The organism is Methylotuvimicrobium sp. KM2 (genome assembly GCF_038051925.1).
Lineage (GTDB): Bacteria > Pseudomonadota > Gammaproteobacteria > Methylococcales > Methylomonadaceae > Methylotuvimicrobium.
Genome location: NZ_CP150634.1, coordinates 2248528 through 2479213 on the forward strand (window position 1 = coordinate 2248528; position 230686 = coordinate 2479213).

The window sequence follows — 230686 nt, forward strand, 5'->3', positions numbered from 1 at the left end:
ACATATATTGGTATTGTTCGGTCGATATATAGCCCGATTGTAAGATCCAAGGCGGCTTGCCCAGTAATTCTTCTTGATCGTAGCCGGTCATTTTGCACAGTGTCTGATTGACCGATACGATGCGTACCGATGGGTCGGTAATCATAATGCCTTCGCTACTGAAGTCAAAAACCGTAGCCGCCAATTTCAATTGTTGTTCAGCCTTTTTGCGTTCGCTTAGATCCATTACATAAGCAATACCTTGTTCACGGCTACCGCTAAGCAATGCCGCGCCGATATATACAGGGACCCAATATCCTTGTTTATGGATCAACGCTTTCTCATAAGGCTCGCATCGGCCCTGTACTACAAGTTCGTCGATAGCCTGTTGGTCCTGGGCATGAAACTCAGTTGGAGTGATATCTCGCCAATTAACCGCACCTTCTTCAATATCGGCTTGGGCTAAACCCAGCATGTTTAAAAAAAGGTCGTTTGCTTCTTCGACCATACCATCGAGGCGCCATGAAATAATACCGATGGTATCGGATTCCTTCAGGCTTCGAAAACGCGACTCACTCAGAGCCAATCGCTTTTCGGATTTTTCGATACTCGTGATAATTTGCCGGCTGACCAGGAGTCCGATACCGACAAAGATAACTAATAACAGTAAGCTAATTTGCAATGCCGTGATTTTAACCCATCTGGCGCCTTCGCTTAATTTTAACGAAAATAGGGTTTCCAACTCATGAAGCTCATTATTGAGCTGTTGCATGTGCTGCCTTAAATCGGCGATTTTTTCGTTGTCGCGACGCGAGTCGGTAATTTCATCTCGTATTTGTTCGCCGATTATTTTTAATGCATCGATTTTTTTATCGGCAGACTGCCATATATCGATAGCTTCGCGCATGTAGGAAATGCGTTGAAATTTTATAAAAAAATGGATCATCGCATCGATGTCGTCCGGGTGGTTTTGTCCCTGAAGAAAACCGTCCCGTGCTGATTTCTTGTCGGGTGGCGATTGAAATAAAGCCGTGCGAGCTTTGCTATCGCCGCTGATGATTTCTAGGGCCTCCAAATAAGCTAGGTAATCCGCCTCGGCATGATTGTAGGAATATTGAGTCAAGTAAAAAACCGCATCTTTTTGCGCTTTGGCCCAGAGACCTTCTCCTCTCACATAAGAACGAACTCCCTCAAAGACATTGCCGTTCCAGTAAATCATGCCGACCAGGGATGCCGAAATAAGTCCGAATAGGCCGATAATGAAGACGACTTTTTTTCTAGTCGACCATCCATGCGCTCTTAAGTCGTAAACTTTATTGGTTGCCATAATTTTCAGGAAAAAGTTGCAAAGTATCTAACGGCTGAGTTGATAGTTTCAAAATATACCCATCGGGGATCAAAATTCGGCATCGGCTTGCCCGTCAAAGGACGCCGTAAACCCAGCACCAAAATCCAGCACCTAAATTCCATAGCCGATTGGCTATGTTTAATATCATGACTAATTTAGGTGCTGGATGAATTCCATAGGTCTTTGGCAATGATTTAAAATCATGGCTTATTTAGGTGCTGGGTAAATACGTCTATGTAGGCTCTATGCCAGCTCCTAGCTGGAAAAGCCTTTGCCGAGGAGTACCTCGGCGCCTCTTCAAGCACTGTCGAAAATTGAAGTGCGAAAGGTAAAACATGAATTTAACTAAAGGTTTTGTGACAATAACTTCTTGGAGCAATGAGCCTGTGGGTTTGGTTGCTCGCGTCACAAGGCGTCGCGACGACGGCTTTCCTTGCCTCCCTCACCTGTCAATCAAGCAACCGAAGCGGCTTGCTCTAAAAAAAATAGTGAAGGTGTTTATGACAAATTCCTAAGCCAATGCTGAAATATGCGCGAAAAGTATCAATTATTTCATGGCTGTTGTGACTCAATCCCTAGTTGAACAGGCTATAAGCATTTTGATTTTAGCCAGAGTTTATTAGTGTAATCCGTGAAACGACTGTTAGAGATCCTCAAATGAGTGAAAGATCTTTTTTGTCACTAATTTTTCATCGAAACGACGCGAAATTGCAATATTACTTATTTATCTTATCGATAAATAAAGCATTTGCGGCCAACATTATGAAATTAATCGATACACAGATAAGGGTTAGTCCTGCACGACGACTGGATTGTTTTGTCACATACGATCAGGCTTTGATCAAACAAGCACAGCGATTGCGATATGAGGTTTTTGCCAAGGAAATGGGGGCGAGACTCAAAACCGACAAAGAAGGCTTAGACTATGACGAAATCGACGATTTTTGCGATCATTTGGTCGTGGTCGATACGACAAATGAGAAAATTGTAGGCTATACACGCTTGCTAAATCAAGAACAAGCCCGCAAATTGGGATATTTTTATTCGCAAAAAGAATTCAATCTGGATCGAGTACTGACTTTGCCTGGACGCTTTCTCGAAATAGGCCGTACCTGTGTCGACCCGAAATACCGGGGCAGCGTGGTATTAACAACCCTATGGTCGGAGTTAGTAAAGTATGCTCAGTTAGGCCGTTACCATTATTTGATTGGGTGCGCGAGTATTTCGCCGGGACCGAGCGGTTATGCGGTCGATGCGGTCTATCGAGCGATCGATGCAAAAAACAAGACGTCAGACGCGTTGGCGGTAGCCCCCTTAATCGAAGTGCCGGAGCACTTACGTTGTGAACGCGACGAGTCGGGAATTCCGCCTTTGTTGAAAGCGTATTTACGTTTCGGTGTGCAAATTTGCGGCCGTCCTTTTTGGGACGAAGATTTCAACGTCATGGATTTGTTTATTTTGTTGCCGTTGGCGCAACTGGAAGACCGCTATTCAAAACATTATTTAAAACCCGATTACTCAATCAATGATAGCTACCCTTCGCCAGCTCTATAAAATCAAACTAATTGTTTTGCTGTTTTTATCCGGTTTCGTGATCGTTCTGGGTGTGTTTCCGGTTATCAATCGGTCATGCCGTCCGGTTAAAGCGAGGGAAAGGGTGAACCGAATCAAGCTGGCTTGGCTCAAAGTCTTCAGGCGGATTTTAAATCTCGAGGTCCTTATCGAAGGACAGGCGGCCGATGGACCGGCGTTGGTTGTCAGTAATCATGTTTCTTGGCTCGATATCATCGCGTTGGGACAGCATTTGCCGGGATATTTTGTCGCTAAAAACGATATTCTCGATTGGCCCGTTATCGGGTATTTATCGAAAGAGGCTGGGACAATATTCGTTCGGCGAGGGGACAAGCAGGCGATTCATGCCACTACCGAACAAATGAGCTGGTTATTGAAACAAAACAGCAAGGTATTCGCATTTCCGGAGGGGACGACTTCGGATGGTTCAAGTGTTCTACCGTTTCATTCATCGCTGCTGCAACCGGCCTTATTGACTCATTCGGCAATTCAGCCGGTAGCGCTTCGTTATGAAGGTCAATCTAAGACCTTAGCGCCATTTATCGGCGACGACGATTTTATTCCGCATTTATTCAAAATGCTGAAACTTAGAAAGATAGAGGCCCACATCAAAATATTGCCTGTTCTCGAAATGGCCGATAAAAGCCGGTCGGCTTTAAGTTATGAGGCGCATGCCGGCATCACTGAGGCGCTTCGTGCCGAATCGCTTATTTCCCAGGTTCCAGCATCGCTTCCAGTTTCTCGCAAACGGTTTTCAAGATTTTGATTCGCGCATAGCGTTTGTCGTTTGCTTCGACCATTAGCCAAGGAGCGGCGCGGGTGCTTGTTCGCGCTATCATTTCATTGACCGCGATTTTATAATCATCCCATTTTTCCCGGTTGCGGTAATCGTCCTCGGTGATTTTATGTTTTTTGTAACTGATTTGCTCGCGGGCTTTGAAACGTTTAAGTTGTTCGTCTTTATCAATGTGCAGCCAAAACTTCAGTAATAGAATGCCATGTTCGATCAATGCTTCCTCGAAATTAACGATTTCCGAATAGCTGCGCATCCATTCCTTGTCGGTTGCAAAGCCTTCCACGCGCTCGACCAAAACACGCCCGTACCAGCTTCTGTCGTAAATAGTGACCTTACCCGCTCTAGGAATATGCCGCCAGAATCGCCATAGATAATGATGCGCGGCTTCTTCGTCGGTCGGCGCGGCGGTTTGAATAACGCGGTAACTTCTCGCGTCGATTGCAGATGTAATGCGCCGAATGGCTCCCCCCTTGCCGCCGGCGTCCCAACCCTCGAAAACCAGTATTGTCGAACGCTTTTGTTCTCGTGCCATTCTGACTAATTTATTCAATTTACCCTGGTAGTGCAGCAATTGATCGCTGTAATCTTTTTTGTCGAGTTCGAGCGATAAATCCAACGTGTCCAGTAAGCTTTGCTGGTTGATATTGACGAAAGAGATGCCGTTTATGTTTTCCGATTTTCCATTACGGCTGTCGATATGTTGACGGATTCTATGCAAAACATGTTGCCCGACTGTCAAGCTGCTGTAACGAATATCGGTTCCTTCGACAACCAGCCAAGGCGAGATTCCTGTGCTGGTTGTTGTCAATACATTTTCGGCAATTTCTACGAACTCGTCATACAGTTTCAGGTGCTTTTTATCTCGCTCGGTAACTTGCCAACTGGTTTCCGGGTCTTTTTCAAGTTCTTTGAGACGTTTTTTTTGCGTTTCTTTTTTCAAATGCAGCCAACATTTAATGATTAGCGCGCCATCGTCTATCAGTAACTGTTCCATTTCGTTGATGTGCTTGAGTTCCACCGATAATTGACTATCGTCAATGTCTCCATAGACTCGATGCGATATCGGGTCGCTATACCAAGAACCGACATAGATGCCTATTCTTCCCTTAGCCGGCAGCGAACGCCAATAGCGCCAATATTTAGGCCGTTCTTTTTCCTCATCGCTGGGCTCGTCGAAGGCGAATGTTTCCATGTGGCGCGCATCGAGCCATTCGTTCAGTAAATTAATGACTTGGCCTTTGCCGCCGCCGTCCACTCCGGAAATAAGAATAATGACAGGAAAATCGCAAGTGCCGAGTTCTTGTTGAAGCAGCAACAACTGGGTTCTGAGTTCCGGAATTTGTTCGTTGTATTCTGATTTTTTTAGGGTATGACCCAGCTCGGCAATTTCAAACATGGATGAGTCTCATATCGGGTAAGTATTCAGTTACCCTCTTTGAAAAAGAGGGGCTAGGGGAGATTTTATAAATAAATCCCCCTCAATCCCACTTTTCAAAGGGGGATGCCAACAATACGCCTGGATTGCGGTAATTTGCCTACGGGGTCTGAATACTTACCATATCGGAGTTAGATTTCTATATAATGCGCCAATCTAAGGAGTCGCGGCATTTTAGAATTACTATAGTTCATATCGATACTATCATGAAAGCTTGTTCTAACTCCGGTGCCGCAAAGACTGCACTGATAATGTATAATTTCCGCAAAAAATCGGAGTTAATTAATGTCTCAAACCGGCGATTCAAAACAGGCCTGTGCCGAAACCTTTAACCATGATCATAAAACTTGTAAGCAGGAAGCCTTAAAAAAAGCGGAAAAGCTATGTTTGGAGAGAGGCGCGCAATTGACGCCGATACGTCATAAGGTTCTTGAGTTGATTTGGGATAGCCACGAGGCCGTCAAGGCTTATGATTTATTGGACCGCATCAAACCATTCAACGATTCGGCAAAACCGGCGACCGTTTATCGCGCGCTGGACTTTTTGATCGAACAGAAATTAATTCACCGAGTCGAAAGCATGAATGCTTTTATCGGCTGCAATCATGTTGAAGGCAAACACGATTTATTGCTATTGATCTGCGAAGGTTGCCGTCAGATCGAAGAAAGACCGGCGACACCGGTCATGGACAGTTTGGCGAATGAATTGAAGCAAGCAGGATTTACCGCGCGACGTAAAACGCTTGAAATTCACGGCATCTGCAAGCATTGCGCCAATGGTGCTATATAATAGCCGCTAGGATCACTGTCATGACCCGTAATACCCATCATTTGACTAACGCTTATTGGCGATTACGGAATAACACGGAAAATGTTGTTTTGGCGACGATTATCGAAACCCTTGGTTCAACTTATCAAAAAGCCGGTGCCAGAATGCTGATTGCCGACAATGGCGAGTTAAACGGCCTGTTGGGAGGCGGTTGTTTTGAACGGGATTTGGTCGAACAGGCGCATACGGTTTTCGAAACCGAAAATCCCAAAACGCTATTCTACGACATGCGTTCTCCCGACGATGTGGTTTGGGGTCTGGGTTTGGGCTGCAACGGGGCGGTAAGGATATTGTTGCAATTGTTGAAAGCCGACAATGATTTTTACCCGTTGAACAGAATTGTAGAGGCATCCGAAAGTCATACGGCCGGTATTTTGGCGACCGTTTATGAATCCGACCATCCCGATTACTCAATCGGCGATAGTTTTTTTCTGGCTGGATTCGAATTAGACGACTTTAGCCAAAAGGGCAATACTACCGTATCGATCACCGAGGCGGCCAAACAAACTTGGAGGCTGCGCAAATCCACGCTAGATGCCTGTTTGATCGAGCGCCATGCCGTTAAATTGTTTTTCGACTTAATTCGCCCCTCAGCGCAACTTCTGGTGCTGGGAGCAGGAGCCGATGCACTCCCGGTCGTGCAATTCGCCAAAGCACTCGGTTGGCGTGTCACGATCGTCGATCATAGGCCGGGCTATGTTAAACCCGAACGATTTCCAAAGATCGATGCTTTACTCCATTCGATGCCCGAAGATTTGCACGAGCGTTTGCCATTGGATCGATTCGATGCGCTCGTGTTGATGACTCACAGTATCGAATATGATGAACGCTATTTAAAAATCATAGCGACTAGCCGAATCCCGTTCATTGGTTTGCTGGGTCCTGTTCATCGCAGGGATAGACTCCTAGATAGTTTAGGCTCGGATGCACCGAACATTGCCGCCAAGGTATTCGGTCCGGTCGGTTTGGACATCGGCGCCGAGACGCCCGAGGAAATTGCCTTATCGATCATGGCCGGTATTCACGCCGCGTTGAAGGGACGAGACGGCGGACAACTCGGCCTTAAAGATTGCCATCCCCTATGAGTCTTGATTTTGAGAATATATATGCAGTAATTTTAGCCGCCGGCGCATCCCGCCGACTGGGCAGCCCTAAGCAACTCCTCGAATGGCGCGGTCGAACCTTGCTCGGCAATACAATCGAAAACGCTCGTTCATTACTGAATGAACGTGTCATTGTGATTCTGGGGTCGCAAGCACAAACGATACAAGAAAAGATCGACTTGAGCGGGGTTGTCGCAGTTGTTAACCCGGACTGGCAAACAGGTATTGCTTCGTCGATTCGAGCCGGCATTGACTCTTTGCCGGTTAACGCCGACGGCGTATTGATGTTATTATCCGATCAACCTTTGGTCGGTTATAGAGCGATGCAGAACTTGTTGGCACAGTGGCGAATTGAACCGTCCTGTATTGCCGTAAGTCAGTATCATGATACGGTCGGCGTTCCGGCGCTATTTCCGTCGGCTTTTTTCGGCGCGTTGCGCTCCCTTCGGGGCGACCGGGGCGCGAAGAGCCTGTTGTTGCAATTTGAAGATAAACTTCAGAAAATTCCTTTACCCGAAGCGGAACTCGATATTGATACCAGGGAAGATTTCGACCACCTAAGCGGCCATTACGATGCCGGGGAGTGAACGATGACGACCTTGATGATAAACGGTAAGCAATACGAGTTGGACGCCGAAGACGATATGCCCTTACTGTGGGCTATCCGCGATATCGCCGGTTTAACCGGAACCAAATTCGGTTGCGGTATCGGGATGTGTGGCGCCTGTTCCATCCATCTCGATGGCGAGCTGGTAAGATCCTGCATGATGCCGTTCGGTGCGGCTAAAGATAAAGCGATCACAACCATCGAAGGATTAGCGTCGGAAAAAGGTCTGCATCCGGTGCAGCAAGCCTGGATCGATAAAGATGTATCACAATGCGGATACTGCCAGCCCGGTCAAATCATGGCGGCTGCCGCCTTGCTACGGGAAAATCCGAATCCGAGCGAAGATGAAATCCGGTCGAAAATGACCAACTATTGCCGTTGCGGAACCTATCTGCAAATATTCGAAGCGGTCAAACAAGCGGCGCAACTTCAAGGAGAGCAGTCATGAGCACTTTATCGAATCTATCGATGACGCGCCGTCAATTTCTGGGTGCCGCCGCGGCCGGCGCCGGCGTATTCGTGTTAGGGATATCCTTGCCCGGTTGCGCCAAGGTTGACGAACAAGGTGAAGGCGTGATCAATGCCTTCATCGGAATCGATGAAAACGGCGTCGTGATTTTTCAAAATCCTTTCATAGAAATGGGGCAGGGGACATATACCTCAATACCTGCCATCATGGCCGAAGAACTGGATGCCGACATGGCGATGCTCAAGGTCGTGCAGGCGCCGCACGGGCCGGAATACCGCATCATGTTCAACAATACGACGCGTTTTACCGGCGGCAGTTTCAGCGTGCGTTCGTCCTATATGACCATGCGAAAAGCCGGTGCGACCGCACGGGCGATGCTGATCGAAGCCGCCGCTGGCACCTGGAACGTAGCTCCCGGCGAATGTACGACAGAGCCGGGTGTCGTTATTCATCGCGAGAGCGGAAAAAAATTGACATACGGCGAATTGGCGCCCTTGGCGGCTAAACTGGATATACCCGCAGACGTGCCGTTAAAAGACGATGCCACTTTCCGGCTGATCGGTAAACCGGTCAAACGAACCGATAATCGGGTTAAAGCCACCGGAGAAGCCGTGTTCGGTATCGATATCAAGGTTGATGGACTACTATATGCCGCGGTCAAACAATCGCCGGTATTCGGCGGTTCGGTCCAATCCTACGACCAAGACGCAGTGCTCAAAATGCCGGGCGTAGTCGCGGTCGAGGAGATACCGAACGGTGTCGCCGTGATTGCCGATCAATATTGGCGAGCCAAAAAGGCTTTAGAACAATTACCGGTGACCTTCGATGAAGGCGATAATGCCGATTTCTCATCGAAGACGTATTTGGAAACACTTAAAGCCGCGTTGAACGAATCGGGAGTCAGGGTCGAAGATATCGGCGATGCCGATAAGGCCTTGTCCGAAGCGGCTAAAACTATTGAGGCCGTTTATCATGCGCCGTTCCTTGCGCATCAAACGATGGAGCCGATGAACTGCACCGCGCTGGTCACGAAGGATCATTGCAAGGTTTGGGCGCCGAATCAAGGCGCCGATTTCGTCGCCAAGGTCGCAGCCGAAATTACCGGTCTAAAATTGGATGCTATCGAAGTAATCACCCCTTTTCTCGGCGGCGGGTTCGGACGGCGCTTCATCATGGATTATACCGCGCAGGCGGTAACGCTGGCCAAGAAACTTCCGAGCAGGCCGATCAAAGTTATTTGGACGCGCGAGGAAGACACGCAACACGACCATTATCGCCCGATGACCGCAGCTAAATACCGGGCCGGTTTCGATGCCCAAAATAATCCGCTCGCGATTCAAATTACAACGGCGGGCGAGGGCCCGTCGGGCCGTCTCAATCCCGAGTTTCTAAAAGACCCTACTATCGACGAGAGCATCTTCGAAGGCGGTCCGCATCAACCCTATGCGATACCGAATAAGCGCGCCGAACTGGTCAATGTGCCGGTCAAGCCTTTGCCGATCGGCTACTGGCGCTCAGTCGGGAATTCGCAGAACGCCTTCTTCAAAGAGTCGTTCATCGATGAAATGGCTCATGCGGCAGGTGCCGACCCGGTCGAATTTCGCCGTAACTTGTTAACCGAACAACCGCGTTTTAAAAAAGTACTCGATACCGCTGCCGGGATGGCAAATTGGAAATCCGAGGCATGGCAAGACGAAAACGGTGTCAAGCATGCGATGGGCGTCGCATTGCATGAATCGTTCGGCAGCATCGTCGCGCAGGTGGCCGAAGTGGCGGTTGACGATGGCGATATCCAGGTTGTTCGAGTTTGGTGCGCGGTCGATTGTGGGTTTGCGGTAAATCCGGCCATCGTTAAAATGCAAATGGAAAGCGGTATTGTTTACGGTTTGTCGGCAGCATGGAGCGAGGAAATTACCCTCGAGAAAGGCCGCGTGATGCAAAGCAATTTTCACGACTATCCGATCTTGCGGCCTGATCAAATGCCCGATGTCGAAGTCGAAATTATCAATAGCGGCGAGCCGCTCGGCGGTATCGGAGAGCCCGGCACCCCGCCTATCGCCCCTGCGGTTTGTAATGCTCTGTTTAAATTGACAGGGCAACGGGTAAGGAGTTTGCCTCTTTCGCAATATACTTTTTGAACGCCGCAGGGGGCATACCCAAAAAGCAAAAAAAGGCTCCGATAAAATAGTCGGCGTATCTTGAAGAGCGCTCTCCGCATTTTTTTATCGTTCCCACGCTCCGGCGCTCATCGTTATACATAAGTCAAAAATATACCTTTCGCACTTCAAATTTCGGCAGTGCCGGAGGAGGCCTCGGGGTGCCCGGTAAAGGCTTTGCCAGCATGGAGCTGGCATAGAGCCTACAGAGACGTATTTACCCAGCACCTAAATTCCATAGCCCTTTAGCTATGTTTAATATTATAGCTAATTTAGGTGCTGGGTTTACGGCGTCCTTTGACGGGCACCCCGAGGCCGAATTTTCATCTACGATGAGTATAACCCTTTTGTAACCTTAACCAATGAGACCTCGATACCATTTATTGTTACTTAACACTTTCGACCTCGAGATCGCGATCAGGGGATCGCTCCCACAGAGCGTCCGCCGCTCTCTGTGGGAGCGACGCCTTCGTCGCGACTATCGAAGTCAGTAACGCTCAAATACCAATAGCCTTTCCGGGCAACACAACAATTTAGCGCTCGGTCGCTACTTTTTGCACAATTAGAGATATTTATACTTATGTATAAAGACGAGCGCCGGAGCGTGGGAACGATAAGGAGTGCGAATAATTACCTTTATTATTGAATAACTTCTACTCCTCGCCAGAAAGCGATGTGGTTTTTAATGTTTAACGCTTCCGGTTTTGGATCGGGATAGAACCATGCAGCATCGCGATTAATCGCATCGTTTACGCAGAGATCGTAATAGCTTGCTTTACCTTTCCACGCGCAGAAGGTGTTCGTGCTGCTTTCTTTAAGGAATTGGACTTTGACCGAATCGGCAGGAAAATAATGATTGCCCTCGACCATTACTGTGTCATCGCTTTCGGCAATGATGACATCGTTCCAGATAGCTTTCATGTTTTTGCTCCTTGTTGTGTTTATTTATCAAGTTATTAAACCTGAATTCGGCAGTTTAACCATGAAGCACATGAAGTTCATGAAGGATTCCAAGAACTTACCAAATCCTTCTCGCTAACCTATTTGGTGAGTGAAAGTTCTATACAAACGCGTAATAAGCTATTGAATTAACTTCCTATTCTTCATGATCTTCATGGTGAAATGCTTTTTCTAGGTTAAAAGGCTTCAAGAAAGTAAACACTGAAAAGATTCTGGTCATCAGACCATGTTTTGATCAATCTGAAACCGCTGGCATTAGCCAGGGTAATGAATTCATCAGGACTGTATTTGTAGGAATTCTCGGTATGAATGTATTCGCCGTTTATGAAGCGGAAGTCTTGGCCTGAAATACTAACCTGCTGATTTTCGCTACTGACCAGGTGCATTTCAATACGACCTTGCTGATCGTTGTAATAGGCACGATGTTCGAAGCTGTCGAAGTTAAAATTGCCTTCTAGTTCATTATTGATACGGGTAAGCAGGTTGAGATTGAACTCTGCGGTGATGCCGGCAGCATCATTGTAGGCTGCATTCAAAACTGAAGGATCCTTTTTGCGATCAAGCCCGACTAGTAAACCACCACCATTGCCGGTTAGCCGGTGTATACCGGTCAGAAAATGCTGAACTTCTAGCGGGTCAAAATTACCCAAACTAGAACCCGGAATGAATACGACACGCCTGCCATGGGGAATACCATGAGGCAATAGCATCCGCTGAGTAAAATCGAGGCAGGCAGGATAAATCGGTAACCAGGGATACTTATGACTTAAACCGTAGGCCGATTGCTTGAGAAACTCACGGGAAATATCCATCGGTACATAGGCGGAAGGAAGCAGGCTTTCCAGCAGTAATTGTACTTTCTCGCAACTTCCGCTTCCGGGTTCGATCAATACCGATCCCGGCTCAATAAGACGGCTAATTTCATCCGCGTAAGTTGTTAACAAGTCACGTTCAACATTAGGGATGTAATATTCCGGCTGTTCCAGGATCGCTTCAAACAATTGAGATCCGGTTTCATCATAAAAAAACTTGGGAGGTATTTGTTTCTGTGGGCGCGACAGACCTTTAAGCACTGCATCACGAAAGCTTTCCTGTTCAGGTTCGAAATCGTGGAAACTAACTTTTTGGCTTAATATATTCATAGGTCGTCCGCTAAACGGATACCGGAAAATTGCCAGCGATCATGTGGGTAGAAAAAATTGCGATATGTTGGACGGATATGATCTTCTGGTGTAACACAGGATCCACCTCGCAAGACCCATTGGTTGCACATGAATTTACCGTTGTATTCACCCATGCTGCCTTCGAGCGGTTTAAAGCGAGGATAAGCCAGATAGGGGGATGCGGTCCACTCCCATAACGAACCGTAAAATTGACCTTTGCCTGCTTGCGGGTGAAAAATGCCGCTTTCACTAAAATGGCCAGTAACAGGAATTTCCAGCAATTTTGTTTCAATTTCGGCTTCGGATGGTAGCCGTTTGCCTGCCCATCGTGCATAAGCGTCTGCTTCGTAATAACTGATATGAGAAACAGGGGCGGATGGGTTCATAGCCTCAAGTCCATGAAGGGTAAACTCAAGCCATAAACCATCATGGTTTTCCCAATAAAGCGGAGATTTCCATTGGGTATTCTGGATGTGGCTCCAGCCATCGGATAGCCACAACTCAGATCTGGAGTAGCCTCCGTCTTCCATGAAGTCGAGAAAATCGCTGTTTGTGATCAGCCGAGAACTTAAACGGTGCGGTTCTAACCAAACTTGGTGACGAGGCTTCTCGTTATCAAAGGTAAAACCATCATCATTATTCGTTCCGATCTTTACCACGCCGCCTGGCCTTTCCTCCCAATCCAATTTTTCGGTCGTTTTAATTGCCGGTTGGGAGCGCTCCAGATAACTGGGTTTTAAGGGATTGCTCCAAAAGTTGTGCTTGATATCCATGAACAGCAATTCTTGGTGCTGCTGTTCGTGGTGTAAGCCTAGAGTTAGACGAAAAGCGGCTTGTTGCCACTGGGATTCGTCGAGGTTATCTATAAAATCTATGATGCGCTTATCAATTTCAGAGCGGTAATGAAACACTTGTTCAACCGTCGGACGTGACAATAAGCCGCGTTTCGACCGGGCATGCATAGCGCCAACCGTTTGATAATAGGAGTTAAACAAATAAGAGTATTGAGGGTTAATAGGGCAATATTCCGACTCGAATGCTTGCAATAGAAAGGTTTCAAAGAACCAGGTCACATGAGCTAAATGCCATTTGGGCGGACTGATCTCAATGCCGCTCTGAATTTGATAATCATCGACCATTAACGGTGCGCAAATTTGAAGACTAATATTGCGGACACGAATGTAATCTGCAATTAATTTGTGCCGCGAAATTTCCGTTATAGCCTGGCGATTTTTTAATGAGGATGGCATTTGGAATCAATCAGTAGTTTAAGTAATGGCAAACGATAAGAACAGACAACAATCAAAGCCGTTATTTCTTGAGGCAATGTACTGCTCGATCTTTTTTTGTCAACCAACAGTGTATGCGACAGTATTTAACTTCAAAAAAGAAAAAGGGGTCAGGTTAGATTGTTCATCGTTCCTACGCTCTGCGTGGGAATGCATCCCGGGACGCTCTGCGTCCCCAGAGTTCGATAATCCCGACAAGAGCAACCAGGCATTCTCTTCAGTTTCTTAATTCAATTGCCTGCGGCAGTCGACGCAGAGCGTCTAAATCGGCATTCCCACGTAGAGCACTTTTTGTTATACACAAATATCGATAAACTTGCTAAACAGAGGGCATCGTATACCTGGAAACGGTGCTGTTTGATAAATCTGCGGATATTGGATATCAGTGGCAAGAGCATCCGGCCCCTTGTGGGAGTGACGCCTTCGTCGTCCCTCACCTAACGCTAGGTGAGGGAAAGTCGGGAACGTTGGGCGACAAAAAATGATATCGAAGCCTCATTAGCTAAGATTGCAAAACCGTAATTTTCGACTTATGTATAACGATGAGCGCAGAGCATGGGAATGAGCGTTTTGAGAGGATACATCAATCAATCTAACCAAACCCCTTTTTGTGGCTGAAGAGTTTTTTCAGGATAAGCAACAATTCTTGAGTTTTTTGCCGCTGCCGCACGGACAAGCAGCATTGCGACCGATTTTTGGCCTAGAGACCGTCTGCCCCAATGTTTTTTGTTCCTCTAATTCGGCTTCGATGTCGTCGATGACATGTTGCAAGATTTCAACCGAGGAGGGGATTCTCACGAGTAGTTGGGCAAATAGATAGTCATCGGTCGGTTCTATGCCTTCTTCGATAACAATTTGCTTTGATCTGTTCGATATTCGGAAACTTGGAAAAATCGCGGCTGATCAAAACTTCAAACAGGCGCGCGTTTCGCGCAATATCGTCCCAATAATCGTCGGCATCAACGGTGTTCTTATCATCGCCCAACCAAAACTCCTTGCAGAGCGCTAATCCGGTCCAAAAACCGATACACCACTGTCGGACCCAATCGAATTGTTTTCCTTTGAGATTTTCAATATCGAATGGAAACTTAAGTTGCCCTGAGACTCGTAATTGTACATAAGCGTCGTATACATCGAATGCAGCCGACATTAGGTTTTCGATGTGCTTCAGCTCGAAATCGGGCGGACGATGGTAAAAAAGAGAGTTTTCCCATTGTTCAGGCAGGGTCGATGGCGGCGTGATGGCCATTGCATAAAAAAATCCGCGCAGTTCGTAGAGATTGAAATGATCGGCTTCCGGTACGATGCCGTTTAATTCATCGATTAATTTAGCGAGTAACTTGGGTTTGATCATTTCGTATGATGCGGATTTTGGGTCGGATATCTTATGGACTTAGGCGGTCGAGTTTTGATTCAGTGTAGAGTAAAGACCTGGCTTATACTCAAGATGTTATCGCTTAGTCATTCAAGGAAATATCAATATTTTCTAATTGAAATGCTTCCATTTTACCCAAGCTGCGCAAGTAATTCCGACCAATATGTAGGTGTAGCTATATACGAAAACATATAAGCCTGTGGGGTTGTGAGTAGCGGCATCGCGAAGGCTCGGCGTTATCAGCCAAGTCCACAAAACGGCAGGTATTAAGTAAAACAAAAAGCCCAAACCTGCTGTTTTTAACGGATTACGCCCCTTAGCTTCGGCGTCTCGATAATACCAATAAGCAATTGCAAGCGCGACAATAGTGCCAATCATAAATTTTCCTTCTTTCAATTCAGAATGATGGATATATTTACACCATTCATACAAAAATCGTTTGCCTAACACTGATGAAGCCCCGGCCATCGCCCCGGCAAAAAAGTTTAACCGTGTAGCCCGGAAGGAGCGCAAGCGCAATCAGGGACGTTCGAGGTTACGCAATCGCGTATTCCGCTTACGCTGCATACGGGCTACGAACTTTCACAGTAAATTTATCGTGGCGGAGGTGCCCTTCGAGGAACCCCCCGCCCTTAAATGAAAACGTTTCTTCGCTCCGGTTAAGTGTAATTAAACTCCAAAGCCAGTTTCTTAGTGATGCACCCAGTCTGCGCCTAGCGTGCCGATTAAACTTTCCAAATAGCCCGGTTGGCTTAATTCGGCAAGCATGGTTTCAGTTTTTTCGAGCTTCACTTCCAGTTTCGAATATTCGGATGGATCGCTGTTTTCTGTTTCGGTTAAGCGTTCAGTAATTATGTCGCGATGACGTTGCCATAAGGCCAAATCACGCTGATGCTTGATGGAGAGTCGCTCACGATACCAATCGCTAGCCAGTAGCGATTCTCGTGTAAATAAATCTCGAATCGCCGGGTCGTCGATGGTTTTGCCTTCATAGTGTCCATAAGCCATGACATGTAATAGGGCTTTAAGCGGTGGGCAGGCATCGTTTATCGTGCCGTCTTGGAAATAAATCAGGGCCACCCGTTGCTGCGTTTCATAGACGTTATCGATGCCGTCGACAAAAGCGGCAAGATCCTGGGTTTCAGGTTTTAGCATCGCTTCGTCAAAAACCGCTGTTGGATAATCGAAAACTTTACCGAAGTTGGTATGCACGAAACGCTCCGTTATTCGGTATCCTAGCCTGCTTGCGTACACTGTTCTGCCTTCGTATTCGAAATCTTCCAGTTTTTCGAGGTGGCCGTTTTCGATCAAATAGCGCGCATCGCGTTCGGCGACAGGTAGACGCGACCAGATTTCCGGAATCAACAGACTGATGTCGTGATCGACTCTACGCTGAGTTCCGATGTAACCGGCAGCGGTCGAAAAACCGTCGAAGCCGCATAAAATAAACGAGACTAGCGCGGTATTCAGATCGGCGGTCGTACTCAAGGCATTAAACGGCCCTTTGGTCAATGCGCCTTCCGATCCGGCTCCTGTCGTGGAAGGAGATTTGCCGGTTAGACTGCACACAAAATCCATGAATAGTTCCGGCAACTCTTGATAATGGATGGGGTTGTAAACTGCCAAGGGCCGAATGCCGGCGGCTAAGTCTTGCGGATTGTTGCGGCGCCCGGGAAGAACCGCATTGACCGGAAAGTAAACCGATTGATCGGCATTAAGGCCTCGAGCCAAACGAGTCGAAATTTCGGCGATATAACGCATTCTCGGATCGGCGATATCGGGTCGTGTTTGCAGATAACGCACATTTTGGCTAGGTTTGCCGTCGACCAATCTCGGATGTGCCGATGAGACGAAAAATTCGTCATCCTGTCCTTCGGCAGCTCGCTCGATCAATTTACGCATCGGCTCGCTGAATTCTTCGAAGTGAATGATATCTTCAATTAGATCCCGTGCATCTTGTGTTGCTAGGGGTTGGAAATTGGAGATAAAGTTATTGCCTCCCGATAAATCACGCTCGGTTTGTAAATCGCTACCTCGATGGACGGCATCGTCTGGACGCTGGAAAAAACTTTGCTCGCAATTTTCGACTAATTTTACGGAAGAATTTCGATAATCGGGGTCGAGCCCCGTGAGTTTCTTAGAAGGCACTACCGTCGAAGCGCTGATGTCGTCTTCCATCTGAACTTTAGCAGAAGCGATAAAATCTTGGCGGAGTTTGAAGACGCGCCAAGCACCGTTCGAATCGAAGCCGACTCGCAGGTAACTGGCGATCAGTTTGCGCCCTTGGAATTTCAGTTCATTGCCGGGGTAGCTATTAACTACGTCCACTGAAAAATGATCGCGCCAATTATCGCCCCATTCCTCACGGTAGAAGCGTTTGATAATCAGCACAATTGCCCAAATGTGCTGGGGAATTTGCTCCAACCATTCGTTATAAGCATCGGAATAGTCGGTAACCGAAGGTGTCAATAGCTTGATGACCGAACCTAGTGTGCGTTGATTGCTGAGCAGGCTGCGCTTATCGCTACCGTGCCGTGCGGAGTCGCGGAAACGGGTCGAATAATCGTGTTTGAAAATAGTCTCGACGATATCCATGTCTTTTTCAAAGTCTTCGACAAAAATAGTTCCGGAAATGACGGCGCCGGCTATGGATTTGGAAATTTCCGATTTACCGCCGCCGGAAACCGTGCTGGGTTTATGACAGAATGTGCCCTCGGGTAGGGTGCCGACCAAACGCCAGCTCGGCGCATGAGGATGACGTTCCATATGGACCTTGAAACCGTTGGGATAGATATAAGTATGTTTGGCAAGCAGTTTGAGGGATTGCGGGCGACCGTTTTGCAGCCAACTGATTCGTTGCTGCTGCACATTGATCTCGGCTGCTGCCGGGATATATATGATTTCCGGAAAATTGTTGTCGACGGCGTAACCTTCATCCTTCCTTTCAATCATCGGCGATAATTGTTCGCATAGCCTATCGAACGAATAGCGTTGATCGAGATCGCTGCCATGCGGTAGATAAATGTCGCCAAGGTTCATTCTGGGAAACGCCAATGCGCCGCCGGCATGTTCTTCCTCGCAGTCGCCGAAGAGATTAGCCGAATAGCTGATTTGAGATTTGATCTCTTTTTTGCTGTAACCGAAATAATTGTCGGCGATTAAGGTGACGACGACGCCTTGCATATTGCGACAAACCAATTTAAACGGTTTGCCGTCGTTGTAAAGTTCGTCTTCACGTTTCCAGCACATACCGTCTTTGCGTTGGCGTTCGCTAGCATCATCGTAATGGGGAAGGCCGATATCTTTTTTCCGGCAATGCACCAAGTGCGGGGCTAAAATAATGCAACCGGTATGTCCGGTCCAATGTTCGATATCGAGCGCCGCATCGTTCTCCGGCAAGAAAGGATCGCCGGCATTGCCGAAGATCGATTCGACGAAATCCAAGTTAGCGACCAATCCGCCCGGCGCGAAAAAACGGGTTTCCATGGTTTTAACCGGGCTTATTGGCTCGATTGCGGGACGAACGATCGGTCTCAATAATAATGAGACCCAAAGCGTGGCCGGCCTATTTTGTAGACTTGTGAAAGGCAAGCGTAATAGATCGCTTGGTGGAGTCAATGCTTGTTGTAATAAAGCGGCATAGGCGTTGACCGGTACTTCGCTTTTATCGCCCGGCACGGGAAGTCCGCCCGCAACTATGTGAAAGACCCCTTTAGTTGTCCGTCGATCGTTTTGAGGATTATGCAAGACGCCTTGTAAAACACGATAGGAGTCGACATAAGCGGAGTGAAACTCGTTATGGCGATAAGGCAGGGATAATTCCCGGGCTTGACCTTTTCGCTCGAGAATGAATGTTTCGCCGGGTAACTGAACCGAAACGTCGACGTTATTTTCGAGGAGGTAAGCGTTTAAAAAGTCTTGTATCCGTTGATCCGCTGGGCAACGGTAATTGGCCAATAGTCGGCGTTGCTGCGAATAATTCTTTAATAGACTATCGGCGATTTTTAGATATTGCCGATCGCCTTCGGCTTCACATGTGGGTTGATTAAGTGCGGCTAGCTTAAGATTGATATGCTGTAGCCCTTCGTGTTCTTCGGCGCTATTTGGACTATTTTGGACGGGGGTGGCTGATAAGGTCATGGTCGGCTCCGGCAAGGTTTCAGTCTGGCTGTTTTCGAGACGGCACGATTTAATCTCGAGTGCAGGCGGTTTCTGGATAAAAATTAATAAACCGTTTAGGAATATGCACAAAATAACTTATTCAAGCAATAGGCTTTGTGGCGGTTTGGTGACTCGCTTGACAGGACGCCGTGAATACGTCCGTGTAGGCTTGACGGCGGCTATCCCTGCCGCCGACACCTGTCAATCGAGCCACCAAGTCCCCTTCCAACCGTTGTCTAAGTTATTTCATGCTCGTTCCTTAGCGTTTCGACGAACTCCGGTAAGACCGGAAGTCTATCGTTTCCTGAATTAAGTTTCGACCGTGTCGAGTATTTGAAGAATAGGTTATACGATTATTGAAAAATAAAAAAGAATTGAATCGATGTCGATTTTGCCTAAATTAATTAGGCAAGAACATTTATGATCAAATCCTAAGCCAAGTCGAAGCATTAAAGGTCTACAACACTTTCACCGGCTTGGTGAAGCCCTAAACTAACCTTTCCCCGACAGGACTCTCCTAAGCGCAGTCGAAGGGGGCTCAGGGCGAACGGTAGTTTGAGGTTCTCAACTGCTCTTTTTAGGTATAATGATAAACAGATAATCAACGCACTATTTAGTTAGGTATATCAGTGAATCAAACGTTAACAGAAATATTAGCCGACCCGGAATTCAAAGAAGGCGAGTCATGGTTTCGCCATGCATTCAAGGCACAGGATGTGTTGGTCAAAGAAGGCGATATCGGCAATACCTTGTTTGTAATTGAAAAGGGTAGCTTGCGGGTAACCGGACTGGTTGGCCTAGAGCAAAAAAAACAGCTTCAAGCCGGATTCTGCGATCTTAAGGAAGGCGACATTTTCGGCGAAAGTTGTCTTCATGAGATTCATCGGCGGACCGCGACCGTTACGGCGATTTCCGAAGGTTGTGCTTGGGAAATTGTCGGTGATAAATTAAATGCGTATTTTGACAAGCATCCCGATATCGGTTATTTGTTTTATAAAAAGTTATTCGTTATTTTGACTGAACGCATGAAAAGTGCGAATCATCGCATTGAAAACCTTTTGGCCTGGGGATTAAGAGCGCATGATATCGAGCGGCATTTGTAAAGTAATTATTCACACCCCCTATCGTTCCGACGTAGAGCGCTCGCCGTTATACACAAGTATCGGTAAACTTCCTAAACAGAGGTCATCGTATACCTGGAAACGGTGCTGTTTGATAAATCTTGGGATATTGAACAGCAGTGGCTTCGAAATCGCGACGAAGGCGTTGCTCCCACAAGGGGCAGGATGCTCTGTGTGAGCGATCCCCTGATCGTCCCTCACCTAACGCTAGGTCAGGGAAAGTCGAGATTGTTAAGTGACAATAAATGGTATCGAGGTTTTCTGGTTCCCACGGTCCTCCGTGGGAACCCATACCTTGTCAGCCGAGGCAAGATCGGTATGCATTCCCACGCTGGAGCGGTGGGAACAAGGAAAACGGTAATTTTTGACTTATGTATAACGTTGAGCGCTCCGGCGTGGGAACGATAATTTCCGGGGGACTGAATAGTTCGACTTTGTCATGTTTAAGTATTTGAATACTATATAAATATAGTATAATGCACGCATTATCGCAGAGCGATGAAAACAGGGCAACAGGATGATTTACAAACCACTCGACTAACGAAACATTCAACGGGATTCAAGATGACAAAGCACTCTTCTCGCTTTGTCAGTCCTTAGATTCGTTTATCGGAACGTTTCAAGATTTATTTCGTTCCGGGAATCATAACGTATTCAAGCAAGCCGGCCATTACATCAAAGGCTTATTCCAAGCTAACAAACGTAACATGGAGCGGATGGCCGAGGTGGTTCCGGACTCTGACGACCAGGCCCTGCAAAATTTTCTCACGCATTCCAGTTGGCTCGCCCGTCCGGTCATGGATCGCGCGGCCCTGGCAGCCGATCAATGCTTCGAGGGCGCCGAAGGCACCGCGCTCATTATCGATGAGTCGGGCTTTGCCAAAAGCGGAAAGCATTCGGTTGGCGTGGCTCGCCAATGGAACGGTCGATTGGGTAAGGTCGATAATTGCCAAGTGGGCGTTTTCGGCGCTTTAGGTAAAGGCGATCGCGTCGCATTAATCGATGCCCGCTTGTATTTGCCTCATGCCTGGACCGATGACGCAGAACGGTGCGAGAAGGCCGATGTACCGCGCGACTGTCGAAGTTATCGCACCAAGCCGGAATTGGCGCTTGAGATCGTACAGCATGCGCGGTCGATCGGCGTTCGCTTCGACTGGGTCGGCTTCGATGGCCTCTACGGTAACGCGCCCCATCTACTTCGTGCGCTGGATGCCGATGGCGAGCGCTTCATGGCCGATGTTCACAAAGATCAACAGATCTATGTGGACGATCCCCAACCCTATTTGCCGGAACGCAAGCAAGGCAAAGGAAGACCTATCACTCGCTACCAGAGCCAAGCGCAAGCCATTCAAGCCCAAGAATGGGCCGCGCAACAGCCAGAACCGGCTTGGCAACGGCTGACGCTACGAGATACCTGTCGAGGATCGCTGACGATTGAGGTCCTCCACCAACGGGTTTGGCTTTGGGAGGCCGGCAGCGATACGGCTTATCAGTGGCATTTATTGGTCCGTCGGGAGCTCGATTCGCCGGACGAGATCAAATACAGCTTGAGCAACGCGCCGGCACAAACGGCAGTGTCTACCTTGGCGCATCAACAGGCGCAGCGATATTGGGTCGAACGAGCTTTTCAGGATCACAAAAGCCATATCGGTCTGGCGCACTATCAAGCCCGAAAATGGCAATCCTGGCATCGACACATGGCGCTCGCCATGATAGCCGGCTTGTTCATGTTGCAGCAACGCATGACTCATGAGGAAAGCTATCCGCTATTGAGCTGCTATGACATACAAATACTCTTAGCCAAAAGCTTGCCGAACAAGCAAACCGACTTCGCTGTGTTACTCGCTCAAGTGAAAGAGCGCCACCGTCGGCGCTTATCGGCTATCAGATCAGCCAGCAAGAAAAACGAAACTGTCCAAAATGAGTAAGTGGGTGACTTTTAATACAAACAACATGACAAAGTCGAATTAATCAGGTCGCTCATTTTCTCTCCTTGGTTGCCGTATTGTACGGCTATGAAAATAAGCGGTTACACGAATTTATTTACACCCCCGCGATTACCTGTTGGCGCTTAAAGGTAACCAAAGCAGCCTGCATGAGGATGTCCGTCTGCATTTTGAACAAACCGCTCCCGCATCACTTGTCCGCATGACCTGTGCCGAAAGTGTTGATAAAGGCCACGGGCGCATTGAGGTCCGGCAGTGTCGGATGAGCACTGATATTGACTGGCTTAGGGGACGTCATCCGGAGTGGAAAAATCTGGGCAGCATTGTCGCGATTGACAGTGAGCGACTCATCGGCGATACGACGACCCGAGAAACCCGTTACTTTATCAGTAGTTCATTAGTCTCGGCATCGCGGATGCTGGCCGCCGTGCGTTTACACTGGGGTATCGAAAACCAGTTGCATTGGGTGCTGGACATGTCTTTCGGCGAAGATCAAAGTCGCATACGCAAAGATAATGCGCCAGCCAATATCGGCATTATCCGTCACGCCGCGTTGAATATGATACGACAGGTCCCAAAAAATCGGGTGTCCATCAAGCGTATGCGTAAAGCGGCTGGTTGGGATGATTCTGTCTTAACGGATATTTTGGCTCAAGTTTTTTAATGAGGTGGCCCTGTCAATTTTTACAACAGCCGTTGCTTTCAGGTAACGGGTGATTGCTCTAGACTATTCAATGCAAACGAGCCTTGAGCAACGGCCTTAGCAGATAATTGAGTACTGTCCGCTTGCCGCTCTGAATATCCACCTCAGCGATCATGCCAGGCTTGATTGGCAGAATCTCGTCGCCCTTCTTCAAATAGTTGGTTTCTGTTCTAATCAATATTTTATAAAAAGATTCCTTGCCGCGGATCGTTTCCTCTTCAATGGTATCGGGGCTGATTTGCTCCAGAGTGCCTGAGAGATCACCGTAAACAGTATAGTCATAGGCGGTAATCTTGACCTGTGCCGGCATGCCCGGCACCAAAAAGGCCACATCCCGGGGTTTTACTTTAGCCTCGACCAATAGCTGCTCGTCAATTGGAGTAATCTCCATAATGGGTTCACCCGGCTGAATGACGCCACCCCGAGTAGTAATCAGGATATCATTGACAAGCCCCTTGACCGGCGAAAGTATCTGTGTACGACTCAACTGGTCCTTGCGCTGCAACAGATTTTGTTCGAGTTCGCTGAGTTCGGCTTTTTTATTGGCCAATTCAGTATAAGCATCCTGAAAATAGGCGCTATTGACTTCAGACAGTTTCCCATTCAGTGAAGCTATTTCCTTCCTCAAACGCAAGGCTTCCATTTCGCTGGCGGCGCGGGAGGCCACCAACGGCTCGATGACACGCAATTGTTTGCGTGCCAACTCCAGTTCGGAGCGAAGCGAATGAATAGCCTCTTGATGCTTTTCACGGCGTGCCTTGAACAAAGCAATTTCAGTGGCGGTAATATGGCTGTTGGCAGGGATGTTATGTGGAAAATCGATCTTACTCTTGTTCAGGGTCTCGGCTTCCAATCGCGCGATGGCGGCCGTCAAGGCTTCCGAATGGCTCTTGCTCTCCATATAGGCTGAATTGAATCGAGTATTATCCAGCTTGACCAGCAGATGCCCCGCCTCGACCAGGTCGCCTTCCTTAACCATCAATTGCTCGAGGATGCCGCCTTCAAGGCTCTGGATCTTCTGGATACGACTGTATGGCACGACCCGGCCTTCGCCGCGTGTCACTTCATCGAGTTCGGCCCAGCTTGCCCACGCAACGAAGCTCACGATGCTGAATAAACAGGTCCAGAGAATTGGTCTTGCGGAAGGATGCTCCATGGCGTGCTGCGGGTCACCGAGCGAGCGCAGCAGTGCGTACTCGGAGGGTCTGTCAGCTTTCATTGCGCGCTCTCCGTTACTTTCACCTGGTTGCCGCTGACGATGCTGCTCAGAGGACCGTCCATGACCACACGCCCCTGGCGCAGAACCAGCGCGCGTTCGGTCAAGGCCAATAAGGCTCGCTTATGCGTGGACAGTATGAGCGTGCGCCCTTTCAGCCAGGTCTGCAGATACTGGATCACGCGTGCTTCGTTTTCATTGTCGAACGCCGCGGTGGGCTCATCCAGCAGGACAATACGCGGGTCCTGTAACAGCAGCCGAGCAAGCGCTATAGCCTGCCGTTGTCCGCCGGACACACTGTTATTGCCCTCGATCAGCATATCCAGGCCCAACGGATGAGCCCGGACAAAGGCGCCCAGGCCCACACCGTCCAAAGCCTCAAACAGTTCATCGTCCGTCTGGCCGGCATTGTCCAGAATCAGGTTGTCTCGCAATGTACCGTAAAACAGCGCGGTATCCTGGGGTAGATAGCCGATTGCCTGGCGCAGATCCGCCGGATCGATCTGGCCGATGCTGAGATCGTCGAGCAGGATTCGCCCTTCGGTGGCCGTAGTCAATCCGGCGAGCAAGCGCAATAAGGTGGATTTGCCCGCGCCATTGCCGCCAAGCAGCGCCACGCGTGTTCCCGGCAGGAATTCCAGTTGGGGAATATTCAGCGCCGGCGGGCCGTCCGATTGATAGTGCAAACGGACTTCCTCGAGCCGGTAGTGTCCCCGCAGAGCTTGGTTGCGAGCGAAGCTGCGGCCATGCGGGCGCTCAACCGGCGCAGCCATTAAACTATCCAGCCCTTCCATGGCCACTTTCACATGCTGCCAGCGGGCCAGAATGCCGGCCAATTGTGCGATGGGCGCGATAGTGCGCGAAGCTAAAATCGAACAGGCAAACAGTGCGCCGACGGTCATTTCGCCAGCACTGATCTGATATACGCCAACGATTATCACCCCGACATAACAAAATTGTTGCGTCATGGATGCCGCATAGCTAAGCAATGTGGTGATGCTGCGCGCCTTGATCTCCTGGCTGGAGAGTTCAGCGGTGAGATTTTCCCATTTCTGCAGCAAGCGCCCCTCGGCCCGGCTAGCCTTGATGGTTTCCAGATTCTCGATAGCCTCCAGCAGAACGCCGTTCTTGATGGCACCTTCATGCAAATGCTGACGAGACAATCTAGCCAGGACGGGCTGGGCGAGCAACCCCGGCAACAGCATCAGCCAGACCGCCACAAACGGAACCCAAACCACGGGACCGCCGATCAGAAAAATCACGCCCATGAACAGCAGGACAAACGGCATATCACTGATAGCGGAGATCGTGGTCGAGGTCATGAACTCGCGCACCGACTCGAACTCGCGCACCTGGCTGCTGAAAGCGCCCATCGAAGCCGGTTTGGACTGTAGACGTATCTGGAGAACCTGCTCGAACAAACGGGAAGACAACAGCAGATCCAGCCGTTTGCCGGTGGCATCCAGCATGTGGACTCTTAAATTCCGCAGCACAAATTCCAGAACGATAGCCACGGTCACGCCGCTGGCGAGTATCCACAAGGTATCAAACGCATCGTTCGGCACCACCCGGTCATAGACTTGCATGCCGAATAGTGCGGCGGAAATAGCGAGCAGATTGCCCATCAGTGCGGCTAACCCAGCGGTACAGTAATCTCGCCAGTTCGCCTTGACGGGGCCTTTCAGCCAGTGCTCCTTCTCTTCAAGGGCAAAATTGCCCGCACGCTCATCGCGACGATAACGGGGGCGAGCGAACAGAGCGGTGCCACTGTACAAGCCATTCAGTTCGTCCAGACTCATGCGCTGCTCGCCGCCATTGCTCTCCGGATCGAGCAAAAGCGCCTGATCCGCGCGGTATTCGACCAGCAGCAAGCAGCGCCCATCCTGCAGCAATAACAATGCCGGCAACAATCTGGCACTGATGTCCTGGAGCGGATACTTCATGACACGCGCGGTGATGCCGGCCCGGCGCAAGGCGCGGGGAGCCAGCCCAAGCGGCAGACGCCCCTGCTCCAAAGCCAGCCCTTCCCCAAGCTCGGCAATGCTGACTGTATGGCCGAAGTGGCGGCAGAGCAAAACCAGCCCATCGCGTAGAGGATCTTCTGCCCTCATGCTCTGGGCTTTAGGGCTAGGGGTAACAAGTTCGTGATTATCTTTCATTGAATGACCGTTTCAGGCAAGCGCCCTTCCAGCAAAGGTACCAACTGCCCCAACTGAGCGGCGGCCCGGTATTGCACTCGCTTGCGCTCGTATTGTAGATTGACTAATTGACGTTCCGCTTCGAAGCGTTCCTGATGGATGTTGATCAGTTCGATCATAGTGCGCAAGCCGACGACGAACTGCTCTTGATACACTCCGCTGACATCTCTACTGTTTTTTATTTGCTCATTAAGCGCTCGCTCGCGATCCATCAAAGCGGATTCATTCTCGAGCAAAGTCAGAATCTTACGGCGAATATCGCGCTGTTTGGCGCCCAGATCCCACTTGGCGGCCTCGACACGCTGACGAGCGGCGTCAGCGCGCTGGAAATTGGACAAGCCCTGAAAGGGGTCCATCCTGATGCGCAAAGAGATCATCTGGTCATCGGTCATTTCCCCGCCGATCGGACGACGCGTGGCCGAGCCTTCCAAATCCAGCTGTGGAAGCAGCCTCGCATCGGCTTCATGCACCTTGGCTTCCTCGATGGCCTGCTGCTCCTTGGCCTGGCGGTAAATCGGCGAATCCATAATAGCGCTCTCCAGCTCATCCTTATTTTTCAGTCTTTGGGAATACGCTTCAAGAGCCGGCTCATCCAGAGTCTCTGTTGGATCTCCAATCAGTTCCTGATATTGCTGCTTCGCATTCTGCAAATTCCCTTGCTCTATCGCCAGCTGCTCACGGGCTCTAGCCAGCTCCAGGCCGACCCTGCCCTGCTCGCTTCGATCCTGATAACCTGCATCGCTGCGCTGCTGGCTTAATTTATTCAGTTCTTCCAGACGTTCGATATGGCTACGCACCACCTCAATCCGCCGTTCATACGCCAGCACATCCAGATAGATTTCGCTGATATCCAAAGCCGCGTCCTCCCGCATTATCAGAAGAGACTCGGTCTGCTGCCGCAGATTTGCTGAAGCGCTATCGACCTGGCTTTCCACCCGTCCCCAGTCATACAGCATCTGCGTGGCGACGATATTGTAATTGAAGCCCAAATTACTCCTCATGCTTTGCGTCGGGCCAATCGACGCTTCCAGTTTGGGATAATAGCCGGCTTCGGCGATATCGACTTCGGTCGTGGCCTGATCCACTTTAGCCATCGCCGATTTCACTTCCGGATGGTTAGCCAGGCCCAGATGCACCGCGTCCGCCAGGCTGATCGCGCCGGCCGGTTTTAATGGCGCCAGTAACAAGAAAACACCAAGAGCCAGGCAATGACTCACCTTGCTCCTGGTCATGATCGATGGCGGATTGCTGGAAAGAACCGCCGTAGCGATCCGGCGGTTCCTTTCAAACGTAATGTTTTCTATGTTTGCCACGCCTAGACAATCACCTGCACATCCTGATCAACATACAGTTGATTGTTGCCGAAGTCGTAAACATCGAAGACGACGCCATTGAGCGAGGTCTGTGCCCCCGTAGCCGTCGCGCCAGCAACGTTCAGGGTGTCGTTGCTTTCGCCTGTGATATACAACTCGTTGTCCGCATCGGTCAGGTTCTCCACGGCAGTGGCTGTCAAGGTCAACGTATTGCCGGCATCACCTGTGCCCAGATCGATCTGCTCGATGTTGTGGACATTGTTGGTTGCATCATTGAAGTTCAGGTCGAAGCCGCCATCCAGCTGCAGGATATCAAAGCCATCGCCGCCCTCGATCGAAACGAAAGTATTGCCGGTTATCAGGATAAGATCATCACCGGCCCCCGCGTCGAAGGTATCGTTTCCATTGCCGTCGATCAGCACATCGTTGCCATCGCCGCCGAAGAGCGTGTCATTGCCGGCGCCGCCGCGAATCAGATCGGCGCCGTCACCACCCGTAATGGTGTCGTCGCCGCCATGTCCGTACAGCCGCTCGTTGTCACCGGTGCCCGTCAGCGTGTTGTTGCCGCCATCACCTTCCATGATGCTGGAGTTGTCCCCCAGCAGGGTGTGCAATACGCTTGCGTCGACGAGGTTGCCCAGGGAGTCCGAAGCCGTGAGTCCGGCACTATCCGTGGCGGTGATCGTCATCGCATCGAGTACGGCAGCTTGCAGGCCGACATCCAGGCCCAGCAGATCTACAGCATTGTCGAACTTGACGGTAGCAAGCAATTCGTTGACGGCAAGATTATCGATGTCGCCACCGCCGACCGCGGTAATGGTCAATATCGAGGAAGGCGCCACAAGACCGAGCAGCCCCGGATCGTTCACCACGTTGAATTGCAGCCCTAGTTCGGCCGCCAGGGCGCTGGAAGCGATTAGCTGCAATGGAATCAGATTCACGTTGAGCACCGGTCTATAGGCAATCGCGACAGAACTGAGATTGCCGTCTGCATCCGCAGCGATGAAATCCTGGCTATTAAGGTCAATCACGGTCAGCGCCTCGGCACCGATGATACCCAGCAGGCTGAAGTCGTTGGCCTGCACGATGGGCGCCATATTGCCGGGCACAACATGCGGAAGCGTCGCCCCCGTGCTGTCGAAGACGATTTGCGTACCCGCGGTATCGCCGTCGCCGTCGGCTATCACCGCATCAATCGTTGTTGTCCCGCCAAGCAGGTTGGTGCTTGCCGTGGCCTCGTCAACGATCAGGTTACCGTTGGCGAGCAGATTGGCGATAATGTCGTAATCCGTCGTCAGTCCCTGGCGCAGGTCGACATTGTTGAAGGTAATGATCTGGTCGACTTCATCCGAATCGTATCCCCCGGTGAAGTTGCCCGCCGAACTGATGTGGAGCACCGTATTCGTGCCGTCATAGGTAAAGTGCAGGTACCGTACCAGATTGCCGGGACCGGTGCCGATTTTGCCTTCGCCCTGCAGCAGATTACCCAGGTCGATGAGATCGCCGCCAGAGGATACCGGCGCGACATTGAAGTCGGCCACGGTATCGCTGGCGGCAGTGGCCAGACCAGGCGTCCCGCTCTGATCGCCGTTCTCCCACATGAACACATCATTGCCGGTGCCGCCGGTCAGCGTATCGTTGCCAGACCCGCCAATCAACACATCATTGCCGTCCCCACCGTCGAGCGCATCGCTGCCGGCGCCGCCGCGCAGAATGTCCGCGCCGGCACCGCCGTTCAACGTGTCATCGCCGTCGAAGCCATACAGGCGATCGGAGCCGGCCGTGCCTGTCAGGATGTTGCCGCTGTCATCTCCCAACTCCAGATAGGCAGGCGGGGCATTACCTAACAGGCCGAGGTCAAGTACATTCGTGCTTGATTCCGAACCCGACAATGCCGTGGTATCCGTGGCGGTGATGGTGACGGTTGAAAGCAATCCGATGTCTGCCAGACCGGTACTGAAATAGACAGCACCGAGGAACTCATTGAGTTTCTGATTATCGATCGGGCCGCCGCCAAGAGCCGATATCGTGATCTCGGTTTCAAAATCCAGCAAGCCCAGTCGATTGTTGTTGTCGAAGGTGAGGCCGAGTTCATTGGCCATGGCCAAGCCGCCAGCCACCTCAAATCCAGCACCCACGGTAATGTTGAGACCGGTGATATTGATGGTGACCGATTCGATATTATTGTTGGCATCCGTAGCCGCAAACAATTGGGTTTGGCTGAAGTCAATCAGGTTCAAGGCGCTGACACCGAGCAGGTCGAGAAGGCTGTCATCCCCCAGGGTCACTACGGGCGCTTGATCGATTTCAGGTGCAATCAACGGCGTCGCAGAAGCGCTGTAGGTATATTCCCCGGTATACATATCAATGACGAAGGTCTCGCCCTTGACGGTACGAATCGTCAGATCGTCCGTACCCGAGTCATACGCATAATCGTAAACCAGCTCGGAATTGCCGCTTTCAACGATGCTTTCCGTAACTGGATCAAACGTCAGGAAATAGCCATCGATGCCGATCTTGGCGACATGGCCGCCATCCGCACCGTAAGTCACGCTGATATCGCCTGTAATCGGATCAGCAGTTGGCAGTGAATCAATGTTATAGAGCCTGGGGACATCCGCGATCGGCATGTCATCCTCGACGTTGACCGTCAGAGTGCCACTGCCCGAGGCGCCCTCGCTATCGGTAGCGACGACGTCAAAGTCCAGGGCGAGGATATCCTCGGCCCCCTGTACCGGATGATCCAGTGGTGCTTGAAGCGTGAACGTATAATCACCCGAAGTGGACACAATCAGCGTCGCAACCGTGGTCGCGTCCGCGGTGCCTGTCAGGGTGTATGTATTCGTGCCTGCATCGAATGAACCATTCCACACGACGTTTACGCCGCCTGACGCAATCCCGGTAGGGCCGGTCACGGCTAGCGATGCAATCGTGCTGTCAGGATCGGTGAACGTCATCGTGCCGTTAACCGCGGTGACATCCGTCGTGTCGACTGGCGTGCCGACAGTATCAGGCGACCCGCCGGCAAGCCCCTCTTCCGAAACGGATGCGAACGCATCTGCAATTTCAGGCGCCTGGTTGGCCGGCACGTTGTTGGTCACGGCCGTGTCGCTGAAGCTGGCCGCATCGTTGCCGGCCAGATCCTGGGTCGCCGCCGCATCATCGCCCGCGCTCGGGTCGGTGTAGCTGGCCGTGACAGTGTCGCCGTTGGCTACCGGTGTAGCCAGGTTCAAGGTGACGGTATCACCGCTGACGGTGACACTGCTGACCGTGACCGGATTGCCGTTGACGTTGACTTCAAAGTCACCCGCTGCCGGCGGATTGGCCCCATCCAGGGCTTCATCGTAAGTCAGCACGAGGCTGTTGCCATCGGTGCTGGTCTCCGCACTGAGCAGCACCGGTGGGGTGGTGTCAGGCGTGACCGGCACATTGTTGGTCACCGGGCTATCACTGAAGCTGGCCGCATCGTTGCCGGCCAGATCCTGGGTCGCCGCCGCATCATCGCCCGCGCTCGGGTCGGTGTAGCTGGCGGTGACGGTGTCGCCGTTGACTACCGCTGTGCCCAGGTCCAGGGTGACGGTGTCGCCGCTGACCGTGACGCCGGTCACTGCAACCGTGCTGCCATTAACCTCGATCGCGAAACTACCGATGGCTGGCGGATTGGCCGCATCCAGGGCTTCATCGTAAGTCAGCACGAGGCTGTTGCCGTCGGTGCTGGTCTCCGCACTGAGCAGCACCGGTGGGGTGGTGTCAGGCGTGACCGGCACATTGTTGGTCACCGGGCTATCACTGAAGCTGGCCGCATCGTTGCCGGCCAGATCCTGGGTCGCCGCCGCATCATCGCCCGCGCTCGGGTCGGTGTAGCTGGCGGTGACGGTGTCGCCGTTGACTACCGCTGTGCCCAGGTCCAGGGTGACGGTGTCGCCGCTGACCGTGACGCCGGTCACTGCAACCGTGCTGCCATTAACCTCGATCGCGAAACTACCGATGGCTGGCGGATTGGCCGCATCCAGGGCTTCATCATAGGTCAGCACGAGGCTGCTGCCGTCCGCGCTGGTTGCTGCGCTAAGCAGCACCGGTGGAGTGGTGTCAGGCGTGACCGGCACATTGTTGGTCACCGGGCTATCACTGAAGCTGGCCGCATCGTTGCCGGCCAGATCCTGGGTCGCCGCCGCATCATCGCCCGCGCTCGGGTCGGTGTAGCTGGCGGTGACGGTGTCGCCGTTGACTACCGCTGTGCCCAGGTCCAGGGTGACGGTGTCGCCACTAACCGTAACGCCGCTCACTGCAACCGGATTGCCGTTGACGTTGACTTCAAAGTCACCCGCTGCCGGCGGATTGGCCGCATCCAGGGCTTCATCGTAAGTCAGCACGAGGCTGTTGCCGTCGGTGCTGGTCTCCGCATTGAGCAGCACCGGTGGAGTGGTGTCAGGTATGACTGGCACGTTGTTGGCCACAGCCGTATCGCTGAAGCTGGCCGCATCATTGCCGGCCAGATCCTGGGTCGCCGCCGCATCATCACCCGCACTCGGGTCGGTGTAGCTGGCCGTGACGGTGTCGCCGTTGACTACCGCTGTGCCCAGGTCCAGGGTGACGGTGTCGCCGCTGACCGTGACGCCGGTCACTGCAACCGTGCTGCCATTAACCTCGATCGCGAAACTACCGATGGCTGGCGGATTGGCCGCATCCAGGGCTTCATCATAGGTCAGCACGAGGCTGCTGCCGTCCGCGCTGGTTGCTGCGCTAAGCAGCACCGGTGGAGTGGTGTCAGGCGTGACCGGCACATTGTTGGTCACCGGGCTATCACTGAAGCTGGCCGCATCGTTGCCGGCCAGATCCTGTGTGGCATTGGCATCATCGCCCGCACTCGGGTCGGTGTAGCTGGCCGTGACAGTGTCGCCGTTGGCTACCGGTGTAGCCAGGTTCAAGGTGACGGTATCACCGCTGACGGTGACACTGCTGACCGTGACCGGATTGCCGTTGACGTTGACTTCAAAGTCACCCGCTGCCGGCGGATTGGCCCCATCCAGGGCTTCATCGTAAGTCAGCACGAGGCTGTTGCCATCGGTGCTGGTCTCCGCACTGAGCAGCACCGGTGGGGTGGTGTCAGGTGTAACTGGCACGTTGTTGGCCACAGCCGTATCGCTGAAGCTGGCCGCATCGTTGCCGGCCAGATCCTGGGTCGCCGCCGCATCATCGCCCGCGCTCGGGTCGGTGTAGCTGGCGGTGACGGTGTCGCCGTTGACTACCGCTGTGCCCAGGTCCAGGGTGACGGTGTCGCCGCTGACCGTGACGCCGGTCACTGCAACCGTGCTGCCATTAACCTCGATCGCGAAACTACCGATGGCTGGCGGATTGGCCGCATCCAGGGCTTCATCGTAAGTCAGCACGAGGCTGCTGCCGTCCGCGCTGGTTGCTGCGCTAAGCAGCACCGGTGGAGTGGTGTCAGGCGTGACCGGCACATTGTTGGTCACCGGGCTATCACTGAAGCTGGCCGCATCGTTGCCGGCCAGATCCTGGGTCGCCGCCGCATCATCGCCCGCGCTCGGGTCGGTGTAGCTGGCGGTGACGGTGTCGCCGTTGACTACCGCTGTGCCCAGGTCCAGGGTGACGGTGTCGCCGCTGACCGTGACGCCGGTCACTGCAACCGTGCTGCCATTAACCTCGATCGCGAAACTACCGATGGCTGGCGGATTGGCCGCATCCAGGGCTTCATCATAGGTCAGCACGAGGCTGCTGCCGTCCGCGCTGGTTGCTGCGCTAAGCAGCACCGGTGGAGTGGTGTCAGGCGTGACCGGCACATTGTTGGTCACCGGGCTATCACTGAAGCTGGCCGCATCGTTGCCGGCCAGATCCTGGGTCGCCGCCGCATCATCGCCCGCGCTCGGGTCGGTGTAGCTGGCGGTGACGGTGTCGCCGTTGACTACCGCTGTGCCCAGGTCCAGGGTGACGGTGTCGCCGCTGACCGTGACGCCGGTCACTGCAACCGTGCTGCCATTAACCTCGATCGCGAAACTACCGATGGCTGGCGGATTGGCCGCATCCAGGGCTTCATCATAGGTCAGCACGAGGCTGCTGCCGTCCGCGCTGGTTGCTGCGCTAAGCAGCACCGGTGGAGTGGTGTCAGGCGTGACCGGCACATTGTTGGTCACCGGGCTATCACTGAAGCTGGCCGCATCGTTGCCGGCCAGATCCTGGGTCGCCGCCGCATCATCGCCCGCGCTCGGGTCGGTGTAGCTGGCGGTGACGGTGTCGCCGTTGACTACCGCTGTGCCCAGGTCCAGGGTGACGGTGTCGCCGCTGACCGTGACGCCGGTCACTGCAACCGTGCTGCCATTAACCTCGATCGCGAAACTACCGATGGCTGGCGGATTGGCCGCATCCAGGGCTTCATCATAGGTCAGCACGAGGCTGCTGCCGTCCGCGCTGGTTGCTGCGCTAAGCAGCACCGGTGGAGTGGTGTCAGGCGTGACCGGCACATTGTTGGTCACCGGGCTATCACTGAAGCTGGCCGCATCGTTGCCGGCCAGATCCTGGGTCGCCGCCGCATCATCGCCCGCGCTCGGGTCGGTGTAGCTGGCGGTGACGGTGTCGCCGTTGACTACCGCTGTGCCCAGGTCCAGGGTGACGGTGTCGCCGCTGACCGTGACGCCGGTCACTGCAACCGTGCTGCCATTAACCTCGATCGCGAAACTACCGATGGCTGGCGGATTGGCCGCATCCAGGGCTTCATCATAGGTCAGCACGAGGCTGCTGCCGTCCGCGCTGGTTGCTGCGCTAAGCAGCACCGGTGGAGTGGTGTCAGGCGTGACCGGCACATTGTTGGTCACCGGGCTATCACTGAAGCTGGCCGCATCGTTGCCGGCCAGATCCTGGGTCGCCGCCGCATCATCGCCCGCGCTCGGGTCGGTGTAGCTGGCCGTGACAGTGTCGCCGTTGGCTACCGGTGTAGCCAGGTTCAAGGTGACGGTATCACCGCTGACGGTGACACTGCTGACCGTGACCGGATTGCCGTTGACGTTGACTTCAAAGTCACCCGCTGCCGGCGGATTGGCCCCATCCAGGGCTTCATCGTAAGTCAGCACGAGGCTGTTGCCATCGGTGCTGGTCTCCGCACTGAGCAGCACCGGTGGGGTGGTGTCAGGCGTGACCGGCACATTGTTGGTCACCGGGCTATCACTGAAGCTGGCCGCATCGTTGCCGGCCAGATCCTGGGTCGCCGCCGCATCATCGCCCGCGCTCGGGTCGGTGTAGCTGGCGGTGACGGTGTCGCCGTTGACTACCGCTGTGCCCAGGTCCAGGGTGACGGTGTCGCCGCTGACCGTGACGCCGGTCACTGCAACCGTGCTGCCATTAACCTCGATCGCGAAACTACCGATGGCTGGCGGATTGGCCGCATCCAGGGCTTCATCGTAAGTCAGCACGAGGCTGTTGCCGTCGGTGCTGGTCTCCGCACTGAGCAGCACCGGTGGGGTGGTGTCAGGCGTGACCGGCACATTGTTGGTCACCGGGCTATCACTGAAGCTGGCCGCATCGTTGCCGGCCAGATCCTGGGTCGCCGCCGCATCATCGCCCGCGCTCGGGTCGGTGTAGCTGGCGGTGACGGTGTCGCCGTTGACTACCGCTGTGCCCAGGTCCAGGGTGACGGTGTCGCCGCTGACCGTGACGCCGGTCACTGCAACCGTGCTGCCATTAACCTCGATCGCGAAACTACCGATGGCTGGCGGATTGGCCGCATCCAGGGCTTCATCATAGGTCAGCACGAGGCTGCTGCCGTCCGCGCTGGTTGCTGCGCTAAGCAGCACCGGTGGAGTGGTGTCAGGCGTGACCGGCACATTGTTGGTCACCGGGCTATCACTGAAGCTGGCCGCATCGTTGCCGGCCAGATCCTGGGTCGCCGCCGCATCATCGCCCGCGCTCGGGTCGGTGTAGCTGGCGGTGACGGTGTCGCCGTTGACTACCGCTGTGCCCAGGTCCAGGGTGACGGTGTCGCCACTAACCGTAACGCCGCTCACTGCAACCGGATTGCCGTTGACGTTGACTTCAAAGTCACCCGCTGCCGGCGGATTGGCCGCATCCAGGGCTTCATCGTAAGTCAGCACGAGGCTGTTGCCGTCGGTGCTGGTCTCCGCATTGAGCAGCACCGGTGGAGTGGTGTCAGGTATGACTGGCACGTTGTTGGCCACAGCCGTATCGCTGAAGCTGGCCGCATCATTGCCGGCCAGATCCTGGGTCGCCGCCGCATCATCACCCGCACTCGGGTCGGTGTAGCTGGCCGTGACGGTGTCGCCGTTGACCACCGGTGTAGCCAGGTTCAAGGTGACGGTATCGCCACTAACCGTAACGCCGCTCACTGTAACCGGATTGCCGTTGACGTTGACTTCAAAGTCACCCGCTGCCGGTGGATTGGCCGCATCCAGGGCTTCATCGTAAGTCAGCACGAGGCTGTTGCCATCCGTGCTGGTCTCCGCATTGAGCAAGGTTGGCGCTGTGGTGTCAGGTGTAACCGGTACAGTATTGGTTACCGGGCTGTTAGTGAAGCTGGCTGCATCATTGCCGGCCAGATCCTGTGTGGCATTGGCATCATCGCCCGCACTCGGGTCGGTGTAGCTGGCCGTGACGGTGTCGCCGTTGGCTACCGGTGTAGCCAGGTTCAAGGTGACGGTATCGCCACTAACCGTAACGCCGCTCACTGTAACCGGATTGCCGTTGACGTTGACTTCAAAGTCACCCGCTGCCGGCGGATTGGCCCCATCCAGGGCTTCATCGTAAGTCAGCACGAGGCTGTTGCCGTCGGTGCTGGTCTCCGCATTGAGCAGCACCGGTGGAGTGGTGTCAGGTATGACTGGCACGTTGTTGGCCACAGCCGTATCGCTGAAGCTGGCCGCATCATTGCCGGCCAGATCCTGGGTCGCCGCCGCATCATCACCCGCACTCGGGTCGGTGTAGCTGGCGCTGACGGTGTCGCCGTTGACTACCGCTGTGCCCAGGTCCAGGGTGACGGTATCGCCGCTGACCGTGACGTTGCTGACCGTGACCGGGGCGCCGTTGACGTTGACGGCAAAGTCGCCCGGTGCCGGCGGATTGGCCTCATCCAGGGCTTCATCGTAGGTCAGCACCAGGCTGTTGCCGTCGGCGCTGGTGGCGGCGCTTTGCAGCACCGGCGGCGTGGTGTCGGGTAGCATAATGGCGACCGTGACACTGCCAGTAGCCATACTGCTGTTGCCGGCCGGATCGGTGGCGGTGACGGTGATGTCGGTAGTGCCTGCCGGCTGAACCGGTAGGGTGTTGTCGGCCAGGGTCCAGGTGCCGTCGCCATTGTTGGTGGCGGCATAGTCGATACCGCCCACCGTGACCACGACGGTGGCGGTCGGGTCATCCACCGTGCCGGTCAGCGCCGGGGTGGTGTCGTTAGTGGTCAGGTCAGTGAAGGTGACAACCGGCGGTGTCGTATCGCTTCCGCCGGTGCCGATGGTCAGGGAGCCGGTGTCAGTGCCGGTGTTGCCGGCCGGATCGGTGGCAGTGACGGTGATGTCGATAGTGCCTGCCGGCTGAACCGGTAGGGTGTCGTCGGCCAGGGTCCAGGTGCCGTCGCCATTGTTGGTGGCAGCATAGTCGGTGCCGCCCACCGTGACCACGACGGTGGCGGTCGGGTCATCCACGGCGCCGGTCAGCGCCGGGGTGGTGTCGCTGGTGGTCAGCGGATCCAGGGCCACGACCGGTGCCAGCAAGTCGACCGTGAAGCCATCGGTGCCGTCCAGGGTATCGCCCGTGCCCGGGTTGCCGGCCAGGTCCGCGAAAGTGCCGTCAGCCACGCTGAGGCTCGGCGCATCGGCACCGGTCTGGGTGAAGGTCGCGGTCCAGGTATCGGCATCCAGCTGCGTGAAGTCGCTCAGGCTGCCGCCGGCCACGACCACGTCCCCGGCCGCAAAGCCGGCCACCGCTTCGCTGAACTGGAAGGTCACGGTCGTGGCTTCGCCGGCCGCCAGCGCCAGGTCATCCGCGCTGATGGTCAAAGTTGGCGCCACCAGATCGGCCGTGAAGCCGTCGCTGCCGTCCAGGGTATCGCCCGTGCCCGGGTTGCCGGCCAGGTCCGCGAAAGTGCCGTCAGCTACGCTGAGGCTCGGCGCTTCGGCACCGGTCTGGGTGAAGGTGGCGGTCCAGGTATCGGCGTCGACCTGCGTGAAATCGCCGAGGCTGCCGCCGGCCACGACCACGTCGGTTTCTGCAAAGCCGGCCACGGCTTCGCTGAACTGGAAGGTCACGGTCGTGGCTTCGCCCGCCGCCAGCGCCAGGTCATCCGCGCTGATGGTCAGGGTCGGCGGGGTGATGTCAGGCACGGTATTGGTCACCGCGGTGCCGGTGAAGCTGGTCGCGTCGTTGCCGGCCAGATCCTGCGTGGCATTGGCGTCGTCGCCCGCGCTCGGGTCGGTGTAGCTGGCGGTGACGAGGTCGCCGTTGGCCACCGGTGTGCCCAGGCTCAGGATGACTGTGTCGCCGCTGACCGTAACGCCGCTGACCGTGACCGGGCTGCCGTTGACGTTGACGGCAAAGTCGCCCGGCGCCGGCGGGTTGGCCCCGTCCAGGGCTTCATCGTAGGTCAGCACGAGGCTGCTGCCGTCGGCGCTGGTCGCGGCGCTGAGCAGGACCGGCGGGGTGGTGTCGGGTAGCGTGGTGTCGACCGTAACGCTGCCGGTAGCCGTACCGCTGTTACCGACGGTATCGGTGACGATCACGGTGACCGCATGATCGCCCTCGGCCAGAGGCGGCAGCTTATCGTCAGCCAGGATCCAGGTGCCGTCACCATTATTGGTGGCGGCATAGTCAGTGCCGTCGACCGTGACCACCACGGTGGCGGTCGGGTCATCGACGGCGCCGGTCAGTGCCGGGGTGGTGTCGTTGGTGGTAAGCGGATCAAGCGTCACACTCGGCGCCGTGGTGTCGACAACAATAGTATAAGGGGCGCTGGCGCCAGACTCGTTGCCGGCTGCATCGACGTTGGTAGCGGTAAAACTGTGACTGCCTTCGCTTAGCTCTGCCGGGGTATAGCTCCACATGCCATCGGTATCGGCCGTGGCGGAGCCATTGAGTACGCCATCGACGTAGACATTGACCTTACCGTTGGCCTCGGCGCCCGAACCGTTCAGCGTTGGCGTGGTGTCGTCAGTCCTGTCACCCGAGGTCATGGTATGGGTTATGCTGCCTGCGTTATCCGTGAAATCGTTAATCGTCGGCGCAGCTGGAGCGGTGGTGTCCACAATAATGATGTAAGGCTCACTAGGAGGGGACACGTGGCCCGCAGGGTCGGTGGCAGTAACGGTAAGATTATGGCTACCATCGACCATCGGCGCCGTTGGGGTAATGCTCCAGGTGCCATCGGCCGCGACCGTGGTGCTGCCAATGGCTGTAGTGCCATCGTACAAAGTAATGGTATCGCCAGGCGCAGCGTCGCTGCCGCTCACTGTCGGCTGGGCGTCGTCAGTATTACCGCCTTTCGCTATGGGGCCTTGTACGGCACCCATATCATCCGTGATACTGTCGATCCCCGCCACATCCGGCGAGGTTGTGTCCGGTGCATCAGGAGCCACTGGAGCCGGGTCGTCTCCATCACCTGCCAGGCCGACCCCAATCCCTACCCCACCACCTATAACCGCTAGGGCAGCCGCCGCTGCCAGGCCGTACCCCCCAATGCCCTCGCTCTCGGCAGCACAAGTTAATGATTCAAAGGGGGAAGTTTCCGCTTGCGGTATATATTGAGCAGACACGACCCCATCACCTGCAACCGCCGAAAGATCAACTCTTAAAAGACCATCACAATCCTCATCCCTTAAGTAAAGTTCACTATCCCCATCAATGTGATAAAAATTAGCAATACGGATCGTTTCCTTACCCATATCAACGATCAGATCTGCGCCCTCGAGAATAAAAGACTTAATATCACTCGGTCGCAGATTAAGAAATATCCGGCTAGGTCGATCAAGGTGCAAAGATTCAGCTATCTCATGAAAAGTACCAGCAGTTGAGGGTTCGTTTAAGTGAATTACTTTAGTTTCAACAGACATAAGATCCTTTATTTCCTTTTTATTAATAATTCATGCGCTGCGAGACAGGAGTCGAGTAGTCCCCAGAAGCGATAGCGGAGAATATTAGTTGTTACGGACATTAATTGCTTCCTTGACCCTTTAGGTCATGGAGCGTCTATTTTCGGGAACTTGGCTCAACCTTACACAATAAAACATTAACAATTTGGTAATTATAGCTATGCCTTATAGCAAGATATTGGTATTATTTAGTGGTACACAGAAGTTCAAAGTGCTGTGTACAAAAGATTATTTTGAGTTAGCAAGCCGCGTTCCCTATATGGACGCTGTTAAAATTAGTCCTCGAAGTGGATCGCACTCTACTTCGGGGATGGTTTTTTATCGTTCTATTAGACTCGATAAGATGCAATTATATGTTGTCACCGACAATTTGTCTGGGCTACTTGAGATAAAACACTAAGTATTGTGTTTTGTTTGCCGTCCTTCTAAATGCGATGTTGATTAGTGAGCGCCATAGCATCACTATTTAAGCGAGGATATAAAATATAGCATTTAATATCAAAGGAGGGTGTAAAAATATCCGTGTAAACCGCCGTTAAAAAATCTCAGTCATCCGGTCTTGATAAAGAATCATAAACTGATTGAGTGCGGGCTTCCAGTCGCGGATGGGCATGGACCATTTCTTGGCCGCCTGATTGATGGCCAGATACACCACCTTCAAAGCCGACTGATCGTTGGGAAACAACTTGCGCCGCTCGGTCGCTTTACGGATTACGCTATTCAACGACTCAATGGCGTTAGTGGTGTAGATCACTTTGCGTATCTCATCCGGATAATCGAAGAAAGCAATCAAGTTCAGCCAATGCCGCCGCCAGGATGCGCTGATGCTCGGATACTGTTTATCCCATTGCCGGGCGAAGGCTTCCAGTTCCTGCTCGGCCTCGGTCACGGTAATCGACTGGTAAATCGCCTTGAGTCCGGCGGCGACCGCCTTACGATCCTTCCAGCTGACAAACGCCAAGGAATTGCGCATCATATGCACAATACACAGCTGAACCTGGGTTTTGGGAAACACCGCCGCGATCGCATCGGGGAAGCCGGTCAAGCCATCGACGCAGGCAACAAACACATCCTTGACGCCACGATTTTTCAGTTCCGTGAGCACCGACAACCAAAACTTGGCGCCCTCGTTTTCAGACATCCATAAGCCCAGTAGCTCTTTGTGTCCGTGAACATTGACGCCCAGCGCCACAGACACGGCCTTGTTGATGACCCGTTTGTCCTGGCGAATTTTGATCACAATACAGTCCAGATACAGGATGGGATAGAGCGCATCCAGCGGCCGCGTCTGCCATTCAATGACCTTTTCCAATACCGCATTAGTCACTTGCGAAACCAGTGTCGGCGAAATATCGGCACCGTACAACTCGGCAAACGTTTCGACGATATCCCGTGTGCTCATGCCTTTGGCGTACAGCATCAGGATTTGATCATCGAATTGAGTCAGACGCGTTTGATTTTTTGCCACAAACACCGGTTCAAAGCAGCCATTGCGATCACGCGGGGTTTCAATTTCAACCGTGCCATGCTCACCCTTCAGGATTTTACGGTTATAGCCATTGCGGCTATTGCCGCTGTTATAGCCTTCCGGTGCATGCTTGTTATAGCCTAAATGGGCATCCATTTCCGCATTCAGCGAGGCTTCAATGGTGATTTTTAATAGCTCTCGGCTCAGTTGTGCCAAGTCACTCGGAGACTTCAGCCCTCGTCCGAGCTCTTGCATAGCTGAAATTAATTTCGGGTCTTTAATTCGACTTTGTCATGTTTAAGTATTTGAATATTATATAAATATAGTATAATACACGCATTATCGCAGAGCGATGAAAACAGGGCAACAAGATGATTTACAAACCACTCGACTAACGAAGCATTCAACGGGATTCAAGATGACAAAGCACTCTTCTCGCTTTGTCAGTCCTTAGATTCGTTTATCGGAACGTTTCAAGATTTATTTCGTTCCGGGAATCATAACGTATTCAAGCAAGCCGGCCATTACATCAAAGGCTTATTCCAGGCTGACAAACGTAACATGGAGCGGATGGCCGAGGTGGTTCCGGACTCTGACGACCAGGCCCTGCAAAATTTTCTCACGCATTCCAGTTGGCTCGCCCGTCCGGTCATGGATCGCGCGGCCCTGGCAGCCGATCAATGCTTCGAGGGCGCCGAAGGCACCGCGCTCATTATCGATGAGTCGGGCTTTGCCAAAAGCGGAAAGCATTCGGTTGGCGTGGCTCGCCAATGGAACGGTCGATTGGGTAAGGTCGATAATTGCCAAGTCGGTGTTTTCGGCGCTTTAGGTAAAGGCGATCGCGTCGCATTAATCGATGCCCGCTTGTATTTGCCCCACGCCTGGACCGATGACGCAGAGCGGTGCGAGAAAGCCGATGTACCGCGCGACTGTCGAAGCTATCGCACCAAGCCGGAATTGGCGCTTGAGATTGTACGTCATGCGCGGTCGCTCGGCGTCCGCTTCGACTGGGTCGGCTTCGATGGCCTCTACGGTAACGCGTCCCATCTACTTCGTGCGCTGGATGCCGATGGCGAGCGCTTCATGGCCGATGTTCACAAAGATCAACAGATCTATGTGGACGATCCCCAACCCTATTTGCCGGAACGCAAGCAAGGCAAAGGAAGACCTATCACTCGCTACCAGAGCCAAGCGCAAGCCATTCAAGCCCAAGAATGGGCCGCGCAACAGCCAGAACCGGCTTGGCAACGGCTGACGCTACGAGATACCTGTCGAGGATCGCTGACGATTGAGGTCCTCCACCAACGGGTTTGGCTTTGGGAGGCCGGCAGCGATACGGCTTATCAGTGGCATTTATTGGTCCGTCGGGAGCTCGATTCGCCGGACGAGATCAAATACAGCTTGAGCAACGCGCCGGCACAAACGGCAGTGTCTACCTTGGCGCATCAACAGGCGCAGCGATATTGGGTCGAACGAGCTTTTCAGGATCACAAAAGCCATATCGGTCTGGCGCACTATCAAGCCCGAAAATGGCAATCCTGGCATCGACACATGGCGCTCGCCATGATAGCCGGCTTGTTCATGTTGCAGCAACGCATGACTCATGAGGAAAGCTATCCGCTATTGAGCTGCTATGACATACAAATACTCTTAGCCAAAAGCTTGCCGAACAAGCAAACCGACTTCGCTGTGTTACTCGCTCAAGTGAAAGAGCGCCACCGTCGGCGCTTATCGGCTATCAGATCAGCCAGCAAGAAAAACGAAACTGTCCAAAATGAGTAAGTGGTTGACTTTTAATACAAACAACATGACAAAGTCGAAATAGTTACTTTGTAAACGTTATTTCGGTTGAATTCATGATGAGGTAAATTATGGGTAAGCTATTGATAGTAATAGGCGGTTTTTTATTGGTATTAGGTATGCTTATTAGTTACGCGCCGGGATTGATCAGTTGGTTCGGTAATTTACCGGGCGATATCAAAATCGTAGATGAAAAGCGCTCCATTTTCATTCCCATCACGTCGATGATTGTTGTCAGTCTTATTCTGAGCATTCTACTCAATCTATTTTCATCGTTAAAATGATTCGTTTGTATCTTAATCGTTGACTATTTCCACTATAAAATCAAAGCGTAACAAGCCAAAAAACAATACGCGCCGACAGCTTAGGCAAAAAGTTCGCCGTTCTTCTAGATCCGCTAAGAAAAAAAACGTTAGATTTCCTGATAGCTTCAAGCATAAACTAATTTTGGCGGCTATTGAATTGACCGGTTTAAGCATTACGCTTGTATCAGCGATTATCCTGCTGCTAGGCTATTCGGCAGAACACTTTACTGGAACTCAATTTCTTACCAGTCTTTTGCCGTTTGCCGCAGGGGTGCTGATTTTAGTTCTATTCGCTGCGTTTTTCTTCTCGTTTTGGTGGAATCTTCGAAGAAGCATGCGGGGAAGGGCCGTTATGGTAATGCCCGCATTGTCAATGCTTTTGGCAATCAGTGTAGGCAAATTCGTCATGGATGATCGATTTGCCTTAGCCTTCAATCATTTTCGTACGCTGGTTGGCGGAAAACAAGAAGTGCGTAGAGTGACGCTTGCGCATCAGGTTTATGCCGCATATCGCCGTCAAGGGGTCGGTGCAATGCAGCAAATGGTGGCTCGCGGAGAAAAATACAGTTCCCTTGTTCAGAATGCCGCGCGGCGTTTCCATATCGATCCCGATCTATTGTTGGGTATTGCGGCGGCGGAATCGTCTTTTCTTCCTCGGAATAGTCCGGATGACGGCCTTGGGTTATTTCAAATTACCCGGGTGCCGAAAATCGTTGAAAACGAAGCGCAAAAACAATTCTCCGGACAAAAGCTCTCGATTATCGACGATCGTTATAATGCCTATCTTGCGGCCGCAACCTTTAAATATTATTTGGACGAAATGCATGGCGATTTGTTGTTAGGGCTATTGGCCTATAACATAGGTCCGGCGAATGGCGGTCTGCGTTTTATCATGCAGAAATACGGCGTCACCGACTTTACGACAATTCAGCCTTATCTTCAGCATTTGCCGAGGGATTATCCGATTCGAGTATTGTCCTACGCGCTTGCTTTTAGACTTTGGCGACAGGAAGGCTCGCTTCCGGCTTATCAAGAAGGCAGTAATGCCTTGCGGATTCAACGCATCGGCATTCCAGGGCTAACAAGCGACTTTTGATTCTGTTGATATTCGTAAATTCATCTACTATTTCGAATAGTGTTCGATGTTCGATTTTTAGCGATGATTTTATAAAAGATCTTGAGGTGGGAGCCGCTCTTAAATCAATTGCGGTCAGAATGGGGAGTTCGATGAATAAACCAATTATTTTATTCGCTGTTCAGAGTCATGAGCTAAAGCAATCGATACAGGCCGTTTTACATCATCAAGCAGTCAAATTAGTCGAAGCTAAGACTTGTCAGGAAGCGTTGAAATACTTTCAAAAATCGACTTCGCAATTACTGATCCTCGAATCTCCATGCCGGGACGGTATCGATACGCTGGCTGTTGTTAAATCCATTCATGAAAGAGACCGAAGATTTCCGGTTATCTTGGTTACGACGCGAGGGTCCGAAAGGCTTGCGATTTCAGCATTACGCATAGGGATTAAGGATTATTTTGAATATCCGTTTTCCGGTCGAGACTTGATTGATTCGGTCACTAAATTGTTAAGCCACCGGGCATCAGAGGTTTCTAGCACCCAGGCTTTAAAATCCGTCCTTCATCACCCTTTCGTCGGAAGTAGTCATTCGATGCAAAAGGTAAAAACCTATTTGCAAAAAGTCGCACATGTCGACAGTCATGTGCTGATTACCGGCGAAACGGGAACCGGAAAGGAACTCGTTGCCAAATTTATTCACTCTTATAGTCAACGCTCGCGTAAACCCTTTATCGCGATTAATTGCGCGGCCTTACCCGATAGTTTATTGGAAAGCGAATTATTCGGTTACGAAAAAGGGGCATTCACCGGCGCGCAAACCGCATATGCGGGAAAATTAAAAATGGCGGATGGGGGTACGGTCTTTTTCGACGAAATCGGAGATATGAGCCCTTACGCGCAAGCTAAAATACTCCGGGTTTTGGAAAGCAAAGAGGTTTATCCGTTAGGCGCCAAACAAAGTGTTGCTCTCAATATTCGAATTATCGCGGCGACTAATCGCCATTTGGAAAAAATGATGCTGGCAAAAGAGTTTAGGGACGATCTCTATTTCCGCCTCAATATCGCCCGAGTTCATTTACCCCCGTTAAGGGAGCGCAAAGAAGATATTCCGGAACTACTAGATTTTTATCTTAAACAATTCAATCAGCAATTTGGGCTAAATTTGGTCGGTTTTAGTGTTGAGGCCTTAGAAGCTTTATTCGATTACCATTGGCCGGGTAATATACGCGAATTAAAAAACGTATTGGAAACCGTTTTTATAGACTCTCCCTGTGAACGAATTTCCCGGAGCGATTTGCCGGAACCGGTTCGCGGCAGTGAAGAGGCGAAGGCCTTTTCGGACCAAAGCGATTGCGAACGCGAGAGCCTGTTGGCCGCTTTAAACGCCACGAATTGGAATAAAAGCAAAGCCGCCGAACAATTGCAATGTTCGAGAATGACGCTTTACCGAAAGATGGAAAAACACCGAATCAGAACTAAAAAAGCCTTCTAAAACCAGCAATCGCCGAGGAGCAAAATCTGCCCTTTCACTGACACCTGTCAATCGAGCAACCATACCCTCCTTTCAACAATTCACTCAATATTGAAAAAAGCAAATTATTTAAAGCTATATCCTTTGGTTTCTGCTGACTTTGAGTCAACTATTAACGCCAAACATAGCTTTTATTAATTTCACTTCACCTGTAACTCCCTATCCTAGAACTTGTCTAAGCGAAAAAAATCTCCGATTTCACTTAGCCGGTTTCGGTAATTGAATTGCTATAGTAATACGAGAAACATTTGGCATAATGAGTCGACAGCTGCATAGCAAACGAAACTTCTAGAAAAAAATACTGTTTAAACCTAAAGACACTTAAAAACATAAATTCGTAGTCTAATGGTAACTATTCAGTCCCCCGGCAATTATCGTCCCCACGCTCTGCGTGGGAATGCCTGAGTACCGCTCCAGCGGTACGAGACGCTAGAGCGTCTCGGCCTTGATTCCCACGCTGGAGCGTGGGAACGATATGGGGTGAATAATTACGTCTAATGTTTCGAGTGACTTTGGAGACAATGAGCGCATCCATGGTCTAACTAAAGGTAAATGAAGTAATCAATCATTGTGGGGTTGTGATGAGTATATTTGAGCGTTATACAGCAAAATACGAGGAATTGAAGGACGAGGAGTTAACTCTTCCGGAATACTTGGAGCTTTGCAGAAAAGACCCGTTGACCTATGCAAGCCCGGCCGAGCGCATGCTGGCGGCAATAGGGGAGCCGGAATTATTGGATACGCACAACGATCCTAGGCTTAGCCGAATCTTTTCCAATAAAGTCATAAAGATTTATCCCGCTTTCCGAGAATTTTATGGCATGGAAGATGTCATCGAGCAAATAGTCGCATTCTTCCGTCATGCGGCTCAGGGCCTGGAAGAAAAGAAACAAATTCTTTATTTGCTCGGTCCGGTCGGCGGCGGTAAATCTTCGCTGGCTGAACGGCTCAAGGCCTTGATGGAAAAAACGCCGTTTTACGCGATTAAAGGCTCGCCGGTGTTCGAATCGCCATTGGGGCTTTTCAATGCCGATGAAGACGCCGGTATTCTCGAGCAAGACTACGGCATTCCAAGGCGATATCTCAATACCATCATGTCGCCTTGGGCGACCAAACGACTGCATGAATTCAACGGCGATATACGCCAATTTAGAGTCGTTCGAATTCGTCCTTCCATTCTTAAACAAATTGCCGTCGCCAAAACCGAGCCGGGCGATGAAAATAACCAAGATATTTCATCGCTGGTCGGTAAAGTCGATATCCGTAAGTTGGAGCTGTATTCTCAAGACGACCCCGATGCCTACAGTTATTCGGGTGGCTTGTGTCGAGCTAACCAAGGCTTGCTCGAATTCGTCGAAATGTTCAAGGCGCCGATCAAGGTGCTGCATCCGCTGCTAACCGCGACGCAGGAAGGTAATTATAAAGGCACGGAGGGGTTTCCGGCGATACCGTTTCAAGGCATTATTTTGGCTCACTCGAATGAATCGGAATGGCAAGCTTTCAGAAACAATAAAAACAATGAAGCGTTTCTCGATCGGATTTATATCGTCAAGGTACCTTATTGCCTGCGCGTTTCGGAAGAAATCAAAATCTACGACAAACTGTTGGAAAACAGCTCCTTGCATGATGCGCCTTGCGCTCCCGGCACGCTTGAGATGATGGCGCAATTTGCAGTGTTGTCTCGCTTGAAAGAGCCGGAAAACTCCAACATCTTTTCCAAGATGCGGGTTTATAACGGCGAGAATCTGAAAGATACCGATCCGCATGCCAAGTCTTATCAGGAATACCGCGATTTTGCCGGTGTCGACGAGGGCATGACCGGTCTCTCCACGCGGTTTGCATTCAAGATTTTGTCCAAGGTATTCAACTTCGACAACACCGAAGTCGCGGCCAATTCGGTTCATCTTTTATATGTCCTCGAACAGCAAATCGAACGCGAACAATTCCCGTCCGAAGTCGAGGAGCGGTATTTGTCATACCTAAAAGGCTATTTGACGCAAAAATACATCGATTTCATCGGCAAGGAGATTCAAACCGCCTATCTGCAATCCTATTCGGAATACGGACAAAATATCTTCGATCGTTATGTGACCTATGCCGATTATTGGATACAGGATACCAGTTACCGCGACCCGGATACGGGTGAAATGTTCGACCGGAGCTCCTTGAACGATGAACTTGAAAAAATCGAGAAGCCCGCCGGCATCAGTAATCCAAAGGATTTTCGTAACGAAATCGTCAACTTTGTGTTACGGGCTCGCGCCAAAAACGGCGGAAAATATCCGGCCTGGACCAGTTACGAGAAACTTCGCACTGTGATCGAAAAGAAAATGTTCTCAACGACAGAAGACTTATTGCCGGTGATCTCTTTCAACGCCAAGGCCTCGCCCGAAGATCAGAAGAAACATGAGCAGTTTATCGATCGGATGATTGAAAAAGGCTATACCGAAAAACAAGTGCGCTTACTCAGCGAATGGTATTTGAGGGTGCGTAAATCGTCTTAACGCTTGAGGAGAAATGTGTGACTCAAATTGTAGATAGACGTCTGAACGGAAAGAATAAGAGCGCCGTCAACCGGCAGAAATTTATTCGCCGTTTTCGAGGCCAGATTAAAAAGGCCGTGACCGAAGCGGTAAATGAACGGAGCGTGAAGGATTTGGATAAAGGCGAAAAGGTATCCATTCCTGCAAAAGATATCTCGGAGCCTTTTTTTCACCATGGTAACGACGGTTATCGTGAAGTCATTCATCCGGGAAACAAGGAGTTTCGGCAAGGCGATAAAATAAAACGGCCCGAAAGCGCAAGAGGCGGGCGAGGCAAACAGGCTTCCGACTCCGGAGAAGGAATGGACGAATTCGTCTTCGAATTAACGCGCGAGGAATTTTTGCACTTCTTTTTTGAAGATCTTGAGTTGCCCAACCTAGTCAAAACTCGTCTGGCAACGCTCCAGGAAACCCAAAAAGTACGTGCGGGCCATACTAACGACGGTATACCCACCAATATCAATGTCATTCGATCGCTTCGGGGCGCGATGGGGCGGCGTATCGCCTTGCGCGCGCCCTATCGTAATAGGATTGAGGAGGCCGAAGCGCAACTGGAAGACTTGCTCAAACGCCACAGTGAAACCGATGCCGTGGTTATCGAATTGCGTGAAGAAATCAAACGGCTGAAGGAAAAAATCGAGCGCATCCCGTTTATCGACACCTTCGATTTACGCTACGACAACCGCATAGACAAGCCAAAACCGACGACCCAAGCTGTGATGTTTTGCATCATGGATGTTTCGGGCTCGATGGGGCCTGAAGAAAAAGACATGGCGAAGCGTTTTTTCATGCTGTTGTACCTTTTTCTAACGCGCAGCTACGAAAAAATCCAAGTCGTATTCATCTCCCATCACACCGAAGCCAGTGAAATCGATGAAGAAACCTTTTTTTATTCGAGGGAAACCGGCGGCACGGTCGTTTCGAGCGCTCTCAACTTGATGAAAAAGATCATCGAGGAACGTTTTCCGATCTCGGAATGGAATATCTATGCCGCGCAGGCCTCCGACGGCGACAATTGGGATAACGATTCAATAGACTGTAAAAAAATATTGTCGGAACAGATCATGCCTTACATGCAGTATTACGCCTATATCGAAATCACCGAGGACAGGCATCAAAACCTCTGGCATGAATATTCGACTCTGAAAGACACTTGGAGCAATTTCGCGATGCAGCGAATTGCCACAGTGGCCGATATCTATCCGGTATTTCGTAAACTATTCGAGAAATCAAACGCATGACTAGAAAGCTCCTATCGGAAACATCTGAATGGACCTTCGAGCTGATCGAAAAATACCATAAGGAAATCGCGCGTATCGCAGGGAACTTCGGATTGGATACCTATCCAATACAACTGGAAATCATTACTGCCGAACAAATGATGGACGCCTATGCCTCGGTCGGCATGCCTATCGGCTATAGTCATTGGTCGTTCGGCAAGGAATTCGTCAAGAACGAAAAACGCTATAAAAAAGGCCAAATGGGCTTAGCTTATGAAATCGTGATCAATTCCAATCCTTGCATCGCCTATTTAATGGAAGAAAATAGTATGACCATGCAGGCTCTGGTTATCGCGCATGCCGCTTACGGACATAATTCGTTTTTCAAGAATAATTATTTGTTCACAACCTGGACCAGCGCGGACTCGATTATCGATTATCTGCTCTTTGCCAAAAACTATATTGCCGAGTGCGAAGAGCGCTACGGCGAGGAACAGGTCGAAGCCATTCTCGACTCTTGCCATGCCTTGAGAAACTTCGGCGTGGACCGCTACAAACGTCCCTCCCGATTGTCTCTACAAGAAGAGCAAGCCCGGCAACGGGACCGCGAAGCCTATTTGCAGTCCCAAGTCAACGAATTATGGCGCACCATTCCGGCCAAGGAGCCAGCCTATGACGCCACTGACGAAAAGGTCCGCTTTCCCGAAGAGCCTCAAGAGAATATTCTTTATTTCATCGAAAAAAATGCGCCTTTCCTGGAGCCTTGGCAACGCGAAATCATTCGCATCGTGCGCAAGATAGCCCAATATTTTTATCCGCAACGGCAGACTCAAGTGATGAACGAAGGCTGGGCGACTTTCTGGCATTACACGATCTTGCATCAGATGTATCAAGAAGGCCTGGTAACCGATGGATTCATGATCGAATTTATCCAATCGCATACCAATGTCGTTTATCAACCGGCCTTCGATAGCCCCTATTATTCAGGCATAAACCCCTATGCGTTGGGTTTCGCGATGATGAGCGACATCCGCCGTATTTGCGAAACGCCGACGTCCGAAGACAAATATTGGTTTCCGGAAATAGCCGGCAGCGATTGGAACAAGACCTTGCATTTCGCGATGCAGAATTTCAAGGACGAAAGCTTTATCAGCCAGTTTTTATCCCCTAAAGTCATTCGCGACCTCAAACTATTTTCCATCTTGGATGATTCCAATGAGCGGGAAATCGCCGTGACTTCGATTCATGACGAAGACGGTTATCGGCATATCCGGCAAGCCTTGTCTGATCAGTACAACTTAGGCAGTAACGAACCGAACATTCAGGTTTATCACGTCGACCGAAAAGGCGACCGTTCGCTGACGCTACGCCATACCCAATATCACAGAAGGTACTTGGCTCAAAGTTCCGACGAAGTTTTAAAACATGTCGCCAGACTTTGGGGCTTCGATGTTCGTCTTGAAACAGTGGACGAAGACGGCACGCTACAAACGATAATGGAATGCAAACTTTAACCTCAATGCCATTAAGTTAGGCCGTTCGTGGTGAGCCTGTTGTCGACTCTGAGTGATCGAAGAGCAGCATGTGGTTAAAGTGCTTCGGCTGTGGAGTCATCAATATGAATGATCTATAACAAGGCGCTACTACGAAAAATTTACTTGCTGTAGCTCCTAAATTTCCGCAGAGTGCGGCGTTGAGTGACTGCTTACAGGAGTGCTGATGCCATGCTCTAAAGCATCTTAAATGTCGCTAAATGGCCGATCTTTCAGTAACGGTTGATATGAGTCAATATCACCTTTGAAGCATTAGATAACAATATGTTTTATTAGTTTTTTGTAAATTTAATTAATTAACTTTTTCTTAAAGCCCACGCTTTGGAAATGCCAGACAGTGAGCCGCCGCATTGGCTTGGGGAGTTGCGGCAAGCCGAGGTCGAGCAACTTCAAGACGACCCGGCGTGTGATACTGAGGTTCGCCTCAAACCGTCCGCGCGCCGGCTAAATTCTTTGTCCATCTTCATATCTGCCCACAATATGCCTGCCGAGCCTAAGAAACCAGCAATTCTCAGTTTGAAAAATTTCTCCGTGTTCAGGCTATGCCTGTCGAGGAACGCCGTAAACCCAGCACCTAAATTACCCAAAATAGTTAACCATAGCCAATGAACTATGGAATTTAGGTGCTGGGTAAACCCATCCATGGGGGCTTGGCGGCGGCTCCCAGCCGCCGACATCCTCGCCAAGCACACTCTCCACCCTTTTTTATTCTCAAATTGGGAATTGCTGCTTGAGCTTTTTCGACCGTTTCTAGTGGGCGTTGTCATGATACCATTTCGGCATCATGACAATACTGTTTGGATTTAGGCCTTGATTTTTAAATGTATCGATCGTCATTTTTACGGTCGATTTTTGCAAATCAACTACCGTAATAGAACCATCGCTCATATTTGGTAAGTTTAAAAGGTTATTTTGTACAAAGGCATATCGTTCATCAGGAGAAAAGACAACATGATGCGAGCCCTCCGCAGTTGCAATCGATTTTTCAAGTACCGGTTTAGCTGGATTTTTAATATTGAAAATATTTAAATAACCCGGGCTTGCTGTCGTAATATACATTTTGTCAAGCTTATGGTTAAAGTAAATTTCTAAAGGGACTCCTTGTTTTAAAGGGTTAAAATCAAAAACTTGTGAAAAGCTAAAGTTTTGACTCATGCTATTCCAAACGCCTGTCCACAAGGTATTGCCAAACATGGTATTGATATAAAGCCGTGCTGGATTTGATTTAGGTAAAAATACCGCCTCAACAGGGGCTGAACCTGAAGGTGATGCTTTTTCCGACATTTTATGTGTAGAGAGTATTTTGCCACTGCGGGCTGTAATGACCGTTACTGTTTCATCTGCATCACTGAAATCAGTCGGATGCACAGTGTTAGCAATGACAATTCGATTGATTTCATCGTTTATTCCAATACCGTGCGGATGGCTAATAAATTTTTTGCTTGTCGCCGTTTTGGCTGCGGCAATGACTTTAATCTGCTTATCTGTTTGTGCATCACCCATAATGACATTGCTAGAACCCATACAGGTGACATACCATCTTTTTTTATCGCCTGAAAAGACCAAGTCTTCCGCAACCTGACACTCAGGAACAGAAATGGTCTTAAGCTCATAAGGTTGTTTTGTCATATCGATTACTTGCAAGGGGTTGCTGCCTAAGGAAGCGACATAGGCCTTAGTTACATCTTTATTATAAAAAATATGATGCGCCACTAAGTCTGTGGGCAATGGAATATCCGTTACAATTTTTCCAAAGTTCTCAGAGTTGAAATCAAGATCAATAATCGCCAACCCTTCCCTCTTTGGGGTTTGATCGGGTTTACTTTGATAATTGACTAACGCTAAAATTTCAGCTTGTGCCAGCATTGGATAAAGGAAGGTTAAAATAATAAGTGACTTTTTTAATTGGTACGTTATTTTCATAATATTTTTAAAATAGAGTGGATGTTGAGTTAATAATTTATTATCAATGGGCTAAACATCTACCCAACAGCGTAACATTGTGAGGCGTGAGGGGAAACTTCAGCAATTCCCAGTTTGAGCATTTTCGCCGATCTTAGGGTGTGGGGTATGCCTGTCGAGGAACGCCGTAAACCCAGCACCTAAATCACCCAAAATAGTTAACCATAGCCAATGAACTATGGAATTTAGGTGCTGGGTAAACCCATCCATGGGGGATTGGCGGCAGCTAAGCGCCAAGGATGGCGTGAATGCAGATTTTGCAGGAGCAAAAATCTGTCCCGCTGCCGACATCCTCGCCAAGCACACCCCACACCCTTTTTGATCCCCAAATTGGGAATTGCTGGGGAAACTTAGTCTGCAACGTTGATAATAGTTGTCACCTATTTAAGTAAGCAGGCCACCTAAAATTGACTGATTAATCATTTTTCATCTGCCTGCCAATAATACGCATGGTGCCGATAAAAAAATGTAATGAACGACGAACATCCGGGTCGTTCAGCGAGCCGATTAATTGAAACAAACCGGGTGGCTTTTCTAATGCTTCCGTTTGCGCGTTTGCCATACGCACGGCATTACCGGCTGTCCAACCCAAGGCTAAAATTTCTTCGCCTACTTTAGTGGTTTTTTCCAGTGCCGCTTCATCAAGAAATTCGATATTGTCCGATATGATTGACAATAAATCGATGATGTTATTGAAGCGTCCGGCTTGTACTAAAGGAGTTGCTTTATCGATTAAATTCTTAATACCATCAATGGTTGCCGGGTCATTAAGAACCGTATCCGACATAAGTTTTTCTACGTTTTGTATTTCTTCAGACATAAGTAATTCCTCTGTAATCAAACTATTCCACGCGCAACAGCCCAATAAATGCCGCGATTAAACGTTTTACGCATTAAGCCCCCGAGCTTGGTAGGTGGGGCGACCTGTACATCATGTTTATAGTCGTACCACAGCGGCATGCCCGCTTCCAATCCCATTTGAGCGATTGCCTGTACTTTCCCATCATAGATAGCAGAGGTATAGCCACGACGAATTTCCGAAGCGATATTTTCCACAACAACAGGTGATTGGTTATGGCAAGTGCCACCGGCTTTACTAACGGGTAAATCAACGGTATCTCCCATCACATAGACATTATCGGCACCGAACATTTTCAAGGTTTCAAAGTCGGTAGGTAACCAACCTTCATTATTTTGTGCTTGTGACTTGCCCGAATTAATGACGGCATCTACCGCGCGAATAGGCGGCGTAGCCATTAAAATATCGAATTCTTGAGATTTACCTTCTTCCGAATAAGCAATTTTTGCTTCGGGATCAACCTTATCTAAAGTAAAACCGCGTTGATATTTAATGTTTTTACTATCGAAAATGGTAGGCAACACATCGCAGGTTGGTTTCTGCAAAAATAAACAATTACGCAATAATTGAGACACGGTTGGATAGCTGTAAATAATCTCTACACGGTCTCGCACGCCGCGTTTACGCAAATATTCATCAAGCATTAACGTGGTTTCGATAGGGGCAATGCCGCATTGATGAGGTACGTTCGGGGTCTTGGGAAAATTGACAGTGATAAATATACGGCCCTCTTCGATGGTGCGTAATTTATGAGCGAGTTGTTGTGCCGCTTTAGTCTGATAAAAATGATCGCCTGCCTCTTTCAACCCTTCAATACGTTCCGGTGCTGGAATACAGCCGGTAGAAATAACCAGATACTCATAATCGTAGCGCTTGCCGCTTTCACAGAGGACACGATTTTGCTCAAATTCGAAACTTTCAACGCCATCGACATGAAAAATAATTTCCGGGCGTAATAACGAACGTTGTTTACGCACCAGTTCATGCGGATGATAGGCATTGAAAGCCACATACATATTGGCCGGCTTGTAAATATGGTTAGGGGAATTTGAGAGCATCATGATCTCAATTTCGCCTTTTAGGATTTCCGGATAAAATTTAGCGACTAAATTATTGGCGGTCATTGTGCCGCCAATCCCACCGCCAATGACGATAATGCGTTTTGTCGAGCTAGTCATAATGACTCCTTCAATTGTTTATTCAGTGAAGGGGCAACGTGTTAGGCGCATTAATAATGAATACCTTGCGCCATGTGCAAGAAGCCTCGTTTTTTAGTCAGTCGACGCGGTTGAGCGCACCGGAAGGACATTGATTGATAACTTTAACGACTTCAGCGTCAGTCGCTTTGTCTAGTTCGATCACGAATTGTTCGTCTACCACTTTAAATACCTCGGGCAGAGATTTGACACAGTTGCCGGAATGAGAGCATGTTTGTTTATCCCATTGTATTTTCATGATGCTTAGCCTCTGTTATTTTCAGCTGTTGTTGGGTTAATCATGGTTTTTACTTCGGCAATCGAATTGGCCGGAAACTCACCACGCTCCGCATGGGTTTTAATGCTTTGTTTATCGGGGGCAATGTAAATGCAATAGATTTTGTCGTCTGTCACATAACTTTCCACCCACTGAATTTGCGGCCCCATGTCGTTCAGAATACAGCAGGACTTTTGTGAAATTTGTTGCAGTTCTGCGGCGTTTAATTGGCCTGCATTAGGGATTTCTCGTTCAATAATATATTTAGGCATATTGTCTCCTATACTGTTATATGACCAGTCGTCTGAGATTGGTTGTTTAAAAAACGATATAAGCCATCATGGCCATATCGTTTGAAAGTTTGTTCGTTAAACAGTCTTGTTAAATGCGTGACGCTTAAGTTTGTGGTGGAATTTTCACGGCTAATTCGGCCTCTTTCCAGGCTGTAATACCGCCATTAATATTCCTGATATTTTTAAAGCCCATTTGTTGCATCACAGCCGCCGCCATGGCAGAGCGCCCCGAACTGGCACAAAGTAGTAGCCATTTTTTATCGCGATCCATTAATTCTTCACGACGACCTGCGTATTGGCGGTCTGCCGCCGCTTCCAGTATGCCGCGCGGAATATTTAACGCGCCCTCAATAGTACCTGACATAAATTCGGCAGGTTCGCGCACATCCAATACCTGATAACCTTCATCCAATAGAGATTTAACATTTAGTACCTCTATTTCGTGTATTTGTGATTTTGCTTGTTTAACAAAATCCATTAAGGTTTTTTCTTCGCTCATATCAAATCCCCATAGTTAATAGTTGACCGGTCGTCTTGCGGGTAGGCAAAAAAAGATCTAAGCAACCGGCGTTTGTGTCGACTTACCTTGCTCCTAATCTAAATTGGACTTGGCAACAAAATAATCATTCAGTAAGGTATCGCAAAACTCTTGCAAAGGTTGCACGGATTGTTCAATTTTCATCCGTAACAACGCGCCTTGCCAGTTATTTACCAACAAGTTAGCCATAATTTCAGCGTTCCGATCAGTACGTACCGTGCCTTCTTTTTGTGCTTGCAGTAATGCTTTATGTTGCAGCACTTTGTAGCGTTCAACGGCAGACTTTAGCGCCTGATTGCACCGTTCACTGGTATCGCCAATTTCACCCATCAGGTTACCCAATAAGCATCCACCTTTGTATCCATTCTTTTCCACTGCAACAATAAGCTCCGCATAGTAGTTTTTTAAAGCAGAGAGCGGGTCAACCTGTGAGTGTTGTAGGTGCTTCGTTAAGAGCTGTATAAATGGCTCCATATAATGAGTAATGGCTTGAGCAGCAAATTCTTCTTTGCTATCAAAGTAGCTATAAAATGAACCCTTGGGCACCTGTACGGCATTTACAATTTCGTTAATACCGGTTGCATGATAGCCCTGGTTCATCAACAGGTAAACACCCTGATCTAGTAATTTTGTGCGTTTGGAGAGTTTGCTGTTCATAGTGGGTACAAATATACGACCGGTCGTATATTTTGTCAATAATTTTTTTCCGACAAGGGTTAGTCGCAGCGTAAATTCAGTACTGATTAATGGTATATAAAGAATTCTGTTTTTTATCTTATTACGCATGGCTTCGCCTAAGATGCCATCGAATATTTTGAGGTTGATAATGATGAGCACATTCGCAGCATGATGGAAGACGATAACAATGAATATCGATTCGCTAAAATTTGATGCCGACGATCGACCGCTTTCGGTATTGCAGCTGCCCTAGGTTGATAGTCTTGACTATCTCATTTTGGCCGGTAAGTGACCGATCCATAAGGGCTTAGGTTAATATTGGCGGGGTCGCCATGGTACGCACAGCTTACCCTGCAAAGTTCCGGCGATTGCGTGATTTTGCCGTCGCATTGGATGGCCAACAGCGTATTTCAAAGAGATGTGTATAACGGCAAGCGCTGGTGCGTGAGAACGATAGGGGGGGTGAATAATTACATTCTTCATGTAATATGTAACTATATGTTCTTCATCGTTATTTAGTAGTATTGAATACTTTCTCAGGTTCTCTGGTTTGAGAAACCCTTCACGTAAGCTCTTGCTTACCGGTTACGAGAAGCTCTTGCCCTGAGCTCTTGTCGAAGGGGGAGCTTCTCGTACTGCACAGGACGGGGCTGCAAACTTCGTCCTCTTCGAATACAGACTGTAACAGTCTGTAACACTCTGATGTTACAGATTTCAACTCCCTGTTAATAAAGTAAATTCTATTCGATTGTTCAGCCTTACTTCGCTAACTGTAACCATCTGCTGTTACAGTTAGCAAAACGTAACGAATTTAAAATAATGTATTTCTTATATAAATCAATGCATTAACTATTATCGTCTCGCATGGCAATGTTTTTGCCTTTATTCTTGAAAGGCAGTTCCATGAATAATCTCGATAATAGGAAGCACCGCATGATCGCACATGCTCTGACGATAGTACTGAATGAACTCAATCGGCATTTGACCGACCATTACGGGTCGGATGTCATGAATGTCGGGCGTTTGGGGAACCTAGCCGACGGTTTCGGTAACGGGGCGGGCGCGAATCCGCGTGATGTGCTTTATTTATCGCTGGTCAACATCAAGGAAGAAAAAACCTTGAAGAACGTGCCGCACTTCACGCGCAACGACGTTACGCTCCGTACTGTCTATGAAAACCCGCCGACCTTTCTCAATTTTCAAATACTGATCGTCGCCTCTCACAGCAATTACACCAATGCTTTGTTGATGCTATCGCGGGCGATACGGTTTTTTCAGGCGCAAAATGTCTTTACGCAGGATACGGTTGACCCCGCGTCGATTTCGAATAACTCGCCCGCCAATCCGCTCGATCAACTCGAGTCGTTCAAACTGATTTTCGATCTGTATTCTCCGACGATGGAGGAAGTCAATCACCTCTGGGGGACCTTGGGCGGTAAACAATACCCTTTCGCGATCTACGTACTGCGTATGTTGGATTTGAAATTCCGTGCGGTCAAAAGCGAGAGGGGCGTTATTACCGAAGTCGTTCAGGATTTCCGGCACAAATCCGGATTGGCGGCCGCCAATGAGTGAACAAATTCGCGTTAAATATCGGCGCCTCTTCGAAGTGAAGGTGCTGCATCACTATTGGCTGGACGACGGTGCGACCGTATTCGATAAGATCGCCGACCCGCTGAAAAAGCAACAACGCTTATCCTCTTATGACGTTCGCACTTTTCTTGAGATTCGTCCGACCCCAAAAACGGAGAAACAGCTGGAAACCTATCGGGCTATTGTGATCAATAGCACTTTAGGCGTGATAGCCGCGGTTCCGGAAGAGGCGGTTATCGCTAAAGATGCGCTTTTCGAGTTCGCGGTTATCGTGCGTAACCCGGCATTCATCAATTACACCGCGTTGACGTTGAGACCGCAACGCATCGTCGATCTTTACGATGCCGAACAAGGCAAGCGTTATTGGTACAAAGAAAACATTCCGGTCTTATCGAATCTGACCGGTGCCTCCCGAGGCGCCGGCGACGATGAAGTCCTGTTTTTATCCAAGGAATTTCCGGCAATTGCCAATGACGATCTCGCCGAAGCGATGGGTTTATCGGGCAATTTGCTGACACAGCTTAGCGCAGATCAGCCGGGCGATCTTCTTCATACGATTACCGATCAAGCCGGGCTTTGGCCGGTTTATGTGCATCAAGGCGATGTTCCGGTTCTGGAAGTGCCGGAGATAGAGGGCGAGATTTTTCGCGGTATTGCCTTGGATTCAAATCTTCCGAAAGATGTATTTGCGCTGATACGCTTGCATGCCGAAAGACCGGATGATGGTCGATTCAGTTTGATCGATAGTCAGGGCAGGGCAAGACAAGCCGCGCCTTCGTTTCATGTGCGACTAAAAAATCGCTCGACATTTTGGCAATATTTAAACCAGGGTAACGGTTCCTTGGAATTCGAAACCGTCGAGCCGTTGCCCTCAACTTATTTCGGCAATGCCGGAAATCGCCGCAAACCCTCCGAAAACTCAGTCAAGCCGGTTTTAAGCGGCGATAGAGTGATTAAACTCGTTTCGGAGATTTATGAGTAATCTTTAATAGGAATCGGTAATTATCATGGCTACAGCGTATAAAACTCCAGGCGTTTATATCGAGGAAATTCCGAAATTCCCTCCGTCCATTGCACCGGTCGAAACCGCGATTCCCGCGTTTATCGGTTACACCGAGAAGGCGGATAAAATCAAGCCCGGTGATCTCCTCAATGTTCCGACAAAAATCGGTTCGATTGCCGAATATGAGGCCTATTTCGGATTTGGTGCGGAACCGGCGATTGCCAAAGTCAGTTTGGATGACAACAAGAACTTTGAATCGGCCGACATGAATAATCGTTTTTTCATGTATGAGAGTTTACGCTTGTTTTATACCAATGGCGGCGGAGATTGTTTTATTGTCTCGACAGGAACTTACGAGGCCGCAGGCAAGATAGTCGGCGATTTTACCGGGACGGGAAAAGGCATCGATACGCTCAACAAAGTAGACGAACCGACGATCTTAGTTTTTCCCGACAATTCCTTGTTGACCACCGGCAACGACTTTTACGGAGTCTACGATGCGGCACTGCAACAATGCGGTAAGTTGATGGATCGCGTCGGGCTGTTTCATCTTAAGGAAGACGACCCGAAAGGCACGGAATTCCGCTCCGGTGTAGGCATCAAAGATCTAAAATACGGCGCGGCTTATACGCCTTGGATAACCGTCAATTTCCCTAAAAATGTTAAGTTTCGTCATTTCAAAAATGTCATCTTTAAAGGTTCCACACATTTCGATTTAGCGGATCTGACCGACGATGCAGCGATTAAGGTATTAATCGATGATTTTGAACAAGTCATCGATGATGTCGATAAGGTCGTTTCGGCAAATGCAACGCTGGCCAATCCTGCGCAAACCTTAAGAGAACGATTTACCTCGCTAGAAGGAGGCTATTTAGAGAACAAGACACCTGCTAATTTTATGCAGCTGATTAACTTTTTGTTTTCGGTTGCGCGTAGTATCGATGTGTTGGTGGGTGCCGGCAGTAATGCACTGGAAAATGCCGACTTACAAACCGGGTTGCAAAATTTGATTGCCTCGACGCTGAAAGGATTCTATTCGGAATTGATCGCTTACGATAAAGAACTCGACGGCGAAATTGGTACATACAACCCACAATTCCAAACAGGAACCCCGCCTTCCGCCGCTGAGTGGGATGACATTTTCGGCGCCGGCGCGCCGGGCGCATCATCGGTAATACCGGGTAGCGCTACGACCAACGCGGCAAAAATGGACAGCGTATTACCGTTGGCGAGAGCGCTATTCGACTCGATCAATAATGCGTGGCTTAGCGGCATAGTCGGCACCGCTCATATATTGGAGAATCAAAAGCACGACGGCTTGCTCAATGCCTATCCTCTCTATAAAACGATATTGACCGGTATCCAAAACACTAACACCAGCGTTCCTCCTTCAGGTGCGATTGCCGGAATTTATGCCTTTGTCGATCGAACCCGAGGTGTATGGAAGGCGCCGGCTAACGTGAGCGTATCCGGCATTATCGGCCCGAAAGACTCGTTTACGGCATCCGAGCTCGATGCGCTCAATATTGATGTCAATAGCGGTAAGTCGATCAATGCCATCCGTTTTTTTACCGGTAAAGGTACGTTGGTTTTCGGAGCTAGAACCTTGGCCGGCAACGACAACGAATGGCGGTATGTCAGCGTCCGGCGTTTTTTCAACATGGTCGAGGAAAGCACTAAAAAGGCGACCGAACAATTCGTTTTCGAACCGAACGACGCGAATACTTGGGTCAAGGTTCAGGCGATGATCGAAAACTTCTTGACCGTGCTATGGCGGCAAGGCGCGTTGCAAGGCATCAAGCCGGAGCATGCCTTTTATGTCGCGGTGGGCTTGGGTAAAACGATGACGCCGCTCGATATTTTGGAAGGCCGGATGATTATCGAAATCGGCATGGCGGCGGTTAGGCCGGCCGAATTCATCATTCTCAGATTCTCGCACAAAATGCCCGAATCCTGATTTTACCCAGCTTTAACAAATATCGTTTCTACGGCTTATGTTATTGAGTCTCCATTAAATGTTAAGGCTGGGTTTAGCGGCCGACATACTTTAGCAAACAAGAGGGAATCATCATGGCGCAAGTCTATCCATTACCGCGTTTTCACTTTCAAGTGGATTGGGGCGGTGCAAAATTGAGTTTTACCGAAGTCACGGGTCTTGTGATGGAGCGTGAAAAAGTCGAATACCGGCACAGCGACAGCAAGGATTTCAGCAAGATCAGCATGCCCGGTTTGATCAAACTCAGCAATATCACGATGAAACGCGGCAAATTCGAAGGCGACTTCGATTATAACGATTGGCTCGACGAAATCGCCAACGAACGCGTCGAAGGCCGCCGCGATGTCGTGATTCGCTTATTGAACGAAAAACACGAACCGGTCGCGGCTTGGTCGGCGACGCGATGTTTTCCGGTCAAGGTCACCGCGCCCGATTTGAAGTCCGACGCCAATGAAGTCGCGATCGAAACTATCGAGGTCGCGCACGAAGGACTCAAGCTAATGAAAGTATAACGCCGATGGCCGATTACTATCCGCCGCTCGGCTTTTATTACAAAGTAGAGTTCGGCATCAGCCAAGTGAGCAATGACGTCCGGTTTCAGTCGGTCTCGGGCCTCACTGTGGAATACGACTATGAAAGCTTCAAGGAAGGCGGCGAAAACCGTTTCGAGCATAAATTGCCGGTCCGTACCAAGTATGCCGACATGGTCTTGAAGCGCGGCATGTTGACCGATTCCGACGTGATCGATTGGTTGCTCGATGCCTTTCGAGACCGTGTATTTAAACCCGCGTCGGTCAATGTGATTTTGATGAATGAAAAAGGCGAGCCGCTACGGACTTGGAAAGTCGCCCAGGCGATACCGAAAAAATGGCAAATCGGCGATTTCAACGCCAACGAAAGCGCGGTCGTCATCGAAACGATCGAGTTGACCTACCGTTATTTCACGGTGCAAACCTGAGCACGCCATGCCGATTGAAATCAAAGAACTGCATATCAAAGTCACGGTCAACCCGCCCGAAGCAGGGAGCCTAAGGCAAGAGTCGGGCAATGCGGGTAAGGGAGGCTCGGCGGAAAAACCGGTCGATAAAGATGCCTTGATTGCCGAATGCGTCGAACAAGTATTACAAATTCTACAGAATAAAGCGGAGCGCTGATGGCCGAAAACGGGAAATTGGAAAAGATGTTGATACTGGCTTTTTCCGATTCGGAAAAAGCCGAAAGCGGCGGTTTGCTTGAAGCCGACGAAAGCATTGAGGCCTTGATCAATCCGGAGAGCTATACGCTCGACTATAAGCTCAAGTTTTCCGAATCCGGGCAAGGGCAGGGTACCAGCGGTCAACAATTAAAGTACGAATATACCGAACCGGAAGAGATTTCTTTCGAATTTTTATTCGACAATACCGGCATCATCGACGGTAAACCGCGCGACTCGATCGCCGGCGACATCAAAGCCTTCAAGGACGTGTTGACCGGCTATAAAGGCGATGCCCACGAACCGCGCCACTTTAAGCTGGTCTGGGGCGAGCATTCGATTTTCAAGGGACGGGTCGTCGAAGTCGGCATTACCTACAAACTATTCAGACCGGACGGTACGCCGATACGGGCATTGGTCAAGGTCAAATTCAAAAGCAGTATCGAGGAAGAAAAACGCGCCGCGAAAGAAAACAAAAGTTCGCCCGACTTGAGCCACAGCCGCAGAGTCAAGGCCGGCGATACGCTGCCGTTGATGTGTTACAAAATCTACGGCGATCCGCGTTATTACTTGGAAATCGCAAAAATCAACCGCTTGGATCACTTCAGGTCGCTCGAACTCGGCCGTGAAATCGTGTTTCCTCCGGTCAGCAAAACGGCTCGATCATGAGAAACGAATCCGCCATTCCAACACCGGCCACCCCCGATGTCTGCACGGTGGCCTTATTAATCGACGGCACCGAAATTCCGGGACAATTTCAGGTGCTCTCGGTCAGCGTGAATAAAGAATTGAACCGGATTCCGTCGGCCACGATTCAACTGAAAGACGGCGAAGCGGCGCAAGCCGACTTTCCCGCCAGTAATACCGGATTGTTCATTCCCGGGCAAAAGATCGAAATTCAGTTCGGTTACCGCTCGCAAAACGTCACGGTATTCAAAGGCATGATCGTCAAGCACAGTATCAAGCTCAGGAAAAATGAAAGTTTCTTGATTCTGGACTGCCGGCATGAAGCGGTCAAAATGACGTCCGGCATACACAGCCGCTACTTTACCGAACAAAAAGACAGCGACATCATCGAGACATTATTCGGCGATTACGGCTTGACCGGCACCAGCGATACGACCGAACCGGATTTACAAGAGGTCGTGCAATTCGAATCGACCGATTGGGATTTTATGCTATGCCGGGCCGAAGCGAACGGTTTCGTCGTCAATGTCGGCGATGATGCGATTACCGTCGGCAAGCCCGCAACCGGCGAAGAATCGGTCGTGAAGGTCGGTTACGGTTCGACCCTGTTGGAACTGGATGCCGAAATCGATGCGCGTTTGCAAAGTCCCGGAATCAAGGCCACGGCATGGCATGCGGCCGATCAGGCATTGATCGAAGCCGAAGCTTCCGAACCGGAATCCGCCAGTGCCGGCAATATCGATGCCGAGACATTGGCGGCGATATTAGGAACTGAAATGCATGAATTACGCCATGGCGGCGGCTTGAGTCAGCCGGAATTGAAAGCCTGGGCCGATGCGCGTTTGTTGAAGGAGCGTCTAGCCAGAATCAGAGGCCGGGCGAAATTTCAAGGCATTGCCGAGGTCATGCCGGGAACCGTGATAGAAGTCAGCGGCATCGGCGAGCGCTTTGCCGGACTGTTTTATGTGTCGGGCGTGCGGCATTGCGTTTCCGGCGGCAACTGGGAAACCGATGCGCAACTGGGTCTAAGCCCCGATCTATTTGCCGAAACCTATAACTTACGCCCGTTGCCGGCGTCGGGATTATTGCCGTCGGTCTGCGGATTGCAAATGGGCGTCGTGACGGTATTGGAAAACGATCCTAAAGGCGAAGACAGAATAAAGATTCGGCTGCCGCTGGTCGACACGGCCGATGAAGGCATTTGGGCAAGGCTTGCAACGCTCGATGCCGGCGACGGGCGAGGAACGTTTTTTCGGCCCGAGATCGGCGATGAAGTCGTGGTCGGATTTCTCGGCGACGATCCGCGTTATCCGGTCGTGTTGGGCATGTGTCACAGCAGCGCGAAACCGGCGCCGGAGCCAGCGAAGGACGACAATCATTTGAAAGGCTATATCAGCCGCGAAAAGATGACCCTTTCCTTCGACGATGAAAACAAAATCGTCGTGCTCGAAACGCCGGGCGGCAACCGCCTGATTTTGTCCGAAGACGAGCAGGCTGTCATTATCGAGGATCAGAACGGCAATAAAGTCACCTTGAATGCCGACGGCATCAAGCTCGAAAGCATCAAAGACTTGATATTAAAAGCTGCCGGCGACGTCAAGATCGAAGGCATCAATACCGAACTGAGCGCGCAAGCCGAATTCAAAGCCTCGGGTTCCGGTTCGGCCGAGATTTCCGGCGCCAGCACCACGGTCAAGGGCAGCGCCAGCACCACGATTCAAGGCGGCGTCGTGCAGATCAATTGAGAGGATAGAGACATGCTACCGGCAGCCAGAATCACCGACATGATCGTCAGCACCGCGACGCAAGGCGCCCCGGTGCCGATTATTCCACCGGGCCAACCGACCGTTTTAATCGGCGGTTTGCCGGCGGCGCGCTTGGGTGATTCATGCGGAGTCGATGCGATTATCAAAGGCTCGGCAACGGTCATGATCGGCGGCATGCCGGCCGCGCGTGTCGGCGATTCGAGCGCTTCGGGCGGCGCGATTATACCGCCCGGTATGCCGACGGTATTGATAGGAGGATGACATGAGTTTTCTCGGACGCGGCTGGTCTTTTCCGCCGACATTCAACCGGGCAAGCGGCGGCGTTACGATGCTCGAAGCCGAAGCTGACATCGCTTCGAGCCTCGAGATTCTGCTGAGCACCGCGCAAGGCGAGCGTACGATGCTGCCTACATACGGCTGCAATTTGCAGGAGTTGGTGTTCGAAAATTTAGATACGCGCATGAAAACCTTGATGGCGGACAAAGTGGAATCGGCGATTTTATATCATGAGCCGCGTGTCGAACTGGAAAGCGTTCGGCTCGACGATAGCCTGGAGCTGGAGGGCGTGGTATTGATCGAGGTGATATACCGCGTTAAGGCTACGAACTCGCGTTTCAATTTCGTTTATCCCTATTACAAACTGGAGGGTACCGATATTAACCTAACCGCAGCCGTCAACCTTTTGCCCGATAGCGATTGAATCATGGCCAATTCGAGCGATTGCAAGCACAACACCGATGCCTCGAGGCTAATGCATGAAGGCAGCAGCCAAGACTTGCGTGTGCCTATGGCTTTGGATCCGGGTCATGTGCCGGTCAATGAACGAGGACCGGAGTACGGACTGGTGTTTGCAAAAGCCTATTCGGCGTATCTCAATTATTATGACTCGAACAACAGCGTCACCGGCGATTGGCAAAGTTTTTTCGATAAGGATGTCTCGGTGTTGTTGGCTGTCGCCGCGATACAAGACGTCGACGCGTATCGCTCGGCAGTCAAAGCCTGTTTCGATTTTTTGAACAATAGCGCCAATCGAACGCAAGCAGAAGCACTCAAACAACGCTTAGGTTTCTTATTCAGTATCGCGGCAACCATGGCCAAGCAACTAGACCGCTTGAAAGAAAACTTGCCGGTCGATACGGCGCTGAAAAATCTTTTGCAAAGCCGCATACAATCGCAGTCGGCGCAGGGCTTCAAACGGCTTATCGCCTATTACAAGGCCTACGAGATTGATTTCGGATTGACCGACGACGAGCTGGACGTTGCTGCGAAATTGACGATATTCGGTCAAGAAGCCCAAGCCTTCGGCGAAATTTATCGAAGCCCCTTATCGAAAGATTGGATAATCGGCGACTTTCCGGATTGGCTGCAGTACATCGACAGCATCGTCAAGGATGCTGGGGTTTTCGGCCCGCTGCTTGACCCGTCCGATCCGGATTATTGGTTTTCAATCCATAATTCGATCGCCAGTCACAACCTTTTTACATCGCTATTCGATGAGTTATTGAAAGTCTATGCGCGCATCGTCATCGAAGCCAAACAAGAATTGGAATATTCGTTCATTCAAAACGGCAATCATGAACCGCATTATGCGCTGCTGATCGCGTTTTTACGTTTGTTCGAAGGGACTCGGGCCGAGATCAACACCTTGACAGGCCGGCACCTGGATTTTTATTACCGGGACATTTTACGGCTCAAGGAAAAACCCGCCGAACCGCCTCGGGTGTATTTATTGGCCGAATTGGCTAAACATGTCGACAGTCACCGGTTTGATAGCGGCGTGTCGTTCAAGGCCGGAAAGGACGAGTCAGGCATCGAGGCCATTTTTATGAACGACCGCGACTTCATCGCCAATAAAGCGAAGGTTGCAGAGCTGAAGACCGTTTATCGGCATGGCGGCGAAGCGGTTACCGGATTGGGTGTCAATGCGGCTAAACAGTCGGGCCGTTACTATGCATCGCCGGTTGCCGATTCCGAAGACGGACTCGGGGCGAAACTGGCGAACGAAGAACAATCCTGGCATCCGTTTTTCAATAAACGCTATAGCAATACGCAACTGGAAAGTATTGCGATGCCCGAGGCCGAATTGGGTTTTGCGATCGCTTCGCACTATTTATGGTTGGCCGAAGGCGAGCGGACCGTGACGGTCGAATTTTATCTGAGTGATATTGATTTCAATGTATTACCCGGCGATTTGAAAGCGGATCTGGTTTGTTCTTTGTCTACCGAAGAAGGTTGGCTCGAAAAGTCGGCAATGAAATTTGAAAGCGTGCAAGGCAGGCTTCAATTGAAAATCAAACTTTCCGGGGCCGATCCTGCAATAACGGCGTATAGCTCTAAAGTTCATGGCTTTGATTTTTCATCTAACTTGCCGATTTTATTAGTCAAATTTCGGCATCAAAGCGACCGCCTTTATCCGGTGTCGTTACTCGCAAACGCAGTGCTCGATAAAATCGGATTGAACGTTGCCGTCAAAGGACTCAGAACCTTAAAGGTTTCCAATGATTTCGGTTCGGTGGTTACCTCTAAGCCTTTCCAGCCATTCGGCCCATCTCCGGTAGCCAATAGTTCATTGATCCTGGGTTCCAAAGAAGCCTTTCAAAAAAAACTGCTTTCAGCGAAAGTCAATTGGCAATGGCAAAATCCTCCCGAGCCTTTCGGTACCCAAGTCAATATCAAAATCGATTATTTACAGTCGGGAACGTGGAAACAAGCGACCGGCGAGACCAAGGCGATTACAAGCGATTCCTATACACTTGATAACGAAATCAATCAAACCGTAGTTGATGCCGCCGACTTCAATGAGCCTGTGTTTTATAACTCCGCTGCGCGTCATGGCTTTGTGCGGTTTTCGACGAGCGAAGGTTTCGGGCAAGACGAGTATGAAAAAGCTTTGATCGATTACATCAGAAAGCTGATGGATAACGATAAGGAATTGGCAAGGGGTGTTCAGGCGGCAGTCGATTTTATCGGCCAAATCAATACTAGGGTGCAAGAATTCAATGATTTGTACAATTCCGCCATTGAAAATCTCAGTCAATTACCCACTGAGATGGCTGAAGTTACCAATGGTTTGATTGAAAATTTTCCTGAAGTGATCGAAAACACGGAGAAGGTTTTTGAAAAAATCAACCAAGTCTACGGCGAAATGACAGGGGCAATCGGACCTGCTATCCGTAATCTTTTACAACAATCATTTGACGTAGAGATAGACCTCGTTGGCGTCAATGACTGGAGTAATCTTCCAGGTTTACTTACTCCTGACGATGCTAGTGAGGGAGTTCCTGATCTCATTGGTCGATTGAATGAAACAGTAACCAGGCTTTCCAATTTGAAAAATACGGTCGTCAATATTGCAAAAGAAATAGAAGAAAAAACGGGGGTCGCCAATCTAACTCAAACGATCAACACTTTCTTGAGTCTCGTGGCCAATACCTACGATGATATCAATCGGATAGCGAGCGAAATGATCAAGCTCGATAATACCGGTAAGTGGGTCACTGAAAAGACATCGGTCGTTATGTCGGCCGGCAGTCAACTTATTGAGAATTTCGGTGCCCAGACTATTCAATTCAATAATAACGTTGCAGGCCTTGTTGCCGGTGTCTCGACGATGGTTGAGGGGATAGGCGAAGTCTTAGGCGACGAACCTATCAAGCCCAAGCCGCCGACCGGTCCATGGATGACCGAGTTGACTCTTGATTACACCACGGGTGAGCAAATGATTGCGCTCGATAGCGCCGATTCAGGCATTTGGCGGAATAGGCAAGCCTTTTTCTTTCATTTGGCGCCCTTCGGTCACTGCGAACAGCATCCGTTTCTTAATTCGACGCGTAAGGTTTATTTGATACCGGGTTTTCGTTTCCAACAAGACCACGGCGAAATAATGAGCGAAGCCGAGTTCTACATCGGTCTAACAGGGCTCGAACCGCCGCAAAACCTGTCGCTGCTGTTCCAAGTCGCTGACGGCACGGCCGACCCGTTGACGATCAAACCCGACCCGCATATCCACTGGAGTTATCTACGGGGTAACGAATGGATCGCTTTCAAGAAAGACGAAGTCGAAGACGGCACTGGCGGTCTGTTGAACTCCGGCATCATCAGGTTTGCACTGCCGAACGACGCCGATAACAATAACTCGATGTTACCGTCCGGCATTCATTGGCTGCGGGCGGCGGTGGCATCGCACAGCGAGACGGTTTGCCGTTTACAGGCCGTTTCCGCGCAAGCCCTGCAGGCGACCTTTAGCGACCGAGGCAACGATCCCGGCTTCTCGGCGAAACCGCTAAAAGCCGGCACGATAAGCAAGTTGGAGCGGCCGGACGCGGCCGTCAAAAAAATCGAGCAGCCTTTTTCCTCGTTCGGCGGACGCGGCGCCGAAACACCGGCGGCTTTTTATACGCGCGTCAGCGAGCGTTTGCGTCATAAGGACAGAGCGGTTGCGCTTTGGGGTTACGAACACTTGGTATTGGAAGCCTTTCCGCAAATTTATCGCGTCAAATGCCTGAATCATACTCGGTACGAACCCGGTGAAAACGGCGATTTCATCTACCGGGAACTCGCGCCGGGTCATGTTACGCTGGTCGCGATTCCCAACCAGCAATTCCAAACGCTTCGCGATCCCCTCAAACCCTATACGAGTCTCGGCTTGCTCGATGAAATCAAGGCTTTTTTGAGCGCGCGCGTGTCTTGTTTCGTCAACTTGCATGTTCGCAATCCGCGCTTCGAGGCTGTGCGTTGTTCGTGTAAAGTCCGTTTTCATGAAGGTTTCGACGAAACGTTTTATAGCAATATGCTGCGCCAAGCGATTACCCGGTTTTTGTCGCCCTGGGCTTTTGCGAACGATGCGAAGCCCTCTTTTGGCGGAAAAATTCATCAATCGGTATTGATTCGTTTCATCGAAGAGCAGACTTATGTCGATTATTTGACCGATTTTGTGTTGTATCACGATAGCGGCGGGGCGGCCGGAGAAGTCGCGGCCGATGAGGCGCAAGGCTCGACTGCGGTATCGGTTTTGGTTTCGGCGCCGACCGAAAAACACCAAATCGATGTCATAAAACCCGCCGCGATGAATGAACTCGGCGAAACCTGTCCGTGCGAGCCATGAAAGAGCCAGCCGTTTTTTTACCCCGATTGGATTCGCAAAAACCGAGCGAAGATTTTTTCGCGTTGCGCCGCGAAGGCATCGGCTACATCGAGCAGGCCGGTAGTCGGCATTGGACCGATTACAACACTCACGATCCGGGCATCACGATTTTGGAAGCCTTGTGTTACGCGTTGACCGATATCGTTTACCGAAGCGGTTGGGATATCAAGGACCTGTTGACCCGAGAATCCTCCACCGCTGCCGACCCGTTCCCGGCTCAAGCGTTTTACACCGCACGCGAGATACTAACGAGCGGTCCCGTCACACCGGACGATTTCAGGCGCGTGCTAATCGATTTGGAGCCGGTGCGCAATGCGTGGATATTTTGTAAACAATGCGCCTGCGAAACCGATTATTACGCACTATGCGACGATGAGCGTTTGATTTTGTCCTACCGCAAGCCCGAGCAAGGCGAGTTAGACCCGAAAAAAGTGGCGGTATCGGGTTTATACGAAGTCTTGCTGGAACTGGAATCCGATCCGGAGCTGGGCGACTTGAATGCCCGCAAAATTCAGAAAACGCGTCATTTTTACGATGCCGAAGGCAGAGTACAGACCCGAGTCATTGAGCTGCGTTTCCCCGATTTATCTTTGTCCGCTGAGGAGGAATGGCAAGCTTTTTTAGATCATCCGAACGACTACTCGGTCAGCGTGAGTATCGGTGCGACCGATGACTATGACGTATTGACCGACCCGTTGTTGGATCAGGCCGGCAAGGATCGCTATTTAAAGAGACATTGGCGGGAATTGTTCTATGTCGATTTTCAAGTCGATTTTCAACAGGAATCGGTGGGATTGACGCTGAATATCGACCATGCCACGCTACGGGTGTTCGGCAATGCCGATGCAAAGGAAGAAACAACGCTGGCCGAACTTGTAGAGTTGCTGGAAGACGCTTCGGATTCGGGAATCGTCGGACTCTACCGGCGCAAAGCGCACAAGATCGCCCAGGCCGTCGAACAGGCCAAGCGGTTATTGCATAAGAGGCGCAATCTCGATGAGGATTATTGCCGTATCGAAGGCATAGCGTTGGCCGAAATTGCGGTGTGCGCCGATGTCGAAGTGGCCTCCGATGCCGATATCGACCGCGTGCAAGCGCGCATCTGGCAGGAAATCGAGCATTACCTAAACCCGCCGATCGCGTTTTACAGTTTGCAAGAATTGCGCGACGAAGGCTTAGCGATCGAGGCCATTTTTAACGGGCCGGCGCTCGACAACGGTTTCATCAAGTCCGAAGACCTGCAACGGGCGATGTTGAAGTCGGAAATCAGAACCTCCGATATCGTCAACCGTTTGATGGCGATCGACGGCGTTCTGGCGGTCAACAACCTGCTGCTGACCCTATACGACCCGCAAGGCCGAATCGTTAAAGGCAAGGCCGACCCGATTTGGCAAAACGACGGCACGCCTTTGTTCGATCCGGATCGAATCAGCGCGGCCTGGCTGCTGATACTTGACGATCGCAGACAGCCGCGATTTTACCGCGAAGCATCGAGGTTTTTATTTTTTAAAAACGGCCTGCCATTTCAAGCGAGGCACGACGAAGCCGTCGCGACCTTGCATCAATTACGCGGCGAAGCCGAGCGTCCGAAGATCAAAAATACGCCGAAAGACCTGCCGTTGCCGAAGGGAATATACCGAAATCCCGGCCATTATTTTCCGATACAAAACGAATTTCCGCAGAGCTATGGCATCGGCCCCGAAGGTTTGCCCAGCCATGCGTCCAAATTGCGCAGAGCCCAAGCCAAACAATTGAAAGCCTATTTGCTAGTGTTCGAGCAATTCTTGGCCAATCAACTAGCGCAGCTGGCGCATGGCGGCGATTGTTTTTCGTTGGACCCCGCTATACGCCAAACCTATTTTATCAAGGAGTTAACGCAAGACATCATCGACGGTTACGACGATCTGATCGCCGGTTTGGATAAGGAAAAACTCGAAAAGCTGATCGAGTCCGAACCGGAATTCTTACAGCGGCGTAACCGGTTTCTCGATCATTTATTGGCCCGCTTCGGCGAACAGTTATCCGACTATACCTTATTGTTAACCGACCTTGCCGGCCGCCAAAAAGCTCAAGCCTCCTTGATCGAAATCAAACTCGCCCTGCTCAAAGCACTGCCGGAAATTAGCCGATACCGTTACCGGTCGTTCGATTACACCGGCGAAGCCTGCGCGCCCGAGCAATATCCGGTGCTGAAAAAACGCATCAATTTGTTGCTGGGCATCGCCGATTTGAGATTAGTTTTTACGCCATTGGAAACCATTGCCGGCAAGACTGAAATCGCGCTGGAATTGATAGATTGGAACAATCGACCTTGGTTGACCGGCACGCTAGAGCTTGACGCATACGCAGCATCCAATACCAACGCTTACCGGGCGGTCGTTAAGCAAATGTGCGATTCCGGAATCTATCGGATAGATGAGCAGACGTATCGATTAACGCTTGAGGATGATGAGAACGTTTTGCGTGCCGCTTATCCGGATGATTTAGCAACAGAGGCCGAAGCGCAAAAGATCAAGGCTGTTTTACTGAATTGGAGCGCACACCAACGAACGATCCTAGTCGAACATCTGCTGCTCAGACCCAAGTTTCCCGGCGACGCGCTTTATCCGGCTTGCTCCGAAGGCGAATGTAAAACCTGCGGCGATGAAGACCCTTATTCGTTTCGTTTGACCTGGGTCATGCCGGGCTGGACCTCGCCGTATAACGTCAACTTGGACTTGCGAGCGTTTGCCGAACGAACGATACGCCAAGAAACGCCGGCGCACTTATTGAGCAAAATCTGTTGGGTCGGCAATAAAGGGATCATCGACAATCCCTGCGAACCGCTCATAAACGAGTTGGCGGCGCTATTGCTCGAACAAAACCAGTCCTCGGAAGAGGAGGCCTGCGACTGTGCAAAAACGATTTACAGCGAATTCAGCCGAGTTTTCAAGGACTGGTATCACGGCAAAACCTTGGCTTATTTCGATCTGGACGTTTTACGGGCGCAGTTGGTAAGCGAATTCGAGTCGAATCTGAACCCCAGCGGGATCGGATGTACCTTGGAGATCGGCGCCGTTCCATGGAGCGCTATCGTGTCGAAATTAACCGAGCATTTTGCGGAAATCGCCCGTTACGGCCGGCAGTTCGAACGGTTCGAAACGGCTTGGTGCTTGTGGCTTGAAGCGAACGCCTCGATCGACTGGACCGAACAGCGCTTGCAGGAAAGAGTCGAAGCTTTGTTGGCTGAGTCCTTGCTCGATGGAGACCAAACGTCGTTATGTCGATGCGCCGCCGGCATTCTTGCCGATTACGGCACGGCGTTTTCCGATTGGCTGAACGACTATGTCGAAAACGGCTTGGAACCGCCGGAAGATTTGTTGTCGTTCGAACCGGCACCGATCGTGTTATGTTCCGATGCTCACTTTAAAGCCGGTACCGAAACCGAAATGAAAGTCTTGCTCGATAAGCATTACCAACGCTATATCGAAGTGTCGTACCGACTGAGAATCGTGGTCAATTTGCTGGCCGATCTGAAATCTATCTATCCCGAAGCGACTCTGCACGACTGCGACGACGGCAGCGACCATAATCCGGTACTGCTCGATAGGACGGCCCTCGGTTCGCTCAATGCCGTGCCACGGCCCTTTGAAAACCCATGAATACGGTCAAACGTCATGAAAGCTGAACACGATCAATTTCCAATTTTCGAAGCCAATCAGGTACTGAGCAACCGGCATCTGAATCAGGTGTTTAATTACTTGGACGAGCAAAACCGGCTGACGCGCTCGAACCTGATCGGTATCGGTATCGTGTGCGGGTTCGAACTCGAATTCACGACGGCTCCGGAAACGGCTATTCGGCTATCGAAGGGCGTGGGTATCAGTTCTGAAGGCTATTTGATAAACCAAGCCGACGATATCGAGCTGAGCGCCTATCGCTCCTACACGCTGCCGAACGATATCAAATATGCACCCTTTGAAGGCTATCCGCTTTGGGAGCTATTCCCGAACGGCGAGCCGAATACCCAAGCCTTGAACCAACCGTCCGGTTTTTTGAACGATAAGGCGCTGCTGCTGTTTTTGGAGTTGAAAAAAGCGCCGCTACGCAATTGCAGCCCGAATAATTGCGACGACAAAGGATCGTCGGTGACGGTCACGCTTAGGCGCTTGTTGATCAGACGCACCGATCTGGCCGAGATCATTGCCGCGCTCAACGGCCTCGATGCGGGTCTGAGTTCCGCCGATTTGGAAAATCAATTGGCCGAACGTTTCAATCTGCCGGATTTGAGTTTGCCGAATATCAGCGTGCCGAGTACCTCCTTGGCGACTTCGCAGCAGGTCTTGGCTGCATTTCATGCTGTATTTTCGTCTTCCGGCTTGGCCGCTAAACTCGGCGAGGCCTTATCGGTTGCGTATCGAGCCTTTAAACCGCTCGTCGAGAACGATTATCCGAACGACCCGTTCGAAGACTTCGACTCGATATTCGGCTTTTTGAATAGCCAACCCGATTCGGCCGAACAAGTGTTGTTTCTACCGTATTATTACGATTGCTTCGACGACTTACTGGCCGCTTACGACGAATTCCGCTGGCAAGCGGCCGAGTTGATTTGTTTATGCGGCCCGCCGGCAGAGTTGTTTCCACGGCATTTAATGCTGGGTTTACTGTTTCCCGAAGTCGTTGCCGAGCCCGGCCATTATCGGCATCGTTTCTTGCCATCTCCTGCGGTCGGCGCTTGTTCGGAGCAATCCCGAACGCTACAACAGTTGTTCGCGCGTTTGGTAGAGATGGTCGAGCGCTTTTCGCATAATCCGCCATTAATCGGCGATGCAGCGCAGCAGATCAAGATAACGCCAAGCTGTTTGGGCGCAGTCGCATTATCGAAGAAGGCGATCCCTTACTATTATTTGCAAACCGGCAATCCGCCGCTGTATCGCTTATGGAATCCGGTTTTGACCCGGCGTGGCCGGGCCGCGCAAAATCTCGGCTACCGCGCCTTTGAATATGCGTCGCAAGCGTTCGTGCTCGATCCGCTGCGTTTCGATCTTGAGCACTACAATTTTTTGCGCATCGAAGGACACTTAGGCAAACCCTATCAGGAGGTACTGGAAAATCTACTGCGGCAAAAAGAGCGTTACCGTTTGCCGATACAAATCATCGCATTGCGTACCGGAGCGTTCGACGAATCCGGAAGCGTCGATCTCAACGAGCATGCTTGTTATTTCGAGGATTTACTGACGCTCTACCGAGCCTACAAGCGGGAAATTTCATGCGCGTCTTCTAAAGCGCTATCGGCCTTGTTGAACAAAGACATCGGTAGGAAAACACTCGCCGCCGAAAGCCGCATAGCGATGCTCGATCGGCAGCCCGGTACCTTGGGCGCCTTATTCGCCGAAAAATATCAGGGACGGGATGTGTGCGATTTAGTCGATATCGGCGAACCACCTTTGATGAATGCCGCGATTCGGTCGGTGGGTTATCTCTACAAATTCGAACAACTCTTGGTTGACGATCTCGCCGAAATCGACTGGTCGTCATTGCAGAAAAACACGACAGGATTTAAACAATGGACGGCCGAAATCGAAAAACAGCGGGAAGGTGATGAAAGCACGGGTGAACTCGATTGGAATACTCTTGCTCTTGTCTTGAAGTCGATGCTCGATCAATGCAAGCTCGAAGCCTTGGAGCTAATACAAGAAGAGTTATTGCGGCGTATTCATGAAGTCAAGAAAAAACGCTTTTTGAGCCATTTTTTACAACAACATCCTGGGATTCGCCATAAAGCCGGCGTACCCATCGGCGGCACATTCGTATTGGTCTATCACGAGGCGGCCAAAACCGACGCGAAACCTGCGGTATCGGCAGTGAATAATATGGCCGCCGTTACCTCAAACATTGAACGCACGCCGTCGTCCGTAGCGAATAGGAGAGCTTTAGATGCGGTCGAAAGGCTGAAAAACAATCCCGCATTGGCTGCCGATAACGATTTGCAATGGCTACTTGAAACCGTGACCGGAAGACCGTTTCGCCCTGAAATAGCCGTGCCGTCGCATTGGAGTAAGCTGTTGGATGCGGTTGTCGGACAATTGCCGGACGGTTCGGTCATTGCCGATTTTTATCTGCCTTATTTGTGCTGTTCGGACTGCGCGCCGATTCAATTCGTCTTGCCGAAATCCCCGCCGACCTTCGATATCGAAATGGGCTGCACGAATCCTAACCATCAAGCGGAAGTTTCCGTGATACCGCTCAGCGGCAAAGCGCCCTATCGATTGCAGCTGAACGATCAAGCCTATGTGCCTTTGACCGATGAGCCGCAGATATTGAACGCTGGCGTTCATCGCATTCGGATCATCGATGCCGACGATAGCGAATCGACGGTGCGCGATATCGTGATCGCCGAGCCTTTGCGTTTGCTCGAACCGGAATATCGATGCACCGATGCGGATGCCTATATCGCGACTGTGCAGATTACCGGCGGCTCGCCTCCGTATTCGGTAAACGGCGAATTGTTAAGCGCCAATGTGTTCGTTTCGCCGCCGACTGCGAGCGGTCAAGTGCTGCCGGTCGAGGTCGTGGACCATAATCAATGCAGCGTCAGAACCGAATTGGTCTTCGTTTGCGAAGCGGAATGCGATTTACCGTGCGGAGGTTTGTCGAGACGTTGCGCTTATCGTTTATGGCTGAAAGCGCCCGGCCCGGAAACGTCTTATGAGGTGGTTCGACTAAGCGGCAACCTGATTCGTTTCCGCTTCAATGATCAAGATTTCGAGATAGTCGCGGAAAAAGTCTTTGCGGATGTAACGGCGGCTAATTTGAATCAATCCTTCGAGAATACGATAGGCGGAGCCATTAAAATTCTGAACGCATTGATAGAAGAAGTGTTGGTCCAAGCATTCGGCGAGGCGGGTAGGGGACGCCTAATCGTCTCATACGAGCCGGACGAGAAGGATCCGTTCTCGGTCTTGCGAATCGAGCATTTTATTTGCGAACGCTTCAGTTTGGAATGGAGCATGAGCTATGCGCAACCGGCGCCCGTCTTCGATGTCGGCGTGCGCTATAGCAATGAGCCGTTACCTAACGGCAATCCGTTCAACGGAGTGATCATACGAGATCGCAGGCGCAATACGGAAACCCGGATTCCGGCCTTCGACTGCAGCGAACGTAATCGCTGCGCCGACGGAGAATTCAGAAGGCTTTGCGACGGACCTGATATCCGGCCAACGATAACATTCGAGACGATCGGTACGAATCGCATGAGTTTCTCGGGAGGTGTAGAAGGCGGTGCATCGTCTCCAATCGTTGCCTGGATATGGGATTTTCCATCTGCTCGAACGTCCGAACCGATGTATGCCGGCGAAAAAGTCGAAGTTGAGTTCGAGAAGCTTGGGCCTAGCGCAAGACTAACCGTAATTACGGCGAACGGCTGCCATTACGTTGCCGAACAAGCCCTATCCGAAATACGTAGATGAACGCCGTGATTCGATGCTATGCGCTCGATGCCGAAACGACCGGCTCCGAGTCGGACGGCGTCGAATTACAACGCCTATTGACTCGCTTGACTCACGACAAAATTGTTCAAATTCTCGACAGTGTTTTGGAGCGTTGTTCATCGCCGAACGATTATCTGTATCTCGACCGCTTGTCGATCGATGTCGGAAGCCTCGAATTGGCGCAACTGGAAAGCGAGCTACCGAAAAGAATCGCTGCCAATCTGGAAAGCGCCTTAGCCGATATTAGCGCTTCGTATACTGACGATTCGCGGGCGCTCATCGTCGGCGGAAATTATCGGCAATCGAGACAACAAGCCGTAAACGAAGCACTGTTGTTTTTTTTGAGGATAGGGCGTTTGCCTTGGTCGTTCCGTTTGCCGACCGGTCAAAATTTGGAGCAGGTTTTGACCGAAAACTGGCGTGATAACGAGTCCGCCTTAGATGACCGGCTTTTCAGCACTGCGCTGATCGGAGTTTTACGAGAAGATGTCGCTAGAGTCCGTTTGCTCCGGCAGTTTTCGACGGATTTCACTGCCCGCTTGTTAGTTCGCTATTTTCCGGAAACCACAGTCGTTTTCGAGAAAATACGGCAAGGCTTAACGGATTCCGTGCCGCCCGCAATTGCCGAAGACGACCGCTTAAAAACGGTTGTGCAGAGCCTAGTGGTCATATTGTCATCGGGCCAAGGTGTTAGTCAAACGATGCTGAACGAATTGGACGCAATTGTTAAAGACCGATCCGACTCAACCTCCGCTTTGGATCGGCGTTTCGAAGTAAAGCGGCAACATCAAGACTCTCGGCGAAGCGATTCGGCGTCACGGTTTCCAACTCAAGCAACACATCGGCAGGAAGACGAGCCGCTAGCGCATTCATCGTATCCTATCGACGATCCGGATATCGCCGAAGGCGTTTATGTCGATAATGCCGGCTTGGTGCTGTTGCATCCATTTTTGCCGCAATTATTTACCGTATCGGCTTGTTTGCAAGACTATAAAATCGTTAAAACCGGCAGGGCCTTAGCGCTTTTGCATTATCTGGCAACCGGAGAACCGACCGCACACGAATACGACTTGGTATTACCCAAGGTACTGTGCAATATCGACTTGCCGATGCCGGTCGACACGCTAACGGAGCTGAATCTCGAAGAGCAAAGCGAAGCCGATGAATTATTGACTGCCGTGGTGAAACATTGGGGCGTATTACGAAATACCTCGATCGACAGTTTACGAGGAACGTTTATCCTGAGGCCCGGAAAACTGCTCCGGCGCGGCGATGGCGACTGGCAACTGCATGTCGAATATCGAAGCTGCGATATTTTACTGGATAGTCTGCCTTGGAACATTGCAACGATTAAACTGCCGTGGATGCAAAACCTGCTTTGGGTGGAGTGGAACCTATGAAAACCGGTGTAAAAAAATCATCCGGCACTGTTTCGAAACCGGCCAATCAAGCTTTTTTTGCCAAAGCCGGTTCGAGCGGATTTTTTGCGGCCGCGAACGAATCGAAGGCGCCGGCCGTGCAATTGAAAATGACGGCCAACAAACCCGGTGACAAATTCGAGCAAGAGGCCGATAACATGGCCGATAAGGTCATGAAGATGCCGGCGCCGGAAGAACGAGTGCAGAAGGCGGAATTACCGGAGGAAAAAGTTCAGAAACAAGAAGAGCCGCTGCAAAAAGCCGAGCTTCCCGAAGAAAAAGTCCAAAAACAAGAGGAAGAACCGCTGCAAAAAACCAAAGAACCCGAGCGAACGATACAAAAGCAAGAAGACGAAAAACTGCAAAAGGCGGAGGCTCCTGAAGACAAGTTGCAAAAGCAAGAGGAAGAGCCCTTACAAAGGGCTAAAGCTCCCGACGAAGAACTGCAGAAAGCCGAATTACCCGACGAAGAGATCCGGAAAAAAGAAGAAGAACCATTACAGCGCAGAGGCGACGGCGCGCCTGGCGTCAGTAGCCAAGTCCAATCGGCGATTCATAATAAAACCACCGGCGGCGAGGCCTTATCCGGCGATGTTCGAGGCTTCATGGAGCCTCGCTTCGGCGCCGATTTCAGCAATATCAGGATTCATCATGACGCCGAGTCCGGGGGCTTGAGCAATCAATTGAGCGCTAAGGCATTCACCTTCCGCAACCACATATTCTTTTCCCACGATCAATACCGGCCCGGTACCGGCGAAGGTAAACAACTGCTCGCACACGAGCTAACCCATACGATACAACAGGGCGCCGCCGTGCAGCGCAGTCCGCAAGTGACGACGACCGCGACTCCGCCTGCTCTTCAGCGCGGCTTCTTGCCTGATCCGAGGGATTTCATTGCAAGAAAGGCAGCCTTGATTCCGGGCTTTCCGATGTTGACCGTGGTGATTGGCATGAACCCGGTGACCGGCGCGGCTGTCGATCGCAGTCCGGGAAACATCATGAGGGGAGTCATCAGTCTGTTGCCCGGAATCGGCCCGGTTATCAATCAGGCTTTGGAAAATCATGGAATCTTTTCGAAAATCAGCGACTGGGTTTACCAACAGTTCGATGCACTCAAGGAAATGGGGAGCGGTATTTGGGAAAGCGTTAAACAATTTATCAAAGAGCGATCGATTACCGATATCAAAAACCTGGATGCTGTTTGGGAGCAGGGCAAGCGCCTCATAACCGGACCGATAAACAGAGTGAAATCTTTTGCCGCCGGTCTCGTTGGCGGAATTGCCGACTTAATCAAGGATGCAATTCTCAAACCGATCGCAGAGTTCGCTCGCAGCCAAACGAATGCTTATCCGTTGTTGTGCTCGGTACTCGGTAAAGATCCGATCACGGGAGACAAGTCTCCGGACGATGCCGAGGCGTTGATCGGCGGATTCATGAATTTGATCAATCAGGGCGATGTCTGGGCCAAAATTCAGGAAGCGAATGCGGTAGCGCGCTGCATGGCTTGGTTCAAAAAGTCGATGCAAACGGTCAAAACTTTTGCCGCACAAATTCCGGGGCTTTTTATTGCCGCGTTCAAGGCATTGGAAATCAAGGATATTATTCTGATTCCGCTCGCGTTCGGTAAACTGGCCAAGGTCTTCGGTTCGTTCGCGGGTCAGTTCATCGGTTGGGCGGGCAGCGCCGTTTGGAATCTCCTAGAGATTATTTTTGACACCGTTAAACCCGGCGTAATGGGTATCGTCAAGCGTACCGGCGGCGCATTGAAAGCGATTCTAAAAAATCCTTTACCTTTCGTCGGTAATTTGGCGGCGGCCGGTAAGTTGGGTTTCCAACAATTCGCCGGCAATTTTCTAGGACATCTCAAAAAAGGGTTATTCGAATGGCTAACCGGTTCGTTGCCCGGTGTTTATATTCCGGCTTCGTACGCATTGGGCGAGATTGCCAAATTCGTATTTTCGGTGCTGGGATTGACCTGGCAAAATATGCGCGTCAAATTGGTCAAAGTACTCGGCGAAAAAACCGTTCAGGCGCTCGAAACCGGTTTCGACATCGTCAAAACATTGGTCACGCAAGGACCCGCTGCCGCATGGGATAAAATTAAGGATCAGCTTTCGAATCTCAAGGACACCGTGATCGGTGGAATTATCAGCATGGTTGTCGACATGGTCGTCAAAAAGGCAGTTCCCAAGATCGTTTCAATGTTTATACCGGGTGCCGGTTTCATATCGGCTATTTTGTCCATTTACGATCTAGTGATGGTCGTCGTGCAGAAATTGTCGAAAATCGCCCAGGTCGGTGCCGCATTCATCGGTTCGATCGTACAAATCGCCGCCGGCAACATCGGTGCGGCGGCCAAACGCGTCGAATCGGTACTGGCCGGCATGTTGTCGCTGGCGATCAGTTTTCTCGCCGGCTTCGCAGGTTTCGGCAAAGTCGCCGATAAAGTCATGGGCGTGATCAATAAAGTTCGCGTGCCGATTGATAAGGCGTTGGATAAGTTGATTGGCTGGATTGTAGGTAGGGCTAAGGCATTATTTGCCAAATTGCTAGGGAAGAACGGTACGGACGCTCGTACTCCCGAGCAAAAAAAGGAGGCTCTAAACAAAGCATTAAATGAAGCGGAGGTTCTCCAAAAGAAACCTAATATAACAGTATCTGAAATTCGTAAAGGATTACCTGCGATCAAATCAAAGTATAATTTGGGTTCGCTTGGCCTGGTCATTGATAGTGAGTCAGATAGTAAAAAAACTGTGCATATTAGTGGGAAAGTAAATCCGGATGGAAAGACAGCCTCGTCTGAGTTGAGTGTTGAAGAAGATGGTGATATGAAATCCTTCAAAATTCCCAGGCCTAGGGGTTTTACAGTAGAAACGGCTAAAGCGCTAAATCCCTCCGACATTAATCTCAAAGAGGCTAAGTTAGATAGACGCCACATCATTTCTTCAAAGGATATGGCCGAGCACTATGAAACGACGCTGTTTGCTCAGCAAAAATGGTCAAAGGCAAAGGAATTACTAGAGAAAAAAAGCGAAACTGTCGGCAAACCCTTATCGAACGAAGCTATCGAAGCAACGGCAAAAAGTCGTCACTATAGGTTTTTTAACGATTTACATAATTTATTTCTTGGTCCAAGAGGAAAAAACCGAGCACTTGGACGCCGTGTGGATACAGGGTCCGATTTAGAGGTGCCGCTTCTGACGGAGCAAGGTCTGCAAGAACATTTGGAATATGTTGGAAGTAAGTGGGCACTAGACGGAAGTTTTAAGCCTACCATGCAATAGTAAAGAGTCTATGATTACAAACTATGACTGATAATAATGATAACCTCGGTAAAATCCTGGAAGATATTGGCTTGCAACCTGAACCCATCGAATACGGGTCTTTTCATATTGATTTTGGACCTCCGTATCTGCCTATCTCAACAGGTTTCGCAGCGATAACTGAAACTAAGCAATTTATTTTCTATTTGAATTTTGGTTTTCATGTGTCGCCTGAACGACGAATTGACGTTTTACGCTGTGTTAGTCGCGCTAATTGGGGATTGATAATAGGGAATTTTGAGTTCGACATGGACGACGGACACCTTCGTTTTAAGTCAAGTGTTGACCTTGATGGCGTTGACTTGATTGATTCCTTGATACGCAACGCAATTTTGGGCGCGATGAAAGCTGTTGAAACACATTCCGAATCGTTGATAAAAACTGCGATTCCCAGGTAAAAATCCGATATAAAGCTTTCGCGCATTCCCAAGCTCTTTCTGGTTCCCACGGTCCTCCGTGGGAACCCATACCATGGCTGTCGAGGCAAGACCGGTGTGCATTCCCACGGTGGACCGTGGGAACGAGTCCCGTGGTACGATGTGCGTACCACGGTAACCCTTACCGATGTTAATTAAGCCAATGTGATTTGACCTGAGTAGGGATTCGGTGCTTAGGATAAACATAAATCGGCATTTTTTCGGTACTTATCCTCAATATAATTCAATGAAATGACTCAATGAACGTAGACTTCGTTAACCTTGAAATAGCGCTTAACTGGTTGAAATCCTTTATCGAAGATTGCCTATATTCACGCCTTAGAAAACCCTCGGAGATTGAATTAAACTCATTGAGTTTATATAACAGCAAATCGTGGCTGACTGAATTCATAGAAAAATACAACCCTAGCCTGGAAGAGTTTGTCATACTGTTGCTCGCTATCGTTCCTCACCTACAACCTCATTTCTTCAACAAACTGATTGCCGAATTTCTCCCCGAAGGCGGCGACTTCCCCGAATTCGGCGGCGTCAAAGGCACTAATCACCGAGGCATTCTACCGACCGGCGAAACCGTGCAATTCATACTAGCAGGGGACGATCTGGAAAAACGTCTCGAAGTTCAAAAAATCTTCAGCGACGACCATTGGTTCGCTAAACAAAAAATTCTGCGGCTCGACCCGGTACCCGAAGGCGAGCCGATCATGAGCGGGCGCTTGATGCTCGACCCTGAAATCGTCGAATGGTTGACGCTCGGCACGGTTAGCAAACCGCGCTTCAGTATCGACTTTCCGGCCGAATATATCGAAACCGAAATGGCTTGGGACGACTTAGTATTGCCGCCGTCGACCTTGAAACAAATACGCGAAATCGAACATTGGATCGAATACAACGATACCTTACTGCAAGACTGGGGCATGAAGAAAAAGATCAAGCCGGGCTATCGGGCGTTATTCTACGGACCGCCCGGCACCGGCAAAACCTTGACTGCGACACTGCTCGGCAAGCAGACCGGCAAGGACGTGTTTCGCATCGACTTGTCGCGCGTCGTGTCGAAATATATCGGCGAAACCGAAAAGAACCTGTCGCGACTGTTCGACAAAGCCGAGAACAAAGATTGGATCTTGTTCTTCGACGAAGCCGACGCGCTGTTCGGCAAGCGCACCGACATACGAGACGCGCACGATAAATACGCCAATCAGGAAGTCGCTTATTTATTGCAGCGCATCGAGAACTATAACGGCTTGGTGATCCTGGCCTCTAACCAACGGGCCAATATCGACGAGGCATTCGTGCGGCGCTTTCAGGCCATCATTCATTTTCCCATGCCGGGGGCGGAAGAGCGTTACGAAATCTGGCGCAAAACGATTCCCGAACAACTCGAGGTCCATGTCGACATCGATTGGCGTCAGGTGGCGAACCGCTACGAATTGTCGGGCGCAAGTATATTAAACGTCACGCACTATTGCGCGGTTGAAATCATGGCGTCGCAAAGCACAAGGCTCGACTTAAGAAGACTGGAAACCGCGATCCAGCGCGAATTTATTAAAGAGGGCAAGGTCGTTTAGATTTTGTACTACCCACATATAAACACGCGTTATCTATCCTCACGTCCTACTTCCTGTACCTCCAAGGCTTGGTTCCCACTGGCAGCCGTTCAGTGAAAAGTCTGCTAAAAATCGCTGTGGATATCTTGCAATTCGAAGGTGGGCTGGAACAGATGCCTTGGAATATTTTGGAAAACCAACACCTCGGCAAAGTGCGCAATACGCTAGAAGAGCAAAAGAAATCGCCTATACACCTCTTATCAATTGCGTGCTCAGGTGGCTCACATAGCCCGCAGTAACTACAACTCTCAGAAATTAGATATAATGAGCCCGGGTGCCGGTATAACCTTGGTATATAGTCATTTGATTTCCCTCGTCAGCGAAATTTCTTAACCACCCCTTCAATTTGCCGCCTGACTCCATGCTTTTATAAGATGCATGGCTTTGTGACAGAATCGCTTACAATTACCGATATCTGATGGAAAAACTCAAGGAAACCATTGGAATGATTAACTGAGAAAATGGACTAAATGAAATTCAACGAAGATACGCGCGTCAAGATCCCAGCCATTTTGCATTTGATTCGATTGGGTTACGACTACCTGTCGCTGAAAGAGCAGCAGTGGGACATCGACACCAACATCTTTCCAGTGCTGTTCCGCCAAGCTATCGCTAAGATCAATCCGGAACTCGACGACGCCGACATCGGCCGCTTGCTGGATGAAGCCAAACTGACACTGGATAACGACGATCTGGGACAAGCGTTTTATCAAAAGCTGACGGACCGCTCCGGTATCAAACTAATCGATTTTGAAAACTTCGATAACAACTCGTTTCATGTCGTCACCGAATTGACTTGCCAAAACGGCGAAGAAGAATTCCGCCCCGACATCACGCTGCTGATCAACGGCATGCCGCTGGTGTTTATCGAAGTCAAAAAGCCCAACAATCGCGAAGGCATATTGGCCGAGCGCGACCGCATCAACAAGCGTTTCCAAAACCCCAAATTCAAGCGTTTCATCAACATCACCCAATTGATGCTGTTCTCTAATAACATGGAGTACGACGAAGACGAGGTACAGCCGATACAGGGCGCGTTTTACGCCAGCCCGGCCTATGGCAAACCGGCGTTCAATTATTTCCGCGAAGAAGAAGTGCTCAATTTGACCGCACTACTCGAACCGCTAACTGAGCAAACCGAACTCCGTGTTCTGAAAGACAATAACTTGGAAGTGATTCGCAGCAACCCGGAATTCATCACCAACAAAGACCCCAACCGCCCGACCAACCGGATTTGTAGCTCATTACTCAGCCGTGAGCGTTTGGCGTTTATACTGCGTTTTGCCTTGACCTATGTGCATGAAACCGACGGACTGCAAAAGCATGTGATGCGTTACCCGCAACTGTTTGCCACCAAGGCCATCGAGCGCAAATTAAATGAAAATATCAAAAAAGGCATTATCTGGCACACCCAAGGCAGCGGCAAAACCGCGCTGGCCTATTATAACGTGCGCTTTTTGACTGACTATTTTCAACAAAAACACATCATTCCCAAATTCTATTTCATCGTAGACCGGCTGGATTTGCTCACTCAGGCCAAAAGTGAATTCAGCAGTCGCGGTTTGATTGTCCACACCATAGATACACGCGAAGCCTTCAGCCGCGCCATCAAAGCCACTCAGGTGATCCACAACCACTCCGGCAAGCCGGAAATCACCGTGGTCAATATCCAGAAATTCGAAGATGACCCCAATGTGGTTTCAACCCAAGATTACGATGTCAGCATCCAGCGCGTGTACTTTCTGGATGAAGTGCATCGCAGCTATAACCCCAAAGGCAGTTTTCTCGCCAATCTGGACGAGTCCGACCGCAACGCCATCAAAATCGGCCTGACCGGCACCCCGCTGCTCGGCACCGATTACAACTCGCGCATGTTGTTCGGCGATTACATCCACAAGTACTACTACAACGCATCTATTGCCGACGGTTACACCCTGCGTCTGATCCGCGAAGAAATCGCCAGCAACTATAAACTGGCGCTGCAAAAAGCCTTGGCCGATGTGCAGATTCAACAAGGCGACCTCGACAAAAAGCAGGTATACGCCCACCCCACTTTTGTCGAGCCCATGCTGGATTACATCGTCAGCGACTTTGAAAAAAGCCGTGGCGCATTGAATGATGCGGCGATTGGCGGCATGGTGATTTGCGACAGTTCCGAACAAGCCAAGCAACTATTCGAACTGTTCAACGCCAAATACGCCAAACCATCCGTACCCACAGCGCAAGCCGCCAACGACGGTGAGTTCATCGAACTAAAACAAGCCGCCGAACCCAAAGCCGGATATGAGAACACACGAGCCAATCAAGTTACTTCCGCCGCGCTGATTCTGCACGATGTAGGCAGCAAGCAAGAGCGTAAAGACTGGGTGGAGGATTTCAAAGCCGGCAAAATCGACTTTCTGTTTGTTTACAACATGCTGTTGACCGGCTTCGACGCCAAACGCCTGAAAAAGCTGTATCTGGGCCGGGTGTTGAAAGCCCACAACCTGTTGCAAGCCCTGACCCGCGTCAACCGCAGCTACAAAGACTTTCGCTACGGCTATGTGGTGGACTTTGCCGACATCAGCAAGGAATTCGACGAAACCAACCGCCGCTATTTCGAAGAACTGCAATGCGAGCTGGGCGATGAACTGGAACAATATTCCAAACTGTTCAAGAGCAAAGCCGAAATAGCCGCCGAGATTGAACACCTTAAAGACGTGCTGTTTCACTTCAATCTGGATAACGCCGAGGAGTTTTCCGGGCAGCTCAATCAAATCAATAACCGCGAACAAGTGCTGGCGATCAAAAAGGCACTGGCCGACGCCAAAAGCCTGTATAACCTGATCCGCTTGCAAGGCGAATACGACTTTTTGCAGCAACTGGATTTTGAAAAGCTCAACTGGCTGTATCGGGAAACCAGTAACCGTTTGGACTTGCTCAATCTGAAAAAGACCCTGGAACAAGGCACAGATACCGTCAATTTGCTGAATGTCGCGCTGGAAGACGTGATTTTTCAGTTCACCAAAATCGGCGAAGAAGAGCTGGTTCTGGCCGACAAACTGAAAAACACCCTGCGCCAGACCCGCGAAGCCTTGGCCAGCAACTTCGACCAGCAAGACCCCAAATTCATCACGTTAAAAGAAGAACTGGAACGGCTGTTCAAGAAAAAGAATTTGTCGGAAGTGACCCAGGAAGAAATGAACGCCAACATTCACACCCTGAATAAAATCCACGAGCGGGTTAAGGAATTGAACCGACAGAACAACCAATTGCGGCAAAAATACCAAGGCGATACCAAATACACTCGACTGCACAAACGCCTCATCGAACACGGCGGCATTTCGGATTCCGAGCGAAAAATCTTCGAAGCATTTACCGGTATCAAACAGGATGCCGACCAGCAAGTGCTGCAAAACACCCAAATGCTGGATAACGAAAGCTATTTCGAACGAACCATGATGCCGATTGTCATCAACCGCTTTATGAAACAACAAGACATCAAACTCAATCCCGACGCCAGCCGTTATATCAACCATCTGGTAGTCGCCGAATACCTGAACGAATTTAACAGCGGAGCCCGTGCGTGGTAGAACTGGAGTTTCAACAAAAAACCAAAAGCCTGATCGACAGCCTGAAAGCCATTTGCGCCAACTACGGTTTGGGCAACGACGGTAATGAATTCAAAATCATCACCCAGACTTTTCTGTATAAGTTCTTAAACGACAAATTTGCGTTTGAGGCCAAAAAGCTCGACGAATCCATCGCCAAAGCCGACAAGTGGGAAGAGGCGCTGGCCAAGCTCAGTGCAAACGATCTGGAAATGCTGCAATTGCAAATGGGGCCGGATACCGCGCGCCTGAAACCCAGCCATTTCATCAACTACCTGTTCAGCCAGCAAAACGCGCCGGATTTCGCCAAACTGTTCGACGACACCCTGATCGACATCGCCATCAGCAACAACGACGTGTTCGCCGTCAAAACCGACGGCGGCGCGAAGGTGGTGCTGTTCGACCGCCTCAGTCAATACATTTCGGACGATGCCAAACGCGACGAATTTTGCCGTGCCCTCATCAACAAACTGGTGGAATTCAGCTTCGAGCGCATTTTCAATCAGAAATTCGACTTCTACGCCACCATCTTCGAATACCTGATCAAAGACTACAACAGCAACAGCGGCGGCAAATACGCCGAGTATTACACCCCGCATGCCGTAGCCCGCATCATGGCCGCGATTCTGGTGCCGGTAGACCAGCAAGACATCGTCAAAAACGTCAGCGTTTACGATCCGTCGGCGGGTTCCGGCACCTTGTTGATGAACGTCGCCCACGCCATCGGCGAAAACCGCTGTTCAATTTTCACTCAGGACATTTCGCAAAAATCCTCCAACCTGCTGCGGCTGAATCTGATTCTGAATAATCTGGTGCATTCCATCCCCAATGTCGTGCAGGGCAACACCCTGCTGCACCCCACGCACAAGGACGGCAGCGAGTTGAAGCGCTTCGATTACATCGTTTCCAATCCGCCGTTCAAAATGGACTTCAGCGATTTCCGCAATGATTTGGACACTAAAGCCAACAAGCCCCGTTTTTTTGCCGGTATCCCCAAGATCAAGGCCAAGGCCACCGACAAAATGGAAATATACCAGTTGTTCCTGCAACACATCATTTACTCGCTCAAACCCGGCGGAAAGGCGGCTGTGGTGGTGCCGACCGGCTTCATCACGGCCCAATCCGGCATCGACAAGGCTATTCGCATGCATCTGGTGGATAAACTAATGCTGGCTGGTGTCGTCTCCATGCCCAGCAACATCTTTGCAACTACCGGCACCAACGTCTCCATTCTGTTTATTGATGCCGGCAATAAAGACAAGGTTGCGCTGATCGATGCCTCGAATCTGGGGCAGAAAGTTAAAGAAGGCAAAAACCAGAAAACCGTGCTGAGCACGGACGAAGAGCAGCGCATTATCGACGTGTTCAATGCCAAACAGACGGAAGAAGATTTCTCGGTGGCCGTCAGCTACGACGACATCGCCGCCAAAAACTACTCGCTCAGTGCCGGGCAGTATTTCGATGTCAAGATTGAATATGTCGATATCACGCCGGAGCAGTTTGCCGAGAAAATGCAGGCGTTTACCGACAATTTGGACAACCTGTTCAGCCAGTCGCGGGAATTGGAAGTGGAGATTAAAAAGCAGTTGACCAGGTTGAGATATGAATAATATTCGTTACCTCAAAGAAGTATCTGAAGTCATTACCAAAGGGACAACGCCTACGACTGTTGGTGGTGTATTTACGGATGAAGGAATTAACTTTGTAAAATCAGAAAGTATTTGTGATTCAAAATACCTAGACTCATCAGTATTCATGAAGATTGATGAAGAAACTGATGAAAAACTAAAAAGATCAAGGTTGCAAGAAGGAGATCTTCTGTTTTCAATTGCAGGTGCCTATTTAGGAAAAATTTCTATTGTTAGAGCTGAAGATTTGCCCGCAAATACTAATCAGGCAGTTGGAATTGTAAGGCTTAAAAATGAATTGGTAGACGTAAGTTACCTATACTATTTTTTTAGTCAAACTCAGATTAATTCTTATATTAACAAGCTTTCTGCTCAATCATCTCAGCCAAACCTTAATCTGGATTTGCTAGGTAGACTGAGCTTTAATTGTTTGGCTCTTGATGAGCAAAAAAAGATTTCTAGCATCCTATCTGCAATCGACGCCAAAATCGAACTCAACAACCGCATCAACGCCGAGCTAGAAGCATTGGCGAAGACCTTGTATGACTACTGGTTTGTGCAGTTCGACTTTCCCTTCGACTTCGCGTCCTGCCCTGAGCAAGGTCGAAGGGAAGGCAAGCCCACCGCCAACGGCAAACCCTACAAATCCTCCGGCGGCAAAATGGTCTACAACCCAATCCTGAAACGGGAAATACCGGAGGGGTGGGAAGTTGCTGTTGTTGCAGAGATATTAGGAAAAACACCGGCATCAAACAAAGTTTTAAATCAGGAAATACTGGCCGATGGCTCTATTCCGGTTATCGATCAAAGCCAAGATTATATTTGTGGATTTACTGACGATATAACAGCATTGATAACACCAACGCAGCCCCATGTAGTTTTCGGAGATCACACACGCGTAGTAAAACTGGTTAACTTCGAATACGCACGAGGTGCTGATGGCACTCAAATATTGCTGTCTAATGATGCGAGAATGCCAGGTTATTTGCTATATCAGGTTGTTTCAGATATTGATTTATCAAACTATGGGTATGCTAGGCACTTCAAGTTCTTGAAAGATTATAAGATTATTTTGCCTAATCAAACAATTGCTGCCCGTTACCATGAAGTTGTGGCGCCTTGTTACGAAAAAATTAAGGGAGGGATATTCGAGAATCAACATCTAATGCGGCTTCGTGACTGGCTTCTCCCCATGTTGATGAACGGCCAAGTCACCGTAAAATAATCAACGGATTGAATATGAGTTATCAGGCAAAATTTACCGGCTGGCAAAACCTTACCCTCGAAGACTTGGTGGTGGCTTACCGCAAGGCTAAGGCGGATTGCTTCTTCGAGAACACTTTTCCCACCGCCATTAAGTTTGCCGAGTATGAGCAAGACCTGTTGACTAATTTGAATGTGCTACTCTCCAGCCTGCAAACCAGCAAAGGTTTCGCGGAGAACGACGGTTATTTGGGCGAATTTCGCCTGCTACCCAAGAAGCTGTCATTCAAGCCCAAAGCGGATGCCGGCAATGGTCATGTGCATTTTTCGAATCCGGAGCGGGCTTTCGAGCATCTGACAAAAAATAACGATCTAATCCCCGAGTTTCGGATCGTCGGCGATTTTCCAGTAGACAGCCACATCATTTCCACCTTGTGGATCAATATGGTCGGGCATAAGTTTGATGCCTGTTTAGACGACAACTGTTACGGCGCACGACTCAGGCGGATACGCAACGATGAATTGCTCGACAAGCACGCGCCTAAGTCGTTTCATATCAGTGCAATTGGTTCGTTCACTCCCTATTTCCAGCCTTATCAACAATGGCGTAACGATGGCTTGCAAGCCATACGCGGGGAATTGGAGAAAGATCGCGACATCATCGCGGTCTCGCTGGATTTAAAAAGCTATTACCATTTTGTCGATCCAACGGCACTGGCATTGCCGGATTTGCATCGGGAATTAGGCTTGGAATTAACGGACGAAGAACAAGTGTTTACCCGGCAATTGGCGGAATTTCTGACTAAATGGGCTGAGCAGGCAGACCGATTTGCACAAAAAACGATTCATCGCAAAGCGAAAATTGCTGGTGGTTTGGTGATAGGCTTAACTGCCAGTCGAATTGTTTCCAATGTGTTGTTGCATCGTTGGGATTGCCTGATTAAGCAGAAGCTGGCACCCGTGCATTATGGGCGTTATGTGGATGATATGTTTCTGGTACTTCGCGATACAGCTACGATTGCTAACAGCGATGACTTTATGATGTTTTTGCAGGAGCGTCTGGGCAAAGACTGTATTTTTCAGGACACCGGATCAAAAGTTAAAAAAGGCGAATCCAGCAAAATCTGGCAGATTCAACAAGGCAAAGAATTACAGGGTTCGTCACGAATCATGCTGCAATCGGATAAGCAGAAACTATTTTTGCTGCAAGGCCGAGCAGGTCAAGATTTGCTCGACAGTATCGAAAAGGAAATATATGAGCTGTCCAGTGAGCATCGTTTGATGCCATCGCCGGATCAATTGGAGGACTCGACAGCTGCTCGTGTTTTATCGGCAGCTGGCAGCGTTGGCGAAAACGCAGATGCGTTACGTAGGGCTGATGGTCTTACCATTCGCCGCTTAAGTTGGTCACTATATCTGCGCAATGTCGAAACCTTGGCCCGTGATTTACCGGCGCATGAGTGGTCGGCTCAGCGTGCTGATTTTTATCAGTTTGCGCATAACCATATTTTGCGACCAGACAGTTTGTTCGCGCATTTCAACTATCTGCCGCGATTGTTGGGTTTTGCGATTCACCTGAACGAGTGGCATGAAGCCGAACAGATTGTATTAAGAGCCTATGAATCACTTGATCAGTTGAAAGCGGTAGTTCAACAAGGTGGAGCCATTGTCGTTAATGGCGTTGAGGTAAAGGCCGGCAAGGATTTGTGGGGTTATTTAAAGGGCACATTAACGTGGTTATTTATTGACGCGGCGACACGTTATTACGATCCCGATCAATTGCTATCCGATCAGCGATCACCGAAAGAAAAACGATTGGCTGAACTGTTTCTGGCGGGTATTTTCCAAGGTTTGGTTGAGTTTGAAAAATTGCTTGAAATCAAATTTGGCTTTGAAGAGTTTCATCAGAAGGCACCTTTGGTGGCAATGGCTGATCTGGCCAAGGAACCTTACAAACACATTTTGAAGAGCCGCTCTGCAAGTGGTTTGCTTAGTCGGCGTGATGGTAAGAAGGAAAGTCGAATTCTAAAACTGATGAAATCGGCTGACCTGATTAACACGGAAAACCTAGAACGGTTCTTGAAAACGACCCAATCAAGTCGGCTTGCATCAGTTGAGCCACGTTTTCGTAAAATTAAGAGTTACTTACCTTATCTGTTTCCGACGCGCCCACTTACAGCTTTGGAAATCTCGGAGCTTGCCCCGGAGTGCGTTGGACTGCGACAAGCCGATGGCAAAATATCCCAAGAAAAGCCTTCAGTCATTTGGGCCAAATATACCCAAGCGATACGAGGCGTTTGGATAAAACCGACCTTGATCGCTACGCTCCAGGATGGAGCAGAGAGCAAAAAACGTTCTCGACCCGCAAAGTATGTTCATGTTGGAACTGACAAAAAGCGGAAAATTGTTGTCGCTTTGACCAATTTTAAAACCGACGATAGCGATTGGGCCGCGATGGCGTGTAATAAGTCCAACCTTTCACGCTTGCGCTACCGCCGAATTGTCGATTTGGTAAATCATGCGATTAAGTTAAATCCAAAACCCGATTATTTATTGTTTCCAGAGCTTTCACTGCCATTGAAGTGGGTTGATAGCGTAGCTGCCAGACTTTGTTCAGCCGGAATCAGTTTGATCGCCGGAACCGAATATCGACACTTCGCCAAAGATGAAATTCTTAGCGAGGCCTGTCTTGTGTTGACCGACAACAGGCTTGGTTTTCCTGCTGCCGTCAGAATTTGGCAGCCCAAACTTGAACCGGCGGTTGGTGAAGACAAGGAACTTACTGCTAAGTTTGGTAAGAAATGGGCGTATTCGAGAATCAAAGATAAAGCCAAACCGGTGTATATCCACAATGGTGCTCATTTTGGTGTGATGGTTTGTTCCGAGTTGCAAAACAGTAAAGCAAGGGTGAAATTTCAGGGGGAGATTGATGCGTTGATGGTATTAAGTTGGAATCAGGATTTGGAAACCTTCGCCTCATTGGTTGAATCGGCGGCATTGGACATTCACGCCTACACCATTTTGGTGAATAACCGTAAATACGGCGATAGCCGTGTCAGGTCTCCAGCTAAAGAATCCTTTATGCGCGATTTGGCAAGGGTTCGCGGCGGTGACAATGATTTTGTCATTGCCGCCACGTTGTATATTGATGAATTACGAGCTTTCCAGAGCCGGGCAAAACGTTGGCCGCAAGAAGGCGATAAATTCAAGCCTGTGCCGGAAGGATTCAGATGGGCCAAAGGTCGTCGGCGATTGCCGCCAAAATGATTGATTAACCTCAGTTCGGGATAAAAGAATCATTTACACCAATGGATTAAGGTAGTATCAGGCGGCTCTGGAAGAAGTGTGCGCGGCAGGGATGCCGCGCTCAAGCCTCCATGGACGGATTCACGGCGTCTTCTGGAAGAGATGCCTGATACCGCCTGACTTCTTAACCTGAACTCAGGTTAATTATTCAGACCCCAATAATTTTTTATGACTATTAAGCCTTGCTCGAACGGATCGGGGTAGCGGGATTGCGCCCGCTACCCCGATCCGTTCATATTCCGGCGATAAACTAGGACAATAAAAACCTATTAGCGCGGGTAATTTCGACAACCTAGAACGGCTCCCAAAATTAAAATCGGCCGAGGTCTCTGAATAATTACGTGCTTAGCAAGAAGTTAACAGGTGCTACATGTTGCTCAAGCAGCATACGAGCTGAAGCCGGGGGAAGCTTATACACGCGAATTTTTTGCAAGGCGCTTATCACAGCTTGGTTTTCGCAGATTTCAGTTGAGACTTTGTGAAGGTAATCTTTTCGAGCGTTGGCTATTTCTTCAAAGACTTAGACGCCAATGATGAACTTGACGCGATACCTTTAATTCAATTCGATTTTGAGCATCTCAGTGAAGGGCAGCGCGCTTTTACTACCCTTTACCCTCTCAACGGCAAATATTGAGTAAAGTACAAGGGCATGACGATATTGGTTTGCTCTAGTGCAGAAGAGCCTTGTGTGCCGGTTAACTTGAAGGTTTTGCTCGGTGCGCACTTATCAATGTAGGATGCCAGCGATTTTGCCCGTGTGCGTTTGCCGCTTTTGACCTCGACTGGGACGATATCACCTTCATCCGTTGCTAGGATAAATTCAATTTCAGCGCGGGCGTCATTCCAAGAGTAATTTGGGTCAACGCCAATGGCGGTGAGTTCTTGCTGAACAAAGTTTTCTGCCACATATCCCTTGTACTCGTAGTTTTGCTGTTTGATTTCCTTATAACTGCTACCTAGCATATGATTGAGCAGGCCCACATCAAACAAAAACAGCTTGACCATATTCTCTTTTTTAAAGGCCGCGAGAGGCGATTTCGGCCGCCCTTCAATGGGATAATTCGCTAATGCCAAGCGGCAACACGTTAACCAGTGGATAGCGGTTTCAAAATCGCTGTAACGAGATTTACGCTCATGCACATGTTTAAATTTAAAACGCTTAACGGATTCATCGGAAACCAGCGATAGTTGTGAAGGAATGCTATTGAATACGGATTCAATCAGCGTTGCATCGACCTTTCCTGCGTATTTACCAAAATCGCGACGATAACCTTCGACTAAATCAGCATGAATTTTAGAGACCTTTTCAACGCGCTCTAAAATGCTCGACTCTTTATATTGATACCAAGCAGCAACCGCCTCAGGCATGCCACCGGTAAAAAAGTAGTCCGTCAGCTTATCCATTAATTTGCTGTGTACTGCTGGGGAGCTTGCTTGGCTATCAAAGGCTTTGATCAGAGCCTGTTCCTTTGATGCATAAATAAATTCTTGGAAAGTCAATGGCCGTAAATTGTATTGTTCCACCTTGCCAACAGGAAAAGTGTTCAGCAAACCAATGTTCGAGCCACTGGCCGCCACAAAATAGGACGGTGCTTTTTCGGCAAAATACTTTAATGAAGTAACGGCGCGTTCACATTCGCCAATCTCATCCAAGATCAGCAGATCAGTTTCTGGGTTAAACACTTGGTTGGTCAGCAGCTCAATGTTCATCAACAATTCGTCAGGTGACAGTGAGCCATCGAATGCTTCTTTGTAAGCATGATTTTCCAGAAAGTCGATACGAAGGATATTGGCAAAGGTGTTGCCAAACAACTCTTGCAGCAGATAAGTTTTACCCGTTTGCCTAGCACCATCGATCAATAAGGGCTTGCGCATGGGTTGCGTTTTCCATGCCATTAAAGCGTTGAGTAAGGTGCGCTGCATCGTCTTTTCCTGCCAGTAAAGTTGTTAACTGGCCAATACTATAGCTCACTTTACACTTTTATGCGCGTAAAAGTGTGGATTTTATCATTTATATGCGCGTAAAAATGTGATTTCAGCTCTGAATACATAGAAATTTCGTCAATCAGCCTTGAAGGCGAGGCTCTCCCTCGCCGTTAGCTGCAAATTTTTACGCTTGCCTGATGCAAGGCAGCAGCTGAAAATGACCTTGCGCTATTAAGGTGGTTACTGCGGCCACCAATGGTTGTTGGAGTTTTTACACGCACAAATTGGCACAGCGCCTAATGTGCAAACAGAGAAAAGCAATGGAGCGAAACACCCTGCAATAACTGGGGGCAGAGTAAAATTAATTCTAGCAAAACGATTAACCGGAGCGCGTTTATAATACGGTTTTATTTTTCAGTTTTACGTGCCGCGCCCGGTTAGCTTTTCTTTATGTTTAGCAACGATGCAAGGGAACTGGATGAATAGCAGACAAGCGCTTCGGATACTATTGTCCGCGCTGACGGTGGCCTCAATTTTTGGCGTATTCGCTGGCAGTAATGAACCTATACTTGGCACCTAGAGGCAGCGCAAAAGAGACAACCTGATTAGCAAGATGCTTCAGCTTGCCGAAACCAAGTGTCCAAGCAGGGGCCAGTCGTAGTCGCAAAAACTAAAATATGCTGTTACCCAAGCTCCAGCTTGGGTAACCTGTTCAGGAAGCTCTAGCTTCCCGACAATCAAGAAAAATTGAACGAGCGAGTCGCGGGGTTGATTGAGAGTAAGCGGAGGTTGTGTCGGTCTCAGGAAGCTCTTGCCCTGAGCGCAGCCGAAGGGGGAGCTTCCGGGGTGTTTTTCCCAAGCTGGAGCTTGGGAAAGAGCGTGATGTGGGTGGCCGTTTTTAGCTTGACGCGCATGGCTTACGAACCCCGTCTTTTTAGGGGTTATGCTGATCTTTGGGCTTTAGCTGAAGAAACTTACTAATCAGGAAAGACAATAGAAGATGCCTGTTTTCAGTTCGAGTGGAGGCCAGGCGAAAATGGATATGAAAAGCATGAAAGCTAGCACGGTACTTCAGATGACCCGCTGCATCGCTCCTGTCGTCGCTATGCGGCAGCGGCCGCCTGAGTTTAATCATTAAAGCATCACTGGGAGGAAATATGATAAGTTCTTTGTATGCTGCGATGTTGGCCCTATTAATTGTCTGGTTGTCGCTTCGGGTCATAAAGTTGCGCCGGGAAAAGAAAGTGCGTCTCGGCTTTGGAGGCGAACCTGAACTCCAGGCTGCGATCCGAGCTCAAGGAAATGCAACAGAATATATCCCCAATTCTCTCATCTTGCTCGTTCTGCTTGAATTAAGCGGGGCTCATGCAGTCCTCGTGCATTCCGGCAGTATTGCCGTGCTCGTGAGTCGCATCTTGCATGCAAGGGGCTTGCTGACCGAAAGCCTTCGTTATCGCATACTGGGAATGCAAGTTACCATTTTTACATTAATCGGTTTGGCAGTAGCCAACCTCGCTTACGTTGTGTTCAGCGGCTTACGGATGCTCTAACATGGCGCTCAAAGGGGACGTGCCGCCTCATGGCGGTTTTTGAAGTTTTGTTATTTATCAAGCTTTGGGGATTAGCGTCACAGTGACTGAATTTGTGGCCGGGAGAATCTGATGACCATTACGAACAAGCAATCCGGTACCAACGTGCACGAAATTGCCGACGGGATCTATCGCATCAACACGCCGATTGTGATCGAAGGTGCGGGTGGGTACTCATTCAATCAATACCTCATCATGGACGATGAACCATTGCTCTTCCACACCGGCCCGCGAAAATTGTTTCCATTGGTGCGTAAAGCGGTTGGTACCGTTTTACCGGTCGAGAGCCTTCGCTAGATTGCGTTTTCCCATGTCGAAGCTGACGAATGCGGATCGCTCAACGAATGGCTCGCCGTCTCCCAGCATTAGCGCATGGCGTGGAGACGGGGCGAAACTGCTTCATGCGCTTGCTAACGAGCTATCTGCATGACTGGATCTATGCAACGCATGAATCCTATCCTTATTAGCCTACTGGAGATTAGAGTATCTAAACATGTTCGGATTCGATAAACAAACACGTAACCAATTACGCGCAAACAGCGCGCTCGTTTTAGCAAGGCGTTAGGCAATTGGAACAATGGAAGCCATACCATACAAAGAGTTATTGAGCATTGTTGCCATCGTATTGACTTTTCTGGCGACGGCTCCTTACATATACTCCATTTTGAAAGGTGCGACCAAACCGCATGTCTTTTCTTGGGTGATTTGGGGTACAACCACCTTTGTGGTTTTTCTGGCGCAACTTCATAACAAGGGCGGCGCAGGAGCATGGCCAGTCGGGGTATCGGGGGTTCTTACGATCTTCATTGCCATCCTGGCTTTCGCAAAGCGTGGGGATGTGACGATCACAAAAACGGATTGGTTATTCCTAATAACGGCGTTATCTTCTTTACCGCTGTGGTACTTCACCTCGGATCCGCTCTGGGCGGTTTTCATTCTCACAACAGTGGATGTGCTGGGGTTCGGCCCTACGATTCGCAAGGCCTATCACCAGCCGAAATCCGAGCCGTTAAACTTTTACGCTTTGTTCGCCATCCGCAATCTGTTTGTTGTTATGGCGCTTGAACACTATTCAGTGGCAACCGTACTATTCCCTGCCGTTTTGGGGCTAACATGCGTATTCATCATGGCTTTGATGATGTACCGCAGACTAGCTATTGTTGACGTCACTCAAGGACACTAATGATGAGCGAGAAATCCGTAACGTCCATGAAGGCCAACCATCGCCCCGGCAAATGAAAGTTTAACCGCGTAGCCCGGATGGAGCGCAAGCGCAATCCGGGGCGTTCGAGGCCACGCAATCCCCGTATTCCGCTTACGCTGCATACGGGCTACGCGCTTGGGAATGAGCGAAGTCTAATGAACTTCGTAAAGATTATTTTAAATCAATCGTCATCGTTAGTCTCTACAGTCGTTTCCCAACCGCCGCCTAAGGCTTTGTATAACGCCGCGAGCGCGGTTGCGGTCGCTGTTTCGCTTTGGGCTAGACTGCTTTGATCCTGCAGCAGTCTCGATTCGATATCCAATACCGTCAGAAAATCGCTGAGTCCGGCATTGAAGCGCAAGTGAGCGAGTTCTTGGGCTCTTTGACTCGCCTCGGCCGCCGCAGCCAGCAGTTTGCGCCTGGCGCGTTCCTGATTGTATTGGATCAGCGCGTTTTCGGTTTCTTCCAAGGCATTCAAAACGGTTTGTTCGTATTGCGCCAAATCGGCTTCGGCATGCGCATCGGCGGCATCAATACGTGCCAGCACGCGGCCGAGATCCAGCGCCGCCCAAGTAATTCTCGGACCCGCCGAAAAAGCGTCCGAACCGCCCGTAGCGAGTCCCGATAAGGAACTGGCTTCGAGTGCGATCGAACCGACGAAGGTGACGCGCGGAAAAAGATCGGCCGTCGCGACGCCGATGCGTGCAGTCGATGAGGCCAATGTGCGTTCGGCGATGCGGATATCGGGGCGGCGGCGCAGCAGTTCTGCCGGTGAGCCGATCTGTATCGTTTCGGGTAATTTCGGCAACGGGGCAGGGCGCGACAATCGTTCGGTCAGTGCGCCGGGAAATTGCCCGGTCAATACGCTCAAGCGGTGTATCGTTTTTTGGATCGCACTTTTTAGGGGCGGAATACCGGCTTTTGTGGCTTCGAGTTGGGCAAGCGCTCTCGATGTGTCGAGTTCGGTGCCTCGACCGTTGACGAGCCTGGACTGCGTGATTTCGGCTGTTTCGGCCTGATTCTCGGCGTTTTTTTGTGCGACGGCCAATTGATTTTGCAAGCCCCGTAACTCGAAATAATTACGCGCGACTTCGGCGATAAGGCTGACGCTCAAATCGCGCAGGCTCGCTTCTTGTGCGTCGACTTCGTCGTCGCTGGCTTCGACGCTGCGGCGAACGCGGCCGAACAAATCCAGCTCCCAAAAGGCATCGAAACCGATGTTATACAGTTTTAATTCGCGCGGCGCGAAGGTGCGGTTATTCATCGCGCCGAAACTGCGTTTCTGGTCGGTATAGCTCGCTTTTGATGTGATCGCCGGCAAAAGATCCAGACCGGATTCCAAATACAGTGCGCGCGCTTCCTCGAGATTGGCATAGGCCGTTTTCAGGTCGTAATTGTGCTCGACGGCTTGTTCGACCAAGTCATTCAACTGGCTATCCTCGAACAAGGTCCACCAGTTAAGCTCGATGCCTTCCTTAGAAAATTCAGGATGGACGGCCTGGCCGAATTCTTGCGGCGTTTCGATAAAGGGCAGTCGATAATCGGGACCGACTGCGCAGGCGCTGAGCAATGTCAGGCATAACGAAGTCAGACCCAATCCGAGATTAGACCGCGCCCGGCCGCTATTCGTAAAAATGACTTGTTTCATCATTCAGAATCCGATGTAGAGTGTTGCGGATTTGGTTTCCGCGAAGAAAACAGACGTTGGACCAGTCCCTGCACGCTGACATAGAACACCGGCGTCAACAACAGGCCGAACAGCGTGACGCCGATCATGCCGCTGAATACCGCGGTGCCCAGCAAGCGTCGGGATTCGGCGCCGGCGCCTTGCGCCAGCACCAGCGGCAGCACGCCCATGATGAATGCGAACGATGTCATCAGAATCGGGCGTAGCCGGACGCGCGAAGCATCCATGACGGCTGCGAAGCGGTCGAGTCCGCTTTCCTGGCGCTGTTTCGCGAATTCGACGATCAGGATCGCGTTTTTGCTGGCCAACGCGACCAGCACGATGAAGCCGACTTGGGTAAAGATGTTGTTGTCCATGCCGCTGAGCCAGATGCCGGTCATCGACGACAAGATACACATCGGCACGATCAAGATGATCGCGAGCGGCAATGACCAGCTTTCGTATTGTGCGGCGAGCACCAGAAATACGAAGACGACGCTGAGCGGAAACACCAGGAACGCGACGTTGCCGGCCAAGACTTGCTGCAGGCTCAGTTCGGTCCATTCGTAGCCGAAGCCGGGCGGCAGTTGTCGGTCGAGCAAGCGGCTCATGATATCGATGGCTTGGCCGGAACTGATTCCGGGCAAGGTGCCGCCGTTGATTTCGGCGGCCGGATACATGTTGTAGCGCGTGATCTTGTCCGGCCCGGTGATTTCCTTGATGTCTACGAGCGAGCCGAGCGGCACGATGCCGCCGGCCGCGTTCCGGGTTTTCAATTCGGCAATATCTTCCGGATGCATTCGGTATTCGGCGTCGGCTTGCGCGACGACTTGGTAGGTCCGCCCGAAGCTGTTGAAGTCGTTGACGTACATCGAGCCCAAATAGATTTGCAGCGTTTCGAAGACTTCCTTCAACGGCACATCCATCGCTTTCGCGCGGGTCCGGTCGACGTCGAGAAATAATTGCGGCACGCCGGCCCGGAAGGTCGTGAATAATCCGGCAAGTCCGGATTGTTGGTTTCCTTCGGCGATCATCTCATTGGCGACGTCTTGCAAGGCATCGATGCCGGCGCTGGTACGGTCCTGAATCTGCAGTTTGAAACCGCCGACTGAGCCCATGCCACGCACCGGCGGCGGCGCGAATACCGCGATATGCGCATCGGGTATTTGCGCAAGACGTTGCTGCAGTTTTTTGATGATCTCGTTGGCATGCAGTTCGGGTTTGCCGGCGCGGTCCGTGAAGCTGTCCAGCGGGGTAAACATCGTCGCGACATTGGACTGATTGGCGCCGGTCAGAACCGACCAGCCGGAATAAGCAATCACATGCGCGACGCCTTCGGTATCGAGAATGATGCGAGTGGCTTCCTTGACCACGTCCTGCGTGCGGCTCAATGATGCGGCATCGGGCAATTGCGTGTACAGAATCAGATAGCCCTGGTCTTGTTGCGGAATGAAACCGGTCGGCACTTTTTCGAAGGCCAGCCAGTTCAGTCCGTTCAGTCCGACATAGAGCGTCAATACCAAGGCGGTCATCCGGATCAAGCGGCCGACCAGGCGCGCATAGCCTTCTCCGAAGCGATCGAAAAAGCGGTTGAAGCCGACGAAAAACCAGCCGAACACCCGGTCGAGCAAGCGCGTGAAGGCATCCTTGTCGCCGTGCGCGCGGTCCAGCAACAATGCGCACATCGCCGGGCTCAAGGTCAGCGAGTTCAATGTCGAGATCAGCGTCGAAACCGCGATCGTCAAAGCGAACTGTTTATAGAACGCGCCGGACACACCGGTGATGAAGGCGGTCGGTATGAACACCGCGACCAACACCAGCGTCGTCGCAATGATCGGCCCGAGAACTTCCTCCATCGCCTTGCGCGTCGCGTCTCGGGCGCTCATGCCCTCGGCGATATGACGTTCGACGTTTTCGACGACGACGATCGCGTCGTCGACGACGATGCCGATAGCGAGCACCAATCCGAACAGCGACAAGGTATTCAACGACAAGCCCATGGCGGCCATCACGGCGAAAGTGCCGATCAACGACACCGGCACCGCGAGCAGCGGAATGATCGCGGCGCGCCAGTTCTGCAGGAAGACGATAACCACGACGACGACCAGCAGCAGCGCTTCGAATAAAGTCATGACGACCGCATCGATCGATTGCTGAATGAACACGACCGTGTCGTAGACGAGCGTGTAGTCGAGGCCCTCCGGAAAGTGCGTCTTCAATTTTTCCATCTCGGCTTCGATGGCTTTCTTGGTGTCCAAGGCATTCGAGCCGGGTAATTGGAAAACGGCTAGGCCGACCGTTTGTTCGCCGTCCAAATACAAACTGGAGTTGTAATCCTTCGCGCCCAATTCGATACGCGCGACGTCCTTGAGACGCGTGATTTTTCCGTCGGAACCTTGCTTGATGACGATGTCGGCGAATTGTTCCGGGTCGGTCAACCGGCCCAAGGTGCTGACCGTGTATTGATAGTCGGTCGCTTCCGGAGACGGTTGTTGGCCGACCACGCCGGCCGCGACTTGTGTGTTTTGTTCGCGCACGGCATTGACGACATCGCTTGCAGTCATGTTGCGCGCAGCGATTTTTTCCGGGTCCAGCCATAGGCGCATGCTGTAATCGCGCGCGCCGAACACGAGTATTTCGCCGACGCCGGGCAGCCGCGCGAGCGTGTCCTTGATTTGCAATAATGCGTAATTGCTCAGGTAGACGCTGTCATAGCGTTGATCCGGCGAAATCAGGTTGACGACCAGGCTGAGGTCCGGGCTGCGTTTCTTGACGCTGATGCCTTGACGCCGGACCTCCTCGGGCAGTTTCGGTTCGGCCAGCGCGACTCGGTTTTGCACCTGGACCTGTGCCTTGTCGAGGTCGGTGCCGGGTTTGAACGTAATCGTCAGCGCCATATTGCCGCTGTTGGTCGATTGCGACGACAAATACAGCATGTCTTCGACGCCGTTGACCTCCTGTTCGATCGGCGTTGCGACCGTTTCGGCGACGACCGCGGCATTCGCGCCGGGATAAACGGTGCTGACCATCACGGTCGGCGGCGCGATTTCAGGATACTGGGCGATCGGCAATGCGATCAGCGCGAGCCCGCCGACCATGACGATCAGGATCGACAAGACCGACGCGAAGATCGGACGATCGATGAAAAAGTGTGTAAATCGGTGCATGATTTTTTATTCTCCGCCAAACGTGATGGGCTCGGGCGCGACTTTGGCGCCGGGTCTGACTTTTTGCAGACCTTCGATCACGACTTTGTCTTCGGCCGTCAAGCCCTCGGAAATGACGCGCAAGCCGTCTATGCGCGCGCCCGGAATCACCTTACGGTATTCGGCCTGATCGTCTTGATTCAATACCCAGACGAAGCGTTGTGCCTGATCGGTACCGATAGCGCGATCCGGCAGCAATAGCGCCGGATAGGGGGCACCGCCTTGTATGCGCACGCGGGCGAAAAAGCCCGGACTCAACAGATTATGGGTATTTTCGAAAACGCCTCGCAAAGTCACGGTGCCGGTATCGGTATCGGCGCTCGGCGCGATATAGTCGAGCGTGCCGCGATGCGGAAAATCGCTTTCGTCGGTCAAGCTCAGTTGCATCGGCATGCCTTGAAGATTCTCGCGGCCGCTGAGTTGACGTTTGTATTTCAATACCGAACGCTCGTCGGCGTCGATGTAGACATAGACCGGATCGATCGAGACGATGTGGGTCAGCAGCGTCGCGGCGCCGCCGCCGTTGACGAGATTTCCGGTCGTGATCAATTCGCGCCCGACGCGTCCGTCGATCGGCGCATGAATACGCGTGTATTCGAGATCGAGTTTGGCTCGGTAAACGTTCGCTTCAGCGGCTTGCACCGCAGCGGACGCTTCGCGAAGGCCCTTGCTGCGCCCGTCGTATTCCTCGATGGATATCGCTTTGGCTTTTAATAAATTTTCCGCGCGCTCGAGGTCGTTCTGTGCGAGTTCTCGTTTGGATTTGGCTCTTTCCAATTCGGCCTGAGCCAGATTCAATTGAGCCTGATAGGGCTTCGGGTCGATCGTGAACAATAAATCGCCTTTTTTGACTTTTTCGCCGGCGAAGAAATTGACCTTCTCCAAATGACCGCCGACCCGCGCCCGAACTTCGACTGCTTCGATCGCTTCAATGCGGCCCGTGAATTCGTCCCATTCGGTGACATCACGGAACAACGGGTGCGCGATTTTGACCTTGGCCGCCGGCGGAGCTTGAATTTCGGCCTTGTCGCCGCAACCGGTCAGCGCGATCGCAATAGCCGTGATGACCCAAAACGCCAGCAGACTTGGCGACAAAGACGGAATGTTTCCACCGCTTGTAAGCGAAACTTCGTTGATGGAGGGGCGATATATCGTAAGGGCTGATTCGGTTTTTGGATTCATCGGTAAGGCGACCTCGATCGCTGCGGATTAAAAGGTAATACAAATTACCGTTTAATTTAGGTATGATCGTCGTTCTTGTCAATGTATTTTATGAGTAAGACAGCATGGTTAAATGTGGACGTCCGCCGAAAGGGCAAGAGTGTCAAAGCCGCGAGCGCTTGTTGGACAGCGCGTTGCAACTGTTTCTGGAACACGGTTACGGCGATCTGAATATGGAAACGATCGCGAAGGATGCTCACGTATCGATGCGGACGATTTACAGTCAGTTCGGTAATAAGGCGGGGTTATTCGGCGCCGTGATAAAGCGTTGCAGCGACCAGTTCGTCGACAGACTGCCCGAAAATCTCGAGCCGGAAGAAGCGTTGACTGTCTTCGCGAAACACTATGTTCACCTAATTACCCGGTCCGATGCGGTGCGTATCAGGACGATTTTGATCGGCGAGTCGTTGCGTTTTCCGGAATTGGCAGCGCAGTTTTACGAGCAAGGCCCGCAACGCGCACGGGATGCGCTGGTCGATTATTTCGTCAAAAAACAGCAAGAAGGGCATTTTTCGGATGTGTCGCCGAGGGTGTTAGCCGATTATTTTTTGAGTTGTCTGCGAAACGAACATTTTCAGAAGTTGCAGCTTGGATTGGCATCAACGCCGGAAGAGACCGAAATAGACCTTTGGGTTAGGCAGGCCGTCGATCTATTTTTACACGGTTGTTTGAAGAAATGAGTTTTTACTCGTTTTCAGGAGGCTGCGTCACTGCCATTAAGCTAAACCTTCCTCCACCTTTGGAAAAGGGGGATTCGCTCTTTCCCACGCTGGATCTCTCATCGTTATACAAAAATTGTAGGGTACGCTGCGCGTACCAAAGCCGTGCCCTGGCGGTTCGGTTGGCACATCAACATCGCGGGGTTACCATGGTACGCACAGCGTACCCTACGTGAATCACCTAACGCTAGAGGGTTAAAAAAACCGAGTTTTAATGTGTGGGAACACTATACTTAATCCTGAAAAGAGCATTTGGCATGTGTTGTAGACCGTTCGTGCTGAGCCAAGGCAAAGCAGGAACGGTCTACAACACTTTCACCGACCTGGTGAAGTCCCTCAAACTAGGGGACCGTAAGTATTCCCTCGTAAATGAGTAACATCCTTGGCTTGGTTACATCTGGAACGTCACGCCGTAATCAATTGGCTCCAAATCCCGATCCCGAAGTTCGTATGTGCCAAAACGATTGGCGTGATGCGTCCGAAATGGACTAAACGCAGCGGCCAATTCCGGCGTTAACTTCATCCCCTCGGCTTCCAGTTCTTTGAATGCCTGCGTCATCGTATGGCAGTTGTGGAAAATCATCAGATTGGCAATCAGATGATTGTACTTGATTATCTTCAACTGATCCTCGCGCACATTTTCATTGATGGTGTCCGATCCGAAATATGCCCACTGCGCAAAATTGTTGAACCCTTCGCACTTGTTTTGCGCTGCCTGGATGACCTGGCGTAACGCATCGTCGCTGATATATTCCAGCAGGAATAGGGTGCGGACGACCCGGCCCAACTCACGAAAGGCGAAATACAGTTTGTTTTTCCGGCTTGCAGTACCGAGCTTGCGTAAGATGGTCGATGGTTGAATACCCCCGGCACGAATCGATTGCGCCACTTGCAGCATGTCCGGCAAATGACAGGCGATCAAATCCCAATCGACGGCATCCTTGGTAAACAGATCATCAATGTGTTTATACACTGCGTCGGCACTCGGGCGAAACCATTTCAGATCTTTCTAGTTGCGAATACGCGGCATCAGTTTGATACCCAGCAAGAATGCCAAGCCATAAACCGGGGCGCTTTGCGCCTGGGTATCGCCATGTAAAGTATCGGGCTGAATATCCGACTTGTTCTTTGTCAGCCCATCCAGGATGTAAACGGCTTCCCAGACACCGCAGGGAATGAAATGCGAAAACAGCGCGATATAGGTATCGCTGACATGGTAATAAGCAATGCCGCCATAGCCGCCGTAACGGATATGCCGTTCCGACAGCAGATTATTTTCATACAGATTCCATTGCGTACCGTCTGCCGCCGCGCGTTTTGTATCGCCCCAATAGCGTGGCAGTTGAAATTGATTGTATGCATTGATGGTCGTAGAAATGGCGGCCTCCAGCTTTTCCGTCGTGACTTGGGGTAGATTGACGAATGACACTTGCCGCGCACTGACATCGGCAATGTTCTAGGCAATTTGTGTCGGCCCTAAACCTGTGCCATAGGCGAACACCGTCAGAATCTTGCGCCGGTCTTCCTCACGTAATTTGCCTTTGTGACCACTCAACGGGCCAAAATGCTTACCCTACCCAATCCATTGCATGGTATCGGTAAGCACGTCTAACAACGAAAGGCCCATGCTATCGAGTTTTCGCCTTAACGTATCATCCATTTCCTTGAAGCCTGGCGGAATCTCTTTTTTCTGTTGCCGGCCCAGCTTTGGCCTGCCATTTATGATCTTGAAATATGCATTTTCCTGATAAGTCTTGTCAGCCTGTTGTGCCGCCTCGGTCAGTAGGGTGCGGACATGCTCGATAAAGGCTGCGCTCTCGACTGGCAAGCCCACTTTCTCACCATAATCCGCGCGTGTACGTTCGCATTCGGCCATCGGCACCAGCTCGTTCCGGTGGTCAGAATATGCATCGCTGCCGATCACGCAAAGGTCGCCAGATTTCAGTTCCCTAACCATTTGCGAACAGACGCATGCTTCGAACTGGCGGCGATTGATTCGAGTCGGAACAGTATCGCGCTTGATTTCGCCAGTCACCAACTTCCACCATTTTTCGGAAATCCAGCCCAGATCGTCCGCCGTTAAGGCAATCTTGCCTTTGTCCCTGAGCGTTAGCCACTCGCTTTGCCGATGGCTGTTTTCCAGCATAAAAGCCAGAGACCGCTCAAAACTGGCATCCTGACTGGTGGATTCCAGCTTTAACTTACTCAAAATCCGTAGCATCGCCGCTCGCCGTGGCTTGAAGAACTGCCAGACAAAACGGAATTCGTTCTTCCCGCCGTATTCCGCATGCAAGCGCGAGAATTCGCACAAATCGGGGCGAGCCGTCACCGCTTGGCGAACGCCTTTCAATTGTTCGTCTGCCGATTGTGTTGAGTTCAAGAGCGTTTCCAGCATCGCAAACCGGCGCAAAATTTCATCAGTCTTTTCTTGATTGTCAGTCAGATATTTTTCAAGGGCTTCTTCGGCGCTGTGCAACGCACGCTTCATCTGCCTGCAAAAGAGATTGCACAGATCATCGGTCACAATCGCCAGCCGTTGCCTAATCAAGGATAAGGCAACGGCGTAGCGTTTAGCGGCCACCATATCCATCATACTGGCAGCATCGAGACTATTGCCTTCCAGCGCCCATTGTTTGATTTTGATGACCGGCATGATTTTTAATAGGTCTGCGTAGCAAGTCAGCTCAGTCAGCCGGTCATAGCGTTCGACCATTCCCGCATGCCGTCTATCGTAGGCTTGGCCGCATCTTGCTTAATGTCGTTCCATGGACTCACGCGGCGCGGATCATCACCCACCACGAAAAGGTTATCGAGAAAAGCCCGGCCATCATCCCCAAGTGCATCGTGAATTTGCCTGTGCAGCGCCTGGTTCGTTGCAATCCACGAGACGCGAGCTTCCCGTAGCAAAGTGTCGAATGCCGGCAACTCGTAACGATGACGCACCAACGTTTCGATGCCGATATTGATAATATCGATAACGTCTTCTTTGGTCAGTGCCGCTTCGGCAAAAGTTTGTCGCATCAGTTCTTTGCCATCGTTGCCGAAGGGTTTGACCGCCAAAAATTCACGCACCGCCGACAAATGTTTGCGTCTGGCCTGCGAAACATCGTACTGCCGCAAATTCTCCCGGTCATAGGGTTCGCCCATGCTAGAGGCGACATGCTCGGCAATGGCATTCGGCACTTGCTCGGAGGTTACAAAATAACCCAGTCGTTGATAGGTTTTTAAAAGCAGAGCAAATCCCAAGCGCGTGGTGCTTGAGCGAGTGGCAGTATCGCAATAGGCCCGTTCGGCATCCGTCACTGTGTAGAAACGCTCCAATTCCGATTGGGCAAGTCGGCTTTTGAATCGGGGATAGGCGGTATCGCTGGGTTGCAAAGTTGAAAACCGGGAATGGATTTAGTACAAGAAAAACGTCCGTTTATCTGATAGATAGAATCATACAATAATTGGGGCGGAAAACCACAAGAAAACCCATTGAGAAAATCAAAGCAATATTGTATCTTTGCCTTTATCTTTTCTTGCACTATTTGTTGATCATTATGCTGGTGGGTTATATTCGGGTTTCCAAAAGTGATGGCAGCCAAACATTGAATCCCCAACGAGATGCCTTATTAGGTGCCGGTGTTGAAGAAAGCCGTATTTATGAAGACCTGGCTTCCGGTCGTAAAGATGACAGGCCGGGACTGAATGCTTGCCTTAAAGCCCTGCAACCGGGAAATACCTTAGTGATCTGGAAGTTGGATCGGCTTGGCCGTGATTTAAAACATTTGGTCACGGTCATTGACGAGCTCAGAAAGCGTAATGTGGGCCTAAAGGTGTTGGCCGGTGCCGGGGCTCAGATCGACACCACCACACCGAATGGACGCTTGTTTTTCGGGATATTTGCCGCGCTTGCCGAATTTGAGCGGGAACTCATCGCTGAACGCACCCGTGCCGGACTTGCTGCGGCCAGGGCACGGGGACGCAAAGGCGGTCGACCGCGCAAGATGGACCGGCCAACCTTGATGATGGCGATGTCGGCGTTGTCCGACCCTAAAGCCAATGCGTCCGATGTGGCCAAAAGACTTGGGATCACGACCACAACCCTTTATATGTATGTCAACGGCGATGGATCGTTAAAAGAGGCAGGTCAATCCATCATTGGATAAATTGATTTTTGACAAAAGCAGTCATTGAATTATAGAAAAATATTGTAGCTATCGATCCAAAATCGACTTCCACGATAGTTTTTTGACAGTTTGTTTTAGCTTAGATGGGGTCTGCTCACGAAACGGAAAAAATCGTACTCTAAGACTGATGTATCCCCAGAAAATATCGATATAAAACAAAATGTTCTGGGGATACATCAGACTCTAAGATGACTCATTAGTTGAAAGCAATATTGACTAACCCGCTTGCTACCAGACCGCTTTCACTGAATAATCTTACGAAGTAAAAATAATTCCAGGGGTCGAGCCAGGTTATCTCTCTTAAAAACGCAGACTATCCGAAGATTTGACTAAATAAAGATCGTTGCTCATTAACTAATTGTTGTGTATTATGCAGATTATGAAACGAGTGAGTATTTATTTTTTAGCATTTTTGACTTTTTGGATGTCCACCTGGATGGTGACCGATATCCATGATTGGTCGCTAGCTGATGCTGATCAACCTCATCCTGTTTTCTCTGTGCAGCACTCTCACCCTGACTCTGATATTCAAACAGCTACAACAGACGACAATCCGCGTTGTGGAGTTTGTAGTTACGACCATGGCGGACACATGGGACAAGCACTAGCTGCGCTCTCCTATGTAACAAAAAGCTTTCCTGCACAAAACTCACATCAATTCCCTCTTCAATCCGAAATCTGGTATTCCAGAAAGATATCGCCCAAACTCCGTCCTCCCATTGCCTGAGCGCTTTGGCGTTTGATGGATAACCTTTTTCAGGAGACACGAGCTGTAGCGATTGCTCATATGCAGCGCTATCAAGCTATTCCTGTCATAACGTGTTAGCAAAGCGTTCATTCCGGTCGATGTGCGGAACCCAAGCGAAGCGCATCGTTCACGGTTGATGGTCTCCTTGCCAAATCCTGCCGAGCGGATAGCGCCCGAATAGTAACGCCGCCTTGTCATAGGTGTCTTTTTAGGTTATTGATACATAAAGTAAAAATAACCCTATGCACGACAACGACAAAATGGGGTGAATTTCTGCCAAGCAACAAAGTTATCCAAACTATCTAACGCCTCCTCTCTTCCATATCGCAGATTTTTATCTGGGATGATCGATGTATTAAAGATTCGGAGGTTCAATGGACCCACACACAAGTAATCGTTGTTTTAAGCAATGCGTGCAAATATTGGCCGGTTTGGCATGCTGTTTAATGCTTTTTCAAACGCGTGCCGCCGCCATCCAGGACACTGGATTAGCTGCGGAAGTCAAACGACGGCCTAACCATCCGCTTGAATTGCGGAATCGCGGAAATTCAGCCGATGAACCGAGTCGACTCCCGGCTGATGCAAGTACGCTCCAAGAACCTGTCGGCGTTATGGTTCTGTCGCAAGCACTGGCGCTGGCGCTCACTCGCAACCCACAATTGGCGGCCTTTTCTAATGAAATTCGCGCACGAGAAGCGGCAACCTTGCAGGCCAGCCTGATTCCTAACCCGGTTTTGGGTGTTCAAGCATCCAATTTTGCCAACAATACCTTTTCAGGAGCCGATGCGGATGTGGTGACCTTGCAACTCAGTCAGCTTATTGAATTAGGGGGTAAAAGGGCTGCCCGGACTGAAGCGGCGGCCTTGAATAAGGAATTGGCGGACTGGGATTATGAAACCCAGCGGATTGCCGTTCTGACTCAGGTAACCAAAGATTTTATCGAGGTTTTGGCGGCGCAGCGCCGTTTACAACTAGCACAACAACTGATCGATCTGGCCGACCAAGTGGTTAAATCAGCCACAGCCAGGGTGCAAGCAGGTAGCGTGACGCCATTGGAAGAAACCAAGGCAAAAGTCATGCGTGCTTCAACCAAAATTGAATGGAACCGCGCACAAAGAGAGCTGCAAGCGAAACGTAAACGCCTGGCCGCCAGTTGGGGCAGTACCGAAGCGCGTTTTGATTCCGTCCAGGGGGAATTGACTTCCGTTCGACAACCCCCGTCCCTGCAACAATTGTTGCAACGTATAAAACTGAATCCGAATTTAGCGCGTTGGGCCACTGAAATCAGTCAACGGCAAGCTTTGGTTCGTGTAGAGGAATCTAAAGTGATTCCAAATATTACCGTGAGTTTAGGCACCAATAAGTATCTCGACGGCGACAACTACAACCTGAATGCCGGAATTTCCATGCCTTTACCCCTGTTTAATCGCAATCAGGGCAATGTTATGGCGGCCGAACGACAGCTGAATAAAGCAAAAGATGAACGCCGGCATGTTGAAGTTCAAATGACTACCGAGCTGAATACCGTTTATCAACAACTTCATGCCGCTTATGCCGAAATTGTCGCATTACAAGAAACCGTCATACCCGGCGCGGAAACGGCTTTTAAGGTCGCCGATCGTGGCTATCGGCTGGGCGAATTCGGTATTCTCGACGTATTGGATGCGCAACGAACATTATTTGGCGTAAAAATACAATATTTACAGTCACTTGCGGATTATCATCTGAATGTTGCCGACATTGAACGATTACTCGGTGGTTCACTGAATCCATCGACCGAAACGAGTAGCGAGTCATTACCATGAAACAAACGATTAAGCGAAACCTGCGGACACAGGTCAAATTGAAAACCCCTCTCTTACCAGCGGTGTTATGGCTATGTTTTTCATTTCAACCGGCTTCTTTTGCTGGCGATCATGAGCATGAAGGCCATGAGGAAACCGCATTAGAATTTTCGGCGGAAGAACTGCAAGAATTTGACATCAAGCTGGCTCAGGCGAAATCCGGAAAAATCAGCAAATCACTGGAATTGACCGGCGAAGTGATTGTCGCGCCGGAGCGTTTGTATCATGTCGTTCCCTGGGTATCCGGCGTGGTGCGCCAGGTTTATAAACATCTCGGTGAACAGGTAAAAAACGGCGATCTTTTGGCCATTTTGTCAAGCCGTGAACTTGCCGCCGCTAAAGCGCAGTACGTTACCGCTGACAGTTTATTACGATTGGCAAGCACCAATCTACAACGGGAAACAAAGCTGTATAAAGAAAATATCACCGCGAAACGAAATTATCTTAAAGCCAAACAAGAACAGGCGGAAATGTCGATCAAGCGGAAGGCGGCAAAACAACAACTGCTGGCGTTAGGCTTGTCTGAAACGTCAATCAGCGCTGTTTTACAGGATGTGAATAAAGATCTAACCCGCTATGAATTACGCGCGCCCGCGGACGGCGTCATCATCGACAAACATGCTGTTTACGGTGAATTGATTACAACCGATACCCGTAGTTTTACCATTGCCGATTTATCTGAAATTTGGGTCAATCTGACCGTCTATCAAAAGGATTTGGCTTTGATTCATTTGGGCCAACCGGTACGGGTCGGCAGTCGTTTTGGAGGGGCTGAAACAGAAGCGGCCGCAGTCGGCACCCTAAGCTGGATGAGTCCGACCCTTGATGAAAAAACCCGGAGCGCAACAGCCCGCGTGGTGTTGGAAAATGCGGACGGACGCTGGCGTCCGGGCATGTTTGTCAGCGGCAATGTCGTTATAGCAGAGCACGATGCCGCGCTGGTTATCCCTTTATCGGCCTTACAAACCCTGGAAGGAAAAACAGTGGTTTTTGTCCGGCATGAAGACGGGGATTTTGAACCCCAGCCGGTTCAGACCGGGCGTAGAGATTTTAAAAATGTGGAAATTCTCCAAGGTTTAAAGCCTGGCCAAACTTACGTCAGCCAGAATGCCTTTTCCTTGAAAGCACAGTTGCAAAAAGGAGAGTTTGGCGAAGGACATCATCATTGATTTCGAGTGTACAAACAAATGTAGGATGCGCTGAGGCACGAAGCGCATCAGATAGAAGCACATCACAGGTGCGCTTCCTATCGTCAGCTCATCCTATTATGGAGAATTTATGATCAATCAAATAATTAATTTATCTTTACGCAGCCGCCTGTTGATGCTTGTGCTTGGCATTCTGGTCATCGCAGCGGGCTATCGCAGTTACCAAAAGTTGCCGGTCGATGCTTTTCCGGATGTCTCACCCAATCTGGTGCAAGTATTCACCATAACTGAAGGACTGGCGCCTGAAGAAATTGAAATGTACGTGACCTATCCGGTTGAAGCGGCGATGACCGGATTACCCGGTATAGAAAAGATTCGTTCAGTGTCCAATTTTGGCTTGTCGGTGGTCAATATTTATTTTCTGGACGATATAGACATTTATTTTGCCCGGCAAGTGGTCGGCGAACGCTTGCAGGAAGCGCGTGACCAGATTCCGGCCAGTTTTGGCGAACCGGCGATGGGACCGATCTCAACCGGTATGGGATTGGTGCTTTTTTATTATCTCAAGGATGAGTCGCACAAGTATTCACTGGAGGAATTGCGCACCATGCAGGACTGGATCGTTAAATTCAATCTGCAAACAGTACGGGGCGTGACCGAGGTTCTGGGCATCGGCGGTTTTGAAAAACAATTTCATGTCGTGGTAAAGCCAGATGCTTTGCTGCGCTACGACATTTCAATGGATGAACTGATTCAACGTGTCCGTTCCAATAATCTTAATGTCGGCGCGCAATACCTGGAAAAAAACAATGAACAGTTCATTATTCGTTCCGTGGGCTTGGCTAAAGGCATTACGGATATTGAAAATATTGTGGTTAAAACCGTGGATGGCCGCCCCGTCTATTTATCGGAACTGGCTGAGATAAAAATTGGCGGCGCGATCCGGCGTGGACTACAGACCCGAAATGGCGAGGGTGAAGTGGTTGCCGGCATGGCCATTAAATTGTATGGCACCAATGCCTCCACGGTGATTGAACGGGTTGAGCAAAAAATTCAAGACATCAATAAAACCTTACCGGAAGGCGTCAGTATTGTGCCTTATTATCAACAAAAGGATATTGTTGAAGGGGCCGTCAACACGGTCAGCAGTGCGTTGGTGCAAGGCATTATTCTGGTGGCACTGGTATTACTGGTGTTTATGGGCGGTTTTCGCCCCAGCCTGGTCGTTGCCCTGTCCATTCCTTTTTCGGTGATGTTTGCTTTTATCGCCATGGGCTTACTGGGTATGTCGGCTAATTTAATGTCGTTAGGCGGGTTGGCGATTGCCATCGGTATGATGGTCGATGGCACCATCGTGATGGTCGAAAATGTAGACCGTATGTTAAGAGAATCCAATCACGATGAGTCACGTTTACATGTTGTCGGTAGAGCCTGCCGCGAAGTGGGAAAGCCGATTTTGTTTGCCATTGCCATTATTATTATCGTGTTTTTACCGCTATTTACCTTAGAAGGGGTGGAAGGCAAAACCTTTAGGCCGTTAGCCTATACCGTGGCATTGGCGATGTTGGGTTCATTGGTGTATGCGCTTTTTATTGCACCGGTTTTATCCGATGTACTCATGAGACGCGCATCCGTACAGGCTGATGGCAAAATCAGCCTGGATGAGCGCATCCTCAATGCCTTGCTGAAACCTTATCGACCTTTGGTTGAATACTTCGTCAACCATCGTAAGGTTGCGATTTTCCTGTCTGGCGGACTTTTGTTGCTGGGGATGGCGGTATTTCCTTTTCTGGGTTCTGAATTCACGCCAAAGTTGCAGGAAGGCACCATCGTTGTGCGCTTGACCATGGCGCCGTCAATCTCCATTAATGAAAGTAAACGAAATGCATTGATTGTGGAAAGACGCTTATTGAAAATTCCTGAGGTGATTGAAGTCACCAGCCGAATTGGGCGGGGCGAAGTCGGCGCCCATGCCGACCCGATCAATTCAGCGGAAATGTATATCATCCTTAAAGATAAGAATGAATGGAGAGAGCCAGGGGATCAGGCGCTTATCGAAAAGGAAATCCGTCAAACGGTTGCCGACTTGCCCGGCATTACCGCAAACCTGACCCAACCCATTGAAATGACCGTTGATGAACTATTAGAAGGTGTTAGGGCGGAGCTGGCCGTTAAACTCTTTGGCGATGACTTACAGCAACTAAAAAGCAAAGCGGATGAAATCGCTGCCGTTATCAAAAAAGTTGAGGGCGCCGCCGATGTGCAGGTGGATCAGGTCTCCGGCACGCCTCAATTAGTGATTACGCCGGATCGCCAAGCCATTGCCCGCTATGGTCTTAATTTAATTGATGTTCAAGACGTCATTAAAAGTGCAATTGGTGGCACGACGGCAGGACAAGTATTTGAGGGTATTCGACGCTTTGATATTCTGGTGCGTTACCAAAAGCAGGATAGGGATAATATCGAAGCAATTCGTAATTTACTGATCAGTGGGCCGGATGGAATCAAAGTCCCATTAGCTCAAATTGCCAGTATTGAAGAAATTGTAGGGCCGAGACAAATCACCCGGGAAAACAACCAGCGTTTTATCAGCATTCAAGCGAATGTCATTGATCGGGATATTGTGTCTTTTGTTGAAGAGGCACAGCAAGTAATTGATAGTCAAATAAAACTGCCTCCCGGTTATTATACCACCTGGGGAGGACAGTTCCGGTTGCAGCAGGAAGCGAATAAACGTCTGGCCATTGTGATTCCGGTGACTTTAGTATTTATTTCACTGCTGCTATACAGTAGTTTTGGCTCGGTTAAAAACGCCGCCCTGATCTTATTGAATATTCCATTGGCATTAGTCGGCGGTGTGATTGCCTTGTGGATCAGTGGACAAAATCTTTCCGTTCCTGCATCGGTCGGGTTTATCGCGCTGTTCGGCATTGCCCTGGAAAACGGCATGGTGCTGGTGACTTATCTGAACCAATTGATCCGGGATGGCGTGGCGATTGATGAAGCGTCTGTTCAGGGGGCGTGTTTGAGAGTCAGGCCGGTGTTAATGACGGCTGTCACCACGGCATTGGGACTCATTCCGTTATTGCTGGCATCCGGCACAGGCTCTGAGGTGCAAAAACCTTTAGCCACCGTTGTGGTTGGCGGGCTTGTGACTTCAACATTACTGACCTTGTTAGTTATACCGGCATTGTATAAATGGTTTGTAACAGAAGGCAGGCAAGCAAAATAGTCAATATTGCCCGAATCTGGATACTGTTTGATTCGGGCAATCATCCATTTTTAAATCAGTAAACTATGAGTAAGTATTATGAAACAAGTGATTGCCTATATAAAACCCCATAAACTTGAGAATGTCATGCTGGCATTACATAAAATCGAAGGACTAACAGGAATCAGCGTGCTAAAAATGCAAGGCTGTGGACGTAGTCGTAAAGAAACTTCAGATGCCATCTTTGATGAAGAAACATATGGCTTGGTTCCCCGCTTAAAACTGGAAATAGCCTGTTGCGGCGATCGAGTCGAACAGGTCATTGCCGCGATACAGGAAAGTGCGCATACGGGGCTCGGGGGCGATGGAAAAATTTATCTACTCCCCGTACTGGATGCGGTTCGGATTAGTACGGGTGATACCGGTGAAATGGCGATTTAATCTTTTTGAGGTCTTAGCATTATGAGCACGTCGAATCAATTGGAACCCCCCTGTTGTTGTCATAACGAGCCAACCGAGAATCAACCGCCCGCATCTATGCCTACTCATGGCATGATCTTCAAAATTGAAGGGCTCGACTGTGTTGAGGAAGTGACGATTTTAAAATCAGAAATCGGCCCTTTAGTGGGTGGCGCAGACAACTTGGCTTTTGATGTGATTAATGGCCGGATGACGATTCTTAGCGATACTAAACGGGTGCCAGAAAAGGCTATCGTCAAGGCGGTTGCTGCAACCGGAATGAAAGCCACACGCTGGAAACCGGGACAAACGGCAACCGATGTCAAGCAACGGCAACGATCACAGACCTTTTACGCAACCGTCAGTGGTTTGTGCATTGTTATAGGGATATTGATGCATATTGTCATTGCCGGTGGTTTTAGCGATATTCAACAATTATGGCTAGTCCCTGAGACTTGGACTTATTCCTGGCAGGACTTGGCCTTATATCTTAAAAGCCTGTTATATGCCCATAGTTCACAAACCATGCCGTTCCCCGAAAAGGCAGCTTATGGTCTGGCTATTATTTTTGGCGTTCGTCATGTGATTGTAAAAGCCTTTTATGCGTTAAAACGGCTCCGTGCCGATATGAACTTATTGATGCTGGTCGCCATTATTGGCGCCATGTTCATTAATGAATGGTTTGAAGCGGCAGCGGTCAGTTTTTTATTTTCTTTATCTTTAGCCATTGAAAGCTGGAGTATCGGCCGCGCCCGACAAGCCGTAGAAGCCTTGCTGGATTTAGCGCCTTCCGATGTCACCATCAAGGATATGAATGGGCAGGAGCGTCAGATACCGGCGGCAAGCGTTACGGTCGGTACAACATTTATTGTTAAATCCGGCGATAAAATTCCACTGGACGGTGAAGTGGTAGCCGGTATGGGTTCCGTCAATCAGGCGCCGATTACGGGTGAGAGCGTACCTGTCAGCAAACAAAGCGGTGATGAAGTGTTCGCAGGCAGTATCAACGGCGAAGCCGTGTTAGAAGTCAAAGCGGGCAAACTCGCTTCCGATACCACGCTGGCGCATATTATTCGGATGGTTGAAGAAGCCCATAGTAAACGCGCTGAAGCGGAACAATGGGTAGAGAAATTTGCCCGTATTTACACCCCTATTGTTATGCTATTGGCCTTAGCTGTTTTTGCGATTCCGGTTTTATTTTTTTCGGGAATTTGGCAGCTGTGGCTGTACAAAGCGCTGGTGTTATTGGTGATTGCCTGCCCTTGCGCGCTGGTCATTTCCACTCCGGTCAGTATCGTTGCCGCATTAGCTTGTGCCGCCAGACAGGGTATCCTGGTAAAAGGCGGGATTTACATCGAAGCCCCGGCACACCTTAACGCCATTGCTTTTGATAAAACCGGCACGTTGACGCTTGGAGATCCTGTCGTGACAGGGCTTTATCCTTTCAATCATCATACCCAGGAAGAACTGCTCAGCCGAGCCGCTGCCTTAGAGTCGCGCAGCAACCATCCACTCGCCAAAGCCATTTTAAACTATAGCGAAAGCCAGGGCATTCAAATCGCCAATGCGGATAATGTAAGCGTTTTGCCGGGTAAAGGGGTAACGGGTTTATTTAACGACACGGATTTCTGGCTGGGTTCCAGGCGTTATCTGTTGGAACGCGGGCAGGAAACTGAGGAAATCAGTGAACAGGCAAAGACATTGGAAAAGACCGGACAAACCGTGATCGCCATCGGCAATGATCAACATGTCTGTGGTCTCATTGCCGTCTCTGATCAACCGCGGCCTCACATCCAATCGATTTTACAATCCCTGAAACATTGCGGCATAAAACATCTAGCGATGCTGACCGGCGATAATCAGGTCACGGCTGAAAATATCGCCCGGCAAATCGGACTGAATGAAGTTCACGCGGAATTACTGCCTGCGGACAAAGTGAAAAAAGTCAGTCAATTGGTCGAGCAATACGGAAATGTCGCCATGATCGGCGATGGTATCAATGACGCCCCGGCATTGGCCAGAGCCAGCCTGGGCATTGCCATGGGCGTGATGGGCTCGGATGCGGCCATAGAAACAGCGGATATTGCCTTGATGGGTGATGATCTATCCAAATTACCCTGGCTAATCAAGCATTCAAAAAGAACGTTGCGAATTATCCGGCAAAATATTGTTTTTGCACTGTCGCTGAAAGCTGCTTTTGCAATATTAGCCTTCGCCGGAGTCGCTACATTATGGCAAGCCATTGCAGCGGATATGGGGGCCTCTTTATTGGTGGTGGCCAATGGACTCAGATTACTAAAACCAAAAGATGCTAAACCAATGTTTCTTAATTGAGAAACCGTTATTTTTCTCAGAGCAACAGTTCGGTCTATGCCAAATTTCAAATGGCTGACATAAAATAGTCGGTCAAGTGATCTTCAAAAAATCTGTTCACCGGATTTCGCACTATATTCTATTTTGTCAAGTTGGGGTATGCCTTAAAATGACAGTTCAGGCGTATCGGCCCTCGATGCTCGATATCACTAACCAACTGGAGCGCATCCTTGGATCGTCTAACCCTCGAACGTCGACAGGTTTGGATTTATCTGTCAACCATCATCGGCGGCTTGCTGGTGGGCAGCACTTGGCCCGACATTACCCACCTCTTTGAAAAACTGCTATGGCCGGCGTTGGTGCTTCTATTATATACAACCTTTGTACAAGTGCCGTTGCTCCATCTGCGTGAAGCTTTTCGCGATCGGCGATTTGTTGCCGCGATACTAGCCGGCAATTTCATTGCCTTGCCTCTGCTGAGTTGGACACTCCTGCAATGGCTACCTGTCGACCCGGTTGTGCGTCTTGGCGTACTGTTGGTATTGTTGGTGCCCTGCACCGACTGGTTCATTACCTTCAGTCAACTGGGCGCTGGGAACGTGCCTCGAGCCATCGCAGTGACGCCACTTAACCTGCTGTTGGAACTCCTGCTTCTGCCAGTCTGCCTATGGCTCATGCTCGACACCAAACTGGCCGCACCCCTTAGCTTCACCGAAATATGGCCCGCGCTGCTCGTTGTCATCGTGCCGATGATCGCAGCAGCCGTGTCGGAGCGTTGGTTTGAGGCTCAACCGACACGGGAAAAGCTGCGTGATCGGTTGGCCTGGTGGCCGGTGCCACTATTGGCTCTAGTCGTCTTCCTGATCGCCGGAGCGCAAATCAGTGCGGTGCGGAATGCACTGAGTCTTTTCCCAGTCGTCGTACCGTTGTTCGTGGCATTTCTGGTGTTGGCCGCTCTGATCGCCAAAGGGCTGGCGAGATTGATGGCGCTGCCGACCGATCAAGGGCGAACACTGGCATTCAGCCTGGGCACCCGCAATTCGTTTGTCGTCCTTCCTTTTGCGTTTTCTTTGCCGGATGGCTGGGAAGTGGCGGCAGTGGTAATTGTCTTACAGTCTCTGGTCGAACTCTTCGGAATGGTGTTCTATCTGTGGTGGATACCACGCAAGCTCTTTCGATAGACTCCTCGGAACAACGGACAGTCGTCCGTCTGGATCGGACATGCTACGCTTAGCGTACGATTTTTTCCGGATTCTGTGGGCTTGACTAGTAGATTAAAGGAGCCAAAGCCGTTCAGGGGGAATCCGTACAGCATCCATACGCAAGATGCTTGACTGGAAAATAAGCCATCGGCAATAGACTTAACGGGCTAAAATTTGGCTACTGCTATACGGTGACACCATGTAAATAGCGTTTAGGAGTAAAGCAGAGAAAAATTTAAAGGTCGCTACATAGTCCGTTGCCGTCACTCGGGATCAAAGTGTCAAAGTCTTCTTTTGGCCGTTCCCTTCCTTTAGAGTGTGTAAAATATCGGTCTGCATTCTATTAAAATGAAGCATACCTGATTAGGATGTTACTCATTTACGAAGGAATCCTTACGGTCCTCCAAACTATCCTTCACCCTTCGACAGGGCTCTCCTGAGCGTAGCCGAAGGGCTCAGGGCGAACGGTAGTTTGAGGCTCTCAACTGCTCTTTTTAGGTTAAAACACCATTCACTAGGAGTTGCTGATGAATTATTTGGATATGTTATCCGTGGCTTTGGAAGAAGCCCGTGCGGGATTTGATGAAGGCGGCGTTCCGGTTGGTGCGGCATTATTCGATTGCGAAGGCCGTGTGCTTGGACGGGGGCGTAATCGGCGAGTTCAAGACGGCGACCCATCGATACATGGCGAAACCGACGCATTTCGTAAAGCGGGGCGGCAAACGAACTACCGCGATAAAATTCTCGTGACGACCTTAGCTCCTTGTTGGTATTGCTCCGGATTGATTCGACAGTTTAATATCGGCACCGTTGTTGTCGGCGAATCGGTCAATTTTTCAGGGCATTTGGATTGGCTCAGGGAGGCAGGAGTCAATGTCATCGAGTTGCACGATGCCGATTGTATTGAGCTAATGCGCCGTTTTATCGAGCAATCGCCGCATATCTGGTTTGAAGATATCGGCGAATACGTTGGTGCTTAATCCTAAATCCGGCGGCTTAACCTTTCTGCCTGGAATAGATCAAGCAGATATAAATAAAAAACTGCGTACCGAAAATTAGATTGGCCATCAATAAATGAATCGGTTGCGCGGCTGCGGGGAAACCGAGCCTGTCGAGGCTGACACCGGCAAGAATTGCGGTGACGACCATGGCGGTCAAGGCTATGCCGAGGGTATGTAATAATCTATTTTGAGCAGGCGAGCGATACAGTTTCCAGGCCAACCATAGGTTTGTGAACAAGATAATCGACGAAAACGAGCGGTGCACATAAAAAATGATGGGTAGGTCATCGCGCCAATATTGACGGTCGATATAGGCATGTTCGTTAGCAATTAGATCGACGGCTTCTCGAACTTGCGTGCCCATCGCGACTTGAATCAAGGTCATGGCCAATGCAGCGGTCAACACGCCCTTAAAAACACGGGGCAACGACTGTGTATCAAGGCTTTGAAAAAACTCCCGCTGCGATCTTGCTATGACGTAAATTAACAAGGCAACAATGAACAAAGCCAATAGCATATGCAAGGTTATCATCAGCGGCTTTAGATTGCTGGCGACAACCACGGAACCTAGCCAAGCTTGAAAGCCGACGATAAAAACCACCGCCAAGCAAAGATAAAATACCGTCTTGTCCGACTTGAGATAAATACGGGACGACCAGGCGGTCAGTAAAATCAGAATTCCAATGCTGGCGCCGGTTAAGCGATTTAGATACTCGGTCCAAGTTTTGACCGGATTGAAATCGGTGTTTTGATAACCGCGTTCGGCATAGATTGTTTTGTAATCCGGCGGAAGCTGAGAAACGTCGGTTGGCGGAATCAATTTGTCGAAGCAGGTCGGCCAATCAGGGCAACCCATTCCGGCTCCGGATGCGCGAACGATGCCGCCGACCAGGATCAAGAAGTAAACAGCGAAAATGGTAATGGTTCCGATGCGTCTGAACCTGAGTGCGGCTTCAATATCAATCATTGGTGTGATCTGTATTTTTTTGAGAGGATATCGGTGAATGCGGATTTTGCATTACGCTAGGGAGGGCCTGTAGTAGAGCGATTCGGGAGCGAACATCAGGAGAACATAGACTGTGCAATTTCTATTTCTTCGGATAATCCTTCTATTTCCAGAATTTCAGCATCGGAAGACAGACCCAGCTTGGCAAATGCCGGCACGGTAGACCAGTCAACCCGTGTTGCAGGATGATCGGTCCCGGCTATGCTTTGTAAAAAAGCCACTTGTACAAGATCAACATAATCGGCTTTTTCACCCGAGTCATAGCCAAAGTTAACGTATTGATACGGAACGGCTTTTAACTCATCGGGAAAGGTCCATGTATCCATAATGATTTTTCCAACGGCCGGATGGGCTTTTTCCAGCAATTTTTCAAGACGTGAAGGGCTATCTCTGAATTCCGGAATATCTTCTACCAGCATCAAAATTGGCAATTTGCCAATTTGGTGAATGAGCCCTGCTAGCATGGCTTCATCGGGATTTAGATGCCGGGTGCATGTTGCCAATGCTCTACTGATGGCCGAGACATTGACACTTTGTTCCCAGGACTGTCTGAAGTAATGCTCAAGCACTGTTGAAGTCGGGCTGAACATTTGTTGCATTACCAGGCTGCTTATCAATGAGCTAATGGTTTTAAGCCCTAGACGCGTGACCGCCATTTGAATGCTCTTGATCTCGTTGACTCCGCGATATAAAGGGCTGTTAGAGACTTGAATCAAGCGCGTAGACAAGGCTGCGTCGGTGACAATCATGTCTGCTAATTGCTGTGCCGTTGCTTCGCCTTTAGCTACTGCGTCGCGAACCTTTAACGCAATGTCAGGGAGAGTTGGCAATATCAGGCGATTGGCATCCAGTTCTTTTTGAACATGGTCAAGAAAAGCCTGGACTGATTTAAATTGCATTCGAGTTCAAGTTCCCATCAAAGATTTACAGTTTAAATTCAAATAGCTGTCCAAGTAGGAAAGCAGCCGTCAAGCCTAAGTTTTCGAAAAAACCATTTTTAGCTAAGGATTTCGTGAAAAATAACTTCCTGGAGCTATGAGTTTTGTAGCGGGTTCGGTAGCTCGCTTTACAGGACTCCGTGAACCCAGCACCTAAATTATCTAAGATAGTTAACCATAGCCAATGGGCTATGGAATTTAGGTACTGAGTGAATACGTCTGTGTAGGCTTGACGGTGGCGACTGACTGACTGACTAGGATGTCATGAATGCAGATTTTGCAGGAGCAAAAATCTGCCTTGCCGCCGACACCTGCCAATCGAGTTACCGAACCTTCTTACCTTACATTAAAAATAGGGAAGTTATTTATGACCAGATCCTAAATTGCTGTGTTAACGCATTATAAACTCAAAATATTTTTGAAATTTTTCATAAGCTATTTAGAGCCAGTTATTCACTTAAAATCCAGAAAGCAGTCATTTTATCAGACATGAAAATCGGTAAATTTCGACATTCAACGTCAAGTATGGGCGCGATCACTCAGCACCAATTCCATAGAATTATAGCGTTATTAGCCTGATTTTGTCCTTAGCCGTTGTATCAAGTATTAAGTTTTCGCTATCGAGTTCGCAATTCGGCAGAACCGCAAGCAGCTTAATGGTATTTCCTTCCTTTTGAGCGCGCAGGACTTTTCCTATTGTTTGACCGATGCCGTCGAGAATAGCCGCATTCGGAGGCGGCGCTTCCGCGGCATTGGATTCGGCTAAGAACAGCATTCTTTTCGTTTTTCCAAGATAATGCGTACGCGCTACGATTTCTTGCCCGGTATAACAACCCTTGTTAAAACTGATGCCGCCTAATTGATCGAGATTCAGCATTTGCGGAATATATTCTTCGCTAGTTTCCTGATCGACCCAGGGTATTTTGTCTTCGATATCGAATAGCCGCCATTGCTCTGGAGTGCTTGCATGATAGTCATGTTCTTGGGTAAGCAAGGACCAAAGTTCGATGGCTTTTTCCGACGATTCAACGGCTATATAACGTGATTTCGATAAAGGCAGTTTTATCAAGCGGAAGGGCTCGGCAAGCATGTGAAGTTCATGCTCCGGAACAGGCGTAAAAAATTTTGACGAGCTTTTGTTAATCCCAACTAGGCAATACTCATCGCGGCTATCGATCAGTTGCACATCGGAACGTAAAATATATTTTCGTAGTTTTTCGATGATGCTGTCGAGTAATTCTGTAGGTAAGATTAGAAGGAAGCCATCGTTCGACTTAATTACAAAAAAATTGGCGATAACGCGCCCTTTAACATTGCAAAAGGCTCCGAAACTGCACTTTTGTTCGGTGAGTTCGTTGATATTGCAAGTTACTTGGCCTTGAAGAAATCGTGCTGCATCGTTGCCGGTGACTGTTAACACGGCTAGTTCGATAACCGGACAAACCTGCCCGGCTTGTTTGTCTAAGTCGTCGGTTTTTTCTATATGGACAGTCTCGGTATTAATTCGTGTCTGCTGTTCAATAAGAAAAGATTTCCAAGCTTGATTCATGACTAATCGTTAGAGTTGATTGAAAGTCTCTGATTATACCTCTGTCTGTTTAATGCTTGAAAAATATCAAACCATCGTTGTTATTGTATGAAACATTTAGAATTGGTAACGTTTAGAATCGGAATGTCGAAGCGAGAGAAAAAAATTCTATTGCTCATGCATGTGATGGCTTTGCTTGCAATTGTGCTCAGTGCTATCGAGCTTTATGTTCAATGGCTATTGATTGCGGTTGTTATTTTTAGCGGCATTGTCTATCGCCGCCGTTATTTTATTGGCGATACGGAGCGCTTGCTAAGATATTCAGGAGATTACGGCTGGCAGCTTTTCACAGGGGGTAGCTTCGCACAAATTCGGATTCTCGGATCAACGGTCTTAATGCCGCTTGCGATTTTTTTTCATTGTGAATTGCAAGGTAAAAACCATTACCAGGTCATATTTAACGATGCCATGAACGAAATCGATTTTCGAAGGCTAACCGTATATCTAAAAATAACCGTTTCAACAGAAGAGTAGGAAATCGGTTTTTATGCGGCATTTTTTTGGTTCGCTCCTGCTTTAAGGCTTACCGCTTAAATATCCGGCGAATGTTGTTTCATCAATCCGTCCGGGAATTGTATAATTACGAGTTTTTTATCATCAAAGCAACTATCCCAATTGCTTAAACACTTCAGAGACCTCTATGGCGCTATATTGCGGAATCGTCGGATTGCCTAATGTCGGTAAATCGACTTTATTCAATGCTTTAACCAAGGCGGAAATCGCCGCCGAAAACTACCCTTTTTGTACTATCGATCCCAATGTCGGTGTTGTTGCCGTGCCAGACCCGAGATTGGATAAACTCGCTGAAATTGTCAAGCCTCAACGCGTACTGCCAACCACGATTGAATTCGTCGATATCGCCGGATTGGTTGCCGGTGCTTCGAAAGGCGAGGGGCTGGGCAATCAATTTCTTGCCAATATTCGCGAAACCGATGCTATCGCACATGTCGTCCGTTGTTTCGAAGACGATAATGTCATTCACGTTGCCGGAAAAATCGATCCGATAGCCGATATCGAAGTCATCAATACCGAATTGGCGTTGGCCGACATGGCAACCGTCGAAAGGGCCTTGCAACGGGCGGCCAAAGCATCGAAATCCGGCAATAAAGACGAATTGGCCCGAAAAGCCGTATTGGAAAAAGTTAACGAACATTTGAACACCGGCGAACCGGTTAGGGCGATGGATTTATCCGATGATGATATCGCCTTGATTAAAGACTTGTGCTTATTAACCGTTAAACCCACGATGTACATTGCCAATGTTCAAGACGACGGTTTTGAAAATAACCCAATATTGGACAAAGTAAAAGCATTCGCCGACAAAGAAGGCGCCATGGTCGTGCCGGTATGCGCGGCAATCGAAGCGGAAATCGTGCAGCTTGATGAGGACGAAAAACAAGAATTTCTCGATGATTTAGGCTTGGACGAACCGGGCTTGAATCGAGTCGTGCGAGCCGGTTACCAGCTGCTTAATTTATCGACGTATTTCACGGCGGGCGTCAAAGAAGTCAGAGCCTGGACGATACCCGTCGGCGCCACGGCTCCGCAAGCCGCAGGAGTCATTCATACCGATTTTGAAAAAGGTTTTATCCGCGCCGAAGTTATTTCCTATGAAGACTTCGTTACTTACAAAGGTGAGCAGGGCGCAAAGGATGCCGGTAAATGGCGTCTCGAAGGCAAAGATTATGTCGTTAAAGACGGCGATGTCATGCATTTTCGTTTCAACGTTTGACAAACCAAGAGCGGGTCTCTATAATGCCCGCTCTTTTGCAAGACCTCTTCAATGGCGATGTAGCTCAGCTGGTTAGAGCACGGGATTCATAACCCCGGGGTCGGTGGTTCAAGTCCACCCATCGCCACCAATAAAAACAATCACTTAGACAAATTAACAAATCATTAATTCTTTTTTTGTCGCAATTTTGTCGCACTTCTAAAAAAAACCACTCCCAATCAACCGCACTGCTTGCGGGTCGTGATACATCAGGCTATTGATGATGGCGATAAGATAAATTCAGACGTTCCTGAATGGAACAACCTATAAAAAACAAAGACCTCTGAAAGGTAAGCACTAGGTATTCGCTGTATATCCAGCTAAGTTTACTGGCTAGTTTTGCGAATGGGTATCTCGTTGGAACACCCATTTGCGGTTTGGAATCGGGATATCCCGATTCGGGATTGAGGCAAAAGCGAACTCCGAGTTCGTTTTTGGATGGGCTTTGCGCGGGGTTCTCACTATGGGATATCCCATAGTTGTAGTAGCTCGCGTTTGAAAATAGACGGGCTCGCAATTATCCCGTTTTTCGGCTCGAATTAGCTGCGACTGAAAATCCGACTCGGCTCAGAATAAATGCCACTGAGCTTGCATTTATCCGCACGGGCTTGCATTCCATTTTCGCAGGCTCATTCTAATTGCAAATGAAATTCAGGCTTCAGATCAATCCATCATTGATGCGAAGCGGTAAACTGACAGGCGATCAAACCATTAAACAGCCTGTCCCGTTTAGCCTGAGGTTTCTATCCTATCCGGCGCAACAAGAGTTATGTTGCTGGATGGGCGGACATTTAACCGAACCGTAAGAGCAAAACACGCAGCAATCCCCCGGCTTTGGCTTTAGCAGTGTACCGCAGGACTTGCATTCATAGAAAAACTGGCAGGCATCAGTCGGCATGGTTTCCGTTTCGGCGTGTCCGCAGTGTGGGCAGGTGATCGTCGATTCGAGAATGAGGGTGTTCATTTATTTTCCTTCTTGATAGAGGATGGATAACCGGCGGCCTTGGTTGCTTCCGTCAGTTTGTCCGCTGTGGTCAGCGTATCGTCGAATTGTACCGTCGCAGTTTTACTGGCGTAATCGATCGAAACCTGTTGCACACCGGAAACATGTTCAAGCGCTTTCTTGACCGTAATCGGGCAGACGGCGCAGGTCATGTTTTGTACATCGAGCGTGACCGCACGAGAGGCAGCCAGTGCCGATCCGCAGGTAACGGCAAACGCCAAAGTAGACATAAAGGTTCTAGTTGTCATCGATTTTTCCTCAATAGAACAGTGGAGCAAACCATGGAAATGCCAACAAACCCAATAAAGGAAGGGTCACGCCCCAAAAAATGAAGCGTTGCTTGCGGATAACTTCATCATCGGCGCAGGGCTTGCCGGATTCACAGGTTTGAGGCGTCAAATACAGCTTACGAAACGTCAGGCCGATAAAAAGCAATGCCAAGCCCATGAACACCGGGCGCACTGATTCGAAAGCCGTCAGCGTTGCTACCCAAGCCCCGCCAATGCCAAGGCTCAGCAATACCAAAGGAGCAACACAACATAAGCTAGCGCCTATCCCGGCCAGAACGCTCGCAATCAGGGTTTGTCTGGAGTTCATGATGAATACCTCTTTTCTAGCGATTCCTGTAGTATAGGCACCGTACTTATGTACGGAGTCAAGCTTATGATACAAAAAAGTTTTACGATTGGTGCTCTGGCGAAACAAGCCGGAGTCAATGTCGAAACGATCCGTTTTTATCAACGACGCGGCCTGCTGGTGGAGCCTGCCAAGCCACTCAAGGGCATCCGGCATTACGCTGAACAAGACGTGCAGCGAGTGCGGTTTATTAAGGAAGGTCAGAAGCTGGGCTTTTCGCTCGATGAGGTTGCAGAATTATTGAGTCTTGAGGAAGGGCGACATTGCCAGGAAGCCAGAGAAATTGCGCTCAGAAAGCTTGTTCTAATTCATGAACGCATCGAAGGTTTGCGCACGATGGAAGCGGCTTTGTCTAATTTGGTCGAGAGCTGCGCTAGCAATACCGATTCAGTATCATGCCCGCTTATTCAGAGCTTGTTGAAAACATCAGTCTAAGACGTTGCCGTTCCATTGGCCATCAACGCCGATCTGAGACAAAACGGTATGGCCGGCAGCAATGAGCTGATAGTTACCAATGTAACATGGGTATACTCAAACGGAACAGTGGCATGAAACACAAAAAGTGTCTCATTAGGGTTGTTTTGGCACATTTTAGCTGTTATTGTGCCAGGGTCTAAACCCTAGCGAGACAAATCAGGACTCATGGCTATTTACGGTTACGCCCGCGTTTCCAGCGCGGATCAAGATTACTCCCTTCAGGAACAAGCGTTGCGCACGGCGGGTTGCGAAGTGATCCGGGCCGAGAAAGCGTCGGGTACCGCCCGCACCGGTCGAACTGAATTAGAATTACTGCTAGAGTTTCTGCGCAAGGGCGACACGTTGGTCGTTACCCGCGTGGATCGGCTGGCCCGCAGCATCAAGGACCTGCAGGACATCGTGTACGCGCTCAAGGAGCGCGGCGTCACGTTACGGGCCACGGAACAGCCGATCGATACGCAGAGCGCGGCAGGTAAGGCCTTCCTGGATATGCTGGGGGTATTCGCCGAGTTCGAAACGAATCTGCGCCGCGAACGGCAGCTGGAAGGGATTGCGGCGGCCAAAGCCCGGGGCGTTTACCAGGGCCGGAAGCCTTCCGTTGACGGCCAGATGATCAAGGCGCTACGCGATCAACAACAGCTCGGAGCCACCGAAATTGCCCGGCAGCTCGGCATCAGTCGGGCCTCGGTTTACCGGGCACTCGCCAAGCCTCACGCCGAGACCTGACTTGATCCCGGCCGATTCGCTGTTACGGCTGCGGCAACGGCTGGACCAATTGCCGCCGAAAAGTCCGGAGCGGGCCGCCCAGGTGGCGGCGGTCGCCAGCCTCTACGGTATCTCGTCCAGCACCGTCTACCGGGCGCTGAACCACATCAATAAACCGCGCTCCGCGCACCGGGCCGATTACGGCAAACCGCGCAAGCTACCGCGCTTTGAGCTGGAACGCTATTGCGAACTGATTGCCGCCCTCAAACTCAGGACCACCAACAAGAACGGGCGCCACCTGTCCACCCGGCGGGCCATCGAGCTGTTGGAGGACTATGGCGTGGAGACGGCCGAAGGCCTGGTGCAGGTTCCGAAAGGCTTGCTGACGCGTCCCACCGTGAACCGCTATCTGACGCTCTGGCATCTTGATCAGCCTCGCCTGACCCGCGAGCCGGTGGCCGTCCGCTTCCAGGCCGAACACAGCAACGACTGCTGGCAGTTCGACATTTCGCCGTCGGACCTCAAACATATCGACAAACCCGACTGGATCGACCCGGCCAAAGGCCAGCCCACCTTGGCGCTGTTCAGCGTGGTCGACGACCGCAGCGGCGCCGCTTATCAGGAATACCGCTGCATCTACGGCGAAGACGCGGAGTCGGCGCTGCGCTTTCTGTTCAACGCCATGGCGCCCAAGGCCGACGCCGCCTATCCCTTCCAGGGACGACCTCAAATGCTCTATCTGGATAACGGGCCGGTGGCGAAAAGCCGGGTGTTCCAGAACGTGATGCAGGCGCTTGGCATCGACTGGCAGACGCACCTGCCGGCCGGCAAGGACGGCACACGCACCACGGCCCGCTCCAAAGGCAAGGTCGAGCGTCCGTTCCGGACGGTCAAGGAAGCCCACGAAACCCTCTATCACTTTCATAAGCCGGAAACCGAGCAACAGGCCAACGAATGGCTGCTGCGCTACCTGCTGAACTACAACGCCCAGCGGCATCGTTCCGAAGCGCACTCACGGATTGATGACTGGCTGACCCATCTGCCCGCCGAAGGGCTGCGCGAAATGTGCACTTGGGAGCAGTTCTGCCGCTTCGCCCGCGAACCGGAACGGCGTAAGGTCGGCATCGATGCCCGTCTCAGTATTGATGGCACCCAGTATGAGGTAGAATCCGCCATGGCCGGCGAATCGGTCATCTTGCTCTGGGGCCTGTTCGACGACGAGCTGTTTGTCGAATTTGACGGCGAACGCTTCGGACCGTACCGACCGGTCTCAGGACCGATTCCGCTGCATCGCTACCGGGCCTTCAAACGCAGTCAGGCCGATCAGCGTGCTGCCCGCATCCGCTCATTGGCGGCTCAGCTCGGCTTGCCGATTGCGGCGCTGTCCGGCAACGATGTACGCCTGGCGGAGCCAGAGCTCCCGGCAACTATGCCCCGGCAACCGTTCGATGCCGAAGCGCACGAGTACCACTATCCAACGGTTGTTGCCGCCAAGCTGGCCATCGCCGACGAGCTGGCGGCACCGCTGGCCAAACTGCCGCCCGAGGATAAAGCCTTCATCGACCAGGTTCTGGCCGAAACGCTGACACGCCGGATCGTGCTGGCGAAAGTCAGGGACTATTTCCGAGATAAAACAGGAGCACAGCATGCGGGTTGAAGTGATGCAGTATTACGGGCTGACGATGCCATTTAACCAGGCGGGCTATTATGAAACCGCCCACCACCAGGCGCTGATGAAGGACATCCGCGGGGCAATCCATGAAGGGCGGCTCATTGCACTCTGCGGCGTGGTCGGTAGCGGCAAAACGGTGATGCTGCGCCGTCTTCAGCGGCTACTGGAAGAGGAAAAGAAAGTAACCGTTTCCAAATCGTTGGCTGTCGATAAACACCGCATCAAGCTGGCCACCTTCATCGCGGCCCTGTTTTACGACCTGTCTACCGAAAAAAACGTGCGCATCCCCAGCCAGGGCGAAAAGCGCGAGCGTGACCTGCGAGAGCTGGTGCGCAAGAACAAACGGCCGGTGGCGCTGTTCGTGGACGAAGCCCATGATCTCAATGGCCATACCCTGACCGGCCTGAAGCGTCTGATGGAATTGGTCGAGGATGGCGATGGCCGGCTGTCGATCGTGCTGGCAGGACACCCCAAATTGCGCAATGATCTGCGCAAACCCACCATGGAGGAGATTGGCTACCGCACTGATGTGTTTTCTCTGGACGGCATCGCTGGCCATCAACGCGAATATATCCAGTGGCTGCTCACAACCTGCACCGACGGCCAGTCCGAAGCCGATCCCATGCTGACTGACGATGCTTTGGAGCTGTTAGCCGCCAAACTGCGCACGCCGCTGCAAATCCAACTGCACCTGACCTTGGCGCTCGAAGCCGGCTATCAGGCGGGCGAGAAACCTGTTCCGGTTGAAGTCGTCGAATCCATTCTGTCCCGCCATATTGATGATCTGGAACCCACGCTGACCCGGCACGGCTACCGTATCAAGGACCTGATGGAGCAATTGGATACGAAGTCCGCCGACATCAAAGCATTGTTCAACAACACGCTGGATCCGGTGCGGGCAACAGAGTTGCGAGAGAAAATGCTGCGGGCCGGGCTGCCCATTTGACGCCTGCGATAGTTGCAGATAATTTGAGCCCGAGAAAATCGATTGCAAGCCCGTGCGGGTAAATGCAAGCTCAGTGGCATTTAATGTGAGCCGGGCCGGATTTTCAGTCGCAGCTAATTCGAGCCGAAAAACGGGATAATTGCGAGCCCGGTCTTTTTTAAACGCGAGCCCTTACACATAGTGACTGAGAATAAATTTATCGCTACGCTTTAATCAGCATCATCGACACAATCAGCATTTTAAAGGCTTCCAGGGGTTAGAGCATCAGCACTGCATCGACATTGTTCAGCACTCGTTTGTACGCATAATTTGCATATATTTCTTTTTGAAGGGCTTCCTTAAGTTTGGCTAATAATTAAGGTTGAGCAAGGGTTTTTGGATGGGGCTTAGAAGGGGCTTGAAAGGAGCTTGGAAGGGGGCAAAAATTGATTAGCCAACTATCGGTAAACAATCGATTCTCTAGCATGATTTCGTGCCAACTCTCCCCAAGCCAAGATTGATAAGGCTTAGGGAGCGGCACGGATATTGATATAGGTGCTGTTTCGTTTGGTGAAACAATGGAGTTTTGTTGGTGTTAGTCGATTTTATAGTCCTTTGATAGGCCCAGTCGCTCATATCGGCCTTGGATAACCTCTCGGTGGTGTTTTTCGGCCTGCTCGACCGCTTGCTTGGTTATTTCGCGCAACGCTTCCCAGTCGATTTTTTGCACGTTGACCTCAAGCGGAACATCGACCCTTTGACGCCAGTTTTTGGGCCTTCGATTAACCAGCCAACGAGTACAGGCGGTCACATCGGGCGGTAATTCGCTTTCGGTCTTGACTGTTTCGACCATCTGTTCGTTGCCATCCTCATCGATAATCGTCTTTGTTTTGACCTCAAGGACCTTGCAACCGACCGCCCTTTTGTAAAGCGATTCAGAAACGCGCGAATCCGCCTCAAGCTTGCCCGCCTCAACGGCTTTAGCAAAGTCGGGGTAGTCTCGTTTGTACCGGGTTATGCTTGCTCGACTTGCTCCGAAAAACTTGCCTATCTCCTCGTCGGTCAGCCCCAGCAGGGCAAGCCGGTAAGCATCATCATTCATACTCGGGTCATATTTTTTTGGCCTGTGCGGTGGCCGTTTTTGAGTTTTCATATCTTAGTTTCCTTTATAGGTGCTTCATAAGTCGCTTATAGGTTAAGTCCACCTGTCGCAATCAGTCCGATTTTACGGTCACTTAAGTCCTGGCCTACGTCAATTGGCAACGAAACAAAAGGTTGCCGGTCATCCTTAGACTTAGACGGGTGCAGTACGCCGGGGCTATCTTGTATTACAGGCAAGGCAGGCATGGACGGAACTTTAACCTCCGGTATCGCTGAATTTTGGATTGTTGAGTAATAATCGTTAAGGCGTCGAACGTCATCAATACCGTTTAATCCGCCGTTTAACGCCCTTCTTGCCGCAACTACATCGCCTGATTTTGAGGCTTTTTGTAATTTTGGGTTGGTTTTGTAATAAGCAAAAGCCGCCTTTGCTGCAATTTCAGGAACGGCGGCTAGGTCAGGGTTATTTACAAGGTCTTGGTTTATTAATTTGCCTATTCGCTCGTAGTTTGACCGTCCGGTTAATTGAACAAAGCCGCGTCCACGGTATTTATATCCGTCTCCCGGTTGCGTATTGCCTAGGTCTTTTCGACCGCCGTAAAGCACTTCCGCCACGCCCTCATCCCCACGCGCAACTGCATCATTTAACTCCTGTGACGACATAGACCGCGCCTTTTTGCTGACCTGGCGTAATCGTCTGGCTGAATAATTCAGGTTTTCCTCTGTTCTGGTGAAGCCTTGTGTTTCGTGGTCTAGCTGTGCCATTAACATTGCGCGTTCGGTTCCGTGAATGCCTTGCTTGTCCAGCTCATTGAGCATTATCTTTTTGTTTTGCTTGTCGGTCCCGAATGTTTTAGGACTGGACTTTTTGAACTGGTCAACTTTACCGCCAAGCCATTTTTGCGCCTTATCCAAGAACTCCATTGTTTTGGGCGAATCTTTTTTGATACCTTCCAGCGTATCCATTGCCTTTTGCCCGGCATCGCCAACCCAACCGGTCACCTTGTCAATCGAATCCGAAATGCTTTTGGGTAAAAAATCTTTGAACGCTTGCCATGCTTCCTTTGCGTATCCGGCAATCTTATTGCCTAGGTCACTGAAAAACTTCTTGCCTGTTTCGGTGAAAAGCCCCCATGCTGCGGTTGCTCCTGCGGCAATAGCCAAGCCAATCGGGGAGAAGATGGTCCCAAGCACTGGACGAATTATTTTAGTGAAACTTGAGCCAAGAAAGCTGCCGCCGAACGTTGGAAAAAAGCTACCGCCGCCACCTGCCGCACTGCCCCCGGTCTTTTCTTCGATATCATCGAGGACTTTCTTCTGTGCTTTAGCGTGTACCGTGCTTTCTTCGCGGCTTAGTTTCAGTTCCCTGAATATCCGTGAAAACCAATGGAATTTCTTTTTGTCCGACTCGCCGCCGAAAATAGCCTGATAGCCTTTTGATAGCGGCTGTGCAATCTCCTGAGCCGCTTTAACATTTGGGTCTACATCCGCAAGCCCGGTTTCGGCTTCTGCAAAGGATTTTGCTATTCTGTCGGCAAAGTTTCCAAACAGTCGGGTTGTGTTTCGTTCATCCTTGCCGGTCGATGTTGACGATGTAAATCTGCCTTTTTTGTTTCTGTTTGCGCCCTGTCCAGGCTCAACAATATCTGTTACAGAAGATGAAATAAAACGGCCTCTTGCATCGCGGTTTTTGGGTGCTGTAGACGACTGATTACCGGGTAATACAACTGCGCCGGTATGCCTGTTATCGCGTGAAACCGACTTGTTTTGGTTGATAATATTTGATTTTATGGGAATCGACGAACTACGGTTTCTTGGCGAAACAACCGCCGCCTTGATTGCGCCGATATCGGATTTAATCTGGTCCATAATGCGCCGGGTGCGCTTGATATCGGTTATTGTTTCGCCTATTAAAAAGCCTTCGGAGTCATGTGGTAGCATAAGTTAGCCTTTAGTTATTTGTTGAAAATTTAGTCCAATCGTTTCGGTCGATGCTTGCAATCGTCGCAAGCGTTACCGGAATACTGAGTTCGGTGAAATGGCCGTTTTTATCAATGGGGCTATTGCTTGGAATGCTGATTGATTCAATAACCAGCGGCTTGTATGTACGGTTTTTATAGTTCATGGCAAGCGTTACCGGCTCATGGGATGGAAAAAATGTAGACTCGGTAACGCCTTCTTTGACAAGTCGAACGAGGGCGCTGCCGTCCGCTGCAAGCTTTCGCGGGTGCGCCCATCTCATCAGCTGCGCGAATGGTTCTTCGACTTCGCTTACGGGGTCAGCCCACGCACGAAAGAGCAACGTTGCCGTGATTTTTAACGGCGGCGAACCGTTGAAAATTTGAGTGGAATTGAGTTTTGTAATTACGGTTTTGCCGCTAAGTGACTCAGCCACGCCTTCAAGCGCGCCGCCTATCGGTTCGTTTAGGTTTTTGACCATTCGCGCGATATCAACCAGCTCGCCGCTTTGGGCAAGCTTTTGAAAGCTACCTAGAGCATCTTGACCAACGTTTTCGAACGGGCTTTGCCAGTTAAACGCCGCCTCGATATTCGAGTCAAGCAGCGGAGCTTTGACCACAATATCGTCATCGCCGGTTAATCGATTGCCCTTACGGTCTACCTCGTAAAATGTAGCGATTAAATGTTTGTTTAAGCCAGTATCGGGACTGTCTCCCCATTCACTGGTCAATGTTTTTTTTATTTCGTTGTATGTGGACATTTTTTTATACCTCTGTTTCTGTTTTTGGTGCGGCCTTTAAGACCTTGACACGCCTAAGTTTTAACCAAGCTTGTTGGGTGATTTCATTCAACTTATGGGAGTGATAAACAACCGCCGCGCCGCCTGGTAGGTCGTCAAATTGCTGGTTTAGTTCGACGAAACGACTAATGCTATGTGATAGCTCCCCATGCTCATCAAATATCCTTGAAACCGCTTGTTTTGTGGCTTCAAGTTGATTTTGTTGATTACTTACTTGTATTGCCATCTTGGCTAGCTGTCGCAATTGAAAAAGTGTCGATTGCCGCCCCCAATCGCGGAGCATTTGAGTGTTTGGGTCGCGCTCCCAATCGCCCTCGGGCGAAGTGCCAAGCAAAAAATCAATCGAAACCTCATAAATTCCTGCCGCTTTGACGACCAAACTTAAATTTATGGCATCAACGTCAATCGACCACTCAATTTTGTTGAGTTCTTGGGTTTCGATACCTATGAGTTTCGCTGCCTTATTTTGACGGTATCCGGCTATCTCTCTGGCTTCGCGCATTTGTTGCCCAAATATCTTGATTAAATCTTGTTCGGTTTGGTTTAGCATATCGGCCTCAAGTGCCGGGGACTAAGCCCCGGCTTGGTGTGATTATGCCGCTTCGGCTTTGGTTTCAATCGCTAACGCCTCGGCGGCTAGGCGGGTGCTTTTCAATCGGTCAAGGTTCCAGAAAACGTCACTCGCGAAATTTAGCAAATCGCAAGACTCGGATTTGAGGCGTTCAATCTCCGCATTGGCCTCGTCGATTTCGGCTTGGCCTAGTGGCGCGATGATTTTGTCGATTTCGGCTTGTGTAAAACCTTTTTTGAGAAGGTCTTGCAGTTTGTCCTCGTATAATCGCTTCTTATGGTTAATCGACGAGCGAATTAAGTTTATTTCGCCGGGGATTCCGTGAAAAATTCCCAACGCCTTTGAAATTAACTTTTCAGGCCTCTCGGAATAACGCGCTTCTCCTTGTTCGATTATTTTAAGATGGTCGTCCAAGTCGTCCTTTAGGTAACTGATTAGGTCATCGGCTAAAACGAAAGGTTCGCCGTCCAAGTGTTCGCAAGCTTCATCCAGCGCGGCAATGACTTTTTCAAGTCTGGCTTTTGCGTGTTGTGAAGCGAGAAATTGTGTGTGTGATAAATTCAAAGTTTTCATATTAATTACTCTTGGTTTGATTTAAAAAATTGAAAGTCCGTTTAATGGTTTCCTACTATTTAGCTTGGTTAAAAATTAACTAGGCTAATGTGGGGTCGGGACAGTGTCGGGACAGTCGGGACACTCCTTAAGGAGTGTGTCCCGTCCCGTCCCGGGACACCCCGGGACATTGTCCCGTTTTGTCCCGCTTGTCCCGCTACCTTTCAGGCCTTGATATACCTAGCCTTAGCGGTGTTTTTAATGTTGTCCCGCTTGCCTTGTCGGGACATTTTGAAAAAATCAGCCATTTTGGGTGTTTTTGTCCCGCTGTTTGAGATTCATTCTTATTTAACTTCGAATATTCTCCATGCATAATCGCCAAACTCGATGGTGAATTTGTTGTCAAATAATTTGTTCCGGCATCGTTGAAAGGCTTTCTTTTTGGTGTCTAGCTTTTCCTCCCCGGGCTTTTCATCGACGGCCATACATCTATATGCAAATTCCCGCCAGTGGCTGATATTGACAACTTTTTGTTCGGCCCATTTTTGCCCGTTTGGCGGTGCAAATTTGGATTGAATTTCGCCACTGGGCGTGACTCCATGTTGAGCGATTGCCTCACTTAGACTGCTTAGAATGGCATCATCCCGCGCCGATAATCGCCGTTTTTGGGTCGTGGTTTTGGCTTCGCCGTCATGCGCCAAGCAAACGCTTGTCATCGGCTCGCCCTCATCGTCCAGCCAATCAAGCTCAACCGGCTTTAACTTGAACTGCATAGGTTTGAAGGCTTCAAAGTCCTTCGATTTGCGACATGAGAGCGTAATGCTCGCATCGTCCTTGGTGGCTGAAAATTCAGCGTCCATTGCTGCACGGATTGACGAACTGCCCCGGCTTCGCTGCTTGTCGCCGTGGCCTGAATGGTGGACGACCAAAGTCGCCGCGCCTAATGGCTTGAAAAAGCCGTCCAGGTTGGCAACAAATCGGCCTATATCTTGGCTAGAGTTTTCGTCGCCATCCATGTTCCTGTGTAGCGTGTCCACAATGACTAGGCCCGGATTCTGGCAAGTGGCCTTGATGGTGTCGGCTACCCATTGTGCATTTACGCCGTCAATCAGGTTTGCCGGTCGTTGGCTGATAAAAAGCCGTTCAGGCGATTTCATCTGATATTTTGACTCTAACGCCTTCAATCGCCTCGCCATGCCCGAGAAACCTTCACCCGCCACGACAATAACGTCAACCGGCTTTGTTTTGTGGTCGTGCCACTCTAACCCCGCCGCCATGCAAAAGGCCCAATCCAAAGCAAACAACGACTTCCCCGCGCCCGGTTCGCCAAACAGCAAATTAAGGCTTGCCCGTTCGATTAACCCGTTCAAAAGCCAATCTATTTTTATAGGCTTGGCGGTTAGTTCGTTTGCCGGAACAATCGGGAACGGCTGCCATTCGGGCTTAGTTCGCGGCTCGGCTTGCTGCTTGCCTTCATCGTGGCTTTGCGGTGGCGGTGGCGCGTTTTTGGCGCGCTCCTGGGCAAAAAGTCGCTGGTTATGTCGGCTAATTTCAGGACTCCAAGACAGTGCTTTGTTAAAGTCTCCGCCACATTCGAGCAGTCGGTAACAGTCAAAGGCATCGTGAGCAAAGCTGTCGTTCAAAATATCGCCGCCGTGCGAATAAACGCGCTCTATTCCGTCTGAACAGTTCCGCATGATAACCGCGCCCGGTGCTTTGGATTCGCTCCCCGGCCTGATAAATCTATCGCGGCCTTTGGGCTTGTATCCGTTGCGAGTCAGGATTTCTGACACACTTACAGACTGGTTAAATTCGCGGATAGGGTCACGTCTGCCGGGTAACTGCTCGCCTTCTTGTGACTTTGTATGTGCGATTCTCGGAGGCTCTGACTCGCCTAAAGCTGTATTAAAGCAAGGCTTCCATTCATCCCAATGTCGCAGCATATCGAGCAAAACCGCTGGTGCTTCGGGTATTTTTGCCAGGTTGCCGATAAGCTCATATGAGCCGCCGTCAGGGTGTTGACCAAAGACAACATCCTGGCAATTACCGCACCTCAACTCAAAAATAACGCCGTTGGGGCCTCTGAGTTGCTGTAACCGAGCGTTTTTAAAGCCTTCGGGCAACTTGAAAAGTAACTTTCCCCGGTTTGCCTTCGGGCTTCTGATTTCAAGTCGCTCAAAGTCGTTTAACCAATCTTCAAGGTCGATTCCGGTCGTTTCATCAAAAACCCGCTCGGCTTCGGCTAAGTCATCAACATCCAACGCAAGCGTGTTAGACGCACCGTGATAAAGCCCCAAATTACCGCTTGTGTTAGGCTCTTGAGAGTAACCGCCGGGATTTTGCGCGCTTTGGGGTAAGTTCCACCCTTTGGCGCGGGGGGCTTTTGTCGGCTTCCCGCCAATCGGCGGGATGGGAACAAAATACAACCCTGCTGCCGTGGGCAACTGGTTGATATTAAGCATTTACTTTTCCTCGAACTTTTCGACCGCCAAGCAGAACGCTTTAATCTTTTCCGTCAATTCGGGCGAAAAATTGGCGTAAAGTTCGTAGCGCGTAAAGGTTGCGTATCGACCTGTAACGTCTAGCGTTTTAGCTCGTTCGTCGTGATTGACGATAGGCCAACCTTTGTCCCTCAATTTTTCGATATACCCACTTAGGCGATATGACCGGGACGCACTATCAAAGCATCGATGAGTCAGCGTTTGACCTTTCAAAAGCCTCGCAAGGCTGCGGGATTGAAGGCTGCCAACTTTTGGGAATAACACGTTTTCGGTGCCCAAAGTCGGTTTGGCTGAATAATCGGCTCGGGTGATATGGCGTTTATATTCGCGAACGACCAGGGAAAAAATCATTTTACACCCCCGTTTTGGCGCGCCACACATTCAAAAAACTCGGCCTCATCGACCAGGACGCGGCGGCCAACACGCTTAAAAGCAGTATCGAAGCCATTTGTTTTTGAGTTAAAAATAAGGTGACGCAAGCCTCCCTCAGGGGGCCAGTCATGATGGGCGTTCCATGATGGAACAGGGATTAGACGCGTTTTAGCGGTGGTTTGGGTGTTGTTTGCGGTCATCTGGTGCCTCATTCAATTAATGTTTATGAATTGCCGCGAATTGTTGTCATTCGTGGCTTGAGGCGATTAAATCAAAGTCGATTTGCGGCTAAGTTTGCATTGCAAATTTTTTTCTTAGCCGCAAACTTACCCGCAAATTTTTGTTAAAAAGGTGGGTTTTTTTTCAGTCGCGTGAGCAGAGAATCCAAGCTCCTTCTTTTAAATCGCTGCTCGTTCCCATATGTCGAAGTCCATAAAATTTCATCGTTCGTTACTTCGTTAAGAATTTCGCCTTCATCGTGCTTGCGCCCGTTGCTCTTGACCTCTTTCCAAATATCGTGAGCAGTTGCTTTTTTCCCCTCGCCACAAAGCGACTGATAAACGCGCCAAATAAGCGCGTGAAGCTGGTTTTCTCTGGTTATTTCATTAGCCAGGCTAACGGGGGTTTCTTCCTTCGTTCTATCTTTAAAACCACTCAACTCCCCCGCATCAATCAAAAAGCCCTGCTCCTTGGTGGCTATATCCTCCTTGTAGGCCTCCAGTTCTTTTTGTTGTAAATCGCTAAGCCGTTCGTCCCGTTCCCTATTCGCCTTTGCCTCACGCTCCATTTCATTTAAATAATTCCTTAGGTAATCCATCACACACTCCCATTTCCAAAAATCTTATCGTTCATACTGGCTACAACGCCTGATACGTGGCCGTCCGACAAGTGAGAATATCGCTTAACCATCGCAAGCGTTTTATGCCCCAGAATTTCGGCAATTTCGGCCAATGAAGCGCCGTTCATGACAAGATAAGACGCGGTGCAATGCCTCAAGTCATGCCACCTAAAGTCCTCAATTTCGGCCCGTTTTAAAGCTGCTTGCCACGCTTTACGCAAATCAAACGGCTTATTTGGTGAGACCACGCCGGGGAACAACAATTGACTATCTAAACGTCTAACTTTCGAGTGTCCCCGCAATAATTCCAGGGCTAGGCCGGTAATCGGTACGCGCCGCCGCTCGCCGTTTTTGGTTTCGTGCAGAATGATAAAGCCTTCTTTTAAATTCACGTCCTGCCATTGCAAGCCCATCAATTCGCCTTTTCGCATCCCAGTACTTAGCGACACAATAACCGCCAAATAAAGCCAGTCATTCACCTGGCAAGCGTCAAGCAATCGCTTCCTTTCGACATCGTCTAAAAATCTAACCCTTCCCCTTGATTCTTTGCCTTTTTTCACTTTTCGCATCGGAGAATCATCCAGCCAGCCCCACTCATTGGCTGCCGAAGTCAATACCGGGCTTAAGCTTGATAAATATCTATTAACTGTTGCTGGACTGCGCTTCGTTCCCTTTGCAGTAATTTCGTTTAACAATTTATCCTTAACCTCGGTTATTTTTCCGGGGGTAACTTCGGACAATGGCAAATAACCCAATTCATCTGCCCATCGCTTCAAATGTACGGACTGATGCTCTTTAAAATGCTTGGTCTGGGTAACGCTGCACAGATACCGGGTAATTGCATCGGTCAGTGTGTTTTTTTTTGCTGCTGCTGCCGGAAAGTACCGGTTCTCCCTAATTGCCGACTCAGTTGATGCTATCCATTTCTTGCAATCCGTTAGCCGGGCAAATGTGGCGGTTTCGCGTGGGTGACCTTTAAGCCTTATTTCTGCGGTATATTTGGGCTTACCGTCTTTACCTATTCTTTCTTTAATGGTAGCCATAGCTGCTCCTTAATATGGGTAGCAACCGACTTATTTGATATGATGAACATAGCCATTTGCTTTAACCCGTTTCGTTAAAGTTAAGGGTGAGGCCTTGGCTTGGTGCTGGTAACACCTGCCAAGGCCGCTTTATTTCTAGGCTTGCATTATAAATCCTTGTCGCAATTTTGTCGCACTTACTGTCAAAAAAGGACAAAAAACGGCAATTATTAGCAACAACTAACATTTTATAAGTGATTGATTTATCTGTTTTAACTTGTTGCGGTTTGTTGTAGTTTGTGCTGTTTCTGCGATTCATAACCCCGGGGTCGGTGGTTCAAGTCCACCCATCGCCACCAATAAATCAATAAGTTAGCGAATTTTTAATTTCGTTACCCTATCAGTTGCAAGCAATTTTGCAACGATTCCATTGAGCCGTTTTCATGTTCCGCTGGAAGCTAGATTGTTAAATGAGCATAGCTCGTGACTATCGTACTTCGCACGACTCTTTTTCAAATTTCTGACGCGCTCATTTGTCCGTCTTCTTCATTACACAGTCTATGTGATTCGCCTATGTGCGTGTCTTGAATACGAACAAAAAGTTCTGTCAGTTGCGTAACTTATTTCATGCCCGTCCTTTACTAGCGGCACTTTCATGTGATCAAACTGATTCGATCATAAGATGAATCTGTTATCGCTTCTCAGTCGAGTAACCGCACCCTCGTCGGAATCGGAATTGTTTTTCATATCGAAAAATGGGATAAAGAGTCCTAATCTACGAACTTTCATAGTAAAAAAACACTCATCTGCACTTTTTAGGAGCAATGTTTGGAAAATAGGATGGATTTTAGAAAACTCAGCGCTAGACTGTTCCTACTAATAAGCCTTGGAGTCATGAAAACAATGCTGGCAGGTGAATTTGTAATCGATGATCGTAGCAGTGGTAATTTGAAATCCAACCTTGGCATGGAGTGGCGACTGGTCAGCGATCAGGTCATGGGTGGAGTTTCCAAGGGAATTATAAAATTAGATACTCACAAAGGAAGAGATTGCCTACGTATGCAGGGCGATGTTTCAACCGAACAAAATGGTGGCTTTGTGCAAATGGCTTTGTCTTTGTCTGATGAAGACAACTTCGATGCATCGGCTTTTGACGGTATTGTCTTCGAAGTAGCCGGTAATAATGAGGACTACAATATTCATTTTCGCACTTCGGACCTTTGGTTCCCCTGGCAATCCTATCGTGCCGAATTCCATACGACCGACGATTGGCAAATCGTTCGTATTCCTTTTGCTAATCTTGATGCCTATAAAACATCACAGAAATTTCTTCAACGTAATCTGAAACGTATCGGGTTGGTCGCTATTGGCCGAGATTTTAGGGTCGATTTATGTCTCGGTTCTCTACGCTTTTATAGTGAGGATAATTAGGTGCCTGACTCTTTGAGTCGTATTTTTATTGCCAGCCTCTTTGGTATCACTGCCTGCACACATGTCGCGCCTCAATCGATCATAACCATCGCGTATGCTAGAGCGCATAAGGCTAACTTCGTTGACATTGGTGTACCAGGTGATTCCGAAGGGGATATTCTGACATTCGATCAGCCGTTACTCGATGTACAAGGCTCACGGATCGGTAACAATAGTGGCATGTGCATACGCACAAGAGTAGGTCACAGCTTCCAATGCCAATGGACCTTGACCTTGGAAAACGGCAGTATTCAGGTGGCTGGGCGTGAATTTGATAAAGGAACGTCAGAAATAACGATTGTCGGCGGTACAGGCCAATATTCGGGCATCAGCGGGCAAATGGAGTCTGTTAACAATGGAGACGGGACTTTTACTCAAATTTTGCACTATTGGGTTCAATAACAGCCAATTGCGCTGCTCGGATTTTGTAGTGGTGCAAGCTTGAAATTTTTTTTTTCGATGAGCATACTTCCCTGTAGGCCGAAACATTTCAACCATGGCCGAAGCAAGCCGAAACCCCTTAGGCCAATCCGAAACGTTGGGGACGGGTTAAATAACCCGTCCTGTAGGAAGGTTGTTAAAACAAATCCTCCCAAATATTATCTACTTTCTGAATAATTTCCTTGGACATTACGATCGGTCGCCCCCATTCGCGGTCGGTCTCGCCGGGCCATTTGTTAGTCGCGTCAAAGCCGGCTTTCGAGCCTAAGCCTGATACCGGCGAGGCAAAATCGAGATAATCGATCGGCGTGTTGTCGAGCAGCGTGAAATCTCGAGTGGGGTCCATACGCGTGGTCATCGCCCAGATGACATCTTTCCATTCGCGCGGATTGACGTCCTCGTCGACGACGATGACGAATTTTGTGTACATGAACTGGCGCAGGAACGACCAAAGTCCAAGCATGACGCGTTTAGCGTGGCCGGGGTATTGTTTCTTTATACTGATCACGGCTAGACGATATGAACAACCTTCGGGCGGCAGGTAGAAATCAACGATTTCAGGGAATTGTTTTTGCAGAATCGGCACGAAAACTTCGTTTAATGCCACGCCCAGCACGGCTGGTTCATCGGGCGGTTTGCCGGTGTAGGTGCTGTGGTAAATCGGATCCCGGCGCTGGGTAATTTTTTCGATCGTAAACACCGGAAATTCGTCGACTTCGTTGTAATAGCCGGTATGATCGCCGTAAGGACCTTCGGGCGCGGTTTCGTTAGGATAAATGAAACCTTCCAAAACGATTTCGGCGCTGGCCGGCACCTGCAAGTTATTGCATAAGCAGTCTGCCAGTTCGGTTTTGCTGCCGCGCAGTAATCCGGCGAAGGCGTATTCGGACAGGCTATCCGGTATCGGTGTGACCGCGCCTAGTATCGTTGCGGGATCCGCGCCGAGCGCGACCGTAACCGGAAACGGCTCGCCGGGATGGGCCTCTTGCCATTCCTTGAAGTCCAAAGCGCCGCCGCGATGCGCTAGCCAGCGCATGATGACTTTGTTCTTTGCGATGACTTGTTGCCGGTAAATGCCCAGGTTCTGACGTTCCTTATAAGGGCCTTTGGTTATCACCAATGCCCAAGTGATTAATGGTGCGGCATCCTCGGGCCAGCAAGTTTGTATCGGATAGTTGCCTAAGTCGATTTCATCGCCTTCGAGCACGACTTCCTGGCAGGGCGGCGATTTAACGATTTTCGGCGCCATGTTCAATACTTGTTTGAATACCGGAATTTTGTCGAGTGCATCGCGAAAACCCTTCGGCGGTTCAGGTTCTTTTAAATAAGCCAAGAGTTTGCCGATTTCGCGCAGGGACTCGACTGAATCGGCGCCCATGCCCATCGCGACTCGGTGCGGCGTGCCGAATAGGTTGCCGAGCAGGGGTATCGAATGACCTTTGGGTTTTTCGAAGAGCAGGGCAGGACCTTCTTGTTGTAAGGTGCGATTACATATTTCGGTGATTTCGAGCACCGGGTCGGCCGGGTATTGAATTCGCTTCAATTCGCCTTGTTTTTCCAGTTGCGCAATGAAATCACGCAGGTCGTGATACTTCATGCAGCGATTCCGTTGTGTCTGAGCAGCGCGTCGATTTCGGGTTTTCGTCCGCGAAATTGGATGAACAATTCCATTGCATCGTCGCTGCCGCCTTGCTCGAGAATGTTGGTCAAAAAGGCATGACCGATCGTTTCATTGAAGATGCCATGCTCTTCGAACATCGAAAAGGCATCGCTGGATAGCACTTCGGCCCATTTGTAACTGTAATAGCCTGCCGCATAGCCTCCGGCGAAGATATGCGAAAAACTGTGCGCAAAACGGTTAAACGGCGGCGGCGTAACCACGGCGACTTGTTTTCTGACTTGTTCGAGAATTTCGTAAATGCGCCCGCCCTTGACCGGATCGTATTCTTTGTGAATTCTCAAGTCGAATAGACTGAATTCGAGTTGCCGGACCATCATCATGCCGGATTGAAAATTTTTCGCGGCGAGCATTTTATCGAACAGGCTGTCCGGCAGTTTTTCACCGGTTTGATAATGGCCTGAGATCAATTCCAGCGCTTCTTTTTCCCAACACCAGTTTTCCATGAACTGACTCGGCAACTCGACCGCGTCCCATTCGACCCCGCTGATGCCCGAAACTCCGAGATGGTCGACCTGGGTCAGCATGTGATGCAGGCCGTGCCCGAATTCGTGAAACAGCGTTGTGACTTCGTCATGGGTCAACAAGGCCGGATCGTCGCCGGTCGGCGGCGTGAAGTTACAGGTCAGATACGCGACCGGCGTTTGGACTTCATCTTGATATTTCTTGCGGCTGACGCAGACATCCATCCAGGCGCCGCCGCGTTTTTTCGGGCGGGCATAGAGATCAATATAGAATTGGCCGCGAAGCTGTCCGTTGCGATCGAGAATCTGATAGAAACGGACGTCTTCGTGCCAACTATCGAATTTATCGATTTCGCTGATGTCGAGCCCGTAGAGTTTTTCGACGATTGCAAACAGGCCGGGCAAGACTCGGTCGATCGGAAAATAGGTTTTCACTTCTTCTTGTGAAAGTTGATAAAAATGCTGACGCATTTTTTCCGAGTAATAACCGATGTCCCAAGGTTGTAAGTCTTTTATTCCGTAGTGTTTCGCGGCGAATTCGCGCAATTCGTATAAATCTTTGCGCGCTTGGCGCCAGGATTTATCGGCCAAGTCTTCGAGAAAGCCGATCACCTGGTCGGGGCTGTCGGCCATTTTGGTTGTCAGTGATAATTCGGCGTAATTGTCATAGCCTAATAGGCGCGCTTTTTCATGTCGCAGCGCCAGAATTTGTTCCATGATTTGGCTATTGTCCCAGCGTCCAGCGTGCGGCCCAAGCTCGGATGCACGCGTGACGAAGGCTTCGTAATGTTCGCGGCGCAGCGCACGGCTGTCGGCATAGGTCATCACGGCCTGGAATGACGGAAATTGCAGTGTAATCATCCAGCCGCTTTGTTGATTGGCCTCGGCGGTTTGTTTGGCTTGCGCCAATGCCGATTTCGGTAGGCCGGCTAGGTCGTCGCTATCGGTGATTAGTTTGCTCCAGGCATTGGTCGCATCCATCAGATTTTCTTCGAAGCGGGAAGTCAGCTTCGACAGTTCTTGACTAATTTCTTTGTAACGTTGTTTCTTGGCCGGCTCCAGGTCGATGCCGGACAGTTTGAAATCGCGCAAGGCATTGGCGACGATTTTTTTCTGGGCCTTGTCGTGACTTTGAAATTCCTCGCTTTGTGCAATGGCTTGGTAGGCTTTAAACAAGGCTTCGTTTTGCCCCATCTCGGTCGAATAATCGCTGAGCATCGGTAAGCAGGCATTATAGGCTTCGCGAAGCGGTTCGCTGTTGACCACCGAATTCATATGGCTGACTGGAGACCAGGCCTTGTTGAGTTTGTCTTCGGCGTTTTCGATCGGCTCGATCAGGTTTTCCCAACTGTATTGGTCGCTTGCTGTGATATGCCGGTCGACCGTCGCTCGCGCGTCGGCTAGTAATTTTTCGATTGCGGGTACGACATGTTCAGGTTTGATTTCGGAAAAATGAGGCAGAGTGTTATCGGTTAGTAATGGGTTGTTCATGTGTTTTGGATATCAATCAAGAAAGAATATGCATTGCTGCATCGATACGCTGCTGCGCTTTGTGCAGGATATGCAGTGAAAAGTCCGGCGTCAATTTGCCGTTGTTTAATTTGGTGTATGCAGGTATCGAATTGATATAGGGTAGCTCTATATCATGTTGGATACCGATATAGCTGTGTAATTTAGCCAATATGACAATGTCGGTCAGCGTCAGTTTATCGCCGCTGTCATAATACCAGTCTTCGGCGTGATGCGGAATTTGCTCGAGTTCTTCGGAAAAGCCGAGGGTATGCAAGACTAATTTGCCGATTGGGGCTCTTAAAACCGGGATCGCTTCGTCAAGATCGGAGCGATTTTTATAATGCTCAGGGTGTTGTTCGGCAAAATGAAGCAAAGGGATGATGCCGATATCGCTGATTAATCCCGCTAATAATGCGTCTTCGGGATTAACTTGACCGCTTTCCTGAGCCAATATAAAGCTGAGGCTCGAAATGTAAAGGCTGTTTTTCCAAAGCGATTGCATGGCGCCAAGTAAGTGTTTGTTTTGACATCGAAACATTTGTTTGAGCCCGATGCCCATCACTAGCTGACGCGTGGCGTTTAAGCCAAGACGTGTAACCGCTTCCTGGCAATTGGTTACCGGAGAAATTGGAGAGTAAAGAGGGCTGTTGGCGATCTGGACCAGCTTGGTGGCGATCGGCGGGTCAATTTGAATGATTTTGGCGGCTTCGCGTACATCAATCTCGAACTCCATCGCTTGTTTGAGTTTTAGAGCGACTGCGGGTAAAGACGGTAAAGTTAGTTTATTTTCGCGGTAAATCCGGGAAAAGTCGGCAAAAAAACCGTTATCTTCGATCTGTTTAGGCAGGTCGATATCGATCAATTCTAATTGTGTTGCATTCGTTTTACTTTGTTCGGTCCACAGTTTAATGAGCTCTGCCGAGATTTCGATGATTTTAACATCGGTTTTGGCGATTGCCGTCGCCCCATTGGTTTTTCCGCTGTTAAGCGGCAAATGAGACAATGGCGAGTTGGTACTTATTTGATAGATGCTTTCGCAGTCCGGAGTCAATTCGAGTGTTCCTTTGTGCAAATAAAGCACTTTGTCATTATTGCTTTGACCCCGCACGAAAATCGTAGCGCCGGCTCGATAACAGTTTGTCCGTTGCTGCAAAAGCTCGATTGCCGCATCGTCAAGATTTCTTATCGGCACGAATTGTTTTAGTATTTCGACTGGCTGTTTTATGCGGCTTGTCTTGAAAGGTTTATCGCCTGCTAAAATAGGATCAGCGCTAGTGGGACGATCATCAACATTTTCTTGTTGATCGTTTTTAGCCTTGGGAGACTTGGACGTAAAGTGATCGATTAAATGATAAAACCAATTGAACATACGTCAAGCCATGAAAAACTTCGTTGTTTCGCAGATTTGCTGCTTCGCGTCGTGCAGTATCTGCAATAATTGTTCCGGAGTCAATAATTGAGCGTCCAACTTCTGAAATGCCGGCAAAGTATTGATTAACGGTAGTTCAACCCTTTGCTCCTGTTGCGTAAATAAGAAATGGAATTTAGCGAGCAAAACAATATCGCTTAGTTGTAAAGTCACGCCGGAATGATCGAACCAGTTGCTTACTTTTACCGGAACTGTTTTGAGATTATCAGGAAACTCCCATCTTTCCAGGATGATCGTGCCAATTTGACCTTGCAATGATTTGATGCATTGATCAATGTCGCTGACTGTGAAAGTGTTTTCCGGTAATTGGTCGGCAAACATTAATAGGGTTAGAGTTCCGATATTATGCAGAAGCCCGGCTAGCAATGCTTCTTCCGGGGTGGTTTGACGAGGCAAGAAGTGGGTCATATAACGAGTTAATCGGGTTACGGTTAAGTAGTAATGCGGTTTTTGGAATATAGATTAGCGTAACATTCGATTTAGCGATGGCGGTAAACTGGTAAAAAATACCCGCTCGATAATGGAAACAATGCTTTTGGAGTGGCTTCGTTAATTTCTCGTCCTATGCCATTGGCCATCTCTAAATATACCGTACCTTTGCACAAATAAACGAGTGAATCGACCTCGGTACCTCGAATGAAAAGGGCCGCCCCTGGGGCGAAGTTTTCGGTGCGGATTTTTAAAGCCCGTATCTCTTCTTCGATTAACAGTTGCCCTAAAGGCATCAGCCGTTTAAGAAATTTAACCGAAATGTTAACCGGTTTAATGTTATTGCTAGATTGCTTGGTTCCTAAAAACCGTCTTTCAACCGTTATCGTTTGTTCCTTTTTGTGGGCTTGCATGGGCTTTGAAATAGGTTTTTTAAATAGATTCAGCAACATAATATCTATAGATTTGATAATAAATAACTTCTCTATTTTGGGAGGGGTCGGTTGCTCGATTGGCATGTGTGGGCGTCAGAAAGCCGCCGACAAGTCTACACGGAGGTATTCACCCAGCATCTAAATTTTCCAAGATAGTGTTAACCATAGTTAATGGGCTATGGAATTTAGGTGCTGGGTTCACAGTCTCCTGCCAGGCGAGTTACCGAACCCTAGACAAATCTCATAACTCCGGGAAGTTATTTTTCGCGAAATTCTATATTGAAAAAGTTCGCCTGGCTTCGTTAATTTTAGTTTGTGCGTCATGAAAAATATGTAACGAGTTTTCCGGCGAGAGTTGGATGAAGTCTAGTTTGCTTGCCGCCGGTATGGAGGTTATTTCCGGTAAATTAGCCATTTCAGATGTACCGATTTTACTGTGTAACCGCGATAATACGACGATATCGATCAGGGAAATCCGGTTGCCGCGATGTTGGTACCAATCATCGGCATATAATGGTATTTCGTAAAGTTCTATGGGAAACTCCCATTCTCGTAAGATATAGGCGCTGACGGGGCCTCTTATGAAGGGGATGACACGCTCAAGCGACTCTTCCTTGTAGTAATCCTCTGGTAGGTTCGCGGCAAAATTTAAAAAAGGGACAATCCCTATATCGCAAACCAAGCCCCCGAGTAATGCCTCTTCCGGATTAACTTTTTTGGTTTCGCTAGCTAAAACATAACAAATACAGGAGATGTAGATGCTTTGCCTCCAAACCCTATCCAGTATTTTTTTGATCAGCAGATTCTGGGAATGAAATATTTGTTTGAGACTGAGAGAAATCACTAAATTTTGGGTTGCCTTTAAACCGATTCTATTGACTGCTTCGAAACATGTTTTAGCCGGAATGGTGGTTAAATATAAAGGGCAGTTTGCAACTTGAATTAATTTTGCCGCAATAACCGGATCCAACTGGATTATCCTAACGGCTTCGGCCACGCCAATATCGGCTTGAATGGCTTTGCGCAGTTTAAAAGCAATATCCGGCAGCGACGGAACGTCCATTTCTTCTTCTAGGTAATACTGTGAAAAAGCTTGCAATAAACGATTATCGGTTAATTCTTTCGGAATGTTAAGCGGAGCGGGGTGATGGGAAGAGGGCGGCAGCGCGCACATGATTTTATGCGAAACCCTCAATAGACTTACGTCGGTTTTTGCGATAACGTTCAAGGCGTGTTTGATACCGCTGCAGAGGGGGAATTTAGCGCGTGCGGTATTAGCTTCGACTTCATAATTTTTCCCGGCGCTGTCGGAAATAATGACTGTACCCTTCAATAAAAAGTAAGCGGAGTCGTTTTGTTCGCCTTGATTGAACAAAATAGTGTTGGCGGGGAAAACCTCAGAGTATCGATCAGTTGCGAAAGACTCCAGCATTTCTTCATTTAAACTGCGAATGGGAATCAACGTTTTTAGCGTTTCAACCGTTATCGGGTCAGGGTTGATGCTGCAGGCGGAACCTTGTTTGTTATCCTTGAAAAAAAAATTCAATAAAGACATGCTGATTCCGTAAAAAACAATTGCCAAAAATAAAAATTGGAATACCGATTCGACTGATAGTCTAAACTGCATTCGAGTATAGCAGAAACTGCGTTCGCTTAATGACACTTACCGATGATTAAGGACAACATGAATAAACTTAAATTCAGATTGCAATCCAACTTAACATACGAAGCAATACCATTTGCTCCAGACGAACAATCTTTTGCGAAATGGCTGGAGTTACTGTCTTCTGAAAATGGTTACGAAATTTGTCGTCAACTGGCGTCGGCTTTCCATGCCATGAATGGCATGGATATCAGTCCTCGATTTCGCTTTACATGTCTTCTTCAAGCAATTCCGCTGGTGAATAAAGTGGCCGAAAGGCTTGAAAGCTTATATTTGGATAGCGGCTTTCCCTTATCTGAAGAAGAAACTTCGAATGTCGAAATTTTAGTATGGGTTTACACGCAATTGACGATGAATTTTACTGATTTGAGTTATCAGCTCGAATCGATAGATACCAATTGGAGCAAGCAGGAGCAAGCACAAATATTATTTTCGGCAATGTATGCCGCGAGTCAAGTTTTACTGCATATAAGTCAAGTCTATGCTAGCGTTCAAAAAGGCTTTTGGTTAAATTGTTACCGGAATTACATAAGAGCGGAGATGCTTGAGCTTTTAAATATTCCAGTGAATATGAGTCATGTTAAGCATAAAACGATCGCAAGCGTCTTTAAGCAAATGCTTATTTTTTCGTGCTGTGATACCGATTGTTTTAGAGTTCGTGAAATGAATACGCTTTTCAATCTGTTAGAAGAGTGTGTTGATGCCATCAGCTTAACTAGCGAGGTGGCACCTGAAGCAATGCAAGGTGTTTTTCAGCTAAACTTGGATGTCGATGAAGCGCCGAGCAAAAGTTTGCCTTCCCTAACAGAAACACAAAACAATACCCGTTATATTGCCACACTGCCGATCGTTAATTTTCTCATTACTGCCGCTCAAAAAAGAAAAGATAAAAAAACGGATTTTCGCTTTATCGACAAGGACCTGCTTTTCAGAGTGGCGGAAGTATTGACCAAAAAGCGCACCAGAAAATACACCCGAATCGTATCGACAGAAAATGCAAGGGGCTACATTGGTTTTAAGTCGATCGTCAGTATGCTCGCAAAAATACAGGGAGTCGACAATGAAACGATTAAGGTGAAGTCTGCGCATGACCCCAGAATTGCAGGAAGCTGGCAAGTACCGGATTTAGACTTGGTTCCGGAGGGCGATGAAATTGCTTATAGCCTAAACCAGAAAAAAAACCGACATTCGGCTATCGATCCGAAAGCAGCTAAAATCCATAAACTCGGCGCTCTGGCTTCAAGTGGAAATAAAATCTGGTCTCAGCCTGAACCTGTTGAACTACTCAATAAGATTCCGTTCGGCGATTTTTTGATCTTGAATAGCAGTATTAAAGGCTATGCCTTGGTTTGGAATTCGGAAGACCAAAGGATCAAAGTTGGCGAGCTGTTCGCAGTTCAACAGCCAGGGTTTAACGAATTGGAAATCGGTCAGATCCGAAGAATCAGTCGACTTGAAGACGAGGGTTTGATTTTGGGGATTGAACTGATGGGAATGCGTTCTGAATTGGTTTGGATCATTTTGCTTGGCATTAATAAGCAACAAGGACAGATGGCGATTTATGTCCCCGCCGATTCGATTTTGCATCAGCCGGAGAGTATTATTTTAGGCACGCATTACTTAAAACCGGGGCAGACGATTGAAGTTCATCGCGGAAATCAAAGAGCGCTGTATCGTATCGGAAAGCTTTTGCATGTCACAGCCGCGTTACAGCATATTGAATTAGTGGCTATTAATGAGAGTTCTAATTAATAAAGCGGTCGGGCGCTTAATGGCATTTTGAAATATCGACTCCGGTTTTTTCGAGAATTGCCCGGCGTAATTTTTCCGCTTCCGCTACTTTCTGCATTAAGTCGGGTTCCGGGCAATGCTTTCCTCTGAATCGCTTAATTCCGCCCGTTTTTCTTTCGTTGATAACCTCGACAATCGTTTTCCAGCCAATCTCCTTAGTATCGTTGGCGAATGCAAAAACCATTGCTAAGTCGCATATATTGTTGATTAGGCGCGGGACGCCGGCGCTGTAATAGAAAATGGCCGCGCAAGCCGATTGGTTGAATATTTTGGTTTGGCTGCCGGCGGTTTGCAAGCGATGGTCAATGTAAAGTTCGGTTTCTTCAAAATTAAGGGGAGTCAGGTGGTACTCGATCGAAATACGCTGAGCGAACTGAATCAACTGTGGTTCGTTGAGTTTATCCACGAGCTCAGGTTGACCGATCAAAATCAACTGGAGCATAATTTCTTGCTGGACATTAATATTGGAAAGTAGTCTAAGCTCTTCCAGTGTTTCAATTTCCATGTTCTGAGCTTCGTCGACAATCAGCACGACGCGCCGCTTTTTGCGGGCTTGTTCACTAATGAATTTGACGAATAATTGGTAGCGCTCTGCTTTGGATTTTGTTTCGTGACTAATGTCGAACGCAGCTAACACCCAGGTCAACAAATCACCGAAAGCACTATGAGTATTGGTAATAACGCCGACGGTGCACTGATCCTTGATTTTATTTAACATGCTTCGAATCAGTGTGGTTTTACCGGAACCGATTTCACCGGTTATTACAGTAAAGCCGGCGTGACTCATCAAGCCGTACTGCAAGGTGCTTAAAGCTTTTCGATGCTTCGAACTTAGGTATAAGAATTCCGGGTCGGGAATCAATGAGAATGGCTTTTTTTTAAGACCGAAGAATTTTGTGTACATTTAGATTTCTCATTCAAGCTGAATTGATTGCGGTATTAGATTCAGCAAAACTTAAGTAACGTTAAAAATATAGAATACTTAAATAACAGTTGCATTTTGCTGGTTGCCCGTCAATGTATGAGTGTCGTCATGTACTTAGCGTCATTTAATGGATAAGAAATTTTTTGTCATTCAAAGATCTTTGAAAATAAGTTTAAAAATTGAGTTGCCCATTATAACTGAAATAATCATCCGAAGTAGTTTCGTTAACCCAGCTTTAACAAGTGTAGTGCCTACCGCCTATGCTATTGAAATATAATAATTAAAAATCATGCCAAATTTAACTTTGTAGTGCCATAAAATTAATTATTGCATATTATTCAATAACCTATTGACGCGCAATGTTAAGGCTGGGTTAAAGTTGTACCAGCAATTCCCAATTTGAGAATAAAAATAGGTGCGGAGTGTGCTTAGCGGGATTACGGCGTTCCTCGACAGGCATACCCCGCACCCTGAACACGAAGAAATTTCTTAAACTGGGAATTGCTGAAGTTGTAAGGGTTTGCCGAGCCTTCATATTAGCAGAGGAATTGTTGATATCTACTCCTGTCAGCCTGAAATGTCGCGAAGTTAGAGGATTTGTCTGCCGAGGACCGTAGGAAATCCATGAAGGTTTAGCGTCAACCTGATTGGTATGGAAGGAGTGAATCAACCCAGCGCCTTTTAAATTATTAGACGTTTTTTCGTTCAAATCTTAATGAGTAGCTACTCTCTTTGATTGAAAAACCGTGTGATAATAATAGTTATGGGGTGTGTTTATCGAGGACCGCCGTTCACCCAGCACCTAAATATTCAAGATAATTAACCATGACCAATGAACTATGGATTTCGTAATAAATAACGTCCTGGAACTATGATCCTAGAAAAAGCATTTCACCATGAAGATCATGAAGAATAGGAGGTTAATTCAATAGCTTATTACGCGTTTGTATAGAACTTTCGCTCAGCAAAAAGGTTAGCGAAAAGGATTTGTTAAGTTCTTGGAATCCTTAATGAACTTCATGTGCTTCATGGTTAAACTGCCGAATTCAGGATGATCCTGAGGGTTCGGTCACTCGCTTGGCAGGACGCCGTGAACCCAGCACCTAAGCATAGGCGGTAGGCACTACACTTGTTAAAGCTGGGTTAAAATAGGGAAGTTATTTACGGCCAAAGCCTATGGTATTTAAGTGCTGGCTGAATGGCATCCTTTGACGGGCACCCCGGTCCCGGTGCCGAGTTTTAATCTTCGATGGGTATGCAATCAATTAAAAAGTTTGGCAATTAACGAAGATAGCGTGTCCAGCAAAACGGGTTCGCTCATTGCGTTTTCGGAAGTAGGTCTAGGTATTGAAGGAGATTTAACATATTGCTTTCTTTGGTTTTTATGGCGAATTTTTTGTTCATGTAGTAGTAATCCGCCCGCTTTTTTCCATTCCATCAAGTGCGTAATTTCCCCATTATCGAGCCATATTCCGTGTGCATTGCATCGGTCGATGACGACGCCGCTTCGATGACCGTAATTAATGCGACGCATGAAGGCATCGCATACAGGACATTTGATGTATTTAACTTTTTTGCTGTGTGCTTGATAACGCTCGACACTGATATTATGAAGCAATTGTTGATTGATACTGAAAACATTAGAAACCGAGCTTGTTAACAATCGTTCAATCTCGCCGGGGTCGAAAAATAAGCCGAAACAGTGTTCGCAGCGTTCTATCATGAATTCGCCGAGGCCATCGTCGAGGTCTAAGCCAACCGTGTGTAAAGACTCGGCGCAGTGCGGACATTTTCGTTCCGATTCATGATCGATGGTGACAAAATGATGCTTTCCATGCAAGTCGACGTCATTTCGCGTACCGCAATAGCGACACAGGTTGGTGTTGGCGAGCAGCGGCGCGGAGCAGCTATGACAGCGTTTCATAGGACTTAAAAACGATCGAGAATTTCTTTTCTTTTATCGGCGTATTCTTGCTCGGAAATCAAGCCGGAATCATGCATCTGTTTTAATTGCGCTAACTTTTGTACCGCTTCCGAATTACTTTGCGGTTGGCTGGTTTGAACCGGTGTAGCGGTTTGCGCCATGGACTGCCCGAAGCCTAGGCCCGCCCCCATGGCCATGCCGAGTCCTGCCGCGCCGCCTTCGTTTCTGGCTGCATCGCGCATCGCTTCTAGTTGTTGCAGTTGCGTATAATCGATACCTGCGATTTGCGCGGCATGCGTTTCGGCCGTTAAGTCGGCAATCCGTTTGATGCGTGTTTGAGTATCGTCATCGAAATCGGTGCCTTCGATGCGAAAATCGGTGATTTCAAAGCCGAGTTTTTGAAAGGCGGTCGATAATTTGATGTGCATGCCGTACGCGATTTCTTCTCGATTCGCATCGATGTCGGCGTAACTAAAACGGCTTTCGGCAAGATAATCGGCTAAAGGATGCATGATTCGCGCGGTCATAACCTCGCGAAACTCGTTGATGTAAAAATTGTTATGATTACCGACGACGTTATTGAAAAAATCCTCGGCGTCGAAAATTCGATAACTGAAATTGCCGTAGGCTTTCAGTCCTACCGGAAAGTGATACTTCGGATCTTCATATTTGATGGGTGATGTGGTCCCCCATTTTTGATCGAGTATTTTAGTTTTTCTGAAAAAATAGATCGCAACTTTATGTTCGCTGACAAAAAACTGCATGAATTTTTTAATCGTCGTCCAAAACGGAATGTTCGCTGTATCGAGCTCGACCAGACAAGGTTCTTGAATGACCGCCTTAACTTTGCCTTCATAAACAAAAATACAGCCTTGTCCTGGCCCGACTATCAATTTTGAAGCATTTTTGATTTCATCGCCGTTGTCTGTCCATTGTTCCAGCAGCACGTCCGGACTCGGATTGTTCCATTGGATGACGGAACGGAGTTGCCGTTTTATGCCGTTAAAAATCACGGGGTGTTCCTCGATAGTTTGGTTTGTTTCGCATCAATTTGAACATTCGAATACCTCGAATCATTGTGGGAAAGATATACTTTTCGCACTTCAAATTTCGACAGTGACTTCGGAGGGGCCGAGCACCCTGGTGCCGAATTTTGATCTACGAGGGTATATAATAAAATATTTGTAAGCCGATTGATGACGATTACATGCTACTTTAAAGTTTTTCGTTATCAATGCTACAAAATTATAGTAAACATCCGGAGGTTATGTGTCGATTAGAAAGTTTAACGAAAAGCAACCTATTTTAGGCCGCTCGGTTTTGATTGACGAAAGCGCTGTCGTCATTGGCGATGTTGAATTGGGCGACGACGTGTCGGTTTGGCCTTCAACCGTTATTCGAGGCGATGTAGAGTCGATACGTATCGGCGATGGTACTAATGTACAAGACGGGTCGGTCTTGCATGTTTCACATGCCGGTCCGTTTTCGCCTCAAGGTCATCCTTTAACGATCGGTAGAGGCGTTACGATAGGTCATAATGCGGTGGTTCATGCCTGTACCGTCGGCGATTATTGTTTAATCGGCATCGGGGCAATCATTTTGGATGGGGCGGTTTTAGAAAATTACGTCATGCTCGGTGCCGGTGCGTTGGTGCCGCCCGGCAAAAAGCTCGAAAGCGGATTTCTTTATATCGGCAGTCCCGCCAAGCGGGTTCGTCCATTGACGGATCGCGAAAAAGAGTTTTTGGAATATTCTTATCAGCATTATATTCAATTGAAAAATGAGCACTTGCAACAAAATACGGTACAACCAGCCCAGCACAGTTGCTAAATGCAATCATGACTCAATCTAACGTTTATAAAGACCTTGCAATCACCCCTGCATATGAAAGTGAGAGGAGGGCGGTCACTCGCCCGACAGGACGCAGTGAATCCGTCCCTGTAAGCTTGACGACGGCTATCCCTGCCGCCGACACCTGTCAGTCGAGCAACCGCCCCCCTCTTCAGGCAGGGAGCCTTCTCAGTAACTTTCAAACTTCCAAAGACGCCTCGGTCATCACATCGAAATCCGATTCAGCATTGCCGAAAATCATAACGCCAAGAAAGTTCTGCGTTGCCCCGATGCTGGATTGGACGGACCGGCATTGCCGGTATTTTTATCGGTTGCTGTCAAAACATGCTTACTTATATACCGAAATGATTACGACCGGTGCCTTACTGCATGGCGACCGGAACCGATTTTTACAATACCACCCAGACGAAAATCCATTGGCATGTCAATTGGGTGGCAGTAACCCACAGGATCTGGCGGCATGCGCTAAAATGGTCGAAGATTACGGCTATCACGAAGTTAACCTGAATGTTGGTTGTCCTAGCGACCGTGTACAAAATGGACGATTCGGCGCATGCTTGATGGCGACTCCGGAATTAGTTGCCGAATGCTTATCGGAAATGAATCGGGCCGTGTCGATTCCGGTGACCGTCAAATGTCGGATCGGTATCGACAATCAAGATTCCTATGAAGCGTTGCATCGTTTTATTACCCTGGTCTCCGAAGCCGGGTGCCGGATGTTTATCATTCATGCTAGAAAAGCCTGGTTGAGCGGACTTTCTCCAAAGGAAAATCGGGAAATTCCGCCGCTACGCTACGATGTTGTATATAGAATCAAAAAGGATTTTCCAAAATTGGAAATCATTTTGAACGGCGGCGTGCGTTCATTGGATCAAGCGCTTGTGATTAATAACGAGGTCGATGGCGTCATGGTCGGAAGAGAGGTTTATCAGAATCCTTATTTATTAGCCGGGGTCGATGAACTGTTTTACCGGGACTTTCATGCAATTAAGAGTCGTGAAGAAATAGTAGAAGCTTTACTTCCTTATGTTGATGAGCAATTAAAACAAGGCGTGCGATTGTATTCGATAGCACGGCACCTACTTGGACTTTTTCACGGGGTTCCAGGCGCCAGGTCTTGGCGGCGGCATATTAGCGAAAACGCGACGAAACAGGGGGTCGATCAAAATACGCTACTCAAGGCATTAGATTTAATATCCCGATAAGGTATACTGGCCTGCTTTTTTAATTATCGAGAACGAACGATGGAAGAGTATTTTTCCAAAATTATCGAAGCAGTCGGCGAAGACGTCACCCGGGAAGGTTTGATTGATACGCCTAAGCGGGCATCGGATGCATTCAAGTTTTTGAATAACGGTTATGAAAAATCCTTGGATGATGTGTTAAACGGGGCTATATTTCAAGCCGATACCGAAGATATGGTTATTGTCAAAGATATAGAGCTGTATTCACTATGTGAACACCACCTGTTACCCTTTATCGGCAAATGCCATGTCGGTTATCTCCCTCAAGGTAAGGTGCTGGGTCTTTCGAAGGTTGCTCGAATTATCGATATGTATGCTAGACGCTTACAGATCCAGGAAAAACTGACTAAGCAGATTGCCGATGCTATCGAGAAATCCATCAATGCCAGAGGTGTTGCGGTGGTCATAGAAGCAAAACATCTATGCATGATGATGCGCGGTGTCGAAAAACAAAATTCGGTGATGACGACGTCAGTGATGACCGGGATTTTTAGGGAAGAAATCAGTACCCGCTCGGAGTTTTTGAATTTGATCAATCGTTAATGTTTGCCAATAAAGGTAGGCATTGAATACCCGTAGGGTTTTGCAATGAAAGACTACGATAGAAATTGCGCTGTTTGTAGACTGATGCGCAGTTTAGCGTTTAGCGGGCTCGGCATGGGTATTGGCGGTGGAATCGCTTATCTGTTCGGAGCGTCAAGAGAAACCATCATGATGGTCGGAATTGTGACTGCGGCCATTATCGTGTTTGGAATTATCGATAGAAAGAAGAAACCATGAAGTCGACAATATTACAAACTTGGCCTGAAAATTGGCCGGATACAAGATCAAGCCGGTTTGCCGATGACGAGCAGGGCGTAATCGACGCGGGCGCTTTCAGCGCGATTGAAGTCGATGAGATCTACGATACTTTAAATCACGCTCAAACTATCGCCGGACAATCGGTTTTATATCGCTCGCTCGCCAAACCGCTCGACTCGATCGAAGCCATCAAAGCGAAGCAAAAAGCGGTCGAAGCCATAGCGGATGACGCCGAATTGAGACAACAGCTTCAAGGCATTGTTGAACAAGCCTCGAGTCATGAAAAGAATCTGTATTTGTTGTTATACGGAGAATTTTTGGGTTCTTTCGGAACAGCACGCGAAGAAAATGAAATCGAAGGCTTCGGCTATCTTCAATACAAGCGTGGCACCCGGTTCATGTTGGACCTAGTTGATCAAGTTAAGGCCGTGCCTGAAACGCAAAGCGCCTACCTGAATGAGGTATTGGGGCAGATTAAAAACTTTACCGATAGTCGAGCTTACTCACTAATGAAAGGGCCGGTATTTATCAGCGAGCAAGGTATACAGAGCAAACAGGAACGAAAAGGATCGTGGATCCCGGCGATTATTTTTAAGCCTAATCTCTTTAAACCCTTATTGATTGCTCTTTTTTTTGGCGTACTTTGGGCGCTTGCGAACTTCTTTCCCACCAACCTGTTTAGTATTTCGAAGGAATCGATACCGGTGGCATCGATTTTCTTTGTGCCGCTACTGTTAATTTATTTTCCTATAGTAGGCGGTTTTGATCGGGACAGTTGTATTATTCCGTTACGCAATGAGTTTAAAACTTCGCAAGCGGTTGGCGAAACCTTAGATGCGCTTGGCCAATTAGATGAATTGCTTGCGTTTATTAAGTTCCGGGAAAGCTTTGGTGGGGATCTTGCTCTTCCGTATTTTATCGAAGCCGATCATCATCGTATCAATCTCGTTAATGCGCGCAATCCTGTTCTTGCTTACCGGAATCCGGAATATGTCGGTAACGATTTTCAATTGGATGATGATAAGCTGGTTTTAGTTACGGGCCCCAACAGCGGTGGTAAAACAGCATTTTGTAAAACGGTCACGCAAATTCAACTATTGGGACAAATCGGCTGCTATGTACCGGTCAAATCGGCGACTCTAACCGTTGCCGATAAGATTTTCTATCAAGTTCCGGAAATCAGTCATTTGGATGATGGAGAAGGGAGATTCGGTACCGAGCTAAAACGAACCCGGGATATCTTTTTGGCTACGACAGCTAAAAGTCTCGTAGTGCTCGATGAGCTATCCGAAGGTACGACCTTCGAAGAAAAGCTCGAGTCGTCTTCCAATGTGCTTGACGGTTTTTACCGAAAAGGCAACAGCACTATTTTAATCACACATAACCATCAATTAGTCGATAATTTTGTCGCGAAGGGCATTGGCTTGCCGAAACAAGTCGAATTTGCCGGCGGCGCGCCTACCTATAAGTTAATAGAGGGTATATCCAGAGTCAGTCATGCCGATCGGGTAGCTAAGAAAATCGGGTTTTCCAAGGAAGATATTGACAAATATTTGGCTGATTCGAAAGGTGGTGCCGATAAAACATAAAGTGATTATGAGTTGAACTATACTGATTGTGTGAAATGGTGCTTAGAATTTGGTTGAAAATAACTTCCCTATGTTAGGGAGGGTTCGGTAGCTAGATTGGCAGGTCCAGCACCTAAATTTTTAACCATAGCCAATAGGCTTGGAATTTAGGCACTGGGCCTGTTCAAACGAGTTACCGAACTCTCAACAAAGCTCATAGTTCCAGAATGTTATTTATCACGAAATCCTTAGGTTTAAGACAATTGTTATGCATACTTTGGACAGATCGTTCGAAATAAAAAAATTGGGAACAAGTCATGCTAAAAAAGATTTTTTTCTATGTAGCCTTTTTTTTGTTTTCCGAGGTTTTGTCGGCCGATATTTATAAGTATGTTTCGCCCAACGGAAAAGTTTATTATACCGACCGGCCTTCTCATCGATTTTATAAGCGAATCATCCGCACCCGTCCTTCGAGTTACAATTGGGCTGTGGGGCGAATGAAAGGTAATAAGCAGAAATATAAAGATATCATTGCGAAAGCGGCATCGAAACATCAGGTCGATGAAAAGCTATTGCATGCCGTTATTCAAGCAGAGTCCGCTTACCATGCCCAAGCAATTTCCTCGGCGGGTGCAGTAGGGTTAATGCAATTGATGCCCGATACTGCCAAGCGTTACGGCGTTCGAGATCGTACTGATCCGGTGCAAAATATCAATGGCGGTACACGCTATTTGAAGGATTTGCTAAAGATGTTCAATTCAAATTTAACATTGGCCGTTGCCGCCTATAATGCCGGTGAAGGCGCGGTAAAAAAATATAATAATTCCATTCCTCCTTATCCTGAAACCCGTAATTATGTTAAGCAGGTTTTAGCGCTTTATCACAATTAAGGCGGGCTCAACGGTGGCAAAGAGTTTGACTGCAAAATCCTTAATTGAAGACTCCGTCAAGCTCTATTCGTTGCCCGATATCTATTTTCAAATCAGGGAAATGGTTCGAGATCCTCGCTATACTGCTATCGACATCGGTAGAGTCATAACGAAAGATCCCGCTTTAAGTATGCGTTTATTAAAAATCGTCAACAGTTCGTTTTACGGTTTTCAAGCAAGAATCGATACGATTTCTAGAGCGGTTACCATTGTCGGAATAGAGGGATTACAGAGCTTGGCGTTAGCGACTTCAGTAGTAGATACTTTCGACAATATTCCCGACGACCTGATCAACATGACCGACTTTTGGATACAAAGTATACATTGCGCGGTCATTGCTAAATTGCTAGCCAAGAAAGCGGCAGTTTTGCATTGCGAACGCTTATTTTTGACCGGTTTGCTGCACGACATCGGAGCATTAGTCATCTATACCAAGCTACCTGATCAATCTCGGCAAATACTGAAGAACAATTTCCAAAACAAGCGTCTATTGGCCAACTTAGAGCGACAAGTCTTGGGTTTTACGCGGGCTGATGTGGGCGGGGAGTTGGCCGAGTCATGGAAACTCCCGGAATCGATATCGGAAGCGATACGTTACCAAATGCACCCTGAAAGGGCGTTGATCCATAAATTGGATGCCCATTTGCTTTATTTGGCGATAAATTTGAATGAAAGTAAAACGCGTGATGAGTTTTTGTCGACCTTATCGTCATCAACCTTATCTATTCTTCGGCTCAATGAAGCTAAAATTAAGCAAGTGATGGCGGCGGCGGTTGATGAGGCTAATGCCACATTCGATATATTGGCTCCGGGCAAGCAGTTCCATTGAGTCTTTTAAGTTCTTGACGAATTATTTAAATCACCTTGGCGCCGAACTTTTCCAGTAAGCCGATTAATTTAATCAAAGGCAGTCCAATCAGCGCATTGGGATCGTCTCCTTCAATTTTTTTCAATAAAACAATACCCAATCCTTCCGATTTGAATCCTCCCGCGCAATTAAACGGTTTTTCCAAGTCGACATAACGCTCGATGGTGTTGTTCGTTAATTTTTTGAAATAAACGTGGCATACATCAATGTCGCTAATCACTTCACCGGTTAAGCTGTTTGCAACTGCTACCCCAGTATAAAATGTCATGCATTGATCTGAGGCGGCTAATAGTTGTTCAATGGTGGCTTTTCTATTGCCAGGCTTACTAAGCCGGCAGTCCTTGAGAACCGGAACTTGGTCGGAACCGATAATTAAACTGCCTGGAAATTTTCCGATTAATTCACTGGCTTTGGCTTGGCTAAGCCGGAGAGCGGTTTGCCTCGGAGACTCATCGGGTAGCGGTGTTTCATCAAGCTCCGGCGAATCACAAATAAATTCCAAATGCAATTTCCGTAACAAAATTTGTCGATATTCGGAAGATGAAGCGAGGACCAGATGTTTGAATTCCATTTTAGTAAGTTAGATTGCGGTTTGACGAAGGGCTCTATTAGGGCTATTATTGACCGGTTATGTTGGATCGATTACCCGAACTTATAGACCCCCTGAGTTTTGCTGATAAGCATAGCGAACTCTCGGGGCAAATAAAACTAAAAAGCCTAAGTCGTTTAGCGCCTTTGCTAAAAGATGACACGGGTGTTGCTACTGTTGACTTTTTTTTTAGCAGGCAAGGACGACTGGCAAGCATTGAAGGGAAAATTGCAGCGACATTGACCGTGGAGTGTCAAAATTGTTTAAATAAAATGGAATTGCATATTGAAAACAACATTAAGCTTGGGATCGTCAGTTCATTGGATGAAGCGGATCGATTACCGGAAGATTACGAGCCTTTGCTAGTTGGGGAAGGAAAAATCCCTCTCAAAGATATTGTTGAAGATGAGCTATTGCTCGCCATGCCTGATTTCCCGCGGCATTTGGAAGCCTGTCTTAAAGTCAAGGTTAGTAACGATCATCAAGACGACTTAAATACCGAACAATCGAATTCTAATAACCCTTTTTCAATTTTAGCCAAACTAAAGCATACTGGAGTGAAATAATGGCTGTACAAAAAAGTAAAGTAACCCGCTCAAGACGTGGACAACGTCGTTCTCATGATGCATTAACCAGTAAAACCCTGTCTCAGGACCCATTGACTGGAGAAACCCACCTACGTCATCACGTTAGCCCCGATGGTTTTTTCAAAGGACGCCAAATCGTAAACACTAACGAAGAAGACTAAGTTAAGTCGATTTTTTTTGTATCAAGATGCTCAACCGAACCGGAATTTGTCCGACTCGGTTGAGCATCTTATTTTTTAGGGTCATTCGCAGGCGTGAGTTTAACAATTTCAATTGATGCGATGGGCGGGGACTATGGGCCCGCGGTAACTATTCCGGCGTCATTGGATTGCTTAAAGAACAATCCAAACTTAAAGCTGATCTTAGTAGGCGACGAAGTCGTGTTAAAAGATCACATGTCTCAGGCTTTGGTCGATTTTGCCGGTCGACTTTCGATACACCATGCATCGCAATGTGTAGGCATGGACGAGTCTCCTTCTAAAGCATTAAAAAATAAAAAAGATTCTTCGATGCGCGTCGCGATTAATCTAGTTAAGAGCGGCGAAGCGGATGCTTGCGTGAGCGCGGGTAATACCGGCGCGTTGATGGCAACCGCACGCTTTGTTTTAAAAATGATTCCAGGCATAGATCGACCGGCTATTATCTCTACGATACCTTCGATATTCGGTCACACTCATGTTTTAGATTTAGGCGGCAATGTCGATTGCACGGCGGAGCATCTTTTTCAATTCGCGGTAATGGGATCTGAATTAGTTAAAGCTGTTGAAAACATCGATAACCCGACAGTCGGCTTGCTCAACATCGGCGAAGAGGAAGTCAAAGGTAATGAGCAAGTTAAAGCTGCCGCGAAACTCCTTGAAAACTCATCGTTAAATTATATTGGTTATGTGGAAGGGGATTCTTTGACAGCGGGAAACGTCAAGGTCGATTTGATTGTAGCGGACGGGTTTGTAGGCAATGTAGCCCTCAAATCCATTGAGGGTGCCGCTAAGATGATCGGCACCGTTTTGAAAGAAGCGTTCAATAAAAATATTTTTACGCGACTGTCTGGTTTGCTAATCTATCCGGTCATTCGATCCTTCAAGCAGCGAATAGACCCGAGAATGTATAACGGCGCCAGTTTTCTTGGCTTGAATGGTTTAGTGATCAAAAGCCATGGCGGTGCGGATGCTCTGGCGTTTAAAACGGCCGTGCAATTAGCGGAAATAGAAGTTTCCAAAGGCGTCATCAGAAAGATAGGCGAGCAGGTCGAAACCATATTATCGAAAAGAGAGAGTTTATGACGCATTGCTCTAAAATAATCGGCACAGGCGGTTACTTGCCTAAGCAAATTCGCACAAATGACGATATTTCAAAAATCGTCGATACCTCTGATGCTTGGATTTATGAGCGAACCGGCATTAAAAGTCGCCGAATCGCGGCACCTGACGAGACAGCTTCAAGCATGGGGGAAATTGCCGCACGCCAAGCTATTGAAGCAGCTGGCATAGTTCCTAATCAAATCGATATGATTATTGTCGCGACCGGCACTCCGGATCGCGTTTATCCGAGCACCGGCTGTTTATTGCAAGAACGGTTGGACATCAAAAACTGTGTGGCGTTCGATATTCAAGCTGCTTGTTCGGGCACCATTTATGCGTTAAGTATTGCAGACCAATATATTAAGTCGGGAGCAGTCAAAACCATTTTAATTGTCGGCACCGAAATCTATTCTCGGATCATGGACTGGACCGATAGAAGCACTTGCATACTCTTCGGCGATGGCGCCGGTGCCGTTTTATTGCAAGCTTCCGATAGTCCGGGTATCTTATCGACCCACATCCACTCGGACGGCGGATATGAAGAGTTACTCTATTTACCTAATCCGCAAGTCGCGGCAGAATCTAATCGCGATGAGCCTGGCTATGTCAATATGCGCGGTAACGAGGTATTCAAGGTCGCTGTCAATACGCTAGGTCAGATAGCTGATGAAACTTTAGCGGCAAACAACATGGAACGCTCCGAGATCGACTGGCTAGTTCCGCATCAAGCCAACACGAGAATCATTGCCGCAACGGCTAAGAAGCTTAAAATGTCGATGGATAACGTCATATTGACATTGGAAACTCAAGGCAATACTTCATCGGCGTCCGTGTTGTTGGCATTGAATGAAGGTATTAGAGACGGGAGAATTCAGCGCGGTCAAGTGCTCTTACTGGAGGCTTTCGGTGCTGGGTTTACTTGGGGCTCCGCTTTAATTAAATACTAGAGAATAAATGAATGACTGAACAAATTTATAATTTGGCTTTTGTCTTTCCGGGTCAAGGCTCCCAATCGGTAGGTATGTTATCGGCCATGGCGGAGGCCTATCCGGAAATTAAGCAAACTTTTGAACAGGCTTCCGAAGTGTTGTCTTATGACTTATGGTCAATCGTTGAAGCCGGTCCTTTAGAAAAATTAAATCAAACGGCAATAACTCAACCGGCTATGCTAGCTGCCGGCTACGCGGTGTGGAAAATCTGGAATAAACAGTGCTCGGTCCAACCCGGTTGGATGGCAGGACATAGCTTAGGTGAATATACCGCATTGATTTGCTCCGGTGCGTTGGCTTATGAAGATGCGATCAAACTAGTCTCCGAAAGAGGCCGCTTGATGCAGGAGGCAGTTCCGGCCGGGCAGGGAGCCATGGCTGCAATTTTAGGATTGGAAGATCACGAAGTCGTAAAACTATGCAAGGATTCGGCCGAGAGCGAAGTGGTTGCGCCGGCTAATTTTAATGCACCAGGTCAAGTAGTCATTGCCGGGGACAAAGTAGCGGTTGAGCGTGCAATGGCAAAGGCTAAGGAAGTTGGTGCAAAACGAGCAGTTTTACTTCCGGTTAGCGTACCTTCGCATTGCGCGTTAATGCAGTCGGCAGCGGAGCAATTAAGCGACCTCTTACAGCAAACCGGCATCGATTCACCTCGAATCACCCTAATCCACAATGTCGACGTCAGTACCCATAGTGCTCCGGAAGTCATCCGCAATGCGCTAAGGGAGCAATTATTTAAGCCGGTGCGTTGGGTGGACGGAATAAAGTTTATGGCCGACCAAGGTGTTACAGTGTTTGTTGAATGCGGTCCCGGTAAAGTGCTCATTGGCTTGAATAAACGAATTGCCAAAAATGCGGAACATATAAGCATCTATGATCCTGACTCATTAAATCAAGCCTTGGAGATAGTGAATGGTTAAAAAAATAGCAATGGTAACCGGTGCGAGCAGGGGTATCGGTCGCGCAATTGCTGAGCAATTGGCTGCCGACGATTTTTTTGTGATCGGAACGGCAACAAGTGATCAGGGCGCTGAAGCGATTGCCGCATACTTAGGCGACACAGGAACAGGTATTAAACTCAATGTCGCCGATCCTTCGTCAATTGATGCAGTAATTAAAACCATTAATGACGATTTTGGGGCCCCTAATGTTCTCGTCAATAATGCAGGCATTACCCGCGATAACTTAATGATGCGTATGAAGGATGACGAATGGGATGAGATTATTGCCACGAATCTTTCATCGGTTTTTCGCATGAGTAAAGCCGTTTTACGCGGCATGATGAAAGCTAAAACAGGTAGAATAATCAATATTTCCTCGGTAGTCGGCGCGACCGGTAATGCCGGCCAAGCCAATTATGCCGCAGCTAAAGCCGGCATCGTGGGGTTTTCCAAATCGTTGGCCAAAGAAGTCGGTTCGCGCGGAATCACCGTGAATACAGTTGCTCCCGGTTTTATCGATACCGACATGACCCGTGAACTGGCCGAAGAGCATAAACAGGCACTTTTAAGCTCAATACCATTAGGCCGCTTGGGTGATGCTAAAGAAATTGCGTATGCCGTTTCGTATTTAGCATCGGAGCGTGCCGCGTATATTACCGGAGAAACGCTGCATGTGAACGGTGGCATGTTCATGGCATAATATTGTGATATTTTTATAATATAAAGTATAATTCCCCCGCCGTCTGGAATGAGATGACGGGATTTCTAAGTAAAACAAATAACTATACTATTGTAAGTATTATTTTTTAAAAATAATCTTACATTGTTGAGGATAATAATTATGAGTAATGTTGAAGAAAGAGTAAAAAAGATTGTCGCTGAGCAATTAGGTGTTAAAGAAGATATCGCTAACGATGCTTCTTTTGTCGATGATCTTGGTGCAGACTCTTTGGATACCGTTGAACTCGTCATGGCCCTTGAAGAAGAATTCGAATGTGAAATTCCGGACGACGAAGCCGAAAAAATCACTACTGTTCAACAAGCGATCGATTACGTCGAAAAAAACGCATAAAAACTGCTTATATTTCGAACGGTCATGTTCTCGGCGAATTATGACATGATAATTTTGTTCGACGCATACAGGGACGTAAGTAGCAAACTGAGTTGTGAGCGTTATAGAACAAAAGAGGGCATCAAACCACCGAAAATATGACCGTTCGAAGTATGTAAGTGGATGCTGTTAATGTCCACTTATGCATGCCTTAACATCCCCTCTTTAAAATTAACTTCGGGTACAAAACATTGAGCACACGCCGAGTTGTAATAACTGGACTAGGCGCGGTCACGCCTTTAGCTAACACAGTTTCGGAAACCTGGGACGGAATCGTCAATGGTAAAAGCGGTATTTCCGCCATTGATTCCTTCGATATTTCTGCATTTGCCACGACTTTCGGTGGCGTAATAAGAAACTTCGATATTTCTCAATATTTTCCTGAAAAAGACGCGAAACGCATGGACGGCTTTATCCATTACGGATTAGCCGCAGGATCTCAAGCGTTCGAGGATTCCGGCATCGAGGTTAATGATAATAATGCCGAAAGAATCGGTGTGGCAATCGGTTCCGGAATAGGCGGGATAACAGGCATTGAAGACTGTTACGCGCTATATGATAAAAGCGGGCCAAGGCGTATTTCGCCGTTTTTTGTACCCGGCAATATCATCAATATGATTTCCGGTAATTTATCGATTAAATATGGCTTAAAAGGGCCTAATTTTGCGATTGTTACCGCCTGTTCAACCGGTACTCATAACATTGGCGATGCCGCCAGAATGATCAAATACGGTGATGTCGACGTAATGATCGCCGGAGGCGCCGAGCGTTGTACCACTTCACCGACCGCGATGGGCGGATTTGCGTCAGCGAAAGCCTTATCGAGAAGAAACGATGATCCACAACGTGCAAGTCGTCCATGGGATCGTGATCGTGATGGCTTTGTGTTAAGCGACGGTGCCGGTGTTGTTGTCCTGGAAGAGCTGGAACATGCTAAAGCACGCGGTGCGAAAATCTATGCCGAATTGGTGGGTTACGGCATGAGCGGAGACGCTTATCACATGACTTCACCTTCGCCAGGCGGAGAAGGCGCCGCTCGATGCATGAAAAATGCATTACGCGATGCCGGTTTGAATCCTGAAGACGTCGACTATATCAATGCGCATGGTACTTCCACGCCAGCCGGCGATCTCGGTGAAACACAGGCGATGAAATCCGCGTTAGGCGACCATGCCTATAAAGTTGCAATTAGTTCAACCAAATCGATGATAGGTCATCTATTGGGGGCTGCGGGCGGCATCGAAGCGGTACTGACGGCATTAAGTCTCAAAAATCAAATAGCGCCGCCAACTATTAACTTGGATAACCAAGACCCCGAATGCGATTTGGACTATGTTCCGAATGTTGCTCGGGATATGTCGATGAATGTCGCTTTATCGAATTCTTTCGGCTTCGGCGGAACTAACGGCACGTTGATTTTTAAACGATTCGAATAATTAGTTCGATGACATAGGTAAGTCTCCGATGTTTTTAATCAATGGTGCGATGGGTTGCACCATCGATGTTTCGGATCGCGGATTCCAATATGGCGATGGTTTATTTGAAACGATTGAAATCAAGCAAGGCAGACTGGTTTTTTTCGAAAGACATATTCGCCGCCTAAACGAAGGTTGCCGGCGTTTACAGATCCCTTTAGAAGATACCGGCAATTTAGTCGCGGAAGCTGAGTGTGCTGCTAGAGACGTCGATCGAGGCGTGTTAAAAATTATCCTGACGCGCGGAACGGGCGGACGAGGTTATCGGCAACCGGACAGCATCAAACCGACTCGTGTTATTAGCGTTTATCCATTTCCTGATTATCCTGAAAATTATACCCGCAATGGCATTACTGCCAGGCTTTGTTCTACCCGTTTAGGCCTAAACCCGGCGCTTGCCGGCATTAAACATCTTAATCGCCTCGAACAGATTTTAGCTCGCGCCGAATGGAAAGATCCGGGCATTCAAGAAGGTTTAATGCTCGATGCCGATGGCAACGTTATAGAAGGAACGATGACTAATTTGTTTTATGTCATTAACCGGCAACTCCATACCTCCGAGATTCTTCGCTCCGGCGTAGCCGGCATTATGCGCGAAATTATCTTGGAACTCGCTGAATCAAATGCGTTAGTCTTGTCGAAACGTTATTTCGGTATCGACGAATTGTTAAACGCTGATGAAATATTTGTTTGTAATTCAATCATCGGTTTATGGCCAGTCACCCAAATTGGTTCCAAGCCATTTGCTGTCGGCCCTGTAACCCGCGAAATAACGGACTGGCTCGAACAGTACAAAAATGAATGGCTCCAAGCATGCTGAATAAACTCGTGGGTATCTCGATCGTATTAACCAGCTTTTTACTCGGCTGGCTATGGATCGATTATCAACACTTCGTAGCTACGCCTTTAGTTGACAAGCCGGTTTATATTGAAATCAGCAAAGGCGATTCGTTCGTCCGCATTACTGAAAAACTTCAGGAACAAGAATTAGCGGTTAAACCGCTATGGTTAAAAATACTAGCTCTGCAAACACAATCCGCCGGTCGTTTGAAAGCCGGAGATTATGAAATCGCTCAAGGCGCTACCGCTTTTGATATTCTTTCGTTATTCGCATCCGGAAAAAGCAGACAATATGCCATCACCTTTCCGGAAGGGTGGAATTTCAATCAGTTTCTTGAGCAAATAAATAGCCACCCTTACATTCAAAAAACACTAAATAAATCGGATAGCGAATCCTTACTCAGTTATTTGAATTCCGATTACGGTCATCCCGAAGGTCTTTTTTTTCCCGACACGTATTTCTTTGATAAAAACACGACCGATCTTGCCTTATTAAAAAGGGCTCATGATCGCATGCTGAGTATCTTGGACCAAGAGTGGCGGCAAAAGCAGGATAACCTTCCGTTTGAGTCTCCTTATCAAGCATTGATACTGGCGTCGATTGTCGAAAAAGAAACGAGCGTTCCCGAGGAGCGTCAAATAATTGCCGGTGTGTTTATTCGCAGGCTTGAAAAAGGCATGTTACTGCAAACCGATCCAACCGTTATTTACGGTATGGGCGAGGATTATCAAGGCAATATTCGCAAGAAAGACCTTTTGACGCATACTCCCTACAACACCTATGTCATTAACGGATTACCGCCGACGCCGATCGCGATGCCCGGACAAGCCTCGATACATGCGGTTCTTCATCCTGAGGCAGGAGAGAGCCTTTATTTTGTTTCCAAGGGGGATGGCACGCATGCTTTTTCCGCTAATCTTGCCGAGCATAACCAAGCCGTGACCACTTATCAATTGAAACAATGATGATTAAAGGAAAATTCATAACGCTTGAAGGTGGGGAAGGGGTCGGCAAAACCACCAATATGAGTTTTTTAAAAGACTATCTAAGCTTGCACGGAATTCCGGTGATTCTTACTCGAGAGCCCGGAGGCACTCCCCTCGCGGAACATATTCGAAACTTACTATTACAACAGTCATCCGACGAAGTCATCACCGATCAAGCGGAATTGTTATTAATGTTCGCTGCACGCGCTCAACATCTCAAACAAGTGATCGAGCCGGCCTTACATGCCGGCTCTTGGGTAATATGCGACCGCTTTACCGATGCGACCTACGCCTATCAGGGCGGAGGGCGCAATATGAGTGCTCAAGCGATTCAGTGGCTGGAAAATTTCGTTCAAGGTAATCTTCGACCCGATTTGACCTTTTTATTCGATGCACCGGTCGAAATAGGGCTCAAGCGCGCTCGTCATCGCAGTTCGCTGGATCGCATCGAATCCGAAACCTTGGTTTTTTTCGAACAAGTAAGGCGCGCTTATTTATTGCAGGCTAAATTGGAACCGGAACGTATTAAAGTTATTAAATCCGACCAACCCCTTATCGATGTACAAAGCGAAATAACACGTTTTTTACACCCGTTTGTTTTTAATGACCATCACTCCTGATCTATTGCCTTGGCAGGAAGCGGATTGGCAGCATCTTGTCCGTTACATTACCGGTCAACGCATACCTCAAGCCTTATTGTTTGCCGGAAATAAAGGCATAGGCAAAAGCCGATTGGCGGAGCGTTTCGCGCATTCCTTGCTTTGTTCCGAAACAGACGCTGACGGATTGCCTTGCGGCCAATGCCATAGCTGTCAGTTAGTCAATGCACAAACGCACCCTGACTATATCAGAGTGAATCCGGAAGAACCCGGCAAGACTATTAAAATCGATCAAATCAGAAAGATCCTTTCGGTGTTATCATTAAAACCGCAATATGAGGCAAATCGTGTCGTCATAGTTGAACCGGCCGATCAATTAAATATCTCAGCGGTTAATGCTTTTTTGAAATTTCTTGAAGAACCGACCGAGCGAACCGTACTGCTACTTATCACGGATAAACCTAGCCGACTCCCGGCCACTTTGATCAGTCGATGTCAAAAGGTCTATTTTTCGAGGCCCGCTCCGGAACGAGTTAAACAGTGGTTGTTAGATCAAGGAATAAAAAAAGATAGTGACTTATTGTTAAGCGTATCTAAAGGATCGCCCTTGTTGGCCTTGGATTATGCGAACAACAATACCCTTGAATTACGTCGAAAATGTTTTAATCAATGGCTCGATATCGCTGCTTTGCGCACTCATCCGTATGTTGTCTCGGAACAATGGATTAAACTGGAGCCTAGCCTCTTATTGACTTGGATAACGGGATGGATTACGGATTTAATTAAATGTTGTTTTCAATTACCTGCCGAAAAACTAATTAATCGTGATTTATTTGAAGACTTGAACAAATCCGCGCAAACTTTAGAATTATCTCATTTGTATAGCGTCTATGATCTTATGCTTATCAGTCGAAACCGCATCGATACACAGCTCAATAAACAATTATTATTCGAAGAGCTATTAATCGAGTGGGCGCGGCTTAACGAAAAATAGGAAAAAGCATGTCCGAATCATCATCACCCAGACAAGGAATATTATCCTTGTCGATAAAAGATAAAAACGCACTCTATGCCGCCTATATGCCTTTTATTACCAATGGCGGATTGTTTATTCCGACAAATCGCGAATACGAAATGGGGCAGGAGGTTTTTATGTTGTTGAATTTAATGGAAGAAACAGAGCGATTGCCGATTGCAGGTAAAATTATTTGGAAAACACCTGCCGGTTCGGAAGGGTATCGTACTACCGGTATCGGTGTTCAGTTCAGCGATCAGGATGGCGGTATGGCACGTAATAAAATAGAGACCTATTTAGCCGGCGCTCTGGAATCGGATCGAGCCACCCATACAATGTAACGGTTTGGTTTTTCGGGCCTCACGCACCAATTCCTTCAACTAAACTCAATCTTTATACCTGTGTTATCCCATGCTAATCGACTCTCACTGCCATTTAGATCGTATCGATCTTTCTCCTTATCAAGATGATTTTTCTTGCTTCATGCAAGAAACCTCGAAACATCAAATCGAACACATGCTGTGTATCAGCATCGATCTTGAAGCTTATCCATCGATGTGCGAATTGGTCGCTCCTTATCCTCAGATCTCCTTGACGGTCGGCGTGCATCCTAATTCGCATGACGGAAAGGAGCCGACAACTGATGAATTGATCACACTCGGCCAAGCCGAAAAAGTCATCGGCATCGGTGAAACCGGATTGGATTATTTTAGAAGTGAAGGGGACTTATCTTGGCAACACCAGCGATTTAGACGACATATCGCGGCGGCGAAAAGTTTAAATAAACCTTTAATCGTCCATACGCGAGAAGCCCGAGAAGACACTTTACGCATTTTGAAAGAAGAAGGTGCCGATTCGGTCGGCGGTATTATCCATTGTTTTACCGAAGACTGGGAATTTGCGCTTCGTGCGCTCGAGTTGAATTTTTATATTTCCTTTTCAGGGATTGTAACGTTCAATAATGCTAAAGCAATACAAGAAGTGGCGCAAAAAATTCCGGCGGATAGATATTTGATTGAAACCGACTCGCCCTACCTAGCTCCGGTTCCTTTTCGCGGACGACCTAATTATCCGATTTATGTTCGACATGTGGCTGAATTTATAGCTAAATTAAGAAATACCTCGTTGGAGGTCATCGCGGACCAGAGTAAAGATAACTTTGTACGCTTATTTAATTTAGAATGCCTATGAAATTCAATACTTTTCAAGATTTTTGAGCTGAAACCACTAAAACGTTGATACAGGCATAAAAAGAATCATCCGTTGCGGCGCGTTGTAAGTCGGTTCGCCAATAGTTCAGCTCTTGTTCCGTAATCGCATGATTGGCCAAGGCTTGATCTTCGACAATCTGCTGGACCGATAATGAATAGAAAAGGTTTATATCGGTTGCAATAATCGGAAAGACTTCGACTTCAATATGACTGAAACCGCATTTTTTGAATTGCCTGTATAGGCTTCTGCCTGAGTAACCATTGTTCATCATATGCGACATACGATAATGAGAAAGAGTACGCTCGACTCCGGGAAGTTGGGTATCGATCGACAAGCTAGCCCAGTCTGTTTCCACAACAACAACGTATCCTTTGTCTTTAGTCACTCTTTTTATTTCCAAAAGTGTTTGTTCCGGCTGTTTGAGGTGCATGAATAATCGCTCGCTTCGACAACTATCGAATAACCCACTCCTGAAAGGTAACTTTTCGGCACTACCTTGTATTAAATTAGCCTGCTGAATTGTAGAAAGTTGTCTACAATTCTGGATAGCGCTTTTTAACATCTCATGATCATGATCATACCCGAAGACTTCACCGTCTTTCCCAACCATTTTCGATAGTTCGGCAACATCTACCCCAGGCCCGCATCCGATGTCGGCTATTATATTTCCGTTGGAAATATTCATTTTTTTATAACTGTGATGCTTAATCGGTAAAAAAATATCTGCCGCTTTTTGCAGATATTCCGAGCTGACTTCTCCGTGAAAAACTTTCATAGTTGACCTAACATGGGTTCTAGATAAATAAATGCTTTGAACTATGCTTAGAGTCTAGTCAATATTTTAGGATATGAGAAGGAAGAAGGATACAAATGAAAGATACAATGACTCTATGCGAACACTATCAAAATTATTTTTATACGGTTAAGGCGAATACTCAAGATTTACTAGAGCAAGCTTATCACGTTAGATACCAGGTTTATTGTGAAGAATTAAAAAAATTATCGCCGAATTCTGAAAACGCATTTCAAGAATCAGATGAATGGGATGACGATGCCGTTCATGGTGTTTTATTTTATAAAAGAGATAAAAAACCTATTGGAAATATTCGTATCATCACATTAAAAGATGACACGGAGAAAAAGTTACCGATTGAGTTGTATTATAAAAAAGAATTTGACTTTAGAGGCTCTGGTATAACTTCACTAAAAGAAGGTAAGACAGGCGAAGTATCCAGAATGGCTCTGATCTCTCGTTTTAGAAGAAGACCATCCGACAAAGACTATTCGATGAATAACAATATGCGTGAAAATGATCACGAAAACAGACGGTTTTCCACTAATTACCTACCGATGAGCTTAACTTTCTCTTCTATCTCACTTATGCTGGAACACGCACTCGATTATGGCATTGCATTAATGGAGCCTCGTTTAGCTAGATTATTAGTGCGCTTTGGCGTTGAATTAAAACAGATTGGGCAACCCATAGACCATTTTGGCATACGTGCACCTTTTATTATTTTTCCTAAAAAAACTTATCAAAACTTAATGCCGGAATATCGACTCCTATTTGACATTATCAGTTCGGAACTAAAAGATTCTCATTGACAACATGCCATCTGTCAAAAAACAAAAACAGCCGTCTCTTAGTCTGGTTTGGAAAACAATACTCGCTGTCGGTTTTGCAACAGCACTAGCATCCGGTGCCATTGTTTTGTTCGGACAGTTTTCATTGAATCAGAATTACCAGCAAGAAAGGTCTCGTGTTCATCGCTTTTATCGACAAGCCTTTCAAGGTATTTTGGAAGGCATCAAGAACGACAGGGTCGATATCGGTTGGTTGATTCCGGCATTTATCGATGACAAAACCAGCCCCCAAAACGCATTGGAGGTCATTGACCATTTTATCGATAACAACTGGTTTAAAATTGAAGTCGAATCGGATATTGAATCGGCATTTCTGTTTAGTTCCGATGAAAAGTTGATTGGTTCTTGGGGGAACACGCTATATCATGGGCAGCTTTCAGAATGGTTGGATTATGTGATTACCCATGAATCACCGTTCGACAAAATTTTATGCGAGGAGCGCTGCGTTCATTTTCATGCTACGCCGTTTTTACATCACGGAAGTTTTATCGGCGTATTCATTTTTGGTATCGATCTTGCCGATACTGTTTTAAAGATGAGAGACTTGACCGGTTCCGGGATTAGTATCTTAACGTTACCTCATGAATTCACAAATCCAAAAAAAGAATTACTTTCTATTCCGCCATGGCAAGCAAATATAGTGGCTTTAACGGATTCAGAACGCAATATCGGATTACTTAACGCTTTTAGTCGGCAATATCCTGATGGAATACCCGATTATCCGAAGATATTTAAGTTTGAGAATAGGACCTATGAGATCATTCCTTTTCCGTTTAATGGAAACAACAATACAGTACTTTTGATTATTGAAGATATTAGTAGGGGCTTGGACGAAATCAAAAATGCGACTGCTCTCTATGCCATTAATGGATTGCTTAGTTTATTGTTGTCCGGCGGAGTATTGTTACTATTACTGATTGGACCGACGCAAAAATTAAAAAGACTCATTGCATTATTGCCGTTGATCGCAAAAAAACAATACGACTTAGTGGCCAAATTATTACTTTACTCGAAAAAACACAGTTTCTTTAAAGATGAAATCGATGTTTTAGAATCCGCCTCGCACCAACTGATATCAACCCTTAAGCAACTAGACGATGAAGTTAATTTACGCACCCAACGCCTCTCCGAACAAGCTTTGGAGCTGCAAATCGAAAAGAATTTTATCGACAATATTCTTAATTCGGCTCAAGTCATTATTATGACGGTCGATAGTATGGGGCGTATTAAATCCGTCAATCAGTATGCGCAATATTTGCTTCAATATACGGAAGCCGAATTATTAAATACAGATTTTGTCGAATTTATTCCTACTGAAGAACATAGAGGGATGATTGAAAGTTCAATAACACAACTATTGGATAAGTATAACAATACCTTTCAATACGAATGCCCGATTTATTCCATCGACGGAGCTCAACTCTATATCTCATGGTTTTTATCGCCATTAGTGCTAAAAGAGCTAGGTATCGATGCCGACCCTGAAGTTTTAATTGTCGGATTGGATTTAACCGATAGACGCAAATCCGAAAAACAATTGACTTGGTTGGCCGAACACGACCCGTTGACAGGTTTATATAACCGCCGAAAATTCGAAAAAGAATTCGAGCACGCTATCAATATGGCGACTCGCTATCATCATAGCTCAGCCTTGATTTTTTTCGATATCGATCAATTTAAATACGTTAACGATAGCAGCGGCCATCAAGTCGGTGACGAATTACTAGTTAAAGTGGCCGAAAGACTACGCAGTTCAACTCGCGATACCGATGTTATCGCTCGATTTGGAGGCGATGAATTTATCGTGATCGCTCCTGAAATCAATCAACAAGCGGCCGAAGATTTAGTGCAAAAAATTTGTACAGAAATGGCCTCGGTATCGATAACGGACAACAATCAACAACATCGGGTTTCGGTTAGTGCAGGGGTTTTAATGTTTCCAGAGCCTAATTGCTCTGCTCAAGACCTTTTGGCAACTGCCGATGTTGCAATGTATAAAGCCAAAGAATCCGGTCGGGGAGGGTGGAGACTTGCAAATAGCGAGGATATTCATCGGAGCGAAATCAAAACGAAGGTCAATTGGAAAGCCAAAATCGAACAGGCTCTTAACGATCGGCAATTTAAGCTGTTTTACCAACCGATCATGCATATCCGCGATAGAAGCATATCTCATTATGAGTGTTTATTGAGAATGATTGGAAGCAACGACGAAATCATTCCGCCAGGTATGTTTATCGAAGTCGCTGAACAAACGGGATTAATTTTTCAACTCGATATGTGCGTTGTCGAACTCGCTTTCGTAAAGCAGGTTGAATTAATAGAACAAGGAGTCGATATTAGGCTGTCAATTAATTTATCCGGGGAGACGCTTTCAAATATCGATGCTTTTTCAAAAATCGATAAGCTGTTGCGTTCATATGGGCTCGATGCACATAAATTTATTTTTGAAGTGACAGAAACGCAAGCAGTGACCAACTTGCAGTCTGCTCATGAATTTATAAATAATATCAACAGCATAGGCGGAAGTTTTGCTTTGGACGATTTCGGGGTGGGCTTTTCATCAATGAGTTATCTAAGACAATTACCGGTTGAATATTTAAAAATAGACGGGTCGTTTGTAAAAAATATTAATTCAAGCCTGGATGATCAATTATTCGTCAACGCCATTAATAGTGTAGGCCAAGGAATGGGCTTAAAAACGATTGCCGAATTTGTTGAAAATGACGTTATTTTCGAAAAACTGGCAACACTTGGTGTTGATTATGCCCAAGGCTATGGAATAGGAAAGCCGATGCCGTTTCTTGAATTTCATAAGTAAATTAGAAGTCGTAAGACATCATAATGGTATACATATCCCAATGCTGCGTTGTTCCTTGGAGATTTTCCAAGTTGGATAGCCAGCCGGTTCCATTGATTCGGTGGTATTCGGCACTAAAATTCAATGCCGGTAATATTTCATAACGTAAACCAAAAGTCCAATCTTGAGCAAACCTGGAATGATTGATGATTCCGGGTGCGGCTTGCGCGAGTTTCAAACCTTTTTTATCATCCATGTCCCATATCAATTCGTCATAACGCACTAACGCTTCTAGAGAAGAAGTCAGTCTATAGGTGCCTTGTATATAAAAGCTTTGGCCGGTAAATTCAGTGTCCGGAATGGCTCCGAAATTCTTCAATTGAGCCCGGCGTAAGGCGTATTCGCCGGTAAGCGACCATTTTTCGGCATTATATTGTGCTGAAAAGATTAATGGATTAAATCGCCAAGAACCTGCCTGAAAAAAAGCGCCGGCTGATGGTTTGTAATCGCCATTAAAATCTGCATAGGTTATCGCTAGCTTAGCTAAGCCGTTTTCCCATTCGTAACCGGTGCGCAACACCCAGGATATATCGCCTTCCATTTTTCCCGGATCTGAACCGACTAGTGTATTTTTAAAATCCGGATCATCCATTCTTGGGATCACTACACCGAAATTCAACGAAAAATCGCCATAGTCCGTTCTATGTTCTCCGTAGATATAGCCGCCGTCGGCTGATAACGCCAAATTTCTATTGACATCAAAATAAATCGATTGAGGTAATAAGATGCTGGGACGAGTCGAGGCAACGTCCCGTGTATCGTTGTATAAGCCAAGCGGAGTAGGGACTCTGCCGCCCCTAAGTGTTAATAGTGAATGTTCCGACGAATATAAGTTATAGCTGGCCAGTCCATAATCGATTCGGACATTGCTATCGTCGGTTTTACCCGCATCGCGCCATACTATCTGCATGGCAATTTGCAATTCCGGCAAAATTCTATAAGAGGCATTGATACCGAGTTCTCTAAAGTCGGTTGATATCGAATCGTCAGTTTTACCAAAAAAATTATTATCGGAAGTATGAATAAATCCTTGAGATAAAAAACCGTGAATCTGGAGGTTTTGAGGTAACCAATCGCTTTCGAAGGCTTGAGCGTTAGTAAGCAGGCAGCATAAAACTAATGCGATACCGTAGCTATTCAATTTAAAAAAACGGTTTAAAGTTGACGTATGACGCATGAATGGAAAAGGCCTTATTTTATGATCAGGATTTTGATATCTTCAGTGATGTCTTCACCGCTTAAATATCCGATTGCGCCAGGTGTAGATGCGATTTTATCAACCATTTCTTCCTTGCTGGCAACGGTAACGGGAGCCTGGCCGGTCCCGCTAAATACCAGCTTGTTCCAGCTTCGACGCATCTGATGTGGAAATACATTCAATACTTGTTTGCAAAACTGTTTATGAAGAGGGTTACTGTCACGTAATACAAAAACAATAATGGGAGAACCGTCTTGCCATTGGCGAAGCCGCATTCTAAATATAGCGCTCAATCCGTTTCGGCTAACAGAGTTTTGCGTTAATGCGCTGTTGACAACGGGATAAATGCTTGGCGTGGGAGCGGATAAAACCTGCGACATCAAAACAAAGAGCAACGCTAAAAATCCAAATTGCTTTCGTCGTAGATTTTTATTCGATTCGTTTGACTTCAAATGGGAAGCGCCTTAGGTCTTAAAGTGAGTTTTAAAAAGAAATCAAAGTTTAGTTACTATTTTGTGAATATCAAATGAGGAGGAGTTAATTGATAAAGATTACTCCCTTTATACTCAAAAAATGGTTAACTTTATGAAGGTATGGGGTGTGGCTAGCGAGGATGTCGGCAGCAGGGAACGCTGCCGTCAAGCCCCCATGGACGGGTTCACGGCGGTCCTCGATAGACACATCCCATGCCTTTTTATTCTTAGACGGTTTTTCAATCAAAAGGGAGTATTATAAGCAACTATTTCCTAATGACATTATTTAACATAATATACATTATGCGCCATTATAACCACCTTAGTTTCAGGCTTTTTGGCATCCGAAATGTTTTCCACTCTGAACCTAAATAATTCGAGCTTGAATAGTTACAGAAAAGTTGATTGACGTTAATGACGCGCGTAAACTCAACCAACTAAAGCAATGGAGCCTTAAAATTGAGTCTAGAAGATAGAAATTGGTTTCAGAGGGAAAAAGATAAGATATTGACGAATTTGAAGAAAAACAATTATGAGAATCTAGTAATAATTGCCATCGCTTTTCTATGGATCATTATTGAATACTTGCTAAGATTTAACGATTGATAATTCGGCGCCTGGGTGTCCGCGCCAGCTCCATGCTGGCAAAGCCTTTATCGGACCCCAGGCGCCTCCTCAGGGACTGCCGAAATTCGAAGTGCGAAAGGTAACTACCATTGTGACTCGCCGGTTTCCGGGTCGTACATCTCATGTGCGATTTTATGGCGGTTCGCTATCAATTCCTCAATGCTTGGCGATTGTGTCATCGCACGCTGAATGGCCAACTTCATTGCTTCGTAATTGGTTCGATATAAGTCCTTGCGGTCGAGATCCGGATTGGTTGCGCATTCAGGGGCGATCCAAATCATTGCAATGATGCAAATTTCATTGGCCTGATCGGCCGGGATCACGCCATCGATTACACTGTCCAATACTGCATCGGCGACTGCCGATTGAACGGGACCGCCGAATAGATTCACATAGTCGGTCGACTTTATCGTAACTTTAGGTACCATGATGGTAGCAGGACGCACTTGTTGGTTACAGGCCCGTATTGCAAACATCCGAGTATGCCCTTCGGTTTGCCCCATTAAATTGGCAAATGCGTGGCCTGCAGGCCCTTTAACGCTGCCGATAAGAATTTCAGGCATGGCATCCGTGCCTTGCCCTTCGCTGGAAAATACGGTGGCTTCGCCGGTTCTAAACCAAATTGAATCTGACATATAAAACACCTGTAAGGTTAAAAACCGGCATTCTATTCCTGGTGTATAGCAATCCGCAACGAATAAAATTGCAATCGTTATCTACGGCCCAATTCGTTGCCAAGCAATGAGCCGGCCGCCGCACCGATGCCCGATGCAATCGGATCGCCTCTGCCGATCTCATACCCTAACATGCTGCCTACGGCCCCGCCTACCAGTCCTTGCGTGGACCTTTGGTCATAACGGCTATAGCGTGGAGCCGGTACATAGGCAGGTGCCGGTATATAACGAGGCACTGTCTCGTAAACAGTAACTCTTTGCGGATAGTAATGGACCTCTTCGCGATAATAAACGCGTTCAACCGGCCGGTATCGTTTAGCTCTATGCTTCGGATGGTAATAGTGTTTGCTATATCCTTTACCTCGGCCTGGATGATGATGTCCGCCTGAAGCTAAGGCCGACGTTGAAAAAACCAAACCCGTGATGATTATTGCGATCAATTTCATCATTTTTGAATCTCCTGAAAAAAAGTAACGCGTATAACGGTTAACGTATCCGTAGCCTTTTAGCTATGGCCGGGCTACATTTTCCAAGGATTAACTTAATGACGACTTAACGAATTCCGGGGTTCGCTTGCGTAATGGTAATTTTTTGTTTTCGCTCAATGCAAAAATCACGATCAGAAAAAATAATAAACTGAGTCGAGGCGCTTCGAATGGGCTACCAACCGTACCGACAATAACAAATCCCGAAATCGATGAGAGTAAAATCGCCGCATAGTAGTCACCTTTGCTGAGCGCTTTAAGCTGTCGATAACAAGCATAAATCAGCAAGATTATAAATGCAGTGGTACCAAACCAGCCTAGATCGAATAATAGATGTACCCAAAAATTGTCGATATTGAGAGCTTGGTGATTATCGATCGTAAAAAACCAATAATCGGTTCCTTCGGAAAAGTCGCCATTGCTAAGCAGATTTTTATCATTAGTATCAGTCAGGTTGATATTATCGATGTCGATGACATTGCCTTGGCTATTATTGTAAATACCCAGTTTAACCGGACGTCTCGACAATTCTCCCGCTGTTTTACCCAAACTGGATCCGACATATTTTGTATTTAGGGTTGCTTCCGTCCGGCTCCAGGAGCCCGGCTCGGAATCGATTCGTAGGGTAATCCAGACGCAACGAAACGAATATAATAACGATTTTTCACAGATGGGTAAGGTAACCTCCCCTCGCCCCGACTCCGTACGTAAATCCGCAGATAAGCGATATTCGGTGTCGGGCTCTATCGCGACCTGTTGGTCTAAATAAAGCGAACCACCCGATCCTAAACGCAAATAGCGATTTTCGTCATCGCTTTGTATCGTATAAGTGGCCGGCATGCCAATGCCTCTGTGCCACCAAAAATAGGTTCTTGGGTAACTGCCAACGCCCATTCCAAATAAAGTCGTCATGACGTCGTCATCTCTCATGTCGAGAATAGCTCGCCAATGCTGCAGGCGAACATCCAGATCTTGATCGATACGTTTGAAGCGCTCTTGTATAAAGCCGCCTTGAAAGACCGGAATGACCATGACCGGAACTAGCAATACCACGCTCAACAGCGGTATTGATTTTCGGTTAGTGCGCAAATGTTTCGCGTTAACGGCAAAAACTAGACTGATCAAAAAAACGATCAACGCTATAGCGAAAGCCAGATAAGGTCCTCGGGAAAAGGTCACCATCAGGACATAAAGGCCGGCAGCAAAAATTCCAAAACCGGTTATACCGCCCATCAATCTGCGGGGCGCGTAGAGAAACAGCATCGCAATAAAAGGTAATGCCAAGACTAAATAGGCATCGATATGCCCACCACCGGTGTGCATGGTTGAAAACATTGCGGTGATTCTATAATCGCTTTCAAAATTAAACAACCCGGAAAACAAAAAGCGCTCCCAAATCGAAACGCCAATGACGCCGATCAAACCCAATAATACTCCGTAACCGAAATACTGTTTTGCCTTCGGATATTGCTGCAATGTTTGTTTTAACAGTGGAAACAAAAAGAAGGCCCAAATTACCCCCTTGCCCACTCGTAAGCTATTATAGCGGCTGTAGTAATTGGAAAAGGCGTTGATATCGATGTCTTGCAGCGGAAATAAGCCTCTGTATACGCTAATTAGATAAATTAAAGCAAACAATCCTAAACATAACTTAACCGTTCCGGAAAACTGTCGGGTTAACCGAATGCTGGATTTTTGCCAATAATAAACAGCAAGGGTTGTCATAACGACCAGATCGAACTCGTCAAAAAAGAACCGACCGGTCCAAGGGGCAAAATCCAGAACCGGTAGCATTGCCGGCAAGACGAATAGCCAGGCCTGAGGATAACGAATCAATAAAACAGCGTAAGCGATTAATAATGCCGATAGAAATGGCGCGCCAATCGGATAATTCAATAAAGCCCAACCAATAATCAGCGCAAGAATTCCCGTGAATAAGCGCCAACGTTTATCGATTGCTTGCAGTTTAACGGTTGCCGATGACCGAATAGAATCATCCTCTGAAATAGAGTCTTCGTCATCGTGGAATGCTTCGGCAATCGATACCCCCCTTCCCTGCTTGATCTTACCATTTGAAAACCAGCGCATCGCATGATTAAGCAATTCATAAACCAATGCCGCCGAAGCAAATGCGATCAACACATCGGTCGGATCGGGATGCTTAGGCGCTAAAAACAACTTGCCGGTTTCTACCAACGTGGCAAAGACAGCAGCAGTTAATCCGACTAAAACCCAATGAAAGCGCTCAGGTTTGGAGTCCGCATAGTTCCACAACCAAAAAGCCAAGCCAACCGGAAAATACATGCCGATGTTGCTAAGCAAACTCACCATGGCCAAGGACTCGGTCGTATAATAAAAATAGTAAAACGGTAAAAACTGAACCGTTTCGAGTTTTTCAAGCGCCTTTTCAAGACCGATCCAATTCCCGCCGGTCCAGCCGTTCAGCGCGGCTACCAAAAAAACATGGAGAGGTAGAAGCGTTAGGATCGTGGGCTTCAACCAAGCGGTCCAATAATCTTTGTCGTGTTTGGAAAAAAAGGCAAACACGACCGCGCCGACCCCCAACCCGGTCATGCGGGTCAAAACCGAAATGCCTTGCGCCACGCCTGATGCCAAAAATAATTGACCGATTTCGACGAACAATCCGATAAAAAAACCGGTTAAGATGCAAACCAGTTTGGGGTGCGAAATATAAGGCAATAAACAGAGTAAAATGCCTAACGGAATCAATACGACTATTTCGGCCCCCAGCTTGACCACACAGCGAATACCATCGGCTCGGCACGTATCGATGGACATAAACAGGCTGTGATTGCCCGAGGCCAACCGAGTGTCAAGCTCTTGATGGGATATAACAAAATCGAACGGAAAAAAACTTAAGGCAAAATAGATGGCGATATAGAAAATAATCGCCGCTTTGATCGATAGAAAATTACCAAGCGAGAGATGACGGGATAAACGGCGGAAATAATCGCCTGAAAATACCCAAAGTCCTACGCCCATGGTCGAGCCCATTGCCTCGGCGATCAAATCGTTGATCGAAACGGTACGAGGTGGGAAAAATAACTGAACAAACTCGACCGAAACAGCCAAAGCCCAACAAAACAGCAAAACCGGCACCGCAACCAGTAGCCTGGTGTATTCGCGAAATTGACCGCCAAAACCAGCCGCCCAAAAGTAAGACAGCGGTATGTAAAGCAGAATATTCGCAACCCAGTCCGCACGCGATTCTATGCCTAGATTGAGATAACGAATATTTCGGAATTTTTCCAAAGCGACGTCGAAAGGCATTGGTCGGTAATCGAGCGGAACCAAACTGCCGTAGACGACGAACAAGGTATATAGCGTTGCACCGATAAGAAGTTTTTTATTCATACGAAAGCCCGCGAGTGACCATCAAGGAGCCCACAAGTCCGCCAGGGCCAGTTCAACTTCGTCAAAAGGCGGCGCCCTAACCATATCGTCATTCTGCCAGGTATGTTCAAGCAACCAATGCCCTTCCAGCAAACGATAGACTTCAAGCGTTTTTGGCCCCGGATCGACCAGCCATAACCAAGAAACTTCGCATGCCGCATAAATCGGCATCTTGACGGCGCGATCGATACGCGAAGTTCCGGGCGAAATTACTTCGCAAATCCAGTCAGGAGCAATGCTGAAATAGGCTTCTTCGGGCAGTTGCGGCATGCGTTCGCGTCGCCAACCGGCTAAATCGGGGGCCAGAATATTCCGTCCCAAGTGCAATTCGGGTTCGTCCAATATCCACCACCCACCCGGCCCTCCTCTTCCACGCTGAAATGGGCTAACCAATTCATCACCAATAACCGAAGAAGCCAAAGCATGTCTTGGTGCTGGTCGTGGTTGAGTAATTAACTGCCCGTTGATGATTTCGCCGATGATATGTTCGGGCAGATCGAACAAGTCTTCGTAAGTCGCCTCGCGTAAAGCCGGTTGATTCATGATGGACTCTTCGGTTCAAGCGGTTCGTTAATTACATTTCCTTTTTACCCGATAAAATCCTTTTCAAGTCGTAATGATAAATCAAACTCGCCAGCGCGAATACAACGAATAGCGAAAAGATCGCCGTCTAAAACTCCCAGCCTTGACGATGAACTAAGCCGGTTAGATTGTAATCGCGAAGAAACCGGTCAGGCCCTACAGAATCAGCCATTCAACCTAAATTCGGTAGTTTAACCATGAAATGCTTTTTCTATACCTTTCGCACTTCAAATTTCGGCAGTGCCTAAGGAGACACCGGAGTGCTTGGCCCCTCACCTAACACTAGGTGAGGGGCCAGCATGGACGTATTTACCCAGCACCTAAATTCCACAGTCCATTGGCTAGGATTAATTGTCTTGGATAATTCATCCAGCACCTAAATAAGCCATGATTTTGAATTATTGCCAAAGACCTATAGAATTTAGGTGCTGGGTTTACGGCGTCCTTTGACGGGCACCCCGGTGCCGAATTTTGACCTACGGTAGGTATAGGTTAATTCTTAGGCCGAAGATGTGGGAACAACAATACATCTCGTATCGACGGAGCATCGGTAAACAACATCACCAAGCGATCGATGCCTATGCCCTCGCCCGCCGTCGGCGGCATGCCGTGTTCCAATGCGGTCACGTAATCGGCATCATAATGCATCGCTTCATCGTCACCGGCTTCTTTTTCCTCGACCTGCTTACGAAAACGTTCCGCCTGGTCTTCGGCGTCGTTCAACTCGGTAAAACCGTTCGCAATTTCACGCCCGCCGACGAAAAATTCGAAGCGGTCGGTCACATGCGGATCGTCATCGTTGCGTCTGGCCAATGGTGACACTTCGACAGGATAGGCGGTAATAAACGTCGGATTCATCAAGCGATGTTCCACGGTTTTTTCAAAGATTTCGATTTGAATTTTACCGAGACCGTAGCCGTCCTTGACCGGGATTTTCAAATTTTCGGCCACCTTCGCCGCCGCTTCGCGCGTCGCCAAATCGTCGATCGTCAAATCCGGATTGAAATGCAGAATCGATTCGACCACGGTCATGCGATCGAACGGTTTGCCGAAGTCGTATTGCTCGCCTTGATAAGTAATCAGTGTTTGACCGAGTACTTCGAGTGCGATGCCTCGCACCATTTCTTCGGTCAAATCCATCAAGTCGTGATACTCGGCATAGGCCTGATAGAATTCGAGCATCGTGAATTCCGGATTGTGCCGTGTCGACAGTCCTTCGTTGCGGAAATTGCGGTTGATTTCGAAAACCCGCTCGAAACCGCCGACAATCAGTCGTTTCAGATACAATTCCGGCGCAATCCGTAAAAACAGCTCCATGTCCAAGGCATTGTGATGCGTCTTGAACGGGCGAGCGGTCGCACCACCGGGAATCGCCTGCATCATGGGCGTTTCGACTTCGAGAAATTGTCGCGCTACCAAGAATTCTCTTATGTATGTAACGATTTTCGAACGGATCAGGAAAGTCTTGCGCGATTGCTCGCTCATGATCAAATCCAGATAACGCTGGCGGTATTTGATTTCCTGGTCGGCGATACCGTGGAATTTTTCAGGCAACGGCCTAAGCGCCTTGGTCAATAAACGAATATCGTCGACCTTGATGCTTAATTCGCCGACATTGGTTTTGAACAATACACCCTCGGTGCCGATGATATCGCCGATGTCCCATTTCTTGAACTGATCGTTGTAGAAACCTTCCGGCAGATGATCGCGCGCGACATAAAGCTGCATTTGGCCCGACATGTCCTGGATATGACAGAAACTTGCCTTACCCATGATGCGGCGAGTCATCATGCGCCCGGCAACCTTGACTCGGATCGGGTCGGCCTCGAGCTCTTCCTTGGTTTTTTCGCCGTATTCCGCCAGCAATTCACCGACTACGACATTGCGTCTGAAGTCGGTCGGAAAAGCGATGCCGCGTTCGCGGATTTCAGTGAGTTTGCCGCGGCGTTGTCTGATTTGTTCTTGTTCGTCTTGTAATTGGGTTTCGGACATGAGATTTTTATTTAATCTAAATTTAGGTTTTAAACAATCCATGCTACTTAAAATTTTAAATACATGAATATGTTTAATATTAAAACGTTATTTTCCTTGAAATTTGATATATGTATTCGAACTACCATTTTCAGCATTTCTTTGTTCAGCTTTCACAAAATCAAGAGATGTGATTAGTTTACCTAATTTGGTATATCCATAATTCCTCGCATCAAACGAGGTATCTACACGTTGAATATAAGAACCAACACCTCCCAGGTTAGCCCATCCATCATCTTCTGAAGCCGAATCGATCGCTTCCTTAATTAATACCTTTAGGTTTTTATCATTCAACGAATATTCTGTGGATTTTTTTGCTTCATTACTATTGCTTTTTTGTTCAGTCCCATTATTACTTACTGAACTGCTGGTAAGATCATTAACATCTTCTTCCATAATGGTTTCAGTAAAAATAAATTTGTTGCAAGCAGCTCTGAATGCTTCTGGTGTTCTTCTTTGACCTATTCCAATTACTTCTAAACCTGACTCTCTAATTCGAGTTGCTAACTTAGTAAAATCACTATCACTTGAAACAAGAAAAAAACCATTGAACTTACCTGTATAAAGAAGATCCATCGCATCAATTATCAAAGCTGAGTCTGTTGCATTTTTTCCAGTGGTATAACCAAACTGTTGAATTGGCTGAATAGCGTGTCTATTTAAGACTTCTTTCCAAGATCTAAGTTGTGAATTAGTCCAATCCCCATAACATCTTCTGGATGTTGTTTCTCCATATCTTGCTGCTTCATTTAATACTGCTTCTATAGCTTTAGCTTGGGCATTATCTGCATCTATTAATAATGCGAATCTTTTTGTTTCTGACGGATACACCATATATTTCCTTTTGAAGTCACGCACGCTACTGTGTCGTTAAACATCAGTTATAAACCACTCTTCAAACTCGCTTCAATAAATTGATCTAATTCGCCGTCGAGCACGGCTTGAGTGTTTCCGGTTTCGACGTTCGTGCGCAGATCCTTGATGCGCGATTGATCCAAGACATACGATCGGATCTGACTGCCCCAGCCGATATCGGATTTGGAATCTTCAAGCGCCTGCTGTTGTTCGCTGCGTTTCATGATTTCCATTTCGTATAACTTGGCCTTGAGCTGTTTCATCGCGGTGTCTTTGTTTTTGTGTTGCGAACGATCGCTTTGACATTGCACGACGATGCCGCTCGGACCATGGGTAATCCTTACTGCAGACTCGGTACGGTTGACGTGCTGACCGCCTGCGCCGCTGGCCCGGTAAACGTCGATGCGCAAATCGGCCGGATTGATATCGATATCGATATCATCGTCGATTTCGGGAGATACGAAAACCGAGGCAAATGAGGTATGGCGGCGGTTGCCGGAGTCGAACGGCGATTTTCTTACCAATCGATGCACGCCGGTTTCGGTACGCAGCCAACCGAAGGCGTATTCGCCTTCGAACTTAATCGTTGCGCTCTTGATGCCGGCGACATCGCCCGGCGACTCTTCGATCAATTCGGTCTTGAAACCTTTCGCTTCGCCCCAACGCAGATACATGCGTTCGATCATCGAAGCCCAATCTTGTGCTTCGGTGCCGCCGGAACCGGCCTGAATATCGAGAAAGGCATTATTCGCGTCCATTTCGCCTGAGAACATGCGCCGAAATTCGAGTTCGGCGACTTTTCTTTCGAGTTGATCAAGGTCGTTCGCAACCGTATCGACGGTTTCTTCGTCTCCCTCTTCTACTGCCATCACTAGTAACTCTTCGGCGTCGGCGAGGCCGTGATCCAATTCGTTGATCGTATTGACGACTTTTTCGAGTTGCACCCGTTCCTTACCCATAGCTTGAGCCTGTTCGGGGTTGTTCCAAATTGAGGGGTCTTCGAGTTCTTTCAGAACTTCGACGAGGCGTTCGCTTTTGATATCGAAGTCAAAGATACCTCCTAAGCGCGTCGCCGCGGCTTTTGAGGTCGGTGATTTTGTTTTTGATAGGATTAATTTCTTGCATGAATTTTTATAATCTAATGAAACCGAAAGACCATTGGCCGAGCATTGACTCGCAATTAATCAGCCTCATGGAACAACATTAGATTATATACGATTAGCGCGTTTCATTCATAAACGAAAAACGATTGAACGGCTAATCCCAACGGTCGTCGCGAACTTGAATACGGTGGTTTTCGATACGCAAAGGAAAACAGGGGATGTCTTCATAAGCCGGCGCGGACTTGACAGCGCCGGTTTTGACGCAGAATCGAGCGCCGTGTCTCGGGCAAATGATTTCGTCTCCGTCGAGTTCGCCGCTGGCGATTTCTGCGCCGTCATGCGTGCATACATCCTCGATCGCGAAAAATTCGCCGTCTATTTTGAATATCGCGACGTCGGCGCCATCGACTTCAACAACGACATGTTCGCCATCGGCCAATGCATCTTGATCGACGACATCTATCCAATCGGACATGATAACTCCTCTCCTCTATTTTAATTTTTAACATACACATCGTAACGCAACAGTTTGCCCTGAAAACTCTGGCTCGGTTTGCCACCTAGCGGCTCTGCATAATCTGGGCTCTTGACGACCACTTTCTTGGCTGTCGCCTGCATCGCGGCTTCGAACAAGGCGTCCTTATCCGGGTCATCGCCGAGTAGTTCATGCAGGATCGTCATCGATTTTTTCGCCAATGCCGATTTTTTGCGTTTCGGCGGAAACATCGGATCGATATAGATGCAGTCGGGTTTCGGATCGAGCCCGGCGAAAACTTCAATAGCATTGCCGGCGATCAATTCGGGTAATTCGAGCGATAAGTTTTTGACCCACTCCAATTCGCCTAAACGCCGAAAAGCATCTTGCAATAACTCGACCATGACCGGCGAACGTTCGATGCAGCGCAAACGATAGCCCATTCTGAAAATATGCAGGCTGTCTTGGCCCCAACCGGTCGTCGCGTCGACGACGGTCTGCGTTTTTCGTCCCAAGGCTTGGCCAAGCGGCGTGTTTTTCGGCGCGGGCCAGGATCTTTGCTCGCCGGGCCGTGGTTCGATATCGACCGCCAGACCGCCTTTTTTCAGCAATTCCCGATCGAGCAATTTCAACGCGCCGTCGCGCCAGGTCAGAAAATAAGGCTCTTGATGATCACCGCCCCCGGTTCTGAGCGGCACATTCAGGCATTCGGCCAATTGTTGATAATCACCTAACTCGCCCTGCCCGGTATAGAGCACGGCCAGTTTGCCGATATAGGGATGTCCTGCCAATGAATTATCCTAAATTCGGCAATGTAACCATGAAACGCATGAAGTTATTGAAATATTTCAATAGGATATACATAAACGTTGAGTAACCTTTAAGGAGAACAAAACTGTTTTGCTAATGCATGGCAAACTATTGAATTAACTTCTTATTCTTCATGATCTTCATGGTGAAATGCTTTTTAGGATTACTCAGTCGAAACCGCTTGTTTTTCGTTCTTCAGCGCGGCGTCGAGCGTATGCCAAGCCAGAGTCGCGCATTTGACGCGGGCAGGATACTCTCTGACGCCGGCCAACACGGCCAGCTTGCCGACGGCTTCGAGATTGAACTGTTCGTCCTTGCCGGTCGTCATTTCGTGAAAAGTCTTGAACAAGGCTTCGGCTTCGGCTTCGGTTTTGCCTTTGACGATTTCGGTCATCAATGAAACCGACGCGGTCGAAATGGCGCAGCCTGAACCCTGAAAGCTCGCGTCTTCGATCACATCGCCGTTCATTTTTAAGTAGAGCGTCAGGCGGTCGCCGCACAGCGGATTGAAACCGTCCACTTTCCTATCTGCATTCTCGATGATCCTGAAATTACGCGGATTGCGGTTGTGGTCGAAAATGACCTCTTGGTAGAGATCTCTTAAATCGTCAAACATTAACCAAATACCTCTATTAAAGATTCTATGCCGTTCATCAATACATCGATTTCCTGTTTCGTATTATATATCGCGAACGATGCTCTCGCGGTTGCGGGCACTTCGAAAAAGTCCATGACCGGCATCGCACAGTGATGCCCGGCTCTCACCGCGATGCCTAAGCTGTCCAGCATCGTGCCGATATCGTGCGGATGGATTTTGTCCAGTACGAAGGATAGGATCGCACCTTTTTCTTCTGCTTCGCCGATGATTCGAAGGCCTTTGATTTTCTTCGCCTGTTCGGTCGCGTAATCGAGTAGCTCGGCTTCGTAAGCGGCTACAACATCCATGCCGATTTCGTTCAGATAATCGATTGCCGCGCCAAGGGCTATTGCGTCGGCGATGCCCGGAGTACCGGCCTCGAATTTATAAGGCAGCGTATTGTACTCGGTTTCTTCGAACGTGACTTTGCGAATCATGTCGCCGCCGCCTTGATACGGAGGCATCCTTTCCAGCAAGGCTTGTTTGCCGTACAACACGCCGATGCCGGATGGACCGTATAGCTTATGGCCGGAAAAAGCATAAAAATCGCAATCGAGATCGAGCACATCGACAGGCATGTGAGGTATCGCTTGTGCGCCGTCGAGCAGTACCGGAATGTTCTTTTCATGTGCGGCCGCGATGATTTGTCTGACCGGATTAATCGTACCCAAGGCATTAGACATATGAGCGACCGAGATCAGACGCGTTTTATCGCCGATCAATTTGAGGAATTCGTCGAGAATCAGTTCGCCGCGAAGATTGATCGGCGCGACTTTCAGTATCGCGCCGGTCTGCTCGCACAACATTTGCCATGGCACGATGTTGGAATGGTGTTCCATCCCGCTGATTAGAATTTCGTCGCCGGCTTTGACGTTGGCTTTGCCGAAACTTTGCGCGACCAGATTAATCGATTCGGTCGTGCCCTTTGTGAAAATGATTTCCTTGTCCGAACCGGCGTTGATGAAATCCTTGATTATTTCCCGAGCGCCTTCGAATTTGTCGGTCGAGCGGACGCTGAGCGTATGCACTCCGCGATGCACATTTGCATAATCATGGCGATAGACATGGCTGATGCAATCGATCACGGCGTTCGGTTTCTGGCTAGAAGCCGCATTGTCCAGATAGACCAGCGATTTATTACGGATTTTCTCGTTCAGGATCGGAAAATCGCTGCGTATTTTATCGATAGGAAATGGTGTCATGGTTTGCTTGTTTGGCGTATATTCTTTATATTTTACTTTTTGAAAATCAAACGGTTTCAATTATGGCGATCGCAAATCCTCGAAAACATCTGACCGATATCGACGAGTGGCGGAAACTCGGCGAAGCCGACATTTTTCCGCCCGACAGCCGTCTCGAACTGATCAACGGAGAAATCTTGGAAATGTCCCCAATAGGCTGCAACCATGCGGGTCATTTGAACCGCATCCTCAATAAGTTATTAAAACTACTACCTAGTGAAACGGCGATTGCCAGCGTTCAAAACCCACTACAACTCGGCGATCTGTCCGAGCCGGAACCGGACTTCATGCTTTTGAAACCGAATCCGGACTTTTACTCGACCCGTCATCCTGTCGCCGTCGATGTGTTATTGCTGATCGAAGTCGCCGATTCGTCGCTCGAATTCGACCGTAACCAGAAAATGCATCTTTATGCCTTACACCGGATTCCCGAGTACTGGCTGCTCAATCTCAACGAGGCCAGCGTCGAAGTTTACCGAAAGCCGACCGGCGATCTTTATGCCGAGAAACGCACCTTGACGACCGGCGATTCGATCGCCCTGTCCGAACTCCCCGGCATCACGATCGATATCGGTGACATAATTTAGGCTTTTGTCATTTAAAACCACAGAGGACACCGAGTTCACAGAGGTGTCAGTACTAATGGCTCTGTGTTCTCTGTGGTTGACTTAACAATCATTGAACCAAGGCGGCGAGAAAGCGCAGCGAAATCCCGGCAAATACCACTTACAGCCAATCTTGCGTGATCCCCTGCTGCGGAAAGCGCTTCAGCACTTCGGCAAGCACCAGATCGTGCAGGCTTTTTTGCGTGATCTTCGTGACCATCTCGTTCGCGAACGCGAAAGTCAGCATGTTACGGGCGGTTTCCTCATCGACGCAGCGCGATTGCAAATAAAACACCGACTTTTCATCGAGCTGTCCGACCGTGACGCCATGCGCGCATTTGACATCGTCGGCATAGATTTCCAGCTGCGGCTTAGTGTCGGCTTCAGCATCGTTCGATAACAATAAATTGCGGTTGTTCATTTCCGAATCGGTTTTTTGCGCATCCTCGGCGACCACTACTCGCCCTTGAAACACGCCGCGCGCCCTGCCGTCCAGAACGCCTTTATAAACTTCGCGACTGACTGCATACGGTTCAAGATGATTGATGCGCGTATGGTTGTCGAGATGCTGACGCTTGATACCCAGATACAAACCGTTCAAATTACATTCGCTCGCATGGCCGAGGTCGACATGAATATCGCTTCTCGCCAACAAGCTTCCGAAGGCGAAATTGTGATGATTGAAGCGCGCGTCACGAGCCTGTTTCACATAAGTACCGCCGAAGTGATAGGCTTTTTCCGATTCGCATTGCGCTTTATATAGAGTCAAATCGGCATTTTGTTCAACGAAAACTTCGGTGACCGCCGCCGATAGATAGGCTTGATCGACGCCGATGTAGGTTTCGATCATTTGCGCCTGCGCCATCGATTCGGCAATCACGAGATTACGCGTCGCCGCCAAGCGATTCGGGTCGGTGACGACATGCAGCAATTGCACGGGCTTTTCGAGCAAGGTTTTGGTCGGTATGCGTATGAATGCGCCATCGCCGAACCAAGCGGTATTAAACGCGACGAAACTGTGCTCATCAATGCCAACCGCTTTGCCGAAGTAAGGTTCGACTTGCTCGGCATCGGTTTCGAGTAGTTCGTTTAGGCTCTTTATCGTGACGTTTTTCGGAATACCTGCTAGGTTGGACAATTCAGCCGAGTAATAGCCGTCGACTAGCACGATTTGCCAGCAATCGGTCAAACGATAATTGTTGAGCCAAACGTTGTCGATTTTTTGATCGCTCGGCTCAAGGTTCGGTTCGAACAAATTTTTCTCGATGCCGGATACGTTCGTATAGCGCCATTCTTCTTCCCGCAGCGACGGAAAACCGCGCCCGGAAAATTGCTTCAGCGCCTCATTGCGCAATTCGCGCAGCCACGGCAGCGATCCGCCGGGCAACTTCGCTTCGATTTTCGAATATTCTGCCGTATAACGGCTAGCGGTTTGCGTAGTCATATCAAGCGGCCTGTTTGTTTTCAACCCAGCTATAACCTTTTTCCTCGAGCTCCAATGCCAATTCCGGCCCGCCCGATTTGACGATTTGTCCGTGCGCCAAGACATGCACGAAGTCCGGCTTGATGTAATCGAGCAGTCGTTGATAATGCGTAATCATCACGAACGAACGCTCCGGCGAACGTATTGAATTAACGCCCTCGGCGACGACTTTCAATGCATCGATGTCGAGACCGGAATCGGTTTCGTCGAGAATGCATAGCTTCGGTTCCAACACCGCCATTTGCAGGATTTCGTTGCGCTTTTTCTCGCCGCCCGAGAAGCCTTCGTTGACGGCCCGGTACAGGAATTTTTCGTCCATTTCTAGCAGACGGACTTTTTCTTTGATCAACGTCAAAAAATCCATCGCGTCGACTTCGGGCAAGCCTTGGTGCTTGCGGATCGAGTTTAGCGCAGCTTTCAATAAGTAAATATTGCTGACCCCCGGTATTTCGACCGGATACTGAAAGGCCAAGAACACGCCTTCGCGGGCCCTGATTTCAGGCGCCATTTCAGTCAGATCTTTGCCTTCATAAGTTACTTGACCTTGGGTAACGGTATAACCGCTTTTGCCTGACAAAACATGGGATAACGTGCTTTTTCCGGAACCGTTCGGCCCCATGATGGCATGAATTTCGCCAGGTTTCACTTGAAGATTAATACCTTTCAAAATTGGTTTGTCGCCCACGCTGACGTGGAGATTTTCAATATTGAGCATGTTTTTTTCCTAAAAATTATATGGTTTGATCGTTATAAAGCCACGTTCATTAGATGATGGTCGCTAACCTACCGATCCTTCCAAACTGAGCCCTAACAAAGCCTGCGCCTCGACTGCAAATTCCATCGGCAATTCCTTGAAGACCTCTTTACAGAAACCGTTGACAATCATGGAAACCGCGTCTTCGGCCGAAAGTCCGCGCTGCTGGCAGAAAAACAATTGATCCTCGCTGATTTTCGATGTCGTCGCCTCGTGTTCGACCTGCGCTGAAGGTTGTTTGACCTCGACATAAGGGAACGTATGCGCGCCGCATTTGTCGCCGACCAAGAGCGAATCGCATTGCGTATAGTTGCGCGCATTCTCGGCACCTTTCAAGACTTTGACCAAGCCGCGATAAGTGTTCTGCGCCCTGCCCGCCGAAATGCCCTTAGAAATGATCGTGCTGCGCGTGTTTTTGCCGATATGAATCATTTTGGTGCCGGTATCGGCTTGTTGATAATTGTTAGTCAACGCGACAGAATAAAATTCTCCGATCGAATTATTGCCGGTCAATACACAGCTTGGATACTTCCAGGTGATCGCCGATCCGGTTTCGACTTGCGTCCACGATACCTTGGAGTTTTCACCACGGCAATCGGCGCGCTTAGTCACGAAATTATAGATACCGCCCTTACCCTCCTTGTCGCCGGGATACCAATTTTGTACAGTTGAATATTTGATTTCGGCATTATCCAATGCGATCAATTCGACGACTGCGGCATGTAATTGGTTCTCGTCGCGCATTGGCGCTGTGCAGCCTTCGAGATAACTGACATAGCTGCCTTCGTCGGCGATAATCAAGGTTCTTTCGAATTGTCCGGTGTTGGCTGCATTGATTCGAAAATAAGTCGACAACTCCATTGGGCAGCGTACGCCTTTCGGAATATAAACGAAAGAACCGTCGGTAAACACGGCAGAGTTCAGTGCTGCGAAAAAATTATCTCCGGTCGGCACGACCGAGCCGAGATACTGTTGAACCAAATCCGGATATTCGCGCAAGGCTTCGGAAATCGGGCAAAAAATTACCCCGGCTTCTTTCAGCTTACTCTTAAATGTAGTCGCGACCGAGACGCTGTCGAACACCGCATCGACTGCAACACCGGCTAGGCGCTCCTGTTCGTCGAGAGGAATGCCGAGTTTTTTGTAAGCTTCAAGAATTTGCGGATCGACCTCGTCGAGACTTTTTGGGCCATCTTCCTTACGCTTAGGAGCCGAATAATAACTCACTGCTTGATAATCGATCGGATCGAACTTGACGAAAGCCCACTCCGGCGACTTCATCGTTTGCCAATGACGAAACGCCTTCAGTCTGTACTCCAGCATAAACTCGGGTTCATTTTTGATTTTCCAGAGTTTATAAATCACTTCTTCGTCTAGGCCGGGCGGAAAAGTATCGGTTTCCAATTCCGTAACAAAGCCTTGCTTGTATTCTTTTCCGATCAGTTGTTCGATTTCTTTTGCGCTTGCTGACATTTCGTTCTCCGTCGTTACCGGTAAAGACTCGCTACCGGCACATAAAATTCTTCCGGCTTCGATGCCGGCAAAATCAAATCCGCTAGTGTAATTGAATCAAGCGCATTAAAGATGGCTTGATTGATTTTCCCCCAACTGCCGCGAATTTCGCAGCCGCCGGCCTGTTCGCAGTTTTGTTGCGAAATACTGCATTCGGTTAAAGCAATAGGGCCTTCTACGGCGCTAATAATGCTTGCCACAGTAATATGTTCGGGTAAGTTCGCCAACTCATAACCGCCTTTTGCACCTCGAGTCGAACAAACTAGACCCGCCTTGGCGAGTTGCTTTAAAAGCTTACTAACCGTTGCCGGTGCAATACCGGTGATATCGGCGATTTCATTGGCGGCATGCATCTGGAATCGGTTTTTTGCCATATAGCTTAAAATCACTGTCGCATAATCTGTTAACTTGCCTAGACGCAACATACCCTGCTCCAAAAATTCAGGACTATTTTAGTCCTATTTAATACCATAGTAAAGCACTTGGTTATTATTTTTTCATTAGGCTTTTTTATGGGGTTAGGTTAATCATGGGGTCGCATGCCAATAGCGCCGATGGGCTAGGCGTTGTGCTTCCAATTTTAGCGTGTGTTTTGTTGTCGTTACGGTCAAAGCTCCATAGCGGCCAGTATCAAACCAATTAATGTTTAAATCATCCAAACGTTCGATGACTTCTTGATGAGGAAATCCGAAACGGTTCTTATAGCCGGATGGAATTAGCGCATAACTCGGGGAAACGGCTTGCAAAAATGCATGCGTCGAAGATGTCTTACTGCCATGATGCGGAACGATCAAAATATCGGCAAGCAAATCGTAAGCGTATTTTTCAATTAACCAAGCTTCAACGTTTTTTTCAATATCGCCGGTCAACAAGATGCTGCCTTGTTCTGTAACAACCTTGAGCACACAGGAGTTATCATTGCTCGAACGAAAAACTGCTTCTTCACCTGGCGCCAACATAATAAACGAGACGCCGTCCCATAACCAACTTTGACCGGTTCTGCAAAAATCCACCGATACATGGTCAATTCGCTCCGGCACACTACTCAAAACTGCACCCGTTCTAATACCCCTGAGTAATGTAACCGCGCCGCCGATATGGTCGTTATCGCCGTGACTGATAATAAGTTTATCGACTCGATCGATTCCATGATAACGTAAAAACGGCAACAAGACCGATGTGCCGCTATCCGATCCGGAATCGAAACGAATTCCGGTATCGAATACCAAAACATGTTTTGCGGTTTGCACTACGGTAGCCAAACCTTGGCCGACATCGAGCAAGGTTAGCTTGACCTCTCCATCTTCCGGACGATCCAAGCTTGGGAAAAATAATGGACAAAGCATTAGGTATCCCAACCAGCGTCCGGTTAATCCCCGCGGCATCAATAACATAAAAACACCCAGCACAAAAAAAGCCACGGCAATCAACGTAGGCTGAGGATAAGATACTGTCGAGAATGGCCAATCGGCTAATTCAGCCAAAAACCAAAGCAACACTCTTAATATCGTATCGATTAACAACAATAGAGGTTGGGCTAACTCAGGGATAAGCCATAGAAGAATCATGGAAGGAAGCAGAATGGGTACAACCAGAAAGCTAACGACAGGAACTGCAATTAAATTTGCCAGTGGCGCAATTAATGACGTTTGCTGAAAAAAGAATAACAATACCGGCGCAAGCGCTAATGTCATCGCCCAATGAATTTTTACTGCCGCCAGCCATCGATTTGTTTCCTGAAGTCGCCCTCCTGCAATGAAGACTATAAAGATAACCGCCAAAAACGAGAGCCAAAACCCGGGTGATAATATCGCCAAGGGATCCATCGCCAGTACGGCAAATAAAGCTAACGCTAATGTATTGGAGAGACTGACGTTTCTTTGCCAAATGACCGAGAACATAACTGCTGCCAACATGATCAAGGCGCGTTGCGTAGGCACCGAAAACCCGGCCAAACCGGCATAGAGCGCAGCGATAGACAGAGCCGCAAGCGCGCCGGCATGATGGGGCGACCATCTCAATATTCCGGTTCTGGTCCAGAATTTAACGACCGTTAAATAAATCAATCCTGAAATCAGCCCGATATGCAAACCGGAAATCGCTATTAAATGAACGGTTCCGGTGTTACGGAAGATAGTCCATTGCGCTGAACTAAGCTCCCGCCTTTCGCCGATTGCCAGAGCCTTGATGATGCCGATTGTATCGCTTGAAACGCCGGCATTATTAAGCTTATCCGAAAGTTGTTGACGCCAAATTGAAACATTAAAAAACGACGACTTGTCCGAAACTATTACAGGCGACGGTCTCTCACGAACATAACCGGTTGCCCCGATACCTTCGCTCAGTAACCAACGCTCATAATCGAAACCGCCCGGATTCAAATTGCCATGCGGTCGTTTTAGCTTGACCGAAAACGACCAATACTGGCCGGCTTTAATTTCATGCTTGGGATTATACCAACTCAAGCGCAGTTTCTTAGGGATGCCTTCAGGACCTTGAATATCGGTTAGGTTGAAACGAACACGCCTATCGCTTAGACTGGGCAGCCCGGTAATGCGTCCCTGTATCGGTATTATCTTGCTTTCCAAATCGATCGGGAGTCGATTCGATAAAGCAATCGAAGCATAAACAATCGCCCACAGCATGCCGAACAAAAAGGTAGCGGATTTTCGAAATTTTAGTCTGAGTAAAATTCCGATCAGGACGCAAGCAGAGGCCAGCCAATGCCAATCATCAGGTAATTGTGGAAATTGTTGAACAATCCAAATACCGGCTGCGAAGAAAAACGCGGATCTAGCCATCAGTTCTCCGAGTTATTTATGCTTTTTCGGCTTTTAAAAACCTGATAAACTAAAGGCCTGAAAAACTATAATTACAAAGATCATGCCTAAAAAGCTCATCAAAAAGTATCTGCCTCATCCCGATAAAATCAAAGAACACAAAAATCTACAGTTTTTGGGTGAGCGTTTGCACGAGCCGAATTTATGGCATTTAAACCGCCGTTCGGTAGCGCTGGCTTTTGCAATCGGTTTATTTACAGCTTGGATTCCTGTCCCCGGCCAGATGGCAATCGCCGCGGTTGGCGCCTTTTATTTTCGGGCCAATTTACCTTTGTCGGTCGCGTTGGTGTGGATCACTAACCCATTTACGATGCCGCCGATGTTTTATTTTGCCTATCGAGTCGGACTGCTACTGTTGGCGAGAAATCCGCATGAAGATGTTGAATTTACCTTTGAAAATGCCATGGCGGAACTAGGCGATATTTGGGCCCCATTTTTGTTGGGCTGCTTGGTCATCGGCACAATAAGTTCAGCTGCCGGCTATTTCGGCATGAGCAATCTGTGGCGCTATCATGTCGGTAAGCGCTGGATTAAGCGGCAGAAGCGTTAGTTTCTTTGCGCTATGAGACGGCTCTAAAAATAACAGTTTCGTGGGAATTATTCACAACCCTATAGTTTCCATGCTCCAGCGCTTGCCGTTATACACATCTCCTTCGAGATACGTTGTTGGCCGTCCAGCGCAATAGCAACATCACGCAATCGCCGGAACTAAAGTAGGGTACGCTGCGCGTACCATGGCGACTCCGCCAATAGTAACCCAAGCCCTTATGGTTTGACCTGGGCAGGGTTTCGGTCATTAGGTACGCGAAGCGTACCCTACAATTTATGTATAACGTTGTTCGCAGAGCGTGGGAATGCCTGAGTACCGCTCCAGCGGTACGAGACGCCAGAGCGTCTCGGTCTTCATTCCCACGCCGGAGCGTGGGAACGATAGGGGGTGTGAATAATTACGTTACGTTTCGTGCAAATATCTGAAAGCTGATGAAATATGAATGAAGCGATCTTGACAAGGGATAGAAAAGCCGCATCATTTCACCATTCACCATTCACCATTCACCATTCACCATTCACCATTTAGTGATTGACGATCAGACCATCTTCCATATGCAACACGGTATCCATGCGCTGAGCCAAATCCGGATCGTGAGTGACAATTAGGAAGCTCACTTTAAGTTCACGATTCAACTCTAACATTAGTTGATAAATTTGTTCGGCCGTTTTGCTGTCTAGATTACCTGTCGGTTCGTCCGCTAATACGCATTTCGGTTGATTAATCAATGCTCTGGCAACGGCGGCCCGCTGCCGCTCTCCACCGGAAAGTTCACCGGGCTTATGTTCCACTCGATGCCCCAATCCGACTCGTTGCAATAGCTTATCGGCCTTATGCCGAGCTTGACCGACCGTTTCACCGCCGATCAACAAAGGCATCGCTACATTTTCCAATACCGTGAACTCGCCTAGCAAATGATGGAATTGGTAAATGAAGCCCAAAGAGCTGTTTCTCAGTTTATTTAATTTAGTCGAATTGACTTTATTGAGATTGACTCCGTCCAAAACGACTTCGCCGCCATCGGGTTTATCGAGCCCGCCGAGCATGTGCAGTAAGGTGCTTTTACCTGAACCCGAGGCACCCATGATGGCCACACGTTCGCCAATGCCGATATTTAAATCGACGCCTTTCAACACATCGACATTGAGTCCGCCTTGCTTGAAACTCTTCGTCAAATCGCGGCATTGTAAAATAGTCGAATCATTCATATCTTAAAACTTCCGCGGGATTGATTTTTGATGCTTGCCAGGCCGGATAAAGAGTTGCGAGTAACGATAACGAGAAAGCCATTCCTGCGATTGTATACACATCCTCCCATTCCAGTTTTGAAGGTAACTCACTGATGTAATAGACATCGGCCGCCATGAACTGTACACCGAAAAACTGTTCGATCGCCGGCACAATGGTTTCGACATTCAGCGCCAAAGCAATACCTCCTGCAGTACCTAGCAAAGTACCGACCACACCGATAATCCCACCCAAAACGACGAAAATTCCCATGACCGAAGGCGAAGACAGGCCCTGAGTTTTCAAAATGGCAATATCACCGCGTTTATCCGTTACCACCATGACCAGCGTCGATACAATATTGAAAGCGGCCACCGCAACGATTAGTAGTAAGATAATAAACATGACCCGCTTTTCGGTTTGAATCGCGCGGAAAAAATTACTGTGCGCTTGCGTCCAATCGCTAACTCGATAATCCTCATACAAGGCTTGAGCGATTGATCGGCTGATTTGCGGCGCATTGAACAAATCGTCAAGCTTTAAGCGTAGACCGGAAACCGCTTCCCCCATTCTGAACAATCTTGACGCATCATCTAAATGGATAATCGCCATGTTTCGGTCATACTCATACATGCCCACTTCGAACACACCGCTGACGGTAAATCGGCGCATACGAGGCAATATTCCGGCCGGCGTCGATGTAATTTGAGGGGTGATTACAGTAATCTTGTCTCCGACCATCGCACCGAGATAGGCGGCCAATTCCGCACCTAAAACGATATTGTATTCACCGGGTATTAGCTGTTCGAGCGAACCGGCCTTCATTTTTTCAGCAACTTCGGAAACCTGATGCTCCACGCTCGGCAGGATGCCTCGCAGCATCGTGCCGCTGACTCGTCGGTCCGCATTAATCATGACTTGGCCGTTAATGAATGGCGCTGTCCCTTCTATATTAGGATAGCTTTCAATCAAGCCATTTAGTTTTTGCCAGTCATCCAATTGGCCATCAAGCCCTGTGACGGTGGCATGTGAAGTCATACCTAAAATCCGTTCACGCAATTCCGCTTCGAAGCCGTTCATCACCGACAAGACGGTGATCAATGCGGTCACTCCCAAAGCAATGCCAAGTATAGATGTGAGCGTGATGAATGAAATAAATTGAGTGCGGCGTTTGGCCCGCGTATAGCGCAGGCCAATATACAAAATGAGAGGTTTAAACATTCAGTGATGGATAGAGGATGGACGGAATTAGGATTTTTTGCAATTAACGCACAATCCATATAAATACAAGCTATGATCGGTTAATTCATAACCCAGCTTGTCGGCAATCTCTTTTTGCCTGCTTTCGATGACCGGGTCGGTGAATTCGTCGACTTTTCCGCATTTGACGCAAACAATGTGATCATGATGACCGCCAGTATTTAGTTCGAAGACCGAATTTCCACCTTCGAAATGATGTCTTGCAACCAAACCAGCGGCTTCAAATTGAGTTAAAACCCTATAAACAGTGGCTAGCCCGATTTCTTCATTTTCACTCAACAGAATTTTGTAAACCTGTTCGGCAGTTAGATGACGATCGTCTTTTTGGCTTTCAAGAATTTCAAGAATTTTAACGCGAGGTAGAGTGACCTTTAAGCCTGCGTCCCTTAAATCTTGTTTTTCCAAAATAAAATCTCCTATCAAAAAATGGATCGTTTTGCTTTCCGGGATAAATTAAATCTAGTAGGTACCAGAAAATGTAGCGAACTGAAAAGCAAAAAGCTATTGTAGCCTTTTTTTACTCGTAATGAGCATACAGTTTAACAGTACAGAACTGCATTCTAGGATAATTATTGCAATTGATGTAAGATTGCTGTTTTGCTTATCCCTTAGACGCTAAATGAAAAAGCCGCTTGTCTTTTCATGCTTCCTAGCAAGCTTTACACTCGCCTCATGTACAACCATCATGGAAAACTTGCCGGGTGTCTATACTTTGGATATTCAACAAGGCAATATGATCGACCAGGAAATCATCGACCAGTTGCGTCCCGGCATGAATAAGCGCCAGGTTTTATATATCATGGGCTCGCCCATGTTGCTCGACCCTTTTCAAAAGCAACGCTGGGATTATATTTTTTCTGAACAATTGGAAGGCGGAGCTAGACTGCAAAAAAAAGTGACGCTGCTCTTTGATGAGGATCAATTGATAGGAGTGCAAGGCGATTTCAGACCCAGCTCAAAGCCCACAGAACGAGTTTCACACGAGACAACGATTGTGTTGCCCAAGCGGAAATTGGATAAAACAGTTTGGGAAAAAATAACCGGTGTGTTTGGTAGCGATGAAACATCAAGTAGCACGATCGAGTTCAAAAAACCGACCGACAACAACACAATCGACAATGATCCGCTGACTTCATCCTCCAGGATTAATTAGATCAAGAATTCCTTCAGAGCGTTGAACTTTCTGAAGGAATTTTACAAGCCAATCACTTATTCTTTTGCAGCCTTGCTTCTTCTTGACTCCTTAGGGTCGTGCAGCAAGGGTCGGTAAATTTCTACCCTGTCAAACTCCTTTAGTACCCGATCCAGTTTGCAGGCGCTACTAAAAATACCCACCTTGGCTTGAGACAAATCGATTTCAGGAAAGCGCGTTATAACCCCGGATTTTATAATAGCTTCCTCGACTGTTGCACCCTCCGGTACTGTAGTGTTTAAAATAACCTGCTGTTCCGGTTTAGCATAAGCGACCTCTACTCGAATGAATTTTTCAGCCATATATTTCCTTTGCACGCTCGGTAAACGAGGCCACCATAGTATTGCATATTTGATTAAAGACAGCCCCGAAAGCCAGGCTCGCTAATTTTCCGGACATTTCGAATTCAAGATCCAATGAAATTTTACTCGCATCCTCACGCAGAGGCATAAAGTCCCATTTGCCTTCCAGGTGCGTGAATGGCCCGTTCAGTAGTTCAATCGTAATCCGACCGCCATGGTCCAGTTGGTTACGGGTTGCAAACGATTTTTTGAAACCTCCCTTGGCAATCATCAATTCGGCTTCGACAACATCGTCCTTGCGAGACAAAATCCTGCTGCCTGAGCACCAGGGTAAAAACTCCGGATACGCTTCGATATTATCGACTAGGTCGAACATCTTTTGCGCGGAGTATTTAACCAGCGCGCTTTTTTGTACCAACACCATTTTTAAAGTACTCCAACCACATTCAAAAATACCAAAAAAACTGCTGCGGGAGAGACGTAGCGAACCAAAAACCACCAGATTTGATAATATATCGGCTTGGAACTGCGCAATTCGTGTTCGCTATCATCGGGCTTCATGATCCAACCGGCAAAAACGGCCACACAGAAACCGCCGATGGGTAACATTAAATTTGCCGTCAAATAATCCAATAAATCGAAAATGGTTCGGTCGAAAATTTTAAAATTCGACCATATATTAAAAGAAAAGACCGTGCCTAATCCTACAACCCAAGTTGCAAGACCGGCCCAAACACATGCTTTCTTGCGATCGACATCTTTATTTTCGACCAGCCACGCAACAGCCGGCTCGATTAGCGAAATTGATGAAGAAAGCGCCGCAAAAACCAGCAAAACAAAAAACAAAATGCCAAATAGCCAACCGCCGGTCATATTGCCGAATGCAATTGGTAGCGTTTGAAAAATCAACCCGGGTCCGGCAGCAACTTCCAAGTTATTTGCAAAAACAATAGGAAAAATGGCGATACCGGCCAATAAGGCAACAGCAGTATCGGCTCCGGCGATTAAGATACTCGTCCGAGCAATCGAAATGCTATTCGGTAAATAAGAGCCGTAAACCATGATCGCGCCTATGCCTAGACTTAATGTAAAAAACGCGTGTCCCATTGCGGTTAAAACGGCTTGACCGGTAATTTTGCTAAAATCCGGATTGAACAAAAAGTTAATGCCTTGTTGGTAAGATCCGGTCGTCATCGCATATGCAACCAGCAACATTAAAATAATAAACAAACCGGGCATCAAAAATCTGACTGCTTTCTCCAAGCCGCCGGCTACCCCTCTCGATACCACTAGCATGGTTACCAACATAAAAATACTATGCCAAAAAATCTGTTGCAGCGGACTGCTCATTAGACTGCTAAAAGTATTCTTGATTGCTGTGCCGTCCACGCCTGAAAAGCCGCCTAAAAAAGCTTTGAAAACATAGGCGATACCCCAACCGGCTACTACGCTGTAATAAGACAAGATCAAAAATCCGGAAATAACGCCCAACCAACCCACATAATGCCATTTAGGATCGGCATTCGCCTCATCGGCTAAATCCGACATCGTATTGATGGGGCTTTGCCGTCCGCGGCGACCTATGAGCGTTTCCGCCATCATAATCGGAAGGCCGATCAACAGAATACAAAGCAGATAAACGATAACAAAAGCTCCGCCACCGTTTTCTCCCGCAATATAAGGAAATTTCCAGATATTGCCTAAACCGACCGCCGAACCGGTTGCCGCTAAAATGAATGCTAAGCGCGACGACCATTCACCATGAATTGATTTCTTTGTTTGCGTCATTTCCGTGCCTGTTCTTTGCTATAAAGCTGAATAATTATCGATAAATCGAGTAAAATACCAAAATTATTAGATCCCGTCAGTTTATAAATCCACTTAACACGCCATGGCCGATAAAAAATCGAAGAAAAAAAACAAGTCGCAAAACAATACCATCGCTACAAATCGCCAGGCTACGCACGAATATTTTATTGAAGAACGCTTCGAAGCGGGCTTAGTTTTAGAGGGGTGGGAAGTCAAAAGCCTGAGAGAGGGCCGTGCGCAACTAAAGGAAAGTTATGTACAAATCAAACGCGGCGAAGCTTGGCTTTACGGCGCGCACATTTCACCACTATTGTCCGCTTCCACACACGTCAATCCGGATTCGATACGCGGCCGAAAACTGTTGCTGCATCGCCAGGAACTGAACAAGTTAATCGGCAGCGTGGAGCGTAAGGGCTATACATTAATTCCGCTATCACTCTATTGGAAAAACGGCCGAGCCAAAATTGAAATCGGCCTGGCCAAAGGCAAAAAACTGCATGATAAGCGTACGGCGTCGAAAGACCGAGATTGGCAACGTGAAAAAGAGCGCTTGATGAAACACGCTTAGAATATAGTTAGTGGTTAACAGTAAGCAGTGAACGGATGGAAGTACTTCGGCCTGTCGCTCGTTCCCAAGCTCTTTGCTTGGGAATGCAGCACAAGAAGCTCTCCCCCTTCGACAAGGGCTCAGGGCAAGCCTTCGACAAAAGCTCAGGGCATGAGCTTCTCGAAACCGGTAAGCAAGAGCTTACGTGACGGGTCGCTCAAACAAGAGTTTGGGAAACAGCTTTTCTCTCAGTTTTTACAAATAAGGTTGGAATGGCATCATAGTGCTATAAAATTTATTATTTTTTTAATATTCAAAAACTTATATCCAGAAAATATTAATACTGGGTTAACATAACAATCGATAACAATGACTTTAACTGAATTTCTCGACAAATTAAAATCCAATAAACCGGTCGGTTTCGATGAAACGATGGCCGTGATTGCCGAACACTACGAATATCAACCTGCCGAATTTTGCAACGGCCTCGAAGATAATGAATTGATCAATAAAGCCGGTTCAAACGAAGGCTCCTGCAAAATTTTCGCGTTCGCGAAAATGAACGCACTCGACGAGCAACAAACCCTGAAGCTCTTCGGCGATTATTACCGCTTGGACGTGTTGAACGACCCGACCGGAACAGGTCATCAAAATATTCGAAATTTCATGCGCTACGGCTGGCAAGGCATACAATTCAAAAGTATGCCGCTCACGCTCAAATAGCCGTTTCGGAGCGATGCCTGCGTTGCGGCTAAAAGCAAATGGATATCGATTTTCTGATCGTAGGACAAGGACTGGCCGGAAGCCTGCTTGCCTTTGAGCTGATACAACGCAACGCACGGGTCATGGTCGTCGACGACGGCCGCGAAAATGCTTCGCAAGTCGCGGCCGGACTCATTAATCCTGTTACCGGCATACGCCTGGTCAAATCCGATCGGGTCGACGATTGTTTGCCGGAAGCGAAAGCGCTCTACAGCCGTCTGTCGAAAGTCTTCGCCCGAAATTTCCTCGTAGAAAAAACGATGTTTCGCCTGCTGTGCAACGAGGCCGAAGTTAAGCAAAGCCAAAAACGCTTGAGCGACCCGGAATATAACACCTACCTATCGAAAATACATCCACGAGAGTCATTCGCTTATCCGTTTCAAGACTGCCGTCGGTTATTGGAGCAAAAACAAACCGGCTATCTAAATACTCGTCCGCTGCTCGACGCTTTGCGGGACTTCTTTATCGGTCTCGACAGCTATCGAAAATTTACGTTCGATTTTCGCGGTACACAAGTGTTTGAATCTTTCTATCGGCTGGGATTCAAGCCGAAACAGATAGTTTTTTGCGAAGGATACCGTTTAATCTATAACCCATGGTTTTCCTGGCTACCGTTGCAGGCGGTCAAAGGCGAGATACTGACCATCGAAAGCGACTTTGCTCTACCGGAACAAATCATCAATTTCGGAAACTGGCTGATTCCCATCGGGGAAAATCGTTGCCGGACCGGTGCGACATTCGACAGGCATTGCACAGATACAACCATTACAGAGCAGGCCAAGCACCGATTGATTCAATCGCTTGCCAAGATAGATTCACGTTTCGAATCCAAAACGCGCATCGTCGATCAACAAGCCAACATCCGCCCCTGCACGCCGGACCGAATGCCTTTTCTAGGCCGGCATCCCGCAAATCCCCAGCTTTGGGTATTCAACGGTTTCGGCGCCAAGGGCAGCCTGCAAATTCCGTGGTACAGCCGTCATTTGGCCGATGTCTTGCTTAACGGCTCATACTTGGATAAACACTGCAACATCCGACGATATTATGAAACGCATTTCCTTGGTTCACGAAGCGCATAAAGCCGTACAGACTGTATTGCAAGCCGGCGATTACGCGGTCGATGCCACGGTCGGTAACGGGCATGATACGCTGTTTCTGGCACGGCATGTCGGTCCCGGCGGAATCGTGTTCGGGTTCGACATTCAACAAAACGCGATCGATCAAACGCGGAGCAGACTCGAACAGGGAAAAGTCGAAACGCCGTTTGAACTATTTAGGGTGAGTCATGCGGTAATGACGAATACGATTCCCGCACAGTTTCACGGGCGCATCAAAGCGGTCATGTTCAATCTGGGATATCTTCCAGGCGGCGACAAATTGCTGATCACTCGAACCGATACGACGATTGCCGCGCTGAATCAGGCTCTTCGAGTGCTTGCACCGGATGGATTATTGACGATACTTGCCTATCCGGGCCATTCCGGCGGCGATCAAGAAGCCGATGAAGTCGACAAATGGTGCGCCGATTTGGATGGCTCTCGCTATGATAAGTTATGCATCAACAGTCAGGAAAATCAAAAGAGTATGCCCCGTCTATATCTCGTTAACCCAGCCTAAAATTCTAGAACAAGAGTTAAGCGTCACTTAAGTTTTATATGTTAGGCCTTTGACCGGCCATATCGATTACTCTATACTCTCAAATAGCGATACGATACTATTTATCACTACAACGGAGAGAATCAATGTATAAATTCAAACCCATCGCAATGGCTTTAGTTTTGGCATTTGGTGTCCATGCTCCTGCCAGCCAAGCAGAGGAAAGCTACTTTAGCCAAGTGGGCGACAAGTTCTTGACCGGATTCGCCAATATTTTTACCGGACTCGGCGAAATCCCTAAAAACATTGTCGATGCCAGCAACAAAACCAACTACATCATTGGCCCAACGGGCGGCTTGATCAACGGAACATTGCATACTTTGGGTAGAACCGCTTCCGGCGTGTTTGACGTGATAACCAGCCCGATTCCAACCAAAAGCATGGTAGAGCCCAAGTACGTTTGGTCTGAATTCGACAAAACTACGTCTTACGGCGGTACTTTCAAGGAGTCTGAAACGCATTCATTAGAAATCTTGGAAACAAATTAACGTTTTTCCCTTCACGATAGACTAGCTAATTCTGTGCAAATAACTCAGACAGCAACCGACAAGTACTTTTGCGGCGGGAGCCCGATGATCATATGCAAACGCCCTGAAAACCTTGGCGCGTTTTGTTTTGAAGTGGCTTTATCGGTTCCTCTATGCTGTTACAGCACTTACATTGGAGATTTTTAATGAACAAATTAAAACCGTTGGCGATGACATTAGTTTTGGTATTCGGCGTCCATGCTCCTGCCAGCCAAGCAGAGGAAAGCTACTTTAGCCAAGTGGGCGACAAGTTCTTGACTGGATTCGCCAATATTTTTACCGGACTCGGCGAAATCCCTAAAAACATTGTCGATGCCAGCAACAAAACCAACTACATCATTGGCCCAACGGGCGGCTTGATCAACGGAACATTGCATACATTGGGAAGAACCGCATCCGGAGTCTTTGACGTGATAACCAGTCCGATTCCAACCAAAAGCATGGTAGAGCCCAAGTACGTTTGGTCTGAATTCGACAAAACTACGTCTTACGGCGGTACTTTCAAGTAAATCGCTAACATTGCTCCCCGGAGTCCTTCGGGGAGTTTTTTGTCTGCCCTTCCTATTTACTCACTTCCTTTAAATTCTCTTCTGGTTGATACAGTTTGTTTCAACAAAGTTACTCACAAAACCTGTGGATAACTCTGTGGATTCGCTGTTTTTTGAGCCTCTAAAGTGCCGGTTTTATTACGGTTGAGTTAAACTGTCCAATATCGATACAGATATCTTATTCGACAAATAATCAATGACTTATATGATTTTTACGGGTTTCAAAGACTTATCGTAACAAGATTTCCAAGTCATTGATTTGTGCTGTGAACAACTCGGGGCGACAGCGAACCATTGCCGCTGACTTTCGCCTTTTATATTCATCGTAGATGAAAATTCGGCCTCGGGGTGCCCGTTAAAGGATGCCGTGAACCCAGCACCTAAATTCCATAGGTCTTTGGCAATGATTCAAAATCATGGCTTATTTAGGTGCTGGGTACTCCCTTTTGATCGAAAAACCGTCTAAGAAAAAAGGTATGGGATATGTCTATCGAGGACCGCCGTAAACCCATCCATGGGGGCTTGACGGCAGCAATCCCTGCTGCCGACATCCTCGCCAGCCACACCCCATACCTTCATAAAGTTAGCCGCTTTTTGAGTATAAAGGGAGTAAATACGTCCATGGAGACTCTATGCTGTTCCTCACCTAACGTTAGGTGAAGGGCCGAGCACCCGAGGCCTCCTCCGGCACTGCCGGAAGTTGAAGTGTGAAAGGTATATTCGACTTTCCGAAAACAGGAGACGTGCTTAAATGTATTCAAAAAAATCGTTTCCCGCTCGAAGCTTATCGTAGCTTTTTGATGAGGCATTTCGTCGACTAAAAAAGACAGAGTTACCCACAAAAGCTGTGGATAACTCTGTGGATTGATTGTTTTTTTACTCACTAAAGTACCGGATTTATTGCGCTTCAGTTAAATTGTCCAAAATCGATACAGGCAGCTTATTAAAATGAAAATCAATGACTTACATTGAAACTTGATGTTTCAATGGGTTATGTAAACAAGTTGGATAAGTCCTTGATTTATGCTGTGCACAACTCGTAGCGACTCCGAACTATTGCCGCTGATCCCAGGCCTTTTCCATGCGCTTTTCCGAAATAGGATATGGCGTTTTTAATTGCTGAGCGAACACCGACACGCGAAATTCTTCGAGCATCCAGCGGAACGCCTCTTGTTCCGGCAGCACGACGGTTTTCTTGGCCCGGTTCGCGGCTTCTTTCCAGTAGCGCGTGCAATAACGCTGCACGAGCGGAATTTTCGGCGCATCGCCGACGATTTTATCGATACGGTAATCGATCGCCTTCAGATACCGCGGTATTTGCTTGAGTTGCGTCAGCGGCGTATTGCGAATGAATCCCGAATAAATCAATAGGCTCAACTGCTCGTTGATGTCGAGCACCGTCGCGTTGTCCTGCTGCAAACGCGACAACCGATTCTTAATCGCAACAGTGCTCTCGACGATGTCCAGCACGATTCTGCCCGCTTCGTTCGCAAACGACACCAGTTCGCCTTTGTGCTCTCGAATGCGCTGTTCGAAAACCGACTGAGACCTGATTGAAAGGTCACCGACGAACAATTCCGAAAACACCGTATAGAGCAAGTCTTCCTTGTATGAAACACCTTGATAATCCTTCAACAACGGATGCTCCGGCAATTGATTGACGAAGAGCTCCGCAGCCGGCTTATGTGGCATATTTTTCGTCAGATAAGTCTTTTCCTTCTTTAACTGCAATTGGAACAACCGGGTCAATCCGGCTCTGTGCAATCGGTCGGCTTTTTCACATGTATCTAAAATCTTGACGCCGACCGCATCACCTTCGTCGACGATCGCCGGGAAACCGATGAACGACTGACCTTCGTGTATGAATTCGTAGGTTTCCGGCAAATCGTCGAAGGCCCATTGAATGCAGCCGGTAAAATTCAATTCATCGGCGGCTTTCTTGTCGAAACTATCGCCGGCCTCGACTGCGTATTTATCCTGCAGTTTTTTTAGATCGCGGCCGTAGTCGAACAACTTACCGTGCTCGTCGACGATACGGAAATTCATCGTCAAGTGTTCGGGCAGGGTTTCCGGATGCCACTCGGTCAACGGAATCGCCTCGCCGGTCAACTTACGCAAACGCATGCCGAGCCATTCAAATAGCGAACCCTTGAAATCAGGCTCGATTTCGAGACACTGCTTCGCCGTCTGCGGCACCGGCACGAAATGCTTGCGGAGCTGTTTCGGCAGCGACTTGATCAGAGCGATGATTTTTTCCTCGAGCATGCCCGGCACCAGCCAGTCGAAGGGTTGCGCGCTCACTTGATTGAGTTGATGCACCGGAATGACCGCGGTCACGCCGTCTTCGTCGTGCCCCGGTTCGAAGCGATATTGCAAAGCGAAGGTTAGGCGCCCGACTTTTTTGCTATCCGGGAAATCCCATTCGTTGATGAAGTCATCCTGTTCCCTCGTCAAATCCTCCTTGGTCAAAAACAGAAACTTCGGATTTTCGCGTTCGACACTCTTACGCCATTGATCGAACGTAATGCCGTTGACGACCGATTCGGGAATTTTTTTATCGTAAAACTGATACAGCCACTCCTCGTCTTCGATCAAATCGACACGCCGGCCTTTATGCTGAATATAACCGACTTCTTCGAGCAGTTGCTGGTTGGCCTTGAAAAACGGCGCATTGGTCTGATAATCCTGATTGACCAGCCCGAAGCGAATAAAGAAATCGCGCGCAGCCTTCGGGTCGACGTGTTCGTAAGGAATTTTACGCTTCGCCTGCAGTGTCAATCCGTATAACAGCGTGCGCTCGTAAATGCCGCTGCGGCCGGCCTTTTTTTCCCAGTGCGGATCGTAGTAATTGCGCTTGACCAGATGCCCGGAACAAGCCTCGATCCATTCCGGCTCGATGCGGGCGACCGTGCGCGCGTAAACCTTGCTGGTCTCGACCTGTTCGGCGGCCATGATCCATTTCGGACGCGCCTTGTGCAGACCGGAACCCGGAAAAATAAAAAACTTGAGTCCGCGTGCGCCGAGATATTCGTATTGCTCGTGCCGGAAGCCGATGTTCGACAACAGCCCCGGCAACAACGCGCGATGAATTTCGCCGTAACCGGCCTCGATCATGTTCGGTTTGAGTTTCAATTCGCCTTTGATCACCTGCATGATCTGCGCATGAATGTCGAACCATTCCTTCATGCGGACATAGGACAGAAACTGATCCTTACAGTATTTGCGCAATTTGTTGTTCGACAGATGCTTTTTCTGCTCCTCGAAATGGTTCCACAGATTCAGCAGCGTCATGAAATCCGATTCTTCATGACGAAAAACGGCGTGTTTCGCATCGGCCTGCTGCATCTTCTCGGCCGGCTTTTCTCGCGGATCTTGTATGCTTAACGCCGCGACAATGATCGATACCTCATGGAGGCATTGATATTCAGCCGCGGCCAACAGCATCCTGGCCAATTTAGGATCGGTCGGTAGTTTGGCCAACTGCTTGCCGACTTCGGTCAAATGACCCTGCTTATCGAGCGCATTGACCTCATGCAGCATCGTCTTGCCGTCGCGGATCATCTTATCCTCGGGCGGCTCGATAAACGGAAAATCCTCGATATCGCCAAGCTTAAGCGCAATCATCTGCAGAATTACCGACGACAGATTGGTGCGCAAAATTTCCGGCTCGGTAAATACCGGACGTGCTTGAAAATCCTCCTTCGAATACAGGCGAATGCAGATGCCTTCCGCGACGCGGCCGCAGCGCCCTGCCCTTTGATTCGCGCTGGCCTGAGAGATGCGCTCGATCGGCAGACGTTGAATCTTGCTGCGATGACTGTAACGGCTGATGCGCGCGTGTCCGGTATCGATCACGCAGCGGATGCCCGGCACCGTCAGCGAGGTTTCGGCGACGTTGGTCGCGAGCACGATGCGCTGACCGCCTTTCGGCTTGAACACCCGCTCCTGTTCGGCGACGCTCAATTTCGAATACAGCGGCAGAATTTCGTATCCGGTCGGATGATGCTTGCGCAGCGATTCGGTCGTTTCGCGTATTTCCCGCTCGCCGCTCAAAAATATCAAAATATCGCCGCGCATGTCGCGCGACAGTTCGTCGACGGCATCGAGAATCGCTTGTTGCAGATCGGCCGTCGTTTCGTCATCTTCCTCGATCTGGTCTATTGGCCTGTAGCGAATTTCAACCGGATAGGTGCGGCCCGATACCTCAATGATCGGCGCATCGGCGAAATGTTTTGAAAAACGCTCCGGGTCGATCGTCGCCGACGTGACGATCAATTTCAGATCGGGACGCTTCGGCAGCAGCCATTTCATGTAGCCGAGTAAAAAATCGATATTCAGGCTACGCTCGTGCGCCTCGTCGATAATGATCGTATCATACTGATTCAAATACGGATCGTTTTGCGTTTCGGCCAACAAAATACCGTCAGTCATTAATTTGACTAACGATTCCTTGCGAGTTTGATCGTGAAAACGAACCTTGTAACCGACCGATTTGCCGACCGGTTCGCCCAACTCCTCGGCAATGCGGTCCGCAACCGTGCGCGCGGCGATGCGGCGCGGCTGCGTGTGACCGATGTAGCCGGCAGAACCCCGGCCGATCGACAAACAGATTTTCGGCAATTGCGTGGTCTTGCCGGAACCGGTCTCGCCGCAGACGATAACGACCTGATTGTCCCGAATCAACTGCGCGATTTCGTCTTTTTTGCCGCTGACCGGCAAATCGGGAAATGAGATCGCGGGAATCGACGCCCGCCGTTTCGAAAACAATGCCGCCGATTGTTCGATGCGGCTGGTTAAGTCAGCGAGCTTGTCGACCGAGTCCTTGCCTTTTTTAACATCTTGGCGCAGACGGTCGAGTTGGCGTTTCAGGCGATAGCGGTCTTGATTCAGACATTCCGGTAATCGATGGGCAAGCTGTTTGAATTGTGCGTGTATAGACATTCGCTTTAGGCGATAAAAATTAGCATTATAACGTTAAACTTGATCATTTAGAGATTTGACCAAGTTAACTTTGTAAATTTATGGATCACAGCATGATTTTGTCATTCATTGTAAGAATTACTAAGTAAATATTTCTGAGTGTGTTACTATGGATTTTGTAAGGTCTTAGCGTGAAGGTTTGCTCATGGCAAGGCCCTACATTGGCTAAAGTTAGACAAGACGCACTATAGCGCATCAGGTTTGCGGAACACGCGTCTTACCTGCGATCGTAAACCCGAGGTTTTAGCAATAGCCAAAATTATTAACTCACAAAAGGTAAACTAGAACATGAAATTTTTAAAACAGATCGTCATCGCTCTCGCCGTCACTCTTTCCATAGGTAGCTTTAATCAGGTCATGGCCGCAGGAAAGATTGAGAATGCAACACCGGAAGAAGTCGCCGCAGCTATTGCAGGCGCCGCGCAAAAGTCAGAGGATGCTTTGGCTGCACTGAAAAACGGCGAAGCTGACGAAACTGTACTGGAACTGATTAAAGGAGCGCGTCAAGACTCTAAGCGCATTGAAGTTGGCAGGCTGGATGTCAAAAGAACCAGAGCTGCAGCTCATTTGAAAAAAGCACGTAGAGCCGTCAGAAAAGGCGACAAAGCTCAAGCCGAGGCTTCTTTAATGGAAGCAATTAAAGGCTATCAAGAAGTTAAAGCCGATTATTGATTTAAGTTAAACAGGCGCTTGGGCAACTATAGCTTGCCCAAGCTTAACCAAACTCATCCCGCGTTAAATTCCCTCCTGACCACTCGCTCACCGCAAGCCCACCTACTTTTTCATTTAGAGCTTCCCAAAAGTCTGCTAAAATCGCCTCCTTTTTACTCTGCATAATAAAGGATCGCCATGTCGGAATTCCATAATGTTTCTGTCGTCAAAAAAGCTAACGTCTATCATGACGGTAATATCACGAGCCGTACCGTTAAATTTAGCGACGGTAGCATCAAAACTTTAGGCTTTATGTTGCCGGGAGAATACACGTTCAACACCGTCGATAAAGAATTGATGGAAATAATCGACGGAGAACTTGAAGTATTATTGCCAGGCTCCGAACAATGGCAAAAAGTTAAGGGGGGCGACTCGTTCGACATTCCTGCGAATGCGCAATTTCAAATTAACATCAAAAGCCCTACCGATTATTGTTGTTCTTATTTTAAATAGACTATTTTGGCGCATACCTTCGAAAAGGTAATAATTAGCAATTGCTAGTGTTAAAACCCGCTCACTTCTTCCACAGACTTACGCGAGAAATCAGGGTCATTATATCGCGCCGCCAACGCATCGATATCAACCTTGGTGTTTTCTTGCGTAAAGTCAATACCGATCAGATTCACACTTTTCCAGGCGACGGGCGATGAGCTTTTGATGATCTCGATAGCATCCTAAATGCTGCAAAGCAGTCATTGGTGATCTCATTCAACGACCTGATATCCCCCGGGCCACAGCACCGCCGTTTAAGCGCCTGGTTTTCTCTGAAACCTAACGAATAAGATTAGATTTTGTAAGCAACGCAGATCAAAATCTGAATCGTTTGTTGGGCAACCCCGACCTGTTCATCGGAGGTCAAAAAATACGGGAAAGTAAGACTTGACAATCTAAGGATTTTGGATATTGTAAATCCCTTTTTGAGGTTGGTTTATAAAAAAATCAAATAGTTGAGGTCTATGAAAATTGTTTGTGTTTGCCATGCAAAGAAGTGCAACTTGAAACTTTAGCTTACTTAAAAATGTCAAATTTAGCAGGTCGACGAACTTGCGCGTGACATGCGCGGCGATATTTTAATATTTTTAAGCGGCGAGCGGTAAATCTTCGAAACGGCCGAGTCGCTGCGCAAGCATCATCCGACCGGCTACGAAATTCCGCCGCTGTATTCGAAATTGAGCGTTGCCGAACAGGAGCGGGTGTTCAAGCCTAAAGGCGGGCAACGCATCATCCTCGCGCGACCCATGTCGCCAAAACCACATTAACGGTACCGAGCATACGTTGCGCAAACGATACCGAGCATGCGCGTATCGGCCGTTACAGTCATCGAGGCAAGATTCAACGCCATTTGTGCTACCTCTTTTGACTACGAATGAACCGGCTTTCTCCGCGTTATCGGCAGAAGGCTAAGTGAACAAATTGGCCCACCATTCATGCCGCGAAGAAAATGACTACAATTACGTTAATATTTTTGCTGAGGAGCCCAGATGCCTGACCCCACCATTCTGATCGTCGACGACGAGCCAACCAATCTTGCGGTGCTGTCGAAGCTTCTGCAACCTTGCTACAAGGTGCGTGCAGCCAATTCGGGCCGCCGCTGCCTAGCTGCGGCGCTGCCTCCTCAGACGCCCGACCTCATTCTGCTCGACGTCATGATGCCGGACATGAATGGTTACGAAGTCCTGCGGGAACTACGTGCCGAACCGGCGACTCGCGACATCCCGGTGCTCTTCGTCACGGCACTCGATGACGAAGCCGACGAGGAGTATGGACTGGAACTGGGCGCCGCCGACTACCTGACCAAGCCGATTCGTCCCGGTATCTTGCTGGCTCGCGTGCGGACTCAGCTCGACGCCAAGTACGGCCGCGACTTATTGCGCGACCGCAACGTTCTGCTGGAAAAAGAGGTGGCGCGGCGCATGCACGAAAATGACCTGATCCAACTGGTCAGCATTCGCGCCTTGGCCTACCTGGCCGAAACGCGCGACCCCGAAACAGGCAACCACATTCTGCGTACCCAGGCCTATGTCCACCAGCTCGCCCTGGCCTTGCGGCAACACCCGCGCTTCAGCGATGTGCTCACCCCGCGCTACTGCGACCTGCTGACCAAGTCGGCCCCGCTTCACGACATCGGCAAGGTCGGCATTCCCGACGCGATCCTACTCAAGCCCGACCGGCTCACCGAGGCCGAATGGGTAATCATGAAAACCCATGCCAGATTAGGCGCTGTGGCTATCGAGAAGGCCGAGGCCGACATTGACATGCCCTTGGACTTTCTCGTGCTGGCCAAACAAATCGCCCACTGGCACCATGAAAAATGGGACGGCAGCGGCTACCCCGATGGCCTGGCCGGAGAAGCCATTCCCGTCGCTGCCCGCTTCATGGCGCTGGCCGATGTCTTCGATGCGCTGATTTCGGAGCGCGTATACAAGCCGGCGATGCCCTGCGAAGCCGCGCGCGACATCATCGCTGCGGGCCGTGGCCGCCATTTCGATCCCGATGTCGTCGATGCCTTCCTGGCGAATTTTGCGGAATTCGTCCGCATTGCCGAGCGCCATTGCGATTTCGTCGCAGGCCATCATGAACCCGCTCATCCCTGATATCGCCACAAGTGCAGATATGCACTACCAAACCCGGAATGCGTTGGCATCGCGGCGCATCGAAGACAAACCGCAACGATCGCAGCTGATCTCCGAGAACATCCCGGTCGGGCTATACATTTATCATCAGGAAGACGTGTCAGACGACCGAACCTTACGCATGATTTACGCCAATCCGATAGTCAAGACCCTAACTGGCCTCAGTCCGGAAGACGTCGTTGGCAAGACACTTGACGAAAACTTCCCAGGCCTGCGCGCCAAAGGCATTCCTCAGCGCTACGCCGAAGTAGTTCGCAGCCAGATAGCCAACAGCTTCGAAGACATCACCTATGGGGATGACCGGGTCCCGTTGGCGTCATTCGCGGTTCGTGCGTTCCCGTTGCCCGATAACCATGTCGGCGTCGTGTTTGAAAACATTACCGAGCGTAAACGTATAGAAACGGCAGCCACTCGGAGCCTCGTGCTGCTGGAGGCCACTCAGCGGCTCGTCCACGTCGGTGGATGGGAGTGGGACAACGAGCGGCAAACCATGACCTGGACTGACGAGACCTATCGTATCCATGACATGCAGACCAACGAACTCGTCGCCGGGTCGCCCAAACACATCGCACGAAGCTTGGCCTGCTACGATCCCAGCGATCGGCCGATCATCGAGGCCGCGTTCCGCCGCTGTGCTGAAGAAGGGATTGCCTACGACCTGGAGTTCCCTTTGACTCGGATTGACCAACGACGTATCTGGATCCGCACCATAGCAGAGGCTATCAAGGAGGACGGCCGCGTCGTCAAGGTCATCGGAACAATTGCGGACATCACCGAGCGTAAACAGGCTGAGGAGGATCTGAAGTGTAAGAATGACGAACTGACCCGCTTCAACAAAGCTGCCGCCGATCGCGAGATGCGCATGATCGAACTTAAGCATAAGATCAACGAACTCTCGCGACGACTGGGCGAGCCGCCGCCCTACGCGCTCGCGTTCCTTGGGCAAGACGGCAGCGAGAAGCTATCCGTTTCCACCGACCCGTTACAAACCAACAACCGTGATGAGAACAAGGCATGAAAAAAACTATGAAGACCTTGCCCGATCAGATCTCCAGTCTCTTTCCCAAATCTCCTACCGGCATTCGCGGGCTGGACGACATTACCGGCGGCGGCCTGCCCACGGGCCGGCCTACGCTGGTGTGCGGCGGCGCCGGCTGCGGCAAGACGCTCCTGGCGATGGAGTTCCTGGTCCACGGCGCGGTGAGCTATAGTGAACCAGGCGTGTTCATGACCTTCGAGGAAACCTCTGCGGACCTCGCCAAGAACGTTGCTTCGCTCGGCTTCGATCTGCCGGCCTTGATCGCCGACAAGAAGCTCCTGGTGGATCATGTGGCCATAGAGCGCAGCGAGATCGAGGAGACTGGCGAATACGATCTCGGCGGGCTGTTCATTCGCTTGGGCCACGCGATCGACTCGATCGGCGCGAAGCGTGTGGCACTGGACACCGTGGAAGCGCTATTCTCGGCCCTGCCCAATCAAGCGATTCTGCGTGCGGAGCTGCGCCGGCTGTTCCGTTTCCTCAGGGACAAAAACGTCACCGTCGTCATCACGGGCGAGCGCGGTGAAGCTATCCTGGCGCGCCACGGCATCGAGGAATATCTCTCCGATTGCGTCATCATACTCGACCATTGCGTGAGCGAGCAGATGTCCACCCGGCGCCTGCGCGTGGCAAAATATCGGGGCTCCATGCATGGCACCAACGAATATCCGTTCCTGATCGATGAACAGGGTATCTTTGTGTTGCCGGTCACCTCGCTCGGGCTGAATCACGAAGTCTCCATGGAACGCATCCCCACCGGCATCGCGCGGCTGGATACGATGCTCGGCGGCCAGGGGTATTTCCGCGGCAGCAGCATCCTAATCTCCGGCACGGCAGGCTGCGGCAAGACCAGCGTGGCGGCGCACTTGGCCGACGCCACTTGCCGGCGCGAGGAGCGTTGCCTGTCGTTTCTGTTCGAAGAATCCCCCAACCAGTTGATGCGCAACATGCGCTCCATCGGACTGGACTTGCAGCCGTGGTTGGAGAATGGATTGTTGCGCTTGCAGGCGGTGCGGCCATCGTTATATGGCCTGGAAATGCACCTCGCCGCCATGCTCAAGGCAATCGATGAGTTTCAACCCTCGGTCGTGATCGTGGACCCGATCAGCAGCTTCAGCGCGGCCAGCAGTCCGTTCCAGGTCAAGTCCATGCTCATCCGGTTAGTGGACTATCTCAAGGTCAAGGGGATCACCGCGATGCTGGTCTACCTGACCACTGGCGGCAGCGCACCGGAATATACCGACATGGAAATCTCCTCTTTGATCGACACCTGGCTGTTATTGCGCGACATCGAGCAGAACGGCGAATGCAACCGCGGAATGTATGTCCTCAAATCGCGCGGCATGGCGCACTCGAACCAGATCCGCGAGTTTAAGCTCACGGAACGCGGCGTGGAATTGCTGGATGTGTATGTCGGCCTTGACGGCGTGTTGACCGGCTCTGCGCGACTGGCGCAGGAAGCAAAGGAACGGGCGGAACTCGAAGCCTCCCAGCTGGATATGGAAGAACAGCAGGCAGCCCTTGAATACAAACGCCACATGCTGGAAAGTCAAATCGCCGCGCTGCGCGCCGAATTTGCCGCCACCGAGGTGGAAGTCAAACGCCTCATCCGCCAGGGCGAGCAACGCCGCGAACGCTTGGAGCATGACATGGCCGCAATGCGCCGTATCCGTCATGCCGATGCCGCCGCAGCCAACCATCAGGAGAAAACGAAATGACCAAAGCAAAACCAGAAAGTGCTACCAAGGCAGCCGACCCCGTATGGGAGCTGCGCCTCTATGTGGCCGGAGAGTCTCCCAAGGCGCTAACCGCCTTCGCCAACCTCAAGCGCATCTGCGAAGAGCATCTCGAGGGGCAATACCGCATCGAGGTCATTGACCTTCTGCAGAATCCGCAACTGGCTGCTGACGAGCAGATCTTCGCCCTACCGACGCTGGTGCGCAAACTCCCGCAGCCGATCCGCAAGATTATCGGCGACCTTTTCAACACCGAGCGAGTGTTGGTCGGCCTCGATCTGCGCGTCAGCCCATGAAGGAGCCTAAAATGAACGACAACAGCTCCAGCTTCGAAACGCTGCAGACCTCATCCGACAAAGGGCTTTATGTACTGAGGCTCTACATCGCCGGCAACACGCCACAATCCACCCGCGCCATCGAGAACCTCAAGCAGTTGTGCGAATCCCGCTTGCAAGGCCGCTACGAACTGACCATCGTCGATCTCCACCAAATGCCTGACGCCGGCCAAGACGAACGAATCATCTGCGCACCAACGCTCGTCAAACAACAGCCGCCACCGGTGCGCCGACTGACCGGCGACCTATCGAACACCGATCGGGTCCTGCGTGCGCTGGACATCACGCAGGAAACGATATAGTCATGTCTGCGGAACAACTATCCAGGAAAGAGTGGGCGCACGAAGTCGAGACATTGCGCGCCCGGCTCGACGAGGCCGAGGAAACGCTGCACGCGATCCGCAGCGGCGAGGTGGACGCCCTAGTGGTGGCAGGCCCCCAAGGCGATCAAGTGTTCACGTTGAATAGCGCCGACCATTCCTACCGCGTGTTCATCGAAGAGATGAAAGAGGGTGCGGTGACGCTGTCTGAAGAAGGCTTGATCCTGCATTGCAACCAAGGCTTCGCCGAGATCATCAAGACCCCGCAGGACCAGTTAATCGGTGCGGTCTTTGCGTCGTTCGTGGAGTCCACAGATCTGCCGACCTTTAAGACCTTGCTGCAAGACTGCTGGAACGGGTCGGTCGTCGGCGAAATCAACGGTCGTGCCGCCGACACATCGGTAACGTTACGCCTGTCGCTGACCCGTCTGCCGACCGGCGCCGCCGGGGACATCTGTGTCGTGGTGTTGGACATGACCGAGGCTAAGCAGAAGGAAGCTGCATTGCTCCGTGCGCACGCCACCCTGATCCAGACCCTGCAAGAATTGGAGGTTTCCCGCATGGCTGCCCTCAACATGATGGAGGATGCCGTCGAAGCCAAAAAAGCGGTCGAGGTAGCCAACCTGGAACTGCAGCAGCACATCGCTCAGCGCCAGCGTAATGAAGCCGAGAACCAGCGGCAGCTCGCCGAGCTTCAACAGTGGTATGAGGTGATGTTGGATCGCGAGGACCGCATAATAGAGCTCAAACGCGAGGCCGATGCCCTGCGACAACGACTGGGCGAACCGCCTCGCTATGCCGTCGAGCTGGGCGCCGAAGTCCAGCCTAGTGACGGAGCAAGGCCATGACTAAATCGACCTCACTTCCCCCGGTGAACCGCTCCGCCGGTGTGTGGCTGCTGGGCCTACTGGCGTTGCTGGTGGTGCTGATCGGCATCGGCGGCTGGCTGCATTTCAACAGGCAGAAGGCCGAAGCCCGGCGCCTTGCCGAGGAGATGTTGTCTCATATCGATACGTTTAAAGCCGACCAGATCGCTCAGTGGATGCGGGAACGCCGGGTCGATGCCGAGACCGCCTTGGACCTGCCTCTGGCGCGACGCTTTCTACTGGCGCCGAACAACCCTGTCGCTCGCCAGGAAATGCAGCAGTGGCTAAGCCGAACTCAAAGAACTAATGGCTACAGCGCGGTTGCCTTGTTCGACGCCGCTGGTATGCTGCATCTCTACGCGACCACTGCGCAGGCACCCTGGCAGGATGCCATGTTCGTCTCAGAGGCTAGCGAACGCGTTCGGGCCGCCGTATCGGCCCATGACGTCGTCTTTTACGACCTGCATGAACTGCCCGAGCAGTTCATTCACATGAGTTTTGCTGCGCCGGTGGGCTTGTCGCCACTGGAGGATCGACTGGCCGCGGGGGCGTTGCTGTTCGTCATCGACGCACGATCTTTCCTGTATCCGTTGATCCAGACCTGGCCCACGCCTAGCGCCAGCGCCGAAACCCTTCTCATCCGGCGCGAAGGCGATGAGGTAGTTTTCTTGAATGATCTGCGCCACCGCGCTAACACGGCGCTGAAGCTACGGTTGCCGATTGCTGCAAATCCCCGTCTTCCGGCGGCGTTGGTCGCCCAGGGGCAAGAAGGCCTGAGCGCAGGCGCAACCGACTACCGGGGCGTCCCGGTTCTCGCCTCGACACGCGCAATTGCCGGCACGCCCTGGAGCATGGTGGCCAAGGTGGACCAGGACGAAGTGTATGCCCCCTTGCACCAGCAGGCCAGGACCATCGGCTTGATGACCACCCTGCTGGTGCTGCTGGCTTGTTTGGTAGTGGGCCTGGCCTGGCGCCAGCAACAGCTGGCGAACAATCGGCGGACACTAGCGGCAATGCGCGAGAGCGAAAAGCGTTACCGCCAGTTGTTCGAACATGTGCCCATGGCCCTCGGTTTCGTGACGCTGGACGGCCTCATGCTCGCCTTGAACGGCAGGTTCGAGCAGGTGCTTGGTTACACCTTGTCCGATATTCCGGATATCGAGGCTTGGTGGCGTTTGGCCTACCCTGACTCGGTCTATCGCAACACGGTACAGGCAAGCTGGGGTCCAGCCATCGATCGGGCTGTAGCGACCGGCGACGAAATCGAACCGGCCGCCTTTCGCGTTACTTGCAAAGACGGCGCCGTGCATGACATCCTGATCTCGGGCATCGTCCTGGACGACGGCGTATTGGCGGCCTTCCACGACATCACCGAGCAGAAGCGGACGGAGCGCCGTCTCGACCTGGCCTTGAGTGCGGCCAAGATATTGATATGGGAAATCGACTTCACCACCGGCAAGCTGAGCTACGATAGCAACGGCATGAGCAACCTGGGGTTGGATCGGGCCACGGCCCCGGATACGCTGGAAGACTGGCAGGCACGGATACACCCCGACGACCGCGAACGATTCACAGCCTTGGTTGAACAGACGCTACGACCGTCCAACACGCGCAGCTTCGATTGTGAATACCGCATTGACGTTAATGGCGGGGGCTATCACTGGCTGCAAACGGTGGGCCAAGTGGTGTCGCGTGATTCCGACGGACAGCCTTTGCTGGGTGCGGGCTATTCGGTCAATATCGACGAGCGCAAACAGACAGAGGCCGCAACGGCGCAACACACTCGGGAGTTGGAACGCGGACGCCGCGCGCTGTTGAGCGTGCTGCAAGACCAGCGCCGCGTCGAAGCCTCGCTGCGCCAACTGGCACTGGCGGTGGAGCAAAGCCCGGAGAGTATCGTTATCACCAACCTCGCGGCTGAGATCGAATATATCAACGCTGCCTTCCTGACGACCTCCGGCTACACGCGCGAGCAAGTCATCGGCCAGAATCCGCGCATTCTGCAATCTGGCCAGACGCCGCGCGCCACTTACGACGAAATGTGGGCCAAACTCACCGCCGGGCAGCCCTGGAAAGGCGAATTCATTAATCGCAAAGCCAACGGCGATGATTATATCGAGTTCGCTCACATCGCCCCGCTGCGGCAGGCGGACGGCCGCATCAGCCATTATGTCGCGGTGAAGGCGGATATCACCGAGAAAAAACGCCTCGGCCAAGAGCTGGATCACTACCGGTATCACCTCGAAGATCTAGTGGCCCAGCGCACCGCCGAACTGGCCCAGGCCCGGCAGCAAGCCGAGGCCGCCAACCGCGCCAAGAGCGCGTTCCTGGCCAACATGAGTCACGAGATTCGCACGCCGATGAATGCCATTCTTGGACTGACCCATCTACTGCAACGCGATGGCGTCACCCCGGAACAGGGCGAGCGACTGAATCAGATTCGCACGGCCGGCGGGCATCTGCTCGACCTGATCAACGACATTCTCGATCTGTCCAAGGTCGAGGCCGGCAAGCTTGAATTGATCTTGGATGACTTCGCCCTCTCTGCGGTATTGGATCATGTCGCCTCGCTGATTGGCGAATCGGCCAAGGCCAAAGGCCTGCACGTCGAAGTCGATAGTGATACCGTGCCGCTATGGTTGCACGGCGACGCGCTGCGCTTGCGCCAATGCCTGCTCAACCTAGCCGGCAACGCGGTCAAGTTCACCGAACGCGGAAGCATCAATCTGCGCGCCAAGCTGCTGGAGGAAGCCCCGGAGGGTCTGCTGGTGCGTTTCGAGGTGCAGGACACCGGTATCGGCGTGACGCCGGAGCAGATCGACCGTCTATTCCAGGTGTTCCAGCAAGCCGACGTCGGCACCACTCGCAAATATGGCGGCACCGGCCTCGGCCTGGCGTTGACGCGCAACCTGGCGCAAATGATGGGGGGCGAGGTGGGGGTAGAGAGCACGCCAGGCGAGGGAAGTACGTTTTGGTTCACGGTGCGGATGCAGCGCGGCCACGGCATCATGCCGACGCCAGCAACGAAGAGTGTCGATGCCGAGCTGACCCTGCAACGTGAACAGGCAGGTACGCGGGTGTTGCTGGTGGAAGACAATCCCATCAATCGCGAAGTAGCGATGGAACTGCTGAGTGCTGTCGGGCTGGCGGTGGAAACCGCCGAAGACGGCGCCGTCGGGCTGGCCAAGGCGCAGACCACGAATTACGCCCTGATCCTGATGGACGTCCAGATGCCGGTAATGGACGGCCTGGAGGCCACCCGCGCCATCCGCACACTGCCGGGTTGGCAGGACAAGCCCATCCTGGCGATGACCGCCAATGCTTTCGACGAGGATCGCCGCGCCTGCGTGAAAGCCGGCATGAACGACTTTATCGCCAAGCCGGTGGAGCCGGAGCTGCTCTATGCCGCCTTGCACAAGTGGCTACCGGCGCGTCCCGGAAAAATCGGTGCAGGCGTGACACCGCCGCAAGCCGGTACGAATCCTGACGCTGCGTCGCCGGACGACGCCGATGCCCAACTGCGCGCGCGACTGGCCACAATCGCCGATCTCGATCTGGAAGCGGGCCTCAAGATGGCGCGAGGCAAGCTACCCTTATACCGGCAACTGCTGGCACTCTTCGTCGAGCGGCATGGCGATAATCCGCGCCAACTCGCCGAACTGATCAAACAAAACGATCCTGTCGCGGCAAACCTGGCCCATGACCTCAAGGGCGCGGTCGGAAATATCGGCGCCATGCCCATCTATTTATTGGCCAGCGATCTGAACGCCGCACTCAAGCGTGACGACCGTGCGGCAGCGCAAGCGATCCAGACGCCGCTGACCGAACGGCTGTCCAAATTGATCGCCGCCTTGCAGGGGGCCTTGATGCAAAATGAAGTTGCGGCGGCAGATTATGTCGTCAGCAATGTTCCTGTCGACGCCGGCCTACTGCCTCACCTGGCGGACTTACTGGCCAGCGACGATACCGCGGCCATCGACTTTTTGGCGGCTAACGAAGGCGCGTTGCGCCGGGCCTTGGCACAGGACTTCGATTGGGTTCGGCGCCGGATCGGGACCTTCGATTTTCCGGGAGCACTGGAGCGGGTGCGTGCGGTGCTCGCGACCGTAGGGCGGACAAGCTGAGCTAAAGAGGAAGTTCCTGGGCATGTCGGGCAAATAGCCGCGCCTTCCCTCCCACCAAGCACTTTCAGTTACCGGGGCTATAGCCGGCGCCTTCGAGCGTTAAAATGAGTGTAAGACTCAACTCCCCAATGTATGCAATTAGGTGTAGATAAAAGCGATCCCTCAAAGGCTTGACAAGCTTTCCAATACTCGCTCGATATCGGCCTTCGAATGATAAAAGTGCGGTGAAAAGCGGACTCCTTGGCCTCTCAATGCGCAAACGATACCGCAGGCTTGCAATTGCTCGAACAACAGTTTATTCGACAGTGTTTTATGTCTAAATACAACAATGCCGGATTTCAATTTGCGAGTTCGGTGGCTAATCAATTCCAAGCGTTCATTTTGCATAATGCCTTCGGCAAGTCGATCGGCATTGCCGATAACCGCTGCTTCAACATGATCCATACCGGTTTCCAGTAGTAATGACAAACTGGCCGATAAGGCATGAATTCCCAGCATGTTTGGACTCCCGCACTCGAATCGCTTGGCGCCGGGATGTACTTCCCAGGGCTTGTTTTCATAGTTGTGGATGTGTTTAACCATGTGCCAGCCGAACTGAGTCAATTGTAATTGCGCTCGGGCGGTCGGATGTGTGTAAAAAACCCCCAAGCCTTCGGGGCCGCACATCCATTTATGACCGTCGGCCATCACAAAATCGGCTTGATAGGCTTGCACATCGAATTCAACAGCGCCTAAGCTTTGAATCGCATCGATACAAAAAAGGATGCCGTTGGCTTTACAAAACCGGCCTATTTTTTCCAAATCTAGACGCAAGCCGGAAGCGAATTCTATCGAACTCACGGTCAATAAGCGTGTATTGTTATCGACTAATGCAAATAGGGCCTCTTCCGGAGCGGAAGTGCCATTCAAGTCTGCCTGGCGAAATTCGACGCCACGCCCTGCCAAGGATTGCCAGGGTATTCGATTCGAAGGAAACTCCTCGTTTGTCGAGACGATATTGTCGCCGTCGTTCCAATCCAGTCCGTAAGCGACAAACGAAAGCGCTTCTGACGTATTTTTAACCAACGCGATATCGTCAGACGAAGGCGCATTCAACAAAGCTTGAAATTGACCGCGAAGCTCGTTTTCTTTTTTGAGCCAATCGGGATAATAGTAAGCGCCGAACTGCGTGTTTTGTTCGGCAAATTCTTTTACAGCATTGCATGCTCGTGATGGCCAGGGAGCAACAGCAGCATGGTTTAAATAAATTAATTCCTCGGCCAATGGAAATTCAGGATGATTCATACGTCAAGTCCGTTCTAGTAATGTCTCGGGAAAGACTAAACAAGGGACCGCTGTAATGCAAGCATCTGCGTCAATTAGACGCGCCTGTTACAAACGATGTTCGACCCGATCGAAACTGAATGCCATCATCAATTCCCAGTTTGAGAAATTTCTCCGTTATCAGGGTGCGGGGTCATAAACGCCAACTTAGTGCCTATTCTATGGTGTGTTTATGGCTTTATTCGTCATATCGATATGGGTTGTCGATATCCATGTTGCATGGATGTGGTGCTGCGTATTGCCATCCGTGGCCCTGGATTCCGCCAATCCCTGGCGGAATGACGAGTTCCTTCCTTAAGTTGGCGCTTATG

General features: G+C 49.1%; 181 protein-coding genes, 1 tRNA gene and 2 pseudogenes (1 of these 184 cut by a window edge). 103 read left to right on the forward strand and 81 right to left on the reverse strand.

Annotation, left to right across the window (positions count from 1 at the left end; genetic code table 11):
* A protein-coding gene (locus tag WJM45_RS09600) for a diguanylate cyclase (RefSeq protein WP_341328718.1) crosses the window boundary here: on the reverse strand, nt 1–1306 show its 5' portion. Its footprint begins 665 nt before the window's first position; the window shows 1306 of its 1971 coding nt (coding positions 1–1306); it begins with the start codon at nt 1304–1306; the stop codon falls past the left edge of the window.
* A gap of 783 nt (nt 1307–2089) precedes the next feature.
* Here WJM45_RS09600 and WJM45_RS09605 point away from each other — a divergent pair.
* Both WJM45_RS09605 and WJM45_RS09610 read left to right on the forward strand, forming a co-directional pair.
* Nucleotides 2090–2881: a GNAT family N-acetyltransferase gene (locus WJM45_RS09605; protein WP_341328924.1), complete on the forward strand. Its 792-nt coding sequence runs from the start codon at nt 2090–2092 to the stop codon at nt 2879–2881.
* Nucleotides 2853–3665: a lysophospholipid acyltransferase family protein gene (locus WJM45_RS09610; RefSeq protein WP_341328719.1), complete on the forward strand. Its 813-nt coding sequence runs from the start codon at nt 2853–2855 to the stop codon at nt 3663–3665. Before WJM45_RS09605 ends, WJM45_RS09610 begins: the two co-directional genes overlap by 29 nt.
* Here the strand turns inward: WJM45_RS09610 and pap are convergent.
* Nucleotides 3607–5091 (reverse strand): polyphosphate:AMP phosphotransferase, encoded by a 1485-nt coding sequence (gene pap / locus WJM45_RS09615; RefSeq protein ID WP_341328720.1) that lies wholly within the window; start codon nt 5089–5091, stop codon nt 3607–3609. The two genes, WJM45_RS09610 and pap, sit on opposite strands and share 59 nt — an antisense overlap.
* 324 nt (nt 5092–5415) lie before the next feature.
* On the opposite strand from pap, the gene WJM45_RS09620 reads away from it, so the two are divergent.
* The 5 genes from WJM45_RS09620 to WJM45_RS09640 are packed head-to-tail and all read left to right on the forward strand — an operon-like array spanning nt 5416 to nt 10275.
* A complete protein-coding gene (locus tag WJM45_RS09620) occupies nt 5416–5919 on the forward strand; it encodes a transcriptional repressor (RefSeq protein WP_341328721.1) in 504 nt (167 codons plus the stop codon).
* A gap of 20 nt (nt 5920–5939) precedes the next feature.
* Nucleotides 5940–7043, forward strand: coding sequence for an XdhC family protein (locus WJM45_RS09625; protein ID WP_341328722.1), 1104 nt, complete (start codon nt 5940–5942; stop codon nt 7041–7043).
* Entirely contained in the window at nt 7040–7648 is a 609-nt protein-coding gene (locus WJM45_RS09630) for a nucleotidyltransferase family protein (RefSeq protein ID WP_341328723.1), read from the forward strand. The genes WJM45_RS09625 and WJM45_RS09630 overlap by 4 nt, the downstream gene beginning before the upstream one ends.
* A 3-nt stretch (nt 7649–7651) precedes the next feature.
* A complete protein-coding gene (locus tag WJM45_RS09635; RefSeq protein ID WP_341328724.1) occupies nt 7652–8116 on the forward strand; it encodes a (2Fe-2S)-binding protein in 465 nt (154 codons plus the stop codon).
* Entirely contained in the window at nt 8113–10275 is a 2163-nt protein-coding gene (locus tag WJM45_RS09640) for a xanthine dehydrogenase family protein molybdopterin-binding subunit (protein WP_341328725.1), read from the forward strand. The genes WJM45_RS09635 and WJM45_RS09640 overlap by 4 nt, the downstream gene beginning before the upstream one ends.
* A 657-nt stretch (nt 10276–10932) precedes the next feature.
* Here the strand turns inward: WJM45_RS09640 and WJM45_RS09645 are convergent.
* From WJM45_RS09645 to WJM45_RS09675, 7 genes are all read right to left on the reverse strand, one after another.
* Nucleotides 10933–11214, reverse strand: coding sequence for a DUF427 domain-containing protein (locus tag WJM45_RS09645; protein ID WP_341328726.1), 282 nt, complete (start codon nt 11212–11214; stop codon nt 10933–10935).
* Nucleotides 11215–11429: 215 nt separating this feature from the next.
* Nucleotides 11430–12395 (reverse strand): L-histidine N(alpha)-methyltransferase, encoded by a 966-nt coding sequence (egtD, locus tag WJM45_RS09650; protein ID WP_341328727.1) that lies wholly within the window; start codon nt 12393–12395, stop codon nt 11430–11432.
* On the reverse strand, nt 12392–13666 hold the full coding sequence (gene egtB, locus WJM45_RS09655) for an ergothioneine biosynthesis protein EgtB (protein ID WP_341328728.1): 1275 nt from the start codon (nt 13664–13666) through the stop codon (nt 12392–12394). Before egtB ends, egtD begins: the two co-directional genes overlap by 4 nt.
* A gap of 666 nt (nt 13667–14332) precedes the next feature.
* Nucleotides 14333–14503, reverse strand: coding sequence for an SEC-C metal-binding domain-containing protein (locus WJM45_RS09660; protein ID WP_341328729.1), 171 nt, complete (start codon nt 14501–14503; stop codon nt 14333–14335).
* A 22-nt stretch (nt 14504–14525) separates the two neighbouring features.
* On the reverse strand, nt 14526–15059 hold the full coding sequence (locus tag WJM45_RS09665; RefSeq protein ID WP_341328730.1) for a UPF0149 family protein: 534 nt from the start codon (nt 15057–15059) through the stop codon (nt 14526–14528).
* 132 nt (nt 15060–15191) lie between these two features.
* Nucleotides 15192–15458: a hypothetical protein gene (locus WJM45_RS09670; RefSeq protein ID WP_341328731.1), complete on the reverse strand. Its 267-nt coding sequence runs from the start codon at nt 15456–15458 to the stop codon at nt 15192–15194.
* 312 nt (nt 15459–15770) lie between these two features.
* On the reverse strand, nt 15771–19220 hold the full coding sequence (locus WJM45_RS09675) for a hypothetical protein (protein ID WP_341328732.1): 3450 nt from the start codon (nt 19218–19220) through the stop codon (nt 15771–15773).
* A 650-nt stretch (nt 19221–19870) separates the two neighbouring features.
* On the opposite strand from WJM45_RS09675, the gene WJM45_RS09680 reads away from it, so the two are divergent.
* From WJM45_RS09680 to WJM45_RS09690, 3 genes are all read left to right on the forward strand, one after another.
* The gene (locus tag WJM45_RS09680) at nt 19871–20344 is read left to right on the forward strand and encodes a cyclic nucleotide-binding domain-containing protein (protein WP_341328733.1); all 474 of its coding nucleotides are present in this window, start codon (nt 19871–19873) and stop codon (nt 20342–20344) included.
* A gap of 626 nt (nt 20345–20970) precedes the next feature.
* Nucleotides 20971–22290, forward strand: coding sequence for an IS701 family transposase (locus WJM45_RS09685; RefSeq protein ID WP_341328925.1), 1320 nt, complete (start codon nt 20971–20973; stop codon nt 22288–22290).
* Nucleotides 22291–22399: 109 nt separating this feature from the next.
* On the forward strand, nt 22400–22972 hold the full coding sequence (locus tag WJM45_RS09690; RefSeq protein ID WP_341328926.1) for an ISAs1 family transposase: 573 nt from the start codon (nt 22400–22402) through the stop codon (nt 22970–22972).
* 67 nt (nt 22973–23039) lie between these two features.
* Here the strand turns inward: WJM45_RS09690 and WJM45_RS09695 are convergent, their stop codons facing one another.
* The 5 genes from WJM45_RS09695 to WJM45_RS09715 form a co-directional block, all read right to left on the reverse strand.
* Nucleotides 23040–24230 carry an HlyD family efflux transporter periplasmic adaptor subunit gene (locus tag WJM45_RS09695; RefSeq protein ID WP_341328734.1) on the reverse strand — a complete coding sequence of 397 codons (1191 nt, stop codon included), beginning with the start codon at nt 24228–24230 and terminating at the stop codon, nt 23040–23042.
* On the reverse strand, nt 24227–26386 hold the full coding sequence (locus tag WJM45_RS09700) for a type I secretion system permease/ATPase (protein WP_341328735.1): 2160 nt from the start codon (nt 26384–26386) through the stop codon (nt 24227–24229). Before WJM45_RS09700 ends, WJM45_RS09695 begins: the two co-directional genes overlap by 4 nt.
* The gene (locus WJM45_RS09705; RefSeq protein ID WP_341328736.1) at nt 26383–27657 is read right to left on the reverse strand and encodes a TolC family protein; all 1275 of its coding nucleotides are present in this window, start codon (nt 27655–27657) and stop codon (nt 26383–26385) included. The genes WJM45_RS09700 and WJM45_RS09705 overlap by 4 nt, the downstream gene beginning before the upstream one ends.
* A gap of 83 nt (nt 27658–27740) precedes the next feature.
* On the reverse strand, nt 27741–39800 hold the full coding sequence (locus WJM45_RS09710; RefSeq protein WP_341328737.1) for a SwmB domain-containing protein: 12060 nt from the start codon (nt 39798–39800) through the stop codon (nt 27741–27743).
* A gap of 574 nt (nt 39801–40374) precedes the next feature.
* Nucleotides 40375–41562, reverse strand: coding sequence for an IS256 family transposase (locus WJM45_RS09715; RefSeq protein ID WP_341328738.1), 1188 nt, complete (start codon nt 41560–41562; stop codon nt 40375–40377).
* A 207-nt stretch (nt 41563–41769) separates the two neighbouring features.
* Here WJM45_RS09715 and WJM45_RS09720 point away from each other — a divergent pair, with 207 nt between their 5' ends.
* From WJM45_RS09720 to WJM45_RS09750, 7 genes are all read left to right on the forward strand, one after another.
* Nucleotides 41770–43089 carry an IS701 family transposase gene (locus WJM45_RS09720; protein WP_341328927.1) on the forward strand — a complete coding sequence of 440 codons (1320 nt, stop codon included), beginning with the start codon at nt 41770–41772 and terminating at the stop codon, nt 43087–43089.
* An 89-nt stretch (nt 43090–43178) separates the two neighbouring features.
* Complete coding sequence (locus tag WJM45_RS09725) at nt 43179–43391, forward strand: DUF2905 domain-containing protein (RefSeq protein WP_341328739.1); 213 nt, start codon at nt 43179–43181, stop codon at nt 43389–43391.
* Between the two features lie 427 nt (nt 43392–43818).
* Nucleotides 43819–44508, forward strand: coding sequence for a transglycosylase SLT domain-containing protein (locus tag WJM45_RS09730; RefSeq protein ID WP_341328740.1), 690 nt, complete (start codon nt 43819–43821; stop codon nt 44506–44508).
* A 131-nt stretch (nt 44509–44639) separates the two neighbouring features.
* Complete coding sequence (locus WJM45_RS09735) at nt 44640–45980, forward strand: sigma-54 dependent transcriptional regulator (protein ID WP_341328741.1); 1341 nt, start codon at nt 44640–44642, stop codon at nt 45978–45980.
* Between the two features lie 620 nt (nt 45981–46600).
* Nucleotides 46601–48523 carry a PrkA family serine protein kinase gene (locus WJM45_RS09740; protein WP_341328742.1) on the forward strand — a complete coding sequence of 641 codons (1923 nt, stop codon included), beginning with the start codon at nt 46601–46603 and terminating at the stop codon, nt 48521–48523.
* A 17-nt stretch (nt 48524–48540) separates the two neighbouring features.
* The gene (locus WJM45_RS09745) at nt 48541–49803 is read left to right on the forward strand and encodes a YeaH/YhbH family protein (protein WP_341328743.1); all 1263 of its coding nucleotides are present in this window, start codon (nt 48541–48543) and stop codon (nt 49801–49803) included.
* Nucleotides 49800–51296 carry a SpoVR family protein gene (locus WJM45_RS09750; RefSeq protein WP_341328744.1) on the forward strand — a complete coding sequence of 499 codons (1497 nt, stop codon included), beginning with the start codon at nt 49800–49802 and terminating at the stop codon, nt 51294–51296. Before WJM45_RS09745 ends, WJM45_RS09750 begins: the two co-directional genes overlap by 4 nt.
* Nucleotides 51297–52085: 789 nt before the next feature.
* Here WJM45_RS09750 and WJM45_RS09755 read toward each other — a convergent pair.
* The 7 genes from WJM45_RS09755 to WJM45_RS09785 form a co-directional block, all read right to left on the reverse strand.
* A complete protein-coding gene (locus WJM45_RS09755; RefSeq protein WP_341328745.1) occupies nt 52086–53258 on the reverse strand; it encodes a YncE family protein in 1173 nt (390 codons plus the stop codon).
* 454 nt (nt 53259–53712) lie between these two features.
* A complete protein-coding gene (locus WJM45_RS09760) occupies nt 53713–54117 on the reverse strand; it encodes a DUF1641 domain-containing protein (protein WP_341328746.1) in 405 nt (134 codons plus the stop codon).
* A gap of 17 nt (nt 54118–54134) precedes the next feature.
* Nucleotides 54135–55334: an FAD/NAD(P)-binding oxidoreductase gene (locus WJM45_RS09765; RefSeq protein WP_341328747.1), complete on the reverse strand. Its 1200-nt coding sequence runs from the start codon at nt 55332–55334 to the stop codon at nt 54135–54137.
* 97 nt (nt 55335–55431) lie between these two features.
* Nucleotides 55432–55611 carry a (4Fe-4S)-binding protein gene (locus WJM45_RS09770; protein WP_341328748.1) on the reverse strand — a complete coding sequence of 60 codons (180 nt, stop codon included), beginning with the start codon at nt 55609–55611 and terminating at the stop codon, nt 55432–55434.
* 5 nt (nt 55612–55616) lie between these two features.
* On the reverse strand, nt 55617–55901 hold the full coding sequence (locus WJM45_RS09775) for a DUF4242 domain-containing protein (RefSeq protein WP_341328749.1): 285 nt from the start codon (nt 55899–55901) through the stop codon (nt 55617–55619).
* Nucleotides 55902–56025: 124 nt separating this feature from the next.
* Nucleotides 56026–56421, reverse strand: a complete 396-nt coding sequence (locus tag WJM45_RS09780; RefSeq protein WP_341328750.1) for a rhodanese-like domain-containing protein — start codon at nt 56419–56421, stop codon at nt 56026–56028.
* 93 nt (nt 56422–56514) lie between these two features.
* Nucleotides 56515–57297: a TetR family transcriptional regulator C-terminal domain-containing protein gene (locus WJM45_RS09785; RefSeq protein WP_341328751.1), complete on the reverse strand. Its 783-nt coding sequence runs from the start codon at nt 57295–57297 to the stop codon at nt 56515–56517.
* 744 nt (nt 57298–58041) lie between these two features.
* On the opposite strand from WJM45_RS09785, the gene WJM45_RS09790 reads away from it, so the two are divergent.
* From WJM45_RS09790 to WJM45_RS09890, 21 genes are all read left to right on the forward strand, one after another.
* Entirely contained in the window at nt 58042–58713 is a 672-nt protein-coding gene (locus WJM45_RS09790) for a DUF4255 domain-containing protein (RefSeq protein WP_341328752.1), read from the forward strand.
* On the forward strand, nt 58706–59713 hold the full coding sequence (locus WJM45_RS09795; RefSeq protein WP_341328753.1) for a hypothetical protein: 1008 nt from the start codon (nt 58706–58708) through the stop codon (nt 59711–59713). The genes WJM45_RS09790 and WJM45_RS09795 overlap by 8 nt, the downstream gene beginning before the upstream one ends.
* Nucleotides 59714–59738: 25 nt before the next feature.
* Nucleotides 59739–61691 (forward strand): phage tail sheath C-terminal domain-containing protein, encoded by a 1953-nt coding sequence (locus tag WJM45_RS09800; protein ID WP_341328754.1) that lies wholly within the window; start codon nt 59739–59741, stop codon nt 61689–61691.
* A gap of 113 nt (nt 61692–61804) precedes the next feature.
* A complete protein-coding gene (locus tag WJM45_RS09805) occupies nt 61805–62242 on the forward strand; it encodes a phage tail protein (RefSeq protein WP_014148652.1) in 438 nt (145 codons plus the stop codon).
* 5 nt (nt 62243–62247) lie between these two features.
* Nucleotides 62248–62688 (forward strand): phage tail protein, encoded by a 441-nt coding sequence (locus tag WJM45_RS09810; protein ID WP_341328755.1) that lies wholly within the window; start codon nt 62248–62250, stop codon nt 62686–62688.
* A gap of 7 nt (nt 62689–62695) precedes the next feature.
* Complete coding sequence (locus WJM45_RS09815; protein ID WP_341328756.1) at nt 62696–62884, forward strand: DUF5908 family protein; 189 nt, start codon at nt 62696–62698, stop codon at nt 62882–62884.
* Nucleotides 62884–63591, forward strand: coding sequence for a LysM peptidoglycan-binding domain-containing protein (locus WJM45_RS09820; RefSeq protein WP_341328757.1), 708 nt, complete (start codon nt 62884–62886; stop codon nt 63589–63591). The genes WJM45_RS09815 and WJM45_RS09820 overlap by 1 nt, the downstream gene beginning before the upstream one ends.
* The gene (vgrG, locus tag WJM45_RS09825) at nt 63588–65354 is read left to right on the forward strand and encodes a type VI secretion system tip protein VgrG (RefSeq protein ID WP_341328758.1); all 1767 of its coding nucleotides are present in this window, start codon (nt 63588–63590) and stop codon (nt 65352–65354) included. Before WJM45_RS09820 ends, vgrG begins: the two co-directional genes overlap by 4 nt.
* A 12-nt stretch (nt 65355–65366) precedes the next feature.
* The gene (locus WJM45_RS09830) at nt 65367–65636 is read left to right on the forward strand and encodes a PAAR domain-containing protein (RefSeq protein WP_341328759.1); all 270 of its coding nucleotides are present in this window, start codon (nt 65367–65369) and stop codon (nt 65634–65636) included.
* Nucleotide 65637: 1 nt separating this feature from the next.
* Nucleotides 65638–66075, forward strand: a complete 438-nt coding sequence (locus WJM45_RS09835; protein ID WP_341328760.1) for a GPW/gp25 family protein — start codon at nt 65638–65640, stop codon at nt 66073–66075.
* A gap of 3 nt (nt 66076–66078) precedes the next feature.
* A complete protein-coding gene (locus WJM45_RS09840) occupies nt 66079–70479 on the forward strand; it encodes a baseplate J/gp47 family protein (RefSeq protein ID WP_341328761.1) in 4401 nt (1466 codons plus the stop codon).
* Nucleotides 70476–74159 (forward strand): hypothetical protein, encoded by a 3684-nt coding sequence (locus WJM45_RS09845; RefSeq protein WP_341328762.1) that lies wholly within the window; start codon nt 70476–70478, stop codon nt 74157–74159. The genes WJM45_RS09840 and WJM45_RS09845 overlap by 4 nt, the downstream gene beginning before the upstream one ends.
* Nucleotides 74160–74174: 15 nt before the next feature.
* Nucleotides 74175–77966: a hypothetical protein gene (locus WJM45_RS09850; protein ID WP_341328763.1), complete on the forward strand. Its 3792-nt coding sequence runs from the start codon at nt 74175–74177 to the stop codon at nt 77964–77966.
* Complete coding sequence (locus WJM45_RS09855) at nt 77963–79387, forward strand: contractile injection system tape measure protein (protein ID WP_341328764.1); 1425 nt, start codon at nt 77963–77965, stop codon at nt 79385–79387. Before WJM45_RS09850 ends, WJM45_RS09855 begins: the two co-directional genes overlap by 4 nt.
* Nucleotides 79384–82689, forward strand: coding sequence for a DUF4157 domain-containing protein (locus WJM45_RS09860; protein WP_341328765.1), 3306 nt, complete (start codon nt 79384–79386; stop codon nt 82687–82689). Before WJM45_RS09855 ends, WJM45_RS09860 begins: the two co-directional genes overlap by 4 nt.
* A 23-nt stretch (nt 82690–82712) precedes the next feature.
* Nucleotides 82713–83126: a YbjN domain-containing protein gene (locus WJM45_RS09865; RefSeq protein ID WP_341328766.1), complete on the forward strand. Its 414-nt coding sequence runs from the start codon at nt 82713–82715 to the stop codon at nt 83124–83126.
* Between the two features lie 278 nt (nt 83127–83404).
* Nucleotides 83405–84730, forward strand: coding sequence for an ATP-binding protein (locus WJM45_RS09870; protein ID WP_341328767.1), 1326 nt, complete (start codon nt 83405–83407; stop codon nt 84728–84730).
* 509 nt (nt 84731–85239) lie between these two features.
* On the forward strand, nt 85240–88341 hold the full coding sequence (locus WJM45_RS09875; RefSeq protein ID WP_341328768.1) for a type I restriction endonuclease: 3102 nt from the start codon (nt 85240–85242) through the stop codon (nt 88339–88341).
* Nucleotides 88335–89969, forward strand: coding sequence for a class I SAM-dependent DNA methyltransferase (locus WJM45_RS09880; RefSeq protein WP_341328769.1), 1635 nt, complete (start codon nt 88335–88337; stop codon nt 89967–89969). Before WJM45_RS09875 ends, WJM45_RS09880 begins: the two co-directional genes overlap by 7 nt.
* Nucleotides 89962–91212, forward strand: coding sequence for a restriction endonuclease subunit S (locus WJM45_RS09885; protein ID WP_341328770.1), 1251 nt, complete (start codon nt 89962–89964; stop codon nt 91210–91212). Before WJM45_RS09880 ends, WJM45_RS09885 begins: the two co-directional genes overlap by 8 nt.
* Before the next feature lie 14 nt (nt 91213–91226).
* Nucleotides 91227–94457 (forward strand): hypothetical protein, encoded by a 3231-nt coding sequence (locus tag WJM45_RS09890; RefSeq protein WP_341328771.1) that lies wholly within the window; start codon nt 91227–91229, stop codon nt 94455–94457.
* A 648-nt stretch (nt 94458–95105) separates the two neighbouring features.
* On the opposite strand, the gene WJM45_RS09895 is transcribed toward WJM45_RS09890, so the two are convergent.
* A complete protein-coding gene (locus tag WJM45_RS09895) occupies nt 95106–96419 on the reverse strand; it encodes an AAA family ATPase (protein ID WP_341328772.1) in 1314 nt (437 codons plus the stop codon).
* A 1160-nt stretch (nt 96420–97579) separates the two neighbouring features.
* On the opposite strand from WJM45_RS09895, the gene WJM45_RS09900 reads away from it, so the two are divergent.
* From WJM45_RS09900 to WJM45_RS09910, 3 genes are all read left to right on the forward strand, one after another.
* Entirely contained in the window at nt 97580–97972 is a 393-nt protein-coding gene (locus WJM45_RS09900; protein ID WP_341328773.1) for an MAPEG family protein, read from the forward strand.
* A gap of 111 nt (nt 97973–98083) precedes the next feature.
* Complete coding sequence (locus tag WJM45_RS09905) at nt 98084–98308, forward strand: hypothetical protein (RefSeq protein ID WP_341328774.1); 225 nt, start codon at nt 98084–98086, stop codon at nt 98306–98308.
* 280 nt (nt 98309–98588) lie between these two features.
* Nucleotides 98589–99194 (forward strand): hypothetical protein, encoded by a 606-nt coding sequence (locus tag WJM45_RS09910; RefSeq protein WP_341328775.1) that lies wholly within the window; start codon nt 98589–98591, stop codon nt 99192–99194.
* Nucleotides 99195–99396: 202 nt separating this feature from the next.
* Here WJM45_RS09910 and WJM45_RS09915 read toward each other — a convergent pair whose 3' ends face one another.
* Genes WJM45_RS09915 through WJM45_RS09925 form a run of 3 tightly spaced genes read right to left on the reverse strand, consistent with a single transcriptional unit; the run spans nt 99397 to nt 105269 of the window.
* Nucleotides 99397–100866: an efflux transporter outer membrane subunit gene (locus WJM45_RS09915; RefSeq protein ID WP_341328776.1), complete on the reverse strand. Its 1470-nt coding sequence runs from the start codon at nt 100864–100866 to the stop codon at nt 99397–99399.
* Nucleotides 100863–104048, reverse strand: a complete 3186-nt coding sequence (locus WJM45_RS09920) for a multidrug efflux RND transporter permease subunit (protein ID WP_341328777.1) — start codon at nt 104046–104048, stop codon at nt 100863–100865. Before WJM45_RS09920 ends, WJM45_RS09915 begins: the two co-directional genes overlap by 4 nt.
* 6 nt (nt 104049–104054) lie before the next feature.
* The gene (locus WJM45_RS09925; RefSeq protein WP_341328778.1) at nt 104055–105269 is read right to left on the reverse strand and encodes an efflux RND transporter periplasmic adaptor subunit; all 1215 of its coding nucleotides are present in this window, start codon (nt 105267–105269) and stop codon (nt 104055–104057) included.
* A 104-nt stretch (nt 105270–105373) separates the two neighbouring features.
* On the opposite strand from WJM45_RS09925, the gene WJM45_RS09930 reads away from it, so the two are divergent.
* Nucleotides 105374–105988 carry a TetR/AcrR family transcriptional regulator gene (locus WJM45_RS09930; RefSeq protein ID WP_341328779.1) on the forward strand — a complete coding sequence of 205 codons (615 nt, stop codon included), beginning with the start codon at nt 105374–105376 and terminating at the stop codon, nt 105986–105988.
* Nucleotides 105989–106418: 430 nt separating this feature from the next.
* Here WJM45_RS09930 and WJM45_RS09935 read toward each other — a convergent pair.
* From WJM45_RS09935 to WJM45_RS09945, 3 genes and pseudogenes are all read right to left on the reverse strand, one after another.
* Nucleotides 106419–107480: pseudogene (locus WJM45_RS09935) on the reverse strand (transposase).
* A gap of 120 nt (nt 107481–107600) precedes the next feature.
* The gene (locus tag WJM45_RS09940; RefSeq protein WP_341328780.1) at nt 107601–108740 is read right to left on the reverse strand and encodes a hypothetical protein; all 1140 of its coding nucleotides are present in this window, start codon (nt 108738–108740) and stop codon (nt 107601–107603) included.
* Nucleotides 108716–109405, reverse strand: coding sequence for a DUF4158 domain-containing protein (locus WJM45_RS09945; RefSeq protein WP_341328781.1), 690 nt, complete (start codon nt 109403–109405; stop codon nt 108716–108718). The genes WJM45_RS09940 and WJM45_RS09945 overlap by 25 nt, the downstream gene beginning before the upstream one ends.
* A 164-nt stretch (nt 109406–109569) precedes the next feature.
* Between WJM45_RS09945 and WJM45_RS09950 the strand changes: the two genes are divergently transcribed.
* The 9 genes from WJM45_RS09950 (at nt 109570) to WJM45_RS09990 (ending at nt 122104) form a co-directional block, all read left to right on the forward strand.
* Nucleotides 109570–110178: a recombinase family protein gene (locus WJM45_RS09950; RefSeq protein ID WP_341328782.1), complete on the forward strand. Its 609-nt coding sequence runs from the start codon at nt 109570–109572 to the stop codon at nt 110176–110178.
* A gap of 391 nt (nt 110179–110569) precedes the next feature.
* Complete coding sequence (locus WJM45_RS09955; protein WP_341328783.1) at nt 110570–110926, forward strand: hypothetical protein; 357 nt, start codon at nt 110570–110572, stop codon at nt 110924–110926.
* A 395-nt stretch (nt 110927–111321) separates the two neighbouring features.
* A complete protein-coding gene (locus WJM45_RS09960) occupies nt 111322–112752 on the forward strand; it encodes a TolC family protein (protein ID WP_341328784.1) in 1431 nt (476 codons plus the stop codon).
* Nucleotides 112749–113960 carry an efflux RND transporter periplasmic adaptor subunit gene (locus WJM45_RS09965; RefSeq protein ID WP_341328785.1) on the forward strand — a complete coding sequence of 404 codons (1212 nt, stop codon included), beginning with the start codon at nt 112749–112751 and terminating at the stop codon, nt 113958–113960. The genes WJM45_RS09960 and WJM45_RS09965 overlap by 4 nt, the downstream gene beginning before the upstream one ends.
* 109 nt (nt 113961–114069) lie before the next feature.
* Nucleotides 114070–117171 carry a CusA/CzcA family heavy metal efflux RND transporter gene (locus WJM45_RS09970; protein WP_341328786.1) on the forward strand — a complete coding sequence of 1034 codons (3102 nt, stop codon included), beginning with the start codon at nt 114070–114072 and terminating at the stop codon, nt 117169–117171.
* A gap of 78 nt (nt 117172–117249) precedes the next feature.
* Complete coding sequence (locus WJM45_RS09975) at nt 117250–117591, forward strand: P-II family nitrogen regulator (RefSeq protein ID WP_341328787.1); 342 nt, start codon at nt 117250–117252, stop codon at nt 117589–117591.
* 111 nt (nt 117592–117702) lie between these two features.
* Complete coding sequence (locus WJM45_RS09980) at nt 117703–119943, forward strand: heavy metal translocating P-type ATPase (RefSeq protein ID WP_341328788.1); 2241 nt, start codon at nt 117703–117705, stop codon at nt 119941–119943.
* Nucleotides 119944–120152: 209 nt separating this feature from the next.
* Nucleotides 120153–121103: an arsenic resistance protein gene (locus WJM45_RS09985; protein WP_341328789.1), complete on the forward strand. Its 951-nt coding sequence runs from the start codon at nt 120153–120155 to the stop codon at nt 121101–121103.
* 548 nt (nt 121104–121651) lie between these two features.
* Nucleotides 121652–122104, forward strand: a complete 453-nt coding sequence (locus tag WJM45_RS09990; protein ID WP_341328790.1) for a nucleoside deaminase — start codon at nt 121652–121654, stop codon at nt 122102–122104.
* A 16-nt stretch (nt 122105–122120) separates the two neighbouring features.
* Here WJM45_RS09990 and WJM45_RS09995 read toward each other — a convergent pair whose 3' ends face one another.
* From WJM45_RS09995 to WJM45_RS10005, 3 genes are all read right to left on the reverse strand, one after another.
* Nucleotides 122121–123092 (reverse strand): COX15/CtaA family protein, encoded by a 972-nt coding sequence (locus WJM45_RS09995; protein ID WP_341328791.1) that lies wholly within the window; start codon nt 123090–123092, stop codon nt 122121–122123.
* 95 nt (nt 123093–123187) lie between these two features.
* A complete protein-coding gene (locus WJM45_RS10000; protein ID WP_341328792.1) occupies nt 123188–124030 on the reverse strand; it encodes an HDOD domain-containing protein in 843 nt (280 codons plus the stop codon).
* A 598-nt stretch (nt 124031–124628) separates the two neighbouring features.
* Nucleotides 124629–125618, reverse strand: a complete 990-nt coding sequence (locus tag WJM45_RS10005; RefSeq protein ID WP_341328793.1) for a folate-binding protein — start codon at nt 125616–125618, stop codon at nt 124629–124631.
* An 87-nt stretch (nt 125619–125705) separates the two neighbouring features.
* Here WJM45_RS10005 and WJM45_RS10010 point away from each other — a divergent pair, with 87 nt between their 5' ends.
* From WJM45_RS10010 to WJM45_RS10020, 3 genes are all read left to right on the forward strand, one after another.
* Nucleotides 125706–126131: a protein YgfX gene (locus WJM45_RS10010; RefSeq protein WP_341328794.1), complete on the forward strand. Its 426-nt coding sequence runs from the start codon at nt 125706–125708 to the stop codon at nt 126129–126131.
* A 166-nt stretch (nt 126132–126297) separates the two neighbouring features.
* A complete protein-coding gene (gene ychF / locus WJM45_RS10015) occupies nt 126298–127389 on the forward strand; it encodes a redox-regulated ATPase YchF (RefSeq protein ID WP_341328795.1) in 1092 nt (363 codons plus the stop codon).
* Between the two features lie 53 nt (nt 127390–127442).
* Nucleotides 127443–127519, forward strand: a tRNA-Met gene (locus WJM45_RS10020).
* Nucleotides 127520–128176: 657 nt separating this feature from the next.
* On the opposite strand, the gene WJM45_RS10025 is transcribed toward WJM45_RS10020, so the two are convergent.
* The 3 genes from WJM45_RS10025 to WJM45_RS10035 are packed head-to-tail and all read right to left on the reverse strand — an operon-like array spanning nt 128177 to nt 129028.
* The gene (locus WJM45_RS10025) at nt 128177–128392 is read right to left on the reverse strand and encodes a GDCCVxC domain-containing (seleno)protein (protein ID WP_084571730.1); all 216 of its coding nucleotides are present in this window, start codon (nt 128390–128392) and stop codon (nt 128177–128179) included.
* Complete coding sequence (gene merP, locus WJM45_RS10030) at nt 128389–128661, reverse strand: mercury resistance system periplasmic binding protein MerP (protein ID WP_031432002.1); 273 nt, start codon at nt 128659–128661, stop codon at nt 128389–128391. Before merP ends, WJM45_RS10025 begins: the two co-directional genes overlap by 4 nt.
* 28 nt (nt 128662–128689) lie before the next feature.
* Nucleotides 128690–129028, reverse strand: a complete 339-nt coding sequence (locus WJM45_RS10035; RefSeq protein ID WP_031432003.1) for a mercuric transporter MerT family protein — start codon at nt 129026–129028, stop codon at nt 128690–128692.
* 66 nt (nt 129029–129094) lie between these two features.
* Between WJM45_RS10035 and merR the strand changes: the two genes are divergently transcribed.
* The 4 genes from merR to WJM45_RS10055 all read left to right on the forward strand — a co-directional run bounded on the left by merR (nt 129095) and on the right by WJM45_RS10055 (nt 132867).
* Nucleotides 129095–129502 (forward strand): Hg(II)-responsive transcriptional regulator, encoded by a 408-nt coding sequence (gene merR / locus WJM45_RS10040; protein ID WP_031432004.1) that lies wholly within the window; start codon nt 129095–129097, stop codon nt 129500–129502.
* Between the two features lie 207 nt (nt 129503–129709).
* Nucleotides 129710–130270 carry a recombinase family protein gene (locus WJM45_RS10045; protein ID WP_036293327.1) on the forward strand — a complete coding sequence of 187 codons (561 nt, stop codon included), beginning with the start codon at nt 129710–129712 and terminating at the stop codon, nt 130268–130270.
* A gap of 4 nt (nt 130271–130274) precedes the next feature.
* Nucleotides 130275–131906, forward strand: a complete 1632-nt coding sequence (locus WJM45_RS10050; RefSeq protein WP_341328928.1) for an IS481 family transposase — start codon at nt 130275–130277, stop codon at nt 131904–131906.
* A complete protein-coding gene (locus WJM45_RS10055; RefSeq protein WP_036293329.1) occupies nt 131896–132867 on the forward strand; it encodes an AAA family ATPase in 972 nt (323 codons plus the stop codon). Before WJM45_RS10050 ends, WJM45_RS10055 begins: the two co-directional genes overlap by 11 nt.
* 574 nt (nt 132868–133441) lie before the next feature.
* On the opposite strand, the gene WJM45_RS10060 is transcribed toward WJM45_RS10055, so the two are convergent.
* The 10 genes from WJM45_RS10060 to WJM45_RS10105 all read right to left on the reverse strand — a co-directional run bounded on the left by WJM45_RS10060 (nt 133442) and on the right by WJM45_RS10105 (nt 142582).
* Entirely contained in the window at nt 133442–133999 is a 558-nt protein-coding gene (locus WJM45_RS10060) for a hypothetical protein (protein ID WP_341328796.1), read from the reverse strand.
* 35 nt (nt 134000–134034) lie between these two features.
* Nucleotides 134035–135888 carry a glycoside hydrolase family 19 protein gene (locus tag WJM45_RS10065; RefSeq protein ID WP_341328797.1) on the reverse strand — a complete coding sequence of 618 codons (1854 nt, stop codon included), beginning with the start codon at nt 135886–135888 and terminating at the stop codon, nt 134035–134037.
* A 10-nt stretch (nt 135889–135898) separates the two neighbouring features.
* On the reverse strand, nt 135899–136666 hold the full coding sequence (locus tag WJM45_RS10070; RefSeq protein WP_341328798.1) for a hypothetical protein: 768 nt from the start codon (nt 136664–136666) through the stop codon (nt 135899–135901).
* Nucleotides 136667–136670: 4 nt separating this feature from the next.
* The gene (locus WJM45_RS10075; RefSeq protein ID WP_341328799.1) at nt 136671–137207 is read right to left on the reverse strand and encodes a helix-turn-helix transcriptional regulator; all 537 of its coding nucleotides are present in this window, start codon (nt 137205–137207) and stop codon (nt 136671–136673) included.
* Nucleotides 137208–137297: 90 nt separating this feature from the next.
* Nucleotides 137298–137849: a hypothetical protein gene (locus WJM45_RS10080; RefSeq protein WP_341328800.1), complete on the reverse strand. Its 552-nt coding sequence runs from the start codon at nt 137847–137849 to the stop codon at nt 137298–137300.
* 323 nt (nt 137850–138172) lie between these two features.
* Nucleotides 138173–140290 carry an AAA family ATPase gene (locus tag WJM45_RS10085; RefSeq protein ID WP_341328801.1) on the reverse strand — a complete coding sequence of 706 codons (2118 nt, stop codon included), beginning with the start codon at nt 140288–140290 and terminating at the stop codon, nt 138173–138175.
* On the reverse strand, nt 140291–140680 hold the full coding sequence (locus WJM45_RS10090; protein WP_341328802.1) for a hypothetical protein: 390 nt from the start codon (nt 140678–140680) through the stop codon (nt 140291–140293). It abuts the gene before it with no gap.
* Nucleotides 140677–140901, reverse strand: coding sequence for a hypothetical protein (locus WJM45_RS10095; protein ID WP_341328803.1), 225 nt, complete (start codon nt 140899–140901; stop codon nt 140677–140679). Before WJM45_RS10095 ends, WJM45_RS10090 begins: the two co-directional genes overlap by 4 nt.
* Before the next feature lie 143 nt (nt 140902–141044).
* Entirely contained in the window at nt 141045–141518 is a 474-nt protein-coding gene (locus WJM45_RS10100; protein WP_341328804.1) for a hypothetical protein, read from the reverse strand.
* The gene (locus WJM45_RS10105; protein WP_341328805.1) at nt 141518–142582 is read right to left on the reverse strand and encodes a site-specific integrase; all 1065 of its coding nucleotides are present in this window, start codon (nt 142580–142582) and stop codon (nt 141518–141520) included. The genes WJM45_RS10100 and WJM45_RS10105 overlap by 1 nt, the downstream gene beginning before the upstream one ends.
* An 873-nt stretch (nt 142583–143455) precedes the next feature.
* Between WJM45_RS10105 and WJM45_RS10110 the strand changes: the two genes are divergently transcribed.
* Together WJM45_RS10110 and WJM45_RS10115 are read left to right on the forward strand one after the other, a co-directional pair.
* The gene (locus WJM45_RS10110; protein ID WP_341328806.1) at nt 143456–143992 is read left to right on the forward strand and encodes a CIA30 family protein; all 537 of its coding nucleotides are present in this window, start codon (nt 143456–143458) and stop codon (nt 143990–143992) included.
* Nucleotides 143993–144433 (forward strand): dirigent protein, encoded by a 441-nt coding sequence (locus WJM45_RS10115; RefSeq protein WP_341328807.1) that lies wholly within the window; start codon nt 143993–143995, stop codon nt 144431–144433.
* 175 nt (nt 144434–144608) lie between these two features.
* Here the strand turns inward: WJM45_RS10115 and ubiD are convergent, their stop codons facing one another.
* The 6 genes from ubiD to WJM45_RS10145 all read right to left on the reverse strand — a co-directional run bounded on the left by ubiD (nt 144609) and on the right by WJM45_RS10145 (nt 151973).
* On the reverse strand, nt 144609–146069 hold the full coding sequence (ubiD, locus tag WJM45_RS10120; RefSeq protein ID WP_341328808.1) for a 4-hydroxy-3-polyprenylbenzoate decarboxylase: 1461 nt from the start codon (nt 146067–146069) through the stop codon (nt 144609–144611).
* Nucleotides 146066–148105, reverse strand: coding sequence for an oligopeptidase A (prlC, locus tag WJM45_RS10125; protein WP_341328809.1), 2040 nt, complete (start codon nt 148103–148105; stop codon nt 146066–146068). The genes ubiD and prlC overlap by 4 nt, the downstream gene beginning before the upstream one ends.
* A 16-nt stretch (nt 148106–148121) precedes the next feature.
* The gene (locus WJM45_RS10130) at nt 148122–149495 is read right to left on the reverse strand and encodes an HDOD domain-containing protein (RefSeq protein ID WP_341328810.1); all 1374 of its coding nucleotides are present in this window, start codon (nt 149493–149495) and stop codon (nt 148122–148124) included.
* Between the two features lie 3 nt (nt 149496–149498).
* On the reverse strand, nt 149499–149963 hold the full coding sequence (locus WJM45_RS10135; protein ID WP_341328811.1) for an HDOD domain-containing protein: 465 nt from the start codon (nt 149961–149963) through the stop codon (nt 149499–149501).
* A gap of 71 nt (nt 149964–150034) precedes the next feature.
* On the reverse strand, nt 150035–150502 hold the full coding sequence (locus WJM45_RS10140; protein ID WP_341328812.1) for a hypothetical protein: 468 nt from the start codon (nt 150500–150502) through the stop codon (nt 150035–150037).
* A gap of 190 nt (nt 150503–150692) precedes the next feature.
* Nucleotides 150693–151973: an HDOD domain-containing protein gene (locus WJM45_RS10145; protein WP_341328813.1), complete on the reverse strand. Its 1281-nt coding sequence runs from the start codon at nt 151971–151973 to the stop codon at nt 150693–150695.
* A gap of 129 nt (nt 151974–152102) precedes the next feature.
* Here WJM45_RS10145 and WJM45_RS10150 point away from each other — a divergent pair, with 129 nt between their 5' ends.
* Nucleotides 152103–153833: a hypothetical protein gene (locus WJM45_RS10150; RefSeq protein WP_341328814.1), complete on the forward strand. Its 1731-nt coding sequence runs from the start codon at nt 152103–152105 to the stop codon at nt 153831–153833.
* 16 nt (nt 153834–153849) lie between these two features.
* Here WJM45_RS10150 and WJM45_RS10155 read toward each other — a convergent pair whose 3' ends face one another.
* From WJM45_RS10155 to WJM45_RS10165, 3 genes are all read right to left on the reverse strand, one after another.
* Nucleotides 153850–154776, reverse strand: a complete 927-nt coding sequence (locus WJM45_RS10155) for an AAA family ATPase (RefSeq protein ID WP_341328815.1) — start codon at nt 154774–154776, stop codon at nt 153850–153852.
* Nucleotides 154777–156058: 1282 nt separating this feature from the next.
* Nucleotides 156059–156721: a zf-TFIIB domain-containing protein gene (locus tag WJM45_RS10160; protein ID WP_341328816.1), complete on the reverse strand. Its 663-nt coding sequence runs from the start codon at nt 156719–156721 to the stop codon at nt 156059–156061.
* A gap of 5 nt (nt 156722–156726) precedes the next feature.
* Nucleotides 156727–157734, reverse strand: coding sequence for an SPFH domain-containing protein (locus WJM45_RS10165; protein ID WP_341328817.1), 1008 nt, complete (start codon nt 157732–157734; stop codon nt 156727–156729).
* A 256-nt stretch (nt 157735–157990) separates the two neighbouring features.
* Between WJM45_RS10165 and WJM45_RS10170 the strand changes: the two genes are divergently transcribed.
* From WJM45_RS10170 to WJM45_RS10200, 7 genes are all read left to right on the forward strand, one after another.
* Complete coding sequence (locus WJM45_RS10170; RefSeq protein ID WP_341328818.1) at nt 157991–158551, forward strand: gamma carbonic anhydrase family protein; 561 nt, start codon at nt 157991–157993, stop codon at nt 158549–158551.
* A 248-nt stretch (nt 158552–158799) separates the two neighbouring features.
* A complete protein-coding gene (gene dusA / locus WJM45_RS10175) occupies nt 158800–159777 on the forward strand; it encodes a tRNA dihydrouridine(20/20a) synthase DusA (protein ID WP_341328819.1) in 978 nt (325 codons plus the stop codon).
* 39 nt (nt 159778–159816) lie between these two features.
* Nucleotides 159817–160359, forward strand: a complete 543-nt coding sequence (gene folE, locus WJM45_RS10180; protein ID WP_341328820.1) for a GTP cyclohydrolase I FolE — start codon at nt 159817–159819, stop codon at nt 160357–160359.
* 45 nt (nt 160360–160404) lie between these two features.
* Complete coding sequence (locus tag WJM45_RS10185; RefSeq protein WP_014148515.1) at nt 160405–160596, forward strand: hypothetical protein; 192 nt, start codon at nt 160405–160407, stop codon at nt 160594–160596.
* On the forward strand, nt 160593–162206 hold the full coding sequence (locus WJM45_RS10190) for a DNA mismatch repair protein MutS (RefSeq protein WP_341328821.1): 1614 nt from the start codon (nt 160593–160595) through the stop codon (nt 162204–162206). The genes WJM45_RS10185 and WJM45_RS10190 overlap by 4 nt, the downstream gene beginning before the upstream one ends.
* Before the next feature lie 296 nt (nt 162207–162502).
* Nucleotides 162503–163075, forward strand: coding sequence for a transglycosylase SLT domain-containing protein (locus tag WJM45_RS10195; protein ID WP_341328822.1), 573 nt, complete (start codon nt 162503–162505; stop codon nt 163073–163075).
* Nucleotides 163076–163088: 13 nt separating this feature from the next.
* Nucleotides 163089–163943: an HDOD domain-containing protein gene (locus WJM45_RS10200; protein ID WP_341328823.1), complete on the forward strand. Its 855-nt coding sequence runs from the start codon at nt 163089–163091 to the stop codon at nt 163941–163943.
* A gap of 25 nt (nt 163944–163968) precedes the next feature.
* Here the strand turns inward: WJM45_RS10200 and WJM45_RS10205 are convergent, their stop codons facing one another.
* Nucleotides 163969–164553, reverse strand: coding sequence for a nucleoside triphosphate pyrophosphatase (locus WJM45_RS10205; protein ID WP_341328824.1), 585 nt, complete (start codon nt 164551–164553; stop codon nt 163969–163971).
* Between the two features lie 59 nt (nt 164554–164612).
* On the opposite strand from WJM45_RS10205, the gene WJM45_RS10210 reads away from it, so the two are divergent.
* The 14 genes from WJM45_RS10210 to WJM45_RS10275 all read left to right on the forward strand — a co-directional run bounded on the left by WJM45_RS10210 (nt 164613) and on the right by WJM45_RS10275 (nt 175607).
* Entirely contained in the window at nt 164613–165137 is a 525-nt protein-coding gene (locus tag WJM45_RS10210) for a YceD family protein (RefSeq protein WP_341328825.1), read from the forward strand.
* Complete coding sequence (gene rpmF / locus WJM45_RS10215; RefSeq protein ID WP_341328826.1) at nt 165137–165319, forward strand: 50S ribosomal protein L32; 183 nt, start codon at nt 165137–165139, stop codon at nt 165317–165319. Before WJM45_RS10210 ends, rpmF begins: the two co-directional genes overlap by 1 nt.
* 93 nt (nt 165320–165412) lie before the next feature.
* Nucleotides 165413–166441, forward strand: coding sequence for a phosphate acyltransferase PlsX (gene plsX / locus WJM45_RS10220; RefSeq protein WP_341328827.1), 1029 nt, complete (start codon nt 165413–165415; stop codon nt 166439–166441).
* A complete protein-coding gene (locus WJM45_RS10225; RefSeq protein ID WP_341328828.1) occupies nt 166438–167406 on the forward strand; it encodes a beta-ketoacyl-ACP synthase III in 969 nt (322 codons plus the stop codon). The genes plsX and WJM45_RS10225 overlap by 4 nt, the downstream gene beginning before the upstream one ends.
* A gap of 11 nt (nt 167407–167417) precedes the next feature.
* Nucleotides 167418–168368, forward strand: coding sequence for an ACP S-malonyltransferase (gene fabD / locus WJM45_RS10230; protein WP_341328829.1), 951 nt, complete (start codon nt 167418–167420; stop codon nt 168366–168368).
* Entirely contained in the window at nt 168361–169089 is a 729-nt protein-coding gene (gene fabG, locus WJM45_RS10235; protein WP_341328830.1) for a 3-oxoacyl-ACP reductase FabG, read from the forward strand. Before fabD ends, fabG begins: the two co-directional genes overlap by 8 nt.
* A gap of 141 nt (nt 169090–169230) precedes the next feature.
* Complete coding sequence (acpP, locus tag WJM45_RS10240) at nt 169231–169461, forward strand: acyl carrier protein (RefSeq protein WP_014148504.1); 231 nt, start codon at nt 169231–169233, stop codon at nt 169459–169461.
* A 230-nt stretch (nt 169462–169691) separates the two neighbouring features.
* Nucleotides 169692–170936: a beta-ketoacyl-ACP synthase II gene (fabF, locus tag WJM45_RS10245; protein ID WP_341328831.1), complete on the forward strand. Its 1245-nt coding sequence runs from the start codon at nt 169692–169694 to the stop codon at nt 170934–170936.
* Between the two features lie 28 nt (nt 170937–170964).
* A complete protein-coding gene (gene pabC / locus WJM45_RS10250; RefSeq protein ID WP_341328832.1) occupies nt 170965–171795 on the forward strand; it encodes an aminodeoxychorismate lyase in 831 nt (276 codons plus the stop codon).
* Nucleotides 171789–172781, forward strand: a complete 993-nt coding sequence (mltG, locus tag WJM45_RS10255) for an endolytic transglycosylase MltG (RefSeq protein WP_341328833.1) — start codon at nt 171789–171791, stop codon at nt 172779–172781. The genes pabC and mltG overlap by 7 nt, the downstream gene beginning before the upstream one ends.
* Nucleotides 172781–173422 (forward strand): dTMP kinase, encoded by a 642-nt coding sequence (gene tmk / locus WJM45_RS10260; protein ID WP_341328929.1) that lies wholly within the window; start codon nt 172781–172783, stop codon nt 173420–173422. Before mltG ends, tmk begins: the two co-directional genes overlap by 1 nt.
* Nucleotides 173406–174395 carry a DNA polymerase III subunit delta' gene (locus tag WJM45_RS10265; RefSeq protein WP_341328834.1) on the forward strand — a complete coding sequence of 330 codons (990 nt, stop codon included), beginning with the start codon at nt 173406–173408 and terminating at the stop codon, nt 174393–174395. Before tmk ends, WJM45_RS10265 begins: the two co-directional genes overlap by 17 nt.
* An 8-nt stretch (nt 174396–174403) precedes the next feature.
* Nucleotides 174404–174757 carry a PilZ domain-containing protein gene (locus tag WJM45_RS10270; RefSeq protein ID WP_014148498.1) on the forward strand — a complete coding sequence of 118 codons (354 nt, stop codon included), beginning with the start codon at nt 174404–174406 and terminating at the stop codon, nt 174755–174757.
* Nucleotides 174758–174827: 70 nt separating this feature from the next.
* On the forward strand, nt 174828–175607 hold the full coding sequence (locus WJM45_RS10275; protein WP_341328835.1) for a TatD family hydrolase: 780 nt from the start codon (nt 174828–174830) through the stop codon (nt 175605–175607).
* 13 nt (nt 175608–175620) lie between these two features.
* Here the strand turns inward: WJM45_RS10275 and WJM45_RS10280 are convergent, their stop codons facing one another.
* Complete coding sequence (locus WJM45_RS10280) at nt 175621–176403, reverse strand: methyltransferase domain-containing protein (protein WP_341328836.1); 783 nt, start codon at nt 176401–176403, stop codon at nt 175621–175623.
* A gap of 95 nt (nt 176404–176498) precedes the next feature.
* Here WJM45_RS10280 and WJM45_RS10285 point away from each other — a divergent pair, with 95 nt between their 5' ends.
* Together WJM45_RS10285 and WJM45_RS10290 are read left to right on the forward strand one after the other, a co-directional pair.
* On the forward strand, nt 176499–177233 hold the full coding sequence (locus WJM45_RS10285) for a PEP-CTERM/exosortase system-associated acyltransferase (RefSeq protein ID WP_341328837.1): 735 nt from the start codon (nt 176499–176501) through the stop codon (nt 177231–177233).
* 4 nt (nt 177234–177237) lie between these two features.
* On the forward strand, nt 177238–180090 hold the full coding sequence (locus tag WJM45_RS10290) for an EAL domain-containing protein (RefSeq protein ID WP_341328838.1): 2853 nt from the start codon (nt 177238–177240) through the stop codon (nt 180088–180090).
* A gap of 1 nt (nt 180091) precedes the next feature.
* Here WJM45_RS10290 and WJM45_RS10295 read toward each other — a convergent pair whose 3' ends face one another.
* The 13 genes from WJM45_RS10295 to WJM45_RS10355 all read right to left on the reverse strand — a co-directional run bounded on the left by WJM45_RS10295 (nt 180092) and on the right by WJM45_RS10355 (nt 194695).
* Nucleotides 180092–181306 carry a hypothetical protein gene (locus tag WJM45_RS10295; RefSeq protein ID WP_341328839.1) on the reverse strand — a complete coding sequence of 405 codons (1215 nt, stop codon included), beginning with the start codon at nt 181304–181306 and terminating at the stop codon, nt 180092–180094.
* Between the two features lie 14 nt (nt 181307–181320).
* Nucleotides 181321–181779 (reverse strand): hypothetical protein, encoded by a 459-nt coding sequence (locus tag WJM45_RS10300; RefSeq protein ID WP_341328840.1) that lies wholly within the window; start codon nt 181777–181779, stop codon nt 181321–181323.
* A 731-nt stretch (nt 181780–182510) separates the two neighbouring features.
* On the reverse strand, nt 182511–183062 hold the full coding sequence (gene fae / locus WJM45_RS10305; RefSeq protein WP_341328841.1) for a formaldehyde-activating enzyme: 552 nt from the start codon (nt 183060–183062) through the stop codon (nt 182511–182513).
* Between the two features lie 77 nt (nt 183063–183139).
* Nucleotides 183140–183550, reverse strand: a complete 411-nt coding sequence (locus WJM45_RS10310) for a hypothetical protein (RefSeq protein WP_341328842.1) — start codon at nt 183548–183550, stop codon at nt 183140–183142.
* 87 nt (nt 183551–183637) lie between these two features.
* On the reverse strand, nt 183638–186961 hold the full coding sequence (locus WJM45_RS10315; protein WP_341328843.1) for a VanZ family protein: 3324 nt from the start codon (nt 186959–186961) through the stop codon (nt 183638–183640).
* A 21-nt stretch (nt 186962–186982) separates the two neighbouring features.
* A complete protein-coding gene (locus WJM45_RS10320; RefSeq protein ID WP_341328844.1) occupies nt 186983–187543 on the reverse strand; it encodes a Uma2 family endonuclease in 561 nt (186 codons plus the stop codon).
* Nucleotides 187544–188074: 531 nt separating this feature from the next.
* On the reverse strand, nt 188075–189574 hold the full coding sequence (lysS, locus tag WJM45_RS10325) for a lysine--tRNA ligase (RefSeq protein WP_341328845.1): 1500 nt from the start codon (nt 189572–189574) through the stop codon (nt 188075–188077).
* 87 nt (nt 189575–189661) lie between these two features.
* Nucleotides 189662–190471 carry an NYN domain-containing protein gene (locus tag WJM45_RS10330; protein ID WP_341328846.1) on the reverse strand — a complete coding sequence of 270 codons (810 nt, stop codon included), beginning with the start codon at nt 190469–190471 and terminating at the stop codon, nt 189662–189664.
* Between the two features lie 23 nt (nt 190472–190494).
* Nucleotides 190495–191593 (reverse strand): peptide chain release factor 2 gene (gene prfB / locus WJM45_RS10335; RefSeq protein WP_125219503.1). Its coding sequence is split into 2 segments (ribosomal slippage): nt 190495–191517 and nt 191519–191593, totalling 1098 coding nucleotides; the frame shifts between segments, so codons are not numbered across the junction.
* 132 nt (nt 191594–191725) lie between these two features.
* Nucleotides 191726–192046 carry a non-heme iron oxygenase ferredoxin subunit gene (locus WJM45_RS10340; protein WP_341328847.1) on the reverse strand — a complete coding sequence of 107 codons (321 nt, stop codon included), beginning with the start codon at nt 192044–192046 and terminating at the stop codon, nt 191726–191728.
* A gap of 20 nt (nt 192047–192066) precedes the next feature.
* Entirely contained in the window at nt 192067–192837 is a 771-nt protein-coding gene (locus tag WJM45_RS10345; protein ID WP_341328848.1) for a class I SAM-dependent methyltransferase, read from the reverse strand.
* Between the two features lie 182 nt (nt 192838–193019).
* On the reverse strand, nt 193020–193472 hold the full coding sequence (gene sufU, locus WJM45_RS10350) for a Fe-S cluster assembly sulfur transfer protein SufU (protein WP_341328849.1): 453 nt from the start codon (nt 193470–193472) through the stop codon (nt 193020–193022).
* Nucleotides 193472–194695: a cysteine desulfurase gene (locus WJM45_RS10355; RefSeq protein WP_341328850.1), complete on the reverse strand. Its 1224-nt coding sequence runs from the start codon at nt 194693–194695 to the stop codon at nt 193472–193474. Before WJM45_RS10355 ends, sufU begins: the two co-directional genes overlap by 1 nt.
* A 62-nt stretch (nt 194696–194757) precedes the next feature.
* On the opposite strand from WJM45_RS10355, the gene WJM45_RS10360 reads away from it, so the two are divergent.
* On the forward strand, nt 194758–195321 hold the full coding sequence (locus tag WJM45_RS10360) for a Uma2 family endonuclease (protein ID WP_341328851.1): 564 nt from the start codon (nt 194758–194760) through the stop codon (nt 195319–195321).
* 139 nt (nt 195322–195460) lie between these two features.
* On the opposite strand, the gene sufD is transcribed toward WJM45_RS10360, so the two are convergent.
* From sufD to WJM45_RS10385, 5 genes are all read right to left on the reverse strand, one after another.
* Entirely contained in the window at nt 195461–196783 is a 1323-nt protein-coding gene (gene sufD, locus WJM45_RS10365; RefSeq protein ID WP_341328852.1) for a Fe-S cluster assembly protein SufD, read from the reverse strand.
* Between the two features lies 1 nt (nt 196784).
* Nucleotides 196785–197537, reverse strand: a complete 753-nt coding sequence (gene sufC / locus WJM45_RS10370) for a Fe-S cluster assembly ATPase SufC (RefSeq protein WP_341328853.1) — start codon at nt 197535–197537, stop codon at nt 196785–196787.
* A gap of 63 nt (nt 197538–197600) precedes the next feature.
* Nucleotides 197601–199049 carry a Fe-S cluster assembly protein SufB gene (gene sufB / locus WJM45_RS10375; RefSeq protein ID WP_341328854.1) on the reverse strand — a complete coding sequence of 483 codons (1449 nt, stop codon included), beginning with the start codon at nt 199047–199049 and terminating at the stop codon, nt 197601–197603.
* Nucleotides 199050–199063: 14 nt separating this feature from the next.
* Nucleotides 199064–199513, reverse strand: coding sequence for an SUF system Fe-S cluster assembly regulator (locus tag WJM45_RS10380; RefSeq protein ID WP_341328855.1), 450 nt, complete (start codon nt 199511–199513; stop codon nt 199064–199066).
* A 102-nt stretch (nt 199514–199615) separates the two neighbouring features.
* Nucleotides 199616–201889: a DNA internalization-related competence protein ComEC/Rec2 gene (locus WJM45_RS10385; RefSeq protein WP_341328856.1), complete on the reverse strand. Its 2274-nt coding sequence runs from the start codon at nt 201887–201889 to the stop codon at nt 199616–199618.
* A gap of 82 nt (nt 201890–201971) precedes the next feature.
* Here WJM45_RS10385 and WJM45_RS10390 point away from each other — a divergent pair, with 82 nt between their 5' ends.
* Nucleotides 201972–202478 carry a DUF2062 domain-containing protein gene (locus WJM45_RS10390; RefSeq protein ID WP_341328857.1) on the forward strand — a complete coding sequence of 169 codons (507 nt, stop codon included), beginning with the start codon at nt 201972–201974 and terminating at the stop codon, nt 202476–202478.
* Between the two features lie 524 nt (nt 202479–203002).
* Here WJM45_RS10390 and lolD read toward each other — a convergent pair.
* Genes lolD through fur form a run of 3 tightly spaced genes read right to left on the reverse strand, consistent with a single transcriptional unit; the run spans nt 203003 to nt 205373 of the window.
* On the reverse strand, nt 203003–203686 hold the full coding sequence (gene lolD / locus WJM45_RS10395) for a lipoprotein-releasing ABC transporter ATP-binding protein LolD (protein WP_341328858.1): 684 nt from the start codon (nt 203684–203686) through the stop codon (nt 203003–203005).
* On the reverse strand, nt 203679–204926 hold the full coding sequence (locus tag WJM45_RS10400; RefSeq protein ID WP_341328859.1) for a lipoprotein-releasing ABC transporter permease subunit: 1248 nt from the start codon (nt 204924–204926) through the stop codon (nt 203679–203681). The genes lolD and WJM45_RS10400 overlap by 8 nt, the downstream gene beginning before the upstream one ends.
* Before the next feature lie 27 nt (nt 204927–204953).
* Nucleotides 204954–205373 carry a ferric iron uptake transcriptional regulator gene (gene fur / locus WJM45_RS10405; RefSeq protein WP_328285801.1) on the reverse strand — a complete coding sequence of 140 codons (420 nt, stop codon included), beginning with the start codon at nt 205371–205373 and terminating at the stop codon, nt 204954–204956.
* 277 nt (nt 205374–205650) lie between these two features.
* Between fur and bamE the strand changes: the two genes are divergently transcribed.
* Nucleotides 205651–206118: an outer membrane protein assembly factor BamE gene (bamE, locus tag WJM45_RS10410; RefSeq protein ID WP_341328860.1), complete on the forward strand. Its 468-nt coding sequence runs from the start codon at nt 205651–205653 to the stop codon at nt 206116–206118.
* 56 nt (nt 206119–206174) lie between these two features.
* Here the strand turns inward: bamE and WJM45_RS10415 are convergent, their stop codons facing one another.
* Genes WJM45_RS10415 through WJM45_RS10425 form a run of 3 tightly spaced genes read right to left on the reverse strand, consistent with a single transcriptional unit; the run spans nt 206175 to nt 208247 of the window.
* A complete protein-coding gene (locus tag WJM45_RS10415; RefSeq protein WP_341328930.1) occupies nt 206175–206444 on the reverse strand; it encodes an RnfH family protein in 270 nt (89 codons plus the stop codon).
* Between the two features lie 7 nt (nt 206445–206451).
* Nucleotides 206452–206883: a type II toxin-antitoxin system RatA family toxin gene (locus WJM45_RS10420; protein ID WP_125219487.1), complete on the reverse strand. Its 432-nt coding sequence runs from the start codon at nt 206881–206883 to the stop codon at nt 206452–206454.
* A 2-nt stretch (nt 206884–206885) separates the two neighbouring features.
* The gene (locus WJM45_RS10425; protein ID WP_341328861.1) at nt 206886–208247 is read right to left on the reverse strand and encodes a sodium-dependent transporter; all 1362 of its coding nucleotides are present in this window, start codon (nt 208245–208247) and stop codon (nt 206886–206888) included.
* Nucleotides 208248–208350: 103 nt separating this feature from the next.
* Between WJM45_RS10425 and smpB the strand changes: the two genes are divergently transcribed.
* The 6 genes from smpB to WJM45_RS10455 all read left to right on the forward strand — a co-directional run bounded on the left by smpB (nt 208351) and on the right by WJM45_RS10455 (nt 212269).
* On the forward strand, nt 208351–208836 hold the full coding sequence (gene smpB / locus WJM45_RS10430) for an SsrA-binding protein SmpB (protein WP_341328862.1): 486 nt from the start codon (nt 208351–208353) through the stop codon (nt 208834–208836).
* A gap of 348 nt (nt 208837–209184) precedes the next feature.
* The gene (locus tag WJM45_RS10435; RefSeq protein ID WP_341328863.1) at nt 209185–209538 is read left to right on the forward strand and encodes a HopJ type III effector protein; all 354 of its coding nucleotides are present in this window, start codon (nt 209185–209187) and stop codon (nt 209536–209538) included.
* A 38-nt stretch (nt 209539–209576) separates the two neighbouring features.
* Entirely contained in the window at nt 209577–210656 is a 1080-nt protein-coding gene (locus tag WJM45_RS10440) for an FAD-binding oxidoreductase (protein ID WP_341328864.1), read from the forward strand.
* On the forward strand, nt 210622–211194 hold the full coding sequence (locus tag WJM45_RS10445) for a class I SAM-dependent methyltransferase (RefSeq protein ID WP_341328865.1): 573 nt from the start codon (nt 210622–210624) through the stop codon (nt 211192–211194). The genes WJM45_RS10440 and WJM45_RS10445 overlap by 35 nt, the downstream gene beginning before the upstream one ends.
* 125 nt (nt 211195–211319) lie before the next feature.
* Complete coding sequence (locus WJM45_RS10450) at nt 211320–211721, forward strand: exosortase system-associated protein, TIGR04073 family (RefSeq protein WP_341328866.1); 402 nt, start codon at nt 211320–211322, stop codon at nt 211719–211721.
* Between the two features lie 185 nt (nt 211722–211906).
* Nucleotides 211907–212269 carry an exosortase system-associated protein, TIGR04073 family gene (locus tag WJM45_RS10455; protein WP_341328867.1) on the forward strand — a complete coding sequence of 121 codons (363 nt, stop codon included), beginning with the start codon at nt 211907–211909 and terminating at the stop codon, nt 212267–212269.
* Nucleotides 212270–213361: 1092 nt separating this feature from the next.
* Here the strand turns inward: WJM45_RS10455 and hrpA are convergent.
* A complete protein-coding gene (gene hrpA, locus WJM45_RS10460) occupies nt 213362–217249 on the reverse strand; it encodes an ATP-dependent RNA helicase HrpA (RefSeq protein ID WP_341328868.1) in 3888 nt (1295 codons plus the stop codon).
* Between the two features lie 327 nt (nt 217250–217576).
* On the opposite strand from hrpA, the gene WJM45_RS10465 reads away from it, so the two are divergent.
* The 10 genes and pseudogenes from WJM45_RS10465 to WJM45_RS10510 all read left to right on the forward strand — a co-directional run bounded on the left by WJM45_RS10465 (nt 217577) and on the right by WJM45_RS10510 (nt 229052).
* Nucleotides 217577–217960 carry a hypothetical protein gene (locus WJM45_RS10465; RefSeq protein ID WP_341328869.1) on the forward strand — a complete coding sequence of 128 codons (384 nt, stop codon included), beginning with the start codon at nt 217577–217579 and terminating at the stop codon, nt 217958–217960.
* A 177-nt stretch (nt 217961–218137) separates the two neighbouring features.
* Nucleotides 218138–218452 carry a pyrimidine/purine nucleoside phosphorylase gene (locus WJM45_RS10470; RefSeq protein WP_341328870.1) on the forward strand — a complete coding sequence of 105 codons (315 nt, stop codon included), beginning with the start codon at nt 218138–218140 and terminating at the stop codon, nt 218450–218452.
* A 581-nt stretch (nt 218453–219033) separates the two neighbouring features.
* A pseudogene (locus WJM45_RS10475) lies at nt 219034–219338 on the forward strand (helicase-related protein); the annotation flags it as partial.
* Nucleotides 219339–219480: 142 nt separating this feature from the next.
* Complete coding sequence (locus tag WJM45_RS10480) at nt 219481–220593, forward strand: HD domain-containing phosphohydrolase (RefSeq protein WP_341328871.1); 1113 nt, start codon at nt 219481–219483, stop codon at nt 220591–220593.
* The gene (locus WJM45_RS10485; protein ID WP_341328872.1) at nt 220574–221650 is read left to right on the forward strand and encodes a PAS domain-containing protein; all 1077 of its coding nucleotides are present in this window, start codon (nt 220574–220576) and stop codon (nt 221648–221650) included. Before WJM45_RS10480 ends, WJM45_RS10485 begins: the two co-directional genes overlap by 20 nt.
* Nucleotides 221647–223389, forward strand: a complete 1743-nt coding sequence (kaiC, locus tag WJM45_RS10490; protein WP_341328873.1) for a circadian clock protein KaiC — start codon at nt 221647–221649, stop codon at nt 223387–223389. Before WJM45_RS10485 ends, kaiC begins: the two co-directional genes overlap by 4 nt.
* On the forward strand, nt 223386–223703 hold the full coding sequence (locus tag WJM45_RS10495; RefSeq protein WP_341328874.1) for a circadian clock KaiB family protein: 318 nt from the start codon (nt 223386–223388) through the stop codon (nt 223701–223703). The genes kaiC and WJM45_RS10495 overlap by 4 nt, the downstream gene beginning before the upstream one ends.
* 11 nt (nt 223704–223714) lie before the next feature.
* Entirely contained in the window at nt 223715–224044 is a 330-nt protein-coding gene (locus WJM45_RS10500; protein ID WP_341328875.1) for a circadian clock KaiB family protein, read from the forward strand.
* Nucleotides 224045–224046: 2 nt separating this feature from the next.
* Nucleotides 224047–224910 (forward strand): PAS domain-containing protein, encoded by an 864-nt coding sequence (locus tag WJM45_RS10505; protein WP_341328876.1) that lies wholly within the window; start codon nt 224047–224049, stop codon nt 224908–224910.
* Nucleotides 224907–229052 (forward strand): PAS domain S-box protein, encoded by a 4146-nt coding sequence (locus tag WJM45_RS10510; protein WP_341328877.1) that lies wholly within the window; start codon nt 224907–224909, stop codon nt 229050–229052. The genes WJM45_RS10505 and WJM45_RS10510 overlap by 4 nt, the downstream gene beginning before the upstream one ends.
* Before the next feature lie 162 nt (nt 229053–229214).
* On the opposite strand, the gene WJM45_RS10515 is transcribed toward WJM45_RS10510, so the two are convergent.
* Nucleotides 229215–230336 carry an aminotransferase class V-fold PLP-dependent enzyme gene (locus tag WJM45_RS10515; protein ID WP_341328878.1) on the reverse strand — a complete coding sequence of 374 codons (1122 nt, stop codon included), beginning with the start codon at nt 230334–230336 and terminating at the stop codon, nt 229215–229217.
* Between the last annotated feature and the right edge of the window lie 350 nt (nt 230337–230686).

What these genes read in the sequence shown, in the direction of transcription:
- WJM45_RS09810 (WP_341328755.1), top strand. Translation starts at nt 62,248, where the DNA reads ATGGCCGATTACTATCCGCCGCTCGGCTTTTATTACAAAGTAGAGTTC.
- WJM45_RS09915 (WP_341328776.1), bottom strand. Translation starts at nt 100,866, where the DNA reads ATGATGAAACAAGTCATTTTTACGAATAGCGGCCGGGCGCGGTCTAAT.
- WJM45_RS09815 (WP_341328756.1), top strand. Translation starts at nt 62,696, where the DNA reads ATGCCGATTGAAATCAAAGAACTGCATATCAAAGTCACGGTCAACCCG.
- WJM45_RS10280 (WP_341328836.1), bottom strand. Translation starts at nt 176,403, where the DNA reads ATGAAAGTTTTTCACGGAGAAGTCAGCTCGGAATATCTGCAAAAAGCG.
- fae (WP_341328841.1), bottom strand. Translation starts at nt 183,062, where the DNA reads ATGTCAGATTCAATTTGGTTTAGAACCGGCGAAGCCACCGTATTTTCC.
- WJM45_RS10035 (WP_031432003.1), bottom strand. Translation starts at nt 129,028, where the DNA reads ATGAACTCCAGACAAACCCTGATTGCGAGCGTTCTGGCCGGGATAGGC.
- acpP (WP_014148504.1), top strand. Translation starts at nt 169,231, where the DNA reads ATGAGTAATGTTGAAGAAAGAGTAAAAAAGATTGTCGCTGAGCAATTA.
- WJM45_RS09990 (WP_341328790.1), top strand. Translation starts at nt 121,652, where the DNA reads ATGAATTATTTGGATATGTTATCCGTGGCTTTGGAAGAAGCCCGTGCG.
- WJM45_RS10465 (WP_341328869.1), top strand. Translation starts at nt 217,577, where the DNA reads ATGAAATTTTTAAAACAGATCGTCATCGCTCTCGCCGTCACTCTTTCC.
- WJM45_RS10155 (WP_341328815.1), bottom strand. Translation starts at nt 154,776, where the DNA reads ATGTACACAAAATTCTTCGGTCTTAAAAAAAAGCCATTCTCATTGATT.
- WJM45_RS09930 (WP_341328779.1), top strand. Translation starts at nt 105,374, where the DNA reads ATGGTTAAATGTGGACGTCCGCCGAAAGGGCAAGAGTGTCAAAGCCGC.
- ubiD (WP_341328808.1), bottom strand. Translation starts at nt 146,069, where the DNA reads ATGAAGTATCACGACCTGCGTGATTTCATTGCGCAACTGGAAAAACAA.
- WJM45_RS09665 (WP_341328730.1), bottom strand. Translation starts at nt 15,059, where the DNA reads ATGATCAAACCCAAGTTACTCGCTAAATTAATCGATGAATTAAACGGC.
- WJM45_RS10420 (WP_125219487.1), bottom strand. Translation starts at nt 206,883, where the DNA reads ATGGTGTTGGTACAAAAAAGCGCGCTGGTTAAATACTCCGCGCAAAAG.
- WJM45_RS10055 (WP_036293329.1), top strand. Translation starts at nt 131,896, where the DNA reads ATGCGGGTTGAAGTGATGCAGTATTACGGGCTGACGATGCCATTTAAC.
- WJM45_RS10000 (WP_341328792.1), bottom strand. Translation starts at nt 124,030, where the DNA reads ATGCAATTTAAATCAGTCCAGGCTTTTCTTGACCATGTTCAAAAAGAA.
- WJM45_RS10360 (WP_341328851.1), top strand. Translation starts at nt 194,758, where the DNA reads ATGGCGATCGCAAATCCTCGAAAACATCTGACCGATATCGACGAGTGG.
- WJM45_RS10515 (WP_341328878.1), bottom strand. Translation starts at nt 230,336, where the DNA reads ATGAATCATCCTGAATTTCCATTGGCCGAGGAATTAATTTATTTAAAC.
- WJM45_RS09735 (WP_341328741.1), top strand. Translation starts at nt 44,640, where the DNA reads ATGAATAAACCAATTATTTTATTCGCTGTTCAGAGTCATGAGCTAAAG.
- WJM45_RS09830 (WP_341328759.1), top strand. Translation starts at nt 65,367, where the DNA reads ATGCTACCGGCAGCCAGAATCACCGACATGATCGTCAGCACCGCGACG.
- WJM45_RS10005 (WP_341328793.1), bottom strand. Translation starts at nt 125,618, where the DNA reads ATGAATCAAGCTTGGAAATCTTTTCTTATTGAACAGCAGACACGAATT.
- WJM45_RS09865 (WP_341328766.1), top strand. Translation starts at nt 82,713, where the DNA reads ATGACTGATAATAATGATAACCTCGGTAAAATCCTGGAAGATATTGGC.
- pabC (WP_341328832.1), top strand. Translation starts at nt 170,965, where the DNA reads ATGTTTTTAATCAATGGTGCGATGGGTTGCACCATCGATGTTTCGGAT.
- WJM45_RS10310 (WP_341328842.1), bottom strand. Translation starts at nt 183,550, where the DNA reads ATGATGAAATTGATCGCAATAATCATCACGGGTTTGGTTTTTTCAACG.
- bamE (WP_341328860.1), top strand. Translation starts at nt 205,651, where the DNA reads ATGGAAAACTTGCCGGGTGTCTATACTTTGGATATTCAACAAGGCAAT.
- WJM45_RS09800 (WP_341328754.1), top strand. Translation starts at nt 59,739, where the DNA reads ATGGCTACAGCGTATAAAACTCCAGGCGTTTATATCGAGGAAATTCCG.
- WJM45_RS10045 (WP_036293327.1), top strand. Translation starts at nt 129,710, where the DNA reads ATGGCTATTTACGGTTACGCCCGCGTTTCCAGCGCGGATCAAGATTAC.
- sufC (WP_341328853.1), bottom strand. Translation starts at nt 197,537, where the DNA reads ATGCTCAATATTGAAAATCTCCACGTCAGCGTGGGCGACAAACCAATT.
- tmk (WP_341328929.1), top strand. Translation starts at nt 172,781, where the DNA reads ATGATTAAAGGAAAATTCATAACGCTTGAAGGTGGGGAAGGGGTCGGC.
- WJM45_RS09950 (WP_341328782.1), top strand. Translation starts at nt 109,570, where the DNA reads ATGCTGGTGGGTTATATTCGGGTTTCCAAAAGTGATGGCAGCCAAACA.
- WJM45_RS10390 (WP_341328857.1), top strand. Translation starts at nt 201,972, where the DNA reads ATGCCTAAAAAGCTCATCAAAAAGTATCTGCCTCATCCCGATAAAATC.
- WJM45_RS10440 (WP_341328864.1), top strand. Translation starts at nt 209,577, where the DNA reads ATGGATATCGATTTTCTGATCGTAGGACAAGGACTGGCCGGAAGCCTG.
- WJM45_RS09780 (WP_341328750.1), bottom strand. Translation starts at nt 56,421, where the DNA reads ATGAGCGAAGAAAAAACCTTAATGGATTTTGTTAAACAAGCAAAATCA.
- WJM45_RS09965 (WP_341328785.1), top strand. Translation starts at nt 112,749, where the DNA reads ATGAAACAAACGATTAAGCGAAACCTGCGGACACAGGTCAAATTGAAA.
- WJM45_RS09905 (WP_341328774.1), top strand. Translation starts at nt 98,084, where the DNA reads ATGACCATTACGAACAAGCAATCCGGTACCAACGTGCACGAAATTGCC.
- WJM45_RS09605 (WP_341328924.1), top strand. Translation starts at nt 2,090, where the DNA reads ATGAAATTAATCGATACACAGATAAGGGTTAGTCCTGCACGACGACTG.
- pap (WP_341328720.1), bottom strand. Translation starts at nt 5,091, where the DNA reads ATGTTTGAAATTGCCGAGCTGGGTCATACCCTAAAAAAATCAGAATAC.
- WJM45_RS09845 (WP_341328762.1), top strand. Translation starts at nt 70,476, where the DNA reads ATGAAAGAGCCAGCCGTTTTTTTACCCCGATTGGATTCGCAAAAACCG.
- WJM45_RS10275 (WP_341328835.1), top strand. Translation starts at nt 174,828, where the DNA reads ATGCTAATCGACTCTCACTGCCATTTAGATCGTATCGATCTTTCTCCT.
- WJM45_RS10425 (WP_341328861.1), bottom strand. Translation starts at nt 208,247, where the DNA reads ATGACGCAAACAAAGAAATCAATTCATGGTGAATGGTCGTCGCGCTTA.
- WJM45_RS09855 (WP_341328764.1), top strand. Translation starts at nt 77,963, where the DNA reads ATGAACGCCGTGATTCGATGCTATGCGCTCGATGCCGAAACGACCGGC.
- WJM45_RS10285 (WP_341328837.1), top strand. Translation starts at nt 176,499, where the DNA reads ATGAAAGATACAATGACTCTATGCGAACACTATCAAAATTATTTTTAT.
- WJM45_RS10485 (WP_341328872.1), top strand. Translation starts at nt 220,574, where the DNA reads ATGAACCCGCTCATCCCTGATATCGCCACAAGTGCAGATATGCACTAC.
- hrpA (WP_341328868.1), bottom strand. Translation starts at nt 217,249, where the DNA reads ATGTCTATACACGCACAATTCAAACAGCTTGCCCATCGATTACCGGAA.
- WJM45_RS10385 (WP_341328856.1), bottom strand. Translation starts at nt 201,889, where the DNA reads ATGGCTAGATCCGCGTTTTTCTTCGCAGCCGGTATTTGGATTGTTCAA.
- lolD (WP_341328858.1), bottom strand. Translation starts at nt 203,686, where the DNA reads ATGAATGATTCGACTATTTTACAATGCCGCGATTTGACGAAGAGTTTC.
- WJM45_RS10110 (WP_341328806.1), top strand. Translation starts at nt 143,456, where the DNA reads ATGAAAACAATGCTGGCAGGTGAATTTGTAATCGATGATCGTAGCAGT.
- WJM45_RS10135 (WP_341328811.1), bottom strand. Translation starts at nt 149,963, where the DNA reads ATGACCCACTTCTTGCCTCGTCAAACCACCCCGGAAGAAGCATTGCTA.
- WJM45_RS10505 (WP_341328876.1), top strand. Translation starts at nt 224,047, where the DNA reads ATGTCTGCGGAACAACTATCCAGGAAAGAGTGGGCGCACGAAGTCGAG.
- WJM45_RS09890 (WP_341328771.1), top strand. Translation starts at nt 91,227, where the DNA reads ATGAGTTATCAGGCAAAATTTACCGGCTGGCAAAACCTTACCCTCGAA.
- WJM45_RS09695 (WP_341328734.1), bottom strand. Translation starts at nt 24,230, where the DNA reads ATGAAAGCTGACAGACCCTCCGAGTACGCACTGCTGCGCTCGCTCGGT.
- WJM45_RS10205 (WP_341328824.1), bottom strand. Translation starts at nt 164,553, where the DNA reads ATGGAATTCAAACATCTGGTCCTCGCTTCATCTTCCGAATATCGACAA.
- WJM45_RS09850 (WP_341328763.1), top strand. Translation starts at nt 74,175, where the DNA reads ATGAAAGCTGAACACGATCAATTTCCAATTTTCGAAGCCAATCAGGTA.
- WJM45_RS10010 (WP_341328794.1), top strand. Translation starts at nt 125,706, where the DNA reads ATGAAACATTTAGAATTGGTAACGTTTAGAATCGGAATGTCGAAGCGA.
- WJM45_RS10130 (WP_341328810.1), bottom strand. Translation starts at nt 149,495, where the DNA reads ATGTTCAATTGGTTTTATCATTTAATCGATCACTTTACGTCCAAGTCT.
- WJM45_RS10085 (WP_341328801.1), bottom strand. Translation starts at nt 140,290, where the DNA reads ATGCTTAATATCAACCAGTTGCCCACGGCAGCAGGGTTGTATTTTGTT.
- WJM45_RS10315 (WP_341328843.1), bottom strand. Translation starts at nt 186,961, where the DNA reads ATGAATAAAAAACTTCTTATCGGTGCAACGCTATATACCTTGTTCGTC.
- sufD (WP_341328852.1), bottom strand. Translation starts at nt 196,783, where the DNA reads ATGACTACGCAAACCGCTAGCCGTTATACGGCAGAATATTCGAAAATC.
- WJM45_RS09805 (WP_014148652.1), top strand. Translation starts at nt 61,805, where the DNA reads ATGGCGCAAGTCTATCCATTACCGCGTTTTCACTTTCAAGTGGATTGG.
- mltG (WP_341328833.1), top strand. Translation starts at nt 171,789, where the DNA reads ATGCTGAATAAACTCGTGGGTATCTCGATCGTATTAACCAGCTTTTTA.
- WJM45_RS09710 (WP_341328737.1), bottom strand. Translation starts at nt 39,800, where the DNA reads ATGTCTGTTGAAACTAAAGTAATTCACTTAAACGAACCCTCAACTGCT.
- WJM45_RS10190 (WP_341328821.1), top strand. Translation starts at nt 160,593, where the DNA reads ATGAAGTCGACAATATTACAAACTTGGCCTGAAAATTGGCCGGATACA.
- WJM45_RS10140 (WP_341328812.1), bottom strand. Translation starts at nt 150,502, where the DNA reads ATGCCAATCGAGCAACCGACCCCTCCCAAAATAGAGAAGTTATTTATT.
- smpB (WP_341328862.1), top strand. Translation starts at nt 208,351, where the DNA reads ATGGCCGATAAAAAATCGAAGAAAAAAAACAAGTCGCAAAACAATACC.
- WJM45_RS09640 (WP_341328725.1), top strand. Translation starts at nt 8,113, where the DNA reads ATGAGCACTTTATCGAATCTATCGATGACGCGCCGTCAATTTCTGGGT.
- WJM45_RS10105 (WP_341328805.1), bottom strand. Translation starts at nt 142,582, where the DNA reads ATGGCTACCATTAAAGAAAGAATAGGTAAAGACGGTAAGCCCAAATAT.
- WJM45_RS10070 (WP_341328798.1), bottom strand. Translation starts at nt 136,666, where the DNA reads ATGTCCACATACAACGAAATAAAAAAAACATTGACCAGTGAATGGGGA.
- WJM45_RS09765 (WP_341328747.1), bottom strand. Translation starts at nt 55,334, where the DNA reads ATGACTAGCTCGACAAAACGCATTATCGTCATTGGCGGTGGGATTGGC.
- WJM45_RS10210 (WP_341328825.1), top strand. Translation starts at nt 164,613, where the DNA reads ATGTTGGATCGATTACCCGAACTTATAGACCCCCTGAGTTTTGCTGAT.
- WJM45_RS10480 (WP_341328871.1), top strand. Translation starts at nt 219,481, where the DNA reads ATGCCTGACCCCACCATTCTGATCGTCGACGACGAGCCAACCAATCTT.
- WJM45_RS10295 (WP_341328839.1), bottom strand. Translation starts at nt 181,306, where the DNA reads ATGCGTCATACGTCAACTTTAAACCGTTTTTTTAAATTGAATAGCTAC.
- WJM45_RS10150 (WP_341328814.1), top strand. Translation starts at nt 152,103, where the DNA reads ATGAATAAACTTAAATTCAGATTGCAATCCAACTTAACATACGAAGCA.
- WJM45_RS10090 (WP_341328802.1), bottom strand. Translation starts at nt 140,680, where the DNA reads ATGATTTTTTCCCTGGTCGTTCGCGAATATAAACGCCATATCACCCGA.
- WJM45_RS09940 (WP_341328780.1), bottom strand. Translation starts at nt 108,740, where the DNA reads ATGGTCGAACGCTATGACCGGCTGACTGAGCTGACTTGCTACGCAGAC.
- WJM45_RS10100 (WP_341328804.1), bottom strand. Translation starts at nt 141,518, where the DNA reads ATGGATTACCTAAGGAATTATTTAAATGAAATGGAGCGTGAGGCAAAG.
- WJM45_RS09820 (WP_341328757.1), top strand. Translation starts at nt 62,884, where the DNA reads ATGGCCGAAAACGGGAAATTGGAAAAGATGTTGATACTGGCTTTTTCC.
- WJM45_RS10025 (WP_084571730.1), bottom strand. Translation starts at nt 128,392, where the DNA reads ATGAACACCCTCATTCTCGAATCGACGATCACCTGCCCACACTGCGGA.
- WJM45_RS09775 (WP_341328749.1), bottom strand. Translation starts at nt 55,901, where the DNA reads ATGCCTAAATATATTATTGAACGAGAAATCCCTAATGCAGGCCAATTA.
- WJM45_RS10065 (WP_341328797.1), bottom strand. Translation starts at nt 135,888, where the DNA reads ATGCTACCACATGACTCCGAAGGCTTTTTAATAGGCGAAACAATAACC.
- WJM45_RS09970 (WP_341328786.1), top strand. Translation starts at nt 114,070, where the DNA reads ATGATCAATCAAATAATTAATTTATCTTTACGCAGCCGCCTGTTGATG.
- WJM45_RS09705 (WP_341328736.1), bottom strand. Translation starts at nt 27,657, where the DNA reads ATGACCAGGAGCAAGGTGAGTCATTGCCTGGCTCTTGGTGTTTTCTTG.
- WJM45_RS10270 (WP_014148498.1), top strand. Translation starts at nt 174,404, where the DNA reads ATGTCCGAATCATCATCACCCAGACAAGGAATATTATCCTTGTCGATA.
- WJM45_RS09620 (WP_341328721.1), top strand. Translation starts at nt 5,416, where the DNA reads ATGTCTCAAACCGGCGATTCAAAACAGGCCTGTGCCGAAACCTTTAAC.
- WJM45_RS10075 (WP_341328799.1), bottom strand. Translation starts at nt 137,207, where the DNA reads ATGCGCGAAGCCAGAGAGATAGCCGGATACCGTCAAAATAAGGCAGCG.
- WJM45_RS10435 (WP_341328863.1), top strand. Translation starts at nt 209,185, where the DNA reads ATGACTTTAACTGAATTTCTCGACAAATTAAAATCCAATAAACCGGTC.
- WJM45_RS09900 (WP_341328773.1), top strand. Translation starts at nt 97,580, where the DNA reads ATGATAAGTTCTTTGTATGCTGCGATGTTGGCCCTATTAATTGTCTGG.
- WJM45_RS10355 (WP_341328850.1), bottom strand. Translation starts at nt 194,695, where the DNA reads ATGACACCATTTCCTATCGATAAAATACGCAGCGATTTTCCGATCCTG.
- WJM45_RS10450 (WP_341328866.1), top strand. Translation starts at nt 211,320, where the DNA reads ATGTATAAATTCAAACCCATCGCAATGGCTTTAGTTTTGGCATTTGGT.
- WJM45_RS10095 (WP_341328803.1), bottom strand. Translation starts at nt 140,901, where the DNA reads ATGACCGCAAACAACACCCAAACCACCGCTAAAACGCGTCTAATCCCT.
- WJM45_RS09755 (WP_341328745.1), bottom strand. Translation starts at nt 53,258, where the DNA reads ATGAAAATAACGTACCAATTAAAAAAGTCACTTATTATTTTAACCTTC.
- WJM45_RS10500 (WP_341328875.1), top strand. Translation starts at nt 223,715, where the DNA reads ATGAACGACAACAGCTCCAGCTTCGAAACGCTGCAGACCTCATCCGAC.
- WJM45_RS09725 (WP_341328739.1), top strand. Translation starts at nt 43,179, where the DNA reads ATGGGTAAGCTATTGATAGTAATAGGCGGTTTTTTATTGGTATTAGGT.
- WJM45_RS10380 (WP_341328855.1), bottom strand. Translation starts at nt 199,513, where the DNA reads ATGTTGCGTCTAGGCAAGTTAACAGATTATGCGACAGTGATTTTAAGC.
- WJM45_RS09875 (WP_341328768.1), top strand. Translation starts at nt 85,240, where the DNA reads ATGAAATTCAACGAAGATACGCGCGTCAAGATCCCAGCCATTTTGCAT.
- WJM45_RS09955 (WP_341328783.1), top strand. Translation starts at nt 110,570, where the DNA reads ATGCAGATTATGAAACGAGTGAGTATTTATTTTTTAGCATTTTTGACT.
- WJM45_RS09700 (WP_341328735.1), bottom strand. Translation starts at nt 26,386, where the DNA reads ATGAAAGATAATCACGAACTTGTTACCCCTAGCCCTAAAGCCCAGAGC.
- WJM45_RS09670 (WP_341328731.1), bottom strand. Translation starts at nt 15,458, where the DNA reads ATGATTGGCACTATTGTCGCGCTTGCAATTGCTTATTGGTATTATCGA.
- WJM45_RS09925 (WP_341328778.1), bottom strand. Translation starts at nt 105,269, where the DNA reads ATGAATCCAAAAACCGAATCAGCCCTTACGATATATCGCCCCTCCATC.
- WJM45_RS10195 (WP_341328822.1), top strand. Translation starts at nt 162,503, where the DNA reads ATGCTAAAAAAGATTTTTTTCTATGTAGCCTTTTTTTTGTTTTCCGAG.
- WJM45_RS09740 (WP_341328742.1), top strand. Translation starts at nt 46,601, where the DNA reads ATGAGTATATTTGAGCGTTATACAGCAAAATACGAGGAATTGAAGGAC.
- WJM45_RS09795 (WP_341328753.1), top strand. Translation starts at nt 58,706, where the DNA reads ATGAGTGAACAAATTCGCGTTAAATATCGGCGCCTCTTCGAAGTGAAG.
- WJM45_RS09770 (WP_341328748.1), bottom strand. Translation starts at nt 55,611, where the DNA reads ATGAAAATACAATGGGATAAACAAACATGCTCTCATTCCGGCAACTGT.
- WJM45_RS09760 (WP_341328746.1), bottom strand. Translation starts at nt 54,117, where the DNA reads ATGTCTGAAGAAATACAAAACGTAGAAAAACTTATGTCGGATACGGTT.
- WJM45_RS09920 (WP_341328777.1), bottom strand. Translation starts at nt 104,048, where the DNA reads ATGCACCGATTTACACACTTTTTCATCGATCGTCCGATCTTCGCGTCG.
- WJM45_RS09790 (WP_341328752.1), top strand. Translation starts at nt 58,042, where the DNA reads ATGAATAATCTCGATAATAGGAAGCACCGCATGATCGCACATGCTCTG.
- merR (WP_031432004.1), top strand. Translation starts at nt 129,095, where the DNA reads ATGATACAAAAAAGTTTTACGATTGGTGCTCTGGCGAAACAAGCCGGA.
- WJM45_RS09860 (WP_341328765.1), top strand. Translation starts at nt 79,384, where the DNA reads ATGAAAACCGGTGTAAAAAAATCATCCGGCACTGTTTCGAAACCGGCC.
- WJM45_RS10185 (WP_014148515.1), top strand. Translation starts at nt 160,405, where the DNA reads ATGAAAGACTACGATAGAAATTGCGCTGTTTGTAGACTGATGCGCAGT.
- WJM45_RS10455 (WP_341328867.1), top strand. Translation starts at nt 211,907, where the DNA reads ATGAACAAATTAAAACCGTTGGCGATGACATTAGTTTTGGTATTCGGC.
- WJM45_RS09750 (WP_341328744.1), top strand. Translation starts at nt 49,800, where the DNA reads ATGACTAGAAAGCTCCTATCGGAAACATCTGAATGGACCTTCGAGCTG.
- fabD (WP_341328829.1), top strand. Translation starts at nt 167,418, where the DNA reads ATGACTGAACAAATTTATAATTTGGCTTTTGTCTTTCCGGGTCAAGGC.
- vgrG (WP_341328758.1), top strand. Translation starts at nt 63,588, where the DNA reads ATGAGAAACGAATCCGCCATTCCAACACCGGCCACCCCCGATGTCTGC.
- WJM45_RS10495 (WP_341328874.1), top strand. Translation starts at nt 223,386, where the DNA reads ATGACCAAAGCAAAACCAGAAAGTGCTACCAAGGCAGCCGACCCCGTA.
- WJM45_RS10510 (WP_341328877.1), top strand. Translation starts at nt 224,907, where the DNA reads ATGACTAAATCGACCTCACTTCCCCCGGTGAACCGCTCCGCCGGTGTG.
- WJM45_RS09975 (WP_341328787.1), top strand. Translation starts at nt 117,250, where the DNA reads ATGAAACAAGTGATTGCCTATATAAAACCCCATAAACTTGAGAATGTC.
- WJM45_RS10400 (WP_341328859.1), bottom strand. Translation starts at nt 204,926, where the DNA reads ATGTTTAAACCTCTCATTTTGTATATTGGCCTGCGCTATACGCGGGCC.
- WJM45_RS09625 (WP_341328722.1), top strand. Translation starts at nt 5,940, where the DNA reads ATGACCCGTAATACCCATCATTTGACTAACGCTTATTGGCGATTACGG.
- WJM45_RS09835 (WP_341328760.1), top strand. Translation starts at nt 65,638, where the DNA reads ATGAGTTTTCTCGGACGCGGCTGGTCTTTTCCGCCGACATTCAACCGG.
- WJM45_RS09910 (WP_341328775.1), top strand. Translation starts at nt 98,589, where the DNA reads ATGGAAGCCATACCATACAAAGAGTTATTGAGCATTGTTGCCATCGTA.
- WJM45_RS10225 (WP_341328828.1), top strand. Translation starts at nt 166,438, where the DNA reads ATGACGCATTGCTCTAAAATAATCGGCACAGGCGGTTACTTGCCTAAG.
- WJM45_RS10340 (WP_341328847.1), bottom strand. Translation starts at nt 192,046, where the DNA reads ATGTCCGATTGGATAGATGTCGTCGATCAAGATGCATTGGCCGATGGC.
- WJM45_RS09995 (WP_341328791.1), bottom strand. Translation starts at nt 123,092, where the DNA reads ATGATTGATATTGAAGCCGCACTCAGGTTCAGACGCATCGGAACCATT.
- WJM45_RS09715 (WP_341328738.1), bottom strand. Translation starts at nt 41,562, where the DNA reads ATGCAAGAGCTCGGACGAGGGCTGAAGTCTCCGAGTGACTTGGCACAA.
- WJM45_RS10160 (WP_341328816.1), bottom strand. Translation starts at nt 156,721, where the DNA reads ATGAAACGCTGTCATAGCTGCTCCGCGCCGCTGCTCGCCAACACCAAC.
- prlC (WP_341328809.1), bottom strand. Translation starts at nt 148,105, where the DNA reads ATGAACAACCCATTACTAACCGATAACACTCTGCCTCATTTTTCCGAA.
- WJM45_RS09635 (WP_341328724.1), top strand. Translation starts at nt 7,652, where the DNA reads ATGACGACCTTGATGATAAACGGTAAGCAATACGAGTTGGACGCCGAA.
- WJM45_RS09960 (WP_341328784.1), top strand. Translation starts at nt 111,322, where the DNA reads ATGGACCCACACACAAGTAATCGTTGTTTTAAGCAATGCGTGCAAATA.
- WJM45_RS10060 (WP_341328796.1), bottom strand. Translation starts at nt 133,999, where the DNA reads ATGAAAACTCAAAAACGGCCACCGCACAGGCCAAAAAAATATGACCCG.
- WJM45_RS09885 (WP_341328770.1), top strand. Translation starts at nt 89,962, where the DNA reads ATGAATAATATTCGTTACCTCAAAGAAGTATCTGAAGTCATTACCAAA.
- WJM45_RS10320 (WP_341328844.1), bottom strand. Translation starts at nt 187,543, where the DNA reads ATGAATCAACCGGCTTTACGCGAGGCGACTTACGAAGACTTGTTCGAT.
- kaiC (WP_341328873.1), top strand. Translation starts at nt 221,647, where the DNA reads ATGAAAAAAACTATGAAGACCTTGCCCGATCAGATCTCCAGTCTCTTT.
- folE (WP_341328820.1), top strand. Translation starts at nt 159,817, where the DNA reads ATGGAAGAGTATTTTTCCAAAATTATCGAAGCAGTCGGCGAAGACGTC.
- sufB (WP_341328854.1), bottom strand. Translation starts at nt 199,049, where the DNA reads ATGTCAGCAAGCGCAAAAGAAATCGAACAACTGATCGGAAAAGAATAC.
- ychF (WP_341328795.1), top strand. Translation starts at nt 126,298, where the DNA reads ATGGCGCTATATTGCGGAATCGTCGGATTGCCTAATGTCGGTAAATCG.
- WJM45_RS09840 (WP_341328761.1), top strand. Translation starts at nt 66,079, where the DNA reads ATGGCCAATTCGAGCGATTGCAAGCACAACACCGATGCCTCGAGGCTA.
- WJM45_RS10445 (WP_341328865.1), top strand. Translation starts at nt 210,622, where the DNA reads ATGAAACGCATTTCCTTGGTTCACGAAGCGCATAAAGCCGTACAGACT.
- WJM45_RS10290 (WP_341328838.1), top strand. Translation starts at nt 177,238, where the DNA reads ATGCCATCTGTCAAAAAACAAAAACAGCCGTCTCTTAGTCTGGTTTGG.
- WJM45_RS09895 (WP_341328772.1), bottom strand. Translation starts at nt 96,419, where the DNA reads ATGCAGCGCACCTTACTCAACGCTTTAATGGCATGGAAAACGCAACCC.
- egtD (WP_341328727.1), bottom strand. Translation starts at nt 12,395, where the DNA reads ATGAATATATTAAGCCAAAAAGTTAGTTTCCACGATTTCGAACCTGAA.
- WJM45_RS09630 (WP_341328723.1), top strand. Translation starts at nt 7,040, where the DNA reads ATGAGTCTTGATTTTGAGAATATATATGCAGTAATTTTAGCCGCCGGC.
- WJM45_RS09730 (WP_341328740.1), top strand. Translation starts at nt 43,819, where the DNA reads ATGGATGATCGATTTGCCTTAGCCTTCAATCATTTTCGTACGCTGGTT.
- WJM45_RS09870 (WP_341328767.1), top strand. Translation starts at nt 83,405, where the DNA reads ATGAACGTAGACTTCGTTAACCTTGAAATAGCGCTTAACTGGTTGAAA.
- merP (WP_031432002.1), bottom strand. Translation starts at nt 128,661, where the DNA reads ATGTCTACTTTGGCGTTTGCCGTTACCTGCGGATCGGCACTGGCTGCC.
- rpmF (WP_341328826.1), top strand. Translation starts at nt 165,137, where the DNA reads ATGGCTGTACAAAAAAGTAAAGTAACCCGCTCAAGACGTGGACAACGT.
- WJM45_RS09645 (WP_341328726.1), bottom strand. Translation starts at nt 11,214, where the DNA reads ATGAAAGCTATCTGGAACGATGTCATCATTGCCGAAAGCGATGACACA.
- lysS (WP_341328845.1), bottom strand. Translation starts at nt 189,574, where the DNA reads ATGTCCGAAACCCAATTACAAGACGAACAAGAACAAATCAGACAACGC.
- WJM45_RS09675 (WP_341328732.1), bottom strand. Translation starts at nt 19,220, where the DNA reads ATGACCTTATCAGCCACCCCCGTCCAAAATAGTCCAAATAGCGCCGAA.
- WJM45_RS10145 (WP_341328813.1), bottom strand. Translation starts at nt 151,973, where the DNA reads ATGTCTTTATTGAATTTTTTTTTCAAGGATAACAAACAAGGTTCCGCC.
- WJM45_RS09610 (WP_341328719.1), top strand. Translation starts at nt 2,853, where the DNA reads ATGATAGCTACCCTTCGCCAGCTCTATAAAATCAAACTAATTGTTTTG.
- WJM45_RS10470 (WP_341328870.1), top strand. Translation starts at nt 218,138, where the DNA reads ATGTCGGAATTCCATAATGTTTCTGTCGTCAAAAAAGCTAACGTCTAT.
- egtB (WP_341328728.1), bottom strand. Translation starts at nt 13,666, where the DNA reads ATGCCATCCTCATTAAAAAATCGCCAGGCTATAACGGAAATTTCGCGG.
- sufU (WP_341328849.1), bottom strand. Translation starts at nt 193,472, where the DNA reads ATGTTTGACGATTTAAGAGATCTCTACCAAGAGGTCATTTTCGACCAC.
- WJM45_RS10265 (WP_341328834.1), top strand. Translation starts at nt 173,406, where the DNA reads ATGACCATCACTCCTGATCTATTGCCTTGGCAGGAAGCGGATTGGCAG.
- fabG (WP_341328830.1), top strand. Translation starts at nt 168,361, where the DNA reads ATGGTTAAAAAAATAGCAATGGTAACCGGTGCGAGCAGGGGTATCGGT.
- WJM45_RS10080 (WP_341328800.1), bottom strand. Translation starts at nt 137,849, where the DNA reads ATGAAAACTTTGAATTTATCACACACACAATTTCTCGCTTCACAACAC.
- WJM45_RS09980 (WP_341328788.1), top strand. Translation starts at nt 117,703, where the DNA reads ATGATCTTCAAAATTGAAGGGCTCGACTGTGTTGAGGAAGTGACGATT.